Source organism: Bradyrhizobium sp. AZCC 2230, from assembly GCF_036924495.1.
In the GTDB taxonomy this organism is placed as follows: Bacteria; Pseudomonadota; Alphaproteobacteria; order Rhizobiales; family Xanthobacteraceae; genus Bradyrhizobium; species Bradyrhizobium rifense.
In genome coordinates this window covers 8,897,966-9,128,651 of the sequence record NZ_JAZHRS010000001.1, presented here as the reverse complement: position 1 = coordinate 9,128,651, position 230,686 = coordinate 8,897,966, and the positions used below count along the sequence as shown (strand labels likewise).

209 protein-coding genes, 1 tRNA gene and 11 pseudogenes (2 of these 221 cut by a window edge) are annotated in these 230,686 nt (G+C 58.8%); 78 read left to right on the top strand and 143 right to left on the bottom strand.

Features of this window, described 5'->3' with window-relative positions:
• Together V1280_RS43425 and V1280_RS43420 are read left to right on the top strand one after the other, a co-directional pair.
• Positions 1-437, top strand: partial view of a polysaccharide biosynthesis/export family protein gene (locus V1280_RS43425; protein WP_334537105.1) — the 3' portion only. The gene continues 148 nt to the left of window position 1, outside the view; 437 of the gene's 585 nt are visible here — the last part of the coding sequence; the start codon falls outside the window, past its left edge; it ends in the stop codon at positions 435-437.
• Positions 438-473: 36 nt separating this feature from the next.
• Positions 474-1,709 carry a hypothetical protein gene (locus V1280_RS43420; RefSeq protein WP_334537103.1) on the top strand — a complete coding sequence of 412 codons (1,236 nt, stop codon included), beginning with the start codon at positions 474-476 and terminating at the stop codon, positions 1,707-1,709.
• Here the strand turns inward: V1280_RS43420 and V1280_RS43415 are convergent.
• The 4 genes from V1280_RS43415 to V1280_RS43400 form a co-directional block, all read right to left on the bottom strand.
• Entirely contained in the window at positions 1,706-4,117 is a 2,412-nt protein-coding gene (locus V1280_RS43415; protein ID WP_334537101.1) for a tetratricopeptide repeat protein, read from the bottom strand. The two genes, V1280_RS43420 and V1280_RS43415, sit on opposite strands and share 4 nt — an antisense overlap.
• Before the next feature lie 54 nt (positions 4,118-4,171).
• Complete coding sequence (locus tag V1280_RS43410) at positions 4,172-5,236, bottom strand: WecB/TagA/CpsF family glycosyltransferase (RefSeq protein WP_334537099.1); 1,065 nt, start codon at positions 5,234-5,236, stop codon at positions 4,172-4,174.
• 450 nt (positions 5,237-5,686) lie between these two features.
• On the bottom strand, positions 5,687-6,715 hold the full coding sequence (locus tag V1280_RS43405) for a glycosyltransferase family 2 protein (protein WP_334537097.1): 1,029 nt from the start codon (positions 6,713-6,715) through the stop codon (positions 5,687-5,689).
• Positions 6,712-9,681 carry an HAD-IIIC family phosphatase gene (locus V1280_RS43400; protein WP_334537095.1) on the bottom strand — a complete coding sequence of 990 codons (2,970 nt, stop codon included), beginning with the start codon at positions 9,679-9,681 and terminating at the stop codon, positions 6,712-6,714. Before V1280_RS43400 ends, V1280_RS43405 begins: the two co-directional genes overlap by 4 nt.
• 251 nt (positions 9,682-9,932) lie before the next feature.
• On the opposite strand from V1280_RS43400, the gene V1280_RS43395 reads away from it, so the two are divergent.
• Positions 9,933-10,445 (top strand): serine acetyltransferase, encoded by a 513-nt coding sequence (locus V1280_RS43395; RefSeq protein WP_334537093.1) that lies wholly within the window; start codon positions 9,933-9,935, stop codon positions 10,443-10,445.
• Positions 10,442-11,572: a Gfo/Idh/MocA family protein gene (locus V1280_RS43390; protein WP_334537091.1), complete on the top strand. Its 1,131-nt coding sequence runs from the start codon at positions 10,442-10,444 to the stop codon at positions 11,570-11,572. The genes V1280_RS43395 and V1280_RS43390 overlap by 4 nt, the downstream gene beginning before the upstream one ends.
• 15 nt (positions 11,573-11,587) lie before the next feature.
• On the opposite strand, the gene V1280_RS43385 is transcribed toward V1280_RS43390, so the two are convergent.
• The gene (locus V1280_RS43385; RefSeq protein WP_334537089.1) at positions 11,588-12,799 is read right to left on the bottom strand and encodes a glycosyltransferase family 4 protein; all 1,212 of its coding nucleotides are present in this window, start codon (positions 12,797-12,799) and stop codon (positions 11,588-11,590) included.
• A gap of 19 nt (positions 12,800-12,818) precedes the next feature.
• Complete coding sequence (locus V1280_RS43380) at positions 12,819-13,772, bottom strand: NAD-dependent epimerase/dehydratase family protein (protein WP_334537087.1); 954 nt, start codon at positions 13,770-13,772, stop codon at positions 12,819-12,821.
• Positions 13,773-13,955: 183 nt separating this feature from the next.
• Here V1280_RS43380 and V1280_RS43375 point away from each other — a divergent pair, with 183 nt between their 5' ends.
• Genes V1280_RS43375 through V1280_RS43360 form a run of 4 tightly spaced genes read left to right on the top strand, consistent with a single transcriptional unit; the run spans position 13,956 to position 17,616 of the window.
• The gene (locus V1280_RS43375; RefSeq protein WP_334537085.1) at positions 13,956-15,011 is read left to right on the top strand and encodes an acyltransferase family protein; all 1,056 of its coding nucleotides are present in this window, start codon (positions 13,956-13,958) and stop codon (positions 15,009-15,011) included.
• Positions 15,012-15,030: 19 nt separating this feature from the next.
• Positions 15,031-16,011 (top strand): glycosyltransferase family 2 protein, encoded by a 981-nt coding sequence (locus V1280_RS43370; RefSeq protein ID WP_334537083.1) that lies wholly within the window; start codon positions 15,031-15,033, stop codon positions 16,009-16,011.
• Positions 16,004-16,891 (top strand): polysaccharide pyruvyl transferase family protein, encoded by an 888-nt coding sequence (locus tag V1280_RS43365; RefSeq protein WP_334537081.1) that lies wholly within the window; start codon positions 16,004-16,006, stop codon positions 16,889-16,891. The genes V1280_RS43370 and V1280_RS43365 overlap by 8 nt, the downstream gene beginning before the upstream one ends.
• Before the next feature lie 38 nt (positions 16,892-16,929).
• The gene (locus V1280_RS43360) at positions 16,930-17,616 is read left to right on the top strand and encodes a glycosyltransferase family 25 protein (protein WP_334537079.1); all 687 of its coding nucleotides are present in this window, start codon (positions 16,930-16,932) and stop codon (positions 17,614-17,616) included.
• Positions 17,617-17,688: 72 nt separating this feature from the next.
• Here V1280_RS43360 and V1280_RS43355 read toward each other — a convergent pair whose 3' ends face one another.
• The 6 genes from V1280_RS43355 to V1280_RS43330 form a co-directional block, all read right to left on the bottom strand.
• Positions 17,689-18,771: a glycosyltransferase family 4 protein gene (locus V1280_RS43355; protein ID WP_334537077.1), complete on the bottom strand. Its 1,083-nt coding sequence runs from the start codon at positions 18,769-18,771 to the stop codon at positions 17,689-17,691.
• Positions 18,772-18,808: 37 nt separating this feature from the next.
• Entirely contained in the window at positions 18,809-20,212 is a 1,404-nt protein-coding gene (locus tag V1280_RS43350) for an oligosaccharide flippase family protein (RefSeq protein ID WP_334537075.1), read from the bottom strand.
• Positions 20,209-21,648 (bottom strand): hypothetical protein, encoded by a 1,440-nt coding sequence (locus V1280_RS43345; protein WP_334537073.1) that lies wholly within the window; start codon positions 21,646-21,648, stop codon positions 20,209-20,211. Before V1280_RS43345 ends, V1280_RS43350 begins: the two co-directional genes overlap by 4 nt.
• A gap of 186 nt (positions 21,649-21,834) precedes the next feature.
• On the bottom strand, positions 21,835-23,886 hold the full coding sequence (locus V1280_RS43340; RefSeq protein WP_334537071.1) for a hypothetical protein: 2,052 nt from the start codon (positions 23,884-23,886) through the stop codon (positions 21,835-21,837).
• A 220-nt stretch (positions 23,887-24,106) separates the two neighbouring features.
• On the bottom strand, positions 24,107-25,411 hold the full coding sequence (locus tag V1280_RS43335) for a glycosyltransferase family 4 protein (RefSeq protein WP_334537069.1): 1,305 nt from the start codon (positions 25,409-25,411) through the stop codon (positions 24,107-24,109).
• A 291-nt stretch (positions 25,412-25,702) separates the two neighbouring features.
• Positions 25,703-26,257 (bottom strand): hypothetical protein, encoded by a 555-nt coding sequence (locus V1280_RS43330; RefSeq protein ID WP_334537067.1) that lies wholly within the window; start codon positions 26,255-26,257, stop codon positions 25,703-25,705.
• 751 nt (positions 26,258-27,008) lie between these two features.
• On the opposite strand from V1280_RS43330, the pseudogene V1280_RS43325 reads away from it, so the two are divergent.
• A pseudogene (locus V1280_RS43325) lies at positions 27,009-30,114 on the top strand (efflux RND transporter permease subunit).
• Positions 30,115-30,832: 718 nt separating this feature from the next.
• Here V1280_RS43325 and V1280_RS43320 read toward each other — a convergent pair.
• Positions 30,833-31,093 (bottom strand): hypothetical protein, encoded by a 261-nt coding sequence (locus tag V1280_RS43320; protein WP_334537066.1) that lies wholly within the window; start codon positions 31,091-31,093, stop codon positions 30,833-30,835.
• Positions 31,094-31,284: 191 nt separating this feature from the next.
• On the opposite strand from V1280_RS43320, the gene V1280_RS43315 reads away from it, so the two are divergent.
• Both V1280_RS43315 and V1280_RS43310 read left to right on the top strand, forming a co-directional pair.
• A complete protein-coding gene (locus V1280_RS43315) occupies positions 31,285-31,440 on the top strand; it encodes a hypothetical protein (RefSeq protein WP_334537064.1) in 156 nt (51 codons plus the stop codon).
• A 7-nt stretch (positions 31,441-31,447) separates the two neighbouring features.
• Positions 31,448-31,711, top strand: a complete 264-nt coding sequence (locus V1280_RS43310) for a hypothetical protein (RefSeq protein WP_334537062.1) — start codon at positions 31,448-31,450, stop codon at positions 31,709-31,711.
• A gap of 252 nt (positions 31,712-31,963) precedes the next feature.
• Here V1280_RS43310 and V1280_RS43305 read toward each other — a convergent pair whose 3' ends face one another.
• On the bottom strand, positions 31,964-32,125 hold the full coding sequence (locus V1280_RS43305) for a hypothetical protein (RefSeq protein ID WP_334537060.1): 162 nt from the start codon (positions 32,123-32,125) through the stop codon (positions 31,964-31,966).
• 269 nt (positions 32,126-32,394) lie between these two features.
• On the opposite strand from V1280_RS43305, the gene V1280_RS43300 reads away from it, so the two are divergent.
• The 3 genes from V1280_RS43300 to V1280_RS43290 all read left to right on the top strand — a co-directional run bounded on the left by V1280_RS43300 (position 32,395) and on the right by V1280_RS43290 (position 35,898).
• Complete coding sequence (locus tag V1280_RS43300; protein ID WP_334537058.1) at positions 32,395-33,306, top strand: class I SAM-dependent methyltransferase; 912 nt, start codon at positions 32,395-32,397, stop codon at positions 33,304-33,306.
• Between the two features lie 763 nt (positions 33,307-34,069).
• Positions 34,070-34,789, top strand: coding sequence for a PEPxxWA-CTERM sorting domain-containing protein (locus tag V1280_RS43295; protein ID WP_334537056.1), 720 nt, complete (start codon positions 34,070-34,072; stop codon positions 34,787-34,789).
• Positions 34,790-35,199: 410 nt separating this feature from the next.
• On the top strand, positions 35,200-35,898 hold the full coding sequence (locus V1280_RS43290; protein WP_334537054.1) for a hypothetical protein: 699 nt from the start codon (positions 35,200-35,202) through the stop codon (positions 35,896-35,898).
• A 1,032-nt stretch (positions 35,899-36,930) separates the two neighbouring features.
• On the opposite strand, the gene V1280_RS43285 is transcribed toward V1280_RS43290, so the two are convergent.
• From V1280_RS43285 to V1280_RS43275, 3 genes are all read right to left on the bottom strand, one after another.
• Positions 36,931-37,182, bottom strand: coding sequence for a hypothetical protein (locus tag V1280_RS43285; RefSeq protein ID WP_334537052.1), 252 nt, complete (start codon positions 37,180-37,182; stop codon positions 36,931-36,933).
• Between the two features lie 1,043 nt (positions 37,183-38,225).
• Positions 38,226-38,717 (bottom strand): type II secretion system major pseudopilin GspG, encoded by a 492-nt coding sequence (gspG, locus tag V1280_RS43280; RefSeq protein WP_334537050.1) that lies wholly within the window; start codon positions 38,715-38,717, stop codon positions 38,226-38,228.
• Positions 38,718-39,303: 586 nt separating this feature from the next.
• Positions 39,304-39,672 carry a hypothetical protein gene (locus V1280_RS43275; protein WP_334537048.1) on the bottom strand — a complete coding sequence of 123 codons (369 nt, stop codon included), beginning with the start codon at positions 39,670-39,672 and terminating at the stop codon, positions 39,304-39,306.
• A gap of 181 nt (positions 39,673-39,853) precedes the next feature.
• Here V1280_RS43275 and V1280_RS43270 point away from each other — a divergent pair, with 181 nt between their 5' ends.
• On the top strand, positions 39,854-40,291 hold the full coding sequence (locus tag V1280_RS43270) for a hypothetical protein (protein ID WP_334537046.1): 438 nt from the start codon (positions 39,854-39,856) through the stop codon (positions 40,289-40,291).
• Between the two features lie 30 nt (positions 40,292-40,321).
• Here V1280_RS43270 and V1280_RS43265 read toward each other — a convergent pair whose 3' ends face one another.
• From V1280_RS43265 to V1280_RS43225, 9 genes are all read right to left on the bottom strand, one after another.
• Positions 40,322-40,951 carry an A24 family peptidase gene (locus tag V1280_RS43265; RefSeq protein ID WP_334537044.1) on the bottom strand — a complete coding sequence of 210 codons (630 nt, stop codon included), beginning with the start codon at positions 40,949-40,951 and terminating at the stop codon, positions 40,322-40,324.
• Positions 40,948-41,565: a hypothetical protein gene (locus tag V1280_RS43260; RefSeq protein ID WP_334537042.1), complete on the bottom strand. Its 618-nt coding sequence runs from the start codon at positions 41,563-41,565 to the stop codon at positions 40,948-40,950. Before V1280_RS43260 ends, V1280_RS43265 begins: the two co-directional genes overlap by 4 nt.
• Positions 41,562-42,164 carry a type II secretion system protein GspM gene (gspM, locus tag V1280_RS43255; RefSeq protein WP_334537041.1) on the bottom strand — a complete coding sequence of 201 codons (603 nt, stop codon included), beginning with the start codon at positions 42,162-42,164 and terminating at the stop codon, positions 41,562-41,564. Before gspM ends, V1280_RS43260 begins: the two co-directional genes overlap by 4 nt.
• On the bottom strand, positions 42,161-43,279 hold the full coding sequence (locus tag V1280_RS43250; RefSeq protein WP_334537039.1) for a PilN domain-containing protein: 1,119 nt from the start codon (positions 43,277-43,279) through the stop codon (positions 42,161-42,163). The genes gspM and V1280_RS43250 overlap by 4 nt, the downstream gene beginning before the upstream one ends.
• Positions 43,280-43,371: 92 nt before the next feature.
• Positions 43,372-43,980 carry a type II secretion system protein GspJ gene (locus tag V1280_RS43245; protein WP_334537038.1) on the bottom strand — a complete coding sequence of 203 codons (609 nt, stop codon included), beginning with the start codon at positions 43,978-43,980 and terminating at the stop codon, positions 43,372-43,374.
• A gap of 23 nt (positions 43,981-44,003) precedes the next feature.
• Positions 44,004-44,453: a type IV pilus modification PilV family protein gene (locus tag V1280_RS43240; protein WP_334537037.1), complete on the bottom strand. Its 450-nt coding sequence runs from the start codon at positions 44,451-44,453 to the stop codon at positions 44,004-44,006.
• Entirely contained in the window at positions 44,450-44,887 is a 438-nt protein-coding gene (locus V1280_RS43235; protein ID WP_334537036.1) for a GspH/FimT family pseudopilin, read from the bottom strand. The genes V1280_RS43240 and V1280_RS43235 overlap by 4 nt, the downstream gene beginning before the upstream one ends.
• Positions 44,884-45,933 carry a type II secretion system F family protein gene (locus V1280_RS43230; protein WP_334538582.1) on the bottom strand — a complete coding sequence of 350 codons (1,050 nt, stop codon included), beginning with the start codon at positions 45,931-45,933 and terminating at the stop codon, positions 44,884-44,886. The genes V1280_RS43235 and V1280_RS43230 overlap by 4 nt, the downstream gene beginning before the upstream one ends.
• Before the next feature lie 205 nt (positions 45,934-46,138).
• On the bottom strand, positions 46,139-47,953 hold the full coding sequence (locus V1280_RS43225; protein ID WP_334537034.1) for a GspE/PulE family protein: 1,815 nt from the start codon (positions 47,951-47,953) through the stop codon (positions 46,139-46,141).
• Between the two features lie 265 nt (positions 47,954-48,218).
• On the opposite strand from V1280_RS43225, the gene V1280_RS43220 reads away from it, so the two are divergent.
• A complete protein-coding gene (locus V1280_RS43220; protein WP_334537032.1) occupies positions 48,219-48,902 on the top strand; it encodes a hypothetical protein in 684 nt (227 codons plus the stop codon).
• Between the two features lie 23 nt (positions 48,903-48,925).
• Here the strand turns inward: V1280_RS43220 and V1280_RS43215 are convergent, their stop codons facing one another.
• The 4 genes from V1280_RS43215 to V1280_RS43200 all read right to left on the bottom strand — a co-directional run bounded on the left by V1280_RS43215 (position 48,926) and on the right by V1280_RS43200 (position 54,217).
• Complete coding sequence (locus V1280_RS43215; protein WP_334537031.1) at positions 48,926-49,309, bottom strand: hypothetical protein; 384 nt, start codon at positions 49,307-49,309, stop codon at positions 48,926-48,928.
• Between the two features lie 44 nt (positions 49,310-49,353).
• Complete coding sequence (gspD, locus tag V1280_RS43210; protein WP_334537029.1) at positions 49,354-51,363, bottom strand: type II secretion system secretin GspD; 2,010 nt, start codon at positions 51,361-51,363, stop codon at positions 49,354-49,356.
• A gap of 828 nt (positions 51,364-52,191) precedes the next feature.
• Complete coding sequence (locus tag V1280_RS43205) at positions 52,192-52,521, bottom strand: H-NS histone family protein (RefSeq protein WP_334537028.1); 330 nt, start codon at positions 52,519-52,521, stop codon at positions 52,192-52,194.
• Between the two features lie 232 nt (positions 52,522-52,753).
• A complete protein-coding gene (locus V1280_RS43200) occupies positions 52,754-54,217 on the bottom strand; it encodes an undecaprenyl-phosphate glucose phosphotransferase (RefSeq protein WP_334537026.1) in 1,464 nt (487 codons plus the stop codon).
• Positions 54,218-54,841: 624 nt separating this feature from the next.
• Here V1280_RS43200 and V1280_RS43195 point away from each other — a divergent pair.
• The 3 genes from V1280_RS43195 to V1280_RS43185 all read left to right on the top strand — a co-directional run bounded on the left by V1280_RS43195 (position 54,842) and on the right by V1280_RS43185 (position 58,854).
• A complete protein-coding gene (locus V1280_RS43195) occupies positions 54,842-55,861 on the top strand; it encodes an adenylate/guanylate cyclase domain-containing protein (RefSeq protein WP_334537025.1) in 1,020 nt (339 codons plus the stop codon).
• A 257-nt stretch (positions 55,862-56,118) separates the two neighbouring features.
• Entirely contained in the window at positions 56,119-57,306 is a 1,188-nt protein-coding gene (wecB, locus tag V1280_RS43190; protein WP_334537024.1) for a non-hydrolyzing UDP-N-acetylglucosamine 2-epimerase, read from the top strand.
• 3 nt (positions 57,307-57,309) lie between these two features.
• A complete protein-coding gene (locus tag V1280_RS43185) occupies positions 57,310-58,854 on the top strand; it encodes a glycosyl transferase family protein (protein ID WP_334537023.1) in 1,545 nt (514 codons plus the stop codon).
• On the opposite strand, the gene V1280_RS43180 is transcribed toward V1280_RS43185, so the two are convergent.
• A complete protein-coding gene (locus V1280_RS43180; RefSeq protein WP_334537022.1) occupies positions 58,851-59,123 on the bottom strand; it encodes a hypothetical protein in 273 nt (90 codons plus the stop codon). The genes V1280_RS43185 and V1280_RS43180 overlap by 4 nt on opposite strands.
• A 512-nt stretch (positions 59,124-59,635) precedes the next feature.
• On the opposite strand from V1280_RS43180, the gene V1280_RS43175 reads away from it, so the two are divergent.
• Positions 59,636-59,890, top strand: coding sequence for a hypothetical protein (locus V1280_RS43175; protein ID WP_334537021.1), 255 nt, complete (start codon positions 59,636-59,638; stop codon positions 59,888-59,890).
• 503 nt (positions 59,891-60,393) lie between these two features.
• Positions 60,394-60,681, top strand: coding sequence for a hypothetical protein (locus V1280_RS43170; protein ID WP_334538581.1), 288 nt, complete (start codon positions 60,394-60,396; stop codon positions 60,679-60,681).
• A 43-nt stretch (positions 60,682-60,724) separates the two neighbouring features.
• On the opposite strand, the pseudogene V1280_RS43165 reads toward V1280_RS43170, so the two are convergent.
• Both V1280_RS43165 and V1280_RS43160 read right to left on the bottom strand, forming a co-directional pair.
• Positions 60,725-60,891, bottom strand: a pseudogene (locus tag V1280_RS43165) (DUF3606 domain-containing protein).
• Between the two features lie 368 nt (positions 60,892-61,259).
• Positions 61,260-61,460, bottom strand: coding sequence for a hypothetical protein (locus V1280_RS43160; RefSeq protein ID WP_334537019.1), 201 nt, complete (start codon positions 61,458-61,460; stop codon positions 61,260-61,262).
• Between the two features lie 581 nt (positions 61,461-62,041).
• Here V1280_RS43160 and V1280_RS43155 point away from each other — a divergent pair.
• Positions 62,042-62,278, top strand: coding sequence for a helix-turn-helix domain-containing protein (locus tag V1280_RS43155; RefSeq protein WP_334537017.1), 237 nt, complete (start codon positions 62,042-62,044; stop codon positions 62,276-62,278).
• Positions 62,279-62,295: 17 nt separating this feature from the next.
• Here the strand turns inward: V1280_RS43155 and V1280_RS43150 are convergent, their stop codons facing one another.
• Positions 62,296-62,646: a hypothetical protein gene (locus tag V1280_RS43150; protein WP_334537016.1), complete on the bottom strand. Its 351-nt coding sequence runs from the start codon at positions 62,644-62,646 to the stop codon at positions 62,296-62,298.
• A gap of 295 nt (positions 62,647-62,941) precedes the next feature.
• Here V1280_RS43150 and V1280_RS43145 point away from each other — a divergent pair, with 295 nt between their 5' ends.
• Positions 62,942-64,195 carry a tyrosine-type recombinase/integrase gene (locus V1280_RS43145; RefSeq protein WP_334537014.1) on the top strand — a complete coding sequence of 418 codons (1,254 nt, stop codon included), beginning with the start codon at positions 62,942-62,944 and terminating at the stop codon, positions 64,193-64,195.
• Between the two features lie 115 nt (positions 64,196-64,310).
• Here the strand turns inward: V1280_RS43145 and V1280_RS43140 are convergent, their stop codons facing one another.
• The 7 genes from V1280_RS43140 to V1280_RS43110 form a co-directional block, all read right to left on the bottom strand.
• Positions 64,311-65,018, bottom strand: coding sequence for a ribonuclease activity regulator RraA (locus V1280_RS43140; protein WP_334537012.1), 708 nt, complete (start codon positions 65,016-65,018; stop codon positions 64,311-64,313).
• 27 nt (positions 65,019-65,045) lie between these two features.
• Positions 65,046-65,831, bottom strand: a complete 786-nt coding sequence (locus V1280_RS43135; RefSeq protein WP_334537010.1) for an SDR family oxidoreductase — start codon at positions 65,829-65,831, stop codon at positions 65,046-65,048.
• A gap of 33 nt (positions 65,832-65,864) precedes the next feature.
• Positions 65,865-67,409: a Rid family hydrolase gene (locus tag V1280_RS43130; protein WP_334537008.1), complete on the bottom strand. Its 1,545-nt coding sequence runs from the start codon at positions 67,407-67,409 to the stop codon at positions 65,865-65,867.
• Positions 67,410-67,492: 83 nt separating this feature from the next.
• Positions 67,493-68,218, bottom strand: a complete 726-nt coding sequence (locus tag V1280_RS43125) for an amino acid ABC transporter ATP-binding protein (RefSeq protein ID WP_334537006.1) — start codon at positions 68,216-68,218, stop codon at positions 67,493-67,495.
• Positions 68,196-68,933 (bottom strand): amino acid ABC transporter permease, encoded by a 738-nt coding sequence (locus V1280_RS43120; RefSeq protein WP_334537004.1) that lies wholly within the window; start codon positions 68,931-68,933, stop codon positions 68,196-68,198. Before V1280_RS43120 ends, V1280_RS43125 begins: the two co-directional genes overlap by 23 nt.
• A 3-nt stretch (positions 68,934-68,936) precedes the next feature.
• Positions 68,937-69,635 carry an amino acid ABC transporter permease gene (locus tag V1280_RS43115; protein ID WP_334537002.1) on the bottom strand — a complete coding sequence of 233 codons (699 nt, stop codon included), beginning with the start codon at positions 69,633-69,635 and terminating at the stop codon, positions 68,937-68,939.
• Positions 69,636-69,667: 32 nt separating this feature from the next.
• The gene (locus V1280_RS43110) at positions 69,668-70,492 is read right to left on the bottom strand and encodes an ABC transporter substrate-binding protein (RefSeq protein WP_334537001.1); all 825 of its coding nucleotides are present in this window, start codon (positions 70,490-70,492) and stop codon (positions 69,668-69,670) included.
• A gap of 192 nt (positions 70,493-70,684) precedes the next feature.
• Here V1280_RS43110 and V1280_RS43105 point away from each other — a divergent pair, with 192 nt between their 5' ends.
• The 9 genes from V1280_RS43105 to V1280_RS43065 all read left to right on the top strand — a co-directional run bounded on the left by V1280_RS43105 (position 70,685) and on the right by V1280_RS43065 (position 80,074).
• Complete coding sequence (locus V1280_RS43105) at positions 70,685-71,635, top strand: LysR family transcriptional regulator (RefSeq protein WP_334536999.1); 951 nt, start codon at positions 70,685-70,687, stop codon at positions 71,633-71,635.
• Positions 71,635-72,564 carry a LysR family transcriptional regulator gene (locus V1280_RS43100; protein ID WP_334536998.1) on the top strand — a complete coding sequence of 310 codons (930 nt, stop codon included), beginning with the start codon at positions 71,635-71,637 and terminating at the stop codon, positions 72,562-72,564. Before V1280_RS43105 ends, V1280_RS43100 begins: the two co-directional genes overlap by 1 nt.
• A gap of 366 nt (positions 72,565-72,930) precedes the next feature.
• The gene (locus V1280_RS43095; RefSeq protein ID WP_334536997.1) at positions 72,931-73,662 is read left to right on the top strand and encodes a class II aldolase/adducin family protein; all 732 of its coding nucleotides are present in this window, start codon (positions 72,931-72,933) and stop codon (positions 73,660-73,662) included.
• A gap of 43 nt (positions 73,663-73,705) precedes the next feature.
• Complete coding sequence (locus V1280_RS43090) at positions 73,706-75,265, top strand: ABC transporter substrate-binding protein (protein WP_334536996.1); 1,560 nt, start codon at positions 73,706-73,708, stop codon at positions 75,263-75,265.
• The gene (locus V1280_RS43085) at positions 75,249-76,214 is read left to right on the top strand and encodes an ABC transporter permease (protein WP_334536995.1); all 966 of its coding nucleotides are present in this window, start codon (positions 75,249-75,251) and stop codon (positions 76,212-76,214) included. Before V1280_RS43090 ends, V1280_RS43085 begins: the two co-directional genes overlap by 17 nt.
• Positions 76,211-77,089, top strand: coding sequence for an ABC transporter permease (locus V1280_RS43080; protein ID WP_334536994.1), 879 nt, complete (start codon positions 76,211-76,213; stop codon positions 77,087-77,089). Before V1280_RS43085 ends, V1280_RS43080 begins: the two co-directional genes overlap by 4 nt.
• A complete protein-coding gene (locus V1280_RS43075) occupies positions 77,089-78,045 on the top strand; it encodes an ABC transporter ATP-binding protein (protein ID WP_334536992.1) in 957 nt (318 codons plus the stop codon). The genes V1280_RS43080 and V1280_RS43075 overlap by 1 nt, the downstream gene beginning before the upstream one ends.
• On the top strand, positions 78,042-79,028 hold the full coding sequence (locus tag V1280_RS43070; protein WP_334536991.1) for an ABC transporter ATP-binding protein: 987 nt from the start codon (positions 78,042-78,044) through the stop codon (positions 79,026-79,028). Before V1280_RS43075 ends, V1280_RS43070 begins: the two co-directional genes overlap by 4 nt.
• A 158-nt stretch (positions 79,029-79,186) precedes the next feature.
• Complete coding sequence (locus V1280_RS43065) at positions 79,187-80,074, top strand: LysR substrate-binding domain-containing protein (RefSeq protein WP_334536990.1); 888 nt, start codon at positions 79,187-79,189, stop codon at positions 80,072-80,074.
• A gap of 114 nt (positions 80,075-80,188) precedes the next feature.
• Here V1280_RS43065 and V1280_RS43060 read toward each other — a convergent pair whose 3' ends face one another.
• From V1280_RS43060 to V1280_RS43015, 10 genes and pseudogenes are all read right to left on the bottom strand, one after another.
• Positions 80,189-80,839, bottom strand: a complete 651-nt coding sequence (locus V1280_RS43060) for an urea amidolyase associated protein UAAP2 (protein ID WP_334536989.1) — start codon at positions 80,837-80,839, stop codon at positions 80,189-80,191.
• A gap of 11 nt (positions 80,840-80,850) precedes the next feature.
• Positions 80,851-81,654: an urea amidolyase associated protein UAAP1 gene (locus tag V1280_RS43055; protein WP_334538579.1), complete on the bottom strand. Its 804-nt coding sequence runs from the start codon at positions 81,652-81,654 to the stop codon at positions 80,851-80,853.
• Between the two features lie 66 nt (positions 81,655-81,720).
• Positions 81,721-81,957 (bottom strand): annotated as a pseudogene (locus V1280_RS43050) (Bug family tripartite tricarboxylate transporter substrate binding protein); the annotation flags it as partial.
• A gap of 145 nt (positions 81,958-82,102) precedes the next feature.
• Positions 82,103-82,417 (bottom strand): hypothetical protein, encoded by a 315-nt coding sequence (locus tag V1280_RS43045; protein WP_334536988.1) that lies wholly within the window; start codon positions 82,415-82,417, stop codon positions 82,103-82,105.
• Positions 82,418-82,786: 369 nt separating this feature from the next.
• Complete coding sequence (locus V1280_RS43040) at positions 82,787-84,115, bottom strand: MFS transporter (RefSeq protein WP_334536987.1); 1,329 nt, start codon at positions 84,113-84,115, stop codon at positions 82,787-82,789.
• Positions 84,116-84,140: 25 nt separating this feature from the next.
• Positions 84,141-84,620 (bottom strand): (2Fe-2S)-binding protein, encoded by a 480-nt coding sequence (locus V1280_RS43035; RefSeq protein WP_334536986.1) that lies wholly within the window; start codon positions 84,618-84,620, stop codon positions 84,141-84,143.
• A gap of 1 nt (position 84,621) precedes the next feature.
• Positions 84,622-86,913, bottom strand: a complete 2,292-nt coding sequence (locus V1280_RS43030) for a xanthine dehydrogenase family protein molybdopterin-binding subunit (RefSeq protein ID WP_334536985.1) — start codon at positions 86,911-86,913, stop codon at positions 84,622-84,624.
• Entirely contained in the window at positions 86,910-87,779 is an 870-nt protein-coding gene (locus V1280_RS43025) for an FAD binding domain-containing protein (protein WP_334536984.1), read from the bottom strand. The genes V1280_RS43030 and V1280_RS43025 overlap by 4 nt, the downstream gene beginning before the upstream one ends.
• The gene (locus tag V1280_RS43020; protein ID WP_334536983.1) at positions 87,776-88,240 is read right to left on the bottom strand and encodes a CoxG family protein; all 465 of its coding nucleotides are present in this window, start codon (positions 88,238-88,240) and stop codon (positions 87,776-87,778) included. Before V1280_RS43020 ends, V1280_RS43025 begins: the two co-directional genes overlap by 4 nt.
• Positions 88,237-88,992, bottom strand: coding sequence for an alpha/beta fold hydrolase (locus V1280_RS43015; RefSeq protein ID WP_334536981.1), 756 nt, complete (start codon positions 88,990-88,992; stop codon positions 88,237-88,239). Before V1280_RS43015 ends, V1280_RS43020 begins: the two co-directional genes overlap by 4 nt.
• Before the next feature lie 466 nt (positions 88,993-89,458).
• Between V1280_RS43015 and V1280_RS43010 the strand changes: the two genes are divergently transcribed.
• Both V1280_RS43010 and V1280_RS43005 read left to right on the top strand, forming a co-directional pair.
• Positions 89,459-90,310 (top strand): p-hydroxycinnamoyl CoA hydratase/lyase, encoded by an 852-nt coding sequence (locus V1280_RS43010; RefSeq protein ID WP_334536979.1) that lies wholly within the window; start codon positions 89,459-89,461, stop codon positions 90,308-90,310.
• Positions 90,311-90,377: 67 nt separating this feature from the next.
• Positions 90,378-91,562: a CaiB/BaiF CoA transferase family protein gene (locus V1280_RS43005; RefSeq protein WP_334536976.1), complete on the top strand. Its 1,185-nt coding sequence runs from the start codon at positions 90,378-90,380 to the stop codon at positions 91,560-91,562.
• On the opposite strand, the gene gcvA is transcribed toward V1280_RS43005, so the two are convergent.
• The 5 genes from gcvA to V1280_RS42975 all read right to left on the bottom strand — a co-directional run bounded on the left by gcvA (position 91,563) and on the right by V1280_RS42975 (position 97,635).
• Positions 91,563-92,474 (bottom strand): transcriptional regulator GcvA, encoded by a 912-nt coding sequence (gene gcvA / locus V1280_RS43000; RefSeq protein ID WP_334536975.1) that lies wholly within the window; start codon positions 92,472-92,474, stop codon positions 91,563-91,565.
• A gap of 34 nt (positions 92,475-92,508) precedes the next feature.
• Entirely contained in the window at positions 92,509-92,802 is a 294-nt protein-coding gene (locus tag V1280_RS42995; protein WP_334536973.1) for an acyl-CoA dehydrogenase family protein, read from the bottom strand.
• Positions 92,803-92,832: 30 nt separating this feature from the next.
• Positions 92,833-94,035 carry an ABC transporter substrate-binding protein gene (locus V1280_RS42990; protein ID WP_334536971.1) on the bottom strand — a complete coding sequence of 401 codons (1,203 nt, stop codon included), beginning with the start codon at positions 94,033-94,035 and terminating at the stop codon, positions 92,833-92,835.
• A gap of 635 nt (positions 94,036-94,670) precedes the next feature.
• A complete protein-coding gene (locus V1280_RS42980; protein WP_334536969.1) occupies positions 94,671-95,984 on the bottom strand; it encodes an MFS transporter in 1,314 nt (437 codons plus the stop codon).
• A 208-nt stretch (positions 95,985-96,192) separates the two neighbouring features.
• Positions 96,193-97,635, bottom strand: a complete 1,443-nt coding sequence (locus V1280_RS42975; protein WP_334536967.1) for an aldehyde dehydrogenase family protein — start codon at positions 97,633-97,635, stop codon at positions 96,193-96,195.
• A 667-nt stretch (positions 97,636-98,302) separates the two neighbouring features.
• Here V1280_RS42975 and V1280_RS42970 point away from each other — a divergent pair.
• From V1280_RS42970 to V1280_RS42955, 4 genes are all read left to right on the top strand, one after another.
• The gene (locus tag V1280_RS42970; RefSeq protein WP_334536966.1) at positions 98,303-98,977 is read left to right on the top strand and encodes a flavin reductase family protein; all 675 of its coding nucleotides are present in this window, start codon (positions 98,303-98,305) and stop codon (positions 98,975-98,977) included.
• A gap of 177 nt (positions 98,978-99,154) precedes the next feature.
• Positions 99,155-99,724 carry a carboxylesterase family protein gene (locus V1280_RS42965; RefSeq protein WP_334536964.1) on the top strand — a complete coding sequence of 190 codons (570 nt, stop codon included), beginning with the start codon at positions 99,155-99,157 and terminating at the stop codon, positions 99,722-99,724.
• A 5-nt stretch (positions 99,725-99,729) separates the two neighbouring features.
• Positions 99,730-99,903, top strand: a complete 174-nt coding sequence (locus V1280_RS42960; RefSeq protein ID WP_334536962.1) for a carboxylesterase family protein — start codon at positions 99,730-99,732, stop codon at positions 99,901-99,903.
• A 1-nt stretch (position 99,904) separates the two neighbouring features.
• Complete coding sequence (locus V1280_RS42955) at positions 99,905-100,717, top strand: carboxylesterase family protein (protein WP_334536960.1); 813 nt, start codon at positions 99,905-99,907, stop codon at positions 100,715-100,717.
• A 100-nt stretch (positions 100,718-100,817) separates the two neighbouring features.
• Here the strand turns inward: V1280_RS42955 and V1280_RS42950 are convergent, their stop codons facing one another.
• The 13 genes from V1280_RS42950 to V1280_RS42890 form a co-directional block, all read right to left on the bottom strand.
• A complete protein-coding gene (locus V1280_RS42950) occupies positions 100,818-101,201 on the bottom strand; it encodes a MarR family winged helix-turn-helix transcriptional regulator (RefSeq protein WP_334536958.1) in 384 nt (127 codons plus the stop codon).
• A 119-nt stretch (positions 101,202-101,320) separates the two neighbouring features.
• Positions 101,321-102,508, bottom strand: a complete 1,188-nt coding sequence (locus tag V1280_RS42945; RefSeq protein ID WP_334536956.1) for an NAD(P)/FAD-dependent oxidoreductase — start codon at positions 102,506-102,508, stop codon at positions 101,321-101,323.
• Between the two features lie 31 nt (positions 102,509-102,539).
• Positions 102,540-103,058 carry a nuclear transport factor 2 family protein gene (locus tag V1280_RS42940; RefSeq protein WP_334536954.1) on the bottom strand — a complete coding sequence of 173 codons (519 nt, stop codon included), beginning with the start codon at positions 103,056-103,058 and terminating at the stop codon, positions 102,540-102,542.
• 54 nt (positions 103,059-103,112) lie between these two features.
• A complete protein-coding gene (locus V1280_RS42935; RefSeq protein ID WP_334536952.1) occupies positions 103,113-103,994 on the bottom strand; it encodes a Bug family tripartite tricarboxylate transporter substrate binding protein in 882 nt (293 codons plus the stop codon).
• A gap of 205 nt (positions 103,995-104,199) precedes the next feature.
• Positions 104,200-105,366 (bottom strand): 2-methylaconitate cis-trans isomerase PrpF family protein, encoded by a 1,167-nt coding sequence (locus tag V1280_RS42930; protein WP_334536951.1) that lies wholly within the window; start codon positions 105,364-105,366, stop codon positions 104,200-104,202.
• Positions 105,367-105,427: 61 nt separating this feature from the next.
• The gene (locus V1280_RS42925; RefSeq protein WP_334536949.1) at positions 105,428-106,696 is read right to left on the bottom strand and encodes a CaiB/BaiF CoA transferase family protein; all 1,269 of its coding nucleotides are present in this window, start codon (positions 106,694-106,696) and stop codon (positions 105,428-105,430) included.
• A 36-nt stretch (positions 106,697-106,732) separates the two neighbouring features.
• Complete coding sequence (locus V1280_RS42920; protein ID WP_334536948.1) at positions 106,733-106,930, bottom strand: ferredoxin; 198 nt, start codon at positions 106,928-106,930, stop codon at positions 106,733-106,735.
• Between the two features lie 20 nt (positions 106,931-106,950).
• Positions 106,951-108,153 carry a cytochrome P450 gene (locus V1280_RS42915; RefSeq protein ID WP_334536947.1) on the bottom strand — a complete coding sequence of 401 codons (1,203 nt, stop codon included), beginning with the start codon at positions 108,151-108,153 and terminating at the stop codon, positions 106,951-106,953.
• A gap of 16 nt (positions 108,154-108,169) precedes the next feature.
• Positions 108,170-108,988: an SDR family NAD(P)-dependent oxidoreductase gene (locus V1280_RS42910; RefSeq protein ID WP_334536945.1), complete on the bottom strand. Its 819-nt coding sequence runs from the start codon at positions 108,986-108,988 to the stop codon at positions 108,170-108,172.
• A gap of 195 nt (positions 108,989-109,183) precedes the next feature.
• The gene (locus V1280_RS42905; protein ID WP_334536943.1) at positions 109,184-110,083 is read right to left on the bottom strand and encodes a fumarylacetoacetate hydrolase family protein; all 900 of its coding nucleotides are present in this window, start codon (positions 110,081-110,083) and stop codon (positions 109,184-109,186) included.
• A 22-nt stretch (positions 110,084-110,105) separates the two neighbouring features.
• Positions 110,106-111,152: a cupin domain-containing protein gene (locus V1280_RS42900; RefSeq protein ID WP_334536942.1), complete on the bottom strand. Its 1,047-nt coding sequence runs from the start codon at positions 111,150-111,152 to the stop codon at positions 110,106-110,108.
• Between the two features lie 55 nt (positions 111,153-111,207).
• Entirely contained in the window at positions 111,208-112,134 is a 927-nt protein-coding gene (gene prpB, locus V1280_RS42895; protein ID WP_334536940.1) for a methylisocitrate lyase, read from the bottom strand.
• Positions 112,131-113,837: an FAD-dependent oxidoreductase gene (locus V1280_RS42890; protein WP_334536939.1), complete on the bottom strand. Its 1,707-nt coding sequence runs from the start codon at positions 113,835-113,837 to the stop codon at positions 112,131-112,133. Before V1280_RS42890 ends, prpB (V1280_RS42895) begins: the two co-directional genes overlap by 4 nt.
• A 283-nt stretch (positions 113,838-114,120) precedes the next feature.
• On the opposite strand from V1280_RS42890, the gene V1280_RS42885 reads away from it, so the two are divergent.
• From V1280_RS42885 to V1280_RS42875, 3 genes are all read left to right on the top strand, one after another.
• Positions 114,121-114,939 (top strand): FadR/GntR family transcriptional regulator, encoded by an 819-nt coding sequence (locus V1280_RS42885; RefSeq protein WP_334536938.1) that lies wholly within the window; start codon positions 114,121-114,123, stop codon positions 114,937-114,939.
• Between the two features lie 87 nt (positions 114,940-115,026).
• Positions 115,027-116,007, top strand: a complete 981-nt coding sequence (locus tag V1280_RS42880; protein WP_334536936.1) for a LysR substrate-binding domain-containing protein — start codon at positions 115,027-115,029, stop codon at positions 116,005-116,007.
• A gap of 218 nt (positions 116,008-116,225) precedes the next feature.
• Complete coding sequence (locus tag V1280_RS42875) at positions 116,226-117,449, top strand: ABC transporter substrate-binding protein (protein WP_334536934.1); 1,224 nt, start codon at positions 116,226-116,228, stop codon at positions 117,447-117,449.
• Positions 117,450-117,586: 137 nt separating this feature from the next.
• Here V1280_RS42875 and V1280_RS42870 read toward each other — a convergent pair whose 3' ends face one another.
• The 4 genes from V1280_RS42870 to V1280_RS42855 all read right to left on the bottom strand — a co-directional run bounded on the left by V1280_RS42870 (position 117,587) and on the right by V1280_RS42855 (position 121,811).
• Positions 117,587-118,453: an MBL fold metallo-hydrolase gene (locus V1280_RS42870; RefSeq protein ID WP_334536932.1), complete on the bottom strand. Its 867-nt coding sequence runs from the start codon at positions 118,451-118,453 to the stop codon at positions 117,587-117,589.
• 5 nt (positions 118,454-118,458) lie between these two features.
• Positions 118,459-119,562, bottom strand: coding sequence for an NAD(P)-dependent alcohol dehydrogenase (locus V1280_RS42865; RefSeq protein WP_334536930.1), 1,104 nt, complete (start codon positions 119,560-119,562; stop codon positions 118,459-118,461).
• 67 nt (positions 119,563-119,629) lie between these two features.
• Positions 119,630-120,868 carry a cytochrome P450 gene (locus V1280_RS42860; protein WP_334536928.1) on the bottom strand — a complete coding sequence of 413 codons (1,239 nt, stop codon included), beginning with the start codon at positions 120,866-120,868 and terminating at the stop codon, positions 119,630-119,632.
• A gap of 268 nt (positions 120,869-121,136) precedes the next feature.
• Entirely contained in the window at positions 121,137-121,811 is a 675-nt protein-coding gene (locus V1280_RS42855) for a 3-oxoacid CoA-transferase subunit B (RefSeq protein WP_334536927.1), read from the bottom strand.
• Between the two features lie 719 nt (positions 121,812-122,530).
• Here V1280_RS42855 and V1280_RS42850 point away from each other — a divergent pair.
• Together V1280_RS42850 and V1280_RS42845 are read left to right on the top strand one after the other, a co-directional pair.
• Positions 122,531-122,923: an autoinducer binding domain-containing protein gene (locus tag V1280_RS42850; RefSeq protein ID WP_334536925.1), complete on the top strand. Its 393-nt coding sequence runs from the start codon at positions 122,531-122,533 to the stop codon at positions 122,921-122,923.
• Positions 122,924-122,995: 72 nt separating this feature from the next.
• Positions 122,996-123,154 carry a LuxR C-terminal-related transcriptional regulator gene (locus V1280_RS42845; protein ID WP_334536923.1) on the top strand — a complete coding sequence of 53 codons (159 nt, stop codon included), beginning with the start codon at positions 122,996-122,998 and terminating at the stop codon, positions 123,152-123,154.
• A 126-nt stretch (positions 123,155-123,280) separates the two neighbouring features.
• Here the strand turns inward: V1280_RS42845 and V1280_RS42840 are convergent.
• The 4 genes and pseudogenes from V1280_RS42840 to V1280_RS42825 form a co-directional block, all read right to left on the bottom strand.
• Positions 123,281-123,440, bottom strand: a pseudogene (locus tag V1280_RS42840) (acyl-CoA dehydrogenase); the annotation flags it as partial.
• 215 nt (positions 123,441-123,655) lie between these two features.
• The gene (locus tag V1280_RS42835; RefSeq protein WP_334536922.1) at positions 123,656-124,978 is read right to left on the bottom strand and encodes a CitMHS family transporter; all 1,323 of its coding nucleotides are present in this window, start codon (positions 124,976-124,978) and stop codon (positions 123,656-123,658) included.
• A 186-nt stretch (positions 124,979-125,164) separates the two neighbouring features.
• A complete protein-coding gene (prpB, locus tag V1280_RS42830) occupies positions 125,165-126,088 on the bottom strand; it encodes a methylisocitrate lyase (protein WP_334536920.1) in 924 nt (307 codons plus the stop codon).
• 11 nt (positions 126,089-126,099) lie between these two features.
• Positions 126,100-127,551 carry a bifunctional 2-methylcitrate dehydratase/aconitate hydratase gene (locus V1280_RS42825; protein WP_334536919.1) on the bottom strand — a complete coding sequence of 484 codons (1,452 nt, stop codon included), beginning with the start codon at positions 127,549-127,551 and terminating at the stop codon, positions 126,100-126,102.
• A gap of 20 nt (positions 127,552-127,571) precedes the next feature.
• On the opposite strand from V1280_RS42825, the gene V1280_RS42820 reads away from it, so the two are divergent.
• Positions 127,572-128,591: a LysR family transcriptional regulator gene (locus V1280_RS42820; RefSeq protein ID WP_334536918.1), complete on the top strand. Its 1,020-nt coding sequence runs from the start codon at positions 127,572-127,574 to the stop codon at positions 128,589-128,591.
• An 822-nt stretch (positions 128,592-129,413) separates the two neighbouring features.
• On the opposite strand, the gene V1280_RS42815 is transcribed toward V1280_RS42820, so the two are convergent.
• From V1280_RS42815 to V1280_RS42785, 7 genes are all read right to left on the bottom strand, one after another.
• The gene (locus tag V1280_RS42815; protein ID WP_334536916.1) at positions 129,414-130,241 is read right to left on the bottom strand and encodes an MBL fold metallo-hydrolase; all 828 of its coding nucleotides are present in this window, start codon (positions 130,239-130,241) and stop codon (positions 129,414-129,416) included.
• A gap of 65 nt (positions 130,242-130,306) precedes the next feature.
• Positions 130,307-130,981 (bottom strand): 3-oxoacid CoA-transferase subunit B, encoded by a 675-nt coding sequence (locus V1280_RS42810; RefSeq protein WP_334536914.1) that lies wholly within the window; start codon positions 130,979-130,981, stop codon positions 130,307-130,309.
• Positions 130,969-131,643: a 3-oxoacid CoA-transferase subunit A gene (locus V1280_RS42805; RefSeq protein WP_442895274.1), complete on the bottom strand. Its 675-nt coding sequence runs from the start codon at positions 131,641-131,643 to the stop codon at positions 130,969-130,971. Before V1280_RS42805 ends, V1280_RS42810 begins: the two co-directional genes overlap by 13 nt.
• An 83-nt stretch (positions 131,644-131,726) precedes the next feature.
• Positions 131,727-132,131, bottom strand: a complete 405-nt coding sequence (locus V1280_RS42800) for a Zn-ribbon domain-containing OB-fold protein (protein ID WP_334536910.1) — start codon at positions 132,129-132,131, stop codon at positions 131,727-131,729.
• Between the two features lie 3 nt (positions 132,132-132,134).
• A complete protein-coding gene (locus V1280_RS42795; protein ID WP_334538578.1) occupies positions 132,135-133,298 on the bottom strand; it encodes a thiolase domain-containing protein in 1,164 nt (387 codons plus the stop codon).
• 37 nt (positions 133,299-133,335) lie between these two features.
• A complete protein-coding gene (locus tag V1280_RS42790) occupies positions 133,336-134,532 on the bottom strand; it encodes an ABC transporter substrate-binding protein (protein ID WP_334536909.1) in 1,197 nt (398 codons plus the stop codon).
• Between the two features lie 406 nt (positions 134,533-134,938).
• Positions 134,939-135,751, bottom strand: coding sequence for an SDR family NAD(P)-dependent oxidoreductase (locus V1280_RS42785; RefSeq protein ID WP_442895201.1), 813 nt, complete (start codon positions 135,749-135,751; stop codon positions 134,939-134,941).
• Positions 135,752-136,069: 318 nt separating this feature from the next.
• Here V1280_RS42785 and V1280_RS42780 point away from each other — a divergent pair, with 318 nt between their 5' ends.
• From V1280_RS42780 to V1280_RS42760, 5 genes are all read left to right on the top strand, one after another.
• Positions 136,070-137,128: a phosphotransferase family protein gene (locus tag V1280_RS42780; RefSeq protein WP_334536907.1), complete on the top strand. Its 1,059-nt coding sequence runs from the start codon at positions 136,070-136,072 to the stop codon at positions 137,126-137,128.
• 83 nt (positions 137,129-137,211) lie between these two features.
• Positions 137,212-138,783: an AMP-binding protein gene (locus V1280_RS42775; RefSeq protein ID WP_334536906.1), complete on the top strand. Its 1,572-nt coding sequence runs from the start codon at positions 137,212-137,214 to the stop codon at positions 138,781-138,783.
• Between the two features lie 271 nt (positions 138,784-139,054).
• Positions 139,055-140,029, top strand: coding sequence for an NADPH:quinone oxidoreductase family protein (locus V1280_RS42770; RefSeq protein WP_334536905.1), 975 nt, complete (start codon positions 139,055-139,057; stop codon positions 140,027-140,029).
• Between the two features lie 144 nt (positions 140,030-140,173).
• Complete coding sequence (locus tag V1280_RS42765; protein ID WP_334536904.1) at positions 140,174-141,358, top strand: ABC transporter substrate-binding protein; 1,185 nt, start codon at positions 140,174-140,176, stop codon at positions 141,356-141,358.
• Positions 141,359-141,376: 18 nt separating this feature from the next.
• Positions 141,377-142,492, top strand: coding sequence for an NADP-dependent oxidoreductase (locus V1280_RS42760; RefSeq protein ID WP_334536901.1), 1,116 nt, complete (start codon positions 141,377-141,379; stop codon positions 142,490-142,492).
• A 151-nt stretch (positions 142,493-142,643) separates the two neighbouring features.
• Here V1280_RS42760 and V1280_RS42755 read toward each other — a convergent pair whose 3' ends face one another.
• Positions 142,644-143,606 carry a winged helix-turn-helix transcriptional regulator gene (locus V1280_RS42755; RefSeq protein WP_334536900.1) on the bottom strand — a complete coding sequence of 321 codons (963 nt, stop codon included), beginning with the start codon at positions 143,604-143,606 and terminating at the stop codon, positions 142,644-142,646.
• A 108-nt stretch (positions 143,607-143,714) separates the two neighbouring features.
• On the opposite strand from V1280_RS42755, the gene V1280_RS42750 reads away from it, so the two are divergent.
• From V1280_RS42750 to V1280_RS42735, 4 genes are all read left to right on the top strand, one after another.
• Entirely contained in the window at positions 143,715-144,560 is an 846-nt protein-coding gene (locus tag V1280_RS42750; protein WP_334536898.1) for an enoyl-CoA hydratase/isomerase family protein, read from the top strand.
• A gap of 116 nt (positions 144,561-144,676) precedes the next feature.
• Positions 144,677-146,458 carry a class I adenylate-forming enzyme family protein gene (locus tag V1280_RS42745; RefSeq protein WP_334536897.1) on the top strand — a complete coding sequence of 594 codons (1,782 nt, stop codon included), beginning with the start codon at positions 144,677-144,679 and terminating at the stop codon, positions 146,456-146,458.
• Positions 146,459-146,683: 225 nt separating this feature from the next.
• On the top strand, positions 146,684-147,133 hold the full coding sequence (locus V1280_RS42740; protein ID WP_334536896.1) for a phosphotransferase: 450 nt from the start codon (positions 146,684-146,686) through the stop codon (positions 147,131-147,133).
• A 16-nt stretch (positions 147,134-147,149) separates the two neighbouring features.
• Positions 147,150-147,596 (top strand): phosphotransferase, encoded by a 447-nt coding sequence (locus V1280_RS42735; protein ID WP_442895200.1) that lies wholly within the window; start codon positions 147,150-147,152, stop codon positions 147,594-147,596.
• A 254-nt stretch (positions 147,597-147,850) separates the two neighbouring features.
• Here the strand turns inward: V1280_RS42735 and V1280_RS46985 are convergent, their stop codons facing one another.
• The 3 genes and pseudogenes from V1280_RS46985 to V1280_RS42725 form a co-directional block, all read right to left on the bottom strand.
• Positions 147,851-148,108, bottom strand: a complete 258-nt coding sequence (locus tag V1280_RS46985; protein ID WP_442895273.1) for an oxidoreductase C-terminal domain-containing protein — start codon at positions 148,106-148,108, stop codon at positions 147,851-147,853.
• Positions 148,109-148,755: 647 nt separating this feature from the next.
• Entirely contained in the window at positions 148,756-149,991 is a 1,236-nt protein-coding gene (locus V1280_RS42730) for an ABC transporter substrate-binding protein (protein WP_334536892.1), read from the bottom strand.
• A 176-nt stretch (positions 149,992-150,167) separates the two neighbouring features.
• Positions 150,168-150,389: pseudogene (locus V1280_RS42725) on the bottom strand (isocitrate lyase/phosphoenolpyruvate mutase family protein); the annotation flags it as partial.
• 268 nt (positions 150,390-150,657) lie between these two features.
• On the opposite strand from V1280_RS42725, the gene V1280_RS42720 reads away from it, so the two are divergent.
• Positions 150,658-151,065 carry a hypothetical protein gene (locus V1280_RS42720; protein WP_334536890.1) on the top strand — a complete coding sequence of 136 codons (408 nt, stop codon included), beginning with the start codon at positions 150,658-150,660 and terminating at the stop codon, positions 151,063-151,065.
• Between the two features lie 143 nt (positions 151,066-151,208).
• On the opposite strand, the gene V1280_RS42715 is transcribed toward V1280_RS42720, so the two are convergent.
• Positions 151,209-151,979: an SDR family NAD(P)-dependent oxidoreductase gene (locus V1280_RS42715; protein WP_334536888.1), complete on the bottom strand. Its 771-nt coding sequence runs from the start codon at positions 151,977-151,979 to the stop codon at positions 151,209-151,211.
• A 402-nt stretch (positions 151,980-152,381) separates the two neighbouring features.
• Entirely contained in the window at positions 152,382-153,152 is a 771-nt protein-coding gene (locus tag V1280_RS42710) for an SDR family NAD(P)-dependent oxidoreductase (RefSeq protein WP_334536887.1), read from the bottom strand.
• A 392-nt stretch (positions 153,153-153,544) separates the two neighbouring features.
• Here V1280_RS42710 and V1280_RS42705 point away from each other — a divergent pair, with 392 nt between their 5' ends.
• The 4 genes from V1280_RS42705 to V1280_RS42690 all read left to right on the top strand — a co-directional run bounded on the left by V1280_RS42705 (position 153,545) and on the right by V1280_RS42690 (position 158,310).
• A complete protein-coding gene (locus V1280_RS42705; RefSeq protein ID WP_334536885.1) occupies positions 153,545-154,798 on the top strand; it encodes a cytochrome P450 in 1,254 nt (417 codons plus the stop codon).
• A gap of 331 nt (positions 154,799-155,129) precedes the next feature.
• Complete coding sequence (locus tag V1280_RS42700; protein ID WP_334536883.1) at positions 155,130-156,200, top strand: acyl-CoA dehydrogenase family protein; 1,071 nt, start codon at positions 155,130-155,132, stop codon at positions 156,198-156,200.
• Positions 156,200-157,351 (top strand): acyl-CoA dehydrogenase family protein, encoded by a 1,152-nt coding sequence (locus V1280_RS42695; protein WP_334536881.1) that lies wholly within the window; start codon positions 156,200-156,202, stop codon positions 157,349-157,351. Before V1280_RS42700 ends, V1280_RS42695 begins: the two co-directional genes overlap by 1 nt.
• Before the next feature lie 107 nt (positions 157,352-157,458).
• Positions 157,459-158,310, top strand: a complete 852-nt coding sequence (locus V1280_RS42690) for an SDR family NAD(P)-dependent oxidoreductase (RefSeq protein ID WP_334536880.1) — start codon at positions 157,459-157,461, stop codon at positions 158,308-158,310.
• Positions 158,311-158,853: 543 nt separating this feature from the next.
• Here V1280_RS42690 and V1280_RS42685 read toward each other — a convergent pair.
• From V1280_RS42685 to V1280_RS42670, 5 genes and pseudogenes are all read right to left on the bottom strand, one after another.
• Positions 158,854-160,098, bottom strand: coding sequence for a GMC family oxidoreductase (locus V1280_RS42685; protein ID WP_334536879.1), 1,245 nt, complete (start codon positions 160,096-160,098; stop codon positions 158,854-158,856).
• Between the two features lie 109 nt (positions 160,099-160,207).
• A pseudogene (locus tag V1280_RS42680) lies at positions 160,208-160,486 on the bottom strand (GMC family oxidoreductase N-terminal domain-containing protein); the annotation flags it as partial.
• Between the two features lie 145 nt (positions 160,487-160,631).
• Positions 160,632-161,222: an SDR family oxidoreductase gene (locus V1280_RS42675; RefSeq protein ID WP_334536878.1), complete on the bottom strand. Its 591-nt coding sequence runs from the start codon at positions 161,220-161,222 to the stop codon at positions 160,632-160,634.
• A gap of 256 nt (positions 161,223-161,478) precedes the next feature.
• Positions 161,479-161,601 carry a hypothetical protein gene (locus tag V1280_RS46980; protein ID WP_442895199.1) on the bottom strand — a complete coding sequence of 41 codons (123 nt, stop codon included), beginning with the start codon at positions 161,599-161,601 and terminating at the stop codon, positions 161,479-161,481.
• Positions 161,602-161,718: 117 nt separating this feature from the next.
• A complete protein-coding gene (locus V1280_RS42670) occupies positions 161,719-162,486 on the bottom strand; it encodes an SDR family NAD(P)-dependent oxidoreductase (protein WP_334536877.1) in 768 nt (255 codons plus the stop codon).
• Positions 162,487-162,952: 466 nt separating this feature from the next.
• On the opposite strand from V1280_RS42670, the gene V1280_RS42665 reads away from it, so the two are divergent.
• Entirely contained in the window at positions 162,953-164,230 is a 1,278-nt protein-coding gene (locus tag V1280_RS42665) for an acyl-CoA dehydrogenase family protein (RefSeq protein ID WP_334536875.1), read from the top strand.
• Positions 164,231-164,247: 17 nt separating this feature from the next.
• Here V1280_RS42665 and V1280_RS42660 read toward each other — a convergent pair.
• Both V1280_RS42660 and V1280_RS42655 read right to left on the bottom strand, forming a co-directional pair.
• Positions 164,248-164,770: pseudogene (locus V1280_RS42660) on the bottom strand (acyl-CoA dehydrogenase); the annotation flags it as partial.
• Between the two features lie 471 nt (positions 164,771-165,241).
• Positions 165,242-165,667 (bottom strand): PaaI family thioesterase, encoded by a 426-nt coding sequence (locus V1280_RS42655; protein ID WP_334536873.1) that lies wholly within the window; start codon positions 165,665-165,667, stop codon positions 165,242-165,244.
• Between the two features lie 657 nt (positions 165,668-166,324).
• On the opposite strand from V1280_RS42655, the gene V1280_RS46975 reads away from it, so the two are divergent.
• Both V1280_RS46975 and V1280_RS46970 read left to right on the top strand, forming a co-directional pair.
• Complete coding sequence (locus V1280_RS46975) at positions 166,325-166,699, top strand: carboxylesterase family protein (RefSeq protein ID WP_442895272.1); 375 nt, start codon at positions 166,325-166,327, stop codon at positions 166,697-166,699.
• 5 nt (positions 166,700-166,704) lie between these two features.
• Entirely contained in the window at positions 166,705-166,878 is a 174-nt protein-coding gene (locus tag V1280_RS46970; RefSeq protein WP_442895198.1) for a carboxylesterase family protein, read from the top strand.
• A 289-nt stretch (positions 166,879-167,167) separates the two neighbouring features.
• Here V1280_RS46970 and V1280_RS46965 read toward each other — a convergent pair whose 3' ends face one another.
• From V1280_RS46965 to V1280_RS42610, 7 genes are all read right to left on the bottom strand, one after another.
• Positions 167,168-167,491, bottom strand: a complete 324-nt coding sequence (locus V1280_RS46965) for a GntR family transcriptional regulator (protein ID WP_442895197.1) — start codon at positions 167,489-167,491, stop codon at positions 167,168-167,170.
• 497 nt (positions 167,492-167,988) lie between these two features.
• A complete protein-coding gene (locus V1280_RS42635; protein WP_334538577.1) occupies positions 167,989-168,693 on the bottom strand; it encodes an ABC transporter ATP-binding protein in 705 nt (234 codons plus the stop codon).
• Positions 168,690-169,457 carry an ABC transporter ATP-binding protein gene (locus V1280_RS42630; RefSeq protein WP_334536867.1) on the bottom strand — a complete coding sequence of 256 codons (768 nt, stop codon included), beginning with the start codon at positions 169,455-169,457 and terminating at the stop codon, positions 168,690-168,692. The genes V1280_RS42635 and V1280_RS42630 overlap by 4 nt, the downstream gene beginning before the upstream one ends.
• Positions 169,454-171,349 (bottom strand): ABC transporter permease, encoded by a 1,896-nt coding sequence (locus tag V1280_RS42625; protein WP_334536866.1) that lies wholly within the window; start codon positions 171,347-171,349, stop codon positions 169,454-169,456. Before V1280_RS42625 ends, V1280_RS42630 begins: the two co-directional genes overlap by 4 nt.
• Positions 171,350-171,907: 558 nt before the next feature.
• A complete protein-coding gene (locus V1280_RS42620; RefSeq protein WP_334536864.1) occupies positions 171,908-172,627 on the bottom strand; it encodes an SDR family NAD(P)-dependent oxidoreductase in 720 nt (239 codons plus the stop codon).
• Between the two features lie 47 nt (positions 172,628-172,674).
• Positions 172,675-173,430 (bottom strand): SDR family NAD(P)-dependent oxidoreductase, encoded by a 756-nt coding sequence (locus V1280_RS42615; RefSeq protein WP_334536863.1) that lies wholly within the window; start codon positions 173,428-173,430, stop codon positions 172,675-172,677.
• Positions 173,427-173,669: a hypothetical protein gene (locus V1280_RS42610; protein WP_334536861.1), complete on the bottom strand. Its 243-nt coding sequence runs from the start codon at positions 173,667-173,669 to the stop codon at positions 173,427-173,429. Before V1280_RS42610 ends, V1280_RS42615 begins: the two co-directional genes overlap by 4 nt.
• A 646-nt stretch (positions 173,670-174,315) precedes the next feature.
• On the opposite strand from V1280_RS42610, the gene V1280_RS42605 reads away from it, so the two are divergent.
• Positions 174,316-174,681, top strand: a complete 366-nt coding sequence (locus V1280_RS42605) for a 5-carboxymethyl-2-hydroxymuconate Delta-isomerase (RefSeq protein ID WP_334536859.1) — start codon at positions 174,316-174,318, stop codon at positions 174,679-174,681.
• Positions 174,682-174,768: 87 nt separating this feature from the next.
• On the opposite strand, the gene V1280_RS42600 is transcribed toward V1280_RS42605, so the two are convergent.
• From V1280_RS42600 to V1280_RS42580, 5 genes are all read right to left on the bottom strand, one after another.
• On the bottom strand, positions 174,769-175,830 hold the full coding sequence (locus tag V1280_RS42600) for a hypothetical protein (RefSeq protein WP_334536858.1): 1,062 nt from the start codon (positions 175,828-175,830) through the stop codon (positions 174,769-174,771).
• A 23-nt stretch (positions 175,831-175,853) separates the two neighbouring features.
• Positions 175,854-176,888, bottom strand: coding sequence for an aromatic ring-hydroxylating dioxygenase subunit alpha (locus tag V1280_RS42595; protein ID WP_334536856.1), 1,035 nt, complete (start codon positions 176,886-176,888; stop codon positions 175,854-175,856).
• A 101-nt stretch (positions 176,889-176,989) separates the two neighbouring features.
• Positions 176,990-178,222 carry an ABC transporter substrate-binding protein gene (locus V1280_RS42590; protein ID WP_442895271.1) on the bottom strand — a complete coding sequence of 411 codons (1,233 nt, stop codon included), beginning with the start codon at positions 178,220-178,222 and terminating at the stop codon, positions 176,990-176,992.
• A gap of 1,049 nt (positions 178,223-179,271) precedes the next feature.
• On the bottom strand, positions 179,272-180,966 hold the full coding sequence (locus V1280_RS42585; protein ID WP_334536854.1) for a hydantoinase B/oxoprolinase family protein: 1,695 nt from the start codon (positions 180,964-180,966) through the stop codon (positions 179,272-179,274).
• A gap of 1 nt (position 180,967) precedes the next feature.
• Complete coding sequence (locus tag V1280_RS42580) at positions 180,968-183,013, bottom strand: hydantoinase/oxoprolinase family protein (protein ID WP_334536853.1); 2,046 nt, start codon at positions 183,011-183,013, stop codon at positions 180,968-180,970.
• Positions 183,014-183,516: 503 nt separating this feature from the next.
• Between V1280_RS42580 and V1280_RS42575 the strand changes: the two genes are divergently transcribed.
• Positions 183,517-184,242, top strand: a complete 726-nt coding sequence (locus V1280_RS42575; protein WP_334390049.1) for a GntR family transcriptional regulator — start codon at positions 183,517-183,519, stop codon at positions 184,240-184,242.
• A gap of 88 nt (positions 184,243-184,330) precedes the next feature.
• Here V1280_RS42575 and V1280_RS42570 read toward each other — a convergent pair.
• From V1280_RS42570 to V1280_RS42550, 5 genes and pseudogenes are all read right to left on the bottom strand, one after another.
• Positions 184,331-187,839, bottom strand: a pseudogene (locus tag V1280_RS42570) (molybdopterin cofactor-binding domain-containing protein).
• 2 nt (positions 187,840-187,841) lie between these two features.
• On the bottom strand, positions 187,842-188,345 hold the full coding sequence (locus tag V1280_RS42565; protein WP_442895270.1) for a (2Fe-2S)-binding protein: 504 nt from the start codon (positions 188,343-188,345) through the stop codon (positions 187,842-187,844).
• A gap of 43 nt (positions 188,346-188,388) precedes the next feature.
• Complete coding sequence (locus tag V1280_RS42560) at positions 188,389-189,162, bottom strand: ferredoxin--NADP reductase (protein WP_334536851.1); 774 nt, start codon at positions 189,160-189,162, stop codon at positions 188,389-188,391.
• A 214-nt stretch (positions 189,163-189,376) separates the two neighbouring features.
• On the bottom strand, positions 189,377-190,801 hold the full coding sequence (locus tag V1280_RS42555; RefSeq protein ID WP_334536849.1) for a 6-hydroxynicotinate reductase: 1,425 nt from the start codon (positions 190,799-190,801) through the stop codon (positions 189,377-189,379).
• 75 nt (positions 190,802-190,876) lie between these two features.
• Positions 190,877-192,223, bottom strand: a complete 1,347-nt coding sequence (locus V1280_RS42550) for an MFS transporter (RefSeq protein ID WP_334536847.1) — start codon at positions 192,221-192,223, stop codon at positions 190,877-190,879.
• Between the two features lie 292 nt (positions 192,224-192,515).
• Here V1280_RS42550 and V1280_RS42545 point away from each other — a divergent pair, with 292 nt between their 5' ends.
• From V1280_RS42545 to V1280_RS42520, 6 genes and pseudogenes are all read left to right on the top strand, one after another.
• On the top strand, positions 192,516-194,516 hold the full coding sequence (locus V1280_RS42545; RefSeq protein WP_334536846.1) for a molybdopterin-containing oxidoreductase family protein: 2,001 nt from the start codon (positions 192,516-192,518) through the stop codon (positions 194,514-194,516).
• 241 nt (positions 194,517-194,757) lie between these two features.
• Entirely contained in the window at positions 194,758-195,261 is a 504-nt protein-coding gene (locus V1280_RS42540; RefSeq protein ID WP_334536844.1) for a hypothetical protein, read from the top strand.
• Positions 195,262-195,266: 5 nt separating this feature from the next.
• The gene (locus V1280_RS42535; protein ID WP_334536842.1) at positions 195,267-195,974 is read left to right on the top strand and encodes a molybdopterin molybdotransferase MoeA; all 708 of its coding nucleotides are present in this window, start codon (positions 195,267-195,269) and stop codon (positions 195,972-195,974) included.
• Between the two features lie 76 nt (positions 195,975-196,050).
• Positions 196,051-196,134 (top strand): annotated as a pseudogene (locus V1280_RS42530) (ferredoxin FdxA); the annotation flags it as partial.
• A gap of 199 nt (positions 196,135-196,333) precedes the next feature.
• On the top strand, positions 196,334-196,669 hold the full coding sequence (locus tag V1280_RS42525) for a M20/M25/M40 family metallo-hydrolase (protein WP_334536840.1): 336 nt from the start codon (positions 196,334-196,336) through the stop codon (positions 196,667-196,669).
• Positions 196,670-196,800: 131 nt separating this feature from the next.
• Positions 196,801-197,832, top strand: a complete 1,032-nt coding sequence (locus V1280_RS42520) for a LysR family transcriptional regulator (protein ID WP_334538573.1) — start codon at positions 196,801-196,803, stop codon at positions 197,830-197,832.
• Between the two features lie 51 nt (positions 197,833-197,883).
• Here the strand turns inward: V1280_RS42520 and V1280_RS42515 are convergent, their stop codons facing one another.
• The 12 genes and pseudogenes from V1280_RS42515 to V1280_RS42460 all read right to left on the bottom strand — a co-directional run bounded on the left by V1280_RS42515 (position 197,884) and on the right by V1280_RS42460 (position 208,227).
• Positions 197,884-198,558 carry a DUF1028 domain-containing protein gene (locus V1280_RS42515; RefSeq protein WP_334536839.1) on the bottom strand — a complete coding sequence of 225 codons (675 nt, stop codon included), beginning with the start codon at positions 198,556-198,558 and terminating at the stop codon, positions 197,884-197,886.
• Between the two features lie 4 nt (positions 198,559-198,562).
• The gene (locus tag V1280_RS42510) at positions 198,563-198,979 is read right to left on the bottom strand and encodes a RidA family protein (RefSeq protein WP_334538572.1); all 417 of its coding nucleotides are present in this window, start codon (positions 198,977-198,979) and stop codon (positions 198,563-198,565) included.
• Positions 198,980-199,038: 59 nt separating this feature from the next.
• The gene (locus V1280_RS42505; RefSeq protein ID WP_334536838.1) at positions 199,039-200,325 is read right to left on the bottom strand and encodes a flavin-containing monooxygenase; all 1,287 of its coding nucleotides are present in this window, start codon (positions 200,323-200,325) and stop codon (positions 199,039-199,041) included.
• Positions 200,326-200,575: 250 nt separating this feature from the next.
• Positions 200,576-200,770, bottom strand: a pseudogene (locus V1280_RS42500) (ATPase, T2SS/T4P/T4SS family); the annotation flags it as partial.
• Between the two features lie 100 nt (positions 200,771-200,870).
• Positions 200,871-201,920, bottom strand: a complete 1,050-nt coding sequence (locus tag V1280_RS42495) for a Gfo/Idh/MocA family protein (protein WP_334536836.1) — start codon at positions 201,918-201,920, stop codon at positions 200,871-200,873.
• A gap of 90 nt (positions 201,921-202,010) precedes the next feature.
• The gene (locus V1280_RS42490; RefSeq protein ID WP_334536834.1) at positions 202,011-203,123 is read right to left on the bottom strand and encodes an extracellular solute-binding protein; all 1,113 of its coding nucleotides are present in this window, start codon (positions 203,121-203,123) and stop codon (positions 202,011-202,013) included.
• 54 nt (positions 203,124-203,177) lie between these two features.
• Complete coding sequence (locus V1280_RS42485; protein WP_334536832.1) at positions 203,178-203,990, bottom strand: ABC transporter permease; 813 nt, start codon at positions 203,988-203,990, stop codon at positions 203,178-203,180.
• Positions 203,987-204,874: an ABC transporter permease gene (locus V1280_RS42480; protein ID WP_334536831.1), complete on the bottom strand. Its 888-nt coding sequence runs from the start codon at positions 204,872-204,874 to the stop codon at positions 203,987-203,989. The genes V1280_RS42485 and V1280_RS42480 overlap by 4 nt, the downstream gene beginning before the upstream one ends.
• A complete protein-coding gene (locus V1280_RS42475; protein WP_334536829.1) occupies positions 204,867-205,964 on the bottom strand; it encodes an ABC transporter ATP-binding protein in 1,098 nt (365 codons plus the stop codon). Before V1280_RS42475 ends, V1280_RS42480 begins: the two co-directional genes overlap by 8 nt.
• A 159-nt stretch (positions 205,965-206,123) precedes the next feature.
• Complete coding sequence (locus tag V1280_RS42470) at positions 206,124-206,996, bottom strand: sugar phosphate isomerase/epimerase family protein (RefSeq protein WP_334536827.1); 873 nt, start codon at positions 206,994-206,996, stop codon at positions 206,124-206,126.
• A gap of 52 nt (positions 206,997-207,048) precedes the next feature.
• Positions 207,049-207,429: a cupin domain-containing protein gene (locus tag V1280_RS42465; RefSeq protein WP_334536825.1), complete on the bottom strand. Its 381-nt coding sequence runs from the start codon at positions 207,427-207,429 to the stop codon at positions 207,049-207,051.
• A gap of 66 nt (positions 207,430-207,495) precedes the next feature.
• Positions 207,496-208,227, bottom strand: a complete 732-nt coding sequence (locus V1280_RS42460; protein ID WP_334536823.1) for a GntR family transcriptional regulator — start codon at positions 208,225-208,227, stop codon at positions 207,496-207,498.
• Between the two features lie 83 nt (positions 208,228-208,310).
• On the opposite strand from V1280_RS42460, the gene V1280_RS42455 reads away from it, so the two are divergent.
• The 5 genes and pseudogenes from V1280_RS42455 (at position 208,311) to V1280_RS42435 (ending at position 211,905) form a co-directional block, all read left to right on the top strand.
• Positions 208,311-209,498 (top strand): Tm-1-like ATP-binding domain-containing protein, encoded by a 1,188-nt coding sequence (locus tag V1280_RS42455; RefSeq protein ID WP_334536821.1) that lies wholly within the window; start codon positions 208,311-208,313, stop codon positions 209,496-209,498.
• Between the two features lie 5 nt (positions 209,499-209,503).
• Positions 209,504-210,340: a phosphoenolpyruvate hydrolase family protein gene (locus V1280_RS42450; RefSeq protein WP_334536819.1), complete on the top strand. Its 837-nt coding sequence runs from the start codon at positions 209,504-209,506 to the stop codon at positions 210,338-210,340.
• 185 nt (positions 210,341-210,525) lie between these two features.
• Positions 210,526-210,951, top strand: coding sequence for an autoinducer binding domain-containing protein (locus V1280_RS42445; RefSeq protein WP_334536818.1), 426 nt, complete (start codon positions 210,526-210,528; stop codon positions 210,949-210,951).
• Positions 210,948-211,280: pseudogene (locus V1280_RS42440) on the top strand (recombinase family protein); the annotation flags it as partial. The gene V1280_RS42445 and the pseudogene V1280_RS42440, both read left to right, overlap by 4 nt.
• A gap of 310 nt (positions 211,281-211,590) precedes the next feature.
• Positions 211,591-211,905, top strand: coding sequence for a hypothetical protein (locus V1280_RS42435; RefSeq protein WP_334538667.1), 315 nt, complete (start codon positions 211,591-211,593; stop codon positions 211,903-211,905).
• 186 nt (positions 211,906-212,091) lie between these two features.
• On the opposite strand, the gene V1280_RS42430 is transcribed toward V1280_RS42435, so the two are convergent.
• A tRNA-OTHER gene (locus V1280_RS42430) sits at positions 212,092-212,178 on the bottom strand.
• Positions 212,157-212,831, bottom strand: coding sequence for a thiaminase II (gene tenA / locus V1280_RS42425; protein WP_334536816.1), 675 nt, complete (start codon positions 212,829-212,831; stop codon positions 212,157-212,159). Before tenA ends, V1280_RS42430 begins: the two co-directional genes overlap by 22 nt.
• 510 nt (positions 212,832-213,341) lie before the next feature.
• Here tenA and istA point away from each other — a divergent pair.
• The 3 genes from istA to V1280_RS42410 all read left to right on the top strand — a co-directional run bounded on the left by istA (position 213,342) and on the right by V1280_RS42410 (position 216,664).
• Positions 213,342-214,880, top strand: a complete 1,539-nt coding sequence (istA, locus tag V1280_RS42420) for an IS21 family transposase (RefSeq protein ID WP_334538124.1) — start codon at positions 213,342-213,344, stop codon at positions 214,878-214,880.
• A gap of 11 nt (positions 214,881-214,891) precedes the next feature.
• Positions 214,892-215,635, top strand: coding sequence for an IS21-like element helper ATPase IstB (istB, locus tag V1280_RS42415; RefSeq protein ID WP_334518610.1), 744 nt, complete (start codon positions 214,892-214,894; stop codon positions 215,633-215,635).
• A gap of 768 nt (positions 215,636-216,403) precedes the next feature.
• Positions 216,404-216,664 carry a pyocin activator PrtN family protein gene (locus V1280_RS42410; protein ID WP_334536815.1) on the top strand — a complete coding sequence of 87 codons (261 nt, stop codon included), beginning with the start codon at positions 216,404-216,406 and terminating at the stop codon, positions 216,662-216,664.
• A 652-nt stretch (positions 216,665-217,316) separates the two neighbouring features.
• Here V1280_RS42410 and V1280_RS42405 read toward each other — a convergent pair.
• The 6 genes from V1280_RS42405 to V1280_RS42380 are packed head-to-tail and all read right to left on the bottom strand — an operon-like array spanning position 217,317 to position 221,862.
• On the bottom strand, positions 217,317-217,694 hold the full coding sequence (locus tag V1280_RS42405) for a RidA family protein (protein ID WP_334536814.1): 378 nt from the start codon (positions 217,692-217,694) through the stop codon (positions 217,317-217,319).
• A 27-nt stretch (positions 217,695-217,721) separates the two neighbouring features.
• The gene (locus V1280_RS42400) at positions 217,722-218,522 is read right to left on the bottom strand and encodes an enoyl-CoA hydratase/isomerase family protein (RefSeq protein ID WP_334536812.1); all 801 of its coding nucleotides are present in this window, start codon (positions 218,520-218,522) and stop codon (positions 217,722-217,724) included.
• A 12-nt stretch (positions 218,523-218,534) separates the two neighbouring features.
• Complete coding sequence (locus tag V1280_RS42395; RefSeq protein WP_334536810.1) at positions 218,535-219,353, bottom strand: ABC transporter permease; 819 nt, start codon at positions 219,351-219,353, stop codon at positions 218,535-218,537.
• Complete coding sequence (locus tag V1280_RS42390) at positions 219,350-220,126, bottom strand: ABC transporter permease (RefSeq protein ID WP_334536808.1); 777 nt, start codon at positions 220,124-220,126, stop codon at positions 219,350-219,352. Before V1280_RS42390 ends, V1280_RS42395 begins: the two co-directional genes overlap by 4 nt.
• Positions 220,119-220,898 carry an ABC transporter ATP-binding protein gene (locus V1280_RS42385; protein ID WP_334536806.1) on the bottom strand — a complete coding sequence of 260 codons (780 nt, stop codon included), beginning with the start codon at positions 220,896-220,898 and terminating at the stop codon, positions 220,119-220,121. The genes V1280_RS42390 and V1280_RS42385 overlap by 8 nt, the downstream gene beginning before the upstream one ends.
• A 22-nt stretch (positions 220,899-220,920) precedes the next feature.
• Positions 220,921-221,862 carry an ABC transporter substrate-binding protein gene (locus V1280_RS42380; RefSeq protein WP_334538570.1) on the bottom strand — a complete coding sequence of 314 codons (942 nt, stop codon included), beginning with the start codon at positions 221,860-221,862 and terminating at the stop codon, positions 220,921-220,923.
• 126 nt (positions 221,863-221,988) lie between these two features.
• Here V1280_RS42380 and V1280_RS42375 point away from each other — a divergent pair, with 126 nt between their 5' ends.
• On the top strand, positions 221,989-222,597 hold the full coding sequence (locus V1280_RS42375) for a MarR family winged helix-turn-helix transcriptional regulator (RefSeq protein WP_334536803.1): 609 nt from the start codon (positions 221,989-221,991) through the stop codon (positions 222,595-222,597).
• A gap of 47 nt (positions 222,598-222,644) precedes the next feature.
• Here the strand turns inward: V1280_RS42375 and V1280_RS42370 are convergent, their stop codons facing one another.
• The 9 genes from V1280_RS42370 to V1280_RS42330 form a co-directional block, all read right to left on the bottom strand.
• Positions 222,645-224,834 (bottom strand): xanthine dehydrogenase family protein molybdopterin-binding subunit, encoded by a 2,190-nt coding sequence (locus V1280_RS42370; RefSeq protein WP_334536802.1) that lies wholly within the window; start codon positions 224,832-224,834, stop codon positions 222,645-222,647.
• Positions 224,831-225,295: a (2Fe-2S)-binding protein gene (locus V1280_RS42365; protein ID WP_334536801.1), complete on the bottom strand. Its 465-nt coding sequence runs from the start codon at positions 225,293-225,295 to the stop codon at positions 224,831-224,833. The genes V1280_RS42370 and V1280_RS42365 overlap by 4 nt, the downstream gene beginning before the upstream one ends.
• A gap of 36 nt (positions 225,296-225,331) precedes the next feature.
• Positions 225,332-225,724, bottom strand: coding sequence for a RidA family protein (locus tag V1280_RS42360; RefSeq protein ID WP_334536799.1), 393 nt, complete (start codon positions 225,722-225,724; stop codon positions 225,332-225,334).
• 28 nt (positions 225,725-225,752) lie between these two features.
• Complete coding sequence (locus V1280_RS42355; protein WP_334536797.1) at positions 225,753-226,466, bottom strand: ABC transporter ATP-binding protein; 714 nt, start codon at positions 226,464-226,466, stop codon at positions 225,753-225,755.
• The gene (locus V1280_RS42350; RefSeq protein ID WP_334536796.1) at positions 226,463-227,236 is read right to left on the bottom strand and encodes an ABC transporter ATP-binding protein; all 774 of its coding nucleotides are present in this window, start codon (positions 227,234-227,236) and stop codon (positions 226,463-226,465) included. Before V1280_RS42350 ends, V1280_RS42355 begins: the two co-directional genes overlap by 4 nt.
• A gap of 1 nt (position 227,237) precedes the next feature.
• Positions 227,238-228,116 carry a branched-chain amino acid ABC transporter permease gene (locus tag V1280_RS42345; protein ID WP_334536794.1) on the bottom strand — a complete coding sequence of 293 codons (879 nt, stop codon included), beginning with the start codon at positions 228,114-228,116 and terminating at the stop codon, positions 227,238-227,240.
• Between the two features lie 12 nt (positions 228,117-228,128).
• Complete coding sequence (locus V1280_RS42340; RefSeq protein ID WP_334536793.1) at positions 228,129-229,001, bottom strand: branched-chain amino acid ABC transporter permease; 873 nt, start codon at positions 228,999-229,001, stop codon at positions 228,129-228,131.
• A gap of 23 nt (positions 229,002-229,024) precedes the next feature.
• Positions 229,025-230,152 carry an ABC transporter substrate-binding protein gene (locus V1280_RS42335; protein WP_334536791.1) on the bottom strand — a complete coding sequence of 376 codons (1,128 nt, stop codon included), beginning with the start codon at positions 230,150-230,152 and terminating at the stop codon, positions 229,025-229,027.
• Between the two features lie 79 nt (positions 230,153-230,231).
• Positions 230,232-230,686: the 3' portion of a LacI family DNA-binding transcriptional regulator gene (locus V1280_RS42330; protein ID WP_334536789.1), read on the bottom strand. It continues 586 nt past the right edge of the window; only the last 455 of its 1,041 coding nucleotides appear in the window; the start codon falls outside the window, past its right edge — the gene reads right to left on this strand; the stop codon is at positions 230,232-230,234.

The following is a 230,686-nucleotide window of genomic DNA, read 5'->3' as shown; positions in this document are numbered from 1 at the left end:
TCGCCTTCCCGCTGGCCGGGCACATCCGAGCACGCGGGTTGACGCCCCTCGCACTTGAGAACGTCCTCAGAGCGAAGCTGAAGCCGAACTACAAGGATGATGCGTTGGACGTGACGGTCGCGCTGGCCAATGCCCCCAAGGATGTTCCGGAAGAGGACCTGAAACCCAAGATCTTCATCACCGGAGAGGTCTTGAGGCCCGGACCTTACGTCGTCCGGCAACCCACCACGCTGATGCAAGCCATCTCGCTTGCCGGCGGCCTCGGTCCCTACGCTGCAAAGAAACGGATCCAGGTGCGTCGACGCGCGCCCGGCGGCGACGAGACAATCTACGTGTTCAACTACAGGGCGTATGAGGCCGGCGCCGATCTCGAAGGCAACATCGCTTTGAGAGCCGGCGACGTGATCATGGTCCCGGAGCGAGGTTTCTTCGACTAAAGCGCGAGCTTAAGTGCACCCGGGGCGGGACCAGTTGTGAAGAGGATTGCGATTGCGGTCTCGATGTCGTTCGGGCTTGCACCGGCGACGGCATTCGCGTGGGATTGGTCCCTCAGAACTTCTGAAAGCCAGACGGTCGAACTCAACAGCAACCAGTTCTTGAAATCATCCCCCGCTGGTTCGCTCGGCTCGTACTCTACGATTACGGGGACCGCAGAGGCTCTTACACCGACGTCCAAGCTCACCCTTGATGGAGATGGTTCCTACAGAAAATATTGGGGACCAGGCGCTCAGGGAGTCGCCGAGTCCATATCCCATGGGGCGACGGCACTCTACGAACAATTCGGTAAAAACAAATTCGACCGAGAATTTGTTGAAACCGCATGGAGGCAGCAGAGCACTGCGCTGGCGCTGCTGAACGACCTTGGCGTCATCTCGCCGGCCACCGGATTCATCGATCGGTTCACGGCAACCGGCGGCATCGATCGCTCGTTCAACGCGCGTGACAGCATAAACTTGCTCGCGACATCAACCCGCACATACTACGAACCTGCGAGTAGCGGGACTGCATTCACCGACACATTGGCGCGAGGATCCTGGCGACACGGGGTCAGTTCCACGAGCGGTGTCAACCTGTCGTCCGAAGCAGAGCTGCTCGCCTACGACAATGCGTTCAGCACGCAGGTAAGCATCTTTCGCAATCAAGTCGGCGTAGACAGCGCCCTATCCTCCTTGTTGTCCTTTAGAGGCAATATCGGCGCCGCCTATTTGGTGACCGATCGTGGCGTATCGACATCCGCAATCGGCGGAGTGACTTCAAACACCCCGATCGGGAGCACGTCTCTCGATTGGATTGGCGATGCCATTTTAACCTACAAGTTCATGAATACAGCGACGCTGTCGGTGATTGCAAGACAGTCTGTTGGACCGAGCATCGTAGGTTCACTGATCAAGCAAGACAGCGTCAGCGCCAGCGTGAATTACCTGATCAATAGCCGAGAGAATCTGACCTTCTCAGCAAGCGGAAACCGGCAGGTTGCGACAACAACGACCGACTACGCTTCAGTTTCCGCGACGTATGGCTACAATCCGATACAAGACGTATCGTTACAGTTCACGTATCGCTACCAGCGCCGCTTCGCGAGCACCGGAACGACGATCTTCGACCCGCTAACCGGCACTCCAACGGTTTCTGGGACCGGTCCCGCAGATTCGCACAGCGTAATGTTCGTTGCGACCCACAATTTCCTCGTGCTCCCACATGGAAATTAGAGCGTCTTCTTCATCGCTTCCTGAATGTTCTTCTTGAGATCGGTACTCTCCGGTTCGAGCTTGGCGGCCGTCTCCAGTTCCTCTTTGGCTTTTTGGGCCTGTCCATCCGCAGCATAGGCAAGACCGAGATGATAGTGCACGGCCGAGAGATTTACCGACTTCGCCGCTGCGGGCTCGAGAAAGGCAATGGCCGATTTTATGTCGCCCTGCTTGAAGCGCGCCCATCCCACAGTGTCCTGGAACTGCGGCACGTTTGAGGTCTTGAGCGTTTCGGCCAGCGCCGCTGCCCGGTCCAGACTCTCCCTGTCGGAGCGCGTATCGAGGAGGAGACTAGCAAGATTATTGACCACGACCAGGGATTGCGCCCGAGGTTGGTCTTTCAGGATCGACTCGTACTGAGAAATCGCAGCCGCATTGTCGCCCTTCAGGATCTGGAGACTCGCGGATGACATCCTCAGAGTCATGTTCTGAGGATTCTCCTGCAAACCGCTCTGCAACACACCCTCGGCGGCACCATAATTTTTGACGCGGATGTAGTAATCCGACAGCGCGCTATAGCCAAACGCATCCTTGGGCTTCTGCTTGATCGCCTCCTGGAAACTGGCGATCGCATCCTGATCCTTCTTTTGCGCCAGTCGTGTCTGCCCGAGAATGACCAGGAGCTCCGCGTTGTCGGGATACCGCTTGTTCATCTCCTGCAGGACCGCCACCGCGTCGACAGCTCGGTCCGCTCGAATATAAGCGGATGCCAACGCAACGGCCGGCTGGATCGCTTCCGGCGCGGCCTTGCGGGCATCTTCCAGCGCGGCAATGCTTTCCCCGATACGCTGTTGGCCGGCAAAAGCTGCGGCCTTGATCTGGTCGGCAACGACGCGACCGTCCTTGTTGGCAGCTATGGTCTGTGCAATTGCGAGCGCACCGTCCCAGTTCTGCCGACTGAGCTTGACCTGCGCCAGCGATGTGAGGGCCTGCAGATTGCCCGGATAACGAGCAGCGACCTCGTTCAAGACATCCTCGGCGCGCGCGGCATCGTTTCTACGCTGAAGGAAGGCAACGTACCGAAGGGCAACCTCGGGATTGAGGTTCGAGTTCTTCAGCGCGTCCGCATATTGCCGGTCTGCAAGCTCGGGCTTTCCGCCCTGCTCGTAGGCGAGCGCAAGAGCCATCAGCAGTTCGGGAGATTTTGGCTGATCGTTGAGCGCTTCGCGCAAATCCGCGATAGCGCTGTCCGTCTGCCCCTTGTCGAGGCTGAGAGCCGCGCGAAGGCGAAGGCCGCCGGAATTGCGGCGGTCCTTCGCAAGAATTTCCGAGATCAAGGGCTCCGCCGTGGCCTTGTCGCCTCGTGCGATCAGCACCTCGGCAAGCCTGACCTGGGCCCTAGGTTTCCGATCGGCGCTATCAGTCTCAGAGACAAGCTTCTGCAATTCAGAAACCGCGTCGCCTTGGCGCTGCCCAACAAAATCGAGCTCAGCCAACGCGAATCTGTAGTCGAACGTATCGCCGCCGGCCTTGATCCGGGACGCGAGTTCGGCACGCGCTGCGTCGGCCCCCTTGAACGTGTTCAGGAAGCGAACCAAGTCGAGCTCGAGCTTACTGTCCGATGGGTTGGACGCGACCCGCGCTCGCAGCTCCTTCTCGGCGTCATCGAACTTACGTTCGGTTGTAAAAATCTGGATAAGCTGAACGCGATACGAAGCTTCTTCCGGATAGTCGGTCACCAATTGGCGCACCAGCTTTTCAGCTTCGGCTAAATCGCCCTTCCTTACGAGGATATCGACCCGCAGTCGCGTCGCACGCACACGGTCCGCGTCTTGAGCCTGCGACGGAACCCTATCCAACATTTTCATGGCGCCGCCACTATCGCCGTCGGCTAGCTTTTTCGAGGCAAGCAAAGTTAACGCGTCAATGTTGGCAGGATCAATATCATAGGCGCGCTGCGCCTCGCGGATCGCACCAGCCGGATCATTCGTTCGGACCAAGGCCAGCGCCCGAACCGCATGAAACGCAGCATTCGGCTTGTCGCCTTCGTTGGCTGCATCGAGGATCTTGATAGCCGGCTCGGCCGCTCCGCCAGCCACCATGATCCGAACAAGCTTCAGCCGAGCATCCAGGTCGTTAGGGTCAAGCTCAACGATACGACGCAGGTCGACGAAGAGCGAGCTGGACTTGGTACGCTCGTCGATCCCGGCCAACGCCTTCCAGACCTCAATCCTGTCGCTCTTGTATTTCGCCGACGTGAGCAGCGCCACTCTCGCATTGAGATCGTCATTCTTTGCGATGAGCGCCATGCCCTTTTCATAAAGGTCCTGCGCCTTCTGCTCAGGCGAGCCGCAACCGGCGAGCAAGCCCGCCATGATGACAACCCCGACAGCCCTACCAACCAACCGCCATTCGAAGTTATTCGTCATTCTTGTGGATCCCAATGTTCTCGCGTTCGCCCTGGCCGAGGTGCGCAGCGTGGATTACCGCCCGGTGAGCAGAAACTCAAACCTGTTCAGTCGGAAAATTCGTCGCATGCGCGGGGAAATGCCGGCAAGGTGAAGATCAAGGCCTCGCTTAGCCAGCTGGGTTCTCAGACCAAGAAGCAAACCGAAGAAGCGGCCGTCCGCATCGCTAACGTCAGAAAGATCGATCGTAACGTCACGATCCTCTTTCGCCGCCTTATCGACAAAGGGCAGCAGGCGATCCACGTACTCTCCCGCGGCAGAACCGGAAAGAGCAAGCGTATAACGTCCATCGCTTTCTTTCGGATTAACATCAAACTCTGAACGAGCGGAATTTACCCTTGCCGCGATCGCGATTGGCAAGACAGATGTCAGAAAAAGTTGAATGAGCGACCTACCGTCATTCCAGTAGCGCCGCCACAGATACGGCTCTTCCTTGATACGCCAGAGCCACTCGAACCCTGTGCTGCGCAGGAACGGCGGCGCACGCTTAATCGTACCCGCCTCGAAATTGATGGTAGCCCCGAATTGCGCGCGGATCGGTACGGTCAACCGATGATGATTGTGCATCAACCAAGCTTGGGCCTTTTCGGCATTCAGAAAAACCGCAAGCAGATCCGCGCCACTTGCGTTAATCTGATTGATGATTTCGGGAGAACTTAGTTTTTCGACGGAGCCAAATCCGGGATTGAGAACGCCGACACACTCCAGTCCTCCGTCCTCCGCATTCAACTTCTCGCCTACCCTTGCGGCCAGATCCCCCGTTCCGCCAAACAGGAAAACGCGTAAGCGGGTATTCGTCCTCGCCTTCAAACGCCCAAACAGATCACTGCCGGCAACCCGTTCCTGAATCGGAACCTGCAGGAACTTTGCCATCCAAATCAGCGGCATCCCATCGACGAGGCAAAGATCACTCGACAAAACGCTGTCTCGGAAGTCGACATTCTGTTGGCATTTGATCAGGAAGTTGACGTTGAGTGTTGAAATCAGAAACGGCTCTCGCTTTGCGGCAGCCGTATCCATCGCGGCAATCAAAGTCTCAAAGTCAATTGCATCAACAGGCAGGCCAAGCAGGCCGTACACGTTCCTTGTCGCATTCTCGTGACAGTCAGCCGGCTCGACCGCGCGCGGGGGAACGCACAAAGCGGCATCAAGCGAGCCCAAACGAGCGGTCCGTAAAATGTTCAAAACTGAACTCTCATGAACTGGGACCAAGTCGAACGAACGCTTAAATCCCAAATGGCTTTTCTAAAAGGCAGATTTTCATAACATGCGGGAGGTCGGGTCCGAAAGCCAATTAAATGAGGGTGATTAATATGGCCGATTGCCCCTGCAAGAGCCCCAACCAAGGCACCAATTCGCGGCGCGATTGGCCTGGCTGGCCGAAATTAATGTTACGGCGAAGCCGAACCGCCTGGCCGGCGGAGGTTGAAGCCGCTGGATATGGCGTCGGAGGACGACCGTAGCCGCCCCTGTCTGCCAACTCGATGCTGCACTCAACATGACCGCGGCATGAGCGGAGCGCGAAATACATCAACCATTGCTCACCCGGACGTTGCCAGCCGCGCTATCGATTCCAACATTGTCCTTGATCGCCGCGCGCCGATTGCCGGGGCGGAGCACACTGTAAGTCCAAAGATCTCTGATGAAATACGGGACCGCTTCGTGGCCCCGGCCCAGCAACAAACGCTTGAGAAGCCCCACACCATGCGCGGCCAGGGCCGCCAAATCCGTCGCCATTGCATAGCTGAGCCCGTAGGTCGTGGCGAAAAAGCGCCTGCGGGATTCAAACCAGTAGGCGGGCAATCGTTTGATCTTTGCGTCCCGTTCCGTGACCTTTGTGCTCTGACCCGCAATGTGCATCACTCGGCTCGCCGGGACATACCATGTCTGAAAACCCGCCTGCGACGAACGGCGGCAAAAATCGGTTTCCTCGAAATAGAGAAAGTAATTCTCGTCAAGACCACCAATTTTCTCGATCACCTGCCACCGGACCATCATGGACGCACCAGGTACCCAATCGATTGGTTCTGCGCTCTTGCCCATCTGCTGCGCAACCACCCAGCGGCTCAAGATTCCGCTGACCATTCCGGTTTGCAATCCAGACTCGACCTCGCTCAACAGCGTCGGAAAACGAAACGCAATCGGCCAATCGCTCCCGTCCAGGTTCTCGAAGCTGCTGCCGGCAATGCCAACGGTCGCATTTTGATCGAGAAACGAAACCAGGGTATCGATTGCACCTGACCGCAACTCCGTGTCGGGGTTCAACAGATGGCAATAGCGCGGGGGCCCCATTCGCGCAGCTTCGCCGATCGCAACGTTGTTTCCATAGGCGAAGCCGCCATTCCTGGGCGCAACGACGAGCTTCACCCAGGAACCCCAATGATTGTTCGCAATTGCCTGTCCAATGACAGCGGCGTCACCGGAGACGTTATCGACAACAACGACCGATATCGCCAACTTCGACGCCGCCCGCTCGACCTCGATGGAGCGGATGCATGCGACGGCCAAATCGGCAGACTTGTAGGTTACGATGGCAACGACGACATCCAGCGCGGTCATGCAGTAGCTTTGAGGTAAGCTGGCGATGTCGCTACTACGGAATTCCCATCAAGAACGACCGCAATCTTCTCGGCCACCGCCTCTGCGAAGGGCTCTTGCAGCATCGTGTAGTGCCCGCCATCGACATCTTCAATCAGCAGATCGGTGCTCACGTGCCGCCAGCCCAATTCGTCGTCCGCATACACTTCCCGGAATGGGGTATCGCCCCCCTGCCCAGTTCGAGCCCGCACCAGCATCAGGCCCGGCAAAGACGTCGGAGGTGGGCTGTAGCTCAATTCAGCGGAATCGTAGATCTGTCGCACCGTGAGTGCCGGCATCAAACCCGGCCAAGCAAGGCCACGACGCAAAGCATGCCGAAGAAACTCGAAACGCACTTTGACGGACAACCGCCCCATCCGGTTGCTGACCTCCCACGCCGCGGCGTTGAAGGCCTTACGGCACAGCATGGCTGCCCTTGTAGCCAATCCACCGCGTTGTGCAGGACCACCAGACAGCAAGTCCGCCACGCGGCCCGCACGTTGCTTGGCGATCCGTCCGCGCCGGCGAGGCGTCCCGGGCAGTGCGGAATCCAGAAGCGCAACCAACTCTACGCGCTGATCGGCTTTTGTCAGCTGGCGGGCGATTTCAAAGGCGATGACGCCACCCGCGCACATTCCGCCGACGAAATACGGACCCGAAGGCTGCTTTTCCCGAATCAATTTAAGATAGTGGGTAGCCATATCATCGATCGATACGTGCGCCAGGGGAATGTTCTGCAACCGACGAGGCTCAATTCCATAGGCGCTAAAATTCTCGGGAAGCCGCCGCGCGATATTTTGATATAGCAGCGTCTCGCCATCGCCGTCGTGCACGAAGAAAAAGTTGCGACGTCCGCCCCCCCTCAACTCCACCAGCGACGACATCTGCGAACGATCCTGATCCACAACCGCAGCCAATCGACGTACGGTCGGGTGCTCCAAGATGAACGTCAGCGGCAGTCTCACCCCAAAGCGCTGAGACACCAGCGCGAACAAGCGTGCAGCAAGAAGCGAGGTACCCCCTGCATCAGCATAGTCGTCATCGACTCCCAGTCCCTCGATACCGAGCACGTCTTCCCAGATCGCCAACATTTGGCGCTCAGCCTCGGTTGCAGGCAGCGCGACCGCCGCCGGGAGCGCTCGACGCCGCATGTTCGACTTGCTCAGGGCGCTGAGTACGTCTTTGCCAGTGAGCAGCTCCTGAGAAAATATCGTGTATCGCTCGCTGACATTTGCCGTCGTCACCTGCGCAGCGGGCTTCTTCCCGTCGGACTCTCTGGCCTTGATGACCGCGTCGGGGTCGAACCCCGGGCGATGATGGATCTCCAACGCCACATCCGTGGGAATTCGATAAGCAGTCCTGTCGCCTTCCACGCCTTTGAAGGCTTCGGCAACACTGTCGGCAAAGGCAGAGGCAGGCTCGTTTCGCGCTGTCTTGTTGAAGGGCAGCGAGACCATTTCGATCCCGCGCGACTTGGCGATTGCAGCAACATGGCGAAGGATTGAGTGTTCGACGCCTCGACCGAGAACGCGGCAGCTCAAAAGGAACGTATCGAGGAGCAATTCGCGATCGGCCTCGATACAAATGACGAGGCCCACCAACCCATAGTCGCCGAAACGATCGCTAACTTTGACCTTGAGAACCTGCGCGGCGCTATCAGGCGAGCCATCAACGAGCGTCCTCAATTCACCTTCCGTCCGCCTGACGGTCGTGAAATTGAACTGGTTCGTACGTTGCGTGAGCTGTGCAAGGCGCGGCCAGTCCCCCTCGCCGGGTGGATCGATATCAACCTTCACCTTTAGAGAGGCAACGAAATCAACTATGTTGGTTGCATCTTTCTCCAAAGCTTTGCGGGCCGCATCCTGCTTGTAAAGGCTGGTTCGCCGCTTATCCTCATCCGTGACCGCGACCTTGTCGAAAGCCCAAAGATGATCGAGAAAAGCCTCAATCTGATCCTCGGGAGGTAGCAAAAGAGTCAAGACCTGCGGCAGCTCCGCCTTCATGAGCTCGCATTCAACCGGATTGTCATCCAAGAATACGAACGAGTCCAAACCAAGATTGAGCGATTGCGCAAGATCGGCAAGATTCTGCGGCTTGGGGTTCCAGTTGATCCGATGGGCGACGATATGCTCCGCCTTGAGCGACATGTCCCGCCGCTGCTCCAGCACATCGAGAACGTCGCGTTCCACGTTCTTGCTCGCCAGGCAGATCAGAACCCCCTGCGCCTGAAGCTTCCGGGCAAACGTCTGCAAATAAGCGAAGCTCGGAGGAATGGCGATGCCATCGACTCCGTCCTCACCAACAACGCCGCGCCACAGCGTGTTGTCGCAGTCAAGAACCAGAACCTTGCGGTCCGGGACGAGAAAGGCATGGACCTTACGCGCAATCGCCAAGGACAGGCTCGCGTAATGATCTTCCGTAAACGGGACATGGGCTAGTCGATCGCTTTCGCGGTCGAACCTGTCGTTGCCGGCAACGACGTCGATATCCCGCGGATGGAGAATGGTAATCCCCGAAAGACCGGTCGCTCGCTCGACGAGTTGTTCGGATGCCTTTTCAATCGCCCCTTTAAGCTGCTCCGGCACGTCGGGGGAGGCAGCCAGAACCGAAAACACCGCGGGCGACCTGGCTCGGGCAGCAAATGCTGTGAGGCTGGAGGCGATTTCGTCCGCGATTGACGGAATCGTCTCTAGAGCACTTGAATGATCGTCAATGTCTCGAATGAAATCTTCCAGACGCACGAGGATCACGGCCACACCCTTGTCAAGGCTGGCGAGCGTGCTTGAACTGGAAATCAGCTCCTGCAAGACCTGATGATAGGGTGAAAAACGGACATCGAGATGCAGTCCGACCTTCTCAAAAAGAAACTCCAAGCTCGGCTGAAGCGGCTCAGCCGTAAATGTGGCCGCGATGACTATTGATCTGGTCTGGTCGGTCTTTTCAGCCATCTTGATCCCAAATTGCCTGGCCCATGCAAAAAGGCTGCCGGCCTGCTCTAGAGATATCACCCGTTTTCGAACGTCTCGTAACGAACGACAGAGACCGAACGCTTAAATGACAATGTTCCTTAATATCGCCGGTAATATATCACCTCTTAAATATATCATAGTCTAAAAGCCACTGGGATTTAGAGATTTCTTTGCAGACATGATCTAATGCCTAATCGAGCATTTTAAGAGGCGCATCACACGATTTCGCAATGAATGAATTCACAGGTGATGCAGGGGTTTCCTCAACAGAGCCGGACTGGTCTCGCGAGAGGGTTACGAGCTTCTGGGAGCCGGGAAAGCAACTCCTCAAGACCATTCGCGGCTACCAGCGCTGTGCGACCCGCACCGGGCTGCCCGCGGCGCTGCGCTGCAAGCTATACGTGCTCGAACATCGTTTTTGGAGCGTTGTGACGGGCGCAGAAATCCCCATCAACTGCCGAATTGGGGGCGGCCTCGCAATCCCGCATCCAAATGGGATCGTCATCCACCCCCAGGCGCAGATCGGCGTCAATTGCCTTATCTTCCAGCAGGTCACGCTTGGAACACGACGGGGCGGAGGCTTTCCCGTGCTCGAGGGGCATGTCGATGTTGGGGCAGGGGCAAAGATTTTCGGAGAGGTCGTGATCTCCGCACACTCGGAAGTCAGGGCAAACTCGGTGGTGACTTCCTGGCCGCCACGCAGCCGCACAGCCAGACCTCTATCGGGTGAAGGTTCGACATGACCAAAGGGCGCGTTGCGATCGTAGGGACCGGGTTTGTTGCCGATCTCTACATGCGTTCCCTCGCCTCCTTTCCGGAAATCGAGGTGGTCAGCGCTTACGACATCATCCCCGCCAATCAGGCGAGGTTCTGCCGCTATTGGAACGTAAGGCCGGCGCAAGGTTTCGAGCAATTGCTTTCCGATCAGTCGGTCTCGCTGGTGTTGAACCTGACCAATCCGGCGTCGCATTTCGCTGTGAGCAAGACTTGTCTCAACGCCGGCAAGCACGTCTACTCGGAAAAGCCGCTAGCCCTCGACGTCGCCGATGCGCGCGAACTCTGCGAACTGGCAGCCAAACATTCGCTCGAACTTGCAAGCGCCCCCTGCTCGCTACTTGGAGAAGCTGCGCAGACGGCCTGGCAAGCAGTGAGAACCGGAAGAATCGGAACCCCGTATCTGGTCTATGCCGAGCTCGACGACGACCTCATCCCGCGGGCTCCCTACACCAAGTGGCATTCGGAATCTGGCGCGCCGTGGCCCTACCAGGATGAATTTGCGGTCGGGTGCACTTTGGAACACGCGGGCTACTACCTCACATGGCTGATAGCGATGTTCGGCAGCATTACGCGCGTCATTTCTGCCGCGGCGGATTTGATCCCCGAAAAGCCAATCGGCAGCGCTGCTCGCGCTGCGCCCGACTTTTCCTGCGCGACGCTCTATTTTGAATCAGGCACCGTGGCGCGGCTCACCTGCAGCATTATCGCTTCCCATGACCACCGGCTGCGCATCTTTGGCGAAGACGGAATTCTCGAGATCGCGCGGAGCTGGGACAATAATTCGCCGGTCAAGCTACGCCGACGTTACGCGTTGAGACGAAAACTGATCACAAGCCCAATCGCGACCCGCATTCGGCTCAAACAGCCCACCCATCCGAAGGTTGGGCGTTGGGGCGCGGCGTCAATGAATTTTGCTCTCGGCCCCGCGGAAGTTCTGTCCGCGATCAACGAATCGCGGCCCAGTCGGCTGTCCTCGCAATTTGCCTTGCATCTTACCGAGGCAACTCTCGCAATCCAGCAAGGCGATGGCGTGCACAAGATGAGCACTCGCTGCCCTCCGATCGAACCTATGGGCTGGGCCCAAACATCGTGAAGTTCGCCCAGCCTCTTAGGCTACTGCGACTTTCTCGAATTCTTCGGCTAGCTTCAGTGTTTCCCGCTCAAGCTCGAACTCGGCTTCAATTTTGATCCGGCCGGCTCGGGCAAAGGCGATGCGCTTCTCGTGATCGTGCATCAGCTCCAACAATGCGCGTTCGAGAGAGCTGGCATCGGTCGGAGGCACGAGCCTGCCACTGAGACCATCATCGATTAATTCGCCAACCGCGGCGACATTTGTTGCAATAGCGGGAACGCCGACGGACATTGCTTCCATCAGAGAGACCGGAAGGCCTTCAGCAAGGCTCGGAAGCACGAAGATGTCGGCGGCCGCTAGCTCGTCTCGTATTTCTGCCTCGGTGGCGCGCCCCAAGAATACGACGCGTTCGGCGATCCCGAGCAGGCGCGCCTGCTCCTGAAGCTCGAACCGCGTCGGGCCGTCACCTGCAAGCCGCAATTGAACAGCTGGATTATTTCTCGCAGCAGCACTGAAAGCCTCAAGCAAATATCTAAAGCCCTTCTCGGGAGCGAGGCGCGCAACCGAGAGGATCCTCGATACATCCGGCCCGGGATCCCGATAGGAATATGCACTGCTATTCACGCCGCAATGAACGATGGGACAACGCGCCGGCTCATAGTTATCCATGAAGAGCATGATCTGGCTGCGGCAGTAGGAGCTGATACATCGATTGAAGGCTGCACTGAGCGCCTTATTCTTGATACGTTGTCCCAGGGGATCGAAGAAGATATGCGGACCATGGAACGAGATGCTGTAAGGCAACCGGCAAAACCTCGCGGCAAGCATCGTTACTGTCCCGCTCTGATCGCCGAAGTGGTTGTGAAGCTGAATTCCGCGTTGACCGCGAAGTCGAGAAGCCGCGAGAAGCGCCTCCATAAGATAGAACAACTGGAACAACAGCCCCTTCAGCCCAGGCCTTGAGGTTCGCAGCGCCAAGAGAAACGTATCGACAAACCGTATCGGATGCAGGCCGACGATCTTGAGAATGTCGCCCACGGCGCTCATGGCGTTGGCAGGCAACAGGAACGAAACATCATCCTCCCAGTCCTTGAGAACCTGGGGCAACGTCTCGCTGTCCTTTGGATGCCAGACAGAAACCACCTTGACGGACAAGCCTTGATTTTGAAGTGCCCTGATCTCCCGAAAGATAAACGTGTCAGTGACGCGCGGGAAACGATGCAGGAGATAGACGACTGAAGCACGCATTCTATTGGCCAACGATCAATTAGACACGGCTGACGAAGGAACGATTCGCGGCGGATGCAAAACCCAACGGCGGGGTCCAGCCGAGTTCACGGCGAATTCTGTCGGCAGAGACGACGATCGGTTTGAATTGACCTTCAAACCGGATGGGATCTAGCATCGACGGAAGCCGTTTGATGTTGAGCATCCCTCTGAAGACCTTCCGCAAAGAAGTCACCAAGCTCAAACCGGTTTGGTATGAGATCGGGATCACGATCCCGGATGCGCCAGAACCAGCGACATAGGCTTGCAGATACTGTCGGCGACTGATCAAGGGTCCGTCGACGATGTTGAATGTACCCTCGCCTTCGAGAGCCGCGCTGACGACTGCATCAGCGCAATTGTCGACGTGTGTCAGCGGCACTGAAGCCTCCGGCGCAACGAGCAGATAGGCACGCGGCAACCGGCGCCCTACACCGTCTACCCAAAGGCGAGTATGGCCCCAAATGAAACCAGGACGAACGATCGTCACGATGAGCCTGGATCCATCCAAGCGTCTAACGAGTTCTTCCTGTCGCAACTTCGACTTTGCATAGTCCGTAGGGGCCGTCGCGATCTCTGCAAGCGGACATTGCTCGTCCAGAACATTGTCGACGCCGCTCCAGTCGTAAACCGCGAGGCTGCTAACATGGCAAACCCGCTTCACCTGGCTCGCGGAGATAGCTTCGCATAGCCGCGCGGTGCCCAGAACCGCCGCATCGAGCCCGTCGAGCGCGGAGGAATGCCCCGCGAGATGAATGACCGCGTTCACTCCCGCGAGAACGGATGTCAAGTCGTCCTTGGCCAGGTCACAGCGGCAAATCTCGATCGTCCCAGGCCATTTGGAGGGTGCAGGGGTCGACCGAACTACAGCGCGGACGCGGTGGTCGCTGGAGAGGAGGGTCGCAACCACACTTTGGCCGAGGAAACCGCCCGCGCCGGTCACCAAAATATTCATTTTTGTCACACGTCGCCCATGGCCTACGCCTGCGCCTGCGTCCCGGGGAACGCGATGACCGCATCATAGGGGGAATTTACATTAATACGTGCCAATATTCGTCCGGGACGGTAAATGCTCGCACAAAGGGTCTCGCAGCGTATATAGCGTTGCCATTACAGTTCTTTCCGGAATTTCCTGACGATGGCCCCGGCCTCCGAGCTCAAATATTATCCCGCCTTCGACTATTTACGCATCGTCCTCGCTCTCGCCGTGGCGGCGGGCCATGCCGGCATCCACGGGTGGGAAGAGTCGGGCAATTTCGCCGTTCAGGTGTTCTTTGCGATGAGCGGCTGGTTGATCGGCGCTATCCTGCTCAATTCCTCCCTGAAAGACCTGGCGCGGTTCTACTACAACCGTGCCGCGCGCATCTGGATACCCTACTTCCTGACGATCTTCCTGCTGATCGTCGTCAGCCTGATAAAGGAACCCATTACGCGGAAATGGGTCGAGATCTTCTTCTACGACCTCACCTTCACTTACAATTTCTTCGGCCCGCCGCAGCTTGCCGAATTCGCGGCCCAGATGCCGCTCGAGGGCACCGGCAACCATTTGTGGAGCATCTGCGCCGAGGAGCAGTTTTATCTGGCTTCCCCGCTTCTGCTCGTCCTGGGCGCGGGCATCGGCCGATCGATCTGGCTATGGGTGCCGATTGCGGCCGGCGTGCTTGCGAGTCGGTATTCGCTCTATTTCGGCGCGATCTCGCTCGGCGTACTCTGCGCGATGTCGCGGCTTTACTGGGGCGACTGGCAGAGCGGCAGGGTCGCGCGCGCGGTGGTGCTGGTGCTGGCGGTCGCAACCTTTGCGCTGACGGTCTCGGCATGGCTGCCATATGACGCCGTGGCGCCATTTGCTGCGATTTTCATCGTTCTCGCCTGCGCGCAGTATGGGGCGTCCACGCCGTTCGGACGGTGGGTCGGGGGGATCTCTTATCCGCTCTATCTCAATCACTGGATTGGAATTTTCGCGGCGAACGCGCTGCTCGGGAGGGTCGGTCTGCGCGGGACGACCATCGGCATCGTCGTGGCGATCATCTTCGCCGTCGCGATCGCGGCGTTGCTTTATGCGCTGGTGGATCGCCAGGTGATGAAACACCGTGCGCGCTATTTCACCGAGCAGCGCGGTCGGCTGCTCGCCGCACTCGGTTTCACTCTAATCGCTATCGGCTTTGTCGGCGCCTATTTCTACGGCCGATTCTGAGGGAGCACCGGGACTGGCGATGCAAACGACGGGCTATGTGGTGATCGGACGGAACGAGGGCGAGCGGCTGAAGGCCTGTATCCGCTCGCTGCCGTCAGGCGCGACGGTCGTGTATGTCGATTCCGGCTCGACCGACGGCTCGCCGGACTGGGTGCGCGAGCGCGGCCTTTCAGTTCACGAGCTCACGCAGGATGAGCCGTTCACGGCAGCCCGGGCGCGCAACGCGGGGTTCGGCCTGTTGCGCCAACTCGCCCCGGACATCCTCTTCGTGCAGTTCATCGACGGCGATTGCGAACTGGATGCCGCCTGGCCCGACGCGGCACGATTGTTTCTCGAAGCCCATCCGGAGGTTTGCGCAGTATTCGGCCGGCGCCGCGAGCGTTTTCGCGACCGTTCGGTCTACAACCGGCTGTGCGACATCGAATGGGACGTACCGCTGGGCCCTGCGCTGTCCTTCGGCGGCGACGTGATGGTGCGCGCGGAAGCCCTGGCGACCGCCGGAGGCTATCGCGGCGACCTGATTGCAGGCGAAGAGCCGGAACTCTGCGTTCGCCTGCGGGCGGCCGGCTGGCAGATCCATCGCCTGCCCGCGGCGATGAGCGTTCACGACGCGGCGATGACGCGTTTTGGCCAATGGTGGCGGCGCATGGTGCGCGGGGGGCATGCCTTCGCCGAGGGCGCCTGGACGCATGGCCGCCGGCACGGCCATTGGGTCAAGGAAACCGCCCGCGCCATAGCCTGGGGCCTGCTGCTGCCGCTGGCCTGCCTCGCCGCCTCTCTGGCGCTTTGGCCGCTCGGTCTGCTGGTCTGGCTGGTCTATTCTCTCCAGGTCCTGCGGCTGTGGCTGCGCTCGAGCCACCCCGACCGCGCAGCTCTCGCCCTGTTCAACGTGCTGGCGCGCTTCCCCGAGGCGCAAGGAGTGGTATGGTTCGCGCTGTCGCGGGTGCGGCGACGCAAGACGAAACTGATCGAATACAAGAGCCCTAAGCGAAATGCATAGCAACAATTCCAATTGCCTTGGAATATCAGATATTGAAAACGTCCTTCGATCCGTACGAGGCAAGCAAGTCGTCTTCTTGCCCAATCCCGGGAATGCTGGAGATTCCTTTATTGCCCACGCGACGTATCAACTGTTTCAAAAGATCGGCTTAGACTACGAAATGGGCGATCCTCAAAGAATTTATGCAAACAGAGTGGTAATTTTGGGCGGTGGCGGCAATTTGGTCGAACCTTACAAAGACGTTGCAAACGTCATCGACAGAAACGTCGACCGCGTTCATCAGTTGATTATTCTCCCTCATACCATCAGATCTCACATTGATGTCGTGAGCCGCCTTAAGGCGAATTGCGTGGTCTTCTGCCGGGAGATGCCCACCTACAGGTTCGTGAAAGAAGCCGCGCCCGCTGCTGACGTTCTGCTGGGGCATGACATGGCGCTTTCGTGTGATTTGCCTGCCACGCGAGAGCTTGGCTCTCGCGACGTCAGAACTACGACAAGCCCTTCTCTCTTGCTTAGGAACCTCAAGCGGGTTGTACGTAGCTCTCTTTACCACATGAAGTGGTTAGATTCCGGCAAGACTCTGAACTCTATCCGGCTAGACATGGAGAGAACGTCGATTCCGGTACCTGTGCACAATATCGATTTGTCCGCTGCGTTTGCAGCGGACGACATGTCTCCCCAATCCTCCCTTCACGCGACGTACTTCATGCTACGCTTCATTGATAGATTTAACGTGGTCAGAACAAATCGTCTTCATGTCGCTATAATGTCAGCTCTATTGCAAAAAGCTGTGCATATGTCTGATAATTCGTATGGTAAGAATTACGACGTCTTCCAGCACTCGATAGGGGATTTCCGTAATGTGAGGTGGGAAGAGTAGGTTCGCTTCATTCCGTGTTACCGAATCTCGAGCAATGCATGCTAAAAATCATAATCAACCTACCTGAGCGGAAGGATCGTCGAGTTGAGATGATTCAGCAGCTAAATCGAACTGGCTGGCAAGCGGATTTTTTTCCAGCAGTTCGACCAGACTCCACGGCAGGATTTCCGTCGATTGGAGCGCATGGCTGCTTCCTAAGTCATCTTTCTGTTCTCAAGCTGGCGAAAGACGAAGGGGCAAGCAGTGTCCTAATCATGGAAGACGATCTGAATTTTGGTCGCCAGTTTGCGGATGAATGGCGATCCGCTTACGAACAGCTTCTGTGGAACGCACCTTGGTCAATCTTTTATCCCGGACACACGGTAGAAGACGCAAAGGAAGGGCTTGCACGCGTTGATCCGGACACTGGAATTCGATGCACGCACTTTATGCTGATTAATGGGACCGCACTGAATATCATCATAGGCGAATTCGAGGCCATTTTATCTCGACCGGCGGGTGACCCGCTAGGAGGGCCGATGCACGTCGACGGCGCTTACTCGACAGTTCGCGCAAAGAATCCAGACCTTCATACGTTTTGCTACACACCAAGTCTGGGCTATCAACGCCCTTCCCGCACCGATGTGGGAGCCCAAAAGCTGTTCGACAAGGTTACACTTCTACGTCCCCTGGTGGGCCTGGCCCGACGCGCCAAAGAACGAATGCTTCCGCGTGAAAGAACCTGATAGTTCGATACCTTCGGACATGCAACGCGAGCGCTTCGCGGGGGCTGATTGGCGATAAACGTCCCCGCCTTGTCAATTTTCAGAGATTTCGCGAACTGCCTCTTCAAATAGCCGAGTTGCATCGTCCCAAGTGTACCGCAAAGCGGTTGCAAAAGCGGCGTCCGACATCAATTGCCAGCTCGCATCACTTTGCCCCAACACTTTGACGACTCGATCGGCGAGCGCTTCGACGTCCCCGACGTCAGCCAAATACCCATTAACGCCGTCCTCAATTATATCTATTGGGCCACCTACGCGCGTCGAGACTACGGGGCAGCGGCAAGCCATTGCTTCCAGCGGAGGCAGATGAAAGCCTTCGCTCTTGCTCGCGCAAAGCCAAACATCGCAGCGGGCGTAAAGTAACCTGATGTCGTTTTGTTTAGGCTGATGATGAAATTCAACCCATTCGGGAAGAGGGTAAAAGCTCGAAACTGAGTGCGCTCCAAATGCTACGGCCCTCAGTTCGGGCACTCGCTTCTTCACCTCGTGAAGCGAGTCCAGCAACGCCTGAGGGTCCTTAAAGTCAACGGTTGAGTAGAGGAAGCCAAGCGTCGGAATGGACTGACGCACTCGAGCAGGCGCAAAGAATTGATCTGTATTCACACTGTTGAAAATCAAATGCGAAGAATGGTCATCATATACGCGCTCCATCGTCTCCTTCAGCCATCGGGATATGACGATCTTGCGTAGCGGTAGCCGGTAGGTCGCCCGGCAGCGTTCCAGGGGCAAATATGGAAATACCTCGTGGTGCTGAATGAAATATGCCTTTGCTCCCTTCACAGGACTAAGCTTCGACACCCACTCCGCAGTCTCCCACCAGGTAGCAATCACAACATCAGCATCCGGAACATCCTCATCCGAGATCGGGCGAGCGTCCGCAAGAACGCTCACTTCGACGCCGAGATCTTCAAAATATGGCTGGGAGGCATCGGGACCTGAAAGCCATCCACGCCCTTTCAGGAAGGACTTGAGCTTCTGCGAGAGACTTGGCTTCCACTGAGGGCCAGACACAACTCTAACGTGGTGTCCAAGCCTCTTCAGACGCTCCGCATAAATTGCAACGACTCGATTTCCCCCAGCCAAGCCCAGGTTGGGAATGAGGAAAGTTATGCGCATCAAAACAGCATCCGTTGGAAGGTCATGACTTTTGAAATCAAAATCTCACAAGAAGAACGATTCGATTTATCAGTTCGCCGAATAACATGCCAAGGGGCAACATGGGAAGAATTAGCAACTCCTTTCTCAGCTTGAGCAAGCGCAACGGCACAGCATAATACAAGATCAATGGCAGGCTAGAGAAATAGGATAGCACGACACCCCAAATGGCACCCTCCACCTCCCAGAACCTAAAGCCGATTGGAAGTGCAATGAAGAGCGCAACAACACGAACAACGTTAAGATAAAAGAATGTATGGGCCAAGCCGAGCGCCAAGAACGTTTGCGTTACAACACGAAACGGAAAGCTCAATATTGCGGCGGCCAAAATTTCAAGCATCCAACCTGCCTGCAGGTAGCGACTATCGTAGAGAGTAGACACAATAGTCGCCCCGGAAAGCATGAGCAGTCCCGAGATAAAGTACGACATAGCAGCGACGATCGAATGAAACTTATAGTACGCGCTGCCCAGCTCTTCTCTTCGTTCACGCGCGACCTCACTCAGAGCGGGGTAGGTCACATCAACAATTAGCTTATTGAGCAGTTGATCGATCGAGCTGAAGAACAGAAAGGCGATTGAATAGCTCCCCAAGACTGCTGGATTGACTAGCCCGCCCAGTAATATTCGATCTCCACTGCTTGCAGCAAAAAACAGTACAGATGAAAAAAACAACCACTTTCCGAATCGAAAAAGTTCTCGATACGCTGATTGATCCCAGTGAAGTCGATTTGACACGCCGGGCAACCAGACATGGGTTAGAATGGTTCTGGAAGCCACTGAGGCCAGCGTTCCGACGACGAGCGCCCAGACCTCCCTGCGAGCCAGAGCCCAGGAAAGCATGACCAAGAATCCGATCAATTGAGAAACGATCTCAATTCGCGTGACCTTCGCCAACAGCAGATCGCGACTAGCTTGAATTGACTTCGTGGATTCAAAGCCCGAAATGACCATAGAAAGCGACAATACGCTTATCAAATACGGCAAAAGGGGATCGGCATAGACGCTGCCCTTCGGCAACACCTCAAGCCAAGAACAAAGGCCCAGCAAGAAACTCGCTACGCACGCACACACGCACAGGACGATTCCACGCAATATCTGGACTGACCACGCGGTGTTCAGGAACGCAGGCTCACCACCTCGTTTATTCTGCACAACACCTTGCTTGATCCCAAGATCCGAAAACAGCGCGAGGCCGATGAGCACCATCATCGCCATCGCCATGAGTCCAAACATCTCCGGAAGCAAGAGTCGGGTCATCAGCAGATTGCTGCCAAAACGGAACGTATAACTGAAGCTAAAGCCAGCAAAGCTCCAGACTCCAGCGTTCAATGCCCGCTGCCTCAGACTGCGTAAGTCTTGCGATGTTTGAGGTGACGACAGAATCGGTGGATGCATCTTCATGCGTCGTGCATCAGACTACGACCGGCTATTTCTTTCGGCCGCAGGACTCCACCGATAGATTTCGGATGAGAGCGACTGGCGCTTTCGACTTGAGCATTGATGGATCTTCCTAGCAATGCTCCGGCAAGCAACCAGTTCCATGCCGCGATTGAGGCATTCGGCAGTTGCTCGACGATTGAAATCGCGACCACAAGGGAGAGACAGCACAAGAACACCGCATCGCGCTCAGCACGGATCGCCTTGTTACCGCGCAATGCAACAAAGACCGGGAAGGCAAGCAGTCCAAACTGAGCAATAAAGCCGAAAAAGCCAAATTGGCCGAACGTAACAATCCATTGACCATCAGTAATGCTTATGTCGCTTCCACTTTCGTCATACATCCTGTTGCGGCCATATCGTCCCCATCCAAACCAAAAACGCTCTGAAGCATGCGCAAGCAACTCCTGCTCCTGGTCAAAGCGCACCCTCAGAGAACCAGCCCTATCGTCGTTCACGGACGAGACTACCTCCAATATCTTGTTTGTTGGAAAAAGATCATTCATTCGCAAAAGAGGATAAGCGAGCGACAGACAAGCAAGAAACACAGCGACCCTCTTCTGAAGAGAAGGCGAGAAAAAACGAACCACCGCTCCGATGGCAATGGCGTACATCAAGGCGCCCGCCGACTTGCAAAGAACAAGTACAATACTGAGATACGCACTAAAGCCCGATGCGGGATAGCCGGCTATTTTGCTCCCCGTCCGCCAGAATGCCAGTGCTGCAAGAACGGCTGTCGATAAGAAGAAGGCCGCAGCGAGCCCGTTGATCATGAACACGACAGGCCGGAAACCACCATAACGCATTTCGACGGGAAAGCTCGACGAGAAAGTTCCGTAAATAGACTGCGAAAGTTGTGGACTCATTCGTATTTCGAAAAGCATTGGCAGCGAGTATATCGCTCCAGCAACGACCAACACTCGCAGTACCGTGCGAACGTCAGCCTCGTGAACAATGAAGCGGCGTCCCACAAAAAACGGGACGAGCAAAATGGCCTGGCTAAGCATCGCCGAAACGCCATCATAGTAACCCACCGCCGGTATTACTCGCTCCCCGGCCAGAATAGCATCACCATTCAGAACCGACGTAATTATTGGCGACACGACATAGATGATGGCCAGGACCGCCACGAGCCCTCCACCTTTCGCAGTTCGCGACGGGCGCGGTGCGAATAAGATAGAGCCGATCAGGATCGAAACACTCGCGACTGAATTCTTGTCGATAGCGGGTATCAACGGGAACTTGATGGCGACATGCGAAGGCAGAAACAGCAGTGCGCCGAGCACCGTCCAAGCCGTAGCCTCAGCGAATGGCCTCATCTGATACAATATCAGAGCGACGAGCGGCCATCCGAGGATAGCAAAATAGGCCATCCAATTCGCACTAAGCTCGTCCGTCATTGATCTGTTTCCAACAATTTACCGGCACTTTGGCTAATCGGACCGCAAACCGAAATGCAGGTATACAATATAGAAGCCCTGGCCGAGGCGCTATAGTGCAAGGTCGATCAAATGACAAACCGAGGGGGAAGCAGGCTTCCCCCTCGGTTACGAAATCATAGCTTCCTATGAGCTCAGGCTGAGTTTCTATAATCCCTTGTTGAATGCACCAATGGCTGTCCACTGAGGTGGACTTGTAGCTTGGTAAATGTCTTCCAAGACAGCCCACGCAGAGACAGAGGGCGCGGCTCCCGACAGCATAAAGCACGATGGAAATTCGGCCACGAACTCGGCGTCGGTCAACCCAACAAAGTTCTTGTAATTCAACGATGTGATGGTCGTAAGAACAGGCGCCTGTTTGGATGCGGCTCGGAGCGCCCGAACTGCACTCGACCCACCGTAGTCTGGCGAGTATCCACCTTCGTAGCCGGTCATTTTCTTTACACCATGGGACAGCGCCCAAGTCTTCCAATTAGCATACATAGTTGCCACGCTCGCCACAGTGAATGTCCCACTCCCACTGTTAGTGGTTGCAGCATAAGCTGAGGCTATGGATGCCTGTATGTCGGCGCCACCCGCTGCGAATGCTGCAGCATCGATGGTCTCTTGTGCAGAATTATACTCAGTAGGGGTAATATATTGGGCACAAACGACATGTGTCACCCAATTCCGGGCGGCCGACTTTGTATACGGCGATTGGGCGGCGCTCGCTTGTGCAAGGTACTTCGAAGATTCTAGTCTATCATCGCATGCTTTTGTTCCAGCTGTTGTTTGGCCGTAGCCAGTCTGAACGCCGCAAAGCACTTGATACTTGGTTCGATCATCTCCGTAGGCCTTGCTGACAATCTGACCCAAGACAGACATCGCCTTACCATACCAGTTGTGGAAGTCCGGTCCCCAGCCATAGGCCGTGGCTTTTGCGTTTGCGTAGCCCGTTTGAAAGAAGTTCGCAGCGGTGTTCCACACCTCATTTGGCCCCTCAAAGCGCGGGATCATCCAAGCGGGACCGTTTGCTTTGCAGTAAGCCGCCAGGCTCGGCATGAAGTCGGTTGCAGGATCGATCGCGAGCGGGGGAGTGACAAAGTACGGATGCGCTCCGACCTCAGCGCTCAGTCTGACCATCAACTCTAGAGGGCAGCCGTTGTCCAGACCGACACTTCCGGCCGCGAGGTCCCCTCCCTGCTTGATCCAGGCATCAAGGGTCGCATCGTACACCAGGGTTGCCATGCTTTGAGACGTGCCCCCTACCGGAAATGAGTTCGACCATGCGGCAAGCGGTCCAGAATACTCACTCAATATTTGAACCGGCCTAGTTCCATTCACATTCAGCGTGCAGGGACCATTGCAGCTAACGTTGAACTTGAGAATGACCGTTGCCTTGTCCACCAGCTTAAAGTCAGGAAGTGTCGCGCTGTATGCTGATCCGATATTCGACGTCACCCCGGCATAAAGGCTCGGACGCAACTCGTAGCTGTGATACGAGAAGTATGTGAGAGGCTTGCGAGTAGCCCAAGTCGTTACATTTGTGGTGTTACCATTCTGCCATCCTAGAAAGCGAATGACGCCAAATTTTGCCTCAAGCAAGCGCTCCTTGAACTTTACGCCGAATACTTGACCAGCATTAAGCGCAGCCTCATCCGAGGCGTGAAATACCTGCACGTTTGTGATGTACGGCGATCCCAAAGCAGAAATTCGAAGGACGAACCTACTGTCTGTCGTCGAGAAAACATACCTCCCCGACCCGCCGGTGCTCGTCAGGCTCCCCGACACCTTGGTGTTGTTCATCCCAAGAGACAAAATACCGTTCCCACTCCAAGTAATGACGTAATTGCCCGGGCGCGACGCTTGGGAGGGAACAAAGAATACGGTATAAACTCCGCCATTGGTGATCTTGGTTGGGTAGCCGTCGCTATCAAGCGTATTAGGATCCGGAGCGCCTGTTCCATCATTCAGCGACCACGTTTGCGCGGTCTTCAAGAGATTGATAAACGGATATGCGCCCCCCCATTGAAGCGCATTGACGCCGACTTGGCTAAGGCCGCCGTTGAACTTCGCTGCGGCGGTGCTGATCGCACTCGCCGCTGGCTTCGCCTGCAATGTCGTCGGAGCCGCCCAACCCATGCGATCGGGCACAAGCGAGGAAATGGCCGTCAGGCCGGTCGATTGGAGAAATGTTCTACGATCGATCAAGCGGCGCATGAACCGGGTCCTTTTTGTTGGCTTGCCTCCCTCCAATGGAACCTCGCATTGCCTGCATTGGAGTTAATTCGGAACCCCGGAAAAACACGACAATGGTGTTTGGTTATCTTGGAACAATGATGAACCATCAATCCTTGCGAAATTTACTTCCGTTATGCAAAAGTCCGTTAACCCAAATAATCTTTACGCCATTTTCGTCAGTCCCGGAGCCTCGAGCTACCTACTCGTTGTTAAGATTTCGTGGCGACCTGCTCCAAAAGAAACTGGGCTTGGGCCCTCCCGTTCGTACCCAATCGTAGATCCGGAGCAAGCTGTCCGCTTTGCGGTCCCAAGTGTAATAGGCTTGAGCATGCTCCCTGGCAGCTGCGCCCAAGCGGGCTATCAAATCGTTATCCACCGCGAGGCGGGCCAATGCCTCGCCGAACCCGGCCCTCAGTTGATCATATGGCCCGACAGGCAGCTTGATGCCGCGGTCCACATCGATCAACGTTGCTGGGCCGCCGTAATCCGTAACGACGCAGGGCAACCCGCAAGCCATTGCTTCGATCACCACGCCAGCGCCAAGTTCGCGGATCGACGGCTGCACGAAAACATCGGCGAGACGCATGAACTTCGCAACCTCACTCTGTGTCTTCCAGCCCACGAGCTCGATCCGACCGGACCAGCCATTCTGCATGATCAGCCGCTCCAGCTCTGGCCGCTCCGGTCCATCGCCCACCACGATCATCCGATGTTGTTGCAGCGCCGGGTGCATCCCAAAGGCCTCAACCGCCAATTGCGGGAGCTTGTAAGGTACCAACCGACCAACAAAGAGAAATATCTTTTGTCCTGTCTGCCGCTTTGCGGCGGACTCGACAAAAACGCTGGGATCAATACCAACTTCGGGAAAATTGATCATGCGGGCTTGAAAGCCGTCGCCGATATCGCTGGCCGTGTGATTAAAGGCAGCAAGTATTGCAGAGCTATCTCGATAGGTGGACCTGCGATAGGGCAGATATCGATAGGCGCCTCGAACATATGAGAGCCATTCGCGCTCGCGCGCTAGCTCCGAACGGAATTCGGCCGGCCATTTCAAACCGCCATTGAGGGGCCCCAGGACAAAAGGAATTCCGTAGGGCTTTAACCAAGAGGCCAGCGGGCTCGGAAGCGTTGGCGACATCGGCGTCAGCCGGTGGACTACATCGAAACGCCTAGCTTTGAAATCAGCCTTAAAACGCTTCCAGACTTCCCACTCAAACGCAATATAGGCCGGATAAGCCATTGCAATGTTGGTGGTCCAACCCACGGCATTACCACCGCGAACGAGGGTCGCGAGCTTGTAGAGAGGAGCCGCAACATATTCATTGTCAATGAACTCAACCGTGACCGCTCCGAATCCGGCCCGCTCGATATTCTCTCTGTTTCTCACATGCGTAGCGACAACAACTTGCGCCCTCTCGGCAAGAGCCTTGGCAGCCTTGTAACCAACTACAGGCAACGACGGCCAATCTGGATTGCAGTCATCCGCCAGCACAAGTACGCGCATCTGATCTTTCCGTAGGTGCACTCGGCACGGAGAAGTCTAAATCACGACCAACTCGCGCTGGAGCGCGTCGTGCCATGGGGTTGAGACGATTGGGAAAACAGGCGATGGTGGCAGGCAATACTAGATCGATGCTACCAAAAGATACGTCTAGGCTCGATCTAAAGCTGCCTGCGAAAGCCTTTGGGCTTCGAGACACGCTTGCTTGACTGTGATTCCATCATTCGTATTGTCCGACCACTGGGCTTTCGTCCAACTGCAGTTGGAGCGATCCTTCTTACGCATATTTGGTTCCTACCAGAATCGTCGAATAACTGCTCGCACTTCTCCCGGACCAACGTGTGGGCGATGCGCCAAGTAGGCGGACATCAGCGCAAGCTGCTCCTGATCATGGTAGAGGGCACCGCGCGGACGCAAACTATGATCGACCGGCACGCAATCGATTATGCCGATCCGTAGATCCCTGCTTCGGGCGATGATTGGCCACGTCAAATCATATCCCCACCCCATGGGACTCTCAAGACTAAAGGGATGAACCAGCGACAGAAGATCGCGCCGGAAGGAAACCACAGGCCCGCCCTCAACAAAATTCGTCTGTCGCGCTCGCAAGAGTGGTCGACGCCTAACGATTTCGTGGTCCGTGAAGCTCCGCCAAGTTCTAGCCGGCTGAGCCAAAGCAAAACCCAGCTGCTGCTGTACGGCAAAAAAACTGTCGGTGAAATCATCTGCTACCAGCACATCATCATCAGAAAAAAGAAAGTAGTCAAAATTCACCAAGTCATCAGGCGTTATTAGTTCATTGATGATTTGCCATTTTGGCCTGAGAGCCTTAAGTGTCTCGGCGGTCACAAGACGGACCTCCTCACTTGGAGGCCCCCCCATCACGGAGACCCAGCGCTGCTCGATGGATACGCAGCGCGCCCTTCCAAACACTTTAACCAGGTGCTCCACGTAATTGCTCTTCTGAGCCATGTATATGCCGAGGACGAGCACTTTTGGCCGGCCAGTGGGTCCGACAGGAGATCTTCGGCTTTTCGGCTGCGCCGGGAAACCGCAGATTCGCGCCAAGTGCCTTGTCAACTTAAGCGTCAAGCTCATGCATGGACTCAAAAATTAATCAAGGCTCGACCAGGGACATACGCCAGCAGACGGCGGCCGATCTCGGCTGAAGCGATCGAACTGAGCTACCGATCCAAACACACTTTGCTATATTCTTCGCGCTTCCTTCTTCGCATATTCGGCCATTTCATCAAGATTGTTTTGGTAGCTAGATTTCAGTTAGTCTCTGACGCGGTTGAGCTTGCGACGGAGCAACCCTATCGGAAGCGTTCCTGATGATAGCTTAACCACCTACCATCCTACTAGCCGCTTAATCGCAACCAAGGATAGATATCAACGATGTATATCTGCTAAGGGTATTTCGGTGGTATCCGCCTCGAGTAAGCACAGCTGCACTAGTGGTAAGGAACCTGCTTTCACGATTAGTCCGTAACGAAGTGCCGAAATTGGCGCCTTGGGGACGTCAGCGCAGATTTGATCCACTTGCCTTAATAGATGAGGTTGGCTCTGCAGGACCGCCCAAGGAGCCGACAGGAACTGTATGCTGTCGATCTCACAGCCCTTCATCCGCAGGCCAGTCGGCACGACGCTGCTCTCGGTCGGGCTGCTGCTCCTCGGTATCGTGGCCTACCGGTTCTTGCCGGTCGCCTCCGTTCCGAACGTCGATTTCCCGACCATCTTCGTCTACGCGTTTCGCCCGGGCGCAGATCCCTCGATCATGGCCAGCACCGTGGCCGCGCCGCTCGAGCGGCGGCTCGGCGAAATCTCCGGTGTCAACCAGATCACCTCGACCAGCACACTCGGCTTGAGCAGCGTCCTCCTGCAATTCGACATCGGCCGCAGCCTCGATCGCGCCGCCAGGGACGTCCAGGCCGCAATCAACGCCGCGCTGCCCGACCTGCCAGCCGACCTGCCCTCGCTTCCGCGCTTTGGCAAGGCGAATACGTCCGGCGCTCCCGTCTACGTCCTCGCCCTCACATCCAGGACACTCTCGACGGCCGCCCTCTACGACGTCGCGGACACCGTGCTGCTGCAGCGCATCGCGCAGGTGCCGGGCGTCGGCAATGTCACGGTCAGCGGGGCCGATCAGCCGGCGGTGCGCATTCAGCTCAACCCCGTCGCGCTGTCGAATGCGGGAATCGCGACCGACGACGTGCGGACCGCCATCATCAACGCCAATCCGCTCGGTCCCGTCGGCATCTTCAACGGCGAGCGCCAGAGCGAGACGCTTTCGCTCAACCGCCAGATGCGCTCGGCGAAGGAGTTCCGCGACATCCTCGTCAAGAGCTCCAACGGCAATTTCGTGCGGCTCTCCGACGTCGCCGACATCGAAGATTCCGTGAAGAACGTACGTTCGGTCGCCTGGTTCAACAAGCAGCCCGCAGTGCTGATCGAGATCAGGAAACAAGGCGATGCCAACGTCATCGACACGGTCGACGGCGTGAAAGCGCTGATCCCCGCCCTGAAGCAGTGGATCCCTGCCGGCGTTGACATCTCCACTCTGGTCGACCGCACCGGCACCATCCGCGCCAGCGTGACCGACATGCAGTGGACGTTGTTGGCAACGGCGTTCCTCGTCATGATCGTCGTGTTCGTATTCCTGCGCCGGCTCACGCCGACGATCGCCGCCGGCATCTCGGTGCCGCTGGCCCTGGCCGGGACCTGCGCGGGCATGTGGATCGCTGGCTTCTCGATCGACAATCTGTCGCTGATGGCGCTCGCCATCTCGGTCGGATTCGTAGTCGACGATGCGATCGTCATGATCGAGAACATGTACCGCAATCTTGAGCGCGGCATGCAGCCGTTCCAGGCGGCGCAGGAGGGCGCGCGGCAGATCGGCTTTACCGTGGTCTCGATCAGCCTGTCGCTGATCGCCGCCTTCACGCCCCTGATCTTCATGGACGGCATCGTCGGCCGCCTGCTGCGCGAGTTCTCGCTGACGCTGACCTTCGCAATCCTGGTCTCGACGCTGGTGTCGCTGACGGTCACGCCGATGATCTGCGCCCATTACATCCGGCAGACCACGTCCACCTCCGCAACGCTGTTCGACCGCCTCATCGAAGGCTCCCTGTCGCGCATCGTCGCCTTCTATGCCCGCAGCTTGCGCGCGGCGCTCGAATTCCCGTTGCTGACGCTGCTGGTGTTCTTCGCGACCATCGGCCTCACGGTCACGCTCTACATCAAGGTGCCCAAGGGCTATTTCCCGACGGACGATTCCGGCTTTGTGATCGGCGCAACGCGCGCCTCCGCCGACACCTCCTTCCAATCGATGCTGGGCCTACAGCAACAGCTCGCCGATATCGTTCTCGCAGATCCGGCGGTGGCCGGGCTCGGCTCGGTTGTCGGAAGCGGCGGAGGTCCCGGAGGTCAAGGCGCAAACCGCGGCACCATGTTCATCAACTTGAAACCGCCGGACCAGCGCGGATTTGTCTCGACCGAAATCGTGATCGACCGGTTGCGCAGCGCGCTCTATCCGGTCGCGGGTATTCGCCTGTTCATGTTCGCCGCCCAGGACGTTCGCGCCGGTGGACGGCAGAGCGACTCCAACTACCAATATACGCTCACCAGCGCCGATCTCGGCCTGCTGCAGAAATGGGCGCCGATCGTGGCCCAGCGCATGGAGACCGTTGAGGGCATCACCGACGTCTCCAGCGACCGCGATCCGAACGGATTGCAGCTGACGCTCGCGATCGACCGCCAGAAGGCCTCGATCCTCGGGGTCCGCGTCCAGGACATTGGACAACGCGCTGAACAACGCCTTTTCGCAGCGGCAGATCTCGATCATCTACACCCAGCGCAACCAGTACATGATCGTGCTGGAGATCGATCCGAAATTCCAGGTCGATCCGTCTAATCTCGATCGCGTCTTTGTCCGCGGAGCGAACAATACCCAGGTGCCGCTGTCGGCCGTGGTGCACGCGACACGTGGGCTCGCCGCACTCGCGGTCTATCATTCGCAATCGGTGCCTTCGACCACGGTATCGTTCAATCTGCTGCCCGACGTGCCGCTTCAGGCTGCAACCCAAAACATCCAGCGCGCGGTCGACGAGCTGCACATGCCGGAAGGCATCCGCGGCAGCTTCGATGGCAATGCCGGCGATTTCGCCAGGACCAGCGGGCGTCAACCACTCCTGATCCTCGGCGCGCTGGTGGCGATGTATATCGTGCTCGGCGTGCTCTATGAGAGCCTGGCCCAACCGCTCACGATCATCTCGACGCTGCCATCGGCCGGCCTGGGCGCGCTGCTCGCGCTCCAGATCACCAACACACCGCTGACGGTGATCGCCTTTGTCGGCATCATCCTCTTGATCGGCATCGTCAAGAAGAACGGCATCATGATGGTCGACTTCGCGCTCGATGCCGAGCGCCAGCGCGGCCTGTCCTCGGCGGAAGCGATCTTCGAGGCCTGCCAGGCGCGCTTCCGCCCGATCCTGATGACGACCATGGCGGCGCTATTCGCCGGCATTCCGCTGGTGGTCGCGACCGGGCCGGGCACAGAGCTGCGGCGCCCGCTCGGCATCACCATCATCGGCGGCCTGTTCGTCTCGCAGGTCCTGACCCTCTACACCACGCCCGTGATTTACCTTTTGATTGACCGGCTGCGGCGATCGCGAGTGCCGGCAACAAACGTAGCACCAGCAGAATGAGGAGCTCCTGCCGTATTCAACATGCGTCATCGCGTAAGGTTCGCTTCCCTTCGCAAGGCGACCACGAGCGATTTCACGCAGCAGATTTAATCAATGGAGCGAGGCCGAGTTGATCAGCCCTTCAAAGAAGACGTGCTGTTCGCGAACGTGTACATAGACCTCCACGCTAATCGCGCTTGGATCGAACCCGCAGGACAAGGGACGACGATCGGATTCAGCGGTAGCCTCGGAATCTAGCCGCCAATCCAAGATGTTCTTTGCAAGATGCGCTTTCGCTGCCTTTTTCGCAGGTTCGGCGATGCCAAATTTGGCTAAGTGCCGTGTCAACAGCTCGGTGCCGAAAGACCTCAAGAAGTTTATGGCGCAGGGACCGATAGCTACGGATTTCCCAAGATAGTTCCGCCACGTCAAACGCCATCAGCCACTCGATCGCCGATCGCGGCCCAATATCGGCAATAATGATCCGTCGGAGGACGACGTAATGCTCCTGGCTCTCCCCAGTAACAACGTAACAACAAAGGTTCGGGTCTCAGGACCTCTAGCTCTTCTGGGAGAAGGCATGTCGTGGGGCACCGTGCAACTTGGAATGGTCCGTTCATTGTGACGACGCCCTGTCCTAACCAGCAATTCGGACTGCGAACCGTCACCCTGCCAGCACCATCCAGAACGAAGCGGCCATGACCCGCCCCGCACGACGCCGGATCAGGTGCGCGGACCGCTACTCGTTGGCCAGCACCTTGAGATGCATAGCGTTGATCGAGAGGTCATCATCGTCCCAGGCAACGGCCGCGCTGTGAGATGCGACATGCGCGCGGGCGAACATCGTGGGCTCCCTCAGGGGCGCAAGGGTATCGCCACCGCTGGCAATCCTTCCGGCGAGATTGATGGTGTCCGTCGCCCGCCCGCCGCGCCATCGGATGCGCAAGGTCGACGGACCCTCGACCGTGACAGTTTCGATCCGTGAGGTTTTCTGCGCCATGTTGCACCTCGCCTCAGACAGCCACATTTCGGATAGACTACGCGTTCGCGTGCCTGGCGGCTTCCTCGATCATGGCAGCCTTTTTCGCTTCGATAAATGTCGCGTAGCAGCGCTGGCTCGACGCTCCGCGCCTCCTTGAACGCGGCATTCCGCTCGCGCATCCCGCCGCTGGCGGACATCTTCTCGAGGGCATGGTCGACCGCCGCGACGGCGGCACGGGCTCGATCGACGGCGGTGATGTGCTTCGCGAGGCCGATGGCCATCATGCGGCCATCTCCTCGAGCGTGCGCGCGATCGCTTCGGTCGAGGCCTGGACCGATTACTTCCATTGTACAGGTGATAGCTGAGGCGGAAGTGTTCGCCGCGGAGGCAGCAGTAGATGATCCGGCCGGGTTGTTCGTCGACCGTTGCGACGTCGACGGCGCCGATATGTCCGGCCTCATCGATCCACATCGCCGCGACGCCGGCGGCGTGGAGATAGTACTCGGCGAGTTCGTCCTGGTCGCGCTTGTTGCTCATGCCCCCGACGCCATGCGTCCCCGATTTGCGGCGATGCATCAAGCTTACAGACCTTCCGCGTGCGATCATTTTAACCGCGACTTAAGGGGCAGCCAATAGGCTGCTTTGAGAGTTTCAATCGCTACCCTTGTTGCTCTCCTCGCTCTTCATTTCGCGGACGAGCAATACAACAGCGGCCGCTATTTTCGAGCCCCAACGACGATGCTGTCCAACATCAGCAAGTCGTTCGATTGAAGATCTTTGAAGTGTCTGCCGAGTCGCTCCGACTTTTGGCCGCCTTGTCTATTTAGGTTCAGGCCGACGTAGTTTCGCGATGGTTCGCGCGTGTGGTTCATGCTCTGAAAATCGCGATCAGTGTCGAGATCGGGACGAAGCCGATAGATCAATGCTTCGAGCTTGCGCACCTTCGGCTACGTTCGGCCAGACGAATGACGCCGCCGACGGCGCCACGATCGTCACCGTCGTGCCGAGCTCCAGTCGTCCGGCCGGCACCTGCTCCGTAATGGTTACCATTGGACTGCTCCTTCCATCGAGCTCGGCCTCAATCGCTTCGACGTCGTGTCGTACGGCCGAACCAGGCTGACTGCATAGCCCGGGCAAACCGGGCATTCTCGCAAATCGGATACCTGCGCCGCGAGGTTAAATGAGAGGAAGCGCGGGCGAAGAGCGACCCGACGTTCCCCGACAAATGGCCGATCCCCCTGGGGGAGTGAACTTCCCGCCTGTCAAGGGCTAGGCAGGTGGGGCAACGTGGGGTAGTGCTAACCCTTTCGGAGACGAAAATGCCGACTCATGTTCCCCAGGCCTTTTTCATCGATCGGCAGCGTTGCATCAATTGCGGATCGACCAATTTCTCGGAACTATCGAACGGTCGGTATACCGACGAACCGCTGCACGGCTTTTTAGCCGCTGACCCGTGGGGTGAAGATCCCTTGCCTCACTTGCAATCAGCAACGTGGTCTCTCGCGAAATGCTCCGATTGCGCCCAGATATTCCATCGGCGGATACTCAATGAAGAGTGGAACGAGCGGCGCTTTAGCCGCTGGATGAGCGCCGACGCCATCGTCGAGTTTGAGCGTCGCCTTGGACCGGCGTTTCCCCGCACCTTCTCTTCGGCAACCGCACACGTCGAACACATCCTCAGGATAGAAGCTGTCACCCGGTCCATTCGCGGACAAGAAGCCGTTCGCCTTCTCGATTTTGGCTGCGGCTTTGGTTCCTTCATCGAAGCATGTACTCATTTCGGCTTCGAAGCTATCGGCGTCGATCGCTCGGTAGGGCGTCGCTCAAAAGCAGCCGTGGATATCAAGAGCTCGCTCGATGATGTTGCCGGTAAATTTCACGCCATCACGTTGTTCGAGGTGATGGAGCATCTCGACAGTCCAAATTCCGTCTTGGCGAATCTAGCTGAACTCGCCGCCCCTGGCGCCATCCTTGTACTAGAAACACCAGATTGCGCCGGCCTCACTGACATTTTGACGGCTCGCGATCATCGTTTGGCTGACCCTCTTGAGCACATCAACTGCTTCACACACACGACGCTTAAGTCGATAGCGGAGCGCAACGGCTTCCGCCCCATCCAACGGCCGCCAGTTTTCGTCATGGCAGATTTGGGGCGAGCCGCAAAACGTATGGCAAAGCACGCAATGAAGCGGGACGGGAAATCGACGCAACTATACTTCCGCAAGGACTAGATCACCAAACCATTCGCCGCTTGCGAGCGTTGTACGCGCACCGCTTCAAAGAGCGGCGGGGGCTGGGCGGGAGGGGCAAACGTGAGAGTTAACTTGCGCCAAGACGCCGCGACGAGAGCGATCTTACCGGCCGCGGTGAAGGTCACAGCATGAACAGTCCCCGGCGCAATGACGGCCGCCCGACGTGTTCGAATTAAAACCGGGACATCAGAGTTAACGTATCGGAACCATCGCCGCAGCGCTCGCCTGGGCTCGGGCAGAACTGATGAACCCCGAGAAAACTCTTGCGGCGATCATCCGGTCACCCTTCCGGCAGTCAAGGCCAAAAAGCCAATATTTTCAACACTTGGCGGTTCCTACTCACCAAAAGCGATTAACCAGTGAGTTCGCATCGCGAATTGCGCAATTGCCTAAACGGAACAAATAGTGAACGATATAATGCGGGTCGAATCTGCGGAGTAACGTGCAGATGAACGAGCCGATCAATCGGAAACAAAAGCGGGGATTCGAGCCTCCCAACGTCGGTCCTTATTCCGAACGTCGTACTCTCACTTCTAACAGTAGGGGCTCCAAATCTGGTTCGCGTGGCTTTCGACGAAGCGGATAGGACAACGTTTCCGCCTTTCCGAAGATTATGCATTCAAGGCGTCAATATCTCGATACTTCCGGTTGAGCATCCGAAGACCGGGCAAAAGCCATCTGGATCATCAAATTGACCAAATACAGGAACCGTGGTTTATTTTAATTTTAAATGGGGAATTCGATGTTGTTGGGAAAATCTCATTTTTCGCTTGCGCTGCTTCTAGGAGCTGCGCTGTCAATCCCTCCGCGTTCGGCGGCAAGCGCAACCACTTTGACCTTTGGTTACGACGCAACCATTACCGCGATCGAGCTCGATGGAGACCTCACCTTCTTAGCCAACGCGGGAGCAGGCACCCAAGTCGGGCAGACTGTGCATGGCCAGTTTAGCTATAACACCGGTGCCGCGTCGGTTTCGTATTTTCCAAACGCTCTGGACTATTCGACCGGCGGCCTCACGATCTACTTTCCGTCAAGTACGGTATCGGGAGGGAACATCGTAAGAATCTCCAACGGCTCATCCGGGCAGGATCGTGTAGATGTCTTCGGGTCGACGACGTACGCCACAGCAGCACAGACGCATGCACTTGAAACCGACTTTCAACTGAATCTGGTCGATAACACTGCGACTGCACTCAGCTCCCTAGCTCTTCCCGCGTCCTATGACCTCGCCGGTTTTGATTTTCGAAACATGTCTTATCGAGAAATCGACGCTTACAGTCCGACCGGTGAATGGGACCAAGCTCAATACATTTCCGGACAGATAATTTATTCGTTCGAAATCAATGCCGTTTATCAAATGAGTGCCGTCCCCGAGCCCTCAACCTGGGCGATGCTGATTCTCGGCTTTGCCAGCGTTGGCCTCATGACGTATCGCCGCCGCAACGTCCTTTCCGCGGCCTGATAGCCTCCCCATCAGAACAGCAGGAAGACCCGCCTCTGGACGGTCTTTTTGTTTGTGGAGCGCGCGCTGGCTGGATTGTTCTCACGCAAAAGCTGCGAAATGCTATGCCCTTGAAGCGGCTAGGAGCCTTCGGATGTTCCACAAACCAACCGTGTTCGTGCTGGGTGCGGGAGCAAGCGTGGAGTGTGGGCTCCCACTAGGGCCAGCGCTTGCGAAGTCAATCGCGATCTCGCTGCATCCAGCGCTGGCCAACGAGGGAAATCTTCTCACTTACCTCTTTGAGCACTACATAACTGAGCAGCGCGACGACTACATCGCGGCGGCAAACGAACTGCATTCCACCCTACTTTCGAGCCCATCTGTCGACGACGCCCTGAATTGGCTTTCCGGAAATCCGCTAGCGGTAAAGCTTGGAACAAATCGGAATCGCTCGATCGATACTCGGAGCGGAACATTCAAGTGTTCTTTCGCTCGCAAACGACCCGACCGAGTTCGCCAAGTTCGATCAGACGTGGCTTCACCAATTCTTCGCGATGGCTAAGCGGAACCTGAAGCGAGAGGACCTGCTTAAGACCTTCCAAAACGTCACGATCATCAACTTCAATTACGATCGTTGTGTGGAGCAGTATTTATTTCACGCATTCCACCAACGCGGCGCAGTCAGTAGAGACGATGCTCGGACCGTCGTGCGTTCGCTGAGAATGATCCGCCCTTATGGCGCTCTAGGATCCCTCTGGGGTGAATTAGCATTCGGTGATTACAGCACCAACCCGATATCGGCCGCCGATCGCATATTGACCTTGACGGAACAGCTCGCACAGGACGTGGACGATGCAATCAAGAAGGCGATATTGGACGCGCACGTCATTGTAATCTTGGGGTTTGGCTTCCACGAGCAAAACATGGAAGCTCTTACGGTCGACTCCGAATACAAGCATCGCAATATTTTTGCGACGCTATTCGGTCTCGACTATCAAATCACGGGACAGGTCAGGGAGCACATCGGGCGAGCGGTTAAAACTGACCCGCCCTATGTCCAGGGGCAACAGACTGTTTGCGGCACATTTCTAAGAAATTTCGAAATTCCGATATTAAGGGCGGCTGCCTAGCTCACTTTTGTCGTGGGATCTGCCCGACGCCCATTGACCTCACGCGCAGGTTGCGGAAAGCTGGCGCCTTTCCAGATCAAAGGCTATTGCGTCATGAGTATAGAGGACCTGAGCGACGAACACGTCCTCCGCCTTTACGGCAACATCCGCGAACAAGTCACCGCAGATCGCCTATATGGCGGCCCTCACCGTCTCCTAGGCACCACCGCAAAGCAGCGAGCCGACGTCCTGCGCGAGGAAATCGATCGCCGGCGGCTCCGGGCCGATCGGATTGATTGGTAGATCGAGAGACCCAGGCTTTACACAGTTAAGCGCAAGCAACCTCAATTGTGCCGCTTGTCCGTCGAGGGGGAGTCTAATGCGGTCGTTCCTACAAAAGGCGGCCGTCTGGTTGCTCGCTGCGATCGGACTTGGTCCGCTGATATCGAAAGCAATCGAAAAGTGGGCTGAGCGAAACGGCTGTCTCTCGATGATCCAACCAAAGGCATGCAGTGGGCGCTGAGCGTCGCAAGCTCCATCACGGATTGGCCTCTCTTTTACCCGCTGATCGGCTTCCGTCGGGGTCAGGCTTCGCGCGGCGCGTCGCGCGATATCCCGTGTAGGACATGCGCGGGAGCGACCAGGGGGCGGAGTCGCAAACATCAGGCGACACTGGCGACCATGTTGATCCCAGTAAGCTGACGCTGGGACAATGAATCGATCGATGGATCGCCGCCGGCGCACCAGGCCGCAGAAAGAAGAAGGTTGGCCAAAGGACGCTGGAACGGTACGAGGAGCTAAGGTAGACGAAGGCAGACCGATGTCGTTAAGCGACTGACTGAAGTCCATGAGGCCGAACATTCTCCACACATTCTCGCTTCCCGTCCGAAGAGCAATGGTTCCCGACCAGGTATGAAAAACTCGACTAAGAACCACGTTTTTGGACTTTGGAGCGAGACCAAGGAGATCTCAGCTTAACGTTTTTCCAGTTTTGGCCTGTTAGTTCCCGCTGCAGAGATTTGATTGATGATCGGCTTGGCTAAAGATCGAGGGTCACACCACGTCGTCAGGCCGACCGATGATCTGCAACTTCCATTTCATCTGCGGCTGGCTCTGCCTGACGCAGAATCGTCCGTTGATGACGTTGAGCTTGAGGATGGAGCTGGGCAGGTTGCGGCAGCAGCTCTGGGTGCTGTCGGGAAACCCCGGCTGGTAGACGTAAAGCCGGGTGTAGAAGGGTTCGACCGAAATGAGCAAATCGATCGTCTTGACGGCACGAGGGATCTTGCCACTGAGATCGATCAATCGATCTCCGGGATTGCAAGCGAGCGTTACGAGCGCGAGAGCCCAATACACCATCCGAGCTTAGCCGAACGGTTGGAACACGTCAGTCGAGAAAGCGCCGCTCGCCCAGCGGTGCCGCGACGGTCGAGCTAAAGCGTGGTCTCATGCCACATGCGGTCTCCCGTCCCGCCGAACAGGGTGGTCGCCGAGTTGATCAGATCTACTCGGTAAGGTTGATCGGTTAGGTTAAATTCCGAGTTCTGTTGCTCACTCTGCGAGTCTCACTATTGCTTCCCTTATGGGCAAGAAGCAATCCACGCCTTCAGCAAGTCGGTCGCCAAACTCGGCGCTCAGTCGCATGCGCGAAGAAGTGCTCAGGCTGAGGCGGGAGGTCGAACTAGAACAAGCGCGAGCCGATGCCATCGCAGCTCAGCAACACGATCATCTGAAACACGCCAAATAGGCCGCCCACGAAGCCCGGTTTCCGATGGCGGGCCAATGTTAACATTCACTCTTGCGAAGCGATGGCTTGGCTCGAGCAGTCGACAACGTCTGGTCCAACTGTTAGCGGCTGCAAAATCGGACGCCTAACACCGGCATGAGGGCAGATTAGTCCTGCCCACCGCGAGGCTCCTTGTCGTCGCCCCTTCGCATCGCACAGACAACTCTCTGGGCCAAGACCGCACGATCGGACCCGTTCCGGTCAGCCACATTCCCGTCGCTCGCTGGCGATCGCAGTCTCGAAAGTTCGGAAAGAGACCTGAGGGTCAGCTTTGGCTTGAGGCGCACACCACCAGAACGCGAAAAGGGCATGGGTGTTATCTCATGTAAAAAAAGCCAACTTTAGCGGCCGCGCCGCCGCCGTCAATTCAGTCGGGAGTAAAAATAGAGACTATCGGGGCTGATGAACCAGGCAGGGTAACCGCCAGCCCGACTCCAATTCGCCTGCACCTCGTTTCGCAATTTTCCAACCAACCACGCTTCCGTTGAGCGCCAGCTATCTGAAGTTTCTGCGCCGACTCCGGTTTCAGCGAACGCAGGCGCGTTGGTCCAGCTCCATCGTATCACCCATTATCTGCCCAGGCACGGCTCGCGCTCGCTGCGGAGGCAGGCTTCCTGGTCCCCTTACCCGTCGGCCCGAGCGAGTAGACATTGTATTCGCCCTGCTCCGAGACGGAGTACTGATAGGGGCGGCCCCACGGATCGAGCAAAGTCTTGGCGTTCTTCAAATAGGGGCCGTTCCAGCGAGGCGCTTCCGGCGTCGCTTCAACCAATGCCCTCAGTCCTGCGCCCGAGCTCGGATAGGAGCCATTCTCCACGTAGTACATCTCGAGCGCTGTGTTGATGTTCTCGATCTGAAGCTGAGCGGATTGCGTCTTCGCCTTTCCGAAATAGCCCATCACTTGCGGCGTCGCCATGGCGGTAAGCGCGGCGAGGATGCCCATCACGACGAGCAGCTCGAGCAACGTATACCCGGCCGCCCCTGACCGGCGCCTGCCATGACGAAGCTTCCTGATGCGCTGCGGCGCCGAAGATTTGTTCGTGTCGACGGTCATGATGCCCCCAAACAAGTAGCCTTGCATTTCGGGGTATCCTCATCCCGCCTCGTGTTCATCGAGTTAATGGAACCGGTAACTTCGAGCCAGCCTGAATATGGGGGTAGCAAACCGGCGAGAATGCGCGGCCACACGAAAGCCAGGCGTTAAGCTTTTCGGCAAGTTAATGGCACACATGGGGGAATCGAATCGGCCATCAAGCTTAACCGGCGAGTTCATTTGTATCGAAATCCGGCCGCACCTATAGGTCTGCACCATAGATCGAAAAAACAGAAGTTCGTTAAATGTTTGCAGGAGAACTCGACTTGCAGCGCATCAACGTATCCAAGAGCGTTACACTCGACCCGATCGAGAAATCATTGTGCTTGCGCTATGCGGAAGTTCTCGCGCTTCGTAAGGCCGTGCGGAAGGAGAGCTCGACCTCGGCAACGAAGAGGCCCAGGCGGAGCGGCAACAAACGGACGCGTGTGAACGGCAAGTGAGGTTGATGTTCAGGCACGCCCTTGACCGATACCGGTGACGGGCTCTCCTGGAACAGCTAAAGCGCGTAGGATCGATCCCAACCCTTCAGCGCAGAGACCTGATATCAATTGCAGCGATTGAGGCTGCGCAAGCGCGGACCGTCGAACCAAATCAGACGACATCGCGTCACGTCCGGGCGGCCATAGCTATCGCGCGCCCACCTCCCATAAATCGCGTATTCGCCGTACCCGAATGGATAGTCGTAACCGTCATCCAGCCTGTTGGAGACGTAACGTGCGACCGGGTAGGAGAGGTCTGGCGTCACGACGGTCACCACAGGAGGCGCAATCCGCGCGAGGCGTGCATCGTATCCGTAAGCGCTGCGCCAATGAGGTTTGCGATAGAGTCTCGCTCCGTCGCCCGCTTCGACAATGGAAGGAGCGAGTATCGCCACAATCGCGACAGTCGCTACGGTAAACGTCGTGGCTTTCATCGATATCCTCGCTCCGTTCGCCCTCCCCTTTAGTGCGACGATGACCAGTCTATCCTACTCTCGGCCGAGGCGAGTACTGCTCGCCCGAGACGTGGTTAAGCTTTCGAGCGCGCCGAGACCGAGAAAGGCCGGTTAACGCAAAGGAGCACAGCCCCTCGGAGAGGATCTCACCGCGAAAACTATGGACGCTTCGCGCTTTGCCCTGCATAAGCGAGGAATGAACAGATCGATTGTCACAACCGCGCTTGCAATTGCCGCCTGGGCCGCAATTTCCCTGATCGGTTATGCCACGCTGACCAAAGTACAATTCATCTATTCGATCTACAGCAGGATCAAACCATTCCTTTTTGGGGTGAATATCTCGACCTGGGCGCATTTGGAGCACGCCGTCGCCTTCCTGACACTCGGTAGCCTCTTCGCACTGGCCTACCCTCGGCGCACACGCATGGTTTGCGTGATCGTGATCGGAAGCGCCATCATCTTCGAGTTGCTTCAGACACTGACCCCCGATCGCCACGGCACCTTGTTCGATGCGTCCGAGAAGATCGTCGCAGGCTGCGCGGGCATTGCCGCGGTCAGGCTCGTCCAGTTCGTTTTGGCGACCAAGAAGGAAGCGTGAAACTCAAGCGCGCATCCAACGATTGCACGCCTATCCCAACGCGAGGCTCATCGGATCGAACACCCACGCCAACCAAAGCCCAACAGCGAGATGAGGGCCGAACGGAATGGCATGCCGGCCATCGACCTCATAGCGCGCCGACTTGAGCAGAAAGGCACTGGCGAGAGCCGAGACGACTGCGATCAAAAGCAATGCTGGAAGCGAGCGAAAGCCGATCCAAAATGTAGCGGCAGCAAGAAATTTCACGTCACCAAGGCCAAGCCCATCATAGCCGCGAACCCAACGATAGATCGAACAAAAAGCGGCAATCGCAATCGCCACGATGACGACTTCCCCGAGGCGGTATATGACCTCGTCGGGATCCAGGAGCCACACCGCCGCCAAGCCGCTTGCAGCCGTCGCGCCGACAAGCTTGTCCGGGATGATGCCAAAACGGGCGTCAATTGCGCAGATGGCCGCCAGGAGGATGGCGAGCGCAACGCTCAGCACGAAATATGCGGTCCAGTTCTGGTCGACTTGGCCGCTCAGGACCATCCAGAACAATCCAAAGACCAGGAGCCAGACGACAAGAACCTGGTCTCGGTAGGGCTCGCGGCAGACCAAAGCGCGCGTCAGGTAATGGCCGGTACGCCTCGCCGTTTTACGCAGCTCCGTGATCATTTCAGAACGGTCAGCGGTAGAGTCTGCCGTTCACCGTCGGCCTCGAGCACAATCTCGTTCGGCTTGACCTCGGAGAGCCGCCAACCCGACCATTGCTCATTCAATGCGACCCAAATCCCCACCGGGTTATCCGATGAGGTCAGGAACGCTTTGGCTCGCTCGCCATTCATGAAGACGCCTCTGAGCGCGACGCCGGGGTCAAGCATGGTCCGGATCGGCGCCACCACCTCGGTGGCCGCCGGAGATGGCGTGGTCGGTAGGCTCTGACGATTTCTGGAGAACAGCGGCCGCTGCAGGATATTCTCATAGCCGCCGGTCCGGCTTTCCTGACGCGCTGGAACTAGTGTCTCCCGGCCGTCCCACGTCGACTGGCTGGCGACGGCAACCTCCAGTGCGACGATGGTTGCGACTGGCGTCACGACGGCAAGACCGATCAGCACAGCAAGCCCGACCAACAGGCCCCGCCTTGGCGGGGTGACCGCCATCAGCTCGCGACGGGTCGGAAAATCATTGCGCAAGAACAAGCGCGAAGCCATCGATGCGACCAGTTGGCGCGGCGCCGCGATCTCCCGCCAAAGCTGCCGGTGACCGGACTGAGATACCATCTCCCTCATCTGCTTGCCGCCCCAGCGGCTTCGCCGGGCCGGTTCTCGCTCAGCAGCGGGCCAGTCGGCGGGCTTCCCGGGGTGCGCAGAGCGCCCTCGATCGTCAGGCTCACCCGCATCCGGCTGTCATCGCCGTCACCAAGCGAACGCAGCGAGAAATCCGTAATGAACAGAGATGGAGTCTGTGTCTCGATGGCGGAGATGAGCTCCCGCACGGCGGCTGACGCCCCTTCGACCTCGAGCCGTACCGGGATTGCACGCCATTGCGCCGCCTGCCGACCCGGCAGACCACGAATGGTTTGGATCGCGAGGCCCCTGGCGCTCGCCAGAGCCTGCAGGCTCGCCTGAAGATCGGCGCTGGCGACCCGATCTTCCGCACCCGGCAAATAGGGATCAATGTCTTGCGCGGTCGATTTGGCGAGCCTTGCGGCCTCATCCGTGACCCGCTGGATCTGGGCTAACTGTGCCGCATTGTCGAGGATGTCGTCGTTACGCTCGCCGAAATGCGCAGCGAGCGGCCCCAAGATCAGGAAACCGACGGTCAGCACGATTGCGCCATTCAATCCCGCGAAGATGAAGCGCCGCTTGAGAAGCCCGTCGCCGCTCATGACTCTGGCCTTCCCGCCACCTTGACGGTACGACCCGCGCCGATCTTTCGTACTTTCAGCGTCATGCGGAACCGGTCCTTCCGCTCAGTTGCGTCCGGGGTAATCGGACCGGACAGAGTCGCGCCGGCAAAAACACGGGAGGCATCCAAAGCGCGCACGAGCCGGGCCGCATCGGACGACAATCCCGCAAGACTGATCACGCTCCCGGTGATCCGGAGCTCGGTGAGAAAGGTGTGGTCCGGAATCACGCGGGAGAGTTCGTCCCAGATCGCGAGACTGCCCGGCTCGGTCTTGAGCGCGATGAGGCGAAGCGGGACGCCGGCGCCCTGCGATCTCTCCTGGCCCCCCTGTTTGGCCTCGTAGAGCGCATCTTCAAGTTCTCCCGCCCTGATCGATTGCCACGTTTCGACAGAAACCAGGGCAAGAGCGCAAACTGCGACCAGAGCGATCGCCAGCGTGCGGATCGCGCGAAACGCCCATGGCGGATCCTGACCCGGCCCGGCGCCGAAGGTGACTACGCTAAGCGGCTTGCCGCTCGGCTGCTTAGTGGCGATGAAAGCGATGTCCGAACTTCGCCAGCCAAGTCGGACGATCTCGGACTCTGCGCGATCCTTCGGAATGATCCAGTGACGAAACTCCACCACACCCGCGCGCGGCGTTTCACCCGCCGGCGTTGCGCCATGCCAGATCTCGGCAGGCTGGAACGGCGTGCGATGGATGATCTCCTGCGCCAGGATTCGCGTCAGGACACCGAGCTCCGATCGAGGCACGTTGAGCCGACGCTGAAAGAAGCAATCGGCTTCCAGTGCGACGCCGATCTGCACCGCGTCGCGCTCGCATCCAATTTCAGCAAGCCAGGCGTCGACCTGCGGACGACCAGAATTGCCAGCCGCGAACTGCTTCTCGTGCACGCCCGACGGAGCGACCAGATGACCTATCAAAGCACCCTGCTCGTCCCAAATGAACAGGCAAGTAGCACTTTCCGCTTGCAGCAGATGCCGCCAGGCTTTCGGGGTGCATTCGCGCAGCTCGTTCAGCCACCAGCGCGAAAACTGTCGCCACGCCGTGTTCAGCGTGCCGAGCCGCTCAAACCGTGCCACCGTGACGTCGGTCATCGGCCTGCCTTCCCGCCAATCCAAGCTTTCGATTCGGCGATCCTATTTACTAAATCTTTACGGGAGGTAACGGCGGACCACGATCCGCAGGCTCAGGACCCCGGCTGATTGCGGAGAGCGACAATTGCCGCAGGACCATTCCGCCCGGACTCCTCGAATTCGAAGCCAACCTCGACCAGCGAAGGCAGCCGCTCCGCCTTGGTCCACTCGTTGCGCCACGCCGGGTCACCATGCGGGCTCGATACGCCGAAATAGCGAAAGTGTACTCCGCGGACACCTTTCAAGACGACGGTCGAGGCCAACGGCGACTTGCGCTCGCCGTCCTTCAGCGCTCCGAAGACATCGAGGATCAGTTCGTCCCCGCTGCGGCGAACGCGAATGTCCTGCAAGCCTCCCGGCAAGGCGCGTCCCTCACTCAGCGCAACGAAACGCATTCCCTCGCGCCCGCCCTCGAACAGAACGCCTCCGGCCTGGGAAGGATTTGCTGTCGGCATTGCCAAGGCGATGAAGCGGCGCAAGCTTTCGACGGCGGAGTTTGTTTCCATTTCCATGCCATTGCGACGATCCGCATCAAACGCCCGGATGGCTGTCGACAATCCGCCAACGATGAAGCCGGTCAAGACTGTCAAAAGTGCAAGCGAGACCACGAGCTCGATCAGCGTGAGCCCAAGTTCGCTCTCGCGCCCGGCCGGCGCGCGCATTGTCCGGCAAGGCCGTCGCCCCCTCACTGCGCGGCTCCCTGGGCGAATTTCAGTGCCGCCAGTCTCGTCTCAAGTCCGCCGTCCGCCTGCACGACAATCTCGACCCATACCGGCGCGATCTGAGACTTCGGCCCCGGCGTAGCACCTTGCTGGCGCGAGTTTCCGAGATCTGCGACCGAGACAGTTTCCCGCCACTGATACCGTCCGATGCGTCCCTCGCGACGTCCGCTTTTCAGCGAAGCGGCCCGTCCCGCGGCTTCGAGCCTGGATTCGGCGATCCGATCGAGGATATGCTTGGTCTGAAGTTTGGCATCGGAGCGCAACGCTGCCGTGATGCCGGCGGTCAAAGCTCCCAGACCGATGGCGAGCACAGCGAACGCCACCATCACTTCGATCAACGTGAAACCGCGTTGACACAGCAGGCCGCCATTGCCAGTCATCGGTCGGCGCAGACTGAGGTGAGCGGGCATCATTCAATCCTCGGCTCACCAGTGAACCAATTGACGATGATCCGCTCCTTTTGCCCTTTGTAGCTGAGCAGGATCTCGCCGCCGCTCGACTGACCATCCGGATAGAACCTCACCCCGCCAACGCGACCGCGACGCTCGGTTTCTGCAACCGTCAAAGCGATCTCCATCCCGTTGGGCAATTGGCGCATGGCGTCGACGGCGCCGAAGCGCCCGTTCCGCGTATCCACGTCGACCACAATTTCGGCATTGCGGGCCCGCGCTCGACTTCTGGCAAGCTGCAGGGTCGCCGCGATCGCGCGCGCTTCCGCACTGGTGCGCGCGGCCGCCGATCTCGGCTTGGCGGCCAGAACCGATACGACGACGAGCGCCATGATCACGAGCACCACGAGCGTTTCGATCAACGTGAACCCCGCCGATCCGGTATCAGAGCGCCTCATTGATAGGCCAGATTGTTGATGGAGAGGACGGCGCTCATCACCTGAAGGATCAGAGCTCCGACGAGACCACCGATCCCCACCGTGAGGAGCGGCGTGAGCAATCCGACGAGTTGCTCGATCTTGCCTTGGACTTCGGTTTCCAAATTGGCGGCAACGCGAGCCAGCATCTTTGCCAATTGCCCGGTCTCCTCGCCAACCGCGACGAGGCGGATGGCGGCCGGAGGTAGCAAGCCAGCTCCGTCCAGAACTTGGCTCAACGCATTGCCTTCCGGCACGCGACCGACCGCTTCTGCATAGCGGACCTGGAGATATCGATTACACACCAAGGAGAGCGCAGTTTGCAGCGCCGTCATGAGCGGCACTCGGGCATCGATCAGGCTGCCCAAGGAGCGGGCAAACTGGCCGGCTTCGCGACGCTGAATGACGGCACCGACGACGGGCAGGCGGCATTTGAGATGGTCGACCTTCCTCATCATGGACGCATCACCGGCTATCCTGCGGTAGACGACCAGGGCAGCCGCCGTCACGAGTCCGAGCCAAATCAGGAGCTTCGGCCAGCGCTCCGGTAGATCGGCCAGCGCCGCCAGAATGCCCGGCAGCGGCAGACCAGCATCAGAAAAGATCGGCAACAGGTTCGGAATGAGGACCAGAACGATGACGGCGATCGATACCAGCGACATCATCAGGAGAATAACGGGATAAACCAGAGCGGCGCGGATCTTGTTCCGGACGTCGACCCTTCGCGCCAGCATCTCGCTGATCTGCGTCAGCGCCTGCGAGGTTTTCCCGCCGGCTTCACCGCCGGCCAGGATGGCGACATAGTCGGCGGGAAAAACGTCGGAGCGGCGCGCCATGGCCTCCGAAAGCTGGAGGCCAGCCAGGATATCCTTGAGCAGGCCGTTCGCCAGGCCAATCTGTTTGCGCGATGCACCGGCACCGGCGAGCACCCGAAAAGACGCATCGACAGGCACTCCGGAGCTGACCAGTGACGCCAGCTCGGCCGTGAATGCAGACAGCTCCTTCAATCCGATCCGTTCGGAGCGCATCCAGCCTCGCCCCGGTGCCTTCCGTTCGTCCGGATGCTCCTTCGACGACGCACCATCTTCGCAGAGCGTCGTTTCCACCGGCGTAAGGCCGGAGCTGTAGAGCGCTTCGATGGCAGCCTCGAGCTCATCGGCAACGATCTTCCCCGACGTGACGACGCCTTGGCTGGTGTAGGCGCGATACTGGAAGATGGACACGCAATGCTCCCTAGCTCGTTCGCGACACCCTGAGCACTTCCTCGATGGTCGTCTCGCCCAGCGCCACCTTGACGAGACCGCTCTCATAGAGAGTGTGGAAGCCGGCAACCCGTGCCCGCGACATCAACGCTCGCTGATCATCGCTTCTCCTGCCGATCGCTTCCCGCATCTCGTCGTCGATCACAAGAAGCTCCACGACGCATGTGCGCCCCAGATAGCCGGTGCCATGACAGGCTGCGCAGCCTACGGCTTCGCGCGCGCCTGACCAGTCGAGCTCGAGGCTGTCCGGGATAGGCCAACGCAACCGCGATGGGACCTCGGTGCGATACGCCGCGGGCCGCGCGCAACTCGGGCACAGGCGGCGAACCAAGCGCTGGGCCATGACGCCAGCGAGCGTCGATGCAAGCAGGTAACGCTCGATACCTATGTCGATGAGACGGGTGATGGCGGCAACAGAACTGTTCGTATGCAGGGTCGAGAAAACCAAATGGCCGGTGAGCGAGGCCTGAACGGCAATGCGAGCCGTCTCCAGATCGCGTATTTCGCCAATCATGATGATGTCGGGATCCTGACGCAGGATCGAGCGAAGCGCAGCAGGAAAATCGAACCCAATCTGAGGCTGGACCTGAATCTGATTGATGCCACCGAGCTGGTATTCGATGGGATCCTCCACGGTAAAGAGCTTTAGCTCCGGACGGTTCAATTCCTTCAACGCCGTATAGAGCGTCGTGGTCTTGCCGCTTCCCGTCGGCCCGGTAACCAGAATGATGCCGTTCGGCAGCGACATCAGTTCATGCAGGCGGGATTGCACGGCCGGATCCAGGCCGAGCTTGGAAAAGTCGAGTTCGACCCTGCTGCGATCGAGAATTCTCAGGACCAGGCTCTCGCCGAACGCGGTCGGCAGCGTGGCCACACGAACGTCGATCTCGACGCCGCGGACGGCAGTCTTGATCCGACCGTCCTGCGGCAATCTTCGCTCGGCAATGTCGAGCCTCGCCATAATTTTGATCCGGGTCGTCAGCGCGGCCTTGAGCGTCGACGGAACGACGCGTTCTTGCTGGAGAAAGCCGTCGAGCCGGAGGCGAACCACGACCGCATCACGTCCCGGTTCGATGTGAATGTCGGATGCCCCACGCTCAACCGCACTGGCTATGATCTGATTCACGAGGCGGATGATCGGCGCCTCATTGGCGATGTCGCGAAGACGCTCGACGTCGATCTCATTTCCGTCGATATGGCCCCCAGCAATTGTGTTCGGGTCGCCATCGACGGACTGCGGACCCGCGTCCTGATAGAGCTTGCGGAATGCGCCCTCGATGTCGGCGGGGGCGATCACGGCGAGATCGACGCGACAGCCGAGCATATAGCTGATTGCCCTGCGCCCCTCCTCATCGAGGGGATCTACTGCGGCCAGCAACAGGGAATTACCTTGCGCCGAGATCGGCAGTGTACGGCTGGCTTTCAGAAAGGGCAGCTTCAGACGATCTGGGAGAACCGGCTGCAACGGAATGTCGGCCGGTCGAACGACCGGAAGTCCGCAATAGTCGGCATACGCCGCGCAGAGATCCGCCTCGGAGATGAGCCCCAGCTTCACCAGGACGACGTCTAGGCGCTCGGACGTGGCATCCGAGGCCCGTCTCGCCCGGGCAACTGCACCGGCATCGACGAATTCTCCACGCATCAAAAGCCCCGCGAACGCATCGGCGAAGCCATCGTCCAGCGGTCCCAGGACCATGGCCTGGCCGGCCGCCGGCGCAGCCTGGCGTGTCAGTGTCTGTGTATCGCCTGGCATTGGCTCGAAGGTCCCGATCTCAAACGCGACCACGACGCTAGAGTGATTTTGTTAAGGAAGGCTTTTCACACTTTATTTGCCATTTTCATTTACCAAACAGCAATCAATGCGGCGGACAGACCATCATACCTTGCTAACAAGGTCCAAGCCGATTGCGCCGGGCCACGAGCACGCTCATCCTGGTCGCCGCGGCTTCGCCCTCGTCACGGTGATCTGGGGACTTGGACTGCTGACTCTGCTCGGAACGGCAGTGATCGTAGGCGCGCGCTACCGAGCCAAGACTGCCACGGCCGATGGTATGGCCGCATCCACGGCTGCGGCGGCGGAAAGTGCCGTCAACCTGGCCATCTCGGTCATTCTTGATCCCGCGCCGGACACAAGCTTTCCGCGTCGCTGCCGTATGCCGGAGGGCGAGCGCGTTGACATTGCTGTCGAGGAGGAGATCGGCAAGGTCGACCTCAATGCGGCCAATCTACTCACGCTTGAGCGTTTTTTCGTCGGGCTCACGCGGGATAAGGCACTGGGAAGCAGGATTGCTCAGAACATCGTCGACTTTCGCAAGCCTCCGCAGGCCGGCACCACCGCCGGGCAAGCCAGGAGCTCCGGTTTTTCGACCATCATGGAGCTTGATCAAATCGACGGCATTGCGCCTTCGGTATTCCGCGCCGCCGCTCGCTACACCACAGTGCTCTCCGGTCGCGTGGAGCCCGCGCCCGAAGCGGCAACCGCTGCCTTACGCATTCTCATGAATCTCGATCCCAGCCGACCGGAGCGCCGACGGCCAGCCCTGCCTGGCAACGTCACCATCAGGGCCGACGTTAGCGCGCGCGACGGTTCACGCTACATTCGGGAAGCGCTGGTCTCGTTTGGAGCGGCCTCCGGACAACTCTACGTCATTCGCGAGTGGCGTCGCGGCGACGTGGTCGGTGAGCCTGCGAAGCGGTCCGACGGCGAGGTACTGCACGCCTGCTTCAAGCTCTGAAGGCCGACCGAGGTTCCCGCCGCTCACCCCTTCGAACGAAGGACCTGTTGTGGGCGCGAATTTCTCGCGGATTCTTCGAGGCGTTCACGTTCCTCCGCGACCGCGGGTCCTGGCTCCATCACCGTGCAGCCCTTCGTGCGCTGGAGATCCGTCAAGGCATCGAGTCGTCGGCGTTCGTCCACCAGCTGCTTAGGCGCATCAAGCGGAAATCTGTCGGAATCGTAGCCGGCCAGAGAGCCAGCAGCGAGCCAATATTCAAGTCGGGCAGCGCGCTTGACCGAAAAGCGAAACGACCCGGCGATCGCGTTGCAGGACATGGACTCGTCGACAGGCAGAAGCATATAGGGCGGTGGTGGATCGATCACCAAAGGCTGGTCGGTCACGCAGCCGGCCAACAGAAGTGGCAAAGCGCAAACCCTCCCCAACCAGGAGACCGTGCGAGCGGAGCGTGTCACGGCGTCACCAAGCGCTGCGCCGTATTGATGGGCGCCCGCTGGCGCGTCGAAGCGTGCGGCATGTAAACGTTCATCTTGCGCCGATACTCTTCGGTGACCAGCCGGCTTTCGGTGCCGTCGCGGACCACCTTCGGCGTGATCAGGATAACGAGCTCGGTCTTCGCAACGGAGTCTTTCCTATTCGCAAACACCGCTCCGATGCCGGGGATATCTCCCAGGATCGGCAACTGGCTGCTGCTCTTGCTCGCGTTGTCCTGGATCATACCGCCGAGGGCCAGGACCTCACCGTCACTCACGACAACCGTCGTCTTGACGCGTCGCTGCTGAATGGTGGGAGAGTCGATATTCGAAGTCGTCGTCTTCACGACACTACTGACCTCCTGCTCGATATCGAGCTGCACGCGCCCGCTCTCATTGATCCGGGGCGTCACCGAGAGAATCACGCCCGTATCCTGCATCGTGATGGAATTCACGATCGCTGTCTGGGAGGTGACCGTGCTCGTCGCCGTCTGGGTCGTGATCGGAACCTGATCGCCGATTTGGAGGCGCGCCGTCTTGTTGTCGAGCACCATCAGCGACGGTGTCGAGATGATATTGACATGCGTCAGCGCGTTTAAAGCGCTGAGTGTTGCAGCAATGTTCGCGGTGTTGACGGCATAATTGAACCCGGGAAACGCGGCTGCCACGGCTCCCGTGGCGGCATTGGAGAATGTAGCCGTCGGAGTACCGTTTTTGGCGAACTGCCATTGCAGCCCGAACTGGAGGTCGTCGTTGAGCGACACCTCGGCGATCACGGCCTCGATCAAGACCTGGCTTGCGACCACGTCGAGCCCCTGCACGACACGCAATACGCGCTGGTAGTCCCGTTCGTTCGCCATAATCAGCAGCGAGTTCTTGGTGTCATCGGCAACGATCTTCATGATCGGCTCGGGAGTGCCGTTCGATGCAGAGCCATTGTCGGCCATATCGGTGGCCTGGCCGTCGAGGTCGGTATTGGAAGAACGCGATGTTCCCAGCGGATCCACCGTCTTTCCCAACCCGGCTTGCATTGTGGGGTCCGAAACACCCGTGCCAACGGTTGATGATTTCGTCGAGTCGCTTGCGAAGGAGACCTGCCTGGATTTCGGGGAGACGTTACGGCTCGTCGGGCGCACGACCTTCATCTCTTGCGAGAACATGGACTGAAGGATTCCGGCGAGTTCGCCAGCTGTCCGGTTCTGGACCTGATAGACGTGCAGTTGCGGTTCTGTGCCGCTTGCGCGAGCATCGAGGCGCTTGATCCAGGATTGCGCACGCGGCAGGTAGCTTGGATTGGAGGTCACGACCAGGATCGCACCAAGCCTCGTATTGGCAATGAACCTCACCCTCCCCTTCAGAGGGCCCTCCTTGTCCGAGGCAAATACCGCTTTCAACTCGTCGACCATCTTTTCAGGCTGAGCGGCCTTGACGGGCACGACGGCGAAAGACATGCCTTTCATCACATCGACATCAAAGATCGAAACCGAGTCGAGCATGCTGTCGATTTCGGCTTGTGAGCCCTTCAATGCGATGATGTTGCGTGCGTCGTCGGCCTGAACGATGGCACCCTTCGGCACCATCGGCTCAAGCACACGCGCCACCTCGGTGGCGGCGACGTATTTCAGCTGCACAAGGCGGACGCCACTTCCCGTGACCGCACTGTTGGTGGCATCGCGGACGGTGCTTACAGCCCCTGTCGCAGCCTGGTCGGCCGGAGCAATCCGGTAAATGCCACGGTTCTGCACCAACACTGCGCCGATCGGCGCGATCGCCGTCTGGAAGATCTCGAGGGCGTCTGCCTTGGAGACCGGGTTACTGGTCTGGACCGAAACAACCCCATCGACCCGAGGGTCGATCACATAGTTGACGCCGAGCAGATCGCCCAAAACCGTCTTGGCCGCCTGCTGCAGGGGAACGTTAGCTAGATTGAGGACCACATTGCCGTTCGCTGCTGCGGAGCTCGACTTGGCGGCTGTCGAGCCGATCATTCGACCGTCGCCCCCCTCAACGCTGGCGACCGCCTTGGACGAGGGGGTTGGAAGCGCAATAGCGCCCGTCGGCATCAGATCCTGAGCGTTCGCCTCGAGGGATACCGGCTGGCCGGATAGCTTGGGCTGAGCGTTCAGGGTCGGACTGATGATACCCGGGGCGCCACAGCCAGCGACGAGGCTTGCGAGCAAGCAAACCACAGAACCCGTGAGAAGGCCACGAGACATCGGCAAAAGGTGCTCCGAACATGGAAAGACGCACGCTCAGGAATTCGAGCGGTAAAAAATGGGTAAACCATCATGGTTAACCCAACGTAAAAGTTCCATGAGCCCGGGATCGTGCGGCTGGTCGTTGGCTACTAAGGGCCGAACGCAGCCGTCCCGTGAACCGTCGGATACGAGGCAGTGCTCCGAGCGCGCCTGGTTGCGCCGGAGCGATGCCGCGAGGACGCGCAGAACTATCTCCGCACAGACCTACCGCAGTGATCCAATGGGTTGAGAGGAGCTCGATGGCCGGCAGCCGCTACTTGGATTGGCACCCCTGGCGACAGACCTGAGCTTGGCTGTCGCAGGAGGCAATGCACGGTGCACCGAGCGTGGTAGGGCAAACCCGCTTACATGCCGCATTTCGATTGTCACAACTGGACATGCAAGCTTCGGTGGCGGCGTCAGCCAGCCGCAGCTTTGCCGGGCTGAAGTTCCCAGCCCGGGCGCCCCCCAGCGGAGCGATGCAGACAAGAAGGATCAGAGCAATTCTCACGAGAACCTCCTGCTTTGGGTGCAGCGTTCCGCCTCAATGCGCCGCTCACTTCGTGGCGGCCGGGACAGCTATCTGTTCGAGATGAGGAAATCCTCGATCGAGCGGCCGGTCCGCAGAGCAGCGGCAAGCCATTTCGGCCGTTTGCCTCTACCAGACCAGGTCTCGTTCGGAAGGTTGGGGTTGCGATATTTCGGGTGAACTCGCGGATATGGACGCTTCGGGCGCGGCGACGGCTCTGAAGGAGCATTCGCTGCTTCATTCTCCCGGCGAAGTTGCGCCAAGCGCGTCTCAAGGGCGCGTTTTTCGGCAGTTAGCCGAATTGACAACAATCGGTTGAGCTCCTCGTGAAGCTGCCAGAGCTCATCTAACGAAAGGCCGTCGAGGTTCGGTTTCTTCATCAGTTCGTCATAACGTAAGTGTTTCCGGCTGCCCAATCCCAGACCTCTGATTCGATCTAATGATGCAATTTTCTTGGTCTAATCGCCAATTATTTTGGTGATAGCATGGCGGAAGCTGAGAACCGGGCGGAACAGGCTAAATATATAATAATCTCAGCAACTTGTCAGGCTGCTGGGCGCGGAAATTTAGTGGTAAGCCGAATTACGGAAGCAACGACAAAAAGGGGTTCGCCTAATATGCGTTTCGCTTCCGCGCGACCTCAAAAAAGGTCTTGATCATTATCTGGATATCGAGCCAAAGGCTCCAATTGTTGACATACCACAGATCGAGCTTAACTCGCTCGACGATGTCTTCGACCGTGGGCGTGGCGCCCCGCGAACCGTTGCACTGTGCCCATCCCGTCAGGCCGGGCTTGACGTGGTGCCGAAACGCATAGTTTTCGAGAATCTCTTCGAAATAGCTGTCGTGAGCCAGAGCGTGCGGTCGGGGACCAATCAAGGACATCTCCCCCTTCAGGACATTGAAGAGCTGCGGCAACTCATCAATGCTGGCGCCACGCAGGAAACGTCCGATTGACGTAACACGCGGATCCTCTCGCGTCGCCTGGATCACGACGGGACCATCTTCCTGCACCTTCATGGTGCGGAATTTCAGCATTACGAATTCCTTGCCATTGAAGCCCTTGCGACGCTGGCGGAAAATGACCGGCCCCTCGCTGTCCAGCTTGATGGCAATTCCAGTGAGGATCAGAATCGGAAACATGAGGCTCAAGGCCACGCCGGCAACCAGGACATCCATGGAGCGCTTGACAAAGCGCTCAGCCGCGCTGAGTGGCGCGCGCTGCACCTCGACCGCAAGCACGCGTTGGCGGGCGGACGACACGAAGTTAGATAGTGATCGGACGTGCAAGTCCGGCAGCAATCGCGCCGAGACCGGGAGATCCTTCAGGTGTTCACGCACGAAGTCTATCCGTGCGTCGTCACTCCACGGCAGAACCAACAGCACCTCCCGGCAATTGTTGCTGCGAACGAAGTCACCAAGCGCCCCGAATATATTCTTATCTGCGACCAGCCGCTCTCCAGGATCAAGATCTCCGCTCAGCCGGAATTCCTTGACATCAGTCGCGCCGAAGAGGGCGAGGCGATCGCGAGGGCCAAGGGCGGCCAACTCCCGATGGTCTCCGACGAGAACCGCGTCCAAACGGCTGATGCCACCCCGGGTCACCGCCAAGGCCAATTTCGCTTTTATGGACTTGCGCGCGGCCAACAGACCGACAGGGACAACGAAGTAAAATGTAACGAACGCGCCTCGGGAATAATTGCCGCCGATCTTGAGCAGGAATGCGAAGAAGGCCAGCAAAATGCCGGTGCTGAACCAGCAGACCAGGATCTGCGCAATCTCGACCCCAGGCTTGGCGCTGTCGGGAAGATCATAGTAACCGATCCCACTCATCCTCAAAATGTAGATGAAGCTGGCCATGAGACCGACGGCGCAGCACGGAAGAAGGTTCGGAATCGGGGTACCGGCGACGACATGATACCCAATTCCGCCCCCGACACATGAAAGGATAATAACCAACGCATCCAAGGTGGAGAGCAAATAGGGAACCAGGTCCGGGGACCACAGGGTCCTCTTGGAGTCTTGCGCTTGACCGACCTTGTGCGGCTCTTCGCGGAGATCCGACCCAATCGACATCGAACGTCACCCAATCCCTAACGACCGATTAATTGGGAGATTCAACCACAAACTAAATTGTGGATAAACAGCCCGACAACTCTTTGTTAATATAATTTTAAACTAAGCTTAATGGGAGGCTGAAGCAACAGGATAGTTAGCTTCTGCATTGGTCTTTCCATAAAGGCGGGGCCCGTGGCGCTCCAATCCGCGGCCTGAATAATAGGCATTTGACTTGGCCTTCATTCAATGGGCCCGTCCTCATCACGGCGGTCCTCGCGAAGCTAGCTGCATTAGGAACGCCCCGCGTCGTAGTCGGGACGGCGTCCGGGCGGGTTAGTTGCGGCGGCTATCCGGTCCTGCCCGGGGCCGGCTATCTGTCGGGGCCAAGAGCTTCGGTGCTCCTTGCTTAGCTTCCTGGAAAGCTCAGGTTGTGGCACAAGAAAATCTGAGCGAATCCTCGCCCCCGAGCACCGCCTTTCGCATCCGATTTCACGATGCCACACCGAGGACAACCAGCATTATCCTGATTAGAAGTCTTGCAAGGTTGTCGTTCGCAAGAATTGCGCGCCGCGTCGCTGGCGGACTATAAGTTTCGGAGTTTTCCCCGTCCGTTGGGCCGTCAATGGCCTTGGAGATGATTAAGTGGTTCATCGCGAAGCTCCGAAATCGTTCCTTGTGAGTTTTCTTTTCACGATGAGGCGATTACTCGGAATTGCAACTTTCGTCCTTGTTCTCATCTTACTCATCCCGAAGGTCTTTCTGCTCTTCGACAATCCCAAGAACGCAAGCTTTTCGGCGACTTTGCTTGAGGCGCGCGACATTGTTCTGAAGAAATCTGCTCCGCTCCTGCACCATTACGTTCCCACCAACATCGCGGGCGCTGACCGCTCGGACTGGATCTTGATCGGGCTCGCCATGATCGTCACGTTCATCGCCGGCTCACTAGCTCAAAGAAGCCAGCAATCGCTCAATCGACGGTTATTCCGAAAGTCGGCGCAGGCTTGGCGCAACAAGGCAGGTGTCAAACCGGGATCTGCACTGGACAATGAGCTGGAAAGCACCTTGAAGGCCGCCGAGGCCGGAAACTCCGTCAACCGGCAAGACCTTCTGCGTGTTTTCGCCGAGACTAAGAAGAAGCTCGATTCCTTCGGCCGCGAAGTTGCTTTTCTGGCGATCGACGTCGTCGGATCAGCCGCAATGAAGGCGGGCGAAGACCCGGCATCAGTCCAGTACGACTTCGCGGAATATCGAAAGCTGGTGGAGCGAATATTCCGCGCGCGGGGAGTTCTGAAGACTGCCTGGACGCCCGACGGAGTCATGGCTTGCTTTGCCCACGTGGAGGATGCCTGCCAAGCAGGAAAGGACGTGATCAAAAGCCTAAAGGCGTTCAATAGCGAGGTGAAGATTTCTAAAGCCGATTTTTCGGTGCGCTGCGGGGTCAACGCCGGTCTGGTCTATTTTGACGACTCGACCCAGTTGGAAACCATCTCCGACCGCGTCATCGACATCGCCGGCCACATGCAGAAGCACGCCGAGCCCAACACCGTGCTCATCGCAAGGAAGGTGATCGAGCCGCTGCGACAGTTGCAGGAATTCACGCACACGCACCAGGTCATTGATGGTTACGAGGCAAGCGTGTGGCGCGAGCGGCCGGATGCCTAGGTCGCAAATGCCAGACATTGGTGGCGTAGCTGGGGTGGTCGGTGCGGCCTTCGGGTCCCATTCCTTCGTCGGACCGGACCGACAATATTTACCGTCTCTGGTCAATCCTTTGAAATTGGGGCGAAAATACCGAAACATCAATTGTCTGGCGCAGCCGCGTGGTTTAAACTGTTACTTGGATTAAACCTTGAGAGGTCAAACCCGGCCTGCGCGGCATAATTTCGGCGGCGCTAGTACGTCGATTTTTGGGCTTATGCATGCATCACCCGCCTCAGGTTCTATTTTCGCATTCGATTCCTTTTCGGACCTTTCTAATCGTTATAGGCACCCGTCCAGAAGTCATTAAGGTTGCTCCTGTCGTTCGTCGCTTGCGCGACGCGAGTTGGGCCAGCGTAAAGATCGTAGCCAGCGGCCAGCAGAGTGACTTGCTTGACCAAACGCTGGCCGAGTTCGGCCTGAGGCCTGATATTGCGATCCGCCATCGCGATGCGTCATGCGGCCCGGCGCAAGTCGCCAGCCGTCTTATCCATAAACTGGACCGCATTTTCGGAGAGGAGAAACCGGACTGTGTCCTGGCCCAGGGAGACACCACGACGGCCTATGCAGCTTCGGTTGCCGCCTTCTACCGGAAGATCGCCTTCGCGCACATCGAAGCCGGATTGCGAACGTCCGAACTCGGCGCGCCGTTTCCCGAAGAGTTTCATCGACGGTCCATCGCGGTTTCTGCAACCCTACACTTCGCTCCGACCTCGGCTGCGGCCCGAAATCTGATCGACGAGAACGTACCGAAGGACAGGGTGCTCGTCTCTGGCAATACGGTGATCGATTCGCTTCTGGAGGTCGCAGCGACCAAGCCCCCGCCTCCGGCCGAGTTTCTATCTCGTCGGATGATATTGCTGACGGCGCATCGCAGAGAGAACTTCGGTTCGAAATTGCGGGATGCGCTCACAGGGGTTCGAGCATTCGTCGATCTGACGCCAGACGTGGGTGTGTATTTCCCGGTTCACCCAAACCCGAATGCCCGCGACGCTGCCATCGAGATCCTCTCTGGCAATCCGAGAATCCATCTTGTCGAACCGCTCGGATATCGGGAGATGGTTGCTGCGATCCAGAATGCATGGTGCGTCGTCACTGACAGTGGGGGCCTGCAAGAGGAGGCCCCGGCGCTCGCCAAGCCCGTCCTCGTACTTCGCGATCTCACGGAACGCCCCGAGGCTGTCGCCTCCGGTGTCGTCGAACTCGTCGGCACCTCCCGCGAGGGCGTCTTCAAATCGCTCTACGCGCTTCACAAATCCCCGGCAAAATACAGCCAAATGGCTCGTCCGGTGTTTCCCTATGGCGACGGACATGCCAGCCGAAGAATAGTCGATGCTCTCTATCGACATTTCTCGACCGCTCAAGAGCGGCAAGATGCGACGGTCGTTCCACTTCAATATGCATCGTAGCTTATGGTAAATCTGACCGGCTTTCTGGCCCAATATCTCTATCTGATCGAAATCATGATGCTCACAGCGGGCATCATCATCGCCATTTCCAGCTTCGACGATCTTCTGGTGGATCTCCTGTACTGGAGCGGCAGACTGCTCGGCACTACGAGGAGCCGATCGAGCGAATTACCCGACGTCGAGCTTCTCGAGCAACTGCCGGAGCGGCCGTTCGCGATCATGATCCCGTGCTGGAAGGAGCACGACGTGATCTTCTCGATGCTGTCTTCCAACTCGCGTCTTCTTCGTTATGGCCAAGCCCACTACTTCGTCGGCGTCTATCTCAACGATCCTCTCACCCAGGACGAGATACGCAAGGGGCAAAGCCTCTATCCCAATATCCACATGGTCCTGGTCCCTCGCGACGGCCCAACCAGCAAAGCGGATTGTCTGAATCAGATCACGTCCGACATCTTCATGTACGAGGCTGAGCACGGCATTCAATTTGCTGGCATCGTCATGCACGACTCCGAGGATCTTATTCACCCTCTTGAATTGAAGCTCTTCAACAGGCTCGTCGACATCTACGACTTCGTTCAACTGCCGGTCTATTCATTCTCGCGTCCCATTGTGTCCCTGATCGGCGGAATCTACATGGACGAGTTTGCAGAAATGCACACCAAGGATCTCGAGGTCCGGCAACGCGTCTCAGGCGTGGTTCCCTGCGCTGGCGTTTCCGCCTGCTTCAGCCGAGAGGCCATCGTTCATCTTGTCGACAAAAACCAAGGCGAAGCGTTCCGCGTCGCATCCTTCACCGAAGATTACGACATCGCTTTCCGCGTCTCCGAGCTTGGCTTCAAGTCGGCTTTCATCGCCTATCCCGCGAGCTACTCCATCGATATCGACATCGATGCGGGCGCCCCCGGTATCCTGCATCGGAGTCTCCCGATCGCGACTCGCGAATTCTTTCCCTCCGGGCTGGAGGCCGCATACCGCCAGCGAGCGCGGTGGCTGTTGGGGATTGTCTTTCAAGGCACAGAGGAAATCGGCTGGAAGGGCACGTTCGGAACGAAGTACTTCCTGGCGCGAGATCGAAAGGGCGTGATAACGAGCCCGGCCGTGATGCTCGCATATTTTGCGATGGCCAATCTGGTTGCCTTCGAACTGTTTCGATGGTTTTTCGACCCCAACCTCGAATTGAGCTATACCCTATTGTCGTCCGAGTGGGTCAGGACACTGTTTTGGGTAACCTTTGCGTTCCTAGTCTGGCGTCTGTTAAATCGCATGATCTTCACAGGCATGATATACAACCTGCGACACGCATTAATGTCGGCGCCCCGGCTCGTCGTCGGCAACTTCGTCAATTTCTTTGCGACATGGCGTGCGGTTCGCATCTACACAAGTCATCGCCTGTCCGGTAAACCGTTGGTATGGGATAAGACGTCTCACTCTTATCCGATCCAGATGGGTGAGCTTCAACTCCCGATCCCGGCCGATGCGGCCGCGAGCGCTCCGGGCACCATCCAGTCGAGTTCAAGCAGCGCTTCGGACCGAATTGGACCGGCTTAAAGATACGACGGCTCTCGCGCGCCGAATGCGCCGCGAAATGCGGTGCGCACAACCATGAAGCCGCCGCAGAGCCCGATGGCGGCGAGCTGCAGCTCCGGGTGTAGCACAACCGAAACAAGCACTGCCCAACCGCAGACGATTGCAAGGATATCGAGCGATTTCTGTCCGCGTCGATGAGGCGCAGCATCCAAGCCCTGGTCGAGCGCCGCAGCGATCGCTGCAAGGCCATCCACGGCATCCCTGCCTGGGGGCACGGCAAAATCGGTCAAAATGCGGTAGTTGCTAGTAGACATTAACGCCCCCGTCGCAAGCCTCTTGCAGGCTCCACGAGGGCATTTAACTTTTGGGCCTATTTCGTCTCACTCAAATCGTTTGCTACAATTTTACGGATGTCGCGCGTTTTCGACGGCGGAAGCAGCGCTTCAACGGAGATGGATAACTCGTGCTGAACGGATTCCCTTCAATGCAGACTTCCTGGCATCAGGAAGGCAGACCGCTGCAATCTTGAACGCATAAGACGCACGCACGTTCCGAAGCAGAGCAGCGACGGCCTGCGAAGCCAGAGTTTGAGTGTCTGGGCGTCCCGAGCGCCTAGGCCGAACGGAACCGGGGGACCAGGGCTTGGTGCGTCGCTTGCTGCAGCTCGGCTCCCGACCCGACGCACTTAGCGGGGAAAGCACGCCAATCCGCCAATCCAACAAACAAGACAAATTTTGCTTTATAACTTAAACCAACGTTAGACGAGCCGGCGTAGCTTCGCGGAGACAGTTGGAGTCTGCACGTGACGATGCTCGCCGCTTACACCGTATTGATAGGGCTCATGCTCGGCCTTCGGTATCGAGTAGTCGTTCTGCCGCCGGTTATTCTGATTGGCTGGCTCACGATCTTTGCGATCTCATTGCGACCGTGGTCGTCCGCCCTGATCTTCGCACTCCTGCTGCAAATGAGCTATTTGACCGGGATGGTTCTCAAGGGTTCCACCAAAGCATTCTTCACTCGGCCGGTGGATGCGGTTTCCGGCTCTAACGTGCAATGAGCTGCTGGCATCGAGGGAGAAGCGTTGCTGGCAAGCGTTGCCATGCCTGCCTCGGGTCGTCCGCGCCTATTCTGCAATCCGGAGAACGGCTTTGCATTGCGGCATTGATGAACTTGAGATGCGAGATGTCGAGCCAAACCACCGTCGTTCAGGATAGTCCGCACCGAACGAGAAAAACAGCCAGGGCGAGCTCAGCGAGCTGAAGATACCAGCATGGCATGGTCGATGCGCGGTCTTGAGATTGACAAGTGAGAAATGGTCGGCAGTGACATTTTCGGGCTGCCGCGATCATCGCCGGCAGTCCGGCCGTGATGCGATTCATGCATCACGATGCACCATGCTGGTGCTGATCAAACTCATTCAGACGTCCGCCGCCGGGAATGGCAACGGCATCTCCTCCACCGATCTGGCCACTCGCTTCGGCGTATATCTCAAGAACGAACCCAACCTCCTACGTGACATTGGTGTTGGCGTGTGTGACGCACAAGCTGAGGCGGCGCGGTATCTCTGGGAGCCGATTCTGCTCAAAAACGACCGACGCGCTTCACCCGGAGACCCGCACGCTGCGTGGCTGGGCGATCTACGTGCTACAGGAGGCCGGCGCAATCCGCGAGTGCAGCGCGCACGGCTGGATTCAGGACCGCGCCGATCCGCACGCTCGCGAGCGCGCCTTCAATGCTGCTCGCGAGGATCCGCCGCCGGGTGTGTCAGCCGACGCCGCGGCCCTCGCAATCGATGACGTGCCGGACTCGATCGGCGACACCTGCCCTGACTGCCCGCCCGAAACCTAGATGGAAAAGGCGCCAGGGAGCTCGGCGCCGGCGAGGACGTCCTTCAGCGACCGAGCCGCTTCTCTACGCGCTTGCGCGTGTTGCCGACCTTCTTGACCGCTTTCTTCACCGCCGACGCCGACCGCCCTGTTTCTTCGTTTCATATTGTACTTCATAGTCTGGGCCGCCGGCTACACGCAGCCGGGTCTGCGTGTCCCGGTGCGCGCGCATCCGCGTTAGCGTAATTTGGTCATCCCTCGTATGCTCCGCGCTGCTCGCCGGGATCGAAAGGCCCCCGCCGCGCGCTCCAGCACATATTGAAAGCGGCGCGAAGGTCCTTGCGCGCCGCAAGCGCCATCATTCCGTTGTGGGCGATCCCTGGGGCCGCAGCTCCTCGTCGTAGAACCCGGACCTCTGTTCGCCGACAATAATGACTTCCTGCGGCTGTTTAGGCGAAGGACGGATTCCGATCAGACCGCCTTTTGCATTGATGTGGCCGGTGCTTAAACCGCCGATAACAACGTCGCGAATCTTGCGCTGGCTGCGCCGCTACAGCTGCTAGACACCGCCCCGATCTATGCTGGCGGTCCGCTCGGCGCCTAGCGTTGGTGACCGAGCCTAATTCCAAGCTTCAGCGCCTTTTGGCGGAGTGAGCCTTCGGAGCGCTTTGTGAGCTTCGCAATTTCTACAACCGGAGTCTTCGCTTTTGAATGAGAACGCAGCTCCTTAACGTCAGCTTTTGTGTATTCGCGGCGCACAGTTGTCTTCTTCGTAGCCGTCGTCTTTGCCTTCTTCGCCATTTTAGCTCCTCGATTCGAGAGCTGGCGTAACGGCATAGCCGCATAGAGGCGCAACTCTCCCTGAGTTGACTCGATATGCTAGTTCGATGCGTGAATTTTGTCACGATGTCAGTCTGCCGGCGACTTGTCCGGCCTATCAAAATCGCTCTGGCAGTTTCCGGTGGGCCGACGTTACCGATTTAAGCAGACCGACCGATGTAAGATCAATCGTAACTACACCGCGAGGGGCGATGCATTTTAGATCGGCCACCGAAGCTTAAGAACCCAAACGATTGCTTGCTAACAGCGACCTAGATCAAACTGCGCAGTCTTAACGTGACCTCTCTGTAGATGCGAAGCTAGACCTTCCCTTTCACTCGCTTTCGTAGCCAAATGTACCACGCATTTTTGACAACCATTTTGCTTCGGCACGGCTAATTGCATCATGTGGGCCATTATCACGTTTTCCGATGCGCTCTTTAACGGCCAGTGTACCAAGCTACGCACGCGTGAGGTTGTCGCCTGTGCCGGAATGCAGGCCGAGGAAGGGCAACGCGACTAGCCACGCCGTTGTGGCCCGCGAACGATAAAGGGCTTAAGTGATGAACGAGTTCGGGCAGAAGGGAAAGGTACCGCTCTCGGAACGGCTGTCGGTGTCACCAGAGGAGGCAAGCGCCCTCACCGGGATCGGGCTGACCTCCATTCGCGAGGCGATAAGCAGTGGTGATCTCAAGGCCAAGAAGCACGGGAGGCGTACGGTCGTCCTGCCGGACGATTTGAGATTGTGGCTCAAAACGCTGCCGGACGCCCGCAGGTCGACTGAAGTAAGTTCCGCTTAATGTCTTCCTAGACACGTTCAGCCATTTGTTGAGCCCGGCCGTCCATCGATGGGCTTGTGGAGCACTTTGGCGGTGCTGCCTGACCGCAGCACACGATGCGCATTTCCACTGGTCGCGATGAACGCCGACAAGGGGCAGCGGTCTCCGGCCGCGCGCATGGCGAGGTCTCGCACACGTTCGCGTTTACGACTCGGTTGAACCAGGAAGCTGTGATCCGCGCGCTCCAGCTGAGCTGGTCCACTGCGACTGTGCGAATGCGCTGATGCAGCAACAGTGTCTGCTTTAGCGAGATTGGGAATGACCGGCTGCAGGCGGAACGGGAGGATGCCGCGCTGGTCTGGCACGCGCAGGAGCTTGCCATCGAGCATCGAACCGATCCAACGAGCGACACGCCCAGCGTCGAGCACGTCGCGGTCATCACGACAATGGACAGGCGCCCGGGGCAAGGCCGTAGGAAGGCGTGTCGGGAGCACGGGTCAGGACACCAGGCCTAACCGTCGCCAGCGCGCAGGCGGTCACGCGCGTCGCAGGGACGCGGCGCAAAAGCGGTAAGTAACCGGACCATGCAAAATGCAGAAGGCCCTTTAAAATAGGTAGTTCTTCGCTTGGGTCACGGACAAAGCATTCCGCGACGGCAAGTGGTAAGCGGAAGGGAACGTTAAATTGGCTCTCAATTCGAACCAAGTTAAATCCCTGCAAGCTGGCGTTCATGCGGACGGTGGGGGGCTCTATCTGGTGGTGCGCGAAAGCGGTGATCGGGTGTGGGCCTTCCGCTTCACCGACCTCGAGGGCAAGCGGGCGCAGATGGAGTTCGCCAGGGCTGGCGACCGCGACGGCACAAGCGGTGACATTCTGACCCTAAGCAGCGCGCGCGAGAAAGCACGCGACTATAAGGTCGCGTTGAAGCGCGAGGGTATCGATCCACGCGTCAAGAAGCGGGCCACCGCTCAGGGCAGCAAGACGTTCAAGGAGTTTGCCGAGGAGCAGTATCCTGATTGGTGCCAGGGGCTGTCCGAAGAGGAGTTGAAGCAGTGGCAGCGCTCCATCCGGGACGTGCCGAGCCTGCACGATAAGAAGCTCCAGGAGATCACAACCGAACACGTGTTGGAGGCGCTCAAGGCGATCTGGACCGTGAAGCCGGTCACAGCGTCGCGGACGCGCCAGCGCATCGAGCGGCTGATGGACGCTGCCAAAGCGTTGAGACTGCGCTTGGGCGAGAACCCGGCGGCATGGCGCGGCAATCTGAAACACCTGCTACCGTCGCCCCGCAAGCTGAATCGTAAGAAGCGGCATCGGTCCGCGCCATATACGAAGATGCCGCAAATGATGACAGGGCTGCGCTATGATCCCGGCAACGCCGCGCGCTGCACAGAAGTCGGCATCCTCACCGTATCGCGGAGCCAAGAAATCCGACTGATGGAATGGGCGGAGCTCGACTTCGAAGCAAGGACGTGGATGGTTCCGGCTGAGAAGATGAAAATTAAGGGCGAGCTAGAGCCGAAACCCCATCTCGTTCCACTGTCAGATCAGGCCATCGAGATCATCCAATCGATGCGGCGCACGGATAAGTACGTGTTCCCCTCCGACCATGTGGACGAACATCAGCCGTTCCGGGCGAACGCGCTTGTTGGGGCCATCGAGCGCACTGCCGTCAAATCCACCATGCATGGCTGCCGCACCAGCTTCCGAAATTGGGGCGCAGACAACAAGGAGCACAATTTCCGCCGCGAAGTGCTCGAGTTCTGCCTGTCACACCGTATCGGCGATGAGGCTGAACTTTCGTATTGGGACAGCGAGATGATCAAGCGACGCCGCGAGGTGCTGCAGGCGTGGGCCGACTTCATCAAGCCGCGCAAGAATGCGTCGGGAGAGCAGCCACCCGAAAGAAAGCGGCAAAAGCTCAAGCTCGTCGCCTAACGAGGCGCACACCGTTGGCTCGCTTCCCACCTTTTCGACATTTTCGCAACAGAACGCTAGGCTGACATCTCGAACGCAGCGACCCGCGAGGGTTTAAGTTCGACGCCTCGCGTCGTTAACTTCTGGTCGCTTCGTAACGAGCCTTGTTTACGTCGTTTGGCGGGTAAAGACCCGGCAAAGCGGCGCCAGCTTCGACCTCGCTCATGATCCAATTCTCCAACCGCTCTTGTTCAACCGACGCGGCGACCACCTTCTCCAGGAGCGCGGCCGGAATAAGCACTGCACCATCCTGATCGACCACGATGACGTCGTTCGGAAATACCGCGACGCCACCGCAGTCGATAGGTTCCTGCCAGCCGACAAAAGTCAACCCGGCCACGGAGGGCGGCGATGCCGTTCCCTGACACCAGACCGGCAGGCCGGTACCCAGCACGCCCGCAATATCCCGAACAACACCGTCCGTGACAAGCGCTGCAACTCCGCGCTTGTGCATCCGCGCACAGAGAATGTCACCGAAGATTCCAGCATCGGTCACGCCCAGAGCACCCACTATAGCAATGCAGCCCCTTGGCATCGCCTCAATAGCAGCGCGAGTTGAAATGGGTGAGCCCCATGAAGCGGGTGTCGCAAGATCCTCCCGAGCAGGCACGAAGCGGAGGGTGAATGCGCGGCCAACAAGCCGCGGCTGACCTTCCGCTATTGGTCGTGTACCGCGAAGCCACACGTTTCGAAGGCCATGCTTCAGCAGGACCGTCGTAAGCGTTGCCGTAGACACGCCCGAAAGGTCAGCGATGATCTTGTCGTCAAGAGAGTCGATGGTCATGGTTGGTACTTTCAAAGAGAGCGATGATCAGATACTGGCAATGAGGCCGCCATCAATCCGGACGGTCGAGCCAGTGATGTATGATGCGCGAGGGCTTGCAAGGAAGGTCACTACATCTGCGTACTCTTGCGGCTCGCCATACCGTCCCACCGGAATCGATCCCGTGCTTTCGACGGCAATATCCTTGATCGATCGTCCTTCGCGCTCAGCCTTAGCGCCGTCAAGCAGGCGGATGCGATCTGTGGCGATGCGCCCGGGCAAGACGATGTTGCAGGTGACGCCGTCGCGGCCAACTTCCCGTGCCAGCGTTTTCGACCAGCCGACCAGAGACATCCGCAGTGCGTTGGACAGTCCGAGGTTCGCGATTGGTGAAACGACACCCGATGACGTGCTGGTGATGATCCTGCCAAAGCCACGTCGGCGCATTCCCGGAAGGACCCGATCGGTGATCGATACCACTGACAAGACCATGCTCTCGAAATGCTTGCACCAAAGTGCCGCATCCTGTCCATGCGCCGGCGTCGGCGGCGGCCCTCCGGTGTTGTTCACCAGCACGTCAACGGATCCCAGTTCTTTCTCGATCCGGGCGACATGACTGTCTATGCTCGACAGATCTCCAAGATCCCATTGCAGGGCGATCGCGTGCGCGCCCGCTTCTCCAATCGCTTTCGCCGTCATTTCGGCTGCATTCAAATCGATGTCAGCCACGGCAACCCGTACGCCCTCGGCCGCAAGTGTTCGGCCAATTGCGCCACCGAGGCCGCCCCCGCCGCCGAGAACGAGGGCAGTTTTGTTCTTCAGTTGTAAATCCATCTTCTTTCTCTACGATAAATTCGGGGGACTTGATTACGCGCCGCCCGTAACGTCTCCGGCTTCAGCGACAGCATCGACTTCAACACGTACGCCGTTGAGCGCGCATCCGATGGTGGTTCGCACCGGAGCGGCAAGGCCCATCACTTTGGCGTACACCGCGTTGAAGCGCTGAAATTCGCTTATATCCGATAGATACGCCTGGACGCGAACGAGCCGGCTGAAATCGGTGCCGGCGTCTTCCAGAACAAGCCGCAAATTGTTGAGCACCGCGGTGGTCTGCTCCTCAATCGAGTCGCCAAGAATATTTCGCTCGCGATCTCGCGGAACCTGACCTGCTACATAGATCATGCCGCCGGCCTTGCGCCATAGGCTGTAGTGGCCGCCCGTCGACGGGTGCTTGCTCGATTCGGCCAATTGTGGCGTCTCGGGTTGGAGGGAAACTCCGACAGAGGTCGGAATGCGACCGCCTACCGGCGGTCGCCCCGTCAACGCGACAATCGAACGTTCGTTGCCAAGCTGATCGCGATAGCCCCACTGTCCGTCAATGGATCGAACCAGAGCATGGTTGTACAGGTAAGCGGTGGTACACGTGTGCTCTGGGACCAGCAACAGCCGGTCGCCGGTGTCGAGCGTGTCGCAACGGATCACCGTGTGCTCTTCATTCATCAACACGATGTCGCCAACGCCTTGAAAGCGCTGCCGCTGCGGCTTGTCCGGTGAGATCGCCTTGCTGCCGGCATCCAGCGTCGCCGTCCCATTGCGCGTGGAAACTACCGTCGTCAACACAAACCCGGCAGCAACCCAGTTGTGATGCGCAAGTTCCCTCAGGTGCTCCGCGTTCGAATACACCCAGGTACCGGGCGACACATGACGCATCACGGAGCGCGGCCACAGGTCGAACGTGTAGCTGCAGGCTCCGATCGCATCGACGTCGATGCCGTCGCCGCGCAGGCCAGACTGCAGCGTCTCCAGGGTATCGGCGAGCTTTTGCACTTCGACTTTGCGCTCGTCATACGCGCCGCGAATGTGGCCATCGTAGAGATGCCACCCCGCCAGCCGGCCGAGCCGGGCGACCGCGCGCGCGAGTTCGAGCGCGGTCTGGTTCATCGGGACTCCGGTGCGCCCCATCTCAGGGTCGAGGTCGATACGCAGATTGATCGAAGGCGGGGCGCCGTCGAGCAGCCGGGTCCAGACTTCAAGTCCCTTACGGGAATCGACCAAGCCCGTAAGTTCGGCCTTCGGAAATATTGTGGCCAATTCAACAAAGCGGCCGATGTTCTGCGGATTAACGGTCGGGAATGCCCAGGTGACGCGCGTGGCGCCTGCGGCCAGCACCATTTCGACCTCGGTCAACGTACTAGCCTTGAAAGCGTCGACGCCATTCGCCAGCAGTAAGGCGACGAGCCACGCGGCGCGGTGAGTCTTCACATGCGGCATCAGGCGCTCTACGCCGCCACACGCTTGCGCGGTGACCCGTAGATTGTGCAGAACACGGTCTTCCATCACCACAAAGCAAGGTGTTGCGACCGCCGGCACCAGGTCTGCGGCAATTGGGGTGATCATGTTGTGCGTTGTCATGGAATCATCATTGTGGCGCATCGAGGCCGTCTGGCTGGCATGGATTTCATCGGAGGTCGGCTAGGCATCGACGGCGGCCTGACTTAGTGGCGCAAATCGGACAGGAATGCCTGCGCGCGCGGGTGGTTTGGCGATCGAAAGAACGTATGTGGATCGGCGATTTCGAGAATCGCACCGCGATCCATAAACCAGACCCTGTCGCTCACCTCGCGTGCGAATCCCATCTCGTGGGTCACGCACATCATCGTCATGCCGTCTCTCGCGAGCGATTTCATGACGTTGAGAACTTCACCGACCATTTCCGGATCGAGCGCGCTGGTCGGTTCGTCGAACAACATCACAGGGGGCTCCATGGCCAACGCGCGGGCGATCGCAACGCGTTGCTGCTGTCCTCCGGACAACTGCTGCGGATACGAGTTTGCCTTGCTGGCCAATCCCACGCGATCGAGCAGCGCCAAGGCCTGTCGCTTCGCATCCGCGCGGCTCTTGCCGGCCGCCTTGAGCGGCGCCAGGCATATGTTGTCGAGCGCCGACAGATGAGGAAACAGATTGAACTGCTGGAATACGAAGCCGACGCGGGCGCGAAACCGGTTCAGGTTCAACGACGCTTGATGGACACTGGTGCCATCGACCGTGATCTCGCCGCCCTGAATCGCCTCCAGGCGGTTGACAGTACGAATGAGCGTCGACTTGCCCGATCCCGAAGGACCGCATACCACCACCACCTCGCCTCGCTTGACCTCGGCGGTTATATCCACGAGCGCTTGGTATTCGCCATACCATTTATTAACTTTGGAGAACTGTATCATCGATGATGCTCCCGACATTCGGCCTCTTTCCCGAAGCGCGTTGACGCGAGGTGCGCCGTTCGACCAACTGCACACATCGGGTGAGCGCGTAGCACACCGCGAAGTAGGTTAGCGCGAGAATCAAAAACACCTGGAACGGCTGCGTGAGGAGACTGGCATTGATTTGCTGGGCCGAAAACGTCAGCTCCTGGACGCTGATGACATAGCCGATCGACGTGTCCTTCACCGTCGATACGCATTGGCTGAGAATGCTCGGCAGCATGTTGTACAGCGCCTGCGGCAGAATCACGTTACGCATCGTCGATCCGTAACTCAGCCCGAGCGAGCGCGCGGCCTCGGTCTGCCCCTTGGTCATCGAATCGATGCCCGCGCGGACGATCTCGCACAGGTAGGCCGCCTGGTAGATCACCAGCGTGACGACCAAAGCTGTGAACGCGCCGACGACATGGCCGATAAGCCCCGGCACCAGAAAATAACTCCAGAACACCAGCATCACGAGCGGCACGCCGCGCACGAAATAGACGAGGATCGCCGAGGGCACACTGAACGCCCTGTAGGGCGAGACCCGGCACAACGCCAGCAGCACACTGAGCGGAAAGGCGCAAGCAAGAGTGATCAAAGAGAGCACCAGCGTAAGCGCAAGACCGCCGACCGGGCCGTCGGGATATTGCCCGAGCAGCAGGAAATGCGCGTTGTGGATCAGCATGTCGAGCATCGCTCATCTCGCCAGGATGCGGGCGCTGCGCGTGATCGCTGCCCCCACACCCATCAAGCCCAACGAAATGGCCAGGTAAAAGACCGTTCCAACGAGATAGACTTCAAAGGTTCGAAAGGTCTGGTTCTCGATATCACGGATCGTATAGGTGAGCTCGGCAACACCGATCGCCATAGCCAGGCTGGTATTCTTGAAGAGCACCACCGTATGATTGATGAACGGCGGCATTGCTATGCGAAAGCCTTGCGGCAGGATCACGTATCGCATCGACTTCGCAAAGCTCAAACCCAGCGAGCGGGCTGCCTCATGTTGACCCGGCGATACCGCTCGCAGGCCGCTCCTGATGTCCTCCGAGTAGTAGGCCGCCATGCACAGGCCAATGGCAATCGACGCGAAGATGAATTCGCCGCCGTGCGTATTGATCCATGCTTGCGCGCTCTCCGGCAGCAGCGTCGTAAATCCGAAGTACCAGAGGAACAATTGCGCAAGCATCGGCACGTTCTGATGGTATGCAACGTAACTGGCAACGAGACGCTCGATGATCGGGTTATCGGTCGAGCGCAGCGTCGCCATCACCGTGCCGAGCGCCACCGCAAGCACCCAGCTCGTCAACGTCAGCAGCGCTGTGTACTGCACGCCCCAGATGAGGTGTTGCAGATTCTTCGCCGCAAAAACGCTCGAAAAGTCGAGGTGCGCCAACATGAGGTTTCCTCATTACCGGGACGGCTTAAAGGTCAGCCTTTGATCGGTTCAATCTTGAAATCGCGGTGCATCCGATAGATCGTGCTGGGGCCAAGCCACTTATCGAATATCTGCTCGGCCTCGCCGGATTTTTCCATTCCGTCCAGCGCGTTGCTGACCGCATCGAGCAAAGCCTGCTCCCCCTTCTTGATCCCTAATCCCCAGTATTCGCGACCTACCGGCGGCGACAGCGCTTCGACATTGATGTCATTTCCGAGTTTGGCGGCAAAGCGGTGCATGATGGGTTCGGTAACGACAAAGCCATTGACCTTGCCTTGCACCATGGCCAAGAACGCGGACGGCGAGTCGTCATAGCTGATGAGTTGCACGCTCGGCATGACCTGACCCATTATCGCGATGTTGCTGGAGCCTTTGATTGTGCTGACGCGCTTGCCCTCGAGATCATCCCGCACCTTGAACGGACTGCCGATCTTCACCGCGATGACCTGCTTGGCGACGTAGTACTGATGCGTGAATGCGAGTTGCTCGGCCCGCGCGGACGAGTAGCCGAGCACCGCGGCCAGGACGTCGACACGGCCTTGCTGCAGTTCAGGAATGCGCGCCTCCATCGACACCACCTGCAACACAGGTTTGACGCCCAGTGCCTTGGCGACGCCCTTGCAGTAATCGACGTCGTAACCGACGATTTCGCGTGACGCCGGATCCTGGAAGCCGAATGGCTCGAAATTGGCCAGTACTCCGCACACCAGCGTTCCGCGCGCCGTGATGTCCGCGAGTTCATCGGCCCGTACGGCGCCCGAAAGGTGGGCGATGGCGAGTCCGAGCAATGCTGCGGTGAGTTTGTTGGACGATGTCATGTGAGCTCCATCGATAGGGTGCTTCGAGATGCAACTGCGAACGTTTGAGATGCTCGATCGGTATTGCGGAGACTTGGAGGTAAACCTGGAAAGCGACTTCAAGCTCATATTCTTGGTTGAGCGGGATTGAAAATAAAGAGATATTTATGCATCATTTTACATTCCAAAATGAGATCGATCTCAGAGGGCAGCTTGGCGCACCAAATCACTTTCCTGCAACTCGAGGCACTGGTTGCTATTGCGGACATGGGTTCGTTTGAGGCCGCCGGCCGCAAGCTCGGCAGCGTTCAGTCCGGCGTCTCGCGCCACGTTCGCGAGCTGGAGCGGCAATTCCCGAAGCCGTTATTCGATCGCGGCTCGCGATCGGCACGCTTAACCGTCGACGGCCTCGAAGTCCTCGCGCAAGCGCGTGCGATTCTGCAGCAACGCGATGTCATGGTCAGTCAGTACGTGAGTAAGAAGATACTGCGGCGGTCGTTGCGGTTGGGCGTGACTGAGCTCGCGGCGCTAACCTGGCTGCCTGCCTTCATCGATGCCCTGCGTTCGACCTACCCGCTGGTGGATGTCGAACTGGAGGTGGGCGGCGTCGCGGCAGATCTCTACGAAAAGCTCAGACTGGCGCAGCTGGATTTGGCAATCGTGCCGGACGCGCCTCGCTGGACCGACATCTTGAGATTCCCGCTCGCCAGTGTGCGTAACGGCTGGTATTGCAGTCCAGCGTTCAGCCTGAAGCGACGCAGGCTTGCCGTGTCGGAGCTCGGCCAGCTGACGTTGCTGTCGCAGTCTGCCGACTCTGCAGCCGGACATGAAATGAGCAAGTGGCTCGAGCGCAACGGCGTGCAACCGCGCAACATCCTGACCTGCAATAGCTTCGCAGCACTTGGCGGCATGGCCAGCGCCGGGCTGGGCATCGCCTGTCTACCGAACGCCATCTCCGGCGAACTCGTGACGCTGGGTCTGTTGCGCGAAGTCCAGGTAGCGCCTGTAATGCCACCCGTGCGCTATGTCGCCGTCGCGCGGCACGACGCGTTGACACCGTTCCACCGCAGGATCATTACGCTCGCGCGCGCGACGTGCAATTATCGGACGCGCTATCAGGACGCCGCCACACGCGAAGCGCTGGCGGAAAAGGCTGAATTGTGATGCTGACGGTCAAGCAGATCGAGACGTTCTACTGGGTAGCTAAGCTTGGTACCATTCAGCGGGCAGCAGACAAGCTCCACATCACGCAATCCGCGGCAACCAAGCGCTTGCAGGATGTCGAAGCGAAGTCAGCTGCACGTCTATTCGAAGGGAGTGGCAAGAAAGCGAGATTATCCGCGAAAGGGCACGAATTGTTCGCGCTGTGCGAGGGATTGTTGGACAGCATTGGACGACTGCAGGCCTACCAGGACACTAATCGGCGTGTGGTACGTGTGCTGCACATCGGCCTGACCGAACTGGTTGCCCTGACCTGGTTCCCGGCGTTCTTGCAGCAGATGCGTGATTTCTTTTCGAATGTTATCCTGCAACCACATGTCGACACGTCCGGGCCGATGCTAGAACAAGTAATCGATGGACGCCTCGATCTCGCTATCCTGCCCGAGCCAGAGCTCCCCGCCTCGGCCGCGCGGGTGTCTCTCGGAAGTGCTCGCTTCGCCTGGTTCTGCCGCCCTGGCACGTTCGACAACAAGCGAACGATCCCGTTGCGCGAATTTGGTACCGTTCCCGTCATCGAGCAGGCTCCCAAGTCCATCAGTACAATTTTGAGCTCAAGAGGCCTCGAAAGTGCGGGCGTCGATCCCGAGCGTATTTGTGGCGGCAACAATGCGGTCGTCGTGGGCGGTCTGGTGGCAGCCGGGGTTGGCGTGAGCATGCTGCCGGTAGATCTTTTCACACAGCAAATCCAGAGCGGGCTTATGCAAGTGGTGACAACCGATCCACCGACACCGGCGGTTCGATACGACGCGGTTTTCTTGAAGCAGTCACATTCTGCGCTGGGGTATATGGTTGCCGAGGTTGCACGGCGTTGCTGCGACTTCAGGTCAGGCGCACAGCAACCGATAGCGGGTCGATCGCAACGAACCGAATAGCCGGTCACTTGCGTCGACTCGGATTTGTGATGAACGGGCTGGATATTTTTTGAGTATGAACACCGCCCCGCTCGCAGGATTATATCGCCGTAACGTTTGAACGAGGCGCTCCGCCGTGCCGATGCGCGGAGAAGATGGGGCGTCAGGGGTCGTCGCCAGCCGGCACGGAGCAACTCCACTTACTCCACAGTGTTTAAGTGTAATAGGGCTATGAGATTTAATGATTTGACTCGTTCAGCGGCGCGCCCCCTCATGCCTCAAGTATTCTCAGCGACGACAAGCTTCATGTAGACGAGCGCGCTCTTGGTGCGGAAAGGGCAAACTCAGACATGTCGTTTGATCGGCAGCGATCTTACTAGAGAAGGTATGATGTCGATCACCAATGAACTCGACTATAGGCGCGATCTTGCCGCCCTCTTCCGCGCTCTGGGCCGGATGGGCATGAATGAGCAAATCGCCAACCACAACAGCTTCATGTTACCTGGAAGCGATGATCTGTTCCTGATCAACCCGCGCGGCCTCCATTTTAAAGAGATCACCGCCAGCAGCCTCATCCTGTGTAACATGGATGGCGAGGTGGTGGAGGGTGATGGCGAGCTGCGCAAGGTCGCCTTCCATATCCATGTCGGCATCCACCGCATGCACCCACAGGCCCGCTGTATCCTACACGTCCATCCGCAGTACCTGACCGGCCTGTCTATGGCCAAGCGTGGGCGCATGGAGCTCGCACATCAGAACAGCCTCGCGCTATGTGACCGCATTGCCTACGACGAAGTGCACAACGGTCCGGTGCTGAATGACGATGAGGGCGTCCGTATCGCACGCCTGCTGGGTGACAAGACCATCCTGCTGATGGGTAACCACGGGGTCACGGTCGTCGGCCCCTCCATTCACGATGCCTTCGATGAGCTCTACATGGCCGAGCGCACGGCGATGTACCAGATGACAGCGCAGAGCGCTGGCCTTGAGCTGCAGCACTTGGACGACAGTTTGCGCTACCGCTGGAACGGCGCCTGGAGTGAGCGCTTCGACGCTCGCAGCCATCTCGATGCTTGGCGCCGCATCTTGGACCGCGAAGAGCCCGACTACGCCAACTGAGACATTCCAAACCCCTCATCCCCTTTCTTTGGAGGCGCGCCCTGTGAAGATCCTAGCTGTTAATCGCCGCACGCTGCTCGTCGGTGTCGCCGGTGCCGCTGCGAGCACCGTCCTTGGTCGCCCGGCCTTTGCGCAGAAGGCAGGCGGTGAGGCGATTGTTGCGCAACAGGCCGCGCCCGCGACGTTGGATGCCATGACGACATCGCTGCAAGCGGCGCGCAACATCTCGATGCATATATTCGAGACGCTGTACACGCGTGGCGAGAGCGGCAGCGTCATCTCGGCCCTGGCCTCCGACTGCACGGCCAGCCCGGCCTTCGACAGCTTTACTTTCCACCTGCGCCAGGGCGTGCCATTCCACAACGGCAAGGAGATGACTTCTGCCGACGTGAAAGCCTCGCTGGAGCGCTACCAGAAGGTTGGCGGCTCCGCTCAGATCCTGAAGAGCGTCTCCTCCATCGAGGCACCGGACAAGTACACCATCGTGGTGAAGCTAAACCAGGCAGTGCCGGGCTTCCTCAGCTTCATCAGCAGCCCGCGCGCACCTATGGTGGTGATGCCGGCCGAAGAGGCGGCGAAGGAGGTCAACAAGGCCGCGCTGATCGGCACCGGCCCCTATCAGTTCGTGGAGTACCGTCCTGATAGCCACGTGCTTCTGAAGCGCTTCGCCAACTACGCGGCGGACGACAGGTTCGCAGGCCCCGACGGCTTCGGCGGCAAGAAGACGGCCTATCTGGAAGCCATCCGCTTCCGTTTCATGCCGGAGTCGAGCGCGCGCGCTGCTGCCCTCCAGGCAGGCGAGGTGCATGCGCTGGAGCAGCTTGCGACCACCGATGCCAAGCGCCTGAAGTCCAATGCCTCGGTGAATCTCTACGAGATGACCCCCTGGGCCATCCAGACCTTTTTTCTTAACGCCAACGAGGCGCCGACCAACAACGTAAAGTTCCGCCAGGCGGTGCTGGCCGCCCTCGGCACGGAAGAGATTATGGCCATCGCCACCGACAATCTCTACCGTCTGGTTCCGAGCTGGCAGTATCCGGGCTCCGACTACTTCACCGAGGAGCAGGATCCAAACCTCTACAATGTCAACAATGCCGACCGTGCACACAGCCTGCTGAAGGAGGCCGGCTACAAGGGCGAGCCCTTCACCCTGCTGACCGACAACTCCTACAAGAACGACAACGATGCCTCGGTGATCGCCAGCCAGCACCTGCAAGCCGTCGGCATCAACGTCAAGCTGCAGGTGGCCGATTGGCCGACCGTCGTCGCCGCGCGCACCAAGCCCACGGGCTGGAACATGTTCCCCATCTTCATCGGCGTTGAGCCGTGGGAAGGCCCCTTCTCCACCACCACGTTCTTCACCGGCCAGAACAATTGGCAGATGAAGCAAGACCCTGTGCTGGACGCGCTTTCCGTCAAACTGAGCACGGCGCCCACGAAAGAGGCGCAGAAGCAGGCCTTCGCTGAGTTCCAGCACCACTTGATGGAGCAGGCCTACGCCATTAATCTGGGTGAACTCGGCATCTACCAGGCCACTCGCGCCAATCTCACTGGCTATCGCCCCTTCCGCATCCCGCGGATGTGGGATGTTTCCTTTACCTGAGAGAGAAGAAGTGCGCGAACTACTCCTAAAGCGCGCAGCGAGCGGAGTGGTGGTCCTCCTGCTGGTTTCGGTAATCGCCTTCCTCCTGGTGGCGATGGTGCCCGGCGATGCCGCCTCGGCCATCGCCGGCACCGGCGCCAGCGAGGCGGAGCTGCAGCGGGTCCGAGCGAGCCTTGGCCTCGACCAGTCCATTCTGGTGCAGGCGACGCGCTGGTACTCGAACGTGCTGGTAGGCGACTTCGGTCAGTCGGTGCTGCTCAACCGACCGGTCGCTTCCGCCATCCTTGAACGCCTGCCAGTCACCCTCTCTCTCACCTGCTATGCGCTGTTGCTGGCGCTGCTGCTCGGCATTGGCGCCGGGGTGGCGGCGGCGCTGCGCCCTGGCAGCAGGCTCGACCACGGCGTGATGACGACCGCGCTGCTAGGCCTCTCCCTGCCCGACTTCTGGCTTGGTCTGGTCGGCATCTATGTCTTCGCTGTCTCGCTCGGCTGGTTTTCCACCGGCGGCTACGTGCCACTGACGGAACACCCGCTGGGCTGGCTACGCACGACGACCCTGCCCGCCATCAGCCTGGCGATCACGCAGCTCGGGCTCATCGCGCGCATGACGCGCGCCAACATGATCGAGGTGCTGAGCCAGGACTATATCCGCACGGCGCGGGCCAAGGGCCTGCCGGCGGGCGTGATCGTGTTCAAGCACGCGCTGCGCAATATCGCCGTTCCGCTGCTCACGGTGCTCGGCATCGTTATCGGCGTGTTGTTCAGCGGCGCGGTGGTGATCGAGTCCATTTTCTCCGTGCCCGGCGTTGGCCGGTTGATCATCGGGGCCGTCCAGTCGCGCGACCTGCCGGTAATCCAGGGCGGCGTGCTGTTCGTCGGTGCATTCATGGTGTTGGTGAACTTGGTGATTGATATGTTGTGCACTGTCCTGGACCCGCAGATGCGATGAGCACGGCGCTCACCACATCCCTGCCTGCGGGCCCGAGGCGGGCCGGCCTTGGCCGCCGCTTGCTGCGGCACCGGCTTCTCGTCATCGGTGCCGCGGTTCTGACCGTCGTCCTCGCGGCAACCTTGCTCGCCGACTACCTGGCCCCTTTCGCGCCGCTGAAGAACGACTTCCGCTACCGCTTGGGCGCGCCCAATGGCGTGCATCCATTGGGAACCGACAGCTTCGGGCGCGACGTGCTCAGCCGCATCCTGTATGGCGGGCGCACCTCCCTCACCATAGGCGCGCTGACTGTGCTGGCCTCCACGGTCGTCGGACTGATCATCGGGATCGCCGCCGGATATTTTTCGCGGCTGGATAACCCGCTGATGCGGGTACTGGATGCGCTGATGGCGTTCCCCGGCGTGCTGCTGGCCATTGCGTTGGCCTCCGTGCTCGGCCCCTCGCTTCATAACGTCGTGCTGGCGATGACGGTGACCTATTCGCCGCGCACCGCTCGAATCGTGCGCGCGGCGGTGATGCAAGTGCGCAGGCGAGAATACATCGACGCCGCCCTCGTGGTTGGCGCCGGGCATTTCTGGATCATCCGCCGCCATATCCTGCCGAACATCGTCTCGCCCATGGTGGTGCAGATGACGTTCATCTTCGCCATGGCGATCCTGGCCGAGGCGGTGCTGAGCTTTGTCGGCGTCGGCCTGCCGCCACCAACCCCAAGCTGGGGCAACATCATTGCCGATGGGCGCGACTATATCCCAACGGCGCCGTGGGTTTCGTTGTTCCCCGGCATCGCCGTCGCACTGACGGTGCTGAGCGTGAACCTGATGGGCGATGGCTTGCGCGACGAGCTGGACCCGCGCATGCGGATGGATGGGCGGTAATGGCCGATCCTGTTCTGAAGGTCGAGGAACTCTCGGTCTGCGCCGGCCGCACTCCGATCCTAGACCGCGTCTCCTTCGAGATCGGCGCCGGTGAGGTGGTGAGCCTGGTGGGAGAATCCGGCTCCGGTAAAAGCATGATCGCGCTTTCGATCATGCGTCTGTTGGCGCCGCCTGTGCGCATCATGGGTGGCTCTGTTCGGTTCAACGGCCGCGATCTTGTCGCGCTGAACGAGAAGGCGCTGCGCCGCATCCGCGGCCGCGAGGTAGCGATGGTGTTCCAGGAGCCAATGAGTTCGCTGAACCCGGTGCTCACCATCGGTGACCAGATCATGGAAGTGCTGGTGCGCCAGGGCGGTCTCTCGCGCACGGCCGCTCACCGCCGGGCGGTGGAACTGCTGGAGCGGGTGCAGATCTCCGCCGCCACCCGCCGGATGGCGGATTACCCCGCGCACCTCTCCGGCGGCATGCGTCAGCGGGTGATGATCGCCATCGCGCTGGCCTGCGACCCTGCGCTGCTGATCGCCGACGAGCCGACCACAGCGCTCGACGTCACGGTGCAGGCTCAGATCCTCGATCTGCTGCGCGACCTCAACAAGCAGTCCGGCACTGCCGTACTGATGATCACGCATGATCTCGGCGTGGTGGCCGAGTTCTCTCACCGCGTGGTGGTGCTCTATGCTGGACGCGTGGCTGAGCGAGCTGGGGTGGAGGCGCTGTTCGCCGCGCCTCGGCACCCCTATACACGCGGACTGTTGGCCGCCATGCCTGCGCTAGACGGGCCGCCGCGCCTGCCCGTGCCCATTCCCGGCAGCGTGCCGCCGCTGGATGCCATGCCGATTGGCTGCCGCTTCAGCCCACGCTGCCACCTTGCCGATTCACGCTGCGCGGTCGAGCAACCCCCACTAGAATTACGCGCGCCCGGCCAGGAGAGCGCCTGCTGGCGGAGCCCGCTATGACTGACCCCGTTCTGCTTCGCGCCGAGGGCCTGACCCATCATTTCGGCGGCCACCGAACCCTGTTCGGCCCACGCAAGCCGCCGCTACGCGCTGTAGATGGGGTGGACTTGGAGGTCATGCGCGGCGAGACGCTGGGCATCGTCGGCGAGAGCGGCTGCGGCAAGAGCACCGTGGGCCGGCTGCTGGTGCGACTGCTGGAGGCCACCTCCGGCCGCATTACCTTTGACGGGCAGGAGATCACCAACCTCAGCGGCCACGCGCTGCGCCATGTTCGGCGGCAACTTGGGATGGTGTTCCAGGATCCATTCGCCTCACTCGATGGCCGCATGCGGGTCGGCGATATCATCGCCGAACCCCTGGACATCCATGCTGTCGCGCGCGGCGCCGAGCGAGCCCGGCGCGTAGCTGAACTACTGGAGCTGGTCGGCCTGCCCGCCAGCGCGGCGGAGCGTCTGCCGCATGAGTTCTCCGGTGGCCAGCGCCAGCGCATCGGCATCGCCCGCGCGATCTGCCTGCAGCCGCGCTTCGTAGTGCTGGACGAGGCGGTCTCGGCGCTCGACGTCTCTATCCAGGCGCAGGTGCTGCAATTGTTGGCCGAACTGCAACAGCGCCTTGGCCTCACCTATCTCTTCATCACGCACAACATGGCCGTTGTTCACAATGTTGCGGACCGCATCGCGGTGATGTACCTGGGCCGGGTCGTTGAGCTGGCGCCGGCGGAGGAGCTGTTCCGCAATCCGCGTCATCCTTACACCCAGGCGTTGTTGTCCGCCGTGCCGGTGCCAGACCCGGCGCGCAAGCAACGGCGTGTTGTGCTGCGCGGGGACGTGCCAAGCCCGCTGGCGCCACCCCCCGGTTGCCACTTCCACACGCGCTGCCCGCGCGCGGGAGCGATCTGCGCCCAGGTGGAGCCGCCGACGGTCACCACCGCCCCCGGCCATGTCGCCGTCTGCCACTTCGCCACACAAGCTGCGGCGGCCTAAGCCATGGCCGCGACATGCTATCTAAGTACAAGGACACGGCGGAAGGTGGACTTGCGGTGAATGCCGTGGAATGCTGAATGGGCGAGAACGTTTTCCGCCATGCCGTAGCGCTAGATTGAACGGACACCATGCGACGAGGCGTACCGAGCCTTACATCGTTGCAGGCCTTCGAGGCGGCGTCGCGCCATGAAAGCTTTTCCCGCGCGGCAGACGAGTTGTCGCTGACACAAGGGGCCATCAGCCGTCAGATCGCAGAGCTGGAAGCGCTGCTTGGCGTTCAGCTGTTCGAGCGGGTGCGCAACGGCGTGATGCTCACCGCGCGCGGCGTCGAATATGCGAGGCGTGTTCGGCTGAACCTGGACCAGCTGCGGCGCGACACGCGAGACATCATGAAGCCGGGTCCCGAAGTACGCCTCGAGATCGCGGTAGGGCTAAGCTTCTCGGTGCAGTGGCTCATCCCGCGCTTGCCGCAGTTCCATGCCAGCTATCCCAATATCGTCCTGCATCTCTCTGCGCGGGACCAACCCAGCTTCTTCGAGAACTTCGACTTCGACGCCTCCATCCACTTCGACGTCCGCCCGGTGCCCGGGCTATGTTGCGATATGCTACTCGACAACGACGTGTTGGTGCCAGTGAGCAGCGCAGCCTTCGCAGCAAAGTGCGGGGGTGGGAATAGCAACGCGCTCCGGCTCGGGCCATTCATCCACACCCGCGATCTGCCCGATGCCTGGAGCAACTGGTTTGACACCGTGCTGGGCGAGGAGGAGCCGGACCTGCCGGCGCACAGCTACGATATGTATGTCATGGCGATCCGCGCTGCGGAGGCTGGGATCGGCATCGCCCTGCTGCCACGCATCCTCATCGAGCCAGAGCTGGAAAGCGGACGGCTAGTGCAGCTACATTCCTGCACGGTGCAAAATCCCTACCGGATTTATCTCGCCTATCCGGAGCAAAAGCGGGGACAACCGCGGCTAGAGGCCTTTCGCTCCTGGCTGCTGGGCTCGGTGAGGGCCTATGCCTTACAGACGCCGAAACAGGTGGGCTGAGGGGACCGACGCCAAATCTGCGGCGCGCGAGCCTAATCCGATTGGAGGGCCGGACGACACGCGCAGACGATCGCGGAACGCCTCGTGGAAAATACCGCAAGCCCGTCAAGCCAGTTAAAATCGGTCCTGATCCCAGATCATTACCCTGATCGGCGTCGGATTAGATCCGTTACAGGGATTGTTGACCTGCGGACAGTTCGAGATCACGAAAATCGCGTCCATGTCCATGGTAATATCGACATAATTTCCGGGAGCGGAAATACCGTCGACCACGGTGAACTTGCCGTCGGGTTCGATCGGCACGTTCATGAAGAAATTGAGGTTCGCGACGATGTCGCGCTTGGTCAGTCCGTATTTCGACAGTTCCAGAATGAAGTTTTCACGGCAGGCGTGCTGGTATTTGGTGGCCTCGCCGAACCGCACCGCGTTACTTTCGCACGAGCAGCATCCGGCCGAGCTGTCATGCCGGCCGCAGGAATCCGCGGTGATACGCGCCATGACCCGGCCCTTGTTCGAGACCAGCCGCGTGCCGAGTTCGATATAGGCCGCCCCCTGCGTTCGCAGCGTGTCCTGCGTGCTGTAACGCTCGGCCGGATCAGCGGCGCAATACAACAATGCATCGACCGCCTGCTGTCCTTCACTGTCGATGATCCGCAGCGTCTGTCCGCGCTTCAGCACCTGCGACCAAGGCCGTTCCGCAGGGATATCGCTGATACAGATGGCTTTCAAGATGTCGCGCGGCGATGATTCCATGGGAGCGATCATCGGTTCTCTCCTCAGGCGTAAAGGCGCTCGGTGAATTCGAAGGCACGCACGACCTCGGGCGAACCAGTCCAGCAAGGGTCATCGTCCGCGGCCGGCGCAACGCGATGGCGAACCAGCATGACCGGTCGCGCGGCCGACGGACGGGCCGGATCGAGCGGGTGCGCGCAGTTCGACAGTACCAGGATCGCGTTCATCTCCGCACGCAGATCGACGAAATCCCCCGGCCGCTTGCGGCTTTGGCTCCAGATAAACCGGCCATTCGGATCGAGCGAGACCGGAGAGAAGAACGTCACGCAGGGCGGTATGTCGCGCACGCCGAGTCCGATCTTCGCGGCGCCGGCAACGAAGTTCTCCTGGGTATTGCGCGTGGTCGCGCCGTAGGCCGCCAAGGTCGAAGCCGGCGTCGATCCACCGACCAGAATGTCGTGGGCGCCGCTGGTATCTTCGATCAACGAGAACAATACCCGTCCCATATCCGACAGGATGGCCCGCCCCTTTGAAAGGGCGGCACTCCATTGCACCTTGACGGTATCGGCGCAATTGATCCGCTCCGACGTATCCTCGTCGCGCCAGCCGATCATGGAGATGCTGGACAGGCCGGACGAGTCGATGATCCGCAACGCCTCGCCGCGCCGCAACCGGGCGATGGTGTACCAGCCGGCCGGGACTTCTTCGCGACTGATGATGGCACCCGGAGCAATCGGCGCGCCGCCCAGCGCCGTCGGAGCCGGCAGCGCCTTCGGTGTCGCTTCCTGTCCGCGTATCTCTCCGATGCTCTGCAGCCGTCGAGCGTCGCCGAGGAGGACGATGAACACCGGAGCGTTTGCGAGTCTTGCGGTGCGCGGGCGAAACGCCTCCGTGGCGCATGATTGCAGCTTTCGCGGGTTCGCCTTGGCATAGGCGATGAAGTCCTGGATTGTCTTCACGGGATGTTTATTGCTGACGACGACAAGAGAGGGAAGGTTCACCGTCCGCGCAATCGGCGCAAAATCCGTCAATGGGTCGTAGGGCACCTGCTTGAAGAGGCTCTTGATCGCAGACTGGATGGTGTTGGTGGAGAATAGCAACGTGTAGCCGTCAGCCCTTGCCCGCGCGACGCTGGCTGCGCCGATCATCCCGTTCGCGCCCGCCTGTCACAGCGCGCGTCGGATAGCTCGACGCCAGGGCATCTACGGCAGCCCCGCCAAAAATTGTGGCCGCCATGATTAGCTGAGCGAACCGAAGGAGCTGCGCTCGTTTTTGCAAGTCGATCATTTCGGCACCTTATGAGATGGCACAAAGCAAGCAAGGTTGTTGGGACGCGTTAACGTCCCCGGTCAGACCGTGAACAAGGAGATCGCCCGTCCCCTCTTCGAGTTTCAGCGACAAACAGCTTTCGGCCGAGGTGTCGTCAGGGTAACCAAGACCGGTGGGCAGCGGGCCGATCAGACCGGCAATTTGGCCGCGCGCAAAGTTGAGGGAGATCCCATCGAGCGCGTTGACGCTGCCGAAGCGCATCGAGATGTTCGACACCTGCAAGAGCGGCGCGGCCGCCGCGGCGGCAGCGATCGAGTCAGGTCTGGCATGAATGAGACCCATTATTCCTCCCGTTTCCCCGTCCGCATGTTCCGTCGCGCGAGCGATCGGCCTGGGACTCGTTCTTGTCGTCAAACATCGCCGAAACGACGAACCCGGCACATTCGCGTTGACGAATGTCGGTAGGCCGCAGCACGCTAGACTACACCCTCTATACCGCGCCCTCACTTCGCTGCCGAGCGCTTTGGTTTCATGACGCCATGAATTTAACTCATTCAGCGTTGGAGGCGACGCGCTGCCTGGCACTGCGGAACGTTTGATTTGCCGCTGCCGCGATGGCTCTGCCGTTGAGCCGCGAAGAGGATCGTTGTCGCACCGAGCCGTCTGGAGCTTGCCGCGTTCTCTTGCCATCTGGTCGCGTGCCGACCGGATTTAGTCCGGTAACGGAGCTCCCTTGGTCTCAGGTAGGAAGAGCGCCGCGCCGATACCGACCACATAGATCGACGCAAGCACCACGGCGGCCTGCCCAAAGCCGCCGAATTGGGTGATCATGGTGCCGGCAAGCAATGGCCCCAGGAAGGCGATAAAGCGCGGCGCGTTGAACGCGAATGCCATCGCAGTCGCGCGCATGCGGGTCGGATACAGTTCCGGAAGCCAGACCGGCATCCACGTGTATTGACCGTTGCTGAAGAACGCATTGACCGCAGCAAGCAGGAGCAGCCGCTTGAGATCGGCCGTCAGAAAGAACAGCGCTGGAGTCAGCAGCAAAGCCATCGCGAAAAAAATGATCGTGATTGGCTTGCGGCCGAAGGCATCCATCAGGAAACCCATGCTGAGATAGCCAAGCACCGAGCCAATCGTATAGGCCATGCCGGCATAGCTCGTCCATTGGGCGGCGGTGAAACCTTCCTTGAGCGCCAACGAGCCGATGAACGGTGGCACCCACGTCGAGATTCCCCAAAACCCGATCGTGGTCGTCAGCGACATCACAAAAACGACGATGGTCCGTCTGCGCAGCGATGGATCGGTGAAAAGATCGAGCAGTGTGAAGCGCGTCAGTTTTTCGGCGTCTTCGCCGAGCGTCGCGCCTGACCGTTTCTGTTCGAGCGCGGCATGGCGCTTTTGATTGGCTTCCTCCCAGACTTTCGATTCCGGAATGGCGCGCCTGATCCACAGCGTCAGAAGCGCGGGTAACACTCCAAGCGCGAACATGTAGCGCCAGGCATCCGGACCGGCCTCGCTGAGAAACAACCAGGTCAAGGATGCTAGGAAGAAGCCCAGTCCCAAACCGCATTGCATGATGCCCGCGCCCTTGCCGCGGGCGCGATCCGGCCACAACTCGGCGAGCATTGAGCTCCCGGTGGCCCATTCCGATCCGATGGCGATACCGACCAGGAAACGCAAGGCCACGAATGATATCCAATCAAACGCGAACGCGCTCAGACCGGTTGCGATCGAATAGGCGATAATGGCCAGCACCATCGTTCGCTTGCGGCCAATATAGTCGGCCAGAATTCCGCCGAGCATACCCCCGATACCCCAGCCAAGCAGCGTGATCGCGATCACCGTGCCGATATAGGATGGAATCTGCGCATATTGCGCGGGATCGAGCAGTTGGCGTAGCGCGACGCCGGTGGTGAGAACCAGCGCATAGGTTTCAAAACCATCGAACAACCAGCCAAGATTCGAAGCAATCAGCGCGTTCCATTGCGAGCGTGACAGCGCTCTGTACCAGGGGCCGTCTATCGCAGAAGTCGCCATCCTTGATTCCCAAAAGAGATGCTGTTTATGTGCGTGCCATCTTGCGTGCGGCGCTTTTCACAGCGTTGATTATCTCTGGATAAGCCGCACAGCGGCATAGATTGCCTGCTAGATAGTCCTTGATTTCGTCATCGGTGGGCATCGGCCGTTGTTCCAGCAGCTTGTGCGCCATCAAGACAAAGCCCGAGGTGCAGAAGCCGCACTGGAACGCACCTTTGTCAATGAACGCCTGCTGCACCGGGCTCAGAGTCACGTCGTGATCGAGGTGCTCGATCGTCGTGACGATCTTGCCATCGACGAAAGCCGCGGGGTACAGGCAACCTGACACCGCCATGTCATCGACGATGACAGTGCAGCAGCCACAGAGACCCTGGCCGCAGCTTTCGCGAGCGCCGCAGAGATCCAGCCTGTTCAACAACTCGACGAGATTCTCGTGCGTCTGAGCAAGCATCTCGGTCTTGCTTCCGTTCAGCACGAAGCTGATCGACTTGGCGTGCTGGTTCATCTCAGTCTCCAATCGGATTTCCGGCCTTGAGGCGGATGGCTCTCAGCACGCTCTCCGCGGTCAGCGGCAGCTCGGTTAGGCGAATGCCCACGGCATCATGAATGGCGTTGGCGATCGCGGGCGAAACACCGAAGGTCGAGCTTTCTCCGACGCCCTTGGCACCGAAAGGTCCACCACCCTGCTCGGCCAGCACGATGTGGTTCTCGATATCGGGCGGAATGTCGTGGATGCCGGGGATCTTGTAGTCGGCGAAAGACGCATTCGTGACCTGACCCACGTCGAACTCCATGTTCTCGAACATGGTAAAGCCAAGCTGCATGATCGCCGCGCCGGACAACTGCGTTTGCACGATGCGCGGGTTGAGCGGCCGGCCCATATCGGCGGCATTGACGAGCTTCGTCAGCTTCACATGCCCGGTCTCGGTATCGACCTCGATCTCGACGCCGGCTCCGCCCACCATCCAGAACGGCGTGATGTTGTCAGACATGCCGGTCACGGTGTCAGGCGACATGTAAGTCGGAATGTAGCTGCCAACGCCCATCACGTTGCCGGCCTGCATGCCGTATTTCTTCTTGAAAATCTCGCGGGTCTCGAGATTGGAGCCTTCCGAAAGGCCCACGCTCCGCGCCATCACCTCAAGTTTCTGCTTCGCGTCCTCGGCGGCTAACTTCACTGCGTTGCCCATGTGATAGGTCGACCGCGAGCCGAGGGTGGCCATGTCGTAGGGCGTGACGTCGGTGTCGGGATGGATGACCTTGACGTTCTCGGTTTGCACCTGCAGGACTTCGGCCACGATCTGGGCCATCGCGGTGTCTGAGCCCTGCCCCATATCCACCGTGCTCATGTAGAGCGCGCAGCTTCCGTCGGCGTAGACGTTGACGAAGGCAACCGACGTCGTCGGCGAGATCGAGGCTTTGAATCCGATTCCGATACCTCGACCGCGGCGCACCGTTCCGGTGCCACGATCGAACGGCGCAAGCCAGTTCATCTGCTCGGCAACCTTGTCCAGAACGAGATCGATTGCGGCGTCCTTCATGACGGTTCCGGTCGCCTGCGGCCGACCTTCACGCAAGATATTCATACGGCGGAATTCAACCGGATCGATGTTCAGTTCGCGCGCGATCAGGTCGGTATGACTCTCATACGCCCAGACCAGCTGCGGAATGCCGAACCCCCGCAACGCGCCGGCAGGGGGCCGGTTCGTATAGAGCGAGTAAGACTCGATCGCGACGTTCTCGATGTCGTATGGGCCGGGCGCCGTGAAACCGGATTTCTGGGTGACGCGCGGCCCGATATCGGCATAGGCCCCCCCGTTCCAATAGACGGTGCAGCTACGGCCGGTGATCTTGCCGGCAACATCGACCGCGCTCTTGATCCGGAACGTGGTGGCATGCTTGGTGATCGTATAAAACTGCTCTTCCATGGTCAGCGACCACTTGACTGGCCGTCTGGTCAGGAGCGCGAGAGCGGCGACCAGCGCCTCCAGCTTGACGTAGAGCTTCGCGCCGAACCCGCCACCGAGATACGGTACTTTCACCTGCACCCTGTTCTCTGGCCATCCGAGCAGCCGAGCGAGCTCGATTCGGACGAATGACGGACTCTGCGACGCCGTGTGAATCGTCAGGCCATCGCGCGTCGGCTCGGCAAGCGAAACCATCGGCTCCAGCGGGGTATGCATCACCTGCTGGGTCCGGAATTCGTGTTCGAACACGTGCGCCGCGCTGGCGAAGGCTTCGTCGACATCACCTCGCTTGAGATGAAAATCGAGCGCGATGTTGGTGTTCGTCTTGCCGTGCAGATGCTTGAGATCGGGAAATGTGCCGGCCGGCTTCAGCACCTCGTGAACGATAGCCTTGGATTCCATAGCCTCGACTTCGTCGAAGATCGCCGGCATTTCCTCGTACTGCACCTCGACCAGCTGCGCCGCCTGCTCGGCGACGTGCGGATCCCTGGCAAGCGCGACGGCAACAGGTTCGCCGGCATGCCGCACCTTCCCCACAGCGAGAATCGGTTGATCGTGGAAAGCGGGACCGTAATACGGTTCCGGGATGATCTTTCGGATGTCCTCTCCCGTGTAGACCGCGAATACGCCCTCGACCTGCAGCGCGGCGCTGGTGTCGATGCTGATGATGCGGCCGTGCGCCACGGTGCTGCGCACCACCTTCGCGACCAGCATGCCCGGCACGCGCATGTTGTGCACGTACTCCGCGCGGCCGGTCACTTTCTGACGCGCCTCAAGCCGCGGAAGCGAGCGGCCCACCTGCCCCGCAGGCATTGGCTTGTGAATTGTCATGATAGGGTCGCTCCAAAGCCTGCCTGCCGCAGAGCGCGACGCACATAGACGCGGACCAGCTCGGATTTGTAAGCTGCCGAACCGCGGGAATCGCCGACAACCTCCACTTCGGCGAAGGCGGACTCACCGGCCCGCTCGAACGTTGCCTCCACGATCTTCTGACCGCGTAAGATATTTTCGGTTGAGCCAAGGCGCGTCAGTTTCTCGGTGGCGGCGCTGATCATGAGCCTGACATCGCCAATGGTGTCGCCCTCGGCACGGATTGAGCACGCGACACCGAGCGCCGGCCAGTCGTCGGTCGACCGCGTGGTGCATTTGATATAAGCTGACGACCATCCAGCCTGGGACGGCACGTCGACGAACGTGATCAGTTCGTCGCGCTTCAGCACGGTCTCGTAGTAACCGCTGAACAGATGTTCGATGAGGATTTTGCGCTCGCCGGATGGTCCGGTAACGATTGCCTTTGCGCCCAGCGCCGACAGCACCGGCGGGAGATCCATGTGCGGGTCGCCGTGCGCCAGATTGCCGCCGAGCCGCGCGACGTTGCGCACGCGCACGTTCGACAAATATCGCATGGTCTTTTCGATGACCGGCGCAACGCCACGAACCTCGCCGGAATGTTCGATCTGCGAGAGGCTCGCGAGCGCGCCGATGCGCAGGCTGCCGTCGCGGCCACGCCGTATACGCGAATAGTCCGCTTCGACCTTTTGCAGGCTGACGAGGCGCGTCGGACGGAAAACGCCCGACTTCATCATCAGCATCAACGCGGTGCCCCCCGAGATCGGACGGATTTCCGGATCCTCCGCATCGAGGAGAGAGATCGCTTCGCTCAGCGTTGTCGGTTCGGACAGCTCGAATGATATCATGCTGCGTTTCCGGTACTGTTGTCCTGAAAACTAGCCTGGATCCGTGAGGCGAACTGGCGCTCCATCTCTTTGGCCTTCGATTTCAGTACCGGCTGGCCGAGGCTGCCAAGTTTGCCGGTCAACGCGACGTCGAGTTCGTAGTTTACGACAGTGGTGCCACCCGCCTCTTCGAGATTGGCCGCGGAGGTCGCGGTGAGCCGACCGACCATTCCTGCGGGCGAGCCCTCAACCCTGGCAACGACACGGATGGGCTCGTCGATCTCGGCGACTTCGACCGCAACCGCGAACTTGAATTTGATATAGGCTACCCGCGTCTCCAGCGTCGCGGTGTAGTGGCGACCGTCGATTTCGACAAGATCCCGAACGCCGTCGACGCACGACGCGAAGAAATGCGCGTCGCGCAGCTTTGCGAAAACCGCCGCGCGCGGCGCTGGAACGTCGATCTTACCCGTGAACTTCATGCGACGGCCTTTCTCAGCAGCAGATCAATCTCCGCGGCAATGCGCTCCGGAAATTCGAGCGGCGTCAAATGACGACCGCCGGAGATAATGTTCAGTTCCGATCCGGCGATCCCGGCATGGAGCTCTTCTGCCATCTTGATCGGCGTTGCATAATCCTGTTCTCCGACGGCAATGCGCGTCGGCATCCGGAGCGCGCCGAGTTTCAATCGCAGATCGAATGCGCCCATCATCCGGCAGGTTTCTGCATAGGCTTTCGGATCGGTCTTGACGAAGGTCGCGACCGTTCGATCGATCACATCGGCATTCTGTGCCCGGAAGGCGTCGCCGAACCAGCGCGTCTTCTGAAACTCGACAAGGCTGGCCATGCCATCGGCTACACCGCGCGCAGCGCGCTCTTCCCATTGCTTCGGCGCGTTGGCGCCGTACCAGGCTGTGGTATCGAACAGGCCCAGCGCGGCCGTCTTCGCGGCATTGCGCGCGGCAAATGCGATGGCGACGGATCCGCCCATTGATGCACCGCCGATAACGGCCGACGGCCAGCCAATTCCATCCAGCACGTCGGCGAGATCGTCGGCGAATTGCTCGACGGAGTAAGGACCGGACGGTTTGTCCGACGCACCGTGACCGCGACAATCGATCATCAGCACCGCCGCCTGGTTCGACAAGATGTCGGCAACAGGCCGCCAGAATTCACCGTCCAACGCCAGCGAATGCACCAGCGCGACGCGGCGACGATCACTCGCGCCGGCCACGGCGTATGAAATCGATGTTCCGTCGCGAACGACGACTGATGCCCGATGCGGCGTTCGAGTACTCAACAGCCGATCCGATCCAAACAGGGTGAGCGTCGCAAGTCTTAGTCATGCGACAGTCTGACGGTCTTGACGGATCGCGCGTGGCGGCTCAATCGACAAATTTTCACCGAGGTATTAGAAACTTTAATACCCTTGTACGGATACGATCATGCGCAAAAGTCTGCCGAACCCATCAGCAGCGCTCTATGCATTTGAGGCTACAGCCGACACTTGGACCTCCAGCACTGGGATAGCATCGGCCGCGCTGAATCTTTTCTATGTGTTTGGACGTAGACCACCGACAGACGCCGTCCCTCTTCGAAACCATTCGTCATGCAATTATGAATTCATTTCACTAGCCCCTCGAATGCTCGTTGGGCGATATGGGGCGGTAACTTGAACTTCAACAAACGGGAGGTTTCTGATGAGCAATCCGCCACTGAAATTCGTACGCGTCCACAAGCACGACGGTATCAGCTGGGTCTACCTCAATCGACCTGAGAAAAGGAACGCGATGAGCCCGGCGCTTCATGTCGAGATGGATCGGACGCTAGAGGAACTGGAGGTGGACACCGACACCAAGGTCGTCGTCATCGCCGGTGAGGGAGGCAATTTCTCCGCTGGACAGGACTTGAAGGAATTCTTCCGAGGTCTGGAAGACAAGCCCGCCGAATCCAAGCGCATGCAAGAGATAGCGAACAGGTGGCGTTGGGAGCGCCTCTATAATTACGACAAGCCGACGATTGCGATGATCGAAGGGTACTGCGTTGGCGGAGCCTTCATGCAGTTGCTCGCCACGGATTTCGCAATCTCCGCCGAAGACGCTACTTTTTCGCTCTCGGAAGTGAACTGGGGTATTCTGCCCGGCGCTCTGGTTGCCAAGGTTGTCGCCGATGCTGTGCTGTATCGCCATGCGCTCTATTACGGATGCCTCGGCGACGCGTTCGACGGGAAAGAAGCTGCGCGCGTCGGCTTCGTCAATCGAGCCGTGCCGCCCGCAAAACTTGAGGCCGACGTCACGGAACTTGCTCACAAGCTGATGGCAAAGAGTCCCGCCGTTCTTCGCGCCACGAAACAGGCGATCCGCCAGGTCCGGACGATGGATTTCGGACAAGCAACTGACTATCTCGCAGCAAAGAATGCTGCCATACGTTTAAACGATCCCGAGCAGTCCTATAAGACGGGAATTCATCAGTTCATCGACAAGAAGAGTTACAAGCCAGTTTACCAGCCCTTCCCGCTTGGCTCCATGATAACCGACCAAAGCAAGAAGTAAGAAGATGGGGCGGCGCACTCCGCCGCCCCATCGTACGGCGGACGATCCAGCAGAATACAGGTGCGCTATGAAGACATCACTCGCAGGCATTCGTGTCATCGAACTTAGCACGATGATTACGGGGCCGCTCACGGGAATGATGCTCGCGGACCTCGGAGCCGATGTTATAAAAGTAGAAAATCCCGACGGGGGCGATCCATTTCGTAGCTTTCGCGGCGGCCTCTACAGTCCGCACTATTGCGCTTACAATCGGAACAAGCGCAGCATCGCCCTGGATCTTCGATCCGATCAGGGAAACGCGGCTCTCACGCGTTTGATCGAGCGTAGCGATGTCGTTCTGAATAATTTTCGTCCCGGTGTCTTGGAACGGCTGGGTTTCGGTGACGAATTCCTGCAGGAAACAAATCCGCGAATAATACGCTGTTCAATCAGCGGCTTCGGAAGCACAGGTCCGTACGCGGAGCGACCCGCCTATGATACAGTCGCTCAGGCACTCAGCGGCATGTCCAGCCTCTTCGTCGATCCGCACAATCCACGAATTTCAGGGCCAACAATCGTCGACAACGCGACCGGTCTCTACGCATGCCAAGCCATTCTAGCGGCTCTTGTCGAACGTGAACGGACCGGCAAAGCTCGGCGCATCGACGTCAACATGCTCGATACAGCAATCGCATTCATGCCTGACCCCTTCGGCTATCTGACCCAGATGAATGTCGTATCCGATCTCTATCTTAGAGCGCGGACGTCGCAGTCTTACGCCTTCCGTTGCGCGGATGAGAAACTGATTGCTATTCATTTGTCATCCCAGGAGAAGTTCTGGCTGCAGTTCACCGAAGCGATAGACCGTCTCGATTTGCTCCGGGATCAGCGATTCTCTACCCGGACGCTCCGGATAGACAATTACGATGCGCTCAGTAGCGCGGTTTGTGAAACCTTCCTATGCCACTCTCGCGAATACTGGATAGACCGGTTCTCGCCGAAAGACGTTCCGTTTGCTCCTGTCTACAATGTTGACGAAGTCATGAGTGATCCGCAAGTGCAGCACTTAGGATCGTTCTTCGATCTTCATCATCCGACCGAGGGCGATCTGAAAGCGATCCGTAGACCAATATGGTTCGATGGATCGCGCAGCGACCAGCCAACCCAGGCCCCGCCGATGTTGGGCGAGCATACGGTCGACGTGCTCGAGGAGTTGGGACTGGAAGTCCCGACGCACCACGCTGACGCGAACGCGACAGCGGCCGGCGCTTGACTAGGGCGCATCACCCTGACTTCCGAAACGTTGCAGCGCCCATTTTTGAAACAAGCGGACTTGGGGCAATTGTGCTCGCTCCTTGGGTGAAACGAGATACATTCCCAATTCTGATGGCAACCGGATCGAGAAAGGCTCGACAAGCTGGCCGCTCGCCAAGTCCGGCAGTACCATTGGCGTTCGACCAATCACCACTCCAAGCCCATCGATCGCGGCTTGGACAGATGGGAAAAGAAGATCGAACACGATCTCATTCGCAAATTCAAGATTGGGTTCGTTCGCCTGCACCAGCCAAAGCGGCCAGTCGTCTCGCAAAATGTAGCTGAAGGCTGTACGAATAATCGTATGTTTTGCGAGGTCGGCCGGAGTCTTCAGAGGAGGACCGTTCTTAAGCAGCAAGGGACTGCAGACCGGAAATATTTCCTCGTCGCTTAGCTTGACGCTTTCGAAGCCCGGCCAATCTCCCGACCCGTATCTGATCGAAACGTCATAGTCTGCGCGCTTCATACTTTCCGTTGAAACTATTGTTCCAAACCGAAGAGCAATGTGCGGATGTTTGGCCCGAAAATGAGCCAGACTGGGAATAAGCAATTTTAGAGCGAAGCTCGCCGTACAACCAAGGTAGAGCGCACCCTCTTTCTTGCGATCCATCGCCCGGGTCGTTGCCTCCGAAATTTCCACGATGAGAGGACGTACCGTCGAGAGATAGTCGTGCGCCGTGTCGGTCAGGCGCAACGATCCGGGTTCGCGAACGAACAATTTTGAACCCAGCAGCGCCTCCAAATTCTTGATCTGGTGACTGACAGCGGTCTGCGTCAGATTTAATTCTCTTGCAGCGCGGGAAAAACTCAGGTGCCTTGCCGCGGCCTCGAAAACGCGCAGACTGGTCATGGATGGAAGATAATTTGACAAGTTATGCTTTTGAAAAGTTGCCTATTGGGAAGGCTCAAGCGTAAGCCTTGAGCACGGTGCGGGCAAGGGCCATTTTAAGGACTTCGCCGGGCCCCTCCGTGATCATCATACTGCGCTGGTCTCGAAAGAAGCGTTCGATTGAAGGGCCCCCAGAATGACTGACGCCGCCATGAATCTGCATGCACCGGTGCGCTGCAAGAAAGGATTTCTCGCCCCCGAAGAATTTGACCATAAACGCGTCGGATCGAACCGGGATCAGCTCCTGATTGACGAAGCGACGTAAGGTGTCCTTGAGAAGCGAGGGCCCGGGTGGAAGCTTAAAATCCATCCATGCACCAAATCCAGTCGAACGCATCGCTCAGCCGTTGATGACATCTCCGAAAGGCACGAACTTCTTGCCATCGAAACGTTGTAGCTTTAACTGCCTGATCGGGCGCGGATCTTCCGGGGTTGTATTGATGACGATGCCCGGAATCATCATGCCCAGCTTTAAATCCTTCAACGTTGTCGCGGTCCGTACAAGATTCGCCCGACTTAGGTCGTTCCCGCAGCGCCGTAACAATTCAACCAGCAGTTGGGCGCCAATATATCCATGAACGTTATAGGCGTCCGTGATATCACCCCCTGGATTATACGTCTTCATCCAGACCAACCATTCCTTGTAAGCTGGATCATCGCCCCACTGCGGATCTGTCGGATCCTTGTAGTAAGAAGCGGAGATGACGCCTTTTGCCTGTTCCGCGCCTGCAATCTCAAGAACCGACGCAACGGAGTTGGACGGACTAATTACGAATTGAAGCGGATGCCAATCGAGATCAAATGTCCTGCGGATAGCTTGCGAAGTATATTTCGAGCCCGCTGCAATGAACAGAACGTTGGCCCCAGTCGCTTTCAACGAAATGATTTGCGAATCGACGACCGGATCCGTGACGTCGTATGACGCCTCTCCGACAACAATTTCCTTCACGTGGTCTCCCAAGGCTTCCTTGAAGCCCCTCGCATACTCCCGACCAAGATCGTCATTTTGAAACAAGATCGCGACCTTGGCATCCGGCTTTGTCTGAAGTACGTAGCGAGCGTAGATTTTCGCTTCGGTCTCGTAAGTCGGCGTTATTCCGATAGTCCATGGAAAGTTCTTGGGGTCGGTGATCCGCGATGAACCCGTTATGACAAAGAGTTGCGGTACCTTCTTGATGTTGAGATATTTCCTAACCGCAGTCTGCTGCGCCGTCCCGAGTGACCCAACCATCGCCAGGACCTCGTCTTGTTCGACCAGCCGTCGGGTCTGTTCGACCGCCTTGGGCGGGCTATAGCCATCGTCCAGACTCATCAAATTGATTTTGCGGCCATTAACTCCTCCATCGGCATTCATCTTTTCAATATAAAGGTTGTACGCCTTTCCGATTTGACCCCACGCTGAAAGCGCACCGCTATAGGGCATCGTCTGACCAAGCTTGATTTCAGTCGCGGTGACGCCGACAGTCTGGGACCTGGCCTGAGCCGTCAGGGCGAGAACAAAAAGTCCGATTAAAGCGGATGACGTCTTGAGAGCAGCCGCCATGGTACATTCTCCTCCCTCATTATCTTGCAACCGCGTCTCGCTCGCCTGTTGGAGCGCGATTTTTAGGATTTTTCGCTCGTACGAAGCTCACATAGCCGTGTTGATTCCCGTCGCCTCGGCTGCTAGCGGCAATCCTTCTCCTGCGCTCGCGGAAGCCGCGCATAAAAGTGGTTAGATGACGCGGAATCTGACGGCTTGCGATGACTTGGCGACGCCGTTTCCTCAATCGCTGCTTGTTTGCACCGCAGGTGCCGCAGCTTTTCTGATGCGATTTGCGGCACCAACCAGTGCAGCAAATGATATGATCATTGAAGCACTGAAATGGTGCAAATCAGAATGCATCAGGCATACATGAAAATCTTTCATGGCGGCAGTTTGCGGCTGGGACGGCCCCTCGAAGTTCAGCGTTAGGATGCGCGTTCGCGTGAATGGTGCGACGTGGCTCTATGCCGTCGAGAGCTTCTTCACAAAACCTCACCAGCGGCGATTGAAGCGCGGTGTCTTGGTCTTGGTCGTTGGTCTGCAAGACGCCATCAATCGCTTTCGTCGTCGAACACAATGTGAGGCCGAAACCCCTCACCTGGAGCTCTGATCCTGACAAAACCATCCGAGCCGTCTGACGCGGGCCCTCACTGTTAGATTCTATCCGCTGCTTGGTTTGCGGAGAGGACCTTTGAATAAGACTCTATCTTCGGCCCCTCACGGCTAACGCCCTCGACAAACGGCCGGTCTGGACGCAGCCAAAGTGCTGAGACAGCTCCTGCCGCCAGCAAAATCATGGATGCGCCGAACGCTCCACGCCAATTGCCCAACGCGTCAACGAGATAGCCGAAGACTGTCGGCGATAGCATGCCGGATAAGGCGAAACCGATGGACAGGAAACAGCCGGCGGTTCCGACAAAGCGCGGCGAGATGTCCATCGTCACAAGCCACTGGGGAGAAACTGACGTTTGCACAAAGAAGAAAGCCAGCATTAAAGCAATGGTGACGACTGTTATGTCGGCTGAGATCAATATAGGAACCATGCATACGATCGTCGCCAGAAAACTTCCTGAAATGAGATACGTTCTAGAAATCAGAAGGCTGCTCGTCCTGGCAAGCAGGCGGTCGCTGAGAATTCCACCTGATAGATCGCCAAGAATGCCGGCCACAAGCACCGTGGACGACAGGATCGCCGATGTTTTAAGGTCGATGTGGTAGTTTTGTGCGAAGAACGACGGCAGCCAGTTCAAGTAGATCCACAAAGTCCATCCATAGCAGAAAAACGTAACTATCGATGGGACGTACCTGCGAAGCAGGCGAAAATAGGGAACGCGGCTCTGCGTCTCTGGAGGATCGAGGCCTACGAGTTCGTCGGGGGTTATCGAAGGATGCGTTCTGGGATCATCGCGGTAATAGTAGAGCCACACTGTCATCAATACGAGACCCAGCGTGCCGAGAACGAGAAACGATCCACGCCAGGACGTCATCGTTATGAGCCAAGCGACCAGTGGAGGTGTTATTGCCGTCCCAAGTCGCGAAGATCCGTGTGTCACAGAAATTGCAAAACCCCGGTGAAGTGGTCTGGTCCAACTAACGAGGGCTCTGGAGATCGTCGCGTTGGATGGAGCTTCTCCCAATCCAACGATGCCGCGCGCGAGAAGGAGCTCTGTCCAACTACCGGCAAGACCGGTGAAGATCGTTCCGATTGAGAATACCGTTCCGCATACAAACAAAGTCGCGCGGACTCCATATCGATCGGCGAGCCACCCCCCGATCCACACAATCGAGGTGTAGGCGTACGAAAATGCCGAAAACATCACTCCCAGTTGAACATTGGTGAGGCCGAACTCTTCCTTCATCACGCCGGCGGCTGTGCCAATGTTCGCTCGATCAATGTACAAATATGCCGAAAAAATAGACAGGATGAATAGAATTAGGTGTGTCGCGCGCGGCTTTTTGGCTCTCACGTTGTTCCTCCCGATATTTTTATGGCCATTAGAGCGGGATGGCTTATCTTCGAATCGTCATCCCGCTCTGTCGCTTTGGTTTGAGCATGATCTTTTCGGAAAATCGGTGTCCACTTTTCCGGATCATGCTCTACTCGTCGACGCGATCTGCGCGCCGGGCATCTGGCTTTCAGAAAATATGTCGCCGCGTTTCTGGACTCTTGTTCGATTAAGAGGCCTCGTATCCAAGCAGCGCCTTGCTTTCGAGGAACTCTTCAAAGCCGAACACACCCACTTCGCGGCCGTTGCCCGACTGTTTGTAGCCTCCAAAAGGCGCAACCACGTCTTGCAAACCGTCGTGAGGAGCCCCGTTGAGATAAATGCGACCGGCCCGTAACCGCGCTCCGACTTCTCGGGCATGAGTTAGGTCGCCGGCGAAGACATAGCCTGAGAGGCCGTAGACCGTTCCGTTTGCGATGCGAACAGCTTCGTCCTCGTTGCTATAGGTGATCATTGAAAGAACCGGGCCGAAGATCTCCTGCTGGGCGATCGTCATATCGGGCCGGACGTCGGAGAAGATCGTCGGTTGCACGTAGAACCCGCAGTTTAGCCCGCGCGGACGACCTGGTCCGCCCGTGACGAGGGTCGCGCCTTCCTCGATCCCGGCGCTTATGAGATTTTGAACGCGATCGTACTGCAGCTGGCTAACTAGAGGGCCAAGTCGCGTGTTCCCGTCCCGTGGGTCTCCCACAACAATCGACTCCGCTGTTGCCTTCGCGATTTCCACGGCCGCATCACTCTGGCTCTGATGCACAAGCATTCTTGTTGGCGCTTGGCAGGATTGTCCGGAATTGGTGAAACATCGCATCACCCCGGCTGACACAGCCGTTTCGAGATTCGCACCGGGTAGGATAATATTGGCGCCTTTACCGCCGAGCTCCTGGCACACACGCTTGACGGTGTCGGCCGCATCTTTCGCGACCTGGATGCCGGCGCGTGTCGAGCCGGTGAATGACACCATATCGATATCGGGATGCGAGGAGATTGCGTGACCGACAGTCGGGCCATCCCCGTTGACGAGATTGAACACGCCTTTCGGAATCCCCGCGTCATGAAGGATTTCTGCAAGAATGATCGGGCTGAGAGGGGCGACCTCGCTGGGTTTGACGACAACGGTGCAACCGGCGGCCAGCGCGGGGGCGAGCTTGGAGGCGATCTGGTTCACAGGCCAATTCCAGGGCGTGATCAATCCGCAGACGCCGATGGGTTCGCGCGTGACTCTCGTAGTTCCCAACATGCGGTCGTATTCGTAGTCCCTGAGAACAATCAGTGCCTGTTTAAAATGCGCGAGTGCCGTGTCAGTCTGGATCTGCTTGGAGAACCATAAGGGCGATCCCATCTCGGCCGTTATAGCCTCCGCGACGTCGTCGAAGCGCGCCTCGAAGACAGAGATTACGCGGCGCAGAAGATCGAGCCGTTGCGCTCGAGTCGTCTGCGAGTATGCCGGGAATGCGCGCCGGGCTGCCTTTACGGCGAGGTCGACATCAGCCGCGCTACCGAGGCTGATCCGTCCAATGGCTCCTTCTGTTGCGGGATTTATCACATCGAGGAACGCAGGACTCGTCGGATCAACCCACTCCCCGTCGATGTAAAATTGAGTATCATGTCTCATGCTATTCTCCAGCGTTGGCCAACTCTGTTGACCCGTGTCTTTGTTCCATTTCATTTACGCGCAAGGACCGCCGTGCGGGAATGGCGCCGGAGCAACCGGCGGGTATTCAGGAGATGCCAAGCAGTTTGCATAGCCAGAAAATTCCAAAGCAGTATTGCGGCATCGATGGCTGCAACCCTGCTCGTCACGGGTTGGGTCGGTACAAATCGCAGGCTTGGCGTCATATTCCCTGAATCCTGCGCCATGCTGCTCGAAACATCCAATGCAGTCGCGCGCGGATCGCGCGCAGTGACTTGCGCGTTCCAAAAACTCTGCCATTTGCGTTTCCCAATCGTTATTCTTTTGACCGCCTTAGGCCGCGTTGAATCCGCAGCGTCGGCTTATGCGAGCCCAAAGGCACCACGGACGCAAATGACGAATTTTCAGACAGTCATTAGATATTTTAAACCGAGATGAGCGATCTGCGTCGAAATCCCGGCTCCTCTCTACGTCGTATCGAAAGCAATCCCAAAGTGGTGTATGAAGGTTTCTCATGAGCGGCGGATAAAATTTCACTTCCCATCCGGCGACCCTCGTTTCAGATGCAGTTCGCGCTTTCACCGATCATTGCCTCGGCTACGGTCGTCCTCTGAAGAAGGCTCACAGTCTTCGTCTCCAGGAAACCCCGATGTTTTACGATACCCAGACGAACGATCACGGCCTCAAGTACAATCCTTTCAAATCCTGCGTCATTCCCCGTCCAATTGGTTGGATCTCAACCATAAGCTACGATGGTATTCCGAACCTCGCGCCGTTCAGCATCTTCAACCAACTGGCCTTTGATCCTCCCTTCGTCTTTTTCTCGGGTAGCTCTCGGCCTGGAACCGGTATTCGCAAAGATAGTGTAATTAATGCTGAAGAGACAGGTGAGTTCGTCGTCAACATGGCTACTTGGGAAATGAGGGAGCAAGTCAATAGAAGCTCCACTAGCTTTCCTCCCGACGTCGACGAAATGGAGTTTCTAGGCCTTACCAAACTGCCATCCCGTTTTGTAAAACCATGGCGAGTTGGCGAGTCTCCGATCCATTTGGAATGCCGGTACCATCAGACGATTACGTTGCCGGGTAATCGCCGCGAGTCCATGCATCGGGTGGTGATCGGAGCGGTTGTTGGAATTCACATCGATGACAAGGTTCTAACTTCAGACGGGCGGATCGATGTCGTCAAAATAAGACCGTTGGCCCGGCTCGGCTACATGGACTACACGAGCGTCACGGAAGTTTTCAGCATGCCCTCCTACGCCGACCAGGCGAGTCTAGTCGGGGAAGCTGTTGCGAACAGAACGTCCAAATCAGGCTTGTGAAGGCTGTCAATCGGGCAGCGCGTCAGGCCGTCAGCTCGCCGGTCAAACTACTTCGAGCGCTTCGCTTGGAGCAGCGCCGTTCGTGTAATGTCGCGACCGATACCAATTCGCAGCTCGCGGCGCGACGGGGGCTCGTGCACAGCCTGCAACCATATCGGAGGGAGGATCCAAAATGAGGTGGTTCGGCAAAGCGGCATTGATGACGCGGGCGCTATCGACTTCGGCAAACGAGAAGATCTGTTCGCCAACATCAAATCAGGCAAGCCCGAAGTGGCGAAGATCAGCGACGGGTCGCTGAAAGGCTATGCGGCGAACGGCATCAGCTCGTTTCTCGGCATTCCTTTCGCGGCGCCGCCGGTCGGCGAACTGCGCTGGAAGCCGCCCGCACCGCCTGCCAAGTGGACAGGCGAGCGTGACGCCGGTGCCTTCGCCCCCGCTTGCGTGCAGACAAACACCTTCGGCGTCATGGCTGTCCGCAGCACCACGGAAGACTGTCTTTATCTGAATGTCTTCGCGCCGGCGTCGGGCCGCAGCAAGCTACGCCCGGTGATGGTATGGCTCCATGGCGGCGGCCAACTCAACGGCCGTACCAACGACTATGACCCGCGCAAGCTGGTCAAAGACGGTGACCTCGTCGTGGAGTCCACCACCTACCGCATGAACGTGTTCGGTTATATGGCGCATCCGGCGCTCGACAAGGCCATCCGTTCGGCAATCACGGCACGCTCGACCAGCAGGCTGCGCTGAAATGGGTGGAACAGAACATCAAGGCGTTCGGCGGTGACCCTAACAATGTGACGGTATTCGGCGAAAGCGCCGTTGGCATAGCCACCCTGTTCAACCACGTTTCGCCAGGCGCCGCGGGCCTGTTCCAAAGGGTCATCCTTGAAAGCGGGGGTGTCGGCGCCAGCGCAAACTTCGCTTGAGATGGTCGAAACGACAGGTTCGGACTTCGCGACCACGATGGGTTGCGAGGACCAGACCGCGGTATGCATGCGCTCCAAGTCCGTGGACGAGATCATCGCCAAGGCGGGCCGCTTCCTCAACGGTGCGGTGCGTTCGGTGGACGGAACGATCCTGCCGGGGCAGATGCAGGCCTTGATGGCGGAAGGCAAGTTCCACAAGGTCCCGATTCTGATGGGCAACAATGCCGACGAATGGACCTGGTTTACGAGTCTCACCGAACTCGACACCAAGAAGCCAATGACTGGGGAGGATTATCCTAAAACGCTCGCAGCCACTTTTGGCGCCGAGCGCGGCGCGAAAATTGCGGCGGAATATCCGCTGTCCGGCTCGCCCTCTCCGAGTGAGGCCTTCTCACTTGCAATGACCTCGTGGTTCTTCTACTGCCCGTCCCGCCGCGCGATGCGCTCGGCGTCCAAGAGCGGTTCACCAGTCTATGTCTTCGAATTCAATGACCGCAAAGCATCGCAATATTTCGCCCCAGTGTCCTACCCGTATGGCGCGGCACATACGCTTGAGCTGCAGTACATCTTCCCGGGCTATCATGGCGCGGCCGGTGTGAAGAAGCCGCTCAGTGCCGACCAGCAGATGTTGTCCAACGCGATGATTAAGTATTGGACCAACTTCGCCAGGACCGGAAATCCGAACGGCAAGGGCCTGCCGAACTGGCCGCAATGGACGCGAACCAAGGAACAGACCCAAATGCTCGATATGAAGATCGCGACGGGCACGGAATTCGCCAAGGATCGCAAATGCGACTTCTGGGACATACTGTAACGCAATGTAACTAAGATTGGCCTTCGGCCAAATCGCAGGAGAACCATTTCAGACAGCGTTTCACGCAGCCTTGGTCAAAAACTGAGGCAAATCATGCCCGCTAACCTCTCTCAATTCCAGGTTCTGCGATGAGCTTCATGCACCTCATGAAATGCGGTCGGTCTTCGGTTGCCAGCGGCGCGAGCAGGACGGTTTGCAATTGAGATACACCAGAAACCAGCTCCAACAGCGCATTTTTCCCGGAAAGAGCCAAAGACACCTCGGCGGATCGGCGATCATTCTCGTTGATGCCCTTTGTGATTAGGCTACGTTCCTCCATCCGCCCAATCATTTCGCCCAGCGTGCTGCGGTCGACCCGGATATGCCTTGCAAGGTCCGTCAGCGTGAGCGTGCCGCACTGGTGAAGGGTCAAGAGTACGCCGAACTGGCGTGGTGTTATTTCGTTCTGAGCGGTCAGGTGCTCGTAAAGGATCTTGAAGCGCATCGAGCAAGCGCACGAGGAAGCCAAGCCCCTTGTCTAGTTTGAGCGTGCGGGCGATGTCTTCGGGCGATCGGTCTTCCACAGCGGACCGAGCTTCGGTCTTGGGCACCACCATCTTGGCCTTATGCATCAGCGCCAAGGCCAGCAACGCTACGGATAAGCCTTGCGCTATAACGCATGGTCTTCGCACCAGCGTTGCATCCTACGACGCCGATAAGTTCCCCTCCCCTGCGATACTCCACCACGAAAGCCCGCTTTTCGTGATCTTGATGCACAATCCGTATATCGTCGGCATCAACCGCGGAACCCAGCATTTGTAGACGTATCCCATGCAAATCTGACCAGAAGTAAGGAACAAAATCGCGCCAAGGAGTTCCGATTCCGCCATAAATAGATTGTGCGACGATGCGAGCCTGCTCCCTCGCTGCCGTCCAATGCTCGTGTCGTACATGCAGTCCGTTGTATCGATCGAGCCACACCGCGACATCTCCTGCTGCAAAAATGCCCGGCGCCTCCGTTCTTCCCTGCTCGTCGCAGAGAATACCATTCGATAGCTCAAGTCCGGAGGAAGCCAGCCATTCCACGTTGGGTATCGAGCCCAGGCCCGCAACTACGATGTCCGCGTCGATCCACATGTCATCGGCGATAAACACTCGCTGCCCGTAACTCGAGCTTTCGATCCTTTCGACGGAAACTCCGCACAGAAGTTCGATGCCAGCTTGGATATGCAAGTCTGCAAGCCGAGCGGCGACCTGGCTACCTAGAATTCGCTCGAACGGAAGCCCCGCCGCTTCGATCACGACGACGTCGAGCCCGAGACCAGAAGCCGCAGACGCCACCTCGGCCCCGATGAAGCCCCCGCCAATGATTACGAGGCGCTTGCCTGGGCGCAGAAGGGCACGCAACTGAGTTGCATCGTCCAGACCGCGCAGCAAATGAACTCTGCCTGTGCAGCGATCGGCAGGAAAGGGCCGGGCACGTGCGCCCGTGGCGATAATGATCTGATCTGCGGTGAGCGATTGCCCCGATTCGAGGAAGACTGAGCGCGCATGGGGGTCGAGCCTCTGCGCGGCACTCCCGAGTTGCAGATCGATCTTTGTTCGCGCATAGTGGCCACGATCATGAAATTGCAGATCCGGCAACGCTACGTCACCTTGCAACGCTGCCTTGGACAAAGGCGGCCGGTCGTACGGCAGGTTAGCCTGCGCATCGACCAGGGTAATCTGGCCAGAGAAGCCACATCGCCTCAGCTCATTAGCCGCGCCTACGCCAGCTACCGAAGCGCCGATGATGAGTACACTTTCCGCCATGCATTCGCTTTCTTGCGATCAAGCCGATTATTCAGAGGGTTTCGACCTTGAAAGAATTAGCAATCTTTCGCCTGAACGCATAAGCAGCGATGATCGGATTGAGATATTCCCGGACGTGGCTGATCCGCCCATCGCGGATCGAGAAGCGAAACACGTATTTGTTGCGATACGCGCGGCCGTCGGGCATCACTATGTTGCCCCGCTGTTCGATGAACACCCGACTGCCATCACCCGTGATGGAAAGCTCCACTTCGTCCGCGCCCAGGTTTTTGAGGCCATTGGCGGTCGTTGCCATCCAGAAATCGACGACTTCGGCCGTCCCCACATAGCGGCGGAGCCCTCCCGGCTCGGTCGAACCGGATTCGCTGAACGGTATCTCGTACACGGCGTCGTCGGTGATGCTGTCGGCGAGCGCCTTGGCGTCCCTTGCGGCAACCGCCCTGAAGAAGCCAAGAATGGCATCCTTGGCCGCCCTGCGTGCCGTCGGGGAATCGAGAGGATCCTCATCGCTCTTGAGCAGCGCGCCGAGGCCGACCGTTGGCTGATTCATGGTCTTGGTTCTCCGTTGCAGCAGGTTAGCGCCAGGCTGGCGCGATCGCGTTTCCTATTCGGCCAGGACGGCAGCGGCGTCGATCATAGCCTTGATCGAAGCCGCTTCCTTTTCCACAACGGTCGCCAGCTCAGCGGGTGTGCTTGCAACGGCTTCCAATCCCTTCGAGGCGATCTGGTGCTCGATAAAATCCGGACGTCGGAGGATAGCTCGCAGGTCGCCTCCGACCTTGTCCACGATCTCCGCGGGCGTGTCGGGCGGAGCGAAAACCGCATACCAGATCGAGGATTGCAGGTAGCCGAAGCCCGCCTCCTCGGTTGTCGGGACATCCGGAAACTGTGGCGATCGTTTCTTGCCGGCGATCGCGAGCGCCTTCAGTTTTCCCGTTCGGAGGAATTCTCCTGCGACGCCCGCGCTCCCTGTGGTGAATGAAACCTCTCCCGCAATCATCGCGATCAGAAGCGGTGAGATCCCGTTGTAGGGAATATGCAGGAGGTCGAGACCTTCCTTGCTGTTCAAATACTCAAACAGCAATTGCGGTTGTGAACCGCGTCCGAACGAACCGTAGTTCCATTTCTTCGGCTGCTTTTTGACGAGATCGACCAGTTCGCGAAGGCTGTTGGCCGGCACCGCCGGATGAGCCAGGACAAAGTTGTCGCTCTGCACCATCAGGGTTATCGGCGTGAACTTTGACGGATCGTACTGCAGGGACTTGAACAAATAGGGCGCCGTCGTGATGGTTTGATTGACGGTGGCCAGCAGGGTGTAGCCGTCGGGCGCTGCGCGAAACACCGCTTCCGTTCCAACCGTACCACCGGCACCCACCCGATTTTCAACGATGACAGGCGTGCTCCATTTCGAGCTGAGCTCCTGTGCGGCAGCGCGAATGACGAGATCGACACCGCCACCGGCGGGAAACGGCACGACGAAACGCACGAGACGCGACGGATAGCTTTGTGCGTGAACGGCGCTGGCAAGGCCAGCGCTGATTGCCAGCGCAATGAATGCCCGCACCGCAAGCGTCGCGATAGTTCGCCGCTCGGTTCTCGACGAAATGTTTCGTTTCGGTGCAACTGAATTTATCCGATGCAATTTCAACCACTCCTCGATGACGCATCGAAACAATGTCGTTCAAAACTCTTCAAGCAGCTGGAAGAAGAACGCTTCCTTCAAACAGCCGGCGGGCGGTTCGGAAGACGCCGGCCTCCGCTACCTGCCACGCGCCTTCGACGCGTTCGCAAGCCGCCGTCAGTTGCAGAACGCCGGACGGATGGCCGATCCGGAACTCCTCCCGGCCAAGGCCAGCCGGATTCGCGACGGCGTTGGCGACGGTGCCGGTGATCTTGCATGCCGCCGCCAAACAAATGGCGCCAGTCAGCGGCGTTGCCTTGTGCGGCAAGCCCATGGACATCATTTGTGTGACGATATCGACCCTGCTCGAATCGACCTCGCCCCCCGAACTCGTTTTGTAGCGGCACGATTTTCTGACGATGGCGACGAGCGGCAGATTGGTCATGCGCGTGCGGGCCGATGGTTCGTCAGCAACAAGGTTCATCGCCAGCGCGGCAGCAATCCTGACCTCTTCGAGCAATTTGCGCTGCTCGACCGATTGGAACCACGCCGTATCGAAACCTTGCGCCTCCGAACACACATCGTCCATGTTGATGATGGCGACGGGATTGGCGACATCGACAAGCGAGGCCTCGATCCTGCGACCTCTCCCGATATCCAGCACGTCGCGGACATTTCCGGTTGGCAATAGCTTGCCGGTCACCGCCCCCGCCGGGTCGACGAATGTCAGTTTGATCGGGGAGCCCGGCCGCGATACGCCGTCGATCCTGTAATCGCCGGCGATCTTGGCCTTGCCGCTCTCAACCGCAAACTCTGCGACCAGCTTCTTGTTCGTGTTGGTGTTGAAAATCCCCACTGTCGCCTGCCCATCCGCCGCGGAAATCAAACCTTCATCCAGGGCAAACGGCCCGACAGCTGAGCTGATGTTGCCGCAGTTTGCCCGATAGCTCACGACCGGTTTTTCGATACCAACCTGGGCGAAGGTGTAGTCGATATCGATTCCCTCTCGTGCGGACGGAGAGATGATCGCGATCTTCGAGAGCGAAGAGATCCCGCCCCCCATGCCGTCGAGCTGGCGCTCGGCGCCATCGGGGCTGCCCATGAGCGACAGAAACAAGCGGTCCCATTCGGCGCAATTCTTCGGCGGCTCGCCAGGGGGCAGATCGGCCCTGCGGAAGATCACCGCCTTGCTGGTTCCGCCGCGATAGAATGCCGCCCTCAATCGTTGCTGGCTCAAGACTTTCTCCCGAATTGCGGCATCCCTCGTACCGCTTCGCCGTCACCGGAAATCCGTCGTCTCAAATCGCCTGACTGCTGCGCAAGTCGCCGATCTCGGATTCGTCCATCCCAAGGAGATCATTCAAGATGGTGTCCGTGTGTTGCCCAAGCGCCGGCGGACAACTGATCGGAGGTGTCGGCGATCCGCTCATCTTGACCGGCCAACCAGGCAGCACCACAGGACCCCGCGTCGGATGGATAATTTCCGTCAGCATGCCGGTAGCCCGGAAGGACGGATCGTTCATCAGATCACCAGTATCGAATACAGCTCCCGCTGGAACGCCGGCGCCGTTCAACATCTCCATCGCGGTCCGTTTGCCCTGCCTCAACATCCAAGGACGAATAATCTCATCGACCTCTTCCTTGCGCTCGAAGCGGGCTTCCGGATTTACAAACCTGATGTCGTCGAGCAGATCGGATCGCCCGATCGTTTTCAGCAGGGCACGCCATTGGCGATTGCCGGTCAGTTCGTCCCGCGCCGTGTAGATGAAGCAATAGTCGTTGGGGCCCCCGCCCTTGCACGGATAAAGTCCCGACGGCGCCGCGGTGCTGCTCGGCGAGCCATTACCTACACGCGTCACCGGCTTGCCGGTCAGTTGATGGCGAGCGAACGTGATTCGGCTGAAGTTCATGACGGCTTCCTGCATCGCGACCCGGATGCTTTGCCCCTTGCCGGTGAACTCCCGCTGATAGAGCGCGCCCAAAATGCCGATTGCCAGATGCAGCCCGGATCCCGTATCGGCAAAAGTTGGACCAGGCTTGATCGGCGGTCCATCCGGCTCGCCGGTGAATGCGACCGCGCCACCGGCGGATTGTGCGATCGCATCGAAGCAGCGAAAGTCTCTGTACGGGCTTTCCTCGCTGAACCCGCGCACGGTGCCATAAATGATCCGCGGATTGATCTTGCTGACGGCTTCATAACTGAGGCCGAGTTTATCTGTGGTGCCCGGCGCAAAATTCTCCAGGAAGACATCGCACTCGCGGATCAGCCGGGTCAAGACTTCTTTACCCTTGCTGTTTTGCAAATCAATCGTGATGCTTCGCTTGTTCGAATTCAGGACCAGGAAATAGAGCGAGTCGGCGTCGGGCGAATCCGCCGAGGCAATCCGCGCGGGATCGCCAAGTTTCGGCCTTTCGACCTTGAAGACATCGGCGCCGAGAAAAGCGAGCGACTGCGCGCACGCAGATCCTGCCTCCCACTGCGTGAGGTCAAGGATCTTGACCCCCGTCAGCGCGCGGGGGTGCTCCGATGCGACGTCGGCCGAAATGGTCTTCTGATGCTGATTCATATGAACTCCCCACGCTCTCGCAGCTTACGCCGACGATTATTCGTCATGAACGGTGATAGCTTCGGACGGACAGACGCGCGCGGCGAGTCGCGCCGAGGCTTCGAATTCGGGCGCCGGATTTTCCGTCAGGAGGACCACGATGCCGTCCTGTTCGTCCTGGTCGAATACGTGGGGCGACTTGAGAACGCATTGCCCGGCGGCAATGCAACGTAATCTATTGACGGTAATACGCATGAGAGTTGCTTTCGGTTGGTTCACCAGGTCAGGGGAAGCTCGTGCACTCCGTAGACAAACATGTCATGGCGGAAGCGGAGCTTCTCGAATGGGACGGCGAGGCGGAGGTTGGGCAGCCGGTTGAACAGCGATCCATAGACGATGCGCAACTCGGCCCGCGCGAGCACCTGGCCCAGGCATTGATGGATGCCGAAGCCGAATGCGACGTGACGAGCCGCGTCCCGTTTCACATCGAGCCTGTCGGGATCCGGAAATAGATCGGGATCGCGGTTGGCGGCCGGAATCGAGCAAATGACGCCCTCCCCCGCCTTCACCAGTTTGCCGTTGACGTCGATATCCTCAAGCGCCACACGGCGGGCGCCGACGTGCAGCACGCTTGAGAACCGCAACAGCTCCTCGACCGCCCCCGGGATCATTTCAGGATTGCTCTTGATCAGGGCGAGCTGGTCTGGATGCTGCAGAAGGGTGAGCACGCCCAGCGCCGTCATGTTCTGGGTGGTCTGATGGCCGGCGCTCAGCAGCAGGCGGACGATGTTGATGAGCGTCAGCCGGTCGACGTGACCCGGCTTGAGCTGTTCTGCGACCAGCCTCGACACGATATCGTCCTGCGGCTCTCGCTCCTTGCGGGTGATCAGCGCGTCGAGATAGCCGAAGAGGTCGTCCAGCGACTTGCGAACTTCGGCCGGCGTCGATTTCGATCCGAATTGGATTCGTGTCGCCTCATGGAAGAACTGGTGGTCTTCGTAGGGAATTCCCAGCAGGAAGGTGATGATCTCGGTCGGCAGCGGCGCCGAAAAATGCTCGACGAAGTCGGCTCCTTGCGGCAATTGGGAGTACTGCGTGATCAACCTGTCCACACTCTCCTCGATGCGTGGCGTCAGCTGCTCGATCCGACGAACGGTGAATTCCTTCGTCACCATCCGGCGCAAGCGATCATGCTCGGGATTGTCCAGGCGAAGAAACGACCGGTCCGCCTTGTCCGCGACCATGCGCCCTTCAAATACGTGAGGGAAACCCTCCCGGTTCGGCTCGCAACTGAACTGCGGATTGCTGAGCACGGCACGGATGTCGTCGAATTTGGTCAGAAGATACGGATAGGTACCGTCCCATAGCCGCACCCGAGCAAAGGGTTCATGTTCGCGCAGATCGGCGTAGCCGTCGGGCGGATTGAACGGCTTGGTCCGGCTCATCGGGTAGGCGAGTTCGGCAACAGTCTGTGACATCTTGTTCTCCTTGATCTCAGGACGCAGCCGCCGACGGCGTCGCCTGCGTCAGCCTGCGCCGGGCCGCACGCATCCGGCCCAGCCAGTTTTCCCGGTCTGCCGCCCTGCGCTGCTCGTACTCGGCGACGCGCGGATGGGGCAGCACCAAAAAGCGGCGCGTCTTGAGCGCCTCAATAATTTCCCGGGCGACATCTTCCGGCTCGAGAAAGCCGCTTGAGACTCCCGCTTTAAGACTGTTGGGCTTCGTCATACCGGTCCGCACGCCCTCCGGGCAGACGCACGAGACCGAGACACCATCATCGGCATACGTAATCGAGAGCCATTCGGCCAACGCGACGGCGGCGTGCTTGCTGGCTGCGTAAGGCGCGCAGCGAAAATCAGTCAGCAGGCCGGCCGCGGAGGCGGTGACGATAAAATGTCCATTTCTGCGCCTAGCCATCTGTGGAATGACGGCTCGCGCGGCGTTGACGTGACCCATCAGGTTGACGTCCAGCGACCTCCGCCAATCACTGGTGTCGCCAAGGCCGTCGCCGGCGTGAATTCCAGCGTTTGAGCACCAGAGATCAATCGGGCCGATCTCCGCTTCAACCTTCTCCACCGCCGCTTCAACGGATCGGCTTTCCACCACATCGAGTTCAAGCGCTAGCGCTGGGCCGTGGGAGTAAGTCTCATTGATCGCAGCCGCTACCCGCCAGGCTGCTTCGACATTGCGATCGGCCACGACCACGCTGCGAATGCCGTGTTGCGCGAGCGCCCGACAGAGCGCCTGCCCGATACCGCTGCCGCCACCGGTAACGACAGCCACCTTTCCTGCCGCATCGAAACCGTCCGCCATCCTTGGGGTCCTTATATGCTCTTTGGTCCAACCATAGATCCATCGGTCTTGAAGGTCAACCCACCCGCCGCGATGCATTGGAGCGATGCTGAAAATGCATTGACGGCGAGCAAGCTCGCAGTGCGAGACAATCCGTGCGGCCAAAACACTCGCGGCTCGCCTCAGTGAATGTTCCCGCAAAGAACCAAAATCGTCTTATGCAAGGCTTATGGCCGGCTCTTTTTTCCAGACCGGATGCGCTCCGTCCTTTCCCTGCTTTACGTCCAGTGTCATCTCGCCGACGCCCGCGATCCGGATTGCGACCCGATCTCCAGCTTTTAGCGGCCCGACACCGGCGGGGGTCCCGCTTGCAATGATGTCGCCCGGATAGAGCGTCATGACCGAAGAAGCCATCGCGATCATCTCGGGAACGCCGACGATGAGGTTGCGTGTGTTGGCCTTTTGCCGCAGATCGCCATTCACGCTGAGTTCGAGATCGAAGTCGTCGTAACGTGGAACTTCATCTGCTGTCGTGAGGTAGGGGCCCATCGGGCAGAACGAATCGAATGACTTGCGCATCACCCGCTCCTCCTTGCCGCGAACGACGACGTCGATCAGGCACGAATAGCCAAACACATGCTCGAGCGCCCGCTCACGCGAAATGCTGCGGCCGCCCTTGCCGATAATGATCGCGAGCTCGCACTCGTGATGAATTTCACGATCAGGCAGATCTGGCAGCACAATGGGATCGTTCGGCCCGCTAAGGCTCGAATTCGCCTTGAGGAAAAATCCCTGTCCGCTCGCATCGAATTTTGAGATCAGCCCTGTGCCCGTTTTCATCTCGTCGATATGAGCATGATAATTGGCAGGATAGGCGATGACCTTGTTCGGCCAGGCCACCGGGCAATTGAGTTGTACCTCTGCGAACGGAATCCGTTCGGCGGTCTGCAGTTTCTCAACGATTCGCGGCTTGATGTGCGTGAAAGCCGTAATGAAGCGCAGCATGCCCGTTGGTGGCCATGCGATCGGGTCGTAGCCGATGACGTCGGATATGTCGGCGATGGCCGCGTCCTCGACGATACCAATTCGTCCTTGATTGAAATTCGCGATCTTCATGCTGCTGTTCCTTCTCGCGCCGTCAGGCCGCTTCTTCTCGGTAGAGGCCCAGCGACTTCAACACCGGGATATCATTGACCTGGAACAACACCGCGTCGGCCTTGTCCGAGCGATTTTGATGGGCGTGCACTGCCCAGGGCGGCAAGGCCAGGAAATCACCTTTCGACCAGTCGAACCGTTCTCCGTCGATCATGGTCGTGCCCTGCCCGCGTACGACGTAATAGACCACGCTTCCGGTATGCCTATGCGGCTTGCACTTTGCGCCAGGCCGCAACGTCTGGATCGCAGTTCCGATCGTCGGAAGTGCGGGGCCACCGGTCAGCGGATTCTGATATTCAAGCAGCGTATCGTCGAAAGGATCCGGCTCAAGTCCGGCCGCTTGCGAGAGAGCTTCCTGCGCCCGCGACCAAGTATAGGCCAGAACGGGACTCGGACCGCCGGCGCGTTTTTCATGCATCGGCCGTAGCAAACCGCTTCCGAACTCACGGTAGGAACGATCCGATATCCGGCTGACGCTCTGGCGCGGTTCGCTTGAACCCTCGAAGAACGTCGCATGCAGCGAGCGCACGAGCGAAATGTCGAGCACATCAAGCCAGATCATTGGCTTGTTTCCCTTGTGCTCGTGGTCGTGCCAGGTCCAGCTTGGCGTAAGGACGAGATCGCCCTCGTTGATGACATATTGCTCGCCGTCGACGATGGTGTCGGCGCCGCTGCCGTCCATGATGAACCGCAGGGCGGTCGCCGCATGGCGATGGGCGCTCGCGATTTCACCGGGGAGAATGTATTGAATGGATGCCCAGAACGTCGGCGTCGTGCCGTAGGGCAGACCGGGATTGGTCAGGCGCAGCGTGCGACGTTGGCCTCCCTGTTCGAGCTTCAGAGATGCGCCGATTTTCTCAAGCAGGCGCGCCAGATCAGCCGCCTTCCAATGAAACGGCTGCATCGTGCTTTTGGGCTCTTTGGTGAATAGCGGAGGATCGTCCGGTTGCGCAACACGAACGCCGTACTTAGCTAATTCGTCGGCCAGTTCCTGACGCTGCCTTGCGTCGCTCATGACTTCAGAGGCCATGTTTCTCTCCCTTTCGTTCTTCGGCTTCAGATGAAGGCAAAGCCTGCCGTCGCGGCTACTCCGCCGCGACTCCGCGCATCGCCTCGGTTACGACGGTCTTCTTGAGCGAGCCGTCGAGTGCCTCATGGTCCGCATAACCGATAAGATCGTAGAGCTCCGCGCGGGTCTGCATGCTGCCAAGCATTCCGTCCGCGCGATCGTGTTGCCGGACGTGATCGTAGAAGGTCTCTTGCGCCTTGGCGGCAATGCGGAGTGCGCCGACCGGCCAGATGATCATCTTGTACCCGAACGCCTCAAAGGCGCTTGCGGAGAGATATGGCGTCTTGCCGAACTCCGTCATATTCGCGAGCAATGGAGCCTTCACCTGTTTTGCGAAGTCCCGAAACATTTCTTCCGTGGTCAAGGCTTCCGGAAAAATCGCATCCGCACCAGCCTCGAGGTAAAGCTTCGCCCGGCGGACCGCCGCCTCAAATCCCTCGCTGGCCGCCGCGTCCGTTCTGGCGATGATGTAGAGATGCTTTCGCGCGCGTGACGCGGCAGCAATCTTGGCGGCCATCTCCTCGGGCGAGATCAGCTTCTTGTCGTTGAGGTGTCCGCATTTCTTCGGCAGCTCCTGGTCCTCGATCTGGACCGCAGCGGCACCCGCATCCTCAAAGCTCCTGACCATGTCCATCGCGTTCAGAATGCCGCCGAATCCTCTATCGCCGTCCACCACGAGGGGAAGATCGGCCGCGCGGCAGATTTGCCTGACGAAGAAGCAGACATCCTCCTTGCTGATGATACCGAGGTCAGGCAGCCCCATCGAGGCCGACATCGCGGCGCCTGACGGATAGAGCGCCTTGAAACCGGCTTGCTTCGCTTGCAATGCCGCCAGGCCATTGAAGACTCCCGGAATCCTCAGGATGCCCGGTCCCTCCAACATGTCGCGAAAGCGATCTCCCGCCGGTCGTGCATCGCGCGATGTTACGACAAGATAGGTCATTGAGTGCCCCCGGCCGGAATCGCTTGTTCCTTTACAAATTGATGATCGGCCCCTGCAAGGCGCGTTCCCGCGCGCCGGGCTGCCAAGCCGCGCACGACATCGATAACGTGCCCAACGCTTTCAGGTTGCGCGTTGCCCCGCCAAGCGACATGTCCATCGGGACGAACAAGGACGTAGTCCGCGCCGTAAAGTTCTCGAATCTTCGCTTCGTCGCTGAGATCTGTGAGCCGCAAGGGGAAGCCGCGTTTTCTTGCCTCCGCAGCAAAGCTATCGCCCACGGTACCGGCCTCCGCGAAGCAGACCAGCACGAAGCCACGGCCGAACAAATCAAGCGTCGATCTGCCGTCCTTTAGCCAGGCATGCGGCGCGCGATGGCCGGGCCGCGCGGTCTGAACGTAGTCTGATACTTCGTCGGGCGGCGCCGGCGTGTTGTCGGAGTAGACGACGGGAGAATGATAATAATCAAATCCGAGATGGATGCCGGTCGAATACCACTCCCGCTTCATGGTCTCGGTATACCAGTCGCCGTATTCCTTCCGCGCTGCGTCGCCATCCGGACCGGACTGGAAGGCGATGTCTGGTGGACCCTTCTTCCGCGCGGCGAGCATGCGTCCCAAATTGCCGCTTGCTTCCTTCACGGCACGCTCCGCAACCGGCTTGCGCTCAATGCCGTAGGACCGCAGCAGTTCGGGACCGCCCCACCCCTCCACGACGGCTTCCAGCTTCCACGATAGATCGATGGCGTCGGCGATGCCGGTGTTCATGCCGAAGCCCCCAGTCGGCGACATCAGGTGGCAGGCGTCGCCGGCCAGGAAGACGCGATCGGTGCCGTAGCTTTCGGCGACCAACTCCCTCCGAACCCAAGGCATGATCGATTCGATCTCGAACTCGAATGGCTTGCCCATGGCTCGAACGATCAGCGCGCGAATCTCACTTTCCGGAATTTCCCGCTTCGACTTGTCGCCGATAATCGACATCCGCCACCGGTCTGCGCCATCGATCGCGACGATCGTCAGCCAGGTCCCTTCGCGCCCGATGAAGATGAAGCGATACGCCTTGCCCTTGTCGTGCAACGACGGAAGATCGCGACACCGGAAAATCACGTTGGTGGTATAGGTGAGGACCGGCTCGCCCCGCATGGGAATACCGAGCTTCTCCCGAACAACGCTGGCTGCACCGTCGGTTCCAACCAGATAGTCGGCGACGACCTTTTCTTCCTGTCCCGTCACAAGGTCGCGAAGCATCGCGGTTACGCTCGTGCGGCCTTCCTCAAGATCGATCAGTTCCGTTCGATAGCGGAACTCAACCGCGCTGAACTGACCCGCGAAGCGGCGAAGGATCGGATCAAACATGTCCTGAGGGCACCGTTCCCTCTTTTGGGGACTTTGCGGTGGACAAGGCTCTTCGTTCTTGCTGGCCATGCGCTCGCGGCCAAACTCGAAACCGGTCAGGGATTCGAGCCAGACGTTATCCTGCGGATAGTCGCGCGGGTAAGGTGAATTCTCGACCCAACCGGCAATTCCCCATCGCCGGCAGAACTCCATGGTACGAACGCCAACCATGTCCATTCTGGGCTGGTAGATCGCGCCGTCGGTCTTTTCGACTAAACAGCATTGCACGCCTCGCCAGCCGAGATCTCCCGCCAAGGCGAGCCCGACGGGCCCTGCGCCGACAATAAGGACCGGTACCTTCCGGCTGGTCATTCGAACAAACCTCCGAGCCAAATGCGTTGCCGTCGGCAATGCGTGTGCTCGACCATGCGGACCAGCGAAGCCATTGTCTAAGATTGCTTGCGACCGACGTCATACGCGTTCGCTATGGTTCGGGCGGCCGCCCCAACAGGACCGGCGCCCCTCCGCGCCGTCTCGGACAAAAGCGGGCTAAGGTTGGACCAAGAGCCAAATAAGCCTTATAAGCGGGTAAATCCCGTTTTCGCCGCGGGTGTCCCGAAATCCGATTAGCGTTTTCGCAGCCAATGAGAAGCCCATGAGCCCCGCACCGGCCAAGAAACCAAAGCTTTCCCCGGAACCCGGAAAGAATCCGATGTTCAGTCCGGCAAGGCCGCGCCGGACGTTTGAAGAGATCATCAATCAGATAAAGGCCAATATCGAGGATGGACGACTCCAACGCGGTGATAAGCTGCCGACCGAGCGCGCACTCGCCGCGCAATTCCAGGTCAGCCGAAATACCGTGCGCGAAGCGCTGCGGACGCTCGAAATAAGCGGCTTCGTCACGTTGAAGCGGGGACCGACCGGCGGCGCGTTCGTCGCGGCCAGCGATCCAAGAATTCTCAACAGTCAATTGACGAGCGCGCTTCGGCTGACGGATTTCTCCGTGGCCGATCTGACGCAAGCGATGCGTGCTATCACTGCTATGCTTCTGGATGCCGCGATGCCCACTTTAGGCGAGCCCGATCTGCAGGCCATGGAAGCCAATATCAAGGCAGCAGAAGCGGTCATCGACGATCCCCAGAAGCGCTCCGCCATCCTTATTCAGTTCTATCGTCAGCTCGCGGAGGCAAGCGAAAACAAGATCCTCGTCACCATCGCCGATTCCTTCGTCGATCTCCTGCAGCAATGGGTGGTCCGGCTCGGCTCGTTGAGCGGCAACCGGGTGATCAGGTCCCGGCGGGCCATCGTCAAGCACCTGCGGGCCGGTGATGCCAAGGCCGCGCACAAGGAACTGGAGACCTATCTGGAAGAACTCCATGAACTCTGGCTCCGCGGCGAAAACACCGGAGCAGCCTCCCCTCGCAAACCGCCCCGCAAGCGGCGTGGCGGCCCGGCGCTCAAGCCGGTCGCCTGACTAATTCGGTCGGATTGGCGGCTGGACGGGTATTTCGCATGAACTCGGAGGACTGAATTGGCACGAAACCGAAAGACCCGCAGTCCCGTGCCGCTGGACGAGAAAGGCGGACGGGCCGACGTCTACGAGCACACGCCGCGGATCGAACTCCGACAGCTGCGATATTTCCTGGCTGTCGCCGAACACCTCAATTTCACCCGCGCCGCGGAACAGATGGGAATTGCCCAACCTCCGCTCAGTCAGCATATTTTGGCGCTCGAACGCCAATTAGACGTCAAGCTCTTCGTCCGGTCACGCCGCAACGTCGCGCTGACGCCGGAAGGCGAAGCGCTGGTAAGCTTTGCCCGCCGCCTTAACAACACCACCCAGATGGCAGCGCAAGTCGTTCAGGCGATCGCGCGCGGAGAGGATGGGCCGCTCGCTTTGGGCGCCATCTTCTCGTCGATCTACGCGGTCATTCCCCGCATCCTCCCGCCGTTCATAAAAAAATATCCCAAGGTCAAGCTGCACCTTCAGGAGATGACCATCTCGCAGCAGATTTCGGCCCTGAAAGAACATCGTATCGATGCCGGCATCCTTCGTGGTCCGATCAACGAGCGGGAGCTTGAAGCGGTGACACTGTTTCAGGAACCGTTCGTCGCCGTGGTTCCGAGTGGCCACGAGTTCTGTCGGGAGAAATCACTGACCCTCGCCCAGATCGCGGATCAGCCTCTGATCCGGATTTATCCCACCGCAAACCGGGATTTCAGCCGGCGCATGTTCGGGGCCCTGCTCGACCAAGGACACAAGCTCAACATCGTGCAAGAGGTTTCGGACACACACACCCTCCTCGGACTGGTTGCCGCAGGAGTCGGGGTATCATTGGTGCCGGCGTCGCTCCAGAATCTGCAAATTGCGCAAGTCAGATACATTCCAATGCGCGAGAAGACTCCGATTACAACGCTTCAACTCGTCTACAACAAGGAGAATTCGTCAGCAGTGTTGGGAAATTTCGTCCGCATGGTTCAAAGCCTGGCGCCGGAGCTGGGAGCCACGCTGGGCACCGGCAAACCTTCGGATCAGCGTTAGGCGGCGCCCGCAGCAAGCGCCCACTCGCGCCTGCTACCACCAGTTTGGCAGCCATTCAGACGAATCCGGTCTCAGAACGGTCGATCTGTGTATTAGACAGCGCCAAGGTCGAAATGCATCCTTGACGCAACGGTCTCTTGCCGCGCCGCGTGCAAGTGTGCCGCGCGGCCTAATGGCCTAGAACAAACTCCGCAAATGAAGCCACACGGGGAGGTATCGTGCAAACCAGATTTCGCGTCGTCGCAACTTTGGCCGTCTTGATCGGCGTCGCCGCCGGAGAAGGAACCGCGCCGGCTTCGGCGCAGGCCGAGGAAGCGCCGGTACGGATCGGGTACCTGACCGACGTTGGCGGTCCGAGTTCCAGTAACGACGGCACCGCCGGCGTCGATGCCGCGCGCATGGCGATCGAAGATTTTGGCGGAACGGTTCTGGGTCGGCGCATTGAAATCCTGGTCGGAGATCATCAGGGCAAGGTCGACATCGGCGCCGGAATCACGCGCAGATGGCTCGACGTCGACGGCGTCGATGCAGTCATGGACATGAACAACTCGGCGATCGCGCTCGCCGCCAACAATCTGGTGTTGGCAAAGAACAAGATCCTGCTCGCCACGGCCGCAGCATCCGACAGCCTCACCGGCAAGGATTGTTCACCCAATCTCGTGCAATGGCTACCCGACACCTATTCGAACTCGCGCAGCATCGCCTCCCTGCTGACGAAAAACGGACTCGACACCTGGTTCTTCATCAGCGTCGATTATGCTCTGGGACACGCGCTCGTAAATTCGGCCAGCCAAGCCATCGCTGAAAATGGCGGAAAGGTGCTCGGCGCCGTAAAGCATCCGCTCGGGACGGCCGATTTCGCTTCGCTGCTGCTGCAAGCGCAGGCTTCAAACGCAAAGGTGCTGGCGATTGCGAGCCCCGGCGCCGATATGGCCAACCTGGTCAAACAGACTCACGAATTCGGGCTCCAGATGAAGACGGCCGTCTTCCTGCTCTATATCATGGAAGTCCACAGTCTTGGCCTGGCCGATACCGCAGGCATCGAGTTCGTCGATACGTTCTACTGGGACCTCGACGACAAGACCCGCGCATGGTCGAAGCGCTTCTTCGATCGCAACGGCAAGATGCCGACGGCGCCGCAAGTGAATGCGTACGAAGGCCTCTATCACTATCTGAAGGCGATCAAGGCCGCCGGATCAATGGACACGCAGACTATCATGAAGACGATGAAGGAGCTCAAGATCGAGGATCCAACCGGCGCTTCAGGTTACATTCGCGAGGATGGCCGCGTGATCCGCGACATGCATCTCTTCGAAGTGAAGTCACCCAAGGAATCGAAGTATCCTTGGGATTACTTCAAGAAGATCGGGACGCTGCCGGGTGATCAGGCCTACCGCTCGATCGCCGACGGGAAGTGCGCGTTCGTCACGAAGAACAACTAATGGTTCCGCTCGCAGACCGGTTAGTCTGCTCCTCCCTTGACTGGACCCGCTGTCGCCTGGTGCGACAGCGGCTTTTTTGTGCAGATCGGTCTCCGGTTTCCTGACCGGGATCTGTGTATGAAAGCAACCTTTATCCTTTAGACGAAGGACCAGTCAAAGCGATCGCCACGACGGGTCACGCGGCCAGCCGAACTGTTCGCAAAATGCGCCGTAAACACCTTGGACCCGGTCTCGGCTGCGTGCTCGAGTAACCACCGTCGCGAAGCTCGTGCGTTCGCGGGATACTCGCAAAACGCGCTGTTCCAGTCGGGGCGAAACACCTGCAGCGGCTGATGCATGATGTCGCCGCTGAAGACGGCCCGGCCTGCACCGCTGGAGAGCTTTATGGCGACGTGACCAACCGTGTGCCCCGGCGTCGGATGAAACACAAGGCCATCTCCCACCGTCCCCTCCCCGTCGACGATTTCCGCCTGCCCGCTCTCGACCACCGGCAGAACACTGTCCTCGTAGACGCCAGCGTTTACGCCCAGCTTCCCCGCGGCACCTCGCCAATGCTCATGTTCGGCCCTCGAGAACAGGTATTTCGCGTTGGGAAACGTCGGCACCCAGCGGCCGTCAAGTAACCTTGTATTCCAGCCGCAATGGTCGACGTGAAGATGTGTACACATCACATAGTCCACGGACTCTGGTGAAACTCCGGCAGCCGCCAACCCTTCGAGAAACGGTAGATTCAGTTGATGAAAGCGCGGGACACCGGGTCTGTTCTTGTGATTGCCCGCACAACTGTCGATCAGAATGGTATGGTGTCGCGTGCGTACCACCCACGTGTGAATGCTCGAGATCAGGCGCCCCTCCCGCTCATCGAAGCACGCCGGCACCATCAGCGCCCGATATTGTTCCAAAATCGCAGGGTCCCAATCCGGGAATAGAATCTCAGGCGCGAAACTCGCACCACGCTGCTCGATGACTTGAGTTATCGATATCTCGCCGATCGAATGATGCATTGTGATCAACTAAATCGCAGCACAGGCTTCAGCACGGCGCAGGCTGCCGATGCATCCATCGCCGCATTAATGTCTGTAAAGTCGAAGGGTGTTATCAACCTATCCAGCGAAAACTCTCCGGCTTGATAGAGTTCGATGAGCCTCGGAATGAAGTGCGACGGTTGACTGTCACCCTCGACGATGCCCTTCACGTTGATTCCGTTCAAGACGATGAAGCGGGTATCAATCGGAAACCGTTGGCCCGGTGGATACATTCCGACCAGCGCGCAAGTACCGCGTGGCGAAAGGCACTGAATCGCCTGCGCGACAACGTCTCCAACGCCGGTACTGTCGACGACGTGCGTCACACCAGATCTGGAGATTGACCTGACTGCGCCGATCAAGTCGGACGTTTCCTTGGCATCAACGACATGGGTGGCACCCAGCTCCAATGCCAATTCGAGGCGCTGGCGGACGCGATCGATAGCCACGATCTTCGAACAGCCGCTGGCACGGGCCGCCATTATGGCACTCATTCCGACTGCACCAACGCCGAACACCGCAATGGTGTCGCCTGGTCGCACCTGCAGCGAATTCAGAACCGCGCCGGCGCCGGTCTGCACCCCACATCCCAAGGGGGCAAGCACGTCTAAGGGCAAGTCCGGATCAACTCGGATGAGGCTGGATTGCAGCACGATGGCGTGGGTAGCAAACGCGGACTGGCCGAAAAACAGGCTGTTTACGGCACCTTTGGGGCCGTTCAGTGTAGTTGTGCCATCTGAGCGCGCCCCACCGAAATTCATCGGGTTGAAATGCTGACAATATGCTGGGTGAGCCGCACGACAGGAATGACAGAAGCCGCAGCTAGCGAAGCTTAGCAGAACGTGATCGCCAGGCCTCAGACGCGCGACGCCTGCCCCGACTTCCTCCACTATGCCAGCTCCCTCGTGGCCCAGCACGACCGGCAACTTGAGCGGGATAACCGCATCACGGCACGCCACATCCGTATGGCAGACACCGCAAAATGCGATCTTGACACGGACTTCATCTGAGCGGACTTCGTCGAGGTCGAGTTCCTCGATCACAAGCGGCCTGGATGACTCTCGCAACACAGCGGCTTGAATTTTCATGCGAGACCGTCCGTGCGAGACCCGACAGCCTTGTTATTTCTGATTTGCGGCACGGGCTGTTCCGCTCTCAAGTGACGAACGCACACTTCACTCTCATGCTCTTGGGGCCACCCAGAAAATTGTTCTTCACCCATGCCGCCGGCTGGGTTAACTCAACTCGCTCGACGCGAGCCGCGAACTCTTTCAGAAAATGCTTCATTTCCAGGCGAGCAAGCGCCAAGCCGATGCAAACATGGGGACCGAATCCGAAGGCGATATGCTCATTGTTTGCCCGTTGAATGTTGAACGCATGAGGATCTTCAAAGATCTCCTCGTCCCGGTTGGCGGACGGGTAAATCATCATTACGGATTGGCCTGCCTCGATCTTCTTCCCGCGAAGCTCATAGTCGTCGACGGCAACACGAATGAATGTCCGCACGGGAGACACGTACCTGAGCACTTCTTCGACGGCCCGAGTGACGACCTCCGGACTTGAGCGTAGGAGCCGGAACTGCTCTGGATTCGCCGAAAGAGCGTGAACACCCCCGGCGATCGCGCCAGCCGTCGTCTCATGACCAGCAGCCATGATCGACACGCAATAGGACAGCGCCTCATGATCGGCGATCGGGGCAGCGTCGATCTTCGCGTTGGCGATTTCAGAAGCCAGATCGTCGCGCGGGTTCTTCCTTCGATCTTCCAACAGGTCCTTATAGTACGCGAAGAGCTCAGCTCCCGCCTCTGCGATCGCGTGTCCTTCGGTCTGGCGGGCGATATCAGGATCGTCGGGACTGAAGAGCTGGCCGGTCAATCGATGCATCATTTCGCCGTCTTCGTCCGGCATGCCGAGGATCAGCATGATCACTCTTAGCGGAAGCCAGACGCTTACCTTCTTCACGAAGTCGATTTCCCCATTGGTCTCCTGGATCAGGTCGACGAATTCTTTCGCCAAAGCCGCGAGTTTGGGTTCCAGCGCCTTAAGACTGCCAGGCTGAAACCACCGACGGGTAACATTTCGGTATTTTCGGTGATCCGGATCGTCCATTGTCGGCAGCGTGCGCATCAACGCATTGCCACCTGTCTTCGCCCGAACGCGCTCCTCTTCTTCGATGGTCTTAAGCCGATTGCGCGGCCCGACTAGGAATATCGAACTCTGTCGTTCCACTTCCATGATGTCGGCATGCTTGGTTAGAGCCCAAAACGGCCGGTAATTCGAAGGCTCAGTCCAACGTACCGGTTCCCTACGGCGCAACTCCGACAGCATCTGATGCAATCTGGCTTCATCCGCATAAAGGACAGGATCAACAACATCGTTGTGTGAAATGTGCAAAGCCGTCCCTCCTCATGCAGAGCCTTGGCTGGATTTCTTCGCAAAGACCAAAAGATCGGCCAGCCATTTTTCGGTATGAGAGGGCCCACGCAGCGCGCCGTCTAATACTTTCTTAGTTTGGCGTTACACAGAATACATATGTGCGATTGACTGATTGACGTCCCACAATTGCGCTCAAACGATCCAGGTTGATCGTAGCCATTGAACGCTTCAAGGGCGCTGGTACAGCGAACAAGCCGCCAAGAGAGCCAGGCACGACCTTCCATGCTCAAGCCGCAGGCGCTGGAGCCAAGATCTGCAAGTTGGTGGCAAACCGGAGTTTCGGCTCCGTCAACGACTGAAGCTCGGCGACGCTTATCCCTCCGACCATCTCTCTGACCAAGAGTCCGTCCGGCTGAACATCGATCACTGCCAAATTTGTGTAGATTCGCTTGACAACGCCAGATGCCGTGAGCGGCAAGGTGCACCGATTCCTAACACGCGACTCACCGTTTTTGCCGACGTGGTCCATGAGGACGCGAACCTCTCTCGCACCAACGGCCAGATCCATTGCTCCGCCAACCCCGGGTGGGAACGTCGGATCGTCTGTAGCCCAGTTCGCGAGGTCTCCCGCCTCTGAAACCTCAAAGGCACCCAGCAAGCTAACGTCAAGGTGTCCGCCACGAATCATCAGGAACGCATCGGCGTGGTGCATATAGCCACCGCCGACAGCCAGCGTCGCAAGATTCTTGCCGGCATCAATCAGATTCGAATCCTCCATCCCGGGTGTCGGCCGCGGTCCGAGACCCAGAATGCCGTTCTCGCTGTGAAAGATGACTTCTCGATCTTTCGGTACAAAGTTTGCTGCCATGGTCGGAATGCCAATTCCGAAGTTTACAAAGGTAAAATCCACCAGGTCTTGCGCGGTGCGCCAAGCAACCTGTTCCCGCCTCAGATTGACCATGCGCGCTCTCCAACGACGACTACCCGATCGACGAGTATGCTTGGTGTCACGATCGCTTCCGGACCCATTTCGCCAAGTTCAACCATCATGTCGACTAGTCACCAGTGCCGGCGTAGTTGGCCACGACAGTCAGCTCCTTGGCGCCTTGATCGTGAAGTGCATCCAACAGATGATCCGCCACACCGACCGCGCCAAGACACCATGAACGAGGGGCATAATGAACAGGACTATCGACAACAGGATCGTCGCAACGGGCACCTATTCGACACCGGGCGTTTACGACGAGCCGTTCCGTGACCTTCGCCGCGACGATCCCGTTCCGCGCCAGACGGCTAGCCCTCGAGCGTTTAACCTCGGAGTAGGACAAGACGTATTGCGACTTTCAGAGGCGTCGCAGCTTCGGCAATCAACGCTCAGCCGCTGTATTCGCATGGCGAGCTAGGCACGATCCTCGGCCGGATCGAAACACAAGCCATTGAAGCGACTCGGGAGCGCGCCCATACGAAAGCCTCAAAAAAACGTAGGTTCATATTAGCCCCGACAGTCCAACTGGTCTTCCATTGACGCCGTCGAGAGGTCGCATTCTTTCGTTGTTAACGCGACAGCGTTTGCGGCCAATCCGTCACGAGTGCGGCTCTCGACTCAGTTCGGCGTTCGCATCACCCAGCATCCGACTTGGATGCAAACCTTAGGATAATGAATGGCGACAAGGCTCTACTATGCATCGTATTTTCCAAAATTTCATTGATCAACTGTCAACTGCAGAGAATGCCAACGATTTTTCTGAGGCAATGCGTGTCACGGCAGCGGCGCTTGATTTGTCGTGCTTCGCGTATCTTGCTCTTCCCGGCACAGAAGACAATAAACCGCGCCTGATCTCAACGTATCCTACAGAGTGGACCTCTCACTATTTGCGGAATCACTATGAGCGCATTGATCCAGTCATCGGGGAAGCGCTCCAAAAACCTGAACCCTTTAAGTGGGGACTTAGCTACACCTCGAAACACTGCTCGACAGCTCAACAACGACTGCTTGACGAAGCTTCTCAATTTGGAATTCGATTCGGCTTCACCGTTCCCATTCATGATGGTCGCGGTCCCGTTGCGGCCTAGACTTTCGCTTCTGATCAGCGAAACGGTCCGTTCGAAGATTGCATCAAATCGCACGCACGGGTCTTCCAACTGATGGCGATGTATTTTCATGCGCATGTTCGCCGCAAGCTTACGAGTAGTCACGAAGTTGATGCCATATTGCTGTCTCCGCGGGAATTAGAGTGTCTCGAATGGGCAGCGCGGGGTAAGTCTGCTTGGGAGATTGGACGTATTCTTGGCATCTCCCGCTAGACGGTTGCTTCCTATCTCGAAGGTGCGAAGGGAAAGTAACAATAGTCCAGGCCGCTATGCGGTTTGCCGCTGCCAAGGGACAACAGCAGAATTAAGACTTGCGCCCCCGATAACTACAGGTGCCCCCGGCCAACCAAATTGCTTTCGATCGATCGTATATACCGCGCGCGGCGCCCACAATCCTCTGCAGCACCCATCATACCCAGCAGATGCCGTAGCGCGCTCGGTTGAGGCAGCAAAACGGCCCCTTAAGTCCCGACACGTTGCGGAGCAACTTTTTTCTTCCGCCACAATCAAATTATCCATGACTTATCCGCTGGGGATTGGACCCCGAATAGGGACTCCACGTTCTTGAGCGCGTCCGCCCATCGTGATCTTGCCGCCCAAGTTCTGGACGTCATGAACGCATTCAGCTTTTACCCTTGGCTGCTCGACAGCAACTTCGACAAGGCCGCCACGCAAAGTATTGCGGTCACGGGCATATCCATGGCACGGACAGGCTCAGAACACCGGGATGACGCCGATCAGAGCGGACGTTGCCAGCAAAACCATCATCAGCAGGAACGACCACCTCATCGTAAACCGCTGGTGTGCGCCGAACTCGACCCCCGCTAGGCCGATCAGCACGTAGTTGGCCGCAAGAAGCGGGCTCAGAAAGTGGACCGGCTGCCCGATCAAAGATGCTCGGGCGATGATTTCGGGCGCGATACCGTAGCCTTTCGCAGTTTCCGTCAGTATCGGCACGATCCCGAAATAGAATGCATCGTTGGAGATGAAGAAGGTGAACGGCGCGCTCAGCAGCGCCGTGATCAACGGAAGGTGGCCACCCGCGGAGGCCGGAATGATGTGCACCACGCTTCGTGCAATGGCATCCATCATCTTGGTTCCGGACAGGATGCCGGTGAACACTCCCGCCGCGAAGATGACGCCCACGACCGAGACGGCGCTGCCCGCATGCGCGGCGATGCGTTCCTTCTGATCCTTCTGCTTCGGGAAGTTCACCGTGATGGCAATGGCGAAAGCTCCCATGAACAACAGCGGCAGCGGCAGAAACCCTCCGACCAGACACACCAACAGGGCGACGGTCAGCGCCAGGTTGAAGATCATCAGAGCCGGGCGACGCTCCGGAGCGGGTAGATCGGTTGAATTGAAGTCCACATCGCCGCCCAATGCCGAGACGTGATCGTGCGGTTCTGGTTGAGCGATCTTGCTCAAGCGTGCCCTCTCCTTGCGACCGAGGTAGTAGGCGACGCCGAGCGTGGTGAGCGACGCCATCGCCATGCCAGGGACCAAGGGCAGGAAGACCTGGCTCGCGTCGAGATGCAGCACGCTCATGACGCGGGCGGTCGGGCCGCCCCAGGGCGCAATGTTCATGACGCTGTTGCTCATCGCCACTACGCAGGGAAGGATCAACGGGTTGATGCCGAGATGCCGATGCAGGGGCAGTAGCGCGGTAACGCAAAGCAGAAAGGTGGTCGAGCCGTCGCCGTCGAGGGACACGATGAGGGCCATCGCGGCTGAACCGACGATGAGCCGGACCGGGTCGCCTTTGGAAAGCCGAATGATGAGCCGGACAAGCGGGTCGAACAGACCCACGTCGATCATCAGGCCGAAATAGAGGATGGCGAACAGCAGAAGCACGCCAGTCGGCGCGATGCCCCGCAGTCCGTTTATTACCATCGGTCCGATCTCGGTCCCGAACCCGCCGATCAACGCAAAGGTGATTGGCACGATGATAAGCGCGATCATCGCCGTCAGGCGCTCCGTCATAATCAGTGCCATGAAGGCGACAATCATGGAATATCCGAGAATGGTCAGCAACATGGCACGCCTCTTCCCTCCGGGACCCGAAGTCCCAGTTTTTTCTGTGATTGCAGCTTTGCTTGCGGCTCGACGAGCTTGTGCGGCCAGGTAGTGGTCGTCAGTATCAGCCACTGCGCAATTGCAGGGTTAGCCGCAGCCCTTTAGTTCGCCGGCATTGGCGAACTCCTCAAGACGGCCTGTGCTCGGTCAACCTCGCTTCAGCACCGGCTCCGGGATGACGGTCGTGACGATCGACCGATCGAGCGCTTCGTATTCGTGGTAACCGATCGTTTCGTACAGCTCACGGCGCGTCTGCATTCGCTCGACCATGTTGTGCGTGCCCCCGTCGCGCTTGATCGCGGCGTATAGTTCAGCCTGCGCCTTGTTCGCGACGCGCAACGAACTGACGGGCCAGATCACCATCTGGTAGCCCATCTCCTGGAACTCGGCCGCCGTGAAGAACGGCGTACGGCCGAACTCCGTCATGTTGGCGATGAGCGGAACCCCTGGGAGCCGCCCGGCAAATTCGCGAAACATCTCTGCGGTGTTGAGCGCCTCCGGAAAGATCGCGTCCGCGCCGGCCTGCATGTAGAGCTTCGCGCGAGCGATCGCGGCGTCCATACCCTCGCTTGCCGCCGCGTCGGTCCGCGCGATGATCACCAGATCGCGTCTCGCCTTCGATGCCGCCGCGACCTTGGCGGCCATGTCGCTCGCGTCCGCCAACTTCTTGTCGTTCAGATGCCCGCACTTTTTGGGTAGCAACTGGTCTTCGATGTGAACCGCTGCTGCACCCGCATCTTCGAATGCACGTACCATGTGCATCACGTTCAGCGCCTCGCCGTAGCCCGTGTCGCCGTCGACGAGGAGAGGCAGCCCGGAAGAACGCGCCACCTGCCGGATGAAGAAGCAGACCTCATCGACGGTGATGATCCCGAGATCAGGCAGGCCCATCGACGCGGTCATGGCCGCGCCGGAGAGATACACCGCCTCGAAGCCCGCAGCCTTCGCCTGCAAGGACGCCTGTCCGTTGTGCGTGCCGGGAATCTGCAGTATCTGCGGGCGCTTCAACAATGCGCGAAACCGCGCGCCGGCCGGTTCCGAGTTGAGGTCGGCTGCAACGAGATAAGTCATGCTTCGCCCCTTCAGATCACGTAGAGATCGACATACTCGTGCACCGGCATCGCCTCGAGCTTCGCCTGGTCGAGCGAGACGTCGAGGATCGCGCCCTGCTGCTTGACCGGGAATTTGCGGGCAAGGTTGGTGCGGAACTTCGCTTCCAGCAGCGGGATCCCGTCGCCGCGGCGACGCTTGTGACCGATCGGATACTCGACCACGACCTCCGACAAGGTCGTCCCATCTTTCAACTGGACGGTCAGCGCGTTGGCGATCGAGCGCTTGTCCGGATCGTGGTAGTCCTTGGTGAACGCGGGATCCTCCACGCAGACGATCTTTGCCCGCAGCGCGTCGATGCGCGGGTCGGAGGCCACGCTATCTTCGTAGTCGGCCGCCGTAAGCCGACCGAAGATCAGCGGCATCGCCACCATGTACTGGATGCAGTGGTCGCGGTCGGCCGGATTGTTCAGGGGGCCCTGCTTGTCGATGATCCGGATGCAGGCTTCGTGCGTGCGGATCGTGATCTTCTCGATGTCGTCCGTCGTCTTGCCGGCCTGCTTCAGAGCGCCGTGCAGTATCATCGCGGCCTCGACGCCGGTCTGCGAATGAAACTCTGCCGGGAAGGAAATCTTGAAGAGCACGTTCTCCATCACGTATGAGCCGTAGCGACGCTGGAATTCGAACGGCCGTCCCTTGAACAGCACGTCGTAGAAGCCCCAGGTCTTGGCGGTCAGAACCGACGGGTACCCCATCTCGCCCGTCTTGGCGATCAGCGCGAGGCGTACGCCCCGGCTCGTCGCGTCGCCCGCGGCCCAAGACTTGCGGCTGCCGGTGTTCGGCGCGTGCCGATAGGTGCGAAGGCTCTGCCCGTCCACCCAGGCCAGCGAGACGGCATTGATGATCTCGTCCCGCGTCAGCCCGAGCATCTGGGCGACCACGGCGGTCGTCGCGACCTTGACGAGAACGACGTGATCGAGGCCGACCTTGTTGAACGAGTTCTCGAGCGCGATGCAGCCCTGGATTTCGTGCGCCTTGACCATGGCGGTGAGAACGTCGCGCATGGTCAGCGGCGGGCGACCGGCGGCGACCGCCGTGCGCGAGAGCCAGTCCGCGACGGCAAGGATACCTCCAAGGTTGTCGGAGGGATGGCCCCATTCTGCCGCGAGCCAGGTGTCGTTGAAGTCCAGCCAGCGGATCATCGCGCCGATGTTGAACGCGGCTTGGACGGGGTCGAGCTGAAATTGCGTGCCAGGCACCTTCGCGCCGTTCGGCACGACCGTGCCGTGAACGATCGGGCCCAGCAGCTTCAGGCACGCGGGATATTCGAGAGCTTCGAGGCCGCAGCCGAGCGTGTCGATCAGGCAGTTGCGCGCCGCGGCGTACGCGAGGTCGCTCTTGATCTGGTAGCCGAGGACGTAGTCGGCGATGTCGGTCAGGACGCGATCGGGCTCTGGTCGCACGTTGCTGATGTGAGACGCCATATTTCTCCTCCCGTGGATTGATGGCCAAGGCCCGGCTTCAAGAGGATCGCGGCATCGCCACACGACCAACCGGCCTGTTCGTTGTCCGAGCACTAGCGCCTCGCCTCCTGCATGTAAAATATCTTGAAAGTGCACTGTCGATATCTCTAGGGTATGGCATGGACCGCCGGCACCTCCGATACCTTCTCGCCCTGTCCGAGGAAGGCAACTTCACCCGCGCGGCGCAGCGGGTCGGCATCGCCCAGCCGCCCTTCTCGAAGCAGATCCGCGACATGGAACGGGAGGTCGGGGCACCGCTTGTCCAGCGCCTGCCGCGCGGCGCAATGCTGACCGAAGCCGGCCACGCCTTCGTCGCCCGCGCCCGCGCCATCGAGGACGCCTTTGCCGCGGCGGTCGACGAGGCGCGGCGCATCGGCACGGGCCTCGCCGGTCGATTGCGGGTCGGCTTCACGGAGACGGGTATTTTCCATCCGCGGGTCGTCGCTTGTTTTCTGCGCTTCCGGCAGCGCCATCCCGGCGTCGAGCTTGTCCTGGAGGAGCAGCTATCGGTCGCCCTCGTCTCGCTCTTGCGCGAGGGTAGACTGGACGCCGCGTTCATCCGGCCTCCGTTCCCGACGGACGACGGCTGGGAGCGGCGGGCAATCGCCAGCGAGCCGCTGGTCGTTGCCATCCCCAAGGGGCATCGTCTGGCGGCGCGCCGGACCGTCCGGCTGACCGATCTCCGCGACGAACCGTTCGTGTTCTATCACCGGCGCGTGCGGCCGGGCCTCACCGACACCATCATCTCGGCTTGCGAGCGGTCGGGCTTCACGCCGCGCGAAAGCCAAATCGTCACGAAGATTCCCTCCGCCTTGCGCCTCGTCGCCGCCGGTGCCGGTGTGGCCATCGTCCCCGCCTCGCTGTCGCGGGTCGGCGCCGTTGACCTTCGCTTCTTGACGTTAGGCGAACGGCTTTCGGCCGAGATCGCGCTGATCTGGCGGAAAGATTGCAGGTCGATGTCCCTTCCTGGCTTCGTGGCAGAGACCGAACGAGTCCGATGAAGTTGGCAGTGACAACCAGCAGAGGCGCATTTGACTTCGGCGAACGCGGGGCTGGTGCGGGTGTCGGTCGTCAGTACCCGTTTGGCCGAATGACCGGTCAGAGCCCCTCGATTGCGTCCTATTTTGACGGTACGGGGGCGATGGGAAGCTAAGCGCTCAAAGCTGCTCCGGGATCTGTATCCCGACCGTATCCTCGCCGGGCGCGGCGGATCCCGCGAACGTCCGGTTTGGCTGTTCGTTGAAGCGGTCCGCGCTGCTAACGCCGCGGTTCACGTCGCAAGCCGGGCCAAAAGCCGCGGAGCTTCGTCATGCAAGCAAAGGCCGCGTGGCGACTGGATATCGCGCCATCCTGTTCGATGCTGCCACGGGTAAGGTGCCCAAGGCCCGGGCAGCGATCCAACGCCCGACGTGGGGCGCGTCCTGTCAGCGCTCGGCTGGTGGTAGGGCGCCCTCTCCCGTCCGGATCTCAACACGTGACGGGATCAACTCGGGGATCTGCTCGACAGTAACGCGCGGGTCTCTGCCACGACGCGGGCCTTCGATCCCACCTTCGCGCCGGTTCGACTTGCCCACCTCTCCTATCCCAAGCAGAATGGCGCCGGAGCAATGACCGCCGGTGACCGAGGTGCGCAAGGATAGCTTGCCGCCGATCTTGGGGGCTGTGAGGCCCTCAGTGTCATTCGGCGCACTATATGACTCTCGATCGGCGCCGAAGGTTGACCCTAGCCAACGACGCTCAATTCCTTGGACCATCACCGAAATATTCGTCACGGGTGGGGTCAATGTTGGAAGCCGACGGGGGTCAAAGTTCGGCGCTTATTTTCAGCCGGCAGAGCTGTTCGCAAAATGAGCGGTAAATATTGTCGACCCGGTATCCGCTGCATGCTCAAGCAACCAACGGCGCGACGCACGCGCGCGCGTCGGATCCTCGCAAAACGCGCTATTCCAGTCGGGGCGGAATACCTGCAGCGGCTGATGCATGATGTCGCCACTGAAGACCGCGCGGTGTTCACGGCTTTGGAGCATTATGGCGACGTGGCCAACGGTGTGTCCCGGCGTCGGATGGAACATAAGGCCATCTCCCACCGAGCCCTCCCCGTCGACAATTTCCGCCTGCCCACTCTCGACCACCGGCAGAACGCTATCTTCGTAGACTCCAGCGTTGACACCCTGCTTCCCCGCGGGACCTCGCCAATGCTCGTATTCAGCCTTGGAGAACAGGTATCTCGCGTTGGGAAACGTCGGCACCCAGCGATCGTCGAGCAGCCTTGTATTCCATCCACAATGATCGACGTGAATGTGCGTGCACATCACGTAGTCCACGGACTCAGGCGAAACTCCGGCTGCCGCCAACCCCTTAAGAAACGGCAGATCGAGAAAGCGCGGGGCACCGGGTCTGTTCTTGTGATTGCCGGCACAGCTGTCGATCAGACTCGTATGGTGCCGGGTGTGCAACACCCACGTGTGAATGCTTGAGATCAGGCGCCCCTCCCGCTCATCGAAGCACGCCGGCACGATCAGCGCCCGATACTGCTGCAAAATCGCAGGGTCCCAATTCGGGAACAGACTCTCAGGCGCGAAACTCGCCCCGCGCTGCTCGATGACTTGAACTATCGATATCTCGCCGATCGAATGATGCTTTGTGATCAACTAGATCGCAGCACCGGCTTCAGCAAGGCGCAGGCGGCCGATGCATCCATCGCAGTTTTCCAAAATCAAGCCGCAAGCGGAGAAGCCAAGATCTGCAAGTTGGTGGCAAACCGGAGTTTCGGCTCCGTCAACGACTGAAGCTCAGCGACACTTAATCCCCCGACCATCTCTCTGACCAAGAGTCCGTCCGGCTGAACATCGATCACAGCCAAATTTGTGTAGATTCGCTTGACAACACCAGATGCCGTGAGCGGCAAGGTGCACCGATGCCTGATACGCGGTTCGCCGTTTTTGCCGACGTGGTCCATGAGGACGCGAACCTCTCTGGCACCAACCGCCAAGTCCATTGCTCCGCCAACGCCGGGCGGAAATGTCGGATCGTCGGTTGCCCAGTTTGCCAGATCTCCCGCCTCTGAGACCTCAAAGGCACCCAGCAAGCTAACGTCGAGGTGCCCACCACGAATCATCAGGAACGCGTCGGCGTGATGCATATAGCAACCGCCAATGGCCAAAGTTGCTGGACTCTTGCCCGCGTCAATTAAATTCGGATCTTCCATTCCGGATGTCGGCCGTGGCCCGAGGCCCAGAATGCCGTTCTCGCTATGAAAGATGACTTCTCGATCCTTCGGCACGAAGTTTGCTGCCAGTGTCGGAATGCCAATTCCGAGATTGACGAAGGCACCTTCCCTCAAGTCTTGCGCGGCACGCCATGCAACCTGTTCTCGCGTCAGCTTGACCATGCGCCTTCTCCGACCACGACGACCCGATCAACGAAAATACTTGGTGTCACGATCGCTTCCGGATCCATTTCACCCAGTTCAACCATTGTGTCTACCTCCACCACGGTAAGCTCGGCGGCCGTTGCCATGACCGGATTGAAGTTTCGCGCCGATTTGGCGTAAGCTAGATTGCCCCAGCGATCGGCCGTTCTGGCTTTGATTAACGCGACATCGCCCTTGAGTGGGCTCTCGAACACGTGGAGCCCGCCGATCTCGCGGGTTTCTTTACCCTCGGCGAGCTTGGTGCCAGCGGAGACCGGTGAAAAAAAGCCGCCGAGACCGGCAGCGGCGCATCGCATTCGCTCGCTAATGGTACCCTGCGGCACCAGTTCAAGCTCAAGCGACTTGGCCCGGTAGGCTGCCAGGAAGGCACGATAGTCGCCAGAGCGAGGATATGAGCAGATCACTTTTCGGACACGACCCGAATCGATCAACTTCGCCAGTCCGTAGTCGCCGGTGCCAGCGTTGTTGGCAACGACAGTTAGCTCCTTGGCGCCCTGGTCGTGAAGTGCATCCAATAGATGATCGGCCACACCTACCGCACCAAACCCCGCGACCAGAACGATAGCGCCGTCGCTGATCCCAGCCACCGCTTCGGCACATGTTTTTACTTCTTTATTGATCAACCTTAGACCCCTTCATTCGCAATCGCTCGGCGAATAGGAAACGCAAAATCGACGCTCGTTTGTTAAGTGAACAGCCTCGACTAATGCCGATCTATCGGTCTAAACATCGGAACGAGCGATCCGCTTTTTGACGTAACGTATACAGCCTCGACCATCTGGCCGACTCTGAGGCTTTCGAAATCGCACTCGACAATGTTCGTCATCATCGCTGGTCCCTCGTCAAGCTGCACGTAAGCGAGTACGTACGGATTATCGACCCTTCGCATCACGGTATATGAGTAGATCTGTGCCTCGCCCGAAACCAACGCCCAGTCAACGTCGGCAGAAAGGCAGAACGGACAAAAATGCCGCGGGTAAAAGAACGCCTTCTGACACTTCGTGCACTGGCCGATTCGGAGTTGGCGCCTGTTCGCCGCGGCCCAAAACTGCTCGTTGTCCAAATCAACATTAGGGGGCGGCACATCGCTCTGAATGGTTTCGGCCATCGTCTACTCTCTTTCCAGAACCAGTGTCGCGCTGCAGTGACGCGAGGCAATCCAGCCGCCCGTGCCATGAGCAAGCGCAATATCGCAGTTCGGGACCTGGACACTGGGATGGGCCTCACCGCGCAGCTGACGAACTGCTTCAATCACCTTGGTCATTCCACCGCGGTTTGATGGATGGTTGTTACAAAGGCCACCTCCATCGGTGTTAAACGGCAGCCGACCGACCCCAGAGATCAAATTTCCTTCGCTGACGAACTGGCCGCCCTTCCCTTTCTCGCAAAAACCCAAATCCTCAAGCGCGATAAGAACAGAAATCGTGAAGCTGTCGTAAATGCAGGCGCACTTAATATCTTTCGGAGTAACGCCCGCCTCGGCAAAGGCTTGTGCGCCGGAGACGACCGCGCCGGACGACGTCATATCCGGATAGCCGCCACGAATATGCTTCACGAACTCTCCGGCCCCTCGGACCCTGACCTTAGGGCGAGCGAGCGACCTGGCGATCTCAGGGCTTACAACAACGAGGGCTCCTCCACCGTCAGTTATGACGCAGCAGTCCAGCCGGTGCAAAGGATCGGCCACCATTGGGGAATTGACAACTTCCTCCACCGTCACGACGTTTCGGAGCAACGCCAGCGGGTTGTGTTGGGCATGGACGGAAGCCGCGACCTTGATCCACGCGAGTTGCTCGCCCGTCGTGCCAAATTCGTGCATATGGCGTGCAGCGGCCATCGCATACATACCAACGACCGATGGTCGATAAGGGCTCTCGAAACCGACGTCGGGCCCTGCGAATCTCGACGCAACAGTGGTCTTTCCCTCGGCCCTGGGTCGACCCGCCAGTGTGATAAGCGCGACCGAGCACTTGCCCGCTGCTATCGCCTGAGTCGCGTGATTCACGTGCAGTAAATAGGACGACCCTCCGACATCGGTCGAGTCAACGATTTGCGGCTTGATCCCAAGATGCTCGACGATGGCGATGGGGCCTAAACCGGGGGCATCCGCCGTATAGAAGGCATCAACGTCCGCGATGCCTAGGCCCGCGTCTTCCAACGCGCCCCGGGCGACCTCGGCATGAAGCTGGGCAATACTTTGACCAGTCGCAAGCCGCGTCGGATGCTCGAAGGCTCCAGCGATGTATGCTGCTCTCGGGCTTGATGGTCTCGTCAGCAACTTGCGCTCCTGGATTTCAACGGTGCTTTGCGGCTTATGGACTTAGGATCGGCCCAAACAGAACCCAATGCTCGCCATTGAACCGCATCATTTGGAATTGATCGATCGGAACAAAATCGGTAGGGCTCGTGTTCATCGAAATACCGGGAAGCAACAGCCCGATTTCTACATTGCGAAGAGTCGCCGCCTGCGTCATGAAGTTTTCGCGAGTCAAATCGTCTCTGCATTGGCGAAGCAAATACACAAGGCTCTGCGCAGAAGCGTAACCGAGTGCGGCAATATCGTTTTTGGCGCCAGATGGATAATGCCGGTCCATGAAGGCGAAGAATTCCAGCATTCCCGGATCCTTGGCCCAAGCCGGATCCTCTGGATCTTTCCTATAGGCGGCCGACAATATTCCGACCGCATTCCCCAAACCCGCGGGCTTCAGCGTGGTGTCGATTGTCGCGGCTGTGTTACTGACATAGGTCGTAGGCTTCCACGCCAACTCGGCAACAGTTCTGATGGCCTGAGTTGCGAACTTAGAAATAGCCGCTACAACGAGTGTATCGGCTCCAGACGCCTTTAGAGTGATGACCGACGACGAAATCGTCGGCTCGGAAGTCTCATAAGACGCTTGGGCAACAAGCATTTCGGGAGCTCGTTCGCCAAGTCCTTCTTTTAGACCGGCTAAGTAGTCCCGACCAAAATCGTCATTCTGATAAAGAATCGCAATCTTGGCGCTCGGGTTCTGCGAAATGATGTGCTTTCCGTAAATCACCCCTTCGCGTTGGTAGTGAGGGATCCATCCCATCGTCCATGGAAATCTCGTTGGATCACCAAATTTAGTAGCTCCGGAAGCCACAAATATCTGCGGGACCTTCTTTTGATTTAGATACTTCATCGTAGCGGTATTCGATGCTGTTCCGGGGGAACTGAAAATCGCGAATACCTCGTCGCTTTCAACGAGTTTTCGCGTTTGTTCGACGGACTTAGGAGGACTAAAGGCGTCGTCATAGGAAATGAAGGCAATCTTTCGGCCGTTGATGCCGCCTTCGTCGTTGATCTTCTTGAAGTAGGCCTCCTCTACTTTTCCCAGGAGACCATATCCGGATGCCGGACCGCTATAAGGCATCAGATTGCCGATCTTGATTTCCGTGGCGCTCACGCCTGCAACCGGCTTTGCGTCGCTGGCGACAACTTCACCAACCTGCACGAATAGCAGTACGCAACCTAGGAAAAGCAGTTTCACAGCCTTGCTCACACTTCGAAAGGGATGTTCGGTAGTTTTTACTTAGAGCGGGGTCAGTCTTTTGCGGACGCATGCCAACGAAACACGCCCCGGGAACGCAACAATGAGATGACCACAAAGCAAGCGCAAATACTCATTGCCGATGACCTGAGAGGATATACATATGATTGACGCGGCGTACGTAGCCAGACGTGGATAGCTGCCAGCTTGACGATGGGGTGATGGTTGGCTGCAAGTTTGCCGAAACGTGTTGCGATACGTCGACACTGCGATCGCGTCGCTGATCTCTGTCGGCCCCCTTTTTGGTTGCGCATGCCGGGATCACGGCCTCGGCGGGCACCGACAGCCTTCGCGCCGTTTCGTTCCAAAACAATGATTCTTCCGCTTCCACGAAGCGAAGCGGACTTCAGGCAAGCAGTCTCCTCGGAAGGTTGCTCGGGTGCTCTCTGCTAAACTGAAATGTGAAATCCGCCGTCAACCGCGATGTGTTGGCCGGTAATATACGAAGCGGCATCAGAGAGCAGAAAGCAAACAGGCTTGACCGCCTCTTCCGGCTGCGCCCAACGGCCCATCGGGATCTTCGCCAAAATGCCATCGCGAAATTTGTCGCCCGGATCGTTTCCGTCATTGGGGTTTCGACCACCCCGAAACAAACCGAATTCGTGCGGACGCCGAACTTCGACCACTCTTTTGCGGCGGTCATTGTCATCCCGAGAAGACCACTCTTCGCCGCAGCATAGTTTATCTGGCCAATAGCCCCGGCTCGTCCCGCATCCGACGATATATTGACGATCGATCCGGAGTTTTGCTGACCGCCCTTTGCCTCCTTGACCATGGTCCGACCGACAGCCTGTGTCCACAGAAAGGCTCCCGTCAGGTGCACCGCAATGACCTCAGTCCATTGTGGCAACGTCATCTTCTCAATCATCGCCGGCCTGGTGATTCCAGCATTATTCACGAGGCCGTGTATGGAGCCAAAACGTGAAGTGACGTCGCGCACAGTCGCCTCGGCAAATTCCGGGTCCGCGACGCTGCCAACGTAAGGCAGCAGGTGACCGTTCTTGGCTGTTGCCAATGCTTCCAGCTTCTCTGCGTTGAGATCAACACCGACAACCCTCGCACCTAATTCAATCGCCAACGCTGCAATCGCGCGCCCAATCCCCTGCGCCGCGCCCGTAACAACAATTACTTTTCCCCTTAACGACATCATCTCTTCCATCGACTGCTCCTGTCTGCTTCGACCGATCCTCCGCTTCTCTCTTATCTCCACTCAGAAATCAAACGTGAGATTAGTCGCTTCTCATAGGATAGCAGTATTACCGGATACAATAATCATCTTAGACGTTGCCTTCGGAAGGCTGTCATAGTCACGCCTACTCGAAGAGCTCACTCATAACACTCGGCTCTCACCCAGGAAGCGGCGATTACACCACATCCGGAAATGCCGTCATCGATTGAACCGGTCGATTTGATCCAGCCTCGAAAGATGAAGTCTTTGTCGAAGTTGAAATTGATCGCGGCCTATTGGGAGTGACGCATGAGCGGGGAGCTCTGGCAGGATCTCGTCGATCTCGGGAAGCTGCGCGCGTGGATGGACGCTCGTGACCTTGGAGGAGGCCCGATTGAGAATCCCACGGCCTTGGCGGGCGGCACCCAGAATATTCTGTTGCGGTTCGAACGCGACGGTCGCAGCTATGTCCTGCGGCGATCGCCGCGGAGTCCGCGTGGCGACGGCAATGCCACCAACCGTCGTGAGGCGCGGGTGCTCGGCGCCCTCACAGGTTCCGACGTTCCGCATCCCGGCCTGATCGCTGCCTGCTCGTCGACCGATGTGATCGGCGCAGCCTTTTATTTGATGGAGCCGGTGATGGGGTTCAATGCCACGGTTGCGTTGCCACCGCTCCATGCTGGAGATGGCGCGACCCGTCGGCGCATGGGATTTTCGCTGATCGACGGCGCTTTGGCGCTCGGACGTGTCGATTACAAGGCAGCCGGTCTGGAGGATTTCGGCAAGATCGATGGCTTTCTGGAGCGTCAGGTTCCGCGCTGGCGCGCGCTCCTTGACAGCTACCATGACTACAAGGACTGGCCCGGTCCGGGTTCGATCCCAGGCATTGCGACTGTTGCAGATTGGTTGATCGGCAATACGCCACCGCGCTTCGCGCCGGGTCTGCTGCATGGAGACTATCATTTGGCCAACGTCATGTTCCGCAATGATGGTCCCGAGCTCGCCGCGATCGTTGACTGGGAACTGGCGACGATTGGTGATCCGCTACTCGACATGGGATGGATCATGGCAACGTGGCCAGAGCCTGACGGCCGCTCCATCTCCGGGAATGCGATTGTGCCATGGGACGGCTTTCCGCGCATTGAGGAACTGCTTGCTCACTATGCGTCGAAGAGCACCCGCGAGACTTCGCATATGCGTTGGTACGGCGTTCTCGGTTGCTACAAGCTGGGGATTATTCTCGAAGGCACTCATGCGCGTGCATGCGGGGGCGTTGCATCAAAAGTGACGGGAGACCGGCTGCACGCTGCATGTGTGACGTTATTCCAGCGCGCGCTGGGATGGCTTGAGCGGGACAAGCTGATCTAGGCGGATTGGAAAAGACTGTCAGGCGGCAGCCGATGCGCCAAAAGAACCGTGGGACGAAATCGGAGGCGACAAGGGAGAGCCATATGACGGGCGACCAGCAGCTGTACCATATCGCAATCTATGCGAAGGAAACCCCGAGCCGGCCTGCGTTCGTGATGGGGACGACTGGCGACGTGATCAGCTACTCTGAACTGGACACGCGGTCGCGCAAACTCGCGCGATACCTGAACGAACGAGGTATTGTTCCAGGCGACCACCTCGCCATCATGATGGATAACAACGAAGACTATTTCGTCGTCTGCTGGGCCGCCCAGCGGTTGGGCCTGATCTACACGCCGATCAACTGGCATCTTGCCGCGAGTGAAGTCGCCTATATCGTCCAGAATTGCGAGGCCAAAATCCTCGTTGTGTCGGAAGAGGTGCGTCACCTTGCTGAAGCGATTTCGCAAGATATTCCGGGCGTGAGCGTTGCCCTGACGCATGGGCCGGCTTTCGGTAGGTTTCACAATCTCGGAGAGCTCATTGAGCGCACCTCCGATGGTTCGGACATTGACCTCTTGGAGGGCGAGTGCATGTTCTATTCGTCCGGCACAACAGGCCGTCCGAAGGGCATCTCCAAGATCGACCGCGGACAGCTTTCGTGGGGACAGCAGCCTCCTATCACTCAATTCTTGCGCTCATTTTACGGATTCGATCGTGACACCGTCTATCTGGTCCCTGCGCCGCTCTATCACGCTGCCGGCCTCGCATGGAGCATGAACGTGCTGCGCGCCGGCGGCACAGTGGTGGTCGTTAACAGGTTCGATTCGCTCGAGACGCTCCGGCTGATTGAAACCTACAGGGTCACGCACTCCCAATTCGTTCCGACGATGTTCGTGCGAATGCTGCGCCTGCCAGAAGCGGAGAGGACGCAATATGACATCTCCAGTCTGAAGGTCGTCATTCACGCGGCGGCACCTTGTCCGCCGGAGATCAAGCGGAAGATGATCGAATGGCTCGGCCCCATCGTCTATGAGTATTACGCCGGAAGCGAGGCCAGCGGCCTGACGGCAGTCGATACGCCAACCTGGCTGAGTCATCCCGGCACGGTAGGCCGTCCCGTATTTGGCCAGGTTCACATCGTTGGCGAAGACGGCGAAGAATTGCGCGCCGGCGAAATCGGTACGATCTATTTCAGTGGGGGCGGCCGGTACGAATATTTTAATGATCCGGAAAAAACCGCATCTTCGCACAACGCGCGGGGCTGGAGCACACTGGGCGACATCGGTTACGTCGATGCGGACGGGTTTGTATATCTGTCTGACAGGCGCACGGATCTAATCCTTTCCGGCGGCGTCAACATCTATCCGCGGGAAATCGAGGATGTGCTTATCCAACATCCATCGGTGCTGGACGTCGCAGTTATCGGTGTTCCGAGCCTCGAGTTCGGACAGGATGTTAAAGCCGTCGTCGAACTAAAGGCCGGCGCCAGGGAAAGCGAAGAACTCGGTGCCGAAATGATCGCCTTTTGTCGAGAACGTATCGCCGCCTACAAATGTCCCAAGACCGTTGATTTCGCGGTACTCCCGCGGTTGCCGAACGGCAAGATGCTAAAACGTGAGCTGCGAGAGCACTATCTGAAGTTGACAAGTATCGGCGGTAGCGAGGCGGCTTGAGATGCGGATATGCCAAATAGAGGCTGTCCCGACGACATCCAGAGCGGAGCATTTGGCGAAAGACGATGAGCGGGCCATTGCAAGGCTTGCGCACTATCGAAATCGGCAGCGTGGGCCGGGCGCGTTCGCTGGGATGATGTTGGCGGACAACGGTGCTGACGTGATCCGGATCGATCGGTCTGGCCGCCTCCATCTAGTCGCCGGGCGACATAGCGACGCTGCGCGAGCTGCTGTGCAGCGTCGATGGCCTGATTGAAATTGGGAGTGTGGCGTGCGTGCAGTCGTCTGCGAACAATTCGGTGGCCCGGACCTATTAAAGGTGCGCGATTTGCCGACACCCGAGCCTGGCCCCGGCCAGGTCCGAATACGGTTGCATGCTGCCGGCGTCAATTTCCCCGACGGGTTGATCGTCGCGGGCAGTTATCAGACGAAGCTCGAGCCGCCGTTCGTGCCGGGAGGAGAAGGTGCGGGCGTCGTCGATGCTGTCGGAAAGGGCGTTACGGCCTTCGTGCCTGGCGACCGGGTGGCGGCTTTCGTCAGGGGTTCCTACGCTGAGCAGGTGATCGTCAACACGGACCGGGCGCTGCACCTGCCCGCGTCGCTCGGTTTTGATGTCGCGGCAGCTTTCACCGTGACCTATGGGACGACCATCCATGCCTTGCGGACTCGGGCGAGAATTCGTCCGGGTGAGACGTTGCTCGTGTTGGGTGCCGGCGGTGGCGTCGGCAGCGCGGCTGTGGAACTTGGCAAGCTGCTCGGGGCGCGGGTTATTGCTGCAGCCTCCAGCGCCGAGAAGCTCGATGTCGCGGCGCGTTGTGGCGCGGATGATTTGATCAACTATCGCATGGGCGATCTCCGTCAGGAGATGAAGAATCTCTGCGGGAGCAAGGGAGTGGATGTCGTTTATGATCCCGTTGGCGGGGATTTGTCGGAGCCGGCTTTCCGCTCGCTCGGATGGTACGGGCGGTTTCTTGTGATCGGCTTCGCAGCCGGTCGGATTCCAGCCTTACCCCTCAACTTGCCTTTGCTGAAGGGTGCTTCGGTTATCGGTGTTTTTTGGGGAGCCTCCGTTGAGCAGCAGCCGGAGCAATTCCAGACCGATATGCAAGATCTCATTGGGTGGCTCGCGGAGGGCAAGCTGAAGCCGCACATCGGGGCGCGCTACTGTCTTGAGCAAGCCCCGCGCGCCATCGCGGACCTAATGGAAGGTCGGGCGACCGGAAAGCTCGTGATCGAGATCGATTAGCAAAAGCTTGAACGGAGTTCGGCTTGCCAATGAAGCGGCAAGTCGTGGCTATGCCATGGCCGGAAATGCTTCAAACCAGATCGCGGATTGATGCGCGGAAGAGAAAATGGGCGTCCGGCTTCGAACACCTTAACGGAGAAGAAGATGAAAAAACTTGAGGTCTTATTAGCGCTTCTAGGTTTCCTGAGCGTGGACCGGGGTGTGACCGGCATCGCCGTCGCGCAAACCCCGGGCGTCACGGCGACGGAAATCAAGCTGGGTCAAACCAAGCCTTATAGCGGTCCCGCCTCAGCCTACGGACTTCAGGGCAAAGCGGAGACCGCCTATTTCGAGATGATCAACGATAACGGTGGCATCAACGGCCGCAAGGTCAATCTGATCAGCCTGGACGACGCTTACAGCCCACCCAAAACCTTTGAGCAGACGCGCCGCCTCATCGAGCAAGATGAGGTCGCGGCAATCTTCGGAACACTGGGTTCACCTACGAACTCAGCTATCAAAAAATACTTGAATGGGCGCAAGATTCCGCAGTTGTTCATCGTGGCGGGCGCATCGGCTTTCGCCGATCCGGAGCATTTTCCATGGACCATACCGGGCGTATGGATCTATTCGGACGAGGCGAAACTCTATGCCGCGGACAGCCTCAAGAACACACCCAATGCCAAAATCGCAATCTTATATTCCAACGATGATGCCGGCCGGGACTATGCCACCGCCTTCAAGGCGGGACTTGGCGCCAAGGTCAGTCAAATCGTCAGCGAGCTGAAATATGAATCGACCGATCCGACTGTGGATTCCCAGGTCGTAGCATTGGCGACGACAGGCGCGGACGTGTTCTTTTATCAGGCGACCCCCAAATTCAGCGCGCAGATCCTTCGAAGAAAGCATCTGCTCGGCTGGAACGCAAAGACCTATGTCGCGGCAACGGGAAGCTCGCTCGCGTCGGCTCTAGTGCCGGCAGGATTAGAAACAGCTCAGGGCATCATCTCGGGCGCTTATCTCAAGGATCCGGACGATCCGAGATGGGCGAACGATCCGGGTTACAAGGAATATGCCGCCTGGATGGACAAATATCTTCCGGGCACGAACAAGTCGGAGGGTCTCTACATCAGTGGCTTCAACAATGCGCAAGTGATGGCCAAGGTCCTTGAACAATGCGGAAACGATCTTAGTCGCGAGAACATCCTCAAGCAGGCAACCAATCTGGACCTCGAAAGGCCGATGCTGCTGCCCGGCATCCGCTATAAGATATCCCCTGATGATTACCGTCCGATCAAGAACATTCGCCTGCAGGTCTTCAAGGGCGATCGATGGATGCTCGTCGACTAGGTGCGGAGCCTCAATAAGATGCCTACCAAATTGCGACAGTGGATTTTTGCCCGACCGATGGTCAACGATGTCCTCGGACCGGAGCAGTTTGAACTGCGAGAAGTCCCGATTCCCGAACTGCAGCAGGAGCAGGCGCTGGTCCGCATCAAGCTTGTGAACATTCATTCCGGCACCCGCGCGCGCATGGCCAACGGGATGACCAAACTCGGCGATACCGACAAAAGCAACTATGCCTGCGCTGAAGTGATTCAGTCGCGTGACGGCACCTTCAAGGAAGGCGATGTGGTTGCGTGTCAGGCTGGATGGCAGGATTACCAGATTGTCAGCAGCGAAGACGCCTGCGTGGGTTACGGGCCCGCCAGCGACCTCACGAAGGCCCTGAATGGTACTAACTCGCAATGGAACTATGTCTTCAGGCCGTCGATGGTGAAGATGTGGCCAAGCGAAGTGCTGATGGAAATGTTCGGCACCTCGGGACTGACGGCCTATTTCGGTCTGAGGGAATGCGGTCCGCTGATACCGCGGGATCATGTCGCGATCGCCGGCACCACTGGTTCGGTCGGTTCCATTGCCGCGCAGCTCGCCAGAATAGCCGGGTGTCATGTGGTCGGGTTCGGCGGCGGGCCGGAGCGCTGCCGATGGGTGGTGGATACGCTCGGCATTGACAAGTGCATCGACTATCGCGCTGGCGATCTCGCCGAGCAGCTCGAATCTTCGTTTCCCCAGGGCATTGACTTCTTTTCCGATGGGATTGGCGGCGCGATGACGGAGACCGTTATCTCCTTCGTGAACCAGAATGGGCGCCTGTTTTCCTACGGGAGTGCGGCGGCTTACTATGCCGACAAGCCCGACGCGCCGCGGCAGCGACCCTCGTTGCGGCGGGCCTTTGGCATTTCGGAGAATGTCGAAGCCGTCTTGAAGAAACGCAACATCAAGTCAGAGTGCTGGATCGTCGATGCCTTCTATCATGAGCGACTGAGAGCTGAAGACGATCTGTCCCGACATTTACGCAGCGGCGCATTGAAGCCTGTCAACAATGTCGTGGAGGGTTTCGAGAATCTGCCGGGCGCGGTCGCTGGCCTCTATGCGAATTCGCGTTCCGGCAAATTGCAGGTGCGGTTCGACGCAAACTGAAGGCCGGGGAATTCCTGGAGCAGAGCATGATCCGGAAAAGTGGGAACCGGTTTTCCCCTCGGTACAAGCGCAGGCGTGCCCGGAGATCCTTGGCTCGCCAAGGCTGCCGAAAGCTTGTGATCGAGATCGATAATGAAGTGGCAAACTTGCTCTAACCCACGACGGCTGTGTCATGGGCAGCAGATTTGCCACGCGGAACGTGCTCGATGGCAATGTCGCCGGCGCCCACGCGCTCCCCACACGTCGCGCAGGTCAGCACTGGAATAACGTGTTTGCCGCACGGCTTGTGTCGGAGATCGATTACAGGCCGGCCGTTTGAGAGCCATTTTCCGGCCCAAGTCAGCAACGCCAAGGGGACCGGGTAGAAATCGAGGCCCTTTTCGGTCAGCCGATATTCGCGTGGCTCCGGCGTCTTCTGGTAGGCCGTTTTCACCAGCACGCCCAGGTCGACCAACCGATTGAGCCGGCTGGCCAGGATATTCGGCGCGATCCCGAGATACGCCTCGAATTCGCCAAACCGCCGGGTGCCGAGGAAGCATTCGCGGACGATCAACGAACTCCAGCGATCTCCTATGATCCGCAGCGCTCGGGCAATCGAACAGGCCTGCGAACGTTCGATCAAGTCCAGGTCCGGCGACCGATGCCGTCGCGCGCCGGTCGACTCGGTAGAGGCGCGGTAAACCGAGGCGACAGTGACTTCACGTGCCTCGAGTTTGTCTCCGCATTCCGAGCAGCAAAGCACGGCCTCCAGGGAATGACCGAACGGAACATGGAGCGCGCGACGGGTCGTATTTCCCCTGTCGCTGCACCAGCGATCGCCCCAGCGTTGGGCGGTGAGAAGGCAGGGGTGAAAATCGCGGCCCATCTCTGTCAGCACGTACTCCAGGTGCCCGCCGTCATGGCGAACGTGCCGGCGTAGGAATAAGCCCCTCATCGTCAGATTCTCCAGCCGCTTGCTGAGAACCTTGCGCGCAATGCCCAGCCGCTGATGGAACTCCTCGAACCGGGTTACGCCGTCGAAAATGGCGTCACGCAAAATCATCCACGACCAGGCATCACCGAGCAGATCGGCGGCCAAGAGATCGGGTCCCATTTCACGGACGGTCGCGGTCATTCCATCCTGTATCGCAAAAAGCAACAAAACATGCAAATTTTAACTTGCGTATGGGAACTAAGTTGCATTAAGTTCCCTTACGCAAGTCAAACCCATAGGAGGAAACACATGTCTGCCAACTCAACTCAAGCTATCAAGTCGTCCGGTCCCGTACCATCCAAGTCCGGAAAGCTGCTCGTGGAGCGCAATGGTCCCGTCACGACTGTCACGTTGAACCGCCCTCAAGTGCACAATGCTCTCGACAAGGAAATTTCGGCGGAGCTCAACGCGGTTGTGAAAGAAATCAACGTGGATCGCGACTGCCGCATCGTCATCTTCAAAGGGGCCGGAAACACCTTTTGCGCCGGTGACGACATCAAGGAAATCAGCACATGGGGGCCGAACGACGGTCCGTGGCAGATCCGCCAGTATCAGGAGACGGTCGATATCATTCAAAACATGTATCCCATCACAATCGCAGCGGTCGATGGCGTGTGCACCGGTGGCGGCCTCGAGCTGACGCTGGTATGCGACTTCGTCATTGCGACAAGCAGCTCGCGCTGGGGCATGCCGGAGATCAATTGGGACATTACGCCCGGCTGGGGCGGCTGCTCCCGCCTCGCTCGGTACGCTGGACCCCGCAAGACCAAGGAGTGGAACCTGCTCGGCGCCATGTTCACGGGCGAGACCGCAGAGCGCTATGATCTCGTTAACCGCCTGACGACGCCGGAGCGCCTTGAACGCGATGTTCAGGACCTGGCCGCGGCCATGCTCGAAAAGGACGTGACGGCTCTTCGCTGCACCAAGCACTTCCTCAACGCTGCCGCCGAATGCTCGACCGAGATCGGCCTTGCATTCGAGGGTGCGCCGCCGCGCACGACGAGCAGGGGCCGCCCGGAGGGTGTGCGCGATTTCGTAAACAAGGAAGGGCGGGACAGACGCCGGGTACTCGCCAACGCGATCTGGAAGGACTGAGCCGCGGGACTATCCTGGGCGCACGTCTCGGAAAAAGTGAAACGTTACGCTTGCGCGGTGGAAGCCGCGCGAGCGGCCGTTAGGAAGATCAATAAATAAAACTAGGGAGATACCTCATGTCGTCGCTTATGGCGAAAGCGCTGCCGACTCTACCCGAAGTTGACCGGGTTCTTACCGGCCCGGGCGCACCATTCGAGCTTCAGACCCAAGAGATCGATGGCATTCCCCTACGCACCTACAAGAAGGCACCACGACATCTGGGTGAGCTTCTTGAAACAAGCCGGAACTGGGGCAGCCGGGAGTTCATCGTTTATGAAAGCGAACGTCTGACCTTTGAGCAACACTATCGGGCTGTGGCGCTGCTCGCGCACGAATTGGTTGAACGCTACGGCGTCGAGAAGGGCGATCGGGTTGCAATCGCGATGCGCAATCTCCCGGAATGGTCGATCTCGTTCTGGGCCGGCGTGGCGATCGGTGCTATCGTGGTGCCGCTGAACGCGTGGTGGGTCGGCACCGAGCTCAACTACGCGTTAGCGGATAGCGGCACGAAGGTAATCCTCGTCGACGCTGAGCGCTACAGCGTACTCGCGCCGTTCCTTCCTGACCTTCCGCTTCGCGGAGCAATCGTCACGCGCCTGACGGAACAGGAATTACCCGCCCTTGCCTGTCGCCTGGAGACGATCATTGGCGAGCACGGAAGCTATCGCTCCAACACAAGCGTTGCGATGCCACGCCGCGAGTTGCGGCCAGACGACCGCGCGACCCTCTTCTACACTTCCGGCACCACCGGCCGGCCGAAGGGGGCCCTGGGGTCTCACCGCGGCGCGTGCACAAGTCTCATGAATAGCGCGGTCTCTCTTGCGCGCGCAAAACTCCGCGCGGGCGGCACTCTCAGCGATCTGGCCAAACCCATGCCGCCGCGCGCGCTGCTCGCCATGGGGCCGCTGTTCCATGTAATTGCCTGCTTCGCGCAGCTACTCCCGGCTGTCGCGGGCGGTGCTAAGCTCGTCCTTATGTACAAATGGAATGTGGCCCGTGGATTCGAGTTGGTCGAGCAGGAGCGCATCACCAATTTCAGCGGTGTACCGACGGCAATGCTGCAGGCGGTTGAGGAGGCCCAGAATGGCAAGGTTGCCACTGACAGCATTCAGATGATCAGTTATGGTGGCTCTCCATCGCCGCCCGAGCTCGCGGCGCGGCTGATGAAGGCGTTTCCTACGGTAGTGCCGGCGACTGGCTATGGGCTGACCGAGACCTCCGGAATGATTGCGATGGTTGTGGGTCCCGACTGCGCCGATCATCCCGCAAGTGCCGGATATCCCATGCCGGTGGTCGATATCGCGGTCATCGCTGCCGACGGCCATGAGGCGCAAGTCGGCGAAATCGGCGAAATTCGGGTGCGCGGTCCTGGCGTGATCAAGGCTTATTGGAACGATCCCGAAGCGACTAGGGCTACGATCGTTGATGGCTGGCTGCGCACCGGTGACCTCGGTCGGCTCGACGAGGATGGATTCATCTACCTCGTCGACCGCGCGAAGGACATGATCATCCGCGGCGGCGAGAACGTCTACTGTGTCGAGGTGGAAAACGCTCTGCTTGAGCATTTGGCGGTGAAGGATGCGGCTGTCATCGGCCTTCCCCATCCAACACTAGGTGAACAAGTCACCGCTGTCGTTGAAATCCCCCAAAACGACGACGTGAGTGAGGAAGAGCTGAAGCGATTTCTTTCGACGCGTCTGGCAGCATTCAAGATTCCGGTGATGATCGAGCTGAGGCGGTCACCGCTCCCCAGGAACACCACGGGAAAGCTGCTCAAGCCCCAAATCCGGTCCGAATTGACCGACACTTGGGGCCAGAGAACAGTTGCCCCGACGCCACCCTGCTCACGGCCTATTTGACGGCGATGGCACCCCACGGCCCTTAGGTTCGCGCGACGCGATGGCAAGAAGGCAACGCAATTAATGATGAAGAAAGGTACATGACAATGCTCGGGACTGTGTGACCGATCCGGAACCGAAGCGCAACGCGCTTGTCCGCCCGCTTCATCGGCGCGTCCGCGAGCATGCGGTTGAGTTATATGCGGCAAGCCTCGCGTCGTGATCGCGACTTATTAGGAGTGACGCATGAGCGGAGACCCTTGGCAGGCCCTTGTCGATCTCGGCAAGCTGCAAACTTGGATGGACGATCGCGGCCTTGGACGGGGCCCGATTGAGAACCCCACCGCCCTGGCGGGCGGCACCCAGAATATTCTGTTGCGGTTCGAACGCGACGGTCGCAGCTATGTCCTACGGCGGTCGCCACGCAGTCCGCGTGGCGACGGCAATGCCACCAACCGTCGTGAGGCGCGGGTGCTCGGCGCCCTCGCCGGTTCCGACGTTCCGCATCCCGGCCTGATCGCTGCCTGCTCATCGACCGACGCAATCGGCGCGGCCTTTTATTTGATGGAGCCGGTGGCGGGGTTCAGTGCCATGGTTGCGCTGCCGCCGCTCCATGCTGGAGATGCCGCGGTCCGGCGGCGCACGGGATTTGCGCTGGTCGACGGCGCTTTGGCGGGGTTCAATCCCGGAGCTTGACGAAGTCGCAGATTGGTTGACGCGCAACCAGCCGGCGCATTTCTCGCCTGGCCTCATGCACGGCGATTATCATTTGGCCAACGTCATGTTCCGCAACGATGGTCCTGAGCTTGTTGCCATGGTTGATTGGGAACTAGCCACGATTGGTGATCCGCTAATCGACATGGGGTCGATCATGGCGACCTGGCCGGGCTCAGACGGGCGCTCGATTTCAGACGTTCATATAAGCCCCTGGGATGGCTTTCCTACCGCGGACGAACTCATGGAGCACTACGCTTCGCATAGTACGCGCGACACGTCGAACCTTCACTGGTACGGCGTACTCGGCTGTTACAAACTCGGGATAATTCTGGAAGGTACCTACGCCCGTGCCTGCGCCGGTGCCGCCGATAATGCGACCGGGGACCGACTTCATACTTCGTGCATCAAGCTGTTTCAACGCGCCGCGCGCCTCATTGCGTGAAGCGGCCCGCCGGTGCGCATCAATTAATGCCAATGGAGGAAAAGATGAAAAGAACCGGCATTCTGATCGCCTAGCTAGGTATGGCTGTGGCGCGACCGGTATTGCGTTCGCGCAAACGCCGGGTAAAGCGCGTATCGAGCAATCGCACAATGAAGGCAAGCCCCTTGTCCAGTCTAAGAGTGCAAGCCACGTCTTCGGACTCTCTGCCTTCCGCAGCTGACTGAGCGTCGATCTTGAGCATCTTTATCTTGGCCTTATACATCGGCGCCAAGGTCAGCAACGCTGCGGGTAAGCCCGGCGCTATAACGCATGATCTTTGCAGCAGCGTTGCATCCTACCACGCCGATGAGCCTCACTGCCCTTCGATACTTCACCACGAACGCCCGCTTTTCGTTGTCTTGATGCACAATCCGTATGTCGTCGGCATCAACCGCGGAACCCAACATTTGTAGACGTACTCCGTACAAGTCTGACCAGAAGTAGGGAACAAAATCGCGCCAAGGAGTCCCGATTCCGCCAGAAATGGATTGTGCGACGATGCGGTTTGCATTTTGCGCCGGGCCGCAGCGTCTGGATTGCGGTGCCGATTGTCAGCAGCGTGGGACCGCCGGTCAGAGGGTTCTGATATTCGAGAAGCGTGTCGTCGAAAGGATCCGGATCAAGCCCGACCGCTTGTGACAGGGCTTCCTGCGCCCGAGACCAAGTATAGGCGTTCATTATAACGCTTAGAGACGTTGAGATCGACATCGAGGACTGCAACATCAGCGCCGAGGCTGGCCAGCCGATGTGCGTAAACCCGTCCCATGCCGCCACCGGCTCCGGTAACGGTAACGATGCAAACTCTCCACGAAGAGTTCTCATAAAATTCCCATTCTTAAATCAACGAAAGCAACCGCCGAAACGTAACCAGCCCGCTTCGACGCGTCACGGAACCGGCACACTCCGAAGGCGATTTTTCATATCTCCAACTGCAACTAAACGCATTCACGACTAATTTCGTGTGCCGTCGCAGTGGCGCCAGCGGACAGGATGCCCAATTGATCAAAGCACCACGAATGCGGCCAAACGGATGATTACCCGTAGGAGACACCCTCGCCCGTCAGCTTTTGTTTGTGCGCTCAAGCTAGCACGGCTATCCGCCTGGAGACGTCCTATCGAATTATCGTTCACCGGCTGCAGTCACAACGCCGCCCACAAAGGTCCAGTTCGTGCCGTCGAACTGGGTTATCTGCCTCTGCCGCCACGGGATACGACTTTCCGGAGTGACATTGACCTTTACGCCCGGGAGGAACAAAGTTGGCTCGTAGTCTTTAATATGGGTCGCCTCGTAAATTAGGTTTTCTCGCGTCAGATTGTCACCACATCGCTTTAGCGTGTCGATGAGCATCTGCGCCGCACTGTAGCCAATGACCGCGAGCGCGTCCGCAGGTAGCTCTGCCGGCGCCCATTTTTTCATGAACGTATAATACTCCATCATCCCGGGGTCCGCATCCCATTTGGAATCGCCAGGCTGTTTGTAAAATTGCACACTCACGGCGCCCACAGCATATTGCAGGCCAGCCGGCTTTAGCGACGTCTCGATCACTGACACGCCTGGCGCCAAAATTAGATATGGTTTCCAACCGAGCTCACCGATCTTGCGGATGCTCTGAGCACCAAATTTCGGAGCCACTGACGCGACGAAGACAGTGTCGGCCCCAGACGACTGAAGCAAGATGATCTGAGAATCGATAGTCGGATAGCTCAGGTCGAATCCAACTTCCTTCACAATCATCGTTCCAGCCTTGTCACCCAGGCCAGCCTTCATACCCTCGAGATATGTCCTACCGCTTTCGTCGTTCTGATAAAGAATACCTATCTTGGCGTTCGGCTTCACCTCCAGCAAGTAAGCCCCCAATACTTTCGCCTCGACTGTCAACGTCGAATAGAATGTTGTCGTCCAGGGAAAGTTAACGGGGTCGATGGCCTTCGGAGTACCGGCCAGCGCCATTATTTGCGGGACCTGCGCGCTATTTAAATATTTGGCGACGGACAGATTTGGCGCTGATCCCATCGACGAAAACATTGCCAGGACTTCTTCGCCTTCGACCAGGGAGCGCGTCTGTTCGACTGTCTTGGGCGGGCTGAAGCCATCATCCTTCGAGATCAGGTTGATCGCGCGCCCGTTAATGCCCCCTTGAGCATTGATCATTTTGAAATAAGCGGTCTGGACCCTACCGACCGCACTCAGGCTGGATGCCCCGCCACTATATGGCATTGTCTGGCCGAACTTGATCGAGGTATCTGTTACGCCCGGACCGTATTTCTTCTCGGCCAAAGCGGGTTGAGAAACCGCAAGCAGAAACGCACCGACCGCGATCGCAACGCTCCTTGAAGCCATGTCCAATGAAACCATGTCCAAATCCTTAGCGTTTGAGAAGGCCTGCCAGATAAACTGACACACATCCCCGTGGGCTGACGCCCACGGCGCAGCAAGCGAACCGATCTCGAGGATCGGCGAAATCGAGTAGCGAACGGATTTGTCAGCCGCCAGCAGACTCTAGCGTCGGCCGCTTCACGCCAAGAGCCGCAGATTTGCCTCACAAAGAAACAGACGTCTTCCTTGCTGATGATCCCGAGGTCAGGCAGCCCCATCGAAGCCGACATCGCAGCGCCTGACAGATAAAGCGCCTTGAAACCGGCTTGCTTCGCCTGCAATGCCGCCAAGCCATTAAAGACCCCCGGTATCCTCAGGGTGCCCGGTCCCGTCAACAGTTCATGCCTGCGCTCGACCATGCGGACCGGGGAAGCCATTGTCTAAGATTGCTTGCGACCGACGTCATACGGGTTGCGTATGGTTCGGTGCGCGGCGCCTTTCCGCTGCAGCGTCGTTGGCCCAGCCCCGATGGCGCCGCGCGGCGCCAGAGCTGGGAGCCACGCTGGGCACCGGCAAATCGTCGGATCCGCGCTGAGCAGATCTCTTCGAGAGCAAGTTCGCCCTCGACCTGGAATCGCCTGTCGGCAGCCATTTAGACGAATCCGGTCTCAGCACGATTGATCTGTGTATTAGACAGAAGCGCCAATGAAACCCATCGCCGCGTCGCGTCACGCAGCCGGCGGAACTGGCTTCAAAATGAGCAGGAAATACTGTCGATCTCGTCTCGACCGCGTGCTCAAGCAACCAACGGCGCGAGTCCCGGGCTTGCACCGGATTTTCGCAAAACGCGCTGTTCCAGTCGGGACGGAACACCTGCAGCGGCTGATGCATAATGTGCCCGCTAAAGACAGCGCTGTGTTCATTGCTTTGCAGCTTTATGGCCACGTGGCCAACTGTATGTCCTGGCGTCGGATGAAACATAAGTCCATCTCCGACCGCGCCCTTGCCATCGACAATTTCCGCCCGCCCACTTTCGATCACGGACCAGAACTGAAGTGCTCCCCAGAGGTAGACGTATCCTACGGTGCTGACTACGCTCTTTCCGCTTCGTAGAAGCTTGATCACGTCCTCATGATTACGTCGGAGAGGAGAATAGATGACACAGTCGGCGTCTAGTGCGAGGACTTGTTCTATATCGCAAGTAGCCTTAACGCCCGTATGATAGCCGCGCGAATTCAGTGGCAGCAAAGTATCGTTTAGAAATTACCCCCATCGAGCGTTAGTCGTTGAGCAGTAATATAGCGCGCTTTATCCGAGATTAAGAACGCGACTGTATTCGCGACGTCAGACGGCTGGCAAACGAAGCCAAATGGCATCTTAGCATCAACATCTCGCATACTTTCGATCCCCGCGCGCATTCTCATGAAACCAAGACCCATGTCGGTATCGGTAAGACCTGGAGCGACTATGTTGACGCGGATGCCATGAGATCGCTCTTCACGTGCCAGGACGCCGGCCATCGCTTCCATTGCAGCCTTAGCCATGATGTAATTGCCCATATTTCTGCCGAGCATCTGTACGCCCGATGAGGACACCATTATTACATCTCCTCGCCCGTGTTTTCGCATTTGGGGCACCAGTGCGCGACACAGTGTAAGGGGTCCGTAAACGTGAGCGCGCATGAGAAGATCTAGATGATCCAGCCGAATTTCTGTAATTTGAGGCCGTCCCACAACACTACTTCCGAAGCCGGCGTTATTGATTAGAATGTGGATCGCGCCGAAGGCTGCGAGTGCCTGCTCGGCAAGCGCCTGAGCTTCCGCCTCCACCGTGACATCTGCGCCAAATATTTCAGCTCTTCGACCCATCGCTCGCACTTCCTGAGCGATCCGAGTTGCTGAGTCTTCGTTAGTGCGGTACCCAATCGCGAGATCGATCCCATTTCGGGCCAAAGCTAAACACGTCGAAGCTCCAATACCGCGGCTTCCGCCGGTTACGAGAGCGACTCTCTGAGGTCCCGTCCCCATTACATTTTCCTTTCAAGATCGCGCGCTAGCGTTGCGCCACAGGCGACAACTTCACCAACTTGCGGGAATAGAAGCGCGCAACTTAAACACTGGTTTCACAGCCTCGCTCACGCGTAATAACGGGGCACGTTCTGTAGTTTGTGTTTCTCGGCACTTGCCACGGAAACACGGCCTAAGAGTGCAAACAATGAGATGGTCTCGGTGCGGATACAATGACTCATTGCGGATAACCTTAGAGGATTTGCGTATAATAATCGCGAAGCGCGACGCACCTGTTATGGACGAAAACTGAAACACGAAGCCGCGGACGAAGGCGACGTCGTTGCAGCACTTAGGCAAGCCGCGCACACTCAGCTTGCGGAGATCAACCGCGCCTGGAGAAGGTCGTTCAGCAGCGTTCTGCTAGATAGAAATGTGGAATCCGCCGTCAACCGCGATGTGTTGACCCGTAATATATGAAGCAGCGTCAGAGAGCAGAAAACAAACGGGCTTAACCGCCTCTTCCGCCTGTGCCCAACGGCCCATCGGGATCCGCGCCAAAATGCCATCGCGAAATTTGTCGCCCCGGATCGTTTCCGTCATGGGGGTTTCGACCACCCCGAAACAAACCGAATTCGTGCGGACGCCGAACTTCGACCATTCCTTTGCGGCGGTCATTGTCATCCCTAGAAGACCACTCTTCGCCGCTGCATAGTTTATCTGGCCAATAGCTCCGGCTCGTCCCGCATCTGACGATATATTGACGATTGAACCGCAGTTTTGCTGACCGCCTTTTGCCTCCTTGACCATCGTTCGGCCGACAGCCTGTGTCCACAGAAAGGCTCCCGTCAGGTGCACCGCAATGACCTCAGTCCACTGTGGCAACGTCATCTTCTCAATCATCGCCGGCCTGGTGATTCCTGCATTATTCACGAGGCCGTGTATGGAGCCGAAACGTGAGGCGACGTCGCGCACCGTCGCCTCGGCGAATTCCGGGTCCGCGACGCTGCCAACATAAGGCAGCAGGTGACCGTTCATGGCAGTTGCAAGTGCTTCCAGCTTCTCTGCGTTGAGATCAACACCGACAACCCTGGCACCTAAGTCAATCGCCAACGCTGCAATCGCGCGTCCAATCCCCTGCGCTGCGCCCGTAACAACAATTACTTTTCCCCTTAACGACATCACCTCTTCCATCGCCTGCTCCTTTTGCTTCGACTGATCCTCCGGTTCTCTCTTATGTCCGGTTTGAAATCAAACGTAAGATTCGTCTCTACTGATAGGATAGCAGTATCACCGGATACCATAAGGATATTAGACGCAGCCTTCGGAAGGCTGTCATAAGTACTCTCTCTAAGCGCGCTCACCCAATAAACGCGCGTCGCCCAGCAAAACAATAACAACGCAAAGATGGTTGCAACGAGGAAAACGCCGTTTCCACTTCATTGTGCATGAATCTAGCGAACAGTACCGCGTGCCTTGCGGCTATCCCTGATGGTCTCATCAACGCTTCCAGACCGCCGCAATTCATCGGATTGAATGCGTTTGCGAACGTCACGGCACACAAGGGCATCATGGACGAGGGCACTATGAGCAAGACCATCGATAGCACGATTGTTGCAACAGCTACCTACTCAACGCCGGGCGCATACGACGAGCTGTTTCGCGACCTTCGGCGCGACGATCCCGTCCATTGGACCGAGCTCGAAGGTTATCATCCGTTCTGGACTGTCAGCAGACATTCGGACGTCATGGAAATCGAACGCCAAAATGATCGTTTCACCAACGAACAGCGTATAATCCTTCAACTCGAAGCGGACGACGAACGGATGAAGGCTGCAACTGGAAGCGTGTCCAGTGTTCGAACCCTCGTCAGCATGGACAATCCTGATCATCGGGTTTACCGCGCGCTGACCCAAGGCTGGTTTATGCCGCCAAACTTGAAGAAGTTGGAAGAGGGACTCACCATTCTTGCGAGGGAATTTGTCGATCGCCTTGAGGCCCTAGGCGGACGCTGCGATTTTGTGAAAGACGTCGCGGTGTGGTATCCACTGCGCGTCATTATGATGATCCTCGGAGTCCAGCGCGAGGACGATGCGCTGATGCTGAGTTTGACGCGAGAACTGTTCGGTTCGAATGATCCGGACGTGATGCGAGGACGTACAAGTTCACAAGTGCGTTTGGACGCGGTTAAACGATTTTCGGAGTATTTTGGTAGGCTGTCGGCGGAACGTCGTTCGGATCCGCGCGATGACCTTACTACGGTGCTCGCCAACGCGACCATCGCTGGAAGGCCGATCGATGCTCGCGAGGCAATTTCGTACTTTGTGATTGTCGCCACCGCCGGCCACGACACGACGAGCGCCAGCACCGCTGGCGGACTTCTTGCGCTGATGCAAAATCCGGACGAACTCAGAAAGCTCAAGGACAATCCCGCCCTGATACCGAGCGCCATTGAGGAAATGTTCCGTTGGGTGACTCCGGTCAAGCACTTTTTCCGCACCGCGCAGGAAGATTACGTGTTGCGCGGTCGCAATATCAAGGCGGGCGACTCTCTCATGATGTGCTACCAGTCGGCCAATCGGGACGAGGAGGCATTTAACGATCCCTGCTCGTTCAAGGTCGATCGATCACCCAACCGTCACCTGGCCTTCGGCTATGGCGCGCATCTTTGCCTCGGCATGCACCTAGCCAGAATGGAAATGCGCACGCTTTACGCTCAATTGTTACCGCGCCTCGATGCCGTAAGCCTCGATGGCGATGTGTCATGGGCGGATGCCAATTTCGTGTGCGGCCTCGAACGGCTTCCCATCAGTTACATGATGCGGAAAGTTGCGGCGTAGTGGAATGGCTACCCGAATAGCCGCATACACCGGGATTGGCGATGGCGCAGGGAGAAGGCTGCGCTGGTGAAGCTTCGAAGGCATCATGTACGACGTCGCGGCGAGCGCCACTTTCGACGACGAGTGTGCTTGGGCTTTGCGCATTGCCGGTTTGGGATGAGCTGATGAGTGAACCAGGTCAATTCATCAGAAACTCGAAAACTCGACCGAGAACCCACGGATAAAGGTTGCAAATGGAAATCCAAGCGGCAATTGCACGGCGTCCAGAAATCGCAAGCCCGCGGGGGCTACAGGCCGTGGACGCGCTAATCGTCAATAGGGAGGCAGCGCGATGACGGACACGGAGACCGGGGATCGCGCGGAAACCCTTGCGCTCATTGTTGGAAGCGCGGCCTTTCTCGAATCGTTGGAGCAATTGCGGCGCGCGCGTGCGCTTCGAGGCCATCGGCCAGGAATTAGCCGCGACTTCTGGGAACAGGTTTCAGATCTCGGCTGGCTTTCGCTGCGCGTGCCAAACGAACAGGGCGGCATCGGTCTTGGAATTCAGGAGTTATGCGCTCTCTCCGAGCGTTTGGGAGCCTGTATGGCGCCCGAGCCCGTTCCAGAGGCGATATGCACCGCGCCTCTTCTGAGCGGCACTCTTCTCGAAGACGTGATGAGTGGATCCTTGATCGTGCTGCCGGCATGGCAGGAACGTGCGGGGGACCTTGAATCGAAAGCGCCGACGGTTCGCTTGGCGCAAGGCAAGCTGATCGGGTCGAAAAAATACGTTCATATGGCTGAGGCCGCAGGCGGCTTCGTGGTTACGACCTCCAACGGACTACAATTTGTACGAAAGGATGCACCCGGACTAAAGATGCTGACGACGCCCCTGCAGGATGGCGGGCATTTTTCCGAATTGAGGTTCGACAACACGCCGATCGAGCCGATCAAGGGGTCCTTCGAAACGGTCCAGGAAGAAATTACGCTTGGAATCGCTGCTTACCTGCTGGGCGTCATGCGCAGAGCGTTCGCGATCACAAAGGATTACGTTACGACGCGGAAGCAATTTGATCGATCGATCGGTAGTTTTCAGGTCATCCAGCATCGCATGGTAGATCTCTATATCCAGATTCAGCTGGTGAGCGCATCCATCCAGCAGGCCGCAGCGATACTGGAATCGAGCCCCTCTCTTGCGGCCGCGAAACAGGCAGTGTCACGGGCGAAGGCTCGTGCTTCGGATGTGGCTCTTCTGGTCACAAGGCAGGCGGTTCAACTTCATGGCGGCATTGGCTACACGGATGAAGCTGACATAGGCTTGTTCCTGCGCAAAGCGATGGTCCTTATGAATTGCTACGGATCAGCGACTGCGCACCGCGCCCGCTATTTGACTCTTGTATGCGCAGCACGAGGAAAGTTGTGATGTTGCAAGTCGCTTCCGACATTGAACTGAGCGACGAGGAATTTCGGTTACGTGCGCGCGAGTGGATTGCGGACAATTACCCCCTCGAAGTGCGCAATTCACCAAAGCGGCTTCCGTTCGAGGTTGCCCTGCCCTGGTATCAGGCGCTTCATGCGCGGGGCTGGCTGGCGCCCGGCTGGCCGGTGGAGTATGGCGGGCAAGGCATGTCGGCCATCAGGCAGTTGATCATCACGGAGGAATTGGCCCGCTTCGGCGCCGTTCGCCTAAATGAAACTGGTATCGTCATGATCGGCCCGCTCATCATCCATTACGGGACCGACGCCCAGCGAGCCCATTTTCTTCCCCGGATTCTGTCGGGCGAAGACGCCTGGTGCCAAGGTTATAGCGAACCGAATGCCGGGTCCGACCTTGCGAGCCTCAAATCCAGGGCTGAGCGCCAAGGAGATGAATGGGTCATCAACGGCGAAAAGATCTGGACGACGAGAGGCGCGAATTGCAACTGGATGTTCGGGCTTTTCAGGACAAGCCAAGAGAAGCGCAAGCAGGAGGGCATCAGCTTTCTGCTCTTGCCCATGGATGCTCCGGGCATCAGCGTTAGGCCCATTCTCGACATTTCGGGTGACGAGGATCTGTGCCAGGTTCGCTTCGAAAATGTGAGAGTGCCAGCCGATTATCTGGTCGGTGGAGTCGGTGAGGGATGGAAAATGGCAAACGCCATTTTAGGCTTCGAGCGAATTTCGCTAGGATCTCCAAAACAGTCGGAAAATGCTCTTGCCCAACTTAATGAGGTCATGAGACGGGTCAAGGCATGGGACGATCCCGTTTCGGTGAGCAGGTATGTTCAACTTCGCCTGGATCTGGAAGATCACACAGCGCTCTACCAGACATTCGTCGACCGCCTTCGGGACGGCGGCGACTTGGGCGCCGACGTGTCCATGCTGAAGATAAACCAGTCGGAGCTTTATCAGAGGTTGACCGAATTGACGCTCCTGATCTGCGAGGAAGATGCGGGCCGGGTCGGTGCCCTGCCGGGCACTGACGTCTCGGTCGGCGAGCAATTTCTCATCGCCAGACCGACCACCATTTTTGGCGGAACATCGGAAATTCAGCGCAATATTCTGGCCGCGCGCGTCCTGGGACTTCCGAGATAGAACGGCCTGTCTTGGACCTTATTCTACCATGCCGCTTGAGACTATCTTCGAGTCAGTTGAATAGCGACACCCTAAACATTATGCAACTCTGAAGGCCGCCACTCAAAATGGAAACAGAAACCAGCTCTTCGGAGCGCTCGGTCGGACAAACCACGAAGGTTGCCCTCGTCACTGGTGGCACGCGAGGAATGGGGCGCGTCATGGTGCAAGCTCTTCTTGAGGAAGGGTTCATCGTTGTCGCTCTCGGACGATACGAGAAAAGCACCCATGAATTGCGCGAGACGCTCGGCGGCAATACGGAACGGCTACGAACGATGTTTGTTGATCTCGCCTCAGGTCAGGCGCCGGAAGATACGGTCGCGAAGGTCCTCGAAAGCGAAAGGCGGATCGACGTGCTGATTAATAATGCCGGCATCGGCACGGGCTCCATCCGGGCGGATAGCTGGCAAAATCCCGTGCCATTTTGGGAGGTTACGGCAGAGCAGTGGCGCGAATTCAGCGCAATCCATGCTGAAGTGACCTTCCGGCTCGCACGGGCCGTTACGCCGGCGATGATTGCGCGGCGATGGGGACGCCTTATCGTCAATACCACGGGTCTCAACAGCATGATCAATCGCGGGCGCATTCCTTACGGCCCATGCAAGGCATCGGCTGAGGCGGCGGCCGCCGTCATGGCTGCCGATTTGGAAGGAACCGGCGTCACATCCAATGTCCTCGTCCCAGGCGGTCCCGTTAATACGGACTTCGTGCCCGTGCAATCCGGCCTCGACCGGAAAGCGATGCTGCAACCGAAAATCATGGCCGAACCGTTGAAGTGGCTGGTCTCCGATCAGGCCAACAACTTTACCGCCCGACGCATCGTCGCGGCCGAATGGCGCGTGGAAAGCAATCCGGAGGCCTGTTCCTCACCGATCGCATGGATGGGACTAGGACGCCCGATCATCCTTCCGAAGAGCTGAGGCGCCGATTAACACCAAACTCCTTCAGTCCGCCATATGTCTCTTCTCGGGCATTCTGCATCCCCCATCAGCCTTAAAGCCATACTTCAGGGAGGACCACTTTCAAGGGGGCAGACCACCGCCACGCCGATCGAAACCCGCATCGGCGGTTAGTGGACTGGTATCATATCACGGCGCGTAGGCTAGGCGCCCAGCGGCCGATGTCGCCCTCATCGTGAGACGGCTTGTCTGGTGATCGTTTCTGCTTTGCGTGAGATGCGTCACTGCTAAGGCACCGGACGCCGCAAATCTCAGCCAGCATTGAAAACCACACCGATCGGCCCGGTCGAAAACAGCTGGTCTCGGACGAATGGTGAAGCAGACCGAAAATCCAGAACGCCACATACATCTGAAAGATCGGATCGTGGAGTACCTGAATCCTAGGTGACGTCTGGGATCGAGCGGCCGACAATGAAAAGGCAGATCAGCACAAGGCTGGGAAAACCGACCGCCGCTGCGGTCCCATGGCGCGTCTGGCGGCGGGGAAAACTCAAACGCGCGCAATCATGCGCGACCCGCGCCCTCGCTATCATAACGCAGTTTGCCTTTCAATAGATCGGACGCCTTCTCTCCGATCATGATCGACGGCAGGTTCGTATTGCCGCTTGGCAACTTCGGCATAATCGAGGCATCTGCAATGCGAAGGCCGGCGATGCCCTTGACCCGCAATTGCTCATCAACCACGGACATCCGATCTGTTCCCATTTTGCAAGTTCCCACAGGATGCGATCGATGACCCGCATTTTCGCGGATGAATTCCTCGATGTCCTGGTCTGTTTGAATCTGCGAACCGGGCAGAATTTCTTCTGTGACGATGCCGTCGCGATGCAGCGCCATGTAAATCTCGCGACACAGTTTAACCCCCGCGACCATGGTGGCAAGATCGTCCCGTTCGGAAAACATGTTGAAAGAGATCCGCGGGCTTTCCCCCGGATCGCTGGAACGCAGTTCGACCGCACCACGTGATTTCGGATGAAGTGCTCCCAATCGCGCCGAAAGTCCGACGATCTCCTGAGGCCGCACTCCCGGAAACCAGAGAGTCGCCGTGTTATTCACGGGCATGCAAATAATTTGCATATCGGGACGGTCACACTCGGGGCGAGTACGGAGGAAGATATTTGCAGCCGCTCCGTTCGTTGCGAAAGGCCCGCTATGCCAGAGAAACCATTGTGCGACGGCCATGGCTGCGCGGTCAAACCTCAGAAACTTCGTATATCCCAGTTTGCCTGGCGTACCGAACGCCATAATAATATTGGGATGCTCGGACAGATTTCGTCCCACGCCAGGCAAGTCAACAACAGGAACGATACCCTTCTCGCGGAGGTGCTCGGCAGGACCGATGCCGGACAGCATCAGCAGTTGGGGTGAGTTGTACGACCCTGCCGAAACAATGATTTCTTTTCCAACGAAAGAAGATTCCCGAAACCCGTTTCGGACATGCTCGATGCCGATGGCTCGCACGCCTTCAAGAATGATTTTCGAAGCTACGGCCTTGGTCAGGACAGTTAAGTTCGACCGCTTTCTCGCGTCCTTCAGATAGGCTCGCGACGTGCTCGAACGATATCCTCCGCCGATCGTGGCCTCCATCCTGCTGATTCCATCCTGGGACTGGCCGTTAGGATCGTCGTTCGAGCGAATTCCGATGCTCTCCGCCGCCTTCCGCAAAGGCTCGTAGAGCATGTCCGGCGACGTCATCTGGGTGATTTCGACCCGCCCGCTTCCACCATGGTAGACGTTGTCGCCGCGCAACTCCGCTCGAGACGTCTGAAATAGGGAAGAACGTCCTGATAGCCCCAGCCTTGCAGCCCGACTCTGCCCATTGATCGAAGTCGCGCGAATTTCCGCGAATCGCGATCATAGCGTTGATGCTCGATGTCCCTCCGAGCGTCCGTCCTCGCGGGATTGGCAGCCGCCGCCCTCCCAGACCGGGTTCAGGCTCCGACATATAATCCCAGCTGTAGGCTGGCCTGCTGAACACCGTTCGAAAAGCAAGAGGCATAGAAAGCAGAGGATTATTATCCGGCCCGCCGGCTTCCAAAAGCAATACGCGGGTGCGGCTTGTTTCGGTGAGGCGGTTTGCTATGACCGCGCCTGCCGAACCGGATCCAACAATGATATAATCATATTTTTCTGGCACGACCGCTCTCAACGAACATGAAGTTGGCGTTTCGCGAATAATTCAGAGCACAACCACTACTATACAGCCTCGATAATTTCTCGAGTGACGTCTTCCGGCGCGAGAAAGTTGCTCGACACTCCAGCCGTGAGACTGTCGGGCTTCGTCATTCCGGTCCGTACACCCTCTGGGCGACGCGCGAGATCGAGACGCCGTCATCGGCATACGTAATCGAGAGCCATTCGGCCAACGCGACGGCGGCGTGCTTGCTAGCTGCGTAAGGCGCACAGCGGAAGTCCGTCAGCAGTCCGGCCGCGGAAGCGGTGGCGACAAAGTGTCCGTTTCTGCGCTCGACCATGCGTGGAATGACGGCTCGCGCGGCGTTGACGTCACCCATCAAGTTGACGTCGAGCGACCTCCGCCAATCAGTCGTTTCGCCAAGGCCGTCGCCGGCGTGAAGTCCAGCGTTCGAGCGCCAGAGATCAATCGGGCCGATCTCCGTTTCGACCTTCTCCACCAAGGCTTCGAGGGATCGGCTTTCAACTACGTCGAGTTCAAGCGCCAGCGCGGGACTGTGGGAGTACGTCTCATTGATTGCAGCCGCTACCCGTCGGGCTGCTTCGAGATTGCGATCGGCCGCGACAACGCTCCGAATGCCGGATTGGGCAAGTGCCCCACAGAGCGCCTGCCCGATACCGCTTCCACCGCCGGTAACGACAGCCACCTGTGCCGCCGCATCAAAACCGTCCGCCGCCATCCCTGGCCCTCACGTTCTTTGGTCCAACCATAGACCCATCGCCTTCGAAGGTCAACACGGCCACCGCGATGCATTGGAGCGATGCCGAAAAAGCATTGATGCGAGCCACCTGCTGCGCGAAACAAGCGCCGCCCGAACATTAGCGGCGCGCGTAGCGGCTTTCCGGCAGGAACCGCCATTATCTTATGCAGAACTCATGGCCGGCGCTTTTTCCAAACTGGATGCGCACCGTCCCTTCCCCGCTTTACATCCAGCGTCATCTCACCAACGCCTGCGATCCGGATTGCGACCCAATCTCCAGCTTTTGGCGGCCCGACACCGGCCGGGGCCCGCTTGCAATGATGTCACCCGGATAGAGCGTCATGACTGAGGAGGCCATCGCGATCACCTCGGGGTCGTCGACAATGGTATCTCGGGTGTTGGCTTTTTGGCGAGCTTAAATCGCAGCGCAGGTAAAGCCACAATTGGTTGACCGGCTTCGTCGGCCCAGCAGCACTCAGCTGATCAATGCTCCGCCGTCGATGATGATTGTCTGTCCCGTAATGAAGGTACCGGCCGCTGATGCCAGAAAAACCGCGGCGCCGGCAATTTCATCGGGCTCTCCGATGCGTGCCAGCGGCGCAGTGGCGGTTAGGGCTTTCAGCGTTTCCGGATTTTCCCAAAGCGCCCGGGCAAAATCCGTCTTGATCAGGCCAGGCGCGATGCAGTTCACGCGGACGTTGTGCTTGCCGTATTCACAGGCCAGATTCCGGGCGAGTTGCATATCGGCAGCCTTCGAAATCGAATAGGCGCCCAGATTTGTCGTCCCTTTGAGACCGCCGACGGATGAGACGATGGTGATCGAACCATCTCTGCGCTCAATCATCTGGGGCGCTACGAACGTAATTAGCCAATGGTTGGCTATGATGTTGTTTTCGAGAACCTTGCGAAAATGGTCGTCGGAAATTCCCGCCTGCGGTCCGTAATATGGGTTCGTCGCCGCGTTGCAGACCAGCGTATCGACCTTGCCAAACGCGCCGTTGGCCTTTTCGACGAGCTCCTTGAGTTCTTCCTTGACCGAGATGTTCGCCGCAATGGCGAGCGCGACCTGTTTGCCGGCCTTATCGTTAATCGCCTCCGTCACTTCGTCACAAGCCTGTTGCTTGCGTGAGGAGATCACAACCTTAGCACCGTGTTCGGCCATCCGCTCCGCGATAGCACGACCTATCCCCCGCGAAGAGCCAGTGATGACTGCAACTTTCCCGGACATATTGAACAGAGTCATGCGTCCCTCATTTCTTAGATGTTTGCCCGGCGTCAGGTGAGCCGGCGTTCCGCTTCAATCAAGCTAACTATTGAGAAAACAATAATGTAACGACAAGTCAGTGTAGCAGAAGTCAGTCTGGGCTCAGACCAACCCGTTGTTCTCGCTTGGCACATCGGAGCTCCCTGCGGCTTCACGCGCTGAGCCCTTCACTGCGTTAGACAGAGACGAGGTGCGACATGAAGCCGGTCGTCGGTCGCTTGATCGACCTTACAGGCCCCTGTGGGATGTCCTCCACGCAAACGTTTTTCCCTACCCGCCGTCGGCAGTCTCTATGGGACGCCAAACAGCGATTAAAAGCCTACGTCCGCGATCAACATGATCACTCGCCTGACGGCGTCAAGGCAAGTATGAACTGATATCGTATCGATCTCATTCGATATCGTATCGATCTTAATCACGCCACCAAGCGCCTCGCCACGGGCATATGTCACCCTATAAGCTTGATTATCCAGTACAGCGAGGAAGAATTATGTCGATAGATTTCGAAATCCCGGCAGAGGCGAAGGCGGTCCGGGAGAAAGTCCGCAAATGGGTTCACGATGAATGTATCCCGGCGGAAAAGGAACTGGACACTAAGCCGTTGAAGGAAGTGCTGGGCAGGCTGCGCGCCAAAGCGCGCGCGCAAGGCCTCTGGTGCCCGTTCGCTCCGAAGGAATATGGCGGCATGGGGCTCGGCCCGCTCGCCAACTCACTGGTGCAGATGGAGCTCGGCGAAAGCACACTCGGTGCGCTGTCGATGAACACGCAGGGGCCCGATGATGCCTCGATCATGACGATCATGACGCACGCAACGGAATATCAGAAGGAAAAATTCCTCAAGCCGTTATTGAACGGGGAGAAGCGCATCTGCTTCTCGATGACTGAGAAGGTGGCGGGTGGCGATGCCACGGGCATGCAGACCCGCGCGGAAAAAGATGGCAATGCCAATTATATTCTCAACGGCGAGAAGTGGTTTACGTCATCCGCCGGTGTCGCCGACCTGGCCCTGGTAATGGCCAAGACCGATCCGAACGCGCCACGGCACAAGCAATTTTCGACATTCATCGTGGAATTACCCAACCCCGGCTACAACATCAAACGCGACATCAAGACCATGGCGATCGAGGGGCCGCATGCCCACGCGCTTTCCGGCGGCCATTCGGAGGTCGAGATCAGGGATCTCAAGGTGCCCGCCGAAAATCTGCTGGGCGGCGAAGGCAACGGCTTCGATATGGGACAACACCGCCTTGCCTACGGCCGATTGCGCCATGGCATGCACAACGTCGCCAAGGCCCAGCGGGCTCTCGATATGGCGACGGAATATGTCACCAAGCGTTCGACCTTCGGCGTGCTGCTCGCCGATCGGCAGGCTGTCCAGTTCATGTTGGCCGATTGCGCCAGCCAGCTCTATATGGCTCGGCTGATGCTGCTGCATATTGCTTACAAGGCTGAAAAGGGTCTGGACCTAACGCAGGAAAACTCCATCGCCAAGGTCTATCTGGCTCGCATGGTGCACAAAGTCATCGATACCGCGATCCAGTTGCATGGTGCGTTGGGCTACAGCCAGGATCTTCCGCTGGCGAAGTGGTATACGGAGGTTCGTATGCAGCGTCTGGTCGACGGTCCTGACGAGGTGCACAAATGGAAAGTCGGCCGTAACGTCATCAAGGCCTTCCGCAAGCACGGCACCACGGCTTCAGCCGCTGGCGGCGATTTGATCTGACGTGCGGAACGGGCGGGCTAGATCAACCCCCCGCCCCCGGCCACGCGGCGGAGATGAAAGTCCGTATCGCCAAATGTCTTCTCGATAATGCTCAGTCGCTTGAAGTAATGGCCGATCCGGGCCTCCATGGTCATGCCGATGCCGTCATGGAGCTGGATCGACTGCAGGCCGACGAATTTCAGCGACTTGCCGATCTGCACCTTCGCCGCCGCGACTGCGGTGGCGCGTTCCCTGGCGTCGTCGAAATCGCAAGCCACGGTCGCGAACATCGACATGCGGCGGCCTGCTCGGCGGCGACGAAATGTCGGCGGCGCGGTGCTGCAGGGTCTGGAAGGTGCCGATGGCGACGCCGAACTGGGTTCGGGTCTTGAGATATTCGATGGTGGTCTTGAACGATTCATCCATCGCCCAGCCGGCTGCGGCGCATAACGCGATGCGGGCGTCATCGATCACGCGTTCGATCAGCGGTAGGCCATTCTCGGGGTCGCCGATCGCTGCATCGGCATCGACCTCGACGCCCGTGAAGGCTATGTCGGCCGCTGCTGCTCAGCTTCAACAGATTGTAGCTGTCCGACATCAGCACGATTAACGGCTTCCGATCCGCGGAAAATTTCTCATAGATGTCGCGGGCAGCCTTTGCCGCCTTCTTTTTCGAATCTTGATCGTGATCCGGTCCCAACACCCAGTCGAGAAAAACGACCTGGACGCCCTGGATCTTTTCCGGCGCCACCTGGGAGCCCTGCGTCAGCCGCGCAACCCCAGACGATCCTTCAACTGATCCTGTAGTTCGGAATACTCCAGAATGGACAGTATCTTCCCAGGAAAATCGTCTTGCATCTGCGTCGATGAGAATAGGCGCGCAGTGCGCAGATTCGTTAGCCCCCGATCCACTGGCTGGGGCTCATTCCGTAATGAACTCTGAACAAGACACCTCCGGCAGGGCAACGCCGGAGGTTTTCCAAACTTATTTCATAAAGTCGGTTTTCGTTTCCTTGAGAGGAAAGGCAGGCCTCAGCGACGGGGAACAGCCACCGCGCTATAGTTTCGATAAGTTACATTTGCCCGTGCGACCGGTTCACCGTTCGTCGTGATAAGAGCCTGGGTAAAAATCAGCGATTTGGTTTCCTTAATAAGAATCACGTTTGCCTCAACCCAAGCACCAAGCGGCGCAGGAGCGATATAGTCGACGGATAGGCTGATCGTTGGCGTATGACGTTCCGTGGTTAATAATCCCGAACGCACGATGGCTGCGATCTGCATGTCGGCAAAGGTTGCCATCGCGCCACCATGACAATTTCCGGTAACATTGGTGTGGTACTCCGTGACACGGAATCCAAGCGTCGTCGTCTTTCGATTCAGATAAACTGTGCCGAAAGCCGAATCGAAGCCATTCGTTCGAAAAATCGGCTCAAAATCGTCTGGTGCGATATTTTCCACTGATGATCCTTGGTTTAGTTGAGCGGCGCCCCGCGGCTCTCAAAGGTATTCGTTCGACCCAAAAACGAATTGAGCGACCTTAGTCGCGAGAGCCACCGCGCTCATTGCCACCTCCCCTTCGCTGGCGGCAACTTCGGTAACTTGCAGGAATACAAGTGTGCAACTTATAAAAAGTGGGTTTCACAGCCTTGCTCACGCGTGAAAAAGGTACGTTCTGTAGTTTGTACTTTGTGGCAGCTGCCCGGAAGCACGGCCTAGGATCGCCAACAATGATTTCGTCTCGGTGCCAACACAAATACTAATTCCCGATGACCTTAGAGGATTTAGGTATCATGAACGCGACGCACGGCTCGTTAGCCGTAGCTTAGCTGATTTCTCCGTTTTGGCCTATTTCCGCTTCGCGCCAAAAACGTCATCCATAACCCCTTCATTACGCCAGTTGTTGCGCCAAAGGCGATCACTCCGGCAACGCGGCGTTGATGACGCTGGCGCTGTCCTGCGCGACTTCGGCAGACGCCAAGATCTGTTCGCCAACGTCAAGTCAGGCACGCCCGAAGTGGCGAAGATCAGCGACGGGTCGCTGAAAGGCTATGCCGCGAACGGCATCAGCGCGTCTCTCGGCATTCCTTTCGCGGCGCCGCCGGTCGGCGAACTGCGCTGGAAGCGCCCGCTCCGCCTGCCAAGTGGACTGGCGAGCGTGACGCCGGTGCCTTCGCCCCCGCTTGCGTGCAGACAAACACCTTCGGCGTCATGGCTGTCCGCAGCACCACGGAAGACTGTCTTTATCTGAATGTCTTCGCGCCGGCGTCGGGCCGCAGCAAGCTACGCCCGGTGATGGTATGGCTCCATGGCGGCGGCCAACTCAACGGCCGTACCAACGACTATGACCCGCGCAAGCTGGTCAAAGACGGTGACCTCGTCGTGGAGTCCACCACCTACCGCATGAACGTGTTCGGTTATATGGCGCATCCGGCGCTCGACAAGGCCATCCGTTCGGCAATCACGGCACGCTCGACCAGCAGGCTGCGCTGAAATGGGTGGAACAGAACATCAAGGCGTTCGGCGGTGACCCTAACAATGTGACGGTATTCGGCGAAAGCGCCGTTGGCATAGCCACCCTGTTCAACCACGTTTCGCCAGGCGCCGCGGGCCTGTTCCAAAGGGTCATCCTTGAAAGCGGGGGTGTCGGCGCCAGCGCAGACTTCGCTTGAGATGGTCGAAACGACAGGTTCGGACTTCGCGACCACGATGGGTTGCGAGGACCAGACCGCGGTATGCATGCGCTCCAAGTCCGTGGACGAGATCATCGCCAAGGCGGCCGCTTCCTCAACGGTGCGGTGCGCTCGGTGGACGGAACGATCCTGCCGGGGCAGATGCAGGCCTTGATGGCGGAAGGCAAGTTCCACAAGGTCCCGCTTCTGATGGCAACAATGCCGACAAATGGACCTGGTTTACGAGTCTCACCGAACTCGACATCAAGAAGCCAATGACTGGGGAGGATTATCCTAAAACGCTCATTGGACCAACTTCGCCAGGACCGGCAATCCGAACGGCATGGGCCTGCGTCGAGACTACCGTGCTGCGCTGCTGCTCCTGGGCAACGATCCCCTGCGCCTCCAGGCGGGACAGCGCTTCGCGGATCGGCGTTCGGCTTACGGCGAATTCTTCAGCCAGCGTTTCCTGCTTGAGGCGAATTCCCGGCGCATATCCGCCCGAGGCAGCCGGCGGAAGCCGTACACAGAAAACCTTCGGCTCTGCATAGCGAAAGTCGGCCCCACAACCAAGCAGCTCGAGAGATCGCGCGGGGGACGCGCGCACTACCATGGGCCCGCTAGCCAGACATCGCGCTATCGACCCACTCGTAATCCACAGGATTTTCGGCCTTGGCAGCGCTCACTTGGGCGTTGCTAAGCGTCCTGCAGTCCCACTCAAACGGTCGGTGAAATGCCCACTTATATTAGGAAGCATCGGATTCTTTGGATTTAAAATCCAAACTCTGGATAAAATAATTGAGATTTGGGTTATATCCGTGAATGACCGTTGCCACGTTCACCATGGACATTCGCGGCGAGAAATTCTCCGGCAGCAATACTGCAACCGAATTCGTCGAATGGTACAATGGGCACCCACACTATCGCGACTTTGCGTTCGATCTATACGGCAAAGTCGCGGTAATTGTCGGCAATGGCAAGGTTGCGTTGGACGTGTCACGTATATTGGCGAAGACGCCCAGCGATCTGGTTCACTCCGACGTCGGCGCGCATGCACTCGACGCACTGGCACAGAGCCGCATCAACGATATCCACATTATCGGTCGACCTTTAAATGGCGAGATAGTTTCGCCGGATATCATCGTTCGATCGAAGACTATCGATGGTACCGGAGAACTTAATCTGGCCCTTCTCGATCACATAGGCGCGCTCCGAGACCAAACTGGCGAAATGCATATTCTGCTCCGACAGCAGAACTGTGATGCCGGACGCAGTGACGTGAATTATTGCTTGCGCGACCTGCTCGACGATTTTGGGCGAGAGGCCTTCAGAGGGCTCGTCCAGAAGAATGAGAGAGGGATTTCCCATGAGTGTGCGCGCGACGGTTAGCATCTGCTGTTCGCCGCCACTCATATGGGCGGCCAGGCGCCCGCGCATTTCAGCGAGATTGGGGAAGATTGAGTAGAGCTTTTCGCGCGTCCAGGGTTCGCGCCCCATCGGGGCGTGGCGGCGTCCCACCTCAAGATTTTCCTCGACGGTTAGGCTTACAAAAATCCGTCGATCTTCTGGAACGAAACCGACCCCCCGCCGAGCGATCACGAAAGGATCGAGCCCGCTTACTTCCTTCCCTTCGAACATGATATTGCCCGAACGCGGCGGGACAATTCCGATGATCGATTTCATTAGCGTCGATTTTCCCGCTCCGTTACGACCCAACAATGCGACGGCCTCGCCCTGGCTAATGGTAAGCGACACGTCGTGCAGGATATGCGCGGCGCCATAGAAACTATTGATGTCGCTGACTGTCAGCATTATGCCGCCCCGTACATCGTACCGCCGCCCAGATACACATCTTGCACGAGCTTTTCCTCGCGAATGGCGGTGGGCACCCCGCTAGCGATGACTTGGCCTCGATTGAGCACAATAACGCGGTCCGCATGGCCGAAGACCACGTCCATATCGTGTTCCGTAAACAGGATGGAGACCCTTTCGCTCTCCATGAGAGTACGTACCAGCTTCATCATGGCGATACGCTCGGTCGGCGCCATGCCTGCCGTTGGTTCATCCATCAGCAGCAGCCTAGGGCTATTACCGAGCGCCATGGCAAGATCCAGGCGCTTTAGATCGCCATAGGAGAGCACACCGCAAGGCCGGCGAGCCTGCGCGCGCAAACCCGTGCGATCGAGCAGATGATCTGCTTGATCGAGAAAGTAAGATGGAGCAGGTCGCCACGAACTACCGAGTTTTCTGTGGTGCGACAGCAGTACCATCTGCAAATTCTCGCGCACGCTCATGGATGGGAACGTAGCGGTGATTTGGAATGTCCGGCCAATGCCGAGCCGCCAGATCTTCGACGGGCCAAGGCCGTTGATGAGGTGGCCGTCGAAACGTATCTCGCCCGCGTCCGGCGTGATCTGGCCACCCAGCATGTTGAAGCAGGTCGACTTTCCGGCACCGTTGGGGCCAATGATTGCAACCATCTCGCCCGGATTAACGAAGAAGGAGACGTCGTCCACCGCTTTCACGCCACCAAAGGCCTTCCGGATGGATCGAACAGTGAGTTCGCCTGCGACACTCATGGCGCGTCCCTCACCGAAACGCGTTTGGAAATCGGCATGCGGCGCCACACCAAAGGCCAGATTCTCTGGAGCATCCCGACAATGCCACGCGGAAAGAACATGATGGCAAGCACGATCACGACGCCGAGAGGCGCGCGCCAGAATTCTGTGGTGCGCTGAAGCTCCGCCAAAAGCCAATGATACCCGGCGGCGCCGACGATGGGACCGGCCATGCTCTCTAACCCGCCAAGCAGAAGCATGACGAGGCCATCAACAGACAAAGAAATTGACACGACATCCGGGAACACACTGCCTTTGGCGAAAGCGTAAAGAGCTCCAGCGAGTCCGGCGGCCGCGCCGGCGAGAATAAAGCCAAACCATTGCGTTCGTCGAATATTGATGCCGACGGCATCTGCCCGGGACGGTGAATCCCGTGTCGCTCTTAAGGCGTAGCCGAAAGGCGAGAAAACCACCTTGCGCAAGACAAAGATTGCAGCCGCCACGATGGCGAAGGTGAGATAGAGATAGACGATGTGATTGCGCGCCCAAGTATCCGGCCACACCTTCAAAATGCCGTTGTCGCCTCCTGTCACGCTGATCCACTGCCAAGCCACAGACCAAACGATTTGCGCAAGTGCAAGCGTAAGCATTGCGCGGTAGACGCCGCTGAGCCGCACGCACAGCCAGCCAAACAGAGCCGCGCCCAGTCCGGCCGCTATCGGCGCACCGATCAGGGCCGCGATAAACGGTAGGTGGAAATACTTCACGCCGAGTGCAACGAAATACGCGCCGAGTCCGAAATAAGCGGCATGACCAAAGCTAAGTATGCCGGCCGGCCCCACCAGGAAATGCAGGCTGGCAGCAAACAGGATGAATATGAGAGCTTCGATCACCAGTGTGACGCCGTAGTCGCCGAGCAGCAACGGCGCGAACACTACGAAGGCGATGCCCAATCCCCAGTAGGTCCATTGCTCCCGGCCGCCGGGCGACAGCACTGTATCGTCAGCCTGCCGAGGATCGCGTACCAGCACTTGGGGCTCTCCGGCAAGACCGTGGGGCCGAAAAACGAGCACCACGGTCATGACTATGAAAATTGTGACCAAGGTCATGGATGGCATAAGCAGCGTGCCGAACGATTGGACGACGCCGATCATCAGCGCTGCCGCAAAGGCACCGGGGATGCTGCCGAGCCCACCCACAACGACTACAACGAAGGCTTCAGTAAGCAGATTAAAGTCCATGCCCAAGTTAGCGGCATCCCGCGGTAACTGCACCGCGCCGCCAAGACCGGCCAAGGCGCAGCCGAGAACAAAAACGGAAGTGAACAGCCAACGCTGGTTTACACCGAGGGACCCTACCATTTCCCGGTCCTCGGTCGCAGCGCGTACGAGCGTGCCCCATCGAGTGCGATGAAACGTAAACCATAACAGGCCCAGAATCGCAGGCCCCAGCAACATCAGGAACAAATTATAGGACGGGAAACGGACGCCGAAGAGTTCAACTGCTGCAGCAAGGCCCGGCACGCGCGGCCCTATGAGGTCTTCATTGCCCCAGACGTAACGTGTGACGTCTTGCACCACGAGTACAACGCCGAACGTAGCAAGTAATTGAAGTAGTTCCGGCGCCTTATAGAGGCGCCGGAGGATAATGATTTCGACGAGGCCGCCGATCGCCCCCGTTAGCGCAGCCGATGCGGCTACGCCGGTCCAAAAACCAAACCCGCTTCCGCCCCAATGGCGAGTCAGCGTGTAGGCGATGTAGGCGCCCAACATGTAGAACGAGCCGTGGGCGAAATTGACGATCTGCGTGACCCCAAAGATAAGGGACAGACCGCAAGCGACGATGAAGAGCATCGAACCGCTGGCCAATCCGTTCATCAGCAGCGAGAAGAAGGTCTGCGCATCGAGGTGCATAAGCAAACGCCTTTAGTGTTGCGATGACGTTGCGGCCTGCCTGGGCGTCGCCGGAGGAAGTCCCAGCGCAGTGAGATAGGCTTCGAAATTTTCGGCGACCATGGCGTTTCCGTCTTCTGCCTAGGTTGCATTGAAGGACAAGGTTCCAGAAAAATCGAGTCCAAAAAAAAAGCAATTGTATCCAAAAAATAGTCGTGTGCATCCCGTTCAGGGGTGCCGACCTGGCAGGCTTATTCAAATTGCATCTGTGTTCGCTACGCTTCGCACCGGACTCGCTAAGCCATCGGCAAGCAGTGCTAACTTGGCCAAATCCGGCAACGCCTACCGAACCAGGGCTCGTTCGGATCCGAAAGGTGGGCGTCGCATTGGGCACTCCGTAAGCGCCTGTTCGATATTGTCGAGGTCGGATGTCGACCCACGCCGTCCCGATCATGACCCGTCACCCAGGCGATGGGTCTCGGAACGACGATGCTGTTGATGAGGGCGCGCACAATCCAGCGGTGCCGCCGGGTAACGTCGTAATCCGTATCTACCCAGCCTCGGCACATGGGCCGGTCATCATCGCACCAACACGCCGCCGCTGCTCACGACTGTCTCCCCGGTCATCAACTGGGCCCCCTCACCTTCGACCAGCCAGAGCACCAGAGCAGCCATCTCCGAGGGAGACGCGGTTCTGCCGAGCGGTATCTGAGCGGAAATTTTCTCGAGCCGTCCGGGTATCGCGCGCAAGCCTTCGGTATCGACGGGGCCCGGCGCAACAGCGTTGACCCGTATACGACGTTCGGCAAGATCCGCAGCCATACCCCGCGTCAGGCTCACAACCGCAGCTTTGGACGCGTTGTAAAGCAATTGGTCCGGCTTGGCCATGAACGCGTTGATCGACGCGAAGTGAACAATCGCGCCGCCGGCGGGCATCGTTCGCGCGATGGCCTGACTGAGCAACACTGTTCCAAGCACGTTGATATCAAAGATGCGCCGGTAGGTTGCGACGTCGGCAGTCGCCAGTGACGAAAGAGGAAAAATGCCGGCGGCATTGACGAGGGCCCGCGCTGGCTGCGTCAGTTGGCTCGTTGCGGCCTCAACCGATGCCGGATCGGCAACGTCTGTCACGATTGGAGAGACATTGCTTTTTCCAGCCGCGAAGGTGTTCAACGGCTCGGCATCGTAATCAAGCGCCGCAACGTGCCATCCAGTCGCCAGGAAGGCCTCCGCACAGGCCCGCCCGATTCCTTTCGCTGCTCCCGAGATAACAACAAGAGGCTTTTCGGCGGAGGGCATTGGCGTGTCTTCCCGATTGAATCAAATAGAACAGAAGCGAATAAGGTTTAGGCAGCAGCGGTCCAGCCGCCATCGCACATCAGCACGACACCGGTGATGTAAGCTGCATCCTGGCTACACAAGAACGCCACGGCGTTGCCAATATCTTCCGGCTGGCCAACTCGACCGGCAGGTACCCGCTGCAGCGTCCATCGCAATTGTTCCGGATCCGAGAGGCGACCCAGTGTCATCTGGCTCTCGATCGTTCCCGGCCCGACGGCGTTGACGCGAATACCCCGTGGCGCGAGATCTATCGCTGCATGCTTTGTAAACGCGACGACAGCACCTTTGGAGGCGCCGTAATGGGACCGGTGGGGAAACGCGATGACTGAGGACACACTTGCAAGGTTCACGATGGCTCCGCCGCTCTCGATTCTTCTTGCAGCCGCTCGCGTGCCGAGAAAGACACCCCGGACGTTGACGCTCATCATGCGGTCCCAGGCCTCGACGGACATGTCGGTCAGCGGAATGACCTCGGAAATCCCGGCATTGTTGACCCAGCCGACAAGTTTGCCGAGCCGTACGGCCACATCTCCCAGTGCTTCAACCGAAGTCTCTTCGGCGACATCAACATGTCCGGCCTGCGCTCGGTGTCCATCGCGGCACAGGCACGCCGCCGTCTCCTCCGCCGCCGCGAGATCGAGGTCCGCGACCATCACACAAGCGCCTCGCTCGCAGAGGCGTCGCGCGATGCCTGCACCGATGCCCCTGCCAGCGCCGGTGACGACGATCCAGCCCTCGATCTGTTCCGATTGAATCGTCACGTATTCGTCCCTCCGAGCGATTGGCGATCAATCTGATCTGCAAAAGCGACCGCGTTTGTGTACCCCACGCCCGCTTCCACCGAGCCAGGTCCGGCCAGCACGGCGCAGAGACCGGATATGTCCGTAAGAATTCCGATCTGATCGTAGGAGAATCGGGTCTCAGCAAAGGTGTGGTTTCCGCGAACGGCGAGCCCAACCAATGCCGCCGTCAGCAAACCCCGCTTATGGCTTGCGATCATAAAAACCTTCTCCTTAGAGCTTCTGTGATCGCAACCATTTTCGGATGCAAAAGATCTTTTTGTGGATACAATATTTGGCATGAGCGCGCATATGCCGTCAACCCTCAGACCAATTTTTTTACATGCCCGCCGCGCAAACATGCGTGGCGTGCATATCCTACGTCACCGTGTTTTCGGAATTCCGACGAACCATCTCGTCGTCCGCCGTCCGAAGCTAAGCTGGATCGTGCGCGACCGTCTGCATTCGAGCGCGGCCTTGGCCGCCGCTAGCCGCGGTACGCCGATGCGAAGGCTGGCTTCGACGGCAAGCCAATATGGGCTATCTCATCAAGTTGCGGTGCGACGGCTTCGGATGAGGCGACCATCTGCGGCGACACTCGTGGCTTACGACATTGACAACAACTCACCTGTGGCAACCTGTGGCTTCAATGCGCCGCTGGCAAATGCTGCGGGCTGAATGGATTTTGCACCACCCACCGAGACCTATGGCTGAAAAGCGGCGCCGCGATCCCTATTCAACTTTGGTGCCCCGATATCACATTCATTCGTGAAGCACCTATCCGGACTATTTTTACCGTAACATATTTTCGATTTGCGTGACGTACCTGACGCGTACACTGGTACCGACTACCTGTGGGATCACTCAATGCCATACTTAAAAATCGACTATACCGATAACTTACTCGGCTTTCCCGCACCCGTGATACTTGCGAAAGTCAATGAACTGCTGGCCGAAAGCGAAGCCATTCGCGACGAATTCGATCTAAAATCAAGTGTCAGCGCCTTGTCCAACTACAAGATTGGCACTCAAGAGGAGGCCCGAGCCTTTGTCTACGCTCAGTTTTATCTCTTCCCTGGAAGGTCACCGGAAACCAGGAAGGATCTCGCGAACCGAATCGCATCCGTTCTTCGTCGACACGTGCCACGCCCACCGGGAGTTCGCATATTAGTTAGCGTCGAGATGATAGAAATGAATCGAGACACTTATCGAGTTGAAACATTGGAAGGTTGATCATTAGTGACCACGACGCCGTCTGGGGTCACGTCTTCATCTGCTGCCTGTGGCTGGCCTCCTAACAAGGATTCGAGAGTGCATTGTTCATGCGACGCTTGAGTCTATTTCGGCCCAAGTATCCCGCACGAACTGAGCGATCGCTGCATTCTGGCCTATCAACGAGAATTTGGCGTTGTGAGCATAGTCGGGAAGGTTGATCATTTCCGTGGTGATGAATTTTAGCCTTTTTGCGGGATCATTTTTATGGTGCCGCAAGACTTTTCGCACGACTTCCTTTGTAGGCTCCAGTTTGTAGGCATGCCATGCCGAATGCCACTCACCGGGAAGGGGCTTTGTGAAGGGATACAATATCCCACGACCTGGATCGCCGGCTCTGTTTGTATCTGTCGCATCGCTGGGAACAGCGGCGATGACGTTGCCGGGATCGAATCTGGACCAGATATTTCTTGGTCCGTCCGGCGCAGCGGAGCGAACTTGCATCCAGCGTACGATGCCCATCGCTAGCCACTCGTCACACAGGTTACCCTGCTCGAACGGGTCCAGAATCAAGCGACCGGTTTCGACGTCCTCGCGGACGCACGAGATATCCAGTTCCTCCGGGTTTCCAATCTTGAAATTTACATGGCTGTAATCAAGCGTCAAATTAAAGGGCACGCCGCGTCGTTGCACCTCCGACGCGACGGGCGTTACGCGACGAAAATCCTCGGACCACATGTTGACATGAAGTTCGAAAGTCGGCTCGACTCCGATCTTCAATCCTTCGTCATAGGTACGCAGATAACAATCGACTATTTCCTCGTTGCGCAAAACATGACCATCGGCATGACGCGTATAGATCATGATGTTGTGCAGCGATGCACCGATCTCTCTGGCGATCCGAAGGTTTTTCGGTATTAAGTCGTCCTCTTCTCCCAATCGGTAAAACCAGCTCGCCGTAAGCACCGGGAGATCGTACTTGTCTATAGCCTTTCGGTATTCATCCAGGTTTCCAGCCGACGGAAGCCGGTCGAAATAGTCGAACACGCCGGCCTCTTTTACCAGGCGAAATTGTTCGTCGATGAACGCTTCTTCCAGCGCAACCGGATTCTGAAGAGACGACTGTTGGGCACCGCGTCCGTTGCATCCGATTTTGAAAGTCGATGTCATAGGTGTGGCTCTTTTCAAAACGTTCAATGGCTTGCGAGCGTCTGATCACGGGCGATCAGATCATCCACAATACGACGCATCCTGTTCGGCGCCGCGTCGATAGCCAGGTTGATCCGTTTGAAATCAGGACGTGCCTCCTCTTCACGATGCAGCGCTTCGAGAATTAATCTGTCTTCGTCGAAGACGGCGCGGAAATCGCTATTCAACTGCGATGCGACATCCGGATCGTCTTGATTGAAATTCCGGAGATGAAGCCAATGGTCGATGCTCGTTCGCTCGTCGACGGGCGTGATGAAATGTCCGGCAAAAATCCGCATTCCCCGGTTGCGATCGCCGTCTACAGGAATACTGCCGGCCGGCGCCGTTCCAAAGTCGATTACGGCGATCGACGGAGCATAGTAATGATAATAATGCCAACGATCGACGTTGCCGCTGAATTTTCGATAGTTCTGGAAAATTCCGATCGGGGGCGCATCGGGAACCCAGCGCCAGACCAAAATCTTCTCGCCATCCCTTTCGCTCTGTACGGGAATGTCTTCGCTCGCCGCATTGCCCAATGAACCGGAATGAACGAAGCTGACGTGTGAAGGATCGCAGAGATTGTCAGCCAGGTTGAGGTAGTTGGACTGATTGTGCAGGGCGTCACCGAAGACGACCGACCAGTTCGGGTCGTGAAACTCGGGAAGATCAAAAATTTTGCTCCGGTCGGCCAATTCCGGATCTCCCATCCAGATCCAAACCAGACCGAGTCTTTCGCCCGTCGGATAAGATCGCACAACGGCATTCCTTGGAATGACGTTCTGACCGGGAACACGGATGCATTTGCCCGCGCCGTCAAAAGTCATTCCATGATAACCGCACTCGATCGCGTCCCCCTTCAACCGGCCAAGGGAAAGCGGAAGCATGCGGTGAGGACATAAGTCGTCGAGCGCGACAACAGAGCCGTCGCTCGATCTGTAAAGAACTACATTCTGCTCAATGACGGTCCGACGCGTGAGCGTGCGCGTTATGTCGTGCGACCAAGCGAGCGGGTACCACGTGTTGCGTACATATCGCATGTCAGATTCTTCGCTACCTATTGGATTTCCGTTTAGGCGCTCGTGTGGGCGCGCTCGCGGATGTTGTGCTGGTGGGTGCATCTTCAGGTGTTGCCGTGACGTCACGGCTTGCCCGGGCGTAGCTTTGCGACTTCCGCTGGCGACGGCAGCAGCTTGGCGCCGTCGATAACGGTCCAGTCCACCATCACGCCCTTGCCATCCTTCTTGGCAAGTTTGCCTGTGAACACAGGGATTGTTGATTTATTGTCGGCCGCACGGTAGGTGATTGGACCGAATGGCGTCGGAATGGTGAGATCGGCGAACGCGTCAACGATTTTTTCCGGATCCGTGCTGCCGGCCTTCTTAATTGCCGCGGCGATGGCCTTGTAGGTCATGTAACCGTTTATCGATGCCACGCGGGGATAGTCTTTGAACTTTTTTTCGTAGGCGGCACGAAACGCCGTGTGCTCGGGCGTATCGATGCTCTGCCAGGGATAACCGGTGACGATCCAGCCTTCCGGCGTCTCGTCCTGCAGCGTGTCGAGATATTCGGGCTGCCCGGTGAGGGTGCTCACCACTGTTTTGCCCTTGAACGCGCCGCGTGTATTGGCTTCGCGCACCAGGCGGACAAGATCGGTGCCGAATTCCGCATTAAAGATTGCGTCGGGCTGCGCGGCCAGGAGCGCGTCGATGGTCGGCCCCGGATCGATCTTGCCGAGAGCCGGCCATTGCTCAGCCACGAAAATCACGTCCGGGCGCAGGCGCAGCAGGTGCTGCTTGAAACGGGCTATATTCGAAGTGCCGTACTCATAATTAGGTGCAACCGTCGCCCATGTCTTGGCAGGAAGCTTCGCCGCGATTTCCGCAAGAGCCAGTGTGTTCATGTAAGTGGTGGCTGCGGTCTGGAAGGTGTAGCGGTTGCCTTTTCCCCAGACGATGGCGTCGCTCGACGCAATGCCGCAGACGAAGGGTATTTTGCGCTGCTGGGCGAAGTCCGCGAGGGCGAGGCAGACGCTGGAAAGGAAGCCGCCGGCGAGAACGCTGACCCCCTCGGATGCGGTCAGTTCCTCGGCCTGGCGGATGGCGTCGCCGGCCTTGGCGGCGTCGTCGCGGAAGATAGCCTGAAGCGGCCGCCCGTCGATGCCGCCGGCGGTGTTGATTTCTTCGATGGCGAGCTCGGCACCCCGGCGATAGGGCTCCGTAAACGGCGCCTGGTTGCTGTAGCTGTTGATGTCTCCAACCTTGATCGGCGTCTGGGCCATCGCGGCGGGCGCACACAAAAAGGCAAGCACCGTACCAAGCGCAAACGCCCGGCGGCTTCGCCCGAGAGAACGGCTCGGCGGCGATATCGCCATGCCGGATTTATCGACGTGCGGCTCGACGCTTTTGAGTTCTAACATCTGAAGTCCCCTCTGCTTGGTTCTAGTTTGCGGACGTATCCGATTTTGGTTCTGACAGCTGAGAAGCCCCCTTATCCCCGACCGTGAGGACTAAGATGGCTGCGATGTGTGAGGCAGGCGCGCCGAGGCCACGGCCTCGATCTCGACCGCAAAACCACGCGACGCCGATCGCGCGGGTCGCCCCTCGTCACCGAACAAGTCGACAAAAAGATCTGTGCAGCGGTCGACGCTCGAATGGCCGGCGGGGTCCGGCGGCGACGCCATGAACCCGGGCACATTCACAATGCGCTCTACGCCGTCGAGCGTTCCGAAGTCGGGGCGGAGAGTTGCTAATAAACTAAGCCCGCAGCGCCGAGCTGCTGCATAACCCTCCTCCACGGTGAGCCCTATTCCCACCTGTCCCTGGATGCAGGCGCCATCCGACTTCCAATGGCCGAAACCAGATCTCACCGGCCCGGTATTAGAATTCGCTTTCGGCGGAACCGCTGGAGGAAGGGTGAGGCCCCGTGCAGCGAGACGGGCTCCGAAACTGTTGGCAACCATGCTGTTTCCGTCTTCTGGCATCGGCCGGAGTTCCATTAAAGGATACGTGTCCTGAAAATACGAGTCCAAAATTATAGCAATTGTATCCAATAATAGCCATGTGTATCCTACGCAGCGGTCGGACACCTTTGCGATCAATAGCGAGGGCTGTCCCTAAAAGCCCGAAAGTCTAAGTTGAGGTGCTGGCCAATCTCTCCCCTCACCTTCAACCAGCCAAAGCACCAGAGCAGCAATCTCCGAGGGAGACGCGGTTCGGCCGAGCGGTATCCGGGCAGGAATGGGTCAGCCGCCCTGCCCGCGATTTCGATTGGCTAGGTACAAACCTCAATGATTGGGGCGGGCAATGATGCGGTCCAGCTTTCGCCACGCGCGTGTGACTGGCGCGTCCTTATCCACGGATAGGTACGCTTTCATTGAAGTGGCCGTTAGCCGAAACCACTTTTCTGATAGCCGTCTGGAAGTTATTCAGCTGCCTTCAGCTTGGCGACAGAACGATCTGCGGCTCCCGAAGTCGATGTAAAGGCCCGGTAGCCATGCTTCGCATCCTTCGCCGTTAGCTTAGCAGGTCGATCCGCCGGATTTCCATAGCCTCCGCCGCCGGGCGTCTGCACGTTGATGATATCACCGGCGCGAAGCTGAATGTCCTGGTCCTTCGACAAGTGCAGGGGCACGAACGTCCTGCCGCCTTGTTGAATCACAATGCTGTTCGGCTGGCCGGCCTCGCCGCCGAGGACGCCAGGCGGCCCCACCCTGCCATGATCCATCACGAAGGAGGCGCGAGCTTCGCCGCGCCGCAGCGCAATGGAATAGCGAACACCGAATCCTCCGCGATGCGTTCCCGCGCCGGCAGACTCTTCGGCTATCGCAAATTCCTTGAACAGAACGGGGAAACGCTGCTCCAGGATCTCGATAGGCGGCGTCTTCGCAATGCCAATTGTCGAACATCCGTTCGAGATGCCGTCGAACTCGATCGATCCGCCGTATCCGCCGCCAGTCACGATGTACATAACGAAGTTGCTGCCGGTCTCGGGGTCCGTGCCCCCTATCGCCAGGTTTCCGCTCGTGCCGGCGGGCGCTGCGAACAGTCGTTCCGGTAGCGCTTCGGCGAGGGCCAGAAAAACGGCTTCCGCGATGCGCTGGCTGACTTCGGCGGCACATCCGGACACGGGACGCGGATACTGTGCATCGAGGAATGTACCGGTCGGCACGGGCACGTGGAGTGGTTCGAACGTCCCGGCGTTGATTGGGACCTCCGGGAAGATATGCTTGATCGCGAGGTAGATTGCGGACTTGGTGGTCGCGATCACGCTGTTCATAGGTCCGCGGCAAGGCGGGCTTGATTTCGAAAGGTCGAACTCGAGACTCTCGCCTCGCTTGCGGATCAAAAGGTTAATCTCGAGCGGCTCATCGACGACGCCGTCGGAATCAACGATCGTAATGCTGCGGTAGTCGCCATCCGGTATCGCAGTGATCTTGGCCTTCATCTGCTGGCAGGCGCCCTGCTTGAGAAGTTCGATCGCGAGCTCGACAGTGTCAGCGCCATAACGATCGAGCAGCGCGGTCAAGCGGCGCTCTCCGATCTCAAGCGCGGCTGCTTGCGCCCTGATATCGCCGATCCGCTGATCAGCTATTCGGATGTTTGAGAGGATGATCGACAGTATTTCCTCGTCGATCACGCCACGTTTGTAGAGCTTCACCGGAGGAATTCGAAGTCCTTCTTGTTCGACTTCGGTCGCCTTAGCAGAAAAGCCTCCGGGCACCATGCCGCCGGTATCCGGCCAGTGACCAGTGTTCGAAAGCCAGGCGAAAAGATGCCCCCTGTAGAAGAATGGCTTGACGAATTTCACGTCCATCAGGTGCGTGCCGCCGAGATAGGGATCGTTCAGAATGAAGATGTCGCCTTCCTCGAGGTTCTTGGCGCGGTCGATCACCGCGCGCGTCGAGAACTGCATCGTCCCCACGAAGATCGGGAGCCCCAACTCACCCTGCGCGATGAGCTCCCCGGTTGAGCGATGATAGATGCCGTCGGAGCGATCGAGGCCTTCTGCGATCACCGGACTGAACGCCGCGCGGACGAAGGTAGTGTCCATCTCGTTGCAGACCTGCTGCAATCCGTTCTGAATGACCGCTAGCGTTACCGGATCGATCGTCGTCACGTTATTGTCCCTTCCCAACATGGATGATCACATTACCCAATAGGTCCACCTGCGCCCGGTCACCGGGATGAATCACGGTCGTTGCATCCAATTGCTCCAGAATCGCGGGACCCAGAAATTCGCTATTCAGCGGCAAGCGGTCTCGATCGAAGATCGGTGTCGACAGCCATCCGTCTTCGAACCAGACGCGTCTCATATCTATCTTTGCGTCGTCGAGATTCTTGGCGGCGGTGCTGGACGTCAATGCGTCGACTGGGAAAGGCCTTCTCTTTCCGATCACAGCGGTATGCAGATTGGCGAGCACGGGTTTGATTTCGGGAAGCGCAACCCTGAAGCGGTTCCAGTAGGCTTCGGCAAACGCCTTGTCGAGGTCGGCAATCTTTACTCCGCGTCCTGACAACGCGACGTTCAGGATATGCGTCTGACCCTGGAACTGCATGTCAGCTGTGTGAAAGACCTGCACGTTTTCAATTTCGATATTTTCGTGCTGAAGAATTTTGTTTCCCTCTTCGATATGCGCGTCGAGCACGGAGAGGACGTCCACCTCGTTGACCATGGAAAGCGGCTTGTTGATTGTCCGCACAAAGTCATGCCGCAAGTCCGCAACGAGACAACCCAAAGCGTTCGTCAGACCAGGACGGGCCGGAATAAGAACTTTGGGAATGCCAAGCTCGCGCGCCAACGCGGCCGCATGGAGCGGTCCTGCACCGCCGAATGCCAGAAGGATGAAATCCCGAGGATCATGCCCACGCGACAGCGAGACAAGCCGGATGGCGCCGGCCATCTTGTCGTTGGCCACCCGGATGACAGCAGCTGCGGCCTGTTCCGCGCTAAGTTTCAGCGCAGCTCCCACTTGGGCCATCAAGGCCTCTTCCACAACGGTCATCGTTGTCAAGTTCTGCACGCCCAGCAACCGCGCGGGGTTTAGCCGGCCCAGGACCAGATTGGCGTCTGTGATTGTAGGTTCGGTCCCGCCCCTGCCAAAGCAGATCGGGCCGGGAATGGCTCCGGCGCTCTTCGGCCCGATCTTAAGCAGGCCGGCTTCGTCGACGTGCGCGATCGAACCTCCTCCGGCACCAACGGTGTGAACGTCCACCATTGGTACGTGGATGGGCATCGCATATTCGATTTCCAGTTCGGAGGAGACCAGCGGCACCCCGTCCTGAATCAGAGCGACGTCTGTCGACGTGCCGCCCATGTCATAGGTAACGACGTTAGGAAATCCGGCAGCCGTAGCTGTACTGGCAGCTGCGATCACGCCTGAGGCGGGGCCCGACATGACGGTCTGGACGGCGGTGTGGGTCACGATCGAGGACGATGCCGTACCGCCGTTTCCCTGCATGACGAGAAGCTGGCGTTTCAGCCCGCGGTCCTTGAGTTCAGCTTCGAGCTTGTTCAAATAACGATGCAGGATCGGCTGGACCGAACCGTTGACGGCAGCGGTCACGCCGCGCTCGTACTCTCGACATTCCCCGATGATTTGGTGGCCTGCCGTAACGTACTCGTTGGGCCACAGCGATCTCACGATCTCCGCGGCTCGCAATTCGTGATCGGGATTGGCGTAGGAATGCAGAAAATGGATAACGACGGACTCGGCGCCCAGCGCAAGCAGCTTCTTCACGACTTCGCGGACCTCGTCCTCGGAAAGCGGATCTACGACTGAGCCCGAAGCATCCATGCGCTCCGTGACTTCGAAACGGAGGTCGCGGGGAATAATGGGCTCGAACGTTCCGATCAAACCGTAGGGGTTCGGCCGTGTTCGTCGGCCGAGTTCGAGGACGTCTCGGAAGCCTCTGGTCGTGATCAGTCCGCATTTCGCGAGCTTGCGCTCAAGCACGGCGTTCGTCGTCGCGGTCGTGCCGTGAATGAAAAGGTCGACCCCATGCGCACTCATTCCGGTCTTTTCGAGCGCAGCGATCACGCCATGAGCCTGGTTGGCGGTCGTGGTCGGCACCTTTGCCAACTGCAGCCCTCCGTTGGAAGGGTCATGCAGAATTAGATCCGTAAACGTGCCGCCGACATCACAGCCGACAATGACCGCACCCATTTCCAACTATCTCCAATGATACCTCAGTGAATAATTCGATGCATTTCCTGTGCCCGGATCGCGGCGATAGATGCCCGATCAGGGCAAACTCGGCGCCGGTTCCGTACGCTCAGTGATCGAGGTCAGGAGGCTCGCTTTACTTGCTCAGCTTTGAGGTTCATGCGGCCGGCGTAGATCGGCGTCGCGCACGTCCTCGGACCGGGATACTTGAGGAAGATGATCTTGCGGCCGGCCTACTACCCATTCCATGTCGTTTACGTGCCAGTTACTCTGGCGCGAAATCTGTGGGATTATCGGTGGTCATGGTCTTCTCCCGGCGAAATTCTACATCCATAATTCGTATCATTGTATCCAAAAATATACTAGTCAAGCGCGATTGTTCGCTTTGTGGTATTCGGTTCATCAAGAACAGCTAACATTTTAGTCACGGAGTCCGCTCCCCGGCTTGCTTTGCCGCCGAGTCGGCCTTACCGGATGTCACATAGAAGAAAGGCGGAACTCCCTTGAAAGCAGCTGCTTCTCCGAAGCTTATCGAGGATCTGGCCAACCGGATCCAGGCCAAGATCGTCGCCGGCGAATACCCACCGGGAACACGCTTGAAGCAGGAAGTGCTGGCCCAGCAATTTGACGTAAGCCGTACTCCAATCAGGGAGGCACTCTCGCGGCTGGAGGCCAAGGGGATCGTCAGTCAGGCCCAGCGCCGCAGCGCGGTGGTCCGCGCGCCTTCCAGCCGTGAAATATCCGAAATGTACCAGGTAAGAGCCGAACTTGAGGGCCTGGCCGCGCAGCTTGCGGCGCGCTGGATCACTGATCAGCAATTGGTGGATCTCAGAATTTCCCATGACGAGTTCGTGCAAGCTGTGAAGGAGCTTCGCGGCGATCGGGATTCCACGTCGCGCGCCGATCCGAAGTGGTTCGAGCAGGCCGCGCAGCGCTGGATCGACATGAACGCGAAGTTTCACAAGACCATCAATGATGCCTCGAACAATCGATATCTCGCCCGCACCATTCTGGATGTGACATCGGGATATGCGAGGAGCGTCATGCTGTCTTCGGCCTTCGGCATGAATAGCTTCCGAATTGAGCAGAACATCGTCCAGCATGAACGAATCCTCAAAGCGCTTGAGGACCGCGAGCCGGCGCGTGCGCGCAGGGCCATGGTGGATCACGTCATGGAATCCGGCGAATTCGTTATCGCATCATTTTCGAACCAAATGGCCGACAGTTAAGATAATGCTCCGTGGGCAGGTGCACGCCCCGGCCTGCAGCGACACTTTGCGATGGCCTTCGCCGGCTCCTCCAATCGCTGCAAGCGGCTTACCGGCTCATTCGGATCCGCCGAATGGTTTCGGGGACACCGATCCAGGCTTGTTTCTCGGGCGCAAATTTTTGCCGCAGATAGGAAACGAGTTCGACAACCTGCTCGTCGTCCAGACTGTTCTTGAAGGCGGGCATGTAGCCGAGGTCGCTTGAGACGGGCGAGCTAATCCCGTGAAGGATCACCTGGATCAGATTGTCAGACCTCTGGCTGTGGAGATTGCTGTTGAGGGCGAGCGATGGCCTCGTACCGAACAGCCCCGGCACGCTTGCCTGATGGCAGACTGCACAGGCGCCTTCATGGATTTTCTCGCCGATCGACGACGCCGTGATGAATCTGGCGCCTGCCGCCGTTTCGATCTGCTTGGCCAATGTTTCCTGCCCCACCGGATCATGTCTGTCGGCATTGAAAGAGGCGATATAGCTGGCCATTGCCTTGATGTCGCTGTCGGGGAGGACCGCGAGCTCCTTGACGACGGGCGCCATGGGTCCGGCGGCTACGCCGTGAAAGCGGGACGTACCGGTCCGCAGATGGGCGAACAGCTCTTCCTCGGTCCAGGGAATTGGCGCGTGAGATAGGGAGTTCAGCGCCGGAGCCTCCCAACCCTTGACCATCGCCCCACCGAGATGAGCCGGCGCCCCTCCCCTCTCCGCGCCAAAGAGATTGCGTGGAGTATGACACGCGCCGCAGTGGCCAAGCCCTTCCACAAGATAAGCACCGCGATTCCAAGCCTCAGATTTCGACGGATCCGCCTGAAACACGGCGGCGCTGTGAAATGCGGCGTTCCAAACTGAAACCAGAGGACGCGCGCCAAATGGAAACGCCAATTCCGAATTTCGATTTTCCGCATGGACCGGGGACTGGGACATGAGATACGCATAGAGCGCCTGCAAGTCGGCATCAGACGTCTTCGCGAAATGATTGTATGGAAACGCCGGGTAAAGATGCCGTCCGTCGCGGTGGATGCCCTCGCGCATGGACCGCTCGAAGGCGGGATACGACCAATCTCCGATTCCGGTATCAATATCGGGCGTGATGTTTGTGCTGTAGATCGTCCCGAACGGCGTCTCTATGGCGAGTCCCCCAGCGTTCGCGATACCGTTTTCCGTCGTGTGGCATACCGCGCAATTGCCTAGCGCGGCAAGCTGCTTTCCGCGATTGATCGTCGACTTTGAATAAACGGTCGCATCGGGTCTTGGGATCGGCGCTATCGCCGACTTCCAAGGCATTGCCATCGTAGCGAAGCCGGCCACCGCGACCCACGCGCTTATCAACCCGGCAAAAAGGCCGGTGCGCTTCTTGGCTCGCGACAGTGCCCCGGACGTCGCGCCGTTCAGGCCGACCCTGATACGGTCTGGCGTGAAGGGCAACTCCCTGAAACGCACGCCGGTTGCGTCGAAGATCGCATTTGCAATCGCCGCAGCGCTCGGGATCGAAGACGCCTCTCCGATTCCGAGTGGCGGCTGGTCCTGGCGCGGCATCAGCAAAACATCGATTCTGGGGACGTCCGGAAACTTGATGATCGGATAGGCGCCCCACTCTCGACTCACGACACCCGCGCGATTGAACGCCACCTCTTCCATCAGCGCCCGGCTCGTCGACTGTATGACGTTGCCTTGTATCTGGTGCCGCGCACCATCAGGATTGATCACCAGGCCGGCGTCCTGGCCCATGACCACACGCGTCACGTTGACGTCGCCGGTGGTCTTGTTCACCGTCACGTCGGCGATCCATGCCGACCAGGCCGCCGCAATACCTGGAAACTTGCCGTGGAGGTGAAGGGCGTATGCGAATCCCCGGCCCGAGACGACGTCGCCTTCCGCGAGCTGATGCGGATTCGGAGCCCGCGGCATCCATTCGGCCCGCGCGGCGACCTCCTTGATGAGATCTATTCCTCGCTGATCCTTCAAATAGCGCAGACGATATTCGATCGGGTCGACGCCGACTTCCGCGGCAAGCTCGTCGATATAGGATTCATGCGCGAACGTGTTCGGGAGTGCCGAGACGGCCCGGAGCCATGATGCACGCACGATCGGTGGCATGTCGTGCACGACCACGCGCATCGAGTCGAATTCGTATGGGGGGATGGCGGTGCGGTCTCCCATCCCGATCACATCGGGAACGGAAGATATGGTGTTGGTGAGCAGAAGCGCGAGCGTCGGCGAATTGTTCGAGGGATACCGCGTCGTGAAATCGTATGCCGCGACGCTGCCGTCAGCGTTAAGGCCACCGTCCACCTCGAGGAGCTGCCCGGTGCCCTTCGGCTCCCAGACATGCTCCTGTTCGCGGCTCAGTTGGACGCGCACGGGACGGACGATTGCCCGCGATAGCAGTGCCGCATCGGCCGAGACGTCGTCTGCACAGTTGCGTCCGTAGCAGCCCGCGGCCTCCATGCGCACGATGCGATCTGCGCTTCGTCCATCTGCATAAGCAACGCAAGATCGGCGCGGAGTATGTGAGGATTCTGGGTACCGGACCAAACGCGGAGGAAGCCATCCCGGTAGTCCGCCACCGAACACGAAGGTCCGATCGATGCGTGCATCTGGTAAGGCCAGATATATTTGGCCTTGATCCGCTTATCGGCTTTCGAGATAGCCTCCCCCACGTCACCCTTGTCGATCAGCGTCCTGGGCGTTGACGGGTTGGCGCGCAACGCGGTTTCGATGTCCTTCAGGTCTGGAACCGGCGGCACCGGCTTCCACGCGACTTCGAGAAGCTCGCCCGCCTTGATGGCATTTTCCTCGCGTTCTGCGATGACGCCGACGAAATCCCCGATTGTCACGACGCCGATCATCCCGGGAAGGTCCGCGACCGATGCTTGGTTGACGTAAATCAGGCTGTTTCCGACGAAATCTCCTGCATCGACGCCGGCATAAGGCGGACGCACGACGCGCCCATGGACCATGCCGGAGACACGCACGTCGTGGACGTAGGTGAGTTCGCCGGTAGCCTTTGCGACAAGGTCGACACGCGGAGCCTGTTTGCCCACGACTCTGTACGATTCAAAGGATTTCACCGCGACGTTGTCGGTAAGCTCTATCGCGAATGTTTGCCCCGCGATCAACTCGCCATAACTCGCGCTGCGGTTTCCGCTGCAACGGACGAGTCCGTCCTCGACGGATAGTTCGTCCGGATGCACATCGAAGCGCTCCGCGGCACGAGCAACCAGGAATTGGCGGGCCTGGGCAGCCGCTTTTCTGATCGGCACTGCAGCGAGCTGAATGGTCTCGCTTGCGATCGTCGGGCCTTGATCGGGCGTTCGTGCGGTATCGCCGAGGGACATGACGACGCGTTCGAATGCCACATCGAGCTCTTCGGCAACGATTTGCGCGAGAGCGGTACGAATGCCCGTTCCAAGATCCACGTGACCGCTGAAGGCAGTTATCGACCCGTCCGACGTTAGAACGAGAAAGTTCTCGGTCGCACCTCTAGACGATCGCCGCACGACGGATAAGGTTCCATCGGGACCGGTACCGGCGGTTATCGCCGGGATTTCAATGTTCGGCATGACTACTCCGAACTTGCCGTTTCGGAGGCTGCCCTCATCACCGCCCGCAGAATTTCGACATGGGCGCCGCATCGGCAAAGATTGTATTTCAGCGCCTCGGCAGCTTCTTGTTCGGACGGGCGGGCGTTTCGCGCCAACAAGGCTTTTGTCGTCATGATCATCCCGTTGAGGCAATAGCCGCATTGCGCCGCTTCTTCCGCAATGAAAGCGCTTTGGATCGGATCTAGATCATACCGCGAGCCTAAACCCTCAAGTGTGAGGATGCTTCGGTCGACGCAGCCGCCGACGGGAATGACACACGATCGCGCAGGCAGTCCGTCCAGGATGACTGTGCATGCACCGCATTCTCCGAGGCCGCATCCGAATTTGGGGCCGTTCAGCTTCAGATCGTTGCGCAGCACATACAGCAACGGCGTAGTACGGGCAGCTACGATCTCGCACGTGCTTCCGTTAACCTGCAGGAACATGGTCTGATTAGATTTCGTTTCCGACGGCTTGTTCGGCATCGTGGAGTGGCCGGTCTTCAGGCCGGACGAACTCGTCATGAGATCATCGCTCCGCGAAAGCCTTCTCGACGACAAAATCCGCGGCTTGCCCGTGATTGCCTTCCTCGAATCCTTTTTCGATGAGGATGGATTTCGTGTCGGCGAGCAGGGCCGGGCTACCGCAGATCATCACCCTGTCCTTTGCCGCGTCCAGATTCGGCAGCGAAATGTCGGAGAAGAGCTTGCCTGAAGTAATGAGACTGGTGATGCGTCCACGGTTGCGGAAGGGATCGCGCGTCACAGTCGGATAGTAGATCAGTTGCTCTCTAATCAACTCGCCGATCAATTCATCCTGCGGCAGCTTCTCCGTGATCATCTCGCCATATGCGAGTTCCACAACACGGCGGCATCCGTGGAGCAGAACGATCTTCTCGAAGCGGCCGTAGGTTGCCGGATCCTTGATCACACTCAGGAACGGCGCGAGGCCCGTACCCGTTCCGATCAGATAAAGATTTCGGCCGTTTGTCAGGTTGTCGATGACGAGTGTCCCCGTCGATTTGCGCCCGACGATGATCTGGTCGCCCTCCTTCAGATGCTGAAGCCGCGACGTGAGGGGCCCGTCCGGCACCTTGATGGAGAAGAACTCGAGGTTGGGCTCGTAATTCGCGCTCGCGACGCTATAGGCGCGCATCAGCGGCCTGTCGCCGGTTTCAAGTCCTATCATCACGAACTCGCCGTTGCGGAAGCGGAACGACGGATCGCGGGTGGTCGTGAAGCTGAACAGGTTGTCCGTCCAGTGATGGACGTTCAGGACACTTTCCTGGTTGAAATTTGCCATCGTTCCTTCTCTTTCCATTGGCGGGCCCGACCGAAACTGTGTTGACGGTCGCGGCCGCATTTGCTGCGATTTGCGTTTGGGGCCAGGAGACGTCTGTGTCCGACGAGGGGGCCTATTCCGTGATCAGATCGATCGGATCATCATGCTGATCTTTGATCGATGCCTATCTGGAGAGTTGACCGCGACAGTTTTCGCGCGTTGAGCTTTGCCCGAATCATTGCCATGTCTTCATCGCCTTCAGCGAAGACAGCGGCTGGATGTGATCGACATGCCCTCCTAGCCTTGCATAGTCATCACGCCGCATCGTGAATTCGATAGGTGCAACGACCGCCGGCGTCGGCACGTAGCCGAATGCGTTCTTGGGAAGTTGAGAAACATCGACCATGAACGTGATGCCGCCGCCGGGCCAGACAAATACAGGCGCACCACCGCAAGTGACTGACGTAATCGCTTCCTTCACTGAGTTCGTCAGTTGCACGGGATTTTCGGTGACGCCGGACCGCAGCGAGCCTCCGGCCCCGCCCATGAATAACACCGTGCACATTCCCGGCTCGCAGTTTTCGCTGATGCGTTCGATCGACGGTGTTAGATGGACCGGCAACGCCTTCTCGATGGGACGCAGGCCCTGGTCGAGTTCATAGTAGGCCCATTGCTCGCCCGTTGTGCTTACCATGAGCAATCGCAGACCCGGCCAGGCCTGCTTCGTATCGAAAGGGCCGAGAATCGTAAGCGGGTCGGCGATATCGGTGCCGCCCCACCCGCTTCCCGGCTCGGCGACCTGAAAATAGCGGCCCGGGGTCGAGCGACGGCCCTTCAGTTTAATTCCCGTTCCCGGAATGCCGAGCATCTTGCCGGCCTGATGTTCGGACAACACGCCGGTAATGTGGTCGTCGACAGCCACCACTTCGTCAATTTGGCCTAACCACTGCTTGGCGAACATTCCGATCGTTGCCGAGCCGCAGCCGGCGCGCATGCGCAGTTCGTCGACGCCGTTCACGATGGGCGCGTGTCCGGATTGCACGATAACGGAAGCACCGCCGTCCACCGTTAGTTCAAGCGGATTGCCGTTGCAGAGTGACACCAGGGCATCGCAGGTCGCGCGTCCCTCCTTTTTCGATCCTCCGGTGAGGTGGTGCACGCCGCCCAGCGAAAACATCTGCGAGCCGTATTCGCTCGTCGTGACGTGCCCGACCGCCTCGCCTTGCGAGCGAACCGTTGCCGCTTCCGCGCCGAGGTGACGGTCCGTGTCGATCTTGATCTTGACGCCGCAGTAACTGAATATTCCCTCGGTGACGACGGTCACCATGTCGACGCCGTCGATTGCGGAGGATACGATCAGCGGTGCCGGCTTGTAGTCGGGATACGTCGTGCCCGCACCAATGGCGGTCACGAAAGTTCTGCGCTCATGAAGCGGCGAGCCGTCCCAATCTTTGCCGCTTCGGAACGGGACGAGATGTCCGCCTTGTGCAACCGTCCTTTCGAGGATTACGTGCGGGTCGACGCGGACGAGCTCCCCTTCGACATTCGCATAGCGGTCGCACGCGCCCGCTGCGCCTGGTTTGATGTAGCACATCACCGGACAGGCATCGCATCTGATCTTGTCGCTGGCGGCGTCCGATTGGGTCGCTGGGGGATTCATGACGGTATCGTCCTGTGGAAAGTTATCGGGCCGAAGAAGGGCGCAGCGCGGTCAAACGTCGCGCCCTTTCGTCGGTTACTGCGCCACTGCCGCGTGGGTGGGCGCCGCGATCATGACCGCGACGCCGTCCGTTTTCGTCTTTGTCGCGAAGCCGGCCATCGCGAGAAGCAGCACGCCAAGGAACGAGACTCCCGCGAGGATGCTGTAGAAGATCGCCAGCGGGAACCACTGGCCCGGATAACTGGCCGACAGAGCCACGCCGATCATTGGTGTGAAGCCGCCAAAGATGGCGCCTCCGAGCTGATACGATGCCGAGATCGAGCTGTACCGAACCTCCACCGGGAACACCTTGCTCGCGTAACCAGCGATGACCGCATAGAAGCCGGAGGCGCACAGTGTCGCGATCGAAACCCCGGCGACGATGCCGGTTGTCGTCTTTAATTGAACCAGCAGGAACATCGGATAGGGCGCAAGCATTGCGAGCGCCGAAGCCACGAGCAAAAATCTGCTGTCACCGATCCGCTCCGCGATTTTAGCGGCCGCGAGCTGCCCAAGGAATTGCACGACCGCCACCATGGCGAGGCAGTCGAGAATTACCGCACGATCGAGGCCCAGGGTGCGGGTGGTGTAGGCGATCAGGAATGTGTTCGTGAAGTAGAACCCGGCGGTGCCGATGGTGAAGGCCAGCATCGTGAACAGGATCGGCCACGTAGCTTGCCGGAAGGCTTCGGCGATCGGGAAGCGCGCCAGCTTCTTGCTTTCGCTCGCCGCGGTGAATTCGGGCGACTCATTGACCCCCAGACGAATCGCCATTCCGACAACGAGGAGAACAAGGCTCAACAGGAACGGAATTCTCCATCCCCAGACCGCGAAACTGTCGCCCGACGCGCGTGAAACGATCGCGAAGATGCCCATCGAGAGCAACACCGCGGCGGGGCTGCCAAGTTGCGCGAACGAGGCATACCAGGTCCGACGACCCTCGGGCGCATGTTCGCCGGCCATCAGAACCGCCCCGCCCCACTCTCCACCTACCGAGATGCCCTGGCAGATCCGAAGAACAATGAGCATCACGGGTGCCCATATTCCGACCTGAGCGTAGGTGGGCAGGACGCCGATAGCCGACGTCGACAATCCCATCAGCAGCAGCGTCGCAATGAGCGCTTTTTTTCTGCCGAACCGGTCACCCAGATGACCGAAGAAGAAACCTCCAAGCGGCCTCGCAAAGAAACCGACGCCGAAAGTGGCAAGGGAGATCAGCAGCGACACGTTGGGGTCGCTGTTGGGGAAGAAGAGCTGCGGAAAGACCAGTGCGGAAGCCGTGCTGTAAATGAAGAAATCGTACCATTCGATTGTGGTGCCCGCGAAGGCGGCGGTGGCGGCGCGCGCGGGTTGACGCACCGAGGTCGAGACAGCACTGCCCATGGAAATACTCCTATTTTTGACCAATGAGCGACTTCGCAAGGTTCGTGCCACCTGCCAAACCGCCGATCCGTGACGCTATATCCAGAATTATGTAGTTGAAACAACGCTCTGCGTTGTTTCCTTTGGCCGGCTATCGCCGGCACAGCTAACTTATGGGCTAAAATTTAAGCATACAAGTCTATAATTTATACATCCAATACTGATAATCTTGGATACTATAATTTTTGTTCAGGGTTCGTTTGTCGACAAATGGTTGCCAAACTGGCACTGAAGCTCGAGTGGGAGGCCGGCAATGACCAAAAAGATCTACACATCGTGCACACTGGATTGTCCCGACGGGTGCGGAATCATTGCCCATGTCGACAATGGCCGCGTGGTGAAGCTTGAGGGACATCCGGATCACGAATTTACGAAGGGTTACCTCTGCGCCAAGACCTATAGATTTCCGAAACGGCTCTATAGTCCTGAGCGGCAGCTTCATCCGCTCAAGCGCGCAAACGGATCCATCGACTCGCCGTGGGTACGCATCGGGTGGGATGAAGCGCTGGACCTGGTGGCCGACAGAATCCGCCGCTTCAAGGCGGAAACGGGCTCGCTTTCGATCATGCACTATCAGCGGACCGGATCGTGGGGAGTGACGAAGAAACTCAACCACCGCTTCTGGAATCTATTGGGCGGTGTAACAACGCCAAGCGGCTCACTGTGCAGCGGAGCCGCGCGCGCCGGACAGAAGCTCGACTTTGGCATTCGCTTAGGTCACGATCCTTCAGACATCGTCAACAGCAAGCTTGTCCTTCTCTGGGGACGCAATCCTCTAGCCACGAACCTGCACTTGGTGCCACTACTGAAAACGGTCAGTGAGCAAGGCGGCAGGGTGATCCTTGTCGATCCCGTTAAAAGCGAATCAGCGACGATTTGCGATCGGCACGTCCAGCCGCGCGTCGCAACGGACGCCTCATTTGCGCTTGCTCTGGCCAAAATCGTCCTGGAAGAGGGCCTGGAGGATAAGGACTTCATTGAACGTCACACCGACGGGTTCGCAAAATTCCGAACTCTCGTCGATTCCCATTCGCTCCAATCGCTCAGCGACCGTTGCGGATTGTCGATCGAGGACCTGCGGGAGTTGGCGCGCGAATACGCAACAACGAAGCCGGCGTCCATCCAGCTCGGATGGGGATTGAACAAGTACAAGAGCAGCGCGGAGATCTTCCGCTGCGTCGATGCCCTCGCCGCGCTCTGCGGTCAGATCGGCATTCCCGGCGGCGGCGTGACCCACGGTTATGACACCCAACGTCTTTTCGACAAGACGATAGAAGCATCCGACAGGGCGGAATTTCATCGGGCGATTCCAGAGCCTCTCCTGGGCCGCGGATTGCTGGAAGCCTCCGATCCTCCCGTCCGCATGATGTTCGTGAACGGCGGAAATCCGGTAAACCAATCGCCTAACTCAAATTTGGTCGCCAAGGCGCTTACGCAATTGGATTTCGTTGTCGTCGTCGACAGTTTTCTAACCGATACGACGGACTACGCACATATCTTCCTTCCGACGACGACGTTTCTGGAGGAAGAAGACGCACTCGTCTCGTGGGGCCACAACATTCTCGGCGGCGTAAACCCCGCCATTGATCCCGTCGGAGAATCCAGGTCGGATCTCTGTATTGTGCAGCAGCTCGCCGATCGGTTGGGTATCGGGGAAGAGATGGCCGGCACGCCGCGCGAGTGGTTGAGGCGCGTCATGAGCCCGATGGAGGCAAAGGGTGTGACGGTCGATGCACTTCTGGACGGCCCCATTCGCTGCCCGGTGGCGCCTCTTATACCGTTTGCAGACAAGAAGTTTCCCACGAGGTCGGGGCACTTCGAATTCATCTCCGAGATCGAAGTCGAGCAACGGAGGGATCCGGCGTTTCCCCTCACGCTGGTTACCAATTTTAGCAAGAAATGGTTGCTGTCACAGATGACGGAAGCCGAACATCCCAAGCTTGCCACTGTCCGCGTCGGCGCCGACTGGGCCGCAAACCATGGGATTGAGAACGGCCGGCAGATGCGGCTACGCTCCGCTGTCGGAGAACTCGTGGTCGAGGTACAGGTCGATCCGCGCGTCGGCAAGGAGATGGTGATCATGGCCGTCGGGACATGGATGAAACGCGGCGGCGGCGTAAACATTCTGACGGAAGACATCATGACGAATTTCGGAGAGATGGCCGCGTACGGAGAAACACGCGTTCTTCTTGAGCCGCTGGAACCGGCGCTGGCCGCCGCTACTCGCGGCGTTGATTTGCAAATGACCGCATGATGAATTCCCCAGCTTCAGGATGCAGGCGATTGTCGGGCAGCACGCGCGAATCCTAAAAGCAATTCGAGGCACGGCAATCCGCCAGAACCCGAAGAGCCGGCAACTAGGAAGTCCGTAGTGATGGGTTCGAATGCGTTCTCCGACATACGACCAGACTGCCGTCCTGCGTCGAGATCACGGACGGTGCTGAACTGGGGAACGGGACCTGGATCGCCTGCCTTGAGCGGGGATTGAGCGGCGCATGTCAGACCGCAGATTTCTCTCTGTGTCTGAAGCGGCAGAGATAGTGCTCGGTCGCGTTCGACCTTCGTCGGGAGCCGAACTCGTTCCGCTCTCGAAAGCGAACGGTCGCGTCCTTGCGACCGACATGTTTGCCAGGATCGCGAATCCGCCCGTCGACGGTTACGGAATTGGCAAGGACGATATTCATCGTCCGGCTCCGTACGCCTTGCGCATGATCGGCAAGATCAGTGCGGGTGATGACCCTTCCACGATGAAAATCAGCGGCGGCACGACGATCCGCCTGGCGACGGGCGCGGCAGTCCCGTCGAGTGTTGCGGGTATCGTCATGGAGGAACACGGTTCATCCGATGGCGGCACAACCACGATCCTTCGAGGCGCGTCTCCTTCGGAAAACATCCGGCGACGCGGCGAAGATGTAGCATCCGGCGGCATCATCGCGCAGCGTGGTACGACGTTGGATGCTCGTCACATAGCGATGCTGGCTGCCGTCGGTGTCGAGTGACGGTCGTGAACAAGACAAGGATATCGATCCTTTCGACGGGAAGCGAACTTAGGGAAGTTTTCCAGGAAACCTCGCCCGGGACGATCTTTGATTCCAACCGGCCTATGCTGATGGCTTTGCTCGCGAGACATAAGGTCAAATTGCACGATGCGGGCCTTTGCTCGGACGATCCCGAGCGTCTCGCAATGGTACTGCGGGCCGAAGCGGAACGGTCCGACCTGATCATCACTTCCGGCGCCGCCGCAGGGAGCGAAACGGATCATCTTGCCAAAGCGGTACGGCTCGCTGGCCGAACGACCGAGCATCATCGCATAGCCCTGAAACCGGGAAAACCGTTGCTGGCAGGTGCCATCGGAAACACTCACTACCTCGGGCTCCCGGGAAATCCGGTTGCCGCAATGGTCACCGCGTTGCTCTTCGGCCGCCCGCTGATTAACGCGCTTTCGGGATCTTCCATCGCTCCGCTTGAGGGCGAATGGTCGGTCGCCGCGGAGCGAATACGTCACCGAATCGGAAGAAGGGAGTTCGCGCCAGGCCGCGTCGTCGGACTGGACGCAGAAGGTCGGAGGCAAATCGTCAAATCAGGCCGCGGCGGATCCGCAAGTCTGCTGCCGCTCGTCCTGGCGGACGGCCTCATTGATCTGACCGCGCAGGGTGCGGACCTCGATACTGGTTCTCCCGTTCGTTTTCACCCGTTCGAGACACTGATGTAGGGCGCGCCTCTAACGAAGCACCGGGCGACCGTCGGCCGGTGCGACCATAAATCGTCGAAGCGAGAAGGATTGCGAAATGACTTACGTCGTCACAGAGAATTGCATCAAGTGCAAATATATGGATTGCGTTGAGGTCTGCCCCGTGGACTGCTTCTATGAAATCTGAGTCTCGGCGGCTATGTCCGGCGCGACAAGGGGATTGGCCCGCGCGACGTCGACTACGACGTGCCCTATACCACCTTGCATGCGGGCCGCATCGAAGGTGGCACCGCCCTCAACATCGTGCCGAACGGTGCACGCTCAAGTTCGAGATCAGGAACGTCGCCGAGGACGATCCGGAGGCGATCCTCTCTCGCTTGATGGACGAGGCCGCAGCGATCGTCGCCGCGAGGCACGGAGATTTTCCCGAAGCCTCGATCGGGATCCAGAGGCTCAATGACTATCCCGGGCTGGCGACGCCGGCGGACTCGGCGGTGGTTGATTTCCTGCGCGGCCTTCTCGACGAAGCTCCGCTGCGAAAGGTCGCGTTCGGCACGGAGGGCGGCCTCTTCGCCGACCGGCTCGGGATACCGACAGTGGTCTGCGGCCCTGGCTCGATGGAGCAGGGCCACAAGGCGGACGAGTTCATCGCCGTTGATCAACTCGCGGCTTGCGACCGGCTGATGGAGCGACTGCTCGACAGCATCGCCGCCTGAGGCGCGCCGGTCCGCGATCCCGACGTTTCTCGGGCGTTCAGGGACTATTCGAAGGCGCCCGGGAAGGAAGGGGACCAGGTAGGCGTGCCGGCGTTTGGCTGGCGCCGCTACTAGTGCTTTATTCTGCAACGATGCGGTTCTCCCTGCGCCAACTGGAATATTTCATCGCCGCCGCCGAAACGGGGAGCATCACCGTCGCGTCGGAAATGATCCATATCTCCCAACCCTCGATCTCGACGGCGATCTCGCATCTGGAGCGCGAGTTGAAGGCCCAGCTATTCATTCGCCAACACGCCCAGGGCCTGTCGTTGACCCCGGTTGGCCGAACGCTTCTGAGCGAGGCTAAGCGCGTCGTCGCTCAGGCCGAGAGCCTCTACACAATTGCGTCGGAAGCCATCAACACCGTGCGCGGTACGCTCTCCCTGGGCTGCATGGTGACTTTGGCTCCGATGCTGATTCCAGAGCTGTCCCATGGCTTCGTCTCCGCCTTTCCGGAAACTATCATCCGACATGTCGAAGACCATCAGGAGGATTTGCTCAAGGGGCTCCGGCGGTCGGAAATCGATCTGGCACTGACCTATGATCTCCAGATTCCCGACGACATCGAATTCTCGCCGCTTGTCAGCCTGCCACCCTACATAGTCGTCGCTGAGACACATCCTCTGGCCCGCCACAACGCCGTCGCGCTGGAAGAGCTCACCGGCCAGCCGCTAGTGCTGCTCGATCTGCCGTTGAGCCGGAAGTATTTTCTGGCCCTGTTCATGGCTGCCGGGATCACGCCGATGATCGCGACACGATCGGCACATCCCGATGTGGTGCGGGCGATGGTCGCCAACGGTATGGGCTATGCGTTGTTCAATGTCCGCCCGCGATCTGACCAATCGCTCGATGGCCGCAAACTGGTCTCCATCCGGCTTGCAGGACAGCATCGTCCGATGACGATCGGGATCGCGACGCTGCGCGCGCTGGCCAAGTCCAAGCTGATCCAAGCGTTCTCTGGCCATTGCCAGGCTCGCATATCGCGCTCCTACATACCGGGGATGGTCGCGCCGGCCATGACCACCTGCAGCAGGATCAACAGTGACCGGCGCGCCGGTCCATCCGGATGGAGCTCCCATGTCAGCTCGCGTTCGCTCGCCGGTATCGAGCCGGCAGCACGTTGAATACGCGCCACCTACATCCTGCGGCGATTCCCTGAGTGCGCGACCGGCCACTCACTCGTCTCCGGGAACGCCGTAGGAGGGTGCTACACGCGGATCGAGAGCGCGTTGGATATAGGCGTCGAGCTGCGGCTTGTAGACCTCCCAAGCCGTTGTGACGGCATCGATCGGGCAGCCATCCGTCCAGTCGCAGCGAAGATCCGCGACCGGCCAGTTGACGCTGTCGACGATCTTGAGCCCCGCTGAATGGATCGGGCCGGCCTCGCCGCCGGCAGCAAGGCCTGCGCGCATCGCGACGATCAGCCTGTCGCCCAGATGGCCCGAACTCGCTAGAAACGCGTCCACAATAGCTTGCGGAACGCCGTCATTGGCGAGAAGATTGCCGCCCGAGGCGACGTTCTCTGCCTGAGCGTCGGTCCAGATGCCGAGGGATTTCGGTCCGGAATGAATGGCGGTCATCCCGTTGCCATCAACCGCCAGCACCTGCCGGTACTCAATGAATTTGCCGCGCTTCCTGATTTCGGCGATCGCCTCACCGGCGCTTGCGCCGCGCTCCATCAGGTCGAGCGCCAACGGCCCAAGGGTGGGGTCCGTGACGTTCTGGGATGCGACGGCTCCGACGCGCGCGCGGGCGTAGGAACACCGCGCGGCAACCGCGGGCGAAGACGAGGAGATCGCGATACCGAACATGCCGGTTCGAGAGCACCGGGCCACCAGCGAGAAGGTCATTGGATCACTCCGGAATGACCGCGGTGCCGTCGATTTCGACCAGCCATTCCGGCCGGGCCAGCGCTTGCACCACCAGTCCGGTCGAGACCGGGTGCACGCCTTTGATGTACTCGCCTATCGTGCGATACACGGCTTCGCGGTGGCGTATATCCGTCAGGTAGACGACGACCTTGACCAGATGCTCCATCTTGCCGCCGGCTTCTTCGATGAGTTGCTTGATATTCTGCATGACCTTGTGGGTCTGTTCGACCGGATCATGACTGTCGATGTTGGCGGCGTCGTCGAGATTTTGCGGACATTGGCCGCGCAGCCAGACGATCTTGCCGCCCTGGGTCACCACGGCCTGGGCCAGATCGTTGTTGAGGTTCTGCTCCGGATGGGTCTCTTTGGTATTGAACTTGCGAATGCGGGTATGTGCCACTTCGGCCTCCATCGGATTAGGTTCGCAGGCGATCGGACTGTGGCCTGCGTTCGCGTCAGCTATGCAATCTCGACCTGGGACTGTGCCGCGACGTGATAATTGATATACTTGCGCTGAGTGGCGATCTGATCCGCCAAATACTTGGCATCGTGCCACACGCCCCAGATGAAGCTGGAGCCACGCCGCGACTGCCAGGGCAGGCCGAGAAAATATATGCCTGGCTCCGCCGAGACGCCGCGCTGATGCCTCGGCCTGTCATTCTCGTTGAAAATATCGATCTTCATCCAGTTGTAGTCTGCGACGAACCCCGTCGCCCAAATAATGGCGGTGATCTCAGCTTCTTTCAGATCGAGTGCGAGGATGGGATCGGTCACGCAATCTGAATCCGGCACGGTGGCCCGGGCCTCCGCCTCTTCCGGGAGATCGAGACCGTTGCGGGCGACATATGCGTCGGCTTCGTCCAGCAGAGAGCGATGATTCGCATCGCCACGTTCGAGATTCTCAACGAGGTCCGGCGCGAAGCTGATCACGCCATTGGCGTGGGCTTCCGTCCGCCCGACCAGGATCATTCCCTTCGCGGCAAGACGCCGAAAGTCGATCGTATGGCCGCCGCGTGCCCCGCTCACGGCGATCGTCACGTGTTCCCTGCCGGCTTCCTGGGCTGCGGCATCCCATTTGCCGAGAACGCCGAGCCACCAGCAGAAATCACGGCCGCGATAGGCTCGCGGCGGACGATCGTGCGGCCCGACCGAGAGGTAGACGCGCTTTCCGGATTCCAGCAGTTCTGCCGCGATCTGGGTACCTGAAGAGCCCGATCCCACTACCAGAACCGCCCCGTGGGGCAACTGGCCCGGATTGCGGTAACCGGTGGAGTGCATTTGCAGTATTCCGGCCTTCGGAGGAACCACCTCAGGAATGATGGGGCGCTGGAAGGGGCCGGTCGCGGCGACGACGCTGTTGGCCTCAATCACGCCTGCGGAGGTTTCGACGCAGAAACCGGGACGGCCGACATTTTTTTCGAGCTTCAGGACTTCGACACCGCAACGGATAGGCGCCGCGATCTTCTTGGAATACGCGACGAAATAGTCCGCCACCGTTTCCTTGGGCGCGAAATCGTTCGGACCGACATGCCGGTCGACATCGGAAAACTCGAGGCCCGGAAAACGATCGTGCCAAGCCGGGCCGTTCGCCACCAGCGAGTCCCACCGTTCTGAGCGCCAGCGTTCGGCGATCCGATGCCGCTCAAGGACAATATGAGGCACGCCCGACTGGCTCAGATGCTCACTCATGGCCAACCCCGCCTGGCCGGCACCGACGACGAGCGTGTCTATCTTTTCAACTGACATTGTTCGCCCTATGTCGGTTCTGAAGGAACTGTTGGGGCGACCCCGCCGCCCGTGCATTAGTATAACTGGTATAGTGGTGAAGCCAGTTGAGGGAAAATACGAAATCTTGCAGCGGTAGTTTGGCTGCGCCTAAGCGTCGCGGACGCTGCAGGCGAGGCCGAGCCGGCGGTTAACCCCTTTCTCATTGCAAACGCGGATTATGCTGGCCGGATTACGAGCTGTGCGCGCTATTGCTGGATCCTGTGCCTCAGGCTTTGAGGAGGCCGAGCGCCTCGGCGCCACGTAACTCACGGATCGAAATGCGATCGGGGCGAACGTGGAGTGAGGAACGTGCCAAATCCGGAAGAGTTGCCGCGCCTTCCTAGGTGCGCAGCACCACGCGACTGCGGGCCTCGCATTCCGACTCGCGCGTATCCTCAATCAACACAATACGGTCGGATATCCTTTAACCCGGTTGGTGACTGAAAGACTGATCCGAAATCGCCAAGGTGATCTCGATCACTGAAAGATGCGAGTTCTCTTCCTTTGTTGACGTTCAACGCCAATTACAAGCTTTCGAGCGTGACTTTATCGCCCGATGAAAGCAGAGCAGCTTCGTAGATTTGCGTCAGGTGAAGCGCAAATTCCAACGTCCCGATTGCGGCAACCTGCATGTTAATTACCGAGTCGAGGAAATGCTGGATTGAGAAGGATAAGCCCTGCGAAAACACAGCTTTATTCTCCAATGTATTCATTGAATCCTGACATTCCCAGACGATGGCACCAGACTCTCTGCCAGGCGGCGCGAAGGATGTACCTGTGCCGTACGCAAATGGAATCCCGCGTTGGAATACGACTTTACGAGAATTGTCGATCTCAATGCTTCGGTCGTTGGCGATGAACAGATAGCGCTCGAATGGTTGAAATTTTGGTATGCCATCAGCCAGAATAAAGGTGCTTAGTGCACCGTTAACGTGATGAAGAAGGCAAACGCCGCCAACATCCTCCGGGCCGCGGTGCACTGTAACTCCCTCGACCTCTCCTCCCATCGTGACAAGCATCGATAAGGGATGACAGCTGTCGGCAAGCCAACGCGTGAACCTTCCTTCTTCCAGCACTTTCTTACCATCTGCCGGAATGGACATCGGATAGACTGCAAGACCCGATCGTATGGGCCCTTTAATTTCCTCCGAAAGAAGTTCCACTGCTTTTCTGGTCGCAGGCATGAACGCTTTTTTCAGCCCAACCACACAGATACGGTCTGCTCGAGAAGCGATCATTTTCTTGACGTCTGCAACGCTGGCCCCTGCTGGCTTCTCCATCCAGACATGAAGTCCAGCTTCAAAAGCTTCTATGGCAAGCTTCGGGTGCATATTCGGCGATACACACAACAAGACCGCGTCCAACTCCTCTTTAGCATACATCTCCGTCGCGCTTGTGTACGCACGGACACCGTATTGCCGCGCAGTGACTTTCGCTACGTCTTCGGCGATATCCGCGACCGCCATCAACTCAACGGGCAGAAAGGTCAATGTTGGAAGAATGTTTCGGTAAGAATGAGAACCCAAACCAACGACTCCGATCCTTACCTTCGTCTTATAATCTCGCTGATACACTGACCTCTCCTACTGCCGAACGCTTGCGTGCGATCGCAAACTCTTGTGACATTGAAGCATCTAAAATGCTCTAAGAAGTACGACGCGACATCACGACGAAATAATATCGATGTATTGTGCTTCGACTTCATTCAGATACTTGCCGTACCATTCGGCATTAAGGTGTACCTGCCGAGCGTAATTCGCCGGCTGCCCTGGGTCGTCCTTCTTAAATTCGTCCGGGATAAGCGCTGATGTGGCCGGGTTACTTGGGCTGTTTCCAATTCTGCGAAGGAAGAACTCTTTTTGTCCTTCTGGCTGCAGAGCAAGCTTGATGAACTCCATCGCAACCTTCTTGCCGGCGGGGTTACCCTTCGGGACCATCCAGACAGCAGGCGCTACAACGGAGTTATCAAATGAGAAGGTGATCTTATCACCAAACTCCCTGCGCAGTGCGAGCGAACTAGTTTGCCAGATATTGCCCAACACTACTTCCTTGTTCCGGAACAGATCTTCAGATTGAGCGCTATTTTTCCAGAATATTGCGTGTTCTTTAATCTCGCGAATTTTGTTTAGCGCGCGCTTCACATCGATAGGATAGATTTTGTCTGCTGGTACGCCATCTGCCATTAGCGCCCCTTCGAGCTGTCCGATGCACGACGCACGAAGCACTCGCTTTCCCGGAAAGTCCTTTACGTTCCAAAAATCAACCCAGTTTTTTGGCTGGTTTGGGCCGAAGCGAGACGTGTCGACAGTCATGCTGTACGAAAATATGTAATTGGCGATGGCGTATTTATAAGCCATGTCCGGCCGCACTAAATTGCGATCAATGATTTCGTAGTCGATAGCCTCAAGATAACCTGCTTCACCCAGAGCGAATGCGGCGCCAATGCTTGCGTCGCAAACATCCCAAACAGTCTTGCCTGCATCAACCATTGCTCGCACTTTACCGCTGGTCGGACCGCTTCCGTCCATCGCAAACTTTAGGCCCGATCCATTCTCGAAAGGCTCTCCCCAAGCCTTGAGCATGGCCGCTGCGCCAGCACCGCCCCAACCTCCCAAAACAAATTGACCCTCGGCGGCCTGCGTACGAGTTTGAATAAACGGAAGAGCGATTGCTCCTCCAACAAACGATAGAACCTGACGGCGGTCCACGAGCGCGTCCTGATCAAGCGTCGGGTTATCAAGCGTTTCGCCTTTCTTTTCGACAGAGTCTCGGTGCATGTTAGATTCCTTCTTCAAACCCGAACGGCGCGAGCACGTCCGGAGGGGTTGGGATTACGACACTGATTCCCGGCGGCGCGCCGATGCTCCGGTCAAAACCAAATTGATGCATAGAAGCATGATCGAGATAAGGATGAGCGCTGTGGCCACAGATGCGATGATTGGGTCAAGCTGTTCGTTGATGCCGTCGTAAATCATGCGTGGCACCGTTACGATCTGACGGCTCGCGGTGAACAGAACAACGACTAGCTCATCCCACGAGTGCATGAATGCAAATATTGCTCCTGATACGATACCAGTCTTGATGTTTGGCAGCACAACTCGGATGAGGCTTTGCATTGACGATGCACCGAGACTGCGCGCCGCTCGCTCCAAAGCAGGGTCAAAGCCAGCGAGTGCAGCAGACGTTGTCATGACAACGTAAGGCATTCCCGTGACGGTGTGAGCTAAAATCACGCCCGGCATGGTATCGAAGAGATTTACCTGCACCCAGAGCCGCGAGATGCCCAGCGCGTAAACGATGCTCGGGATTATCATCGGCAATATAAGTAGTGCACGAATAACTATTGAAACCGTGTTCCCCAACCGCCAGCAACCTATCGTGCAGGAAACTCCGAGCAGTACCGCAAATAATGCCGAAGAAAGCCCAATCACCGAACTTTGAAAGAATGCTTGAATCCATACAGGGCTATGGAAAAGCCTCGCGTAATGATCAATGGATAGGTGATCCTTCGGCAACGAAAGGTAGGATTGATCCGTAAGTGAAGCTGGAGGGATAACCAAGATGGGCAGAACGAGGAAGGCCAGCAAGATCCAAGCGATAGGACCGCTAAACGAAATTGAGCGAAGCGAAAGAGCTTTGCTCATAGTGAGGCCCGCCCAAACATGCGTTGGGTACCTATAAGTTTAACTGCAATTCCCCAGATGATTAGGACCGAAACGCCTACCGTGACTGACAACATTGTACCGATCCCCCAGCGTAGCAACTCTACGATTTGAAGACGGACGTACTCTGCGATCATCAATGTTTTTCCGCCGCCCAAAATTGCGGGCGTGATGAAAAAGCCAATCGAGTAGACAAAAACCAACACTCCAGCCGCAGCAACACCAGGAACGCTCAGTGGAAAGAATATTCGCAAGAATACTTGGCTTTTTGACGCGCCGAGACTTTGGGCAGCCATAAGTATGCGTTGGTCAATCTCAAGCATACTCGCGTAAAGTGGCAAAATAGCAAAAGGCAGCATGTAGTGCGTCATGCCAATGACAACACCAACTTCATTCCAAACGAGGTCAAGGGGTCTACTAATCAAGCCCACCCACATCAGGGTTGAATTTATGAAACCCTCGTTTCGAAGAAGAGTTACCCAGGCAAAAGCTCGCACGAGCCCTGATATCCAGAGCGGCAAGAGAACGCACAACAACATAACGCGCCGCTTCGTGGGTCCCGCACGCAATAACACGTAGGAAACAATGTAGCCGAGAACGACGCAGGCCGATGTGCACAACACACAAATACGGAGCGTTGTTGTAACGACGCGATGAATCGATGCTGACGTAATAAGCTGTTCGTAATTCTGAATGCCAATAGTCGGCTCGCTAAAGCTTATCCAGACTACGCGAATAAGAGGATAATAGTAGCAAGCGGCCAAGAACAGCGTTGCAGGTAGAATCAGCCAATAGGCAGACCCATAAGGCACACGTCGACCATAGGGCTCGGCCATCTGAACTAAAGAGGCGACGGTTTCACTCATCAGTCACTCTTTGCGAAGCGGACGCATCCCACGAGACCCAGAGCTCTGCACCTACCGAAGCATCCACGGAGGGTTGCCACGTGGTCATGGTCGTTTGAAGCTCGGGAAGACCGTCAGGCTGAACTGAGACATCAAGCCGAGCGCCGTTAAAGCCGACGTCAGTCACATGTGCTCGAACGCTATTAGCAACGCCGTCGTTGCGAGCGGAGCTAAGAATGATTTTCTCTGGCCGGAGCGAAATCGTGATCTTGTCGCCCGCAATTGGCGTTCGACCTGACGCTGAGCACCCTTCGGTCTGCAAAAAGATCGCGGAGTCACTATAACGATATTTTATTCCGTCAGCGCCGGCCGAGACCACTGTCGCATCAATGAAGTTGCTTGATCCCAGAAAACTTGCGGCAAATCGGCTTTGCGGCTTGTGATAAAGGTCCGCTGGGCTGCCGGTTTGGACAAGGGTACCGTCGCGCAGGATCGCCACACGATCAGACATCGATAGGGCTTCATCTTGATCATGAGTTACGCAAACGAAGGTAACGCCCAACCGATCATGAAGGGCACGCAATTCTTTCTGTAAATCAGTCCTGAGCTTTTTGTCGAGCGCGCTCAGTGGTTCGTCTAACAGGATTAGCTCTGGCGAGAACGCTAAGGCTCGCGCAAGAGCCACTCGCTGTTGCTGCCCACCGGACAGTTGCCTGGGTAGCCGGTCTGCAAGATGACCGAGCTGAACCATATCAAGCGCCGAGCGTACCTTTGCCGCGATTTCAGTTCTCGGATGGCGACGAACCGCCATCGAAAATCCAACGTTGTCGGCAACACTCAAGTGCGGAAACAGAGCATAACCCTGGAACACAATTCCGAAGTTGCGCCGCTCTGGTAGAATCTGATTCAGCACACGACCGCCGAGACTAATGACCCCAGCATCTGGCTCCACAAAACCGGCTATCATCAGCAGAAGCGTTGTCTTGCCGGAACCCGACGGACCCAGAAGAGTGAGAAACTGCCCCTGCTCAACCGTTAGAGAGACGTCATCGAGAGCTTGATGCTTTCCGTAGCGCTTTGAGACTCGCTCAATGACAAGATCTTTGCTCATGAGTCGGCGCTTGCCCGGGGATCAAAGGCCAACTTTTTCTCTTCACCAGCGCGTCCACTCAACAAGTCAAAGCAGCTCATCTCCGAACGGTACTCCCAAAGCACCGAGATAAAGCGCAACGACAAAGCAGAGGAATTGAACGAAAGCATCTCCATCACGTCACTCGATGCCTGGCACGGAGCGGCGGAGAAAATCGATATCTCGCTTGACCAAGTCATTATAGTCGTAGCCTGGCTTCTGCTCGCCGTGCTGCGCCGGATTAAGGCAAATGACAGGAGAAACACCGTCGGCTACAACTTGCCGCGTAATTTCAACGACGGGCCAGCTGGCATCCTCGAGCGCGACATTCCATTTTAGCTTTCGGCCGCTTTCGTCCGCTTGCCCGCCTTTTACGTGATAATATTGAATCAAGTGCTTTAGCTTCTGATAAGTAGGTAAATCTGGATACGAACCGGTAGCCCATTGATTTTGGACATCCCACGTAAGACCGACGCTTTTCTTGCGGTCGAGCCAATCAAAGAAATCTAAAAACTCTCCGGGCTCGGAAAGGAAACAGGCGAAAGCTTCGTTTTCAATTGTGGGGCGGAGTCCGGCGTCCGTCAGGCGATCAATCGCCTCTCGGTAAACATCAATCAGCCAAGGGTACTTGGCGCGAATAAGCTTGATAGAGTCCTGCCCCAGCTCTCGCGACGGCAACTGTGCGGCAATCAACCGAACGTAGGTTGGCTTAAGTATTTTTGCGACCTTGATTATTTCATCGAGCTTGCCGAGGTGCTTTTCTTTGAAGACAGCAAGCCCCTCTTCAATCTTTTCAAAAAAGACGCTGCTGGAGAGGCAGAATACTGAGAGGTTATTCTTTTCAATCTCTTTGCTTGCCTTGGTTGCAGTCAGCACATCAAGGGTTGCGATCTTATGACCAAAAATTGCATCTCGCAGATCAAGCCATTTCAGGCCCCACTCATGATGACGCGCGAGAGCGGTCAGAAAATCTTCACTCGCCATCGAATTGAGCATCGTAAGCTGAGAACGCATAAGAACTATTATCCCTAGTTATAGTGAGACTGTTATTCGTGAGATGTTTGGCTTAGGACTCGCCCTTCCCTTCATGGTTGTCCGTCCGCCGATCCGCAGAAGAAAAAGAGATCACGGCTGTCAGAGGCTGCTTGCTTGTGCATTTAGCCCAGTGACGAACGCCCTTAGGAATTCGTATGACGTCCCCTGGCTTAAGACGAAGCATGTCGTCGCCAAGCTTGTGATCGCATTCTCCCGACACGACGTAGAGCAGCTCCTCGCAGTTTGGATGAGAATGAAGTGGATTTCGGTGCCCCGGAGTAATCGTTACGACCCCGAATGTCTGCTGCGCTCCGGGAGTTTCGGCCTGGCCAATTAGCCAGATTAGCTGACCCCAGTCTGTTGGAGAGGGAGGCGTCGTTGCTGTGGAGCGGACATAGTTTTCTTTTGTCATTTTGAATCCGTAACGAAGTTGTTTGGTGCTTTTCGAAAATCAACTCATCCCAGCGCGCAGGCCGAGCTAGCTGGCTATAATTCGCTTCACGCTTCCGCTCTTCACACCCTCTGATTGCACTGAAAGCATCGACATCACTGAGCGCTGCACGCCAGCGATATGCTGAGTCATCAGAAACGCAGCATGGTCAGCATCTCTCGCCCTCAAGGCGTTCAAGATCGCCGTGCGTTCCGTCGCAGTCCGCTCTGCAACATCCGGCTCTTTGTTCGCAAAGACACGACAAAGCTGAATCTGTCGACTTAGCCGCCCCAGCGTGTTGCTGAGCGTTTCATTGTCTGCCACGCGTGGAAAGGTTTCATGGAATTGTTGATCGAGCGTGGCATAGGCAGCCATGTCGCCGCGACGCAAAGCCGCAACTGCATTGTCTAGGATGTCCTCGATCACATCGATTTGCCCGTCAGTGAGCCGGGGCACAGCAAGTCGTACGGCGAGCCCCTCCAAGTTCTTTCTGACCTCATAGAGGTCATTGATCTGTTTGGGCGCGAGCTCGCGTACGAACGTCCCGCGATAGGGCCTCGTCTCGATGAGACCTTCGTTGGCCAACGTTCCAAGCGCCTCCCGGAAGGGAGTGCGGCTAACCGAGAGCTTTTCAGACAGCGCTCGTTCATCGATTTGCGCACCCGGCGCCAACTCTCGGTTCAAGATCATCTGAACGACCTCGTCGTAGATCCGCTCCCGAAGCGTGACGTTCTTGAAATTCGACAATTTTCCCGCCTTGTAATTGTACTGTAATGCCATTATGCATACTCTGATTATAATTGTATACCAGTATTTTCTTACTGGATATACAAAAATAGAGGCAAGAACCCGGGAGAGTTCGAATGAGGGCTTACGTAATCGGGACGCTCGACACTAAAGCGGTCGAAACCACATACGCGCGGGACACAGTTGCGGCTTCGGGCGCGCCAGTTGCCCTGGTGGACGTAGGAATTAGGTCTAAGGCTTCAGCAGATTTCACAGCGGAAACTATTGCAGCCTTCCATCTGAATGGAGCTGCAGCCGTGCTCGGCGTTGATGACCGCGGCAAAGCGATTGCGGGGATGGCGGAGGCATTAGCTCGTTTTCTTGCGCAGCGGTCCGATGTCGGCGCTGTCCTCGGACTTGGCGGTTCGGGGGGCACGGCTCTTATCACTCAGGCCATGAGGGAGTTGCCCATCGGTGTCCCAAAAATGATGGTGTCGACCGTGGCTTCCGGTGACGTCTCGAGCTACGTGGGGCCGAACGACATTGCCATGATGTATTCGGTGACGGATGTCGCCGGATTGAACGCCATCAGCCGGCAGGTTATCGGCAACGCCGCAAATGCAATTGCAGGAATGGTAAAAAATCCAATTGCCCGACAAGCCGCAGACAAACCCGGCGTTGGAATGACAATGTTTGGCGTCACAACGATGTGCGTCAATTCCGTGCGTGAGTCATTAGAGTCTGAATTTGAATGTTTCGTGTTTCACGCAACTGGTGTCGGCGGTCGCTCAATGGAAAAGTTGGCTGACTCCGGTCTTCTTGCGGGCTTGATTGACATTACCACCACAGAAGTGGCCGACTTTCTTTTCGGAGGCGTTTTCCCCTGCACTAGCGATCGATTTGGTGCCGTGCAGCGCACGAAGCTTCCCTACGTCGGGTCGGTCGGCGCACTTGACATGATAAACTTCGGCGCAATCGATACGGTCCCCAGGCCTTTCAAGTCGCGCAATTTATATGTTCACAATGCCCAAGTGACGCTTATGCGAACGACGGTAGACGAGAACCGTGCAGTTGGCTCTTGGATCGCGTCGCGCTTAAACAAGTGCGAAGGGTTGGTTCGCTTCTTGCTACCACTCGGAGGTATTTCTGCCATAGACGCTCCAGGCAAATCATTTCACGATCCGGATGCTGATAGCGCTTTGTTTTCGGCGATCGAGAAAGACTTCCAAAATACCAAGCGACGCAAACTTATCAAGCTGCCCTACCACATCAACGACCCGCAATTCGCGGCCGCAGTTGTCAGCAACTTCCGGGAGATTTCATAAGTACAATGATTAGGCAGTCAAACAAACGCGACCAGATCTTGACGAGACTTCGAAAGATGATTGCCGAACGTCGTCCAATTGTTGGCGGTGGTGCTGGCACGGGCCTCTCGGCCAAGTGTGAAGAAGCCGGTGGAATCGATCTTATCGTGATCTACAACTCTGGCCGCTATCGCATGGCGGGGCGCGGATCGTTAGCCGGTCTAATGGCTTATGGAAATGCAAACAACATTGTTAAAGAAATGGCGACCGAGGTACTACCGGCGGTAAAACACACGCCAGTTCTCGCGGGCGTCAACGGTACTGATCCCTTTGTGATTCTCGATCATTTTCTGACTGAACTGATTGAGCTCGGGTTCGCCGGAGTTCAGAACTTTCCCACGGTTGGACTTATTGACGGCACCTTCCGCGCGAACCTGGAAGAGACGGGAATGAGTTACCGCCTTGAGGTTGAGATGATTGCAAAGGCCCATGAACGTGGCCTGTTGACAACTCCGTATGTCTTCTCCGCCGAGGATGCGATCGCAATGACTAAGGCTGGGGCAGACATTATCGTATGCCATATGGGGCTTACGACCGGAGGATCCATTGGAGCAGAGACAGCTCGCACCTTGGATGACTGCGTACGCGACGTGGACCAGTGGTCCGCCGCAGCAAAATCAGTCCGCCATGACATTATTATTCTCTGCCACGGAGGTCCCATCTCAGGGCCCGACGATGCCCAGTACGTTCTCCAAAAAGCAAAGCATTGCCATGGCTTTTATGGAGCAAGCTCTATGGAACGCCTTCCCACTGAAGTGGCGTTAACGAACCAAACTCGACGCTTCAAGGAGATTACGTTCTGAACTGCCGGCCCCCAAAAATGCGTGATTGTGCAGAGAACTGTCAGAGCTCAGCCTTCAAACGGTGGAGCTTTTCTCCATGGATCGAGTGTTGAGTTCAACTAGCCGGTACAAGCATGCATCGAATCTTCCAAAGGTTTGTCGACCGACTATCAAGCTCTCCAAGTCCGGATGAACTTCATGAGATCATGGATGAGGTTACGACGGCGCTGGGCCTTTCCTGTTTCGCATATCTTTCGGTGCCGCAGCGCCCAAGCGCCGCGGCGCACCTCATTTCGAACTATCCCTCGGCTTGGACGTCGCAATATTTGAAAAGCCACTACGAGCGCTTCGACCCCGTAATCACTCGGGCGCTCGGTCATCCTGAACCTTTCGAATGGGGTCTCGAAATAGACTCGATGACTCGATCGAAGGCGGAGCGGGAATTATTTGAGGCGGCAGCCAAATTTGGTATTCGCCACGGATTCACGGTTCCAATTCATGATTATCGCGGTCCGGTGGCTGCCGTGACCTTTTCTGCCAACGACCGGCATCATGAATTCGGACCGTCGAACGCGGACGCGTCGCGCTTGGCAAATCTGGCGATGGCAACTCCTACGGCTATGATGTTGTGAAGCAATTCAATGAAAGCGGCGAGCCGATACGTGGCGATCGCACGATTAATTCTGAAGAAGCTGAGGTAGTGCGCCGCATCTTTCGCGACTATGTCGTTGGCAAGTCGGCGAAGCGGATCGCAGTTGAGCTAAATAGGGATGGCATCGCGGCACCCGGCGGCGGCGATTGGGGCTTCAGTACTATCAATGGCAACACCAAGCGTGGCAACGGCATCTTGAACAACGAGATGTATATCGGCCGGATCGTTTGGAATCGACAGCGGTTCATCAAAGATCCCGAAACTGGCAAGCGTCAGGCGCGTCCGAACCCAGCAGCCGAATGGATCATTCAAGAAGTAACAGAGTTGCGCATCGTGGATGACGGGCTCTGGAACGCCGCAAAGGCGCGACAAGCTGCCATAAAGACAAAGCGCGAGGACGATGGCACCGAGGTGCAAAATAGCTTCCGCGACCGCCGCCGCCCGAAATACCTATTCTCGGGGTTGATAAAATGTGCATGCTGCGGTGGCGGATACGCTATGATCTCGGCCGACCTCATGGGCTGTTCGACGGCAAGAAATAAGGGAACCTGCGATATTCGGAGGAGTTCAACGCGAGCAACTGGAGGCACGCGTCCCGAACGCGCTACGATGCCACCTAATGGACCCGGCTCTGTTCAAGGAATTCTGCGAAGAATTCACACGCGAGATGAACCGTCTTCGGATGGAAGGCTCGGCGTCGATCGAGGCGACTCGCTCCGAGATCAAACGGATAGAGCGCGAACTCGATACCCTGCTGAACTTGATCCTCAAAGGTGGCGCTGCAGATAAGATCAACACAAAGATGGTTCAGCTTGAGAGCCGCAGGGCCGAACTCGAGCAAGCATTGGTTGACGCGGAAGAACCGCCCCCCTGCTGCACCCCGAGATGGCAAGTTTCTATCGAGAACAGGTCAGCGCTCTGCATGAGGCGCTGAAGGCTGATACTGAGGCAACCCGGCTGAAAGCCGGAGAGGTTCTGCGTTCTCTTGTGAGGGAGATCATCCTCACTCCCGGGGACGGGGAACTGAAGATCGATGTCCGAGGTGACCTGGCCGGAATCCTGGCGGTCGTTCTCAAGACGAAAACCCCAGCCTCTAGGGCTGGGGTCTCGCAATTTGAGATGGTTGCGGGGATAGGATTTGAACCTATGACCATTCAGGTTATGAGCCTGACGATTGCCAAAGGGCTATTCAACACGCTGGCCCGCGCGCCAGCCCATCTCCCAGAAGTCTGCCTCGAGTCGGGTGGCTTCCTTGAAGATCGCAATCAGCTCTGCCTCGCGGGCCGGCGTGGTGTAGAGATCGGCGAGACACTCCAGGTGCGCCCGCGCTTTCGCCGCGACCTCCTGGTATGGCACGCCGGCATACTCGGCGATCCAAACGCGATAGGGGTTCGTCGCAGCGTCCGCATCGGGTCGCGAGGCAAGCCGCGTTGCGATCTCCGCGTACCCGATCACGCAGGGGGCAAGCGCCACCTTGAGTGCCAGCAGATCGCCGCGCATTCCAGCGTCGAGCACGTAGCGTGTGTAGGCCAGCATCTCGATCGCCGGAGGGGTTTGTTCAAGGTCGCTCCGGGATAGACCCCAACCGGCACAGATCTTCACATGAAGGTTCATCTCGACATCAAGGATTGCCGAGAGGCCGGCTGCTGCTTCACGCATGTCGGCAAGCTTGGGCGATTTGTAGACCGAGAGCGCGTAGGCGCGAGCAAACTCGATGAGGAACAGGTAATCCTGAACGAGGTAGTGACGAAACGCCGCTTCGGGGAGCGAGCCGTCTGCCAATCCGTTCGTGAAGGGATGCTCGGTGTAGGCCCGCCACTCAGCGGATGCTTCTGTCTTTAAACGCTCGAAGAAACTCACGATCTTTTTCGCCTGGCTTGCTTTTTCATGAGCGTCTTTGGCTCGCTACCGATAGTGCATTGCGAACCGGGTGGACGCTGACCTTGACATGCCGCCGCGATCAGCCGGTACGACGGCGGTTCGCTTGCCGTCGGTCGTCGAGACAGACTTGCGTTCCCACGTTATCACACCGCGAATCGCGCAAGGACTCGGGAGCAATTTCATCAGGTTGAGCGATGTCGCAAACGGTACTCGAACCTGTGACCGTCATAAGAATGGCTGCTTTTAGAACAAGACCGCGTTTCCCTCGCTGCAGTAGCTATATGGTTGCTGATTCCGCTCGATGTCGCCCACCTTTCCGGAATGATCTCGCCCACCGTTCCGATTTGATGTCGCCCACCATTCCGAGATGATCTCGCCCACCATTCCGGGATGATGTCGCCCGGGGTGACGAGGCCTCTTCTGGCTCCGATACGGTCCCGCCTTTCGGCTTTGCGAAGGGGGACCTGGATGCCGACGGAGAGGCTTGCGATGCGCCACGTGCGCGAAGTGATCAGATTGAAGTCGGCCGGGATGCCGACCCGCGAGATTGCGCGGCGGTTGGGGACGGCGCCTTCGACGGTGCGGTTGACGATCCGCCGGTTCGAGGCGGCGGGGCTGACCTGGCCGTTGCCAGACGACGTCACCGACACGGTGCTGGAGGCCCGGCTGTTCGCCAGCGCCGGAGCCGGTCCGGGCACCCGGCGGGGCCATCGGCGGCAGGCCGAGCCGGACTGGGCGGCGGTGCATCGCGAGCTCAAGCGCAAGCACGTGACGCTGTCGATTGTGTGGGAGGAGTACATCGCGGGCGAACCCGGCGGGTATCGCTATTCGCGGTTCTGCGAGCTCTACCGGGCCTGGGAAGGCCGGCTGTCGGTGACGATGCGCCAGTCGCATGCGGCCGGCGACAAGCTGTTCGTCGACTATGCCGGCGACGGCGTGCCGGTGGTGATCGACCGGTTCACCGGCGAACGGCGCACCGCGCAGATCTTCGTCGCAGTGCTCGGCGCATCGAGCTTCACCTACGCGCAGGCGACCTGGACGCAGGGCCTCGCCGACTGGATCAGCGGGCACGTCGGCGCCTTCGAGGCGATCGGCGGCGTGCCGGCACTGCTGGTGCCGGACAACACCAAGGTCGCGGTGATCAAGGCCTGCCTCTACGATCCGCAGATCAACCGCAGCTACGCCGATATGGCGGCGCATTACGGCACCGCCATTCTGCCGGCGAGGCCGCGACGGCCACGGGACAAGGCCAAGGTCGAGCAGGCGGTCCTCATGGTCGAGCGCTGGCTGCTCGGACGGCTGCGCCACCGGATCTTCCACAGCCTCGCCGAGGTCAACGCGGCGATCGCCGAGTTAATGACCCGGCTCAACGAGGAGCGGCCGATCCGGCGGCTCGGCGTCACTCGCCGCAAGCTGCTGGAGGAGATCGACCGGCCGGCACTCCAGGCCTTGCCGGAGAGCCCTTACGTGTTCGCTGAGTGGCGGATCTGCCGGGTCAGCATCGATTATCACGTCGAGATCGAGGCGCATTATTACAGCGTTCCGCATCGCTTCGTCCGCGCCGAGGTCGAGGTGCGCTTCACGGCCCGCACCGTCGAGATATTCCACAAGGGTGAGCGGATCGCCGCGCATCAGCGCATGAGCGGCAACCACAAGCACACGACCGTGCCGGAGCACATGGCATCCAGTCATCGGCGCTACGCCGGCTGGACCATCGAGCGCATCCGCAAGGACGCAGCCTCGATCGGGCCGGCGACCGCGGCGCTGTGCGACCTGATCCTCGACGAGCGCGCGCATCCGGAACAGGGCTTCCGCGCCTGTCTCGGCATCATCCGGCTCGCCCGATCCTACGGGCACGAGCGGCTCGATGCCGCCGCCATGCGGGCGATCGATATCGGCGCGCGCACCTACGGCTCGGTCAAATCGATCCTCGCCAACAATCTCGATCGGCGTCCTTCACCCAAGCGCTCCGCGGACGACGCGCCGATCCTTCATCCCAACATCCGCGGGCCGCGCTACTACAATTAGGAGATCTCATCTTGCTTACCCATCCGACCCTCGATCAGCTCCACGCGCTCGGCCTTCACGGCATGGCCAAGGCCTTCGCCGACATCGAAGCCGGCGGCGACGCCGCAAGCCTCGGCCACGCCGAATGGCTCGCGCTCCTGCTCGAACGCGAAGCGTCATTGCGACGCGACAAGCGGCTGTCGAAGCGGCTGCAATACGCCAAGCTGCGCCAGGAGGCCTGCGTCGAAGACATCGACTACCGCACTCCACGCGGCCTCGACCGCAGCCTGCTGACGATGCTGGTCGAAGGCCGCTGGATCGATGACCACGCCAACCTGCTGATCTGCGGGCCCTCCGGCGTCGGCAAAAGCTGGCTCGCCTCAGCGCTCGGCAACAAGGCCTGCCGCGACAATCGCTCCGTGCTCTATCAGCGCGTCCCGCGACTGTTCAGCGATCTGGCCTTGGCGCGCGGTGACGGCCGCCACCCCCGCCTGCTGCGCGCGCTCGGCCGCGTCGATCTCCTCATCCTCGACGACTGGGGCCTCGAGCCGCTCGACGCCGCGGCCCGCCACGACCTCCTGGAGATCCTCGAGGACCGCTACGGCCACCGCTCCACCATCGTCACCAGCCAGCTTCCCGTCGATCAATGGCACGCGCTAATCGGCGACCCCACCTACGCCGACGCCGTTCTCGACCGCCTGGTCCATAACGCCCACCGGATCGATCTCAATGGCGAGAGCCTGCGGCGAACCCGTAAGCCCGGCCGAAAGGCCTGAGCCCGTGGCCCTGTGGACATGCCGCTGCGCTTGGACAACGCGAAGGGCGTTGCCCACATGCCCACAGCAGGAGCAGCAAAAAACAAGTCCTTCGAGCCGCGATTCAAGATTGACCACGCGGCTTCGCCGATGCCAGAAACCAGACAGCCAGAACGCCTCGCGCCCCGGGCGACATCAAATCGGAATGGTGGGCGAGATCATCTCGGAATCCTGGGCGAGATCAAATCGGTACACCCGGGCGAGATCATCGGAATCCGCATATATGGTAGCTAGCGGTCGTTGGCTTCGCGCGAAGACTAGAATAAGTTATTGATTTCGCTGGTACAGTTGGGTGGGCTCGAACCACCGACCTCCTGTTCCACAGGTAAAAGGTTGAGCGGTCGGCCCCTCGTCGATCTGAACTCAATTTCGCTTGCGAACAAGCCGCACCAGTTTCGCACCAGAAACTACCGCCACGATGCTCAACGAACACGGTCGAATCTGACCGAAAGTGCGGGAAAAACAACGGACGCGATCGTTATCCCGCTGCTCATAACGGTCTGGTTACAGGGGCGAGCCCTGCCGGCCCACCATAAAACATTCAAATACTTTTCGGACTGAGAGCGGCCTTACCGGCTACGGCACCTACTTGCCGATACAGAGAGCCGCACGTGCCGAGCGCTCCTTTTACTACGCTAGGCAAGCCAAATTCCGCCGACGATGGAAATAGATCTCACAAGCCGGAAACTTCTCAAGCTAGATAGAATAGCTATCGGTTGAGATCTGGCCTTGAACACTCCATTCCTTTTGATGGCGCAGTACGGTGGCAAGGCCATCATCCCGATTGAAGACGTGTGCCGGGATTACTTCTCACACCTGAATCCCACCAAGCTGGTGCAGAAGATCAGCGCAGGTGAAATAGCGATCCCTCTAGTGCGAATGGAAGCAAGCCAGAAATGCGCTAAAGGCATCCACCTTCTGGACCTAGCCAAATATCTTGATGCGAGAGTCGAAGCCGCCAGAAAAGAAATGGCAGCCTTGACGACCTAGGCGCCGCACCGCCTCTCCTTTTTAGCCCCCCAGGCGAGTTTCTTGAACTCGCTGCGCGCCTACGCTCATGCGCAGGCTAAAGCTCCGAGCAAAAATGATCGCTGCAGAACGTTGCATGCGGTGACGCAGGCGCATGTCACTGCCGCCGCGTTCGGCTACGCCTCGCTACGCTATAGCCGGAGGACAGACGCCCGCCCGCGACAACGCTTGCTCGCGGAGTTCCGAACCAGCAGCAGTACTACATTTGGTACGACATGACCGATCGAGGTGCGGCTTAAGTGCTGATGGTGCTTCACTTTCCGAGATGTCCCGGTCCAATCCATCATCAGCAAGTTTGAGCTAGCTCCAGCAATAAGTGTCCGATCGGAGCCAATCAGAGAAAAGCTCGTCCATAATCCCCTGCCCTCCGCACGTTCAAATCGCGAAGCCGCCCCGCTCCGCCCTCAAGCGGCTTGAGCTTTGCTGTGCAAGATGCGCCCTACGGCTTGCACGGCGACTGGTTTATTGGACAGGCAGTGGGGCGGAGAGAGTGTCAGTCAATCCCCGTTGAAAGAAAACAGACTTTTCGACCTACTTGACCAACACCCACCTGTCCAGTTAGCCAGCAGCAAGAAAACGGCCTTGGCGGATATGCTGACTCGGTCTCGGTGCGTCAGCGCGACGGCACGAATGCCACCGTCTCGATCTCCACGCGCGTGCCGACACCAAGGAGCGACCCGGCTCCGATGGCGGTGCTGGCCGGCGGCTCCTTGGCGTCCATGAATATTTCGACGCGGGCCCGGTTGAAGCCGTCATAGTCGGCTAGGTCGGCCAGAAAGGCCGTGGTCTTCACGATATCCGACAGCGATGCGCCATGTCTGTCCAGTACGCGAGCGATGCGCTCGAATATCCGGCGGGTCTGGAGCTCGATGTTGTCGCGTGCGTCCTCATCGACGCAAAGGCTTCCCGACAAAAACAGCAGATCTCCACTCGGTCCGAGCGGGACGCGGCGGGCCGGCGAAAATCGCGGTCTGTCCTGTGACGTCGACATGAGACTGTACCTTTCCTTTGGTGTCGTTTACTTTTCGGTTGGTGTGGCGGCGGCGGTCGCAAACGCCGGAGGCCGTCGTTCGGCGAAGGCACGGAGCCCCTCTTCCGCATCGGCCGATTGGAGCAATTGCTTCTGCAGCGCGCCTTCGAGGACCAGCCCCTCCTCCAGCGAGCCGTCCAATCCGGACTGAACGGCCCGTTTCGCGGCCCTGACTGCAAGCGGCCCGTTGGCCGCAATGCGCTTGGCCATCGCGAAGGCGGTATCGAGCAGCGCCTCGGCCGCGACCACGCGGTTCACGAGGCCAATCCGCTCGGCGCGCTGCGCATCGATCGGCTCGCCGGTCAGGATCATCTCGAGGGCGCAGCCCATCGGGACAAGCCGCGGAAGCCGCTGGGTGCCACCGCCGCCCGGCAGCACCCCCCACCGCACCTCGGCGAGGCCAAACCGCGAATCCGGCGTACAGACGCGAATGTCGCACGCCATCGCCAGTTCAAGCCCGCCCGCGATGCAATGGCCTTGGATCGCCGCGATGACCGGCTTGGTAATCTCGTCGACCAGCGTCATGCCGCCGAAACTGATGGTGCTGTCCGTACCATGCAGGGCGTGCTCGCGGCGCCACGGCATATACGTCTTCAGATCGCCGCCGGAGCAGAACGCACGGCCACCCGCACCGGTCAGGACGGCGACCAGCAAGCTCGCGTCCGCCTCGAACTCTTTCCAGGCTTCGGCGAGCGCGCGATCGTGCTCGACGTCGAGGGCATTCATGGCGTCGGGCCGGTTGATCGTGACAAGGGCGACGGCGCCCTTCCGTTCGAAATCGATGGACATGATACGTTTCCTCTAGGACCGACCCTGAGGCATCAAGGCCCAGGATTCGAAGGCGGCAAGCGCCGCGTTGATGATGAAGCCGAACGAGCCGACGACCGCCAGCAGGCCGAAGACCTCGGCCGCGTTGAAGTTGCGCTGCGCCATCAGCAGCAGCGCGCCGAGCCCCGGCATCAGTGTCAGCATCTCCGCCAGCAGCGATACGATGATCGCCAGCGGCGCGGCGACGCGCACGCCCGTCAGGATCGACGGCAGCAGCGCCGGCAGGAAAATCTTGGTCACCTGCGCGATCGCACCGAGCTGTAGGGATCGCGCGGCCTCGAGCAGTGTCGGATGCAGCGACCGCACGCCCGAGGTGGTGTTGAGCAGAACCGGCCAGAGCGCCGCAAACACGATCACGAACAGCTTCATCTTTTCATCGACGCCGATGATCAAGGCCGCCACCGGCACGATGGTGGGTGGCGGCAAGGTGCGCAGGAATTCCAGCGTCGGGCCGAGACAACGCGCCAGACCCGGCGAGGCGCCGATCAATCCGCCGATGCCGACGCCCAGTGCCGTGGCAAGGACAAGGGCGGCAGCGACCGACTGGAACGTCATCAGCACCGCGGGAAGAAGATCTTCCGCGCTGGTCCGGTCGATCAGGGCCGCCGCCCATGTCGACGGAGGCGGAAAATAGGGCGAACGCGGATCGCCCAGTATCTGCCAGAGCAACAGCAAGGCGATCAGCGGCAGCAATCCTTGCAGCGCCGACCAAGCGTTGTCCGCCGCATGGAGAACCCAGCGGCGTCCTCTGCCACCGGCGACCACCTGTGCGGGCACGTTGGTTGCCGTCATGATTGCTGAAGCTCCCTAATACCGGGAAACAGCCGCGCGAATGTCAGTCGCAGGCACGCGTTGAGGAGAACGCCGAGCGCACCGGTCGCAACGAGATAGCCGAACATCAGGCCGGGCTGGAGAGCTTCCTGCGCGGTCACCAGCCCCCAGCCGAGCCCGGCCGGATTGCCGACCATCTCGGCGATGACAGCGACGACGAGTGCGAGCCCGAGTGCGACACGGGCGCCGACCATGGTCGATGGCAAGACCGCGGGAAGGATGACCTTGCCGAGCCGCTCTGTTCGCGTCAGATGCAGCGTCGCGGCCGTATCGAGCAGCCTCGGGTGGATCGCCTTTGCCCCGGCGACGGCGTTGACGATGACCGGCCACACGCTCGCGAACACGATCACGGCGATTTCCGTGGTGAAGGTGAAGCCGAACAGCAGGACCGCGACCGGAACGAACGCAACGGCCGGCAAGGGCCGGAGCAGCTCGAGGGACGCGCCGAAGAAGCGATGGACCACGGGCGAAAACGCGAGCGCGAGCCCGATGGCCGCGCCAAGCACGCTTGCAATGGCCCACCCGGCCAGGGCGCATGCGACCGTGTGCACGGAATCGGCGATGATCTGGCCGGAGCGGATCGCCCCATAGAGCGCCTGGCCAATCTCGGTCGGGGGAGGCAGGAATTCGAACCGGGTCGCAGCCGTCCTGACGCCGACTTCCCACGCGAGCAGAAGGACCAGGGCGGTCGCGAACGCCGGTGCGTTGAGCGCACCGCTTAAGCGTCTAAGCATGGATCTCATGGCGAAACGCCTCGTAGAGCTGATGACGCAGCCGCAGATATTCGGGAAGCTCCTTTGTCGCGATCTGGTCGCGCGGCCGCGGCAGGTCGACACTGATGCGTCGGGCGATGTGGGCCGGACTGCCTTTCAGGAGAATGATCGTATCGCTGAGATAGATCGCCTCCTCGATGTCGTGGGTCACAAAGAGCACGGTCGCGCCGGTCTCGGCCTGGACCGCCAGAAGCTGGTCCTGAAGCGAGGCCTTCGTCATGGCGTCGAGCGCGCCGAACGGCTCGTCCATCAACAGAGCGCTCGGCTCCAAGGCAAGCGCCCGGGCGATCTGCACCCGCTGCTGCATGCCGCCCGACAGTCGCCACGGATATTCATCCCTGAAGCGTTCGAGGCCAACCATGCGGATGGCATTCTGAACCTTGTTGTCGAGCTCGGCGTCGCGCAGGCGCCCTTCCACGCCGAGCGCGACGTTTCTCCGCACGGTTCGCCACATCAATAGAGCGTGCCCGTAGTCCTGGAACACCATGGCCATGCCGGGCGCCGGGGAGCGAACCTCGCGTCCCTCGTAGACGGCGCGGCCGGAGCTGTAGGGCGTCAACCCGGCCAGCGTCCGCAGCAGGGTGGTCTTTCCGGTGCCGGAGCCGCCGAGGATCGAGACGAACTCGCCCCGTCTGACCTCGAGATCGAGATCCTCGATGATGCGGCGAACGCCCGGCGCGCCCGGCAGATCGATGCAAAGGCGCTCACACTGAAAACTGGATTGGGTTGTCATGATCGCCGCCAGTCGTCCCGGGTCACTTCAGCACGAGGTTGGATGGGTTCAAATCGGCGGAGAGTTGCCCGGTCTCCCGCATCGCCTCGATCCACGCCGAGATGTGCCTTGCCGTCAGAGCCGTGCTGTAGGTCGGCAGCACGATGCTTTCGATCACCTCTTTCGGCAGACGGGTCCATTTGGCGAGGATCTCGCGCGCTTCGACCTCGTAGCCTGCGATATAGGCGCGCGCCTCCTCAAGGGCGGCGACGAAGCGCGCGATCACCTCGGGATTGGCGCGGGCCCAGGTGCCGTTCGCCATCCAGCAGGTCAGCGTCACGGGATCACCGACCTGGAGCATGGGATCGCCGAGGTCGTTTTGGCCCGCCTTGTTGAGCGCGCTGACGAAGGGCTCGACTTCCTCGACCGCGTCGACGCGTTGCGCCTTGAGCTGGTCCACCATGTTGGGGAACATCATCTCGACGAAGCGCACGTTTTTCGGATCCACCCCGCCCCGCTTGAGCGCGAGCAAGGTCGCGATATGGACGACACCGTTGATCGAGGGCGTGCCGATCGTCTTGCCGGTCAGCTGGGCGATTGAGGTGATGCCTGATTGACTGCCGGCGATGAGCCGCATCTGCCGGTTGGCCGCCGTCTCCAGCGTGTTGCCGCACACGCCGGCGACATCGAGGCCGCCCGCTGCCGCCTTGATGATATCGATCGCGGTGGCTCCCGAAATGTCGAGCTGACGGCCGAGCGCGCCGATCGTTGTGGAGAGGTTCTGGACGGTCATGATCTCGACGTCGAGCCCCTTTTCCAGGAAAAGGCCCTTGTCCTTCGAGACCCAGAGCGGAAGCCAGGCCGACGAGATCACCGAAGCGACGCGGATCTTGATGGGTGCCGCGCTGCCTTGCGCGAAAGCGCGCGATGGTCGGATGGCGGCCGTGCCGAGCAGGCCGAGAATGGTGGAGCGCCTCGTGAGCATCACGCCTTCCTCCTTGTTGTGCAGCGCTCCTGTTGAGCGCATCGGCCAGTTGCTTTATGACTTGGGCAAGAAGTATCACATAAAGATACTCCACATCAAGATACTTTATATGAAGGAATGTCGAACGTGAAGCGGGACGCAATCGACAAGTTTGCCGGCGAATGGGCACGCGAATGGCCGAACCTCAACGTGTCGCACCTTGAGACCGTCGGCCGGATCTGGCGCATCAGCGAGCATCTGCGCCGCCGGTTCGAGCTGTGGCTCCAACCTCACGGATTGAATTGGGAGACGTTCGACGTGATCGTGTCGCTGCGCCGGCGCGGCGCGCCCTATCGCATGCGGCCGACGGAGCTCAGCGAGGCCTGTCTTTTGACCTCTGGCGCCATGACCAACCGGCTCGACCGCGTTGAGCGAGCCGGCCTGATCGTCCGGCGTCCCGCGCCAGACGACCGCCGTTCGGTTCTGGTGGAGCTCACGCCGAAGGGGATCGCCTTGGTCGACCAGGTGATCCAGCCGCACTTCGCCACGGCCCGGCAGCTGCTTGAATGTCTCGACGACCGGCAGCAGCAGACGCTCGCCCATCTCCTGCGCGATGTGCTGACGACGCTCGAGCCGGTCGACGACGAAGCGGCCGGCGACGATGGCACGGCCAAGGCATCGACCGCGGCTCCGGGCAAAGGCCGCGCGACCGCGAAGCCCGCTGCAAAGGAAAAGCGCGCGCGCCGCCCCACCTGACACGCACACAGCGCGGCAGGAGATGGCTGGCGCTGGTCGCCCTCGCCTCATGTCGCTTCGATCGGCAAACGGCTGACGCGCCGCCCACTTGCCGCAAAGATCGCATTCGTCACGGCCGGCGCCACAATGGCGGTTGCCGCCTCGCCAAGACCGCCGGGTTCGGCGGTGCTCGGCACGATGTATGTCTCGATGCGTGGGATTTCCTCGATGCGCATCGGCAAATAGCTGTCGAAGTTGGATTGCTCGACGCGCCCGTCCTTGAACGTGATGGCCCCGCGCAGCGCCGCGGTCAGGCCGAATATCGTCCCGCTCTGCACCTGCGCGTCGATCATCAGCGGATTGACCGGCAGGCCGCAATCCACCGCGCAGACGATACGCTCCACCTTGACGGTGCCCTTGTCGTCGACGGCGACGTCGGCCACGAGCGACATATAGCTCCCGAACGCGAACTGGACGGCGATGCCTCGGCCCTTTCCAGCGGGCATCGGCTTGCCCCAACCGGCCTTCTCCGCCGCGAGGTTCAGAACGGCGAGAGCGCGAGGATTGTGCCCGAGAAGAGTCCTGCGATAGTCGACGGGATCCTTGTCTGCCGCGGCGGCGAGTTCATCCACAAAACTCTCGACCACGAAGACATTGTGCGCCGGTCCGACGCCGCGCCAGAACCCGGTCGTGACACCGGGCGGTTCGGCCCGGACATAGTCGACCAGGATGTTGGGCAGGGCATAGGGCGGCTCAGCGGCGCCCTCGACGGCATCGAAATCGAGACCGTCCTTGAACAGAGCGGGCACGGCGCGCGCTATGATCGAAGAGCCGCACACCCGATGATGCCAGGCGACCGGCTGTCCCGCGACATCGAGCCCGGCCGAGATCCGATCGTAGTAATAGGGACGGAAGATGTCGTGCTGGATGTCCTCTTCGCGACTCCAGATCACTTTGACAGGACCGTCGACCTGCTTGCCGATCTCGACGGCGAGCAGCGTGCCATCCGGCTCGAGCCGGCGGCCAAAGCCGCCGCCGATATACTGGTTGTGAATGACCACGGCGTCCTGGGAAATGCCAAGCAAGGCAGCGACGGCGGCCTGCGAGACGGTCGGAATTTGCGTCCCGACCCAGATCTCGCAAGAATCCTTGCGGACGTGCACGGTGCAGTTCATGGGCTCCATGGCCGCATGTGCCAGGAACGGAAGCTCGTAGGTCATCTCGATGCGCCGCGCGGCACCGGCGAACGCCGCTTCGAAATGTCCCTCGTTCCGCGCCACGGCGCCGGGACTTTCGGAGGCCCGCTTGAGCTGCTCGACCAGCATCCTGCTGTCAACGGACGCATGGGGGCCGTCGTCCCATGCGATCGCAGCAGCCGCCAGGCCTTTCTTCGCCGCACCCATGTGGTCGGCAACGATGGCCACCGCCCGGTCGATCGTGACGACCTCGCGTACGCCCTTCGTCGCGAGCGCGGCATCCTTGTTCACGTCCTTCGGCCGACCGCCCATCACCGGCGAAATCGCGAGCGCCGCAACTTTCAGGCCGGGCAGGATGACGTCGATGCCGAACCGGGTTCGACCGGAGACCTTGTCCGAGGCCTCGATCCGCTTTGACGACGTTCCGATCAACTTGAACTGTTCGGGCGACTTGAGCTTGATCTGATCAGGCGCCGGCGGCTTCTCGGAGGCCGCAGACCGCAGCAGATCACGATAGGGCAGCGACTTCGTTCCCGAGGGATCGAAGACGACACCGTTCCTCACGCTGCACGCCGAAGCGGCCACGTTCAACTGTTTCGCCGCTGCTGCGACCAGCATCAGGCGCGCCGCAGCACCCGCCAACCTCAGCGGCCGCCAGAAGCCGCGAATGGAGGCCGACGCACCGGTGGTCTGCTGGCGCAGGATCGGAATCGGATTGGCGTAGAGGGCATCGTTCGGCGGCGCATGTTCGACCGTGACGGAATCGAGTCCGACCTCGAGCTCCTCCGCCAGCAGCATCGACATGGCGGTGTAGATCCCCTGCCCCATCTCGACGCTGGGGATGGTCAGGTGTACGCGACCGTCCGGCTCGATGCGGACGAACGCGTTGAGAGCCGGAGCGCTCTCCTCGCCTGCGGCTTCCGACAACGACGGCAGCGCGACCGTCAGGGCAAGACCACCCAGCGCGCTCGCGCCGACCTTGAGCAAGCTTCGGCGCGAGAGCTGCGCCAGATAGCGGCGCGCGACCGGCCCCGGCAGTCGCTCGGCATCCAATTCAATCATGGCTGCTTTCCTTCCGCCGCCTGCTTGATGGCATCGCGAATACGATTGTAGGTGCCGCAGCGGCAGACATTGCCGGACATGGCGTCGTTGATCTCTGCATCGGTCGGATGTGGCGTGCTGGCCAGCAGCGCCGCGGCGGACATGATCTGCCCCGACTGGCAATAGCCGCACTGGACCACGTCGAGGTCGAGCCAGGCTTCCTGGACCTTGCGGCCAGCAGCGGTGAGGCCCACGGCTTCGATGGTCGTCACCGCGGAGTCGCCGATACTGTCGACAGTGGTGATGCACGAGCGGGTCGCGACACCATCGATGTGAACGGTGCACGCGCCGCACAGCGCCATCCCGCATCCGAATTTCGTGCCGGTCATCTTGAGGACATCGCGAAGCACCCACAGCAGGGGTGTATCGCCGTCGACATCCACGGTATGCCGCGTGCCATTGATCCTGAGAGCGTATGTCATTCTTTCGCCGGTCAGTTGTCGTGAAAGGGGTGCCGTTCAGGACGGCGCGAGCGCGACGGCTTCGATTTCCAGCAGCAATCCGAAATGCAGAGACGCCACACCGGCGACCAGCCTCGCTGGCCGGACGTCGCCGATCCAGTCGGCATAGATCTGGTTGAAGGCCGGCCAGAAGTTCATGTCGGTCACGAAGATGCGCACCTGAAGCAGCCGGCTTCGGTCGGTCCCCGCAGCTTCCAGGCAGGCTTCAACATTGGCGAGCACTTGTTCGGCTTGCCGCGCGAACGGCTGGTCGCTCATGGGCTTGCCGTTCGCGTCGACCGGAAGCTGCCCGGACACGAACACGAGGCCGGCGGCGGTGCAGGTGTGGGAATAATGACCGGCAGGCGGACGCAGCCGGTCACTGTTTGCGAATACGATACTCTGCTGCATGGTACTGCCTTCGATGTCTGCCTTCAGTTCAGTAGAACTGCATGAGGACCTTGTTGTCCGCCAATGCGTCGGGACAGGTCTCGTGGATGATCGCGCCGGAGCGCATCACCAGGACGCGATCGGATATCTTGAACGCTTCCTTCACGTTCTGCTCGACCAGCAGGATCGACAGTCCGAGTTGCTGCTGGAGCTGCCGGATCGGCTGGAGCAGATCCTGGAACAGTTTTGGCGCCAGTCCGATCGACGGCTCGTCCATCAGGAGGCAACGGGGACGGCTCAGAAGCGCGCGTGCGATGCTGACCATCTGCTGCTGTCCGCCCGACAACGTACCCGCGCGGCGCGAGTAGAACGTCTTGATGCGGGGCAGGATCGACATCACCCACTCGATGCGCTCGGGCTGCTCCAGCTGCGGCACGCCGGTTGCCCACATCGCGAGGCGGAAGATCTCGTCGACCGTCAGGCCCGGAAAAATGCCGCGGCCCTCGGGCACGAGGCCGATCCCCAGCGCCGCCATCTTCTTCGGCTCCGGCTGGTGCAGGCGCTGGCCGTCGACCGAGATCTCGCCGCCCTGGCGGGAGACCACGCCGAACAGCGCGTTCAACAGTGTCGATTTGCCGGCGCCGTTGTGGCCGACGAGGCAAAGCACCTCGTTTTTGCGGATCTGAAGGCTGACATTGTCGAGCACGACGCGGCCGCCGTAGCCGACGCGGAGATTGTCAACGCTGATGAGAGCATCGGTCATGAGTTGCGCTCGCCGAAATAGATGGATGACAGCTCCGGATTCCCGAGGATCTCCTCGGGCTCGCCGTCGGCAAGGAGCCGGCCCTGATCGAGGAAGCTGATCCGGTCGGAGATGCTCACGACGATCTCGAGGTTGTGCTCGATGATGCAGATCGTGATGCCGCGACGGACCTCACTGCGCAGCAGAGCCACGAAGCGTTCGTAGGACCTGGGATCGAGCCCCGACGCCGGCTCGTCGAGAAGCCACATCCTAGCCTTGGTGGCCATGATCCGCGCCATGCTGAGAAACTTGCGCTCCGCATAAGCGAGATCGTTCGCGCGCACGCCGGCCTTGTGCAACAGCCCGGTCGCCTCGAGGATTTCGTGCACGCGCAGGTCCCGCTCCGCGCCGCTTCCCGCGTCGGACTGCCAGAACCAGGCGCTCTTTTCCATCACCGTGAGGACGTTCTCGAACACGGTCATGTGGGAGAACAGGCGCAGATCCTGGAAAGTCCGGGCGACGCCGAGACGCGCGATCTTCCACGGCGCGGTGCCGACGATCGATTCACCCTGCCAGCGGATGTCGCCCGAGGTCGGCCGCAGATGTCCGGTGATCAGGTTGAAGAGCGTGGTCTTGCCGGCCCCGTTCGGGCCGACCAGCGTGGTGATGATCCCTTCGCGCAGATTCAGCGAGACATCCTCGACCGCTTTCACGCCATCGAAGCTCTTGGTGAGATTGGCGATCTCGAGAAGCGTCGGCGGGGGCACTGGCGATTTCGACACTTGCAGCACCTCACGCCTCCCCTTGCTTTGCGCCCATCAGGCCGTCCGGCTTGAAGATCATCAGGAGCACCATCGCCAGCCCATAGATCATCTGCTGCACGGACCCGATCTCGGTGCGCGGCAGGAACGGCAGATAGGTCAAGGCGGCCGGCAGCAGCGTGAGAAGAACCGCGCCGACGATCGGCCCCCACACCGTTCCGATGCCGCCGACGATCACCATCGCCATGAAGAGCGTCGAGGCATCGATGGTGAAACTCTCGACGTTGATGAAGCTGAGATAGTCGGCATAGAGAACGCCTGCCACGGCGCAGATTGCGGTCGAGTAGAACACCGAGAGCGTCTTGATCAGCGCGACATTCTTGCCGAACGCCAGCGCGGCCGACTCGCTGTCACGGATGGCCTTGAGGCTGCGACCGAAGCTCGAACGAACGATCGCCGTGGTCAGCACGACCACTAAGGCCAATGTCACGCCGGCGAGGCCGAGGAACTGGACGGGATCGCTGAAGGAATATCCTGCGATGCTTGCCGGCGGGATGCCGACGAGGCCGCCGATGCCGCCCGTGACCGACTTCCACTCCGAGAACACCGTTGCGGCGAGGACCTGGAAGCCGAGCGAGGCCGCCACGAAGTAGTCGCCGCGCACCCTAAACGCCGGCAGCGCCAGCGCCGCAGAGATCACGCCGGCGATGAGCATCGCGGCCGGCAACTGAAGCAGCAGCGAATCCGTCCACTGCAAGGCAATGAAGGCGGCGACATACGCGCCGACACCGAAGAACACCGCATGGGCAAGCGAGAAGATGCCCGCATATCCCATGATGAAATTCAGGGTGATCGCCAGGATGGCGTTGATGCAGACCAGCGTTGCAAGGCTCACGAGATAAGCAATCACGATGCAAATCCTTCAGCTAGTCACGGCACGGCCGAAGAAGCCCGACGGACGCAGCACGATGAACGCGAACAGAATGAGGAACGTGACGGCCTCGCTCCACTGCGGATCGAACCGCCACAACGCCAGGTTCTCAGCGATGCCCAGCAACAGTCCGGCGCATGCCGCGCCGCGCAGGCTGCCGACGCCGCCGACGATGGTGGCAGCGACGCTGAGCAGCATGACGCGACCGCCGATCGCCGCATTCAACCCCGACGTCATGCTGGTGAGCACCGCGGCGGGGACGACGAGCACCGAGCCGAGCGCGAACGCGCATGTCGACACGGCCTTTGGGTTCAGGCCAAAGGTCCGCACCAGCGCGGGACTCTCGGAGAGCGCGCGGAGCGCGATCCCGATGTTGGTCCTGCCGAGAAATAGCTGGAGCGCGACGAAGCAGGCCACCGCGGTGACGACGGCTATCCAAGCCGTTGGAGCCACGTAGAGGCCGGGCACCAGCTCGACGCTCCTGCTCAAGACCGAAGGCACCGAAATGAAGCCGCGCCCGAAAACGGTGCCGATCAGGTTCTGGATGACGACCGCAACGCCGAAGGAGCCGACGAAGATCGTGAAGAACGATCCGTCGGTGCTCTGGATCGGGCCATAGACGAAACGATCCAGAGCAACCCCGAACACCACGACCACGATGCAGGCGGCGAGGATCGCGATCGGCCACCAGACCAGGAGCACCGCATAGAGATAGTAGAAGATGTACGCGCTGATCGCGAAGCTCGCGCCATGAGCGAAGTGGAAGATCTTCGTGGCCCCGAAGATCAGCGAGAAGCCGACCGCGGTCAGGCCGTAAAGCGCCCCGACCTGGATTCCGTTGATGATGAGCTGGAGAAGCAGCATGGGTCCTCACACGGGCGTCAGAGCTAGTGGGCCGCTACGGTCTCGACGATGGCGGGCTCGCCATCCACTTCGTTGATCTGCATCGCCGAGCGAATCGTGCCGTCCTTCTCGAAGGTGACGCGCCCGCCGACCATATCGAACGCTCCGATCTCACGACGCTTCGCCAGGAGGTTCTCGCCCGTGATCGGCAAGCCGGCCTTCTGCAGGGCCGACGCCAGGGTGCTGTAGAGGATCACGGCATTGTAGTAGTTGGCGGCGTAGGCCGTCGGCGCTCTGTTGGTCTTGGCCTGGTATTCCCGCGTGAAGCGCTTGGTCACCGGATCGTCCGAATTCCAGTCGATCCGCTGCGTCGTGAATAGCGCCCCCTTGGCCTCGGGAAGGCTGGCGATGGCGGGAATCGCAAAGCCCGAATAGCTGGCGAGCTGCTGCGTGACGCCGTTGTCGCGCAGTTGCTTGATGATCTGCGATTGCTGCGCGCCGAACGAGGCGATGTAGACGACGTCCGGCTTGGCATCGCGCACCCGCGCCGCGACCCCGCTGAACTGCTGGGCATTCGACGGCACGGACAGCGCCTCGGCAAGCGTCGCACCGAGCGGAGGCAGGCTGGCTTCGAGCTCGCGCTTGATCGACTGGCCGAGCGGATCGTCGACATAGACGAGGACAAACCGCTTCAATCCCCGCTTCTGGACGAGGTAGGGCGCCATGGCCCGCACCTCGAAATTGGCGAGCGGGATGACGTTCCAGAAATACTCGCCGAGCTCGGCAAGGTCGGGCCCGACCCCACCGCCATTGACGGCAACCGTATGACTTCGCGCCGCCGTCGTGGAGATGGCCTTGGACACCCCGGTGAACGCGGAGAGCACGTAGCTCACTTTCTCAACGTTCACGAGCTTGTTCATGGCGATCACGCCCTGCTGCGGCAGCGCCTGACTGTCCTCGTAGGCGATCGACAGCTTGCCGCCGAGAGTCTTGGCGTCGTTGAGGTGGGAGACCGCAAGCTCGGTCGCCCCCATGTAGAGATCGCCGTAATCGGCGTTCGCGCCGCTCAGGGGGAAGATTGCTCCGATGCGAAGATCCTCGGCGGACGCCTGCCCGGCGACCGCGAGAAGCATCGAAAACGCAAGAACTGCGACTTTCCGCAGAGGCCACATCGTAAACTCCCGATTTACGAAAACGATTTCGTAATCTAGGTCTGGCCAGCGCGGCTTGTCAAGCGAGAGATGCCGGCTTTCAGATTTCGCCGGCTGCGACCAATTGGCTGCCGTGGGAGGAGCGCAGAATCAGCTCGGGCGACCAGATTTCCTGCAATTCCTTGGGCGAACGGCCATCCATCAGGGCAAGAAGCAAGTCGACCATCCGGCGCCCGGCCTCGAAGGTCGGCGCCGAGAACGTGGTCAGGGGCGGATTCAAATAAGGCCCAAGCGGGTGATTGTCGCACCCGATGACGGGAACATCGATGCCCGGGCGCCTGCCCGTCTCTTGGATCGCCTGCATCGCGCCGGTGGCAATCAGGTCGTGACCGCACATGATTGCCGTCGGCGGCTCACTCAAGGAGAGGAGCTGGCGGGCGCCGGCAAGCCCGCCTTCCTCACTCGTGCTGGTTTCGACCACGAGATCAGCATCGAATGGCAGCTTCGCCGCTTTCAATGCCGCGCGATACCCTTCCTGCAGAAGGTGGCTGATCA

What these genes read in the sequence shown, in the direction of transcription:
- V1280_RS43415 (WP_334537101.1), bottom strand. Translation starts at nt 4,117, where the DNA reads ATGACGAATAACTTCGAATGGCGGTTGGTTGGTAGGGCTGTCGGGGTT.
- V1280_RS43405 (WP_334537097.1), bottom strand. Translation starts at nt 6,715, where the DNA reads ATGACCGCGCTGGATGTCGTCGTTGCCATCGTAACCTACAAGTCTGCC.
- V1280_RS43400 (WP_334537095.1), bottom strand. Translation starts at nt 9,681, where the DNA reads ATGGCTGAAAAGACCGACCAGACCAGATCAATAGTCATCGCGGCCACA.
- V1280_RS43395 (WP_334537093.1), top strand. Translation starts at nt 9,933, where the DNA reads ATGAATGAATTCACAGGTGATGCAGGGGTTTCCTCAACAGAGCCGGAC.
- V1280_RS43390 (WP_334537091.1), top strand. Translation starts at nt 10,442, where the DNA reads ATGACCAAAGGGCGCGTTGCGATCGTAGGGACCGGGTTTGTTGCCGAT.
- V1280_RS43385 (WP_334537089.1), bottom strand. Translation starts at nt 12,799, where the DNA reads ATGCGTGCTTCAGTCGTCTATCTCCTGCATCGTTTCCCGCGCGTCACT.
- V1280_RS43380 (WP_334537087.1), bottom strand. Translation starts at nt 13,772, where the DNA reads ATGAATATTTTGGTGACCGGCGCGGGCGGTTTCCTCGGCCAAAGTGTG.
- V1280_RS43375 (WP_334537085.1), top strand. Translation starts at nt 13,956, where the DNA reads ATGGCCCCGGCCTCCGAGCTCAAATATTATCCCGCCTTCGACTATTTA.
- V1280_RS43370 (WP_334537083.1), top strand. Translation starts at nt 15,031, where the DNA reads ATGCAAACGACGGGCTATGTGGTGATCGGACGGAACGAGGGCGAGCGG.
- V1280_RS43365 (WP_334537081.1), top strand. Translation starts at nt 16,004, where the DNA reads ATGCATAGCAACAATTCCAATTGCCTTGGAATATCAGATATTGAAAAC.
- V1280_RS43360 (WP_334537079.1), top strand. Translation starts at nt 16,930, where the DNA reads ATGCTAAAAATCATAATCAACCTACCTGAGCGGAAGGATCGTCGAGTT.
- V1280_RS43355 (WP_334537077.1), bottom strand. Translation starts at nt 18,771, where the DNA reads ATGCGCATAACTTTCCTCATTCCCAACCTGGGCTTGGCTGGGGGAAAT.
- V1280_RS43350 (WP_334537075.1), bottom strand. Translation starts at nt 20,212, where the DNA reads ATGAAGATGCATCCACCGATTCTGTCGTCACCTCAAACATCGCAAGAC.
- V1280_RS43345 (WP_334537073.1), bottom strand. Translation starts at nt 21,648, where the DNA reads ATGACGGACGAGCTTAGTGCGAATTGGATGGCCTATTTTGCTATCCTC.
- V1280_RS43340 (WP_334537071.1), bottom strand. Translation starts at nt 23,886, where the DNA reads ATGCGCCGCTTGATCGATCGTAGAACATTTCTCCAATCGACCGGCCTG.
- V1280_RS43335 (WP_334537069.1), bottom strand. Translation starts at nt 25,411, where the DNA reads ATGCGCGTACTTGTGCTGGCGGATGACTGCAATCCAGATTGGCCGTCG.
- V1280_RS43320 (WP_334537066.1), bottom strand. Translation starts at nt 31,093, where the DNA reads ATGGCGCAGAAAACCTCACGGATCGAAACTGTCACGGTCGAGGGTCCG.
- V1280_RS43315 (WP_334537064.1), top strand. Translation starts at nt 31,285, where the DNA reads ATGGTCGACCGCCGCGACGGCGGCACGGGCTCGATCGACGGCGGTGAT.
- V1280_RS43305 (WP_334537060.1), bottom strand. Translation starts at nt 32,125, where the DNA reads ATGGTAACCATTACGGAGCAGGTGCCGGCCGGACGACTGGAGCTCGGC.
- V1280_RS43300 (WP_334537058.1), top strand. Translation starts at nt 32,395, where the DNA reads ATGCCGACTCATGTTCCCCAGGCCTTTTTCATCGATCGGCAGCGTTGC.
- V1280_RS43295 (WP_334537056.1), top strand. Translation starts at nt 34,070, where the DNA reads ATGTTGTTGGGAAAATCTCATTTTTCGCTTGCGCTGCTTCTAGGAGCT.
- gspG (WP_334537050.1), bottom strand. Translation starts at nt 38,717, where the DNA reads ATGACCGTCGACACGAACAAATCTTCGGCGCCGCAGCGCATCAGGAAG.
- V1280_RS43275 (WP_334537048.1), bottom strand. Translation starts at nt 39,672, where the DNA reads ATGAAAGCCACGACGTTTACCGTAGCGACTGTCGCGATTGTGGCGATA.
- V1280_RS43270 (WP_334537046.1), top strand. Translation starts at nt 39,854, where the DNA reads ATGGACGCTTCGCGCTTTGCCCTGCATAAGCGAGGAATGAACAGATCG.
- V1280_RS43265 (WP_334537044.1), bottom strand. Translation starts at nt 40,951, where the DNA reads ATGATCACGGAGCTGCGTAAAACGGCGAGGCGTACCGGCCATTACCTG.
- V1280_RS43260 (WP_334537042.1), bottom strand. Translation starts at nt 41,565, where the DNA reads ATGAGGGAGATGGTATCTCAGTCCGGTCACCGGCAGCTTTGGCGGGAG.
- gspM (WP_334537041.1), bottom strand. Translation starts at nt 42,164, where the DNA reads ATGAGCGGCGACGGGCTTCTCAAGCGGCGCTTCATCTTCGCGGGATTG.
- V1280_RS43250 (WP_334537039.1), bottom strand. Translation starts at nt 43,279, where the DNA reads ATGACCGACGTCACGGTGGCACGGTTTGAGCGGCTCGGCACGCTGAAC.
- V1280_RS43245 (WP_334537038.1), bottom strand. Translation starts at nt 43,980, where the DNA reads ATGCGCGCGCCGGCCGGGCGCGAGAGCGAACTTGGGCTCACGCTGATC.
- V1280_RS43240 (WP_334537037.1), bottom strand. Translation starts at nt 44,453, where the DNA reads ATGATGCCCGCTCACCTCAGTCTGCGCCGACCGATGACTGGCAATGGC.
- V1280_RS43235 (WP_334537036.1), bottom strand. Translation starts at nt 44,887, where the DNA reads ATGAGGCGCTCTGATACCGGATCGGCGGGGTTCACGTTGATCGAAACG.
- V1280_RS43230 (WP_334538582.1), bottom strand. Translation starts at nt 45,933, where the DNA reads ATGCGCTCCGAACGGATCGGATTGAAGGAGCTGTCTGCATTCACGGCC.
- V1280_RS43220 (WP_334537032.1), top strand. Translation starts at nt 48,219, where the DNA reads ATGGCCGCATCCACGGCTGCGGCGGCGGAAAGTGCCGTCAACCTGGCC.
- gspD (WP_334537029.1), bottom strand. Translation starts at nt 51,363, where the DNA reads ATGATCGGCTCGACAGCCGCCAAGTCGAGCTCCGCAGCAGCGAACGGC.
- V1280_RS43205 (WP_334537028.1), bottom strand. Translation starts at nt 52,521, where the DNA reads ATGAAGAAACCGAACCTCGACGGCCTTTCGTTAGATGAGCTCTGGCAG.
- V1280_RS43200 (WP_334537026.1), bottom strand. Translation starts at nt 54,217, where the DNA reads ATGTCGATTGGGTCGGATCTCCGCGAAGAGCCGCACAAGGTCGGTCAA.
- wecB (WP_334537024.1), top strand. Translation starts at nt 56,119, where the DNA reads ATGCATCACCCGCCTCAGGTTCTATTTTCGCATTCGATTCCTTTTCGG.
- V1280_RS43185 (WP_334537023.1), top strand. Translation starts at nt 57,310, where the DNA reads ATGGTAAATCTGACCGGCTTTCTGGCCCAATATCTCTATCTGATCGAA.
- V1280_RS43160 (WP_334537019.1), bottom strand. Translation starts at nt 61,460, where the DNA reads ATGGCGAAGAAGGCAAAGACGACGGCTACGAAGAAGACAACTGTGCGC.
- V1280_RS43155 (WP_334537017.1), top strand. Translation starts at nt 62,042, where the DNA reads ATGAACGAGTTCGGGCAGAAGGGAAAGGTACCGCTCTCGGAACGGCTG.
- V1280_RS43150 (WP_334537016.1), bottom strand. Translation starts at nt 62,646, where the DNA reads ATGCTCGATGGCAAGCTCCTGCGCGTGCCAGACCAGCGCGGCATCCTC.
- V1280_RS43140 (WP_334537012.1), bottom strand. Translation starts at nt 65,018, where the DNA reads ATGACCATCGACTCTCTTGACGACAAGATCATCGCTGACCTTTCGGGC.
- V1280_RS43135 (WP_334537010.1), bottom strand. Translation starts at nt 65,831, where the DNA reads ATGGATTTACAACTGAAGAACAAAACTGCCCTCGTTCTCGGCGGCGGG.
- V1280_RS43130 (WP_334537008.1), bottom strand. Translation starts at nt 67,409, where the DNA reads ATGACAACGCACAACATGATCACCCCAATTGCCGCAGACCTGGTGCCG.
- V1280_RS43125 (WP_334537006.1), bottom strand. Translation starts at nt 68,218, where the DNA reads ATGATACAGTTCTCCAAAGTTAATAAATGGTATGGCGAATACCAAGCG.
- V1280_RS43120 (WP_334537004.1), bottom strand. Translation starts at nt 68,933, where the DNA reads ATGCTCGACATGCTGATCCACAACGCGCATTTCCTGCTGCTCGGGCAA.
- V1280_RS43115 (WP_334537002.1), bottom strand. Translation starts at nt 69,635, where the DNA reads ATGTTGGCGCACCTCGACTTTTCGAGCGTTTTTGCGGCGAAGAATCTG.
- V1280_RS43110 (WP_334537001.1), bottom strand. Translation starts at nt 70,492, where the DNA reads ATGACATCGTCCAACAAACTCACCGCAGCATTGCTCGGACTCGCCATC.
- V1280_RS43100 (WP_334536998.1), top strand. Translation starts at nt 71,635, where the DNA reads ATGCTGACGGTCAAGCAGATCGAGACGTTCTACTGGGTAGCTAAGCTT.
- V1280_RS43095 (WP_334536997.1), top strand. Translation starts at nt 72,931, where the DNA reads ATGATGTCGATCACCAATGAACTCGACTATAGGCGCGATCTTGCCGCC.
- V1280_RS43085 (WP_334536995.1), top strand. Translation starts at nt 75,249, where the DNA reads ATGTTTCCTTTACCTGAGAGAGAAGAAGTGCGCGAACTACTCCTAAAG.
- V1280_RS43080 (WP_334536994.1), top strand. Translation starts at nt 76,211, where the DNA reads ATGAGCACGGCGCTCACCACATCCCTGCCTGCGGGCCCGAGGCGGGCC.
- V1280_RS43075 (WP_334536992.1), top strand. Translation starts at nt 77,089, where the DNA reads ATGGCCGATCCTGTTCTGAAGGTCGAGGAACTCTCGGTCTGCGCCGGC.
- V1280_RS43070 (WP_334536991.1), top strand. Translation starts at nt 78,042, where the DNA reads ATGACTGACCCCGTTCTGCTTCGCGCCGAGGGCCTGACCCATCATTTC.
- V1280_RS43060 (WP_334536989.1), bottom strand. Translation starts at nt 80,839, where the DNA reads ATGATCGCTCCCATGGAATCATCGCCGCGCGACATCTTGAAAGCCATC.
- V1280_RS43045 (WP_334536988.1), bottom strand. Translation starts at nt 82,417, where the DNA reads ATGGGTCTCATTCATGCCAGACCTGACTCGATCGCTGCCGCCGCGGCG.
- V1280_RS43040 (WP_334536987.1), bottom strand. Translation starts at nt 84,115, where the DNA reads ATGGCGACTTCTGCGATAGACGGCCCCTGGTACAGAGCGCTGTCACGC.
- V1280_RS43035 (WP_334536986.1), bottom strand. Translation starts at nt 84,620, where the DNA reads ATGAACCAGCACGCCAAGTCGATCAGCTTCGTGCTGAACGGAAGCAAG.
- V1280_RS43030 (WP_334536985.1), bottom strand. Translation starts at nt 86,913, where the DNA reads ATGACAATTCACAAGCCAATGCCTGCGGGGCAGGTGGGCCGCTCGCTT.
- V1280_RS43025 (WP_334536984.1), bottom strand. Translation starts at nt 87,779, where the DNA reads ATGATATCATTCGAGCTGTCCGAACCGACAACGCTGAGCGAAGCGATC.
- V1280_RS43020 (WP_334536983.1), bottom strand. Translation starts at nt 88,240, where the DNA reads ATGAAGTTCACGGGTAAGATCGACGTTCCAGCGCCGCGCGCGGCGGTT.
- V1280_RS43010 (WP_334536979.1), top strand. Translation starts at nt 89,459, where the DNA reads ATGAGCAATCCGCCACTGAAATTCGTACGCGTCCACAAGCACGACGGT.
- V1280_RS43005 (WP_334536976.1), top strand. Translation starts at nt 90,378, where the DNA reads ATGAAGACATCACTCGCAGGCATTCGTGTCATCGAACTTAGCACGATG.
- V1280_RS42995 (WP_334536973.1), bottom strand. Translation starts at nt 92,802, where the DNA reads ATGGATTTTAAGCTTCCACCCGGGCCCTCGCTTCTCAAGGACACCTTA.
- V1280_RS42990 (WP_334536971.1), bottom strand. Translation starts at nt 94,035, where the DNA reads ATGGCGGCTGCTCTCAAGACGTCATCCGCTTTAATCGGACTTTTTGTT.
- V1280_RS42975 (WP_334536967.1), bottom strand. Translation starts at nt 97,635, where the DNA reads ATGAGACATGATACTCAATTTTACATCGACGGGGAGTGGGTTGATCCG.
- V1280_RS42970 (WP_334536966.1), top strand. Translation starts at nt 98,303, where the DNA reads ATGTTTTACGATACCCAGACGAACGATCACGGCCTCAAGTACAATCCT.
- V1280_RS42955 (WP_334536960.1), top strand. Translation starts at nt 99,905, where the DNA reads ATGGTCGAAACGACAGGTTCGGACTTCGCGACCACGATGGGTTGCGAG.
- V1280_RS42950 (WP_334536958.1), bottom strand. Translation starts at nt 101,201, where the DNA reads ATGCGCTTCAAGATCCTTTACGAGCACCTGACCGCTCAGAACGAAATA.
- V1280_RS42945 (WP_334536956.1), bottom strand. Translation starts at nt 102,508, where the DNA reads ATGGCGGAAAGTGTACTCATCATCGGCGCTTCGGTAGCTGGCGTAGGC.
- V1280_RS42940 (WP_334536954.1), bottom strand. Translation starts at nt 103,058, where the DNA reads ATGAATCAGCCAACGGTCGGCCTCGGCGCGCTGCTCAAGAGCGATGAG.
- V1280_RS42925 (WP_334536949.1), bottom strand. Translation starts at nt 106,696, where the DNA reads ATGAATCAGCATCAGAAGACCATTTCGGCCGACGTCGCATCGGAGCAC.
- V1280_RS42920 (WP_334536948.1), bottom strand. Translation starts at nt 106,930, where the DNA reads ATGCGTATTACCGTCAATAGATTACGTTGCATTGCCGCCGGGCAATGC.
- V1280_RS42915 (WP_334536947.1), bottom strand. Translation starts at nt 108,153, where the DNA reads ATGTCACAGACTGTTGCCGAACTCGCCTACCCGATGAGCCGGACCAAG.
- V1280_RS42910 (WP_334536945.1), bottom strand. Translation starts at nt 108,988, where the DNA reads ATGGCGGACGGTTTCGATGCGGCAGGAAAGGTGGCTGTCGTTACCGGT.
- V1280_RS42905 (WP_334536943.1), bottom strand. Translation starts at nt 110,083, where the DNA reads ATGAAGATCGCGAATTTCAATCAAGGACGAATTGGTATCGTCGAGGAC.
- V1280_RS42900 (WP_334536942.1), bottom strand. Translation starts at nt 111,152, where the DNA reads ATGGCCTCTGAAGTCATGAGCGACGCAAGGCAGCGTCAGGAACTGGCC.
- prpB (WP_334536940.1), bottom strand. Translation starts at nt 112,134, where the DNA reads ATGACCTATCTTGTCGTAACATCGCGCGATGCACGACCGGCGGGAGAT.
- V1280_RS42890 (WP_334536939.1), bottom strand. Translation starts at nt 113,837, where the DNA reads ATGACCAGCCGGAAGGTACCGGTCCTTATTGTCGGCGCAGGGCCCGTC.
- V1280_RS42885 (WP_334536938.1), top strand. Translation starts at nt 114,121, where the DNA reads ATGAGCCCCGCACCGGCCAAGAAACCAAAGCTTTCCCCGGAACCCGGA.
- V1280_RS42870 (WP_334536932.1), bottom strand. Translation starts at nt 118,453, where the DNA reads ATGCATCATTCGATCGGCGAGATATCGATAACTCAAGTCATCGAGCAG.
- V1280_RS42865 (WP_334536930.1), bottom strand. Translation starts at nt 119,562, where the DNA reads ATGAAAATTCAAGCCGCTGTGTTGCGAGAGTCATCCAGGCCGCTTGTG.
- V1280_RS42855 (WP_334536927.1), bottom strand. Translation starts at nt 121,811, where the DNA reads ATGGTCAATCTGAGGCGGGAACAGGTTGCTTGGCGCACCGCGCAAGAC.
- V1280_RS42850 (WP_334536925.1), top strand. Translation starts at nt 122,531, where the DNA reads ATGCATCGTATTTTCCAAAATTTCATTGATCAACTGTCAACTGCAGAG.
- V1280_RS42845 (WP_334536923.1), top strand. Translation starts at nt 122,996, where the DNA reads ATGGCGATGTATTTTCATGCGCATGTTCGCCGCAAGCTTACGAGTAGT.
- V1280_RS42835 (WP_334536922.1), bottom strand. Translation starts at nt 124,978, where the DNA reads ATGTTGCTGACCATTCTCGGATATTCCATGATTGTCGCCTTCATGGCA.
- prpB (WP_334536920.1), bottom strand. Translation starts at nt 126,088, where the DNA reads ATGACTTATCTCGTTGCAGCCGACCTCAACTCGGAACCGGCCGGCGCG.
- V1280_RS42825 (WP_334536919.1), bottom strand. Translation starts at nt 127,551, where the DNA reads ATGGCGTCTCACATCAGCAACGTGCGACCAGAGCCCGATCGCGTCCTG.
- V1280_RS42820 (WP_334536918.1), top strand. Translation starts at nt 127,572, where the DNA reads ATGGCCAAGGCCCGGCTTCAAGAGGATCGCGGCATCGCCACACGACCA.
- V1280_RS42810 (WP_334536914.1), bottom strand. Translation starts at nt 130,981, where the DNA reads ATGGTCAAGCTGACGCGAGAACAGGTTGCATGGCGTGCCGCGCAAGAC.
- V1280_RS42800 (WP_334536910.1), bottom strand. Translation starts at nt 132,131, where the DNA reads ATGGCCGAAACCATTCAGAGCGATGTGCCGCCCCCTAATGTTGATTTG.
- V1280_RS42785 (WP_442895201.1), bottom strand. Translation starts at nt 135,751, where the DNA reads ATGGAAGAGATGATGTCGTTAAGGGGAAAAGTAATTGTTGTTACGGGC.
- V1280_RS42780 (WP_334536907.1), top strand. Translation starts at nt 136,070, where the DNA reads ATGAGCGGGGAGCTCTGGCAGGATCTCGTCGATCTCGGGAAGCTGCGC.
- V1280_RS42775 (WP_334536906.1), top strand. Translation starts at nt 137,212, where the DNA reads ATGACGGGCGACCAGCAGCTGTACCATATCGCAATCTATGCGAAGGAA.
- V1280_RS42765 (WP_334536904.1), top strand. Translation starts at nt 140,174, where the DNA reads ATGAAAAAACTTGAGGTCTTATTAGCGCTTCTAGGTTTCCTGAGCGTG.
- V1280_RS42760 (WP_334536901.1), top strand. Translation starts at nt 141,377, where the DNA reads ATGCCTACCAAATTGCGACAGTGGATTTTTGCCCGACCGATGGTCAAC.
- V1280_RS42755 (WP_334536900.1), bottom strand. Translation starts at nt 143,606, where the DNA reads ATGACCGCGACCGTCCGTGAAATGGGACCCGATCTCTTGGCCGCCGAT.
- V1280_RS42750 (WP_334536898.1), top strand. Translation starts at nt 143,715, where the DNA reads ATGTCTGCCAACTCAACTCAAGCTATCAAGTCGTCCGGTCCCGTACCA.
- V1280_RS42745 (WP_334536897.1), top strand. Translation starts at nt 144,677, where the DNA reads ATGTCGTCGCTTATGGCGAAAGCGCTGCCGACTCTACCCGAAGTTGAC.
- V1280_RS42740 (WP_334536896.1), top strand. Translation starts at nt 146,684, where the DNA reads ATGAGCGGAGACCCTTGGCAGGCCCTTGTCGATCTCGGCAAGCTGCAA.
- V1280_RS42730 (WP_334536892.1), bottom strand. Translation starts at nt 149,991, where the DNA reads ATGGTTTCATTGGACATGGCTTCAAGGAGCGTTGCGATCGCGGTCGGT.
- V1280_RS42720 (WP_334536890.1), top strand. Translation starts at nt 150,658, where the DNA reads ATGAAACCCATCGCCGCGTCGCGTCACGCAGCCGGCGGAACTGGCTTC.
- V1280_RS42715 (WP_334536888.1), bottom strand. Translation starts at nt 151,979, where the DNA reads ATGGGGACGGGACCTCAGAGAGTCGCTCTCGTAACCGGCGGAAGCCGC.
- V1280_RS42710 (WP_334536887.1), bottom strand. Translation starts at nt 153,152, where the DNA reads ATGGAAGAGGTGATGTCGTTAAGGGGAAAAGTAATTGTTGTTACGGGC.
- V1280_RS42705 (WP_334536885.1), top strand. Translation starts at nt 153,545, where the DNA reads ATGAGCAAGACCATCGATAGCACGATTGTTGCAACAGCTACCTACTCA.
- V1280_RS42700 (WP_334536883.1), top strand. Translation starts at nt 155,130, where the DNA reads ATGACGGACACGGAGACCGGGGATCGCGCGGAAACCCTTGCGCTCATT.
- V1280_RS42695 (WP_334536881.1), top strand. Translation starts at nt 156,200, where the DNA reads ATGTTGCAAGTCGCTTCCGACATTGAACTGAGCGACGAGGAATTTCGG.
- V1280_RS42690 (WP_334536880.1), top strand. Translation starts at nt 157,459, where the DNA reads ATGGAAACAGAAACCAGCTCTTCGGAGCGCTCGGTCGGACAAACCACG.
- V1280_RS42675 (WP_334536878.1), bottom strand. Translation starts at nt 161,222, where the DNA reads ATGGCGGCGGACGGTTTTGATGCGGCGGCACAGGTGGCTGTCGTTACC.
- V1280_RS46980 (WP_442895199.1), bottom strand. Translation starts at nt 161,601, where the DNA reads ATGGCCTCCTCAGTCATGACGCTCTATCCGGGTGACATCATTGCAAGC.
- V1280_RS42670 (WP_334536877.1), bottom strand. Translation starts at nt 162,486, where the DNA reads ATGACTCTGTTCAATATGTCCGGGAAAGTTGCAGTCATCACTGGCTCT.
- V1280_RS42665 (WP_334536875.1), top strand. Translation starts at nt 162,953, where the DNA reads ATGTCACCCTATAAGCTTGATTATCCAGTACAGCGAGGAAGAATTATG.
- V1280_RS46965 (WP_442895197.1), bottom strand. Translation starts at nt 167,491, where the DNA reads ATGGTAGTGCGCGCGTCCCCCGCGCGATCTCTCGAGCTGCTTGGTTGT.
- V1280_RS42630 (WP_334536867.1), bottom strand. Translation starts at nt 169,457, where the DNA reads ATGAGTGTCGCAGGCGAACTCACTGTTCGATCCATCCGGAAGGCCTTT.
- V1280_RS42625 (WP_334536866.1), bottom strand. Translation starts at nt 171,349, where the DNA reads ATGCACCTCGATGCGCAGACCTTCTTCTCGCTGCTGATGAACGGATTG.
- V1280_RS42620 (WP_334536864.1), bottom strand. Translation starts at nt 172,627, where the DNA reads ATGCCCTCCGCCGAAAAGCCTCTTGTTGTTATCTCGGGAGCAGCGAAA.
- V1280_RS42610 (WP_334536861.1), bottom strand. Translation starts at nt 173,669, where the DNA reads ATGATCGCAAGCCATAAGCGGGGTTTGCTGACGGCGGCATTGGTTGGG.
- V1280_RS42605 (WP_334536859.1), top strand. Translation starts at nt 174,316, where the DNA reads ATGCCATACTTAAAAATCGACTATACCGATAACTTACTCGGCTTTCCC.
- V1280_RS42600 (WP_334536858.1), bottom strand. Translation starts at nt 175,830, where the DNA reads ATGACATCGACTTTCAAAATCGGATGCAACGGACGCGGTGCCCAACAG.
- V1280_RS42595 (WP_334536856.1), bottom strand. Translation starts at nt 176,888, where the DNA reads ATGCGATATGTACGCAACACGTGGTACCCGCTCGCTTGGTCGCACGAC.
- V1280_RS42590 (WP_442895271.1), bottom strand. Translation starts at nt 178,222, where the DNA reads ATGGCGATATCGCCGCCGAGCCGTTCTCTCGGGCGAAGCCGCCGGGCG.
- V1280_RS42580 (WP_334536853.1), bottom strand. Translation starts at nt 183,013, where the DNA reads ATGGGTGCGGTCATTGTCGGCTGTGATGTCGGCGGCACGTTTACGGAT.
- V1280_RS42565 (WP_442895270.1), bottom strand. Translation starts at nt 188,345, where the DNA reads ATGCCGAACAAGCCGTCGGAAACGAAATCTAATCAGACCATGTTCCTG.
- V1280_RS42560 (WP_334536851.1), bottom strand. Translation starts at nt 189,162, where the DNA reads ATGGCAAATTTCAACCAGGAAAGTGTCCTGAACGTCCATCACTGGACG.
- V1280_RS42555 (WP_334536849.1), bottom strand. Translation starts at nt 190,801, where the DNA reads ATGAATCCCCCAGCGACCCAATCGGACGCCGCCAGCGACAAGATCAGA.
- V1280_RS42550 (WP_334536847.1), bottom strand. Translation starts at nt 192,223, where the DNA reads ATGGGCAGTGCTGTCTCGACCTCGGTGCGTCAACCCGCGCGCGCCGCC.
- V1280_RS42545 (WP_334536846.1), top strand. Translation starts at nt 192,516, where the DNA reads ATGACCAAAAAGATCTACACATCGTGCACACTGGATTGTCCCGACGGG.
- V1280_RS42540 (WP_334536844.1), top strand. Translation starts at nt 194,758, where the DNA reads ATGTCAGACCGCAGATTTCTCTCTGTGTCTGAAGCGGCAGAGATAGTG.
- V1280_RS42525 (WP_334536840.1), top strand. Translation starts at nt 196,334, where the DNA reads ATGGACGAGGCCGCAGCGATCGTCGCCGCGAGGCACGGAGATTTTCCC.
- V1280_RS42520 (WP_334538573.1), top strand. Translation starts at nt 196,801, where the DNA reads ATGCGGTTCTCCCTGCGCCAACTGGAATATTTCATCGCCGCCGCCGAA.
- V1280_RS42515 (WP_334536839.1), bottom strand. Translation starts at nt 198,558, where the DNA reads ATGACCTTCTCGCTGGTGGCCCGGTGCTCTCGAACCGGCATGTTCGGT.
- V1280_RS42505 (WP_334536838.1), bottom strand. Translation starts at nt 200,325, where the DNA reads ATGTCAGTTGAAAAGATAGACACGCTCGTCGTCGGTGCCGGCCAGGCG.
- V1280_RS42490 (WP_334536834.1), bottom strand. Translation starts at nt 203,123, where the DNA reads ATGCACCGAGACTCTGTCGAAAAGAAAGGCGAAACGCTTGATAACCCG.
- V1280_RS42485 (WP_334536832.1), bottom strand. Translation starts at nt 203,990, where the DNA reads ATGAGCAAAGCTCTTTCGCTTCGCTCAATTTCGTTTAGCGGTCCTATC.
- V1280_RS42480 (WP_334536831.1), bottom strand. Translation starts at nt 204,874, where the DNA reads ATGAGTGAAACCGTCGCCTCTTTAGTTCAGATGGCCGAGCCCTATGGT.
- V1280_RS42475 (WP_334536829.1), bottom strand. Translation starts at nt 205,964, where the DNA reads ATGAGCAAAGATCTTGTCATTGAGCGAGTCTCAAAGCGCTACGGAAAG.
- V1280_RS42470 (WP_334536827.1), bottom strand. Translation starts at nt 206,996, where the DNA reads ATGCGTTCTCAGCTTACGATGCTCAATTCGATGGCGAGTGAAGATTTT.
- V1280_RS42465 (WP_334536825.1), bottom strand. Translation starts at nt 207,429, where the DNA reads ATGACAAAAGAAAACTATGTCCGCTCCACAGCAACGACGCCTCCCTCT.
- V1280_RS42460 (WP_334536823.1), bottom strand. Translation starts at nt 208,227, where the DNA reads ATGGCATTACAGTACAATTACAAGGCGGGAAAATTGTCGAATTTCAAG.
- V1280_RS42455 (WP_334536821.1), top strand. Translation starts at nt 208,311, where the DNA reads ATGAGGGCTTACGTAATCGGGACGCTCGACACTAAAGCGGTCGAAACC.
- V1280_RS42450 (WP_334536819.1), top strand. Translation starts at nt 209,504, where the DNA reads ATGATTAGGCAGTCAAACAAACGCGACCAGATCTTGACGAGACTTCGA.
- V1280_RS42445 (WP_334536818.1), top strand. Translation starts at nt 210,526, where the DNA reads ATGGATGAGGTTACGACGGCGCTGGGCCTTTCCTGTTTCGCATATCTT.
- V1280_RS42435 (WP_334538667.1), top strand. Translation starts at nt 211,591, where the DNA reads ATGGACCCGGCTCTGTTCAAGGAATTCTGCGAAGAATTCACACGCGAG.
- istA (WP_334538124.1), top strand. Translation starts at nt 213,342, where the DNA reads ATGCGCCACGTGCGCGAAGTGATCAGATTGAAGTCGGCCGGGATGCCG.
- V1280_RS42405 (WP_334536814.1), bottom strand. Translation starts at nt 217,694, where the DNA reads ATGTCGACGTCACAGGACAGACCGCGATTTTCGCCGGCCCGCCGCGTC.
- V1280_RS42400 (WP_334536812.1), bottom strand. Translation starts at nt 218,522, where the DNA reads ATGTCCATCGATTTCGAACGGAAGGGCGCCGTCGCCCTTGTCACGATC.
- V1280_RS42395 (WP_334536810.1), bottom strand. Translation starts at nt 219,353, where the DNA reads ATGACGGCAACCAACGTGCCCGCACAGGTGGTCGCCGGTGGCAGAGGA.
- V1280_RS42390 (WP_334536808.1), bottom strand. Translation starts at nt 220,126, where the DNA reads ATGCTTAGACGCTTAAGCGGTGCGCTCAACGCACCGGCGTTCGCGACC.
- V1280_RS42385 (WP_334536806.1), bottom strand. Translation starts at nt 220,898, where the DNA reads ATGACAACCCAATCCAGTTTTCAGTGTGAGCGCCTTTGCATCGATCTG.
- V1280_RS42380 (WP_334538570.1), bottom strand. Translation starts at nt 221,862, where the DNA reads ATGCTCACGAGGCGCTCCACCATTCTCGGCCTGCTCGGCACGGCCGCC.
- V1280_RS42370 (WP_334536802.1), bottom strand. Translation starts at nt 224,834, where the DNA reads ATGATTGAATTGGATGCCGAGCGACTGCCGGGGCCGGTCGCGCGCCGC.
- V1280_RS42365 (WP_334536801.1), bottom strand. Translation starts at nt 225,295, where the DNA reads ATGACATACGCTCTCAGGATCAATGGCACGCGGCATACCGTGGATGTC.
- V1280_RS42360 (WP_334536799.1), bottom strand. Translation starts at nt 225,724, where the DNA reads ATGCAGCAGAGTATCGTATTCGCAAACAGTGACCGGCTGCGTCCGCCT.
- V1280_RS42355 (WP_334536797.1), bottom strand. Translation starts at nt 226,466, where the DNA reads ATGACCGATGCTCTCATCAGCGTTGACAATCTCCGCGTCGGCTACGGC.
- V1280_RS42340 (WP_334536793.1), bottom strand. Translation starts at nt 229,001, where the DNA reads ATGCTGCTTCTCCAGCTCATCATCAACGGAATCCAGGTCGGGGCGCTT.
- V1280_RS42335 (WP_334536791.1), bottom strand. Translation starts at nt 230,152, where the DNA reads ATGTGGCCTCTGCGGAAAGTCGCAGTTCTTGCGTTTTCGATGCTTCTC.